The following is a 225,866-nucleotide window of genomic DNA, read 5'->3' as shown; positions in this document are numbered from 1 at the left end:
TTCGGTCATGGAAGCCCAGTACAGCACCTTCAGCAAGAACGCCAGCAGCGCCGTTGCCAAGGCCAAGACCTCGGCTCCGGTCGGTGGTGAAGTGTTCGCCGCCACCATGCAGTCCATGCTCGACGCCTCGACCAAGGCCTTTGGCAGCATGACTGGCATGGCCAAGCAACTGGCCGACATCGCCGAAGCCAACATGCAGGTTGCCGCCAAGACCACGGCCAAGACGACCAGCGCCACCAGCGCCGCCGCCAAGAAGACCGCCGCCAAGTAATCCGGCACCTTCGCTGCACATGAAAAACCCGGCAAAATGGCCGGGTTTTTTACGTTTACCGCTACGAACGACTCAGGCGCGCCATACCCAGTTGATGTTGCGCGTTTCGACCTCCACGCGAATTTCCTCCATCGCCTGATCGACCAGCCCCGGTTCGCCTTCGACACCGAGTTCGAGATGACGGCGCTCCTGACCGTTTAACGAGGGCAGCGAGAACAGGCGCAGCGTCGGGTAATCCTTGACGATGCGCTCCATCAGGTCGAGCAGCGCGCTTTCATAAGCGGTCGGGCCAGTCAGCAGGAAGGCTTTCTCGACCGTGCCGCCAACCGCCTTGAACTCGTCCCGATAGAAAGTATCGAGCGCCCATTCGATCATCGGGTGTGCCATCTGCGGAAAGCCCGGCACGAAGTAGTGATCATTCGCCATGAAGCCGGGAATGCGGTTGAACGGATTGGGAATGATCTCGACGCCTTGCGGAAAGGTCACCAGCAGCTTGCGCTGGTCGGTGATTTCCTCGTTGGCGAAACGCACCTTCAGCTCCTCGAAGCCTTGCGGGTGCAGTTCGAGATCGCCCCCCAGCGCCAGCGCCACGGCCTGCCGCGTATGGTCATCCGGGGTATTGCCGATGCCGCCGCAGGAAAACACCACGTCACCGGCCGCCATCGTGCGTTTGAAGGTCGCCGCCAGACGTTGGTAATCGTCGCCCAGATACTCGACCCAGGACAGGCGCAGGCCGCGCGCCCCGAGCATGCCGGCAATTTTCTCGAAATGCTTGTCCTGGCGTTTGCCGGACAGGATCTCATCGCCGATGATGACTGCGCCAAAGGTACGGCTCATAGCCTTTCTCCCGCGATGGTGACGACCGCCCCGCCGCGCGAGCGGCGCAGGCTTTCCAGTCCGAAATGGACGAATGCCAGCGCCGCCAGCGTCGGCACCAGCAGGCCGAGCACCGGGACATGGGCAAGCAGCGCCATGACCAGGCCGAGCATGAACAGCGGCATTCCGCCTTGGCGACGAATACTGCGCCATTCCTCTTCCGTGGCATGCATCGACAGCGCATCGTAGGCAAAGGTTCGCCGGTTGAGCCAGGCCATCAGCAACATCGGCAGCAACAAGGACAGGCCCGGCACGATCCACAGCGGCAGGGTCAGCAGCCAACCGGCGACGAACAAAATCGAGGCAAAAATGCTGTTGACCGCTGCGGCGACAAAACTGTCCTTGCCCATCGGCGCCACGTCGCGATACTCGGTTGTCGCCAGATGCTTGAGCAGCAAGGGCATGACAAATAGCGCGGTGAGCAGCGAAGCGGTCAGGTAGGCGCAGGCGAAGATCGCCATCCAGCCGCCGAGGTAGGCCAGGATGTAGGCTAACCAGGCGACGCCCCAGCCGATCAGAATTGTCATCGGCGGATGGCCGAGCAGCCAGTCCACCAGCGCACCCAGCCCCCAGAAGGCCAGCGCGATCCAGAGCAGCAGTGAGAACAGCGCCGGCAACAGCAGGTAACGCCAGACTCGGCCGTCGCGCAGGCTGGCCAGCGTTCGCATCAGGGCAAGCATCACCTCAGCCATATTGAATTCCTTCCCATTGTTTTTGCAGACGCTTGACCGACATCGGCACCGGCGTCTTGAGTTCCTGCGCGAACAGGCTGATCCGCAGCTCTTCGAGCAGCCAGCGGAACTGTTCGATCTGCGGATCGAACGTGCCCTGCTTGGCGAGCAGGATGGCGCGCCGTTCGTAATTGGTCCACAGCGGCGCGTAATCGGCCATCAACTGCGTGTCGCGCGCCGGATTGGACTTCAGCTTGTCGAGACGGACCTGGATGCCCTTGAGGTAACGCGGGTAATGCGCCAGACGCTCGAAGGGCGTTTCGGAAACGAAGTTCTTGCCCATCAGGCGCTTCAATTGCGCCTCGATATCCTGCGTTGCCGCCGCATGCGCCTTGAAGGCCGGTAGTTTCTTGACGACCGCCTGCCATTCGGTGAGCACCGTGCCGACCAGGCGACAGACTTCCTGCATGACCAGGCCAAGCCGCGCCTTGCTGTCGCCACAGCGGCTCTTGAAGGCGTTCGGCGTCGTCGGCAGCGGTTCGGTCAGGCAGGCGCGTTCGAAGGTCAGCGCGACGATCTGGTTCTTCAGGTCGTCGCTGCTGCCCAGGGCCATGTACTGCATCGCCATCTGGGTCAGGCCGGGCACGTTCTTGTCGAAATACTTCACCTGCTCCTTGAACTGCAGCATGAACAGGCGCAGCAGGCCAACGCGATGCGCCTCGGCGGCTTCCTCGGGCGAATCGAACACCTTGAGGCTGACCGTTTCGCCGTCGTCGCTGAGCCCCGGATAGCCGAGTACGGTCTGACCGGCGACCGGCACTTCCATGAGCTCCGGCAATTCGCCGAAGGTCCAGTCGGTGAGCTTGGTGAATTCCGAGGGCGTTTCGTGCAGCTCGGCGAATTCCTGCTTGGCCTCGCGCCCCCAGTCGGCGCGCAATTGCACCAGGCTGCGGTTCATGTCGAGCTGGCGGCCGTGCTCGTCGATCAACTTGTAGTTCATCGAGAAATGGGCGGGCAGCGCATCGGGCCGGAAAGCGTCCGGCGTCACCGCCCAGCCGCGCGCGTTCAGGCCGCGCGCTTCAAGGATGTAGTCGATCAGCGGCGCGATCAGGCCCTGGCCCATTTTGCGGTCGTTGCCGGCCGTCGCCACGATGAATTCCTCGACGAATTCCGGCACCGGCACCAGCTTGGCGCGGATGCGCTGCGGCAGCGTCTTGATCAGCTGCACCAGCTTTTCCTTGAGCAGGCCGGGCACCAGCCATTCCATACGACCGGCCGGAATCTGGTTCAACTGGGCGAGCGGCAGGGTCAGAGTGACACCATCGCGCGGCGAGCCGGGCTCGAAATGGTAGGTGAGCACATACTCGACGCCGCCCAGCTTGAGATGGTGCGGAAAGGCTTCGGTCGTGACGCCGGCCGCCGAGTGGCGCATCAGGTCGTCTTTGGCGAGGAAGAGCAGCTTCGGGTTGTCGCGCTCGGCTTCCTTGCGCCAGTGATCGAAAGTCGCGCCGTTGTGGATGCCTTCGGGAATGATCGAGTCGTAGAAAGCGAAGATCAGCTCGTCATCGACCAGCACGTCCTGGCGACGTTGCTTGTGTTCGAGGTGCTCGATGTCGCGGATCTGCTTCTGGTTGTGCTGGTAGAAGGGCCAGCGCTTGGCGAAAGCCTCGTCGATTTCCTCGCCGACCAGGCCCTGGCGGATGAAGATTTCGCGCGCCTCGGCCGGCGCCAGCGGCCCGTAATGGATGCGCCGCTTGGGGTTAATGACGATACCGTAGAGCGTCGTGCGCTCCCAGCCGGCCACCTGCATCGAGCGCTTTTCCCAGTGCGCATCGAAATACTGGCGCTTGATGAGGTGAGCGCCCACTTTCTCGATCCAGCCATCTTCGATGCGGGCCACGCAGCGCCCGAAGAGGCGCGTCGTCTCGGTGATCTCGGCCGCCATGATCCACTTGCCGGCCTTTTTCTGCAGCGGCGACGACGGGTGGATCAGATAACGGATGCCGCGCGCCCCGAGGTAGTAGCCGGATTCGTCGGCCTTGCAGCCGATATTCCCCAACAGGCCGGAGAGCAGGGCCTGATGGATGGCCTCATAGGTACCGGGAATCTCGCTTTCCTTCCAGCCACCGTCCTTGGCGGCCAGCTCGCCGATCATCGAATGCAACTGGCTGTGCACTTCGCGCCATTCGCGCAGGCGTAAATACGAAAGGAAGTGACTGTGACAGGTATCGACCAGTTGCTTGTTCGACTTCTTGTGTTCGACGGCGTTCTGGAACCAGTTCCACAGCTTCCACCAACTGAGGAATTCCGATTTCTCATCGGCAAACAGCTTGTGCTTCTCGTCCGCCGCCTGTTGACGCTCCTGCGGCCTCTCACGCGGGTCCTGCGTGGACAGGCCGGCGGCGATGACCATGACTTCCTTGAGGCAGCCCAAGTCACGCGCCGCAACCAGCATGCGGCCGATGCGTGGGTCGAGCGGCAAACGGGCCAGCGCATCGCCGACCTTCGTTAAACGGTTTTCCTCGTCGAGCCCGCCGAGTTCCTGCAACAGCGCGTAACCGTCGGCAATTGCCTTGGCCGGCGGCGGTTCGATGAAGGGGAAGCTCTCGACGTCGGTCAGTTTCAGCGACTTCATGCGCAGGATGACGCCGGCCAGCGAGGAACGCAGGATTTCCGGATCGGTGAACGGCGGGCGGGCGTTGAAATCGAGCTCGTCGTATAAACGGATGCAGACGCCGGCTGCCACCCGGCCGCAACGCCCGGCGCGCTGGCGGGCCGCCGCCTGCGAAATCTTCTCGATCTGCAGTTGCTCGACCTTGTTGCGGTAGGAGTAGCGCTTGACGCGGGCCAGGCCGGTGTCGATGACGTAGCGGATGCCCGGCACAGTCAGCGAGGTTTCGGCGACGTTGGTGGCCAGCACGATGCGCCGCTGGCTGCCTGAAGGCTTGAAGATACGGTCCTGCTCGCCAGCCGACAGGCGCGAGAAGAGCGGCAGGATTTCCGGCGCATGCGCCGTCGACAAACCCGGCCGCGCCAGCGCGTGCTTGCGCAGAGCCTCCGCCGCCTCGCGGATTTCGCGCTCGCCAGGCAGGAAGACCAGGATGTCGCCGGAACCCAGGCGCGACAACTCGTCGGCGGCATCGACGATGGCGTCGTAGAGATCGCGCTCGTCGTCCTTTTTCTCGATATCGGAAACAGGCCGGTAGCGCACGTCGACCGGGTAGAGCCGGCCCGACACCTCGATCACCGGCGCGGGTTTTCCATTCGCGCTGAAATGCTGGGAAAAGCGCTCGGCGTCGATGGTCGCCGAAGTGATGATGACCTTGAGATCAGGGCGCTTGGGCAACAACTGCTTGAGGTAGCCGAGCAGGAAATCGATGTTCAGGCTGCGCTCGTGCGCCTCGTCGATGATGATCGTGTCGTAGGCCGAGAGATACGGATCGGACTGCGACTCGGCGAGCAGGATGCCGTCGGTCATCAGCTTGACCCAGCTGTCGGCGGTCGACTTGTCCTGGAAGCGGATTTTGACGCCGACGCCCGTCCCGACCTGCGTCTTCAGCTCCTGCGCCAAACGGGTGGCGACCGAGCGCGCCGCCAGCCGGCGCGGCTGCGTGTGACCGATCAGCCCGGCGCCGCCGCGGCCGAGCTCAAGACAGATTTTCGGCAACTGCGTCGTCTTGCCCGAACCGGTTTCGCCGCAGACGATGACCACCTGGTGCTTACTGATCAGCGCCGCGATCTCCTCGCGCCGCTCATTGACCGGCAGATCGGCCTGGAATTCCGGTTTGGGCAGGCTGGCCTGACGCTTTTCCAGCCCGGCGCGCGATTTTTCCAGCAGCGCCGCGAAATCGGCCTGCAGCTTTGCCCGTTTTTCACCGGTCGACCGTAAAAGATTGCGCTGCATGCCGCGCAAGCGTCCGTAATCGGCGCTCAGGCAAAGCAGGCGTTCGTTGCTTTCCGCCCGGGGTCGTTTCTGTTCGTTGTTCTGTGCCATCTTCCAGATCGCGCCGCGTTTGGACGCCATCCTTTTCCTGCAAAAGTTAAGCCGCGAATTTTGCAGCAAATCGGGGGCTTAAGCCATGAAAGACACGAGACGTTACAGAGTTGCAACGCAGCCAAAGCGCAATCGGGGCTAGTATGTCCGGATCATTTCGCTGCCTGCCAGAAAGGGCCGCCGTGTACTACGGAGAACGTTTCAACGCCTGGACTCACCTGATCGGCGCCCTGCTCGCTGCGACCGGCGCGATCTGGCTGGTCGTCCTCGCCGCCGCCAGCGGCGATGCCTGGAAGGTGGTCAGCGCCGCCATCTACGGCAGCACGCTGGTCGTGCTGTACAGCATTTCCACCATTTATCACAGCGTGCGCGGCCGGGTGAAAAACGTCCTGCGCAAGCTCGATCACCTGTCGATCTACCTGCTGATCGCCGGCAGCTACACGCCTTTCTGCCTGATCAGCCTGCGCGGGCCGTGGGGCTGGTCGCTGTTCGGCGTGGTGTGGACGCTGGCCCTTGTCGGCATGTTGCAGGAAATCAAGCCGCGCTCGGAAGCACGCATCATGTCGCTGGTCATTTATGCCGTGATGGGCTGGATCGTCCTCGTCGCCGTCAAGCCGCTGCTCGCCACCCTCGGCTTCGCCGGCTTTGCCTGGCTGGCAGCCGGCGGCATTTTCTACACCGTGGGCATCATCTTTTTCGCCTTCGACGAGCGCTTTCGCCACTGGCACGGCATCTGGCATCTGTTCGTGATCGCCGGCAGCCTGGCGCATTTCATCGCGGTCCTGTTTTACGTCTTGTAAATTGGCGACAATAACAAGCACTTAACCATCACCGTCGTGCATGCGCCATCAGGGAAAAATCACCGCCTGGAAGGATGATCAGGGCTACGGCTTCATCACGCCGAACAGCGGCGGCGACCAAGTCTTCGTCCATATCAAGTCCTTCGTCAGTCGCCGGCAAAGGCCGGCACTCGCGCAGATCGTGACATACGAACTGCGCCGCGACGAGAGCGGCCGAGCGCAGGCCAGCGCGGTCGACTTCGTCCTTCGCCGGAAAACCGCCCGCGACAGCCGGTCGACCGGTGCGAACCGGCTCACGCCCAATCTCGCCATCGGCTTCCTGCTTTTTGTTGCGCTGTCGGCCTGGGCGGGCAAGCTGCCGACCGCCGTACCGGCCCTGTATTTCGCTGCCAGCCTCGTCACCTTCGGCGTCTATGCCCACGACAAATCGGCAGCCCGCGCAAACCGCTGGCGCACCAAGAAAAGCACCCTGCACCTGCTGGCCCTGATCGGCGGCTGGCCGGGTGCGCTGCTGGCACAAAGCCATTTACGGCACAAATCGGGCAAGGCCGCGTTTCTCGGTGTTTTCTGGAGCACTGTCCTGCTCAACGGCGGCACGCTGATACTCCTGCTGACTCCCGGCGGCAAAATGCTGCGGGCCGCACTCGGCATCGCCTGAGACGAAGCAGCAAGGTCAGCATCCCAGGGCTGGCCCGCCGCCATAGCCTCTTTCCGCACGGCACCTACAGCCTGAGCACGGGATCGCCCTGGCACGCCTGTTGCACATCAAGGGAAACCCGGCCGGTCCTGTCGACTTTGCGACACGCCCCCGAACCCGGAACACACTGCCAACGGAGTCTGCCATGAGCGCCACCACCATCGACTGCAAGGGCCTGAGCGTCGCCCCCGGCGACAAGATCCGCATTCTCGACATCACGCCTGACCCCGACCTCGACGAAGACGACCTCGACATGTTCATGAACATGGTCGGCTCGCGCTGCGAGGTCGAGCGCATCGACCCGGACGGCACGGCCTGGGTCGTCGTCTGGTGGAACACCAGCGAAGGCAGCCTGATCACCCAGGCCGGCCTGGCGCCGGAACAAATCGAGAAAGTCGCTGCCTGAGCAAGGCATCGGAAACATCTTGCAATCCGGTCGGCGGCATTGAGTGCAGGCTGCGTGTTGTTTTTCATTCACGGCCACTCGCCGTGAATGATTGCGGCAGGCCGGCCGCCAGCCACTGACCAGCTGCAAGCGCCCCGCCCCCGAATTGATCTCGAAAGAAGCAACTGACCGTGTCGGATACCCCACAAGACGTCGTGCGTGCCTACCACGCCCGCAGCAAGCATCGCTTCGCCGCCTACGCCGAAGGCCCCGGCCAGCTCGACTGGGATGCCCAGCCGGCAGCCTTCCGTCACTATCCGGGCGCGCCGGTGCTCGAACTGCCGCTCAGCGCCGACCGCTTCGAGCGTCCATACGGTCGACTGCCGGAAAAGCCCGAAAAGCAAATCGCGCCCGATCTTGCCAACCTGGGCGCGCTGCTCGAACTGTCCTTCGGACTCTCCGCCTGGAAAAGCTGGGGGCCGAACCGCTGGGCACTGCGCTGCAATCCTTCCTCCGGCAACCTGCACCCGGTTGAAGCCTATGTGCTGAGCGCCGGCCTGCCCGGCATACCGGCGGGCGTGCAGCACTACGATCCGGAAAATCACGCCCTCGAAGGCCGCGCCGCTGTTGCTGTCGGGGACAAGCCCTGGCTGGCGGTCGGCCTGTCCAGCATCATGTGGCGCGAGGCCTGGAAATACGGCGAGCGCGCCTTTCGCTACTGCCAGCTCGACGTCGGCCATGCGCTCGGCGCCCTCGGCTACGCGGCGGCGCTGCTCGGCTGGGAAGTGGTGCCGCTTGCTGTCGATGCGGGCACGCTGCAGCACTGCCTCGGTCTGGATCGCCCGGAAGATTTCCCGCCTTCGCGCTACGCCTTCACCGAATGCGAGGAGCCGGAAATCCTCGTCGCCCTGCGCGCGCCCGGCCTGCACATGCCGCCAGACGGCGACGGACTCGCCGATTGGCTGCGCGATGCCAGCTGGCACGGCACGCCGAGCCGCATCGATGCTGCGCCCGGCTATCGCTGGCCGGCCATCGACCAGGTCGCCAGCGCCAGCCGGGCGCAACGGTCGACCACGCAAAAAGTGGCATTTTCCCCGCTGCCGCCGCTCACCCCGCAACCGAACCTGGTCGGCGCCGCCGCGCTGATCCGGCAACGGCGCAGCGCGCAGCGCTTTGATCCCAAACACGGCCTGGCCAAAACCGCCTTCTATCGCCTGCTCGACGGCGTCCTGCCGCGCCCGCAGGCGCCCTGGCTGGCGCAGGCAGCGCCGAGTCGCATCCACCTACTGCTCTTCGTGCTGCGCGTCGACGGCCTGGCCAGCGGCCTCTACCTGCTGCCGCGCACGCCGGCCGCCGCCAGCACCCTGCCCGCCGCGCTAGCACCGGCCGAGGCCCGCTTTGCGCAGCGCCGCCCGGTCAGCGCCTTCGATGCTGACTGCCCGCCGCATCTCGGCCTGATCCAGCTTTGTGAAGCGGATTTGCAGGAATTGCAAAGGCTGGCCCGCTCGCTCTCCTGCCACCAGGACATTGCCGCGACCAGTGCCTTTTCGCTCGGCATGCTCGGCGAATTCGCCGCCGCCACGGTCGACGGCCACGGTTACCGCGAATTGCTGCGCGAAGCCGGCCTGGTCGGCCAGGCGCTTTATCTCGAAGCGGAAGCCGCCGGCGTGCGCGGTACCGGCATCGGCTGCTTCTTCGATGACCCGGTGCATGAATTGTTCGGCGTGGACGCCACGCGCTACCAGAGCGTTTATCACTTCACGGTCGGCCTGCCGATCAACGATGCCCGCATCGAAACCGGGCCACCCTATCCCCAACGTAGCAAGGAACCCGCATGACGCCCGAACTGAGCGCCTTTCTCGCCGAGCACGGCTTTGCCGGCGACATCAATGCCGCATCGGCCGACGGCCGCTTCACGCCCTTGATGCGCGCCGCCAAACTCGGCCGCCTGGACATCGTCGAACAGTTGCTCGTGCTGGGCGCCGAGCTCAATGCGCGCAACGCAGATGGTTGCAACGCCCTCTGGCTGGCCTGCTACCACGGCGACCATGCCCTGATCGAACGCCTGCTCGCGGCTGGCGTCGATATCGACAACCAGAACGGCAACGGTGCAACTTGCCTGATGTACGTCGCCTCGAACAGCAAGCCCGATCTCGTCAAACTGCTGCTCGACAAGGGCGCCAATCCGGCCTTGAAGAATTTCGACGATTTCAGTGCGCTCGACCTGGCCGCCTCGCGCGCCTGCCTGCTACTGCTCAAAGCGGCGCGCTGAAAAACAAAAAGGCCACCGCAAAGGTGGCCCTTGAACCGCAAGAGCAGCTTAGCGCTTGCTCTTGGCGCCCATCCACTGCGCGCCCTTGCCATCGCTGGTCGGCTGACAAACGACATCGACCCCGGAAATCGAGGTACGCGAACCGACATCGAAGAACTTGCCGTGATCGCCGGAGTAACACTGCGGCGCCGGCTTGGCCGGAGCAGGAGCGGCAGCAACAGTCGGTGCCGGGGCAGCCGTTTTTTCCGGAGCCGGCGTCGAGCTGGCACAGGCGGCAAGGGTCAGGGCGGAAAGGCCGACAAGAAAGAAGGAACGCATGAGGATCTCCATTGGAATGAATTCGGAACGGCCATTCTCTTAAGTTTTTATTGCAGTTTGATTGCAGTATTGCCCGGCTGAATGCTCAAACTGGAATACAGCGCAGTCGCCATAGGCTAATACGCGCAATCCGAGAACGCAGCTACTGGCAACCTGGTATTTTCCGACGCTGGACAAGCCCCCGGGGCCAGATTACTCTGCGCCTCAGATACATAACAAATACGGCATGAGGCTCACCGGTTGGTGAGCCTCATGCCAATAATGGAGGTGACATGAAACTGTTCGACATCAACAGTCTGAAGGGGCGCTTGACCTTGTCGGTCATCGTCGCACTGATCGGACTGCTAGCGCTCGGCGCCTTCGAAATCATCCATCTGCGCGGTCAATTGCTGGAAGACCGCAAAGCCACCCTGAAAGCCACTGTCGACATCGCGATGACCGTGGTCAAGGACATCCAGACCCAGGAAAGCCGCGGCGAACTGAACCGCGAACAGGCCCAGAAGCTGGCCAAGGACGTCCTGCGCAGCATGCGCTACCTCGGCAACGAATATTTCTACGTCTACGACAGCAAGGGCATGGGCGTCATGCACCCCATCCGCCCCGAGTACGTCGGCAAATCGCACTGGGATCGCCAGGACAAAAGCGGCGCCTACATCGTCCGCTCTCTGATCCAGACGGCGCTCGACAAGAGCGAGTTCACCGAAACCCAAACCGCCAAGCCCGGCAGCGAAATCCTGATTCCGAAACTGCAGCACACTGCGCATTTCGAGCCCTGGGACTGGATCATCGGCACCGGTCTCTACATTGACGACCTCGATGCCCTGTTCTACCAGCAGGTGCGTAACGCCGCCCTGGTCATCGCACTCATTCTGCTCAGCGTCGGTGCCGTGGCCTGGTGGATCGCCCGCCAGATCCTCGCCCAGATCGGCGGCGAGCCGGCCGATGCCCTTGCCGCGATGGGCAAGGTCGCCAATGGCGACCTGACGGTTTCCCTGGGATCGCCGCCGCGCGACAGCCTGCTTGGCGAACTGGGCAATCTGGTCGGCGCGTTGCGTGCCATGATGGGCGAAATTGCGCTGGGCGCCAGCCAGGTCGCCAGTTCGGCCCGGCAAATTGCCGATACCTCGAGCGAAGTCGCACTCGCCGCCGAGGCGGAAACCGAGGCTACCCAGGCGATGGCTGCCGCCATGGAAGAACTGACCGTATCGATCACCCACGTCTCCGAGAACGCCGACGAAACCGACCGCTACGCCAGCAACGCCGCCAGCCTCGCCGTCCAGGGCGAAGCCAGCGTCAAGACCGTCGCCGACGACATCGCAACGATGTCGGGCACGGTCGCCAGCGCCGCCCAACAGGTGCGCACGCTTTCTGCCAACACCCAGGAAGTCGCCCGCATCGCCTCGGTGATCAAGGACATTGCCGGCCAGACCAACCTGCTTGCCCTCAATGCGGCGATCGAAGCGGCCCGCGCCGGCGAACAGGGCCGCGGCTTCGCGGTAGTTGCCGACGAAGTGCGCGTCCTTGCCGAACGGACCGAAAAGGCGACCGTCGAAATCTCGGGCGTCGTGGACCGAATCCAGAGCGAGACGATCAACACCGCGAAAATCATGGATGCCGCCCTGCCGGAAGCCGACAAGGCACGCGCCACCGCCTGCGAAACCACCGACCTGCTACAGCGCATCGCCGAGGGCTCGCGTTCCGCACAAGGCCTGGTCCGCGACGTCGCCGCCTCGACCCGCGAACAGAGCGAGGCGAGTACGGCACTGGCGCAGCAGGTTGAGCGCATCGCCAACCAGGTCGAACACACCGGCGAGAGCATGGGTATCACGGCCCAGGCCGCACAAGCCCTGCTCGGGACGGCACAGGCCCTGCAAACGGCCACGGCACGCTTCCGGATCTGAAAATGGCACCAGCCCCGCTGCGGCGGGGCTTTTTTTCGCGGTCAGGCGGCCTCTGCCGGTTAAAATAGCGGGATTGAAATCAGAGGTTTTCCCGTGAGCAGCCCGAATCAGCCCGCCAACACCCCGGCTCCCGCCGCCAATTTCATCAAGAACATCGTCGAGGCCGACCTCGCTGCCGGCAAACACGCGCAACGCCACTGGGCCGGTCAGCCCGGCACCGCTGCCGACCATGCCGCCGCCCCGCTCGACAGCGCCAAACTGCGCACCCGTTTCCCGCCCGAGCCGAACGGCTACCTGCACTTCGGCCACGCCAAGTCCATCCTGCTCAACTTCGGCCTCGCCGAGCAATACGGCGGCCGCTGCCACCTGCGCTTTGACGACACCAATCCGGAGAAGGAAGACCAGGAATACGTCGATTCCATCATCGATGCGGTCAAGTGGCTGGGTTGCTCGTGGGCGAAGGACGGCGAGACCAACCTCTACTACGCCTCGAATTATTTCGACTGGATGCTGCAATCGGCCGAGGCCTTGATCGCCGCTGGCCACGCCTACGTCGACAGCCAGTCGGCCGACGAAATGCGCGCCAATCGCGGCACGCTGACCCAGCCCGGCAAGAATTCGCCGTTCCGCGACCGCAGCGTCGCCGAGAACATCGATCTGTTCAAGCGCATGCAGGCCGGCGAATTCGCCGACGGTCAACACATCCTGCGTGCCAAAATCGACATGGCCTCGCCCAACATCAACCTGCGCGATCCGGCCATCTACCGCATCCGCCACGCGACGCACCACAATACCGGCGACAAGTACTGCGTCTACCCGATGTATACCTTCGCGCACCCGATCGAGGATGCGCTGGAAAACATCACGCATTCGATCTGCACGCTGGAATTCGAAGACCAGCGCCCATTCTACGACTGGCTGCTCGAACGCCTCGCCGAAGCCGGCTTGCTGCAACGGCCGCTTCCGCAGCAGATCGAGTTCTCGCGCCTCAACCTGACCTATGTCGTGCTCTCCAAGCGCAAGCTGATCCAGCTCGTTGAAGAGAAGCATGTTTCCGGCTGGGACGACCCGCGCATGCCGACCCTGGTCGGCGCCCGCCGGCGCGGCTACTCGGCCGAAGGTTTCCGCCTGTTCGCCGAGCGCATCGGCGTCTCGAAAAACGACTCGCTGATCGACTACGTGCTGTTCGAAGATGCGATGCGCGAAGTGATGAACGAGTCCGACCAGCGCCGCATCGCCGTGCTCGACCCGGTCAAGCTGATCATCGACAACTACCCGGAAGGCCAGGTCGAGGAATGCTTCGCGCCGAACCACCCGCTGCACCCGGAGCTCGGCCAGCGTTCGATTCCGTTCAGCCGCGAGCTGTGGATCGAGGGCGAGGACTTCATGGAAGTCCCGAGCAAGGGTTTCCGCCGCCTCTTCCCGGGCAACATGGCGCGCCTGCGCTACGGTTACGTCGTCGAATGCACCGGTTGCGACAAGGATGAAAACGGCAAGGTCGTGGCGGTCCACTGCAATTATTTGCCCGAAACCAAGTCCGGCACGCCGGGTGCCGACAGCGTCAAGGTCAAGGGCAACCTGCACTGGGTGTCGGCTGTCCAGTCCTACGCCGCCGAGATTCGCCTGTTCGAGCGCCTGTTCACCGTGCCCGCCCCCGGCGCCCGCCGCGAAGGCGATGCCCCGGACCTGGAACGCGACTTCCTCAGCGACCTCAATCCCGCTTCGCGCCAGACCATCACCGCCCAGCTCGAACCCAGCCTGCGCGATGCCAAGCCGGAAGAACGCTTTCAGTTCGAGCGACACGGCTACTTCGTCGCCGACCGCGTGGACTCCAGAGACGGCCAGCCGGTCTTCAACCGCGCCGTCACGCTCAAGGACTCCTGGGGCAAGGCGGGCTAAGGCATGGCCGGCGGCTGGGGGTGTCCGCACGAGGTGGCTGATCGCTGCACGAAGATCAACAACCTGCCGTGCGATCCGGGCATGAAGGGTTGCGAGCTTTACGGCCGCTTCCGCTTCGCCGACGAGAGCAAGAACACCCGCTACTGGGAAAAGAAGGCGCGGCAAGCCGACGCCTGCCCGCCCGCCACGCCGGACAACAAGACGGAATGAGCCGCGACGTCGCCCAGCTCGGCCAGGTATTCACACCGCCCAAGGTCGTGGATTTCATGCTCGACCTCTGCCGCAATCGGGGCCGCATGCTCGAGCCCTCGGCCGGCGACGGCGCTTTCTTCAAGGAATTGCAGGCGCGCCAGGCCGATTGCGTCGGCATCGAGGTCGATGCGCGCGTCGCGCCGCCCGGCGCCCGTGTCTGCGATTTCTTCGACTACCCGCAGAACGAGCTGTTCGACAGCATCGTCGGCAACCCGCCCTATGTCCGCTATCAGGACGTAGCGGTCGACACCAAGAAAAAGCTCAAATCCGAACTGTTTGACGGACGCAGCAACCTCTTCCTGTTCTTTATCGAAAAATGCATCCGCCACCTGAAGCCGGGCGGCGAACTGGTCTTCATCGTGCCGCGCGAGTTCATCAAGCTGACCGCCGCCAAGAAGCTCAACGCCTGGCTGTACGCGCAGGGCAGCATCACGCATTTCTATGAGACCGGCGACGTCCGCGTCTTCGACGAACACACCCCGAACTGCGCCATCTTCCGCTTCGAGAAGGGCCGCATGGACCGGCGCATGGACGACGGCCGCCGCTGCGTCGAGGCCGACGGCCAGCTGATGTTCCTGCGCGACGACCACAGCGTGCGCTTTGCCGACGTCTTCGCGGTCAAGGTCGGCGCCGTCTCCGGGGCCGACCAGATCTACACGCACGCCAAGGGCAACATGGAATTCGTTTATTCGAAGACCGTCGAAACCGGCGCCACCCGCCGCATGCTCTACGGCATCAAGCATCCGCATCTCGACAAGCACAAGGAAGAACTGCTCGCCCGCCGCGTCAAGGTTTTCGACGAAAGCAACTGGTGGCAGTGGGGCCGCGCCTTCCCGATCAGCGAGCACCCGCGCATCTACGTCAATGGCCGCACGCGCAAGCCCGAACCCTTCTTCCTGCACGACTGCAACAGCTTCGACGGTTCCATTCTCGCCCTGTTTCCGAAAAACCAGCGGATCAGCCGGCGCGACCTGATCGAATGCACGATGATGCTCAACAAGGAAGTGGACTGGCAGCAGCTCGGTTTCGTCTGCGACGGCCGCTTCATCTTCACCCAGCGCAGCCTGCAGAACTGCCTGCTGCCGGAAAAATTCTCCCGTTACCTCCCGTCTGCAAAGCCCAAGGACGCCCCATGACCTTCATCCAGATGCTTGCCGCCGCCTGGCAAAAGAACAACTCCCTGCTCTGCGTCGGCCTCGACCCCGATCCGGCCAAGTTCCCTATCCACCTGCACGGCCGTGACGATGCGATCTTCGCCTTCTGCGCCGACATCGTCGATGCCACCGCCGATCTGGTCTGCGCCTTCAAGCCGCAGATCGCCTACTTCGCCGCGCACCGCGCCGAAGACCAGCTCGAAGCGCTGATCGCCCACATCCACGCCAAGCACCCCGGCATCCCGGTCATTCTCGACGCCAAGCGCGGCGACATCGGTTCGACCGCCGAGCAATACGCCATTGAAGCCTTCGAGCGCTTCCAGGCCGATGCCGTGACGGTCAACCCCTACATGGGCCGCGATTCCGTTGATCCCTACCTGGCTTACCAGAAAAAGGGCGTCATCCTGCTCTGCCGCACCTCGAATGCCGGCGGCTCCGACCTGCAATTCCTCGATGTCGGCGGCGAAAAGCTCTACGAGCGCGTCGCCCGCCTGACTTCCCACACCTGGGACACGACCGGCCAGTGCGCGCTGGTCGTCGGCGCCACCTTCCCGGCCGAGATCGCCCGCGTCCGTGAAATCGTCGGCGACATGCCGCTGCTCGTGCCCGGCATCGGCGCCCAGGGCGGCGACATCGAAGCCACCGTCCGCGCCGGCCGCACCGCCAACGGCACCGGCCTGATGATCAATTCCTCGCGCGCCATTCTCTATGCCGGCAAGGACGAGAATTTCGCCGCCGCCGCCCGCCAGGTCGCGCAACAAACCCGCGACGCGATCAATCTTTACCGCTAAGGAACCGACATGCGCCTCGACGACCAACGCGAAAGCGACAATATCGAAGACCGCCGCAGCAGTGGCGGTGGCGGCGGCCTGAGCTTCGGCGGTGGCCGTCTCGGCCTTGGCAGCATCGCCATCGCGCTGGTCGCCAGCTACTTCCTCGGCATCAATCCGATGACCGTGCTCAACATGCTCAGTGGCGGCGGCATGCCAGCCATCGAACAAAGCGCCCCGGCCGCCCACCGGCCACCGGCCGACGACCAGATGGCACGCTTCGTCTCCAAGGTGCTCGCCTCGACCGAAGACACCTGGACCGATGTTTTCCGCGCCAACGGCCGCCAGTACGAACAACCGAAGCTGGTCCTCTTCTCGGGCGCCACACCGACCGCCTGCGGTACCGGCCAGACCGCGATGGGGCCGTTCTACTGCCCGGGCGACCACAAGGTCTATATCGATCTCGCTTTCTACCAGGAACTGAAAACCCGCTTCCACGCGCCGGGCGAATTCGCCCAGGCCTATGTCGTCGCGCACGAAGTCGGGCATCACGTACAGAACCTGCTCGGCATTGCCGACAAGGTGCACAACGCCCAGCAGCGTGCCGGCAAGGTCGAGGCCAACGCCCTGTCGGTACGCATGGAACTGCAGGCCGACTGCCTGGCCGGCGTCTGGGGCAAGCGCACCGATACCATGAAGAACGTCCTCGAACCGGGCGATCTCGAAGCCGCCCTGACCGCCGCCTCGGCGATCGGCGACGACCGTCTGCAACAGCAGGCACAAGGTCGCATCGTGCCGGAAAGCTTCACGCACGGCAGCTCGGAGCAGCGCGTACGCTGGTTCCGGCGCGGCTTCGAAAGCGGCGACATGAACCAGTGCAACACCTTCAAGGCCAACCCGCTCTAGGCCCGCTTGAGCGACAAAAAGCCCCCGCCGCGCTGGCGCAACTGGCTGCTCGAAGGCCTGCTCTTCGCCGCGATTTTCATCGGCATCCAGCTCTGGCAGGCGCGCGATACGCCGCACGGCGCCGCGCCGGCATTCAGCGGTCAACGCCTCGACGGCAGCCTTTTTCAACTCGCCGACTGGCACCGCGAACATCCCGGCGAGGCCGCCCTGATCTACTTCTGGGCCGACTGGTGCCCGGTGTGCCGGACCACCGCCGGCAACGTCAGCGCCATCGCCAATCAATGGCCGCTGCTCAGCATTGCCAGCCAGTCCGGCGACGCGGCACAGATCGGCAAAGTGATGGCCGAACGCGGCTACACCTGGCCGACCTTGCCCGACCCAACGGGCGCCCTGATGCGGCAGTACGGCCTGCCCGGCGTACCTGCTTTCATCGTGCTCGACCCGGCCGGCAATATCCGTTTCATCACCCTCGGCTACACCAGCGAACTCGGCCTGCGCCTGCGCTTGTGGTGGGCCGGGCTGGAGAACTCATGAATTCCTGCCGGATGCTCTTCCTTGCCCTGGTCTGCTGCAGCACGGCCGCACTCGCCCTGCCCGGACACTCGCCGGTGCCAGGCGGCGTCGCGGTCATCGATCTCGGCCCGGCCAGCTCACCAGCACCGACGGCACGCTGGGGCGAGCAGCCACTCGCCGTCGTTCGCGACAACAATCGCTGGTTCGCACTGTTCGGCATTCCGCTCGACACGCTGCCAGGCGAACTGGAAATCGTCGTTTTGCGGGCGTCGACCGCTACGAAACTCAGCGTCCCGATCCAGCTCAAGAATTACCCGGAACAGCGTCTGACCATCCGCGACCAGCGCAAGGTTGAGCCGAATGCCGCCGATCTCGTCCGCATCGAACGCGAACAGGCGACGACCGAGGCCATCAAGCGCAGTTTTTCGCCGGCCATGCCGCTCAGCGACTTCGCCCAGCCGGCCAGCGGCCGCCTCTCGTCACGCTTCGGCCTGCGCCGCATTTTCAACGGCCTGCCGCGCAACCCGCATGCCGGACTCGATGTTGCGGCCGGCAGCGGCGCGCCGGTGACGGCACCGAACGACGGCATCGTCGCCAATACCGGAAATTATTTCTTCAATGGCAATACGGTTTTCCTCGACCACGGCCAGGGCCTGATCACGGCCTACATGCACCTGTCGCGCATCGATGTGCGTAGCGGTCAACCGGTCAAAAAGGGCGAAATCCTCGGCGCAGTCGGTGCCACCGGCCGCGCCACCGGCCCGCACCTGCACTGGGCGGTGATTCTCAACAACACACCGGTCGATCCGGAACTGTTTCTCGGCAAACCCTAGACATGCCGCAGGAAATCATCCGCCTGCACCACGCCGCGCCGGCCAAGCCGGCCGAAGGCGAGCCGTGCAACGGTTGCGGCGTCTGCTGCGCGCTGGAAACCTGTCCGGCGGCGCGCCTGCGCTTCCGGAAAAAGAAAGGCCCCTGCCCGGCACTCAGCTGGTCTACAGGGGCCAATCGCTACCATTGCGGTCTGCTGACCGCGCCGGGAAATTATCTGGGCTGGCTGCCGCGGGCAGCCGAACCTCTGGCCAGTCGCCTGCTCGCCCGCTGGATCGCCGCGGGCAAGGGCTGCGACTGCTCTGCCGAGCCGCTCGGCCCGGCCGCCTGAATCAGGCGGAGAAGGACGAACCGCAACCGCAGGTCGAGGTGGCGTTCGGATTGCGGATCACGAACTGCGAGCCTTCCAGGCCTTCCGAGTAATCGATCTCGGCACCAACCAGATACTGGTAGCTCATCGGATCGATCAGCAGGGTCACGCCGTTCTTTTCCATCGTGGTGTCGTCTTCGGCGACTTCTTCATCGAAGGTGAAACCGTACTGGAAGCCGGAACAGCCGCCGCCGGTGACGAAAACGCGGAGTTTCAGGCCCGGATTGCCTTCTTCTTCGATCAGTTCCTTGACCTTGTTGGCGGCACTGTCGGTGAAGAGGATGGGGGAAACGACATCGGTTGCTGCATTCATGGGGAAACTCCTGAAAAATTTTCTGCGAGATTATGAGAGCCAGTGCAATCCCGGTCAATCAACTTAGTTCGAAGCGGCGAGCTTTAGTTCCACCGATTTCGCGCCACGATGAACCAGACGCCCTTCGATCACGGCGCCCTGGTGCATTTCGATGAGCGCGTAATCGACGTCACCGACAATACGGGCACGCGATTGCATTTCCAGCGACTCGCTGACCGTCACCGGACCAACCACGGTACCGTTGCTGACCAGATGCGCCACCGTCACTGAACCTTCGACCCGCGCCTGCTCGCTGAGCACTAGGGTAGAGGAAGTCGCGCCCTCGGCGGCCTCGACACTGCCTTTGACCTCGCCATCGATGCGCAGTCCGCCGCTGAAGCGGATATTGCCTTCGACCACGGTTCCGGCCCCGATCAGGCTGTCGATACGACCTTGCGGCTTGCTGTCAGTCTTTTTACCGAACATGAAATCAACTCCTAAAGTTGCGCCATGCGCTTGGCTTTAAGTGTATCACCGAGCAGGATACGCGCCTCGATGGAGCGCAATTGCGCCTCGGACGGCAACTCAATGACCCCCTCACGGCGCAGGAAGTGCTTCATTTCAATATGAAAATCGGCTGCCTCGCCTCGCCCCTCAGGCAAAAGCAACTGCTGCTCCTTGCCGGCCAGCGCAAAAACCACCGCCAATTGCAGTCGACCGCGAAAATCCGGTGCCTGCTTGCTCGGCTGAAAGGCCAGCAACAGGCGATAGCGATAACGCCCCTTGCCCTCCGGCGTCAGACGAAAATTTTCGATACGCAGCGCGGCTTCTTCGCCCACCACCGGAATCAAGCGCTCGAACAACAGGATGTCTTCCTTGAGCGAAGCATTCTCCTGCTCCAGACCGCGAATCCTGGCGAGCAGTTGCTGCTGCGCCGCACGCTCCATATGCACGGCATTTTTCTCCGTACCGGCAGTCGACCGCAACAGGTTCAGTTCTTCATGCTGCTCCTGAATGATCAAACGCTGGTTGTCCAACTCGCGCCCCAGAGCACCACTTTCATTGTGCTGCATGACCATCCAGAGCGAGGCAATCACAAGCAGCAACAGCAGCCCACCGGCGGCCGCCAGCCAGGACCAGGGCAAATGGCTGCGCACCACGACACGTGGCGCCGCAATCCCGAAACGACGCCGGAATCTACGCAACTTCAGGGTGACTGCAGGTGTCGGCATCAGACCTTTGCTTGATTCGGAGAAGAAACTGGTTCGCGGCTCGCACGAACACAGAGGAAATAACCCGCCGCAGCAAAAAACCGCAGACAGGATACGCTCGCCAAGCGTGGCAGCATGATACTCCGCAGACCAATAACAAAAAAGCCGCCAAGAAGGCGGCTTTTTCGCAGCGACAAGCGAATTAACGCTTGGAGAACTGCTTGCGGCGACGTGCCTTGTGGAAACCGACCTTCTTACGTTCGACTTCACGGGCATCGCGCGTCACGAAACCGGCCTTGGACAGAGCAGGCTTCAGAGCGGCATCGAATTCGATCAGGGCGCGGGTGATACCGTGACGAACAGCACCGGCCTGGCCGGATTCGCCACCACCGATCACGTTAACCTTGATATCGAAACCGTTCAGCTGTTCAACCAGAGCCAGCGGCTGACGCACGATCATGCGGCCGGTTTCACGGGAGAAGAACTGGTCGACCGGCTTGCCGTTTACAACGATGGCGCCAGAGCCACGCTTCATGAAAACACGGGCAACGGCGCTCTTGCGACGACCGGTACCGTAGAAATAACTTTCAGCCATGATGATCCCTTAGATTTCCAGAGCCTTGGGCTGCTGGGCAGTGTGAGGATGCTGCTCGCCAGCGTAGCACTTCAGCTTCTTGAGCATTGCGTAGCCCAGCGGGCCCTTCGGCAGCATGCCCTTGACGGCGGTTTCGAGGGCGCGGCCCGGGAAACGCTGCTGCATCTTCTTGAAGTTGGTTTCGTAGATACCGCCCGGATAACCGGAGTGGCGGTAGTACTTCTTATCTTCGGCCTTGTTACCGGTAACGGTGAGCTTTTCAACGTTGGTAACGACGATGAAGTCGCCGGTATCAACGTGCGGCGTGTAGATAGCCTTGTGCTTGCCACGAAGGCGGCGAGCAATTTCGGTAGCGAGGCGGCCGAGCACCTTGTCTGTGGCGTCTACCACAAACCACTCGCGCTTCACCTCATGTGGCTTGGCGGAAAACGTTTTCATATAAGTGTGCCGTCCTGAAAAATTTGGGCGCAGATTGGAGAAAGGCGCGGATTCTAGCCGAACTCCCGCCGAGGTGTCAATGCCATTACAACAAAACACCCGATAAAAAATACCAAAAAAAACGCGGCTCGCTGAGCCGCGTTAAATCCACACCAAAGGAGGAGGGTGGAGGAGACAAATCTGAACCGGGGAAGATTCACAACTATCAACTACGGTTCGTACGCTTTGCATTCTGCCCCAAAGCAAAACTCACGGCAAGCCATTTTTGTGCGCCGCACAACCAGAAAATTTATCGGCGCATAAACTATTTTTATCAAACACAATGATTATGTTTTTAAAACAAAAATATAAATATTTAGAAACATATATCCTATTGTTTAACCAAAAAAATCTAGCCCCTCCCCCCGCAAGAAATGAGCACAAATGCTGCATTGCAACATCACACCCGCCAACGCAGCAAGCTGGCGATATCCGTTAGAATCGTCGATCTTCAAAGGAGACCCCCGATGGAATGCACAGTACGATGGATGGGCAACGACGCAGGCATGTCGTTTGTTGCTGAATCAGGCAGCGGCCACGCTGTCGTTATGGATGGCGCCCCGGAAGCCGGCGGCCGCAACCTCGGCTTTCGCCCGATGGAAATGGTTCTGGCCGGAACAGGCGGCTGCAGCGCATTCGACGTGGTGCTGATCCTGAAAAAAGGCCGGCACGCCGTCAGTGGCTGCGACGTCAGCCTGAAAGCGGAACGGGCCGAAACAGACCCCAAGATTTTCACCAGCGTTCATTTCCACTATCGGGTCAAAGGCCGGAATCTCAAACCCGAAGCCGTGGCGCGCGCCATTGAACTGTCAAAAGACAAATACTGCTCGGCCTCGATCATGATCGGCAAGACGGCAGAAATCACTCACGACTTCGAAATCATCGAAGAAGCCTGAGCAATCAGAGGCGGTAGGCAACCCCGGTCATCACCTTGCCCATCGCCTTCATTGCCTGCTTGACGAACAGCGGCAGTTCCGCTGCACCATGACGAATTGCAGTTTCTGCATGCTCGATTTCATCAAGACGCATTTGATCGACGATTGCCCGCGAGCGTAGATCCCCCTCCGGCAAACTACGCAAATGGCTGTCCAGATGCGCCTCCACCTGGCGCTCCGTTTCAGCCAGGAAGCCGAGATTCCAGCGATCACCCAGCACCCCGGCAAACACGCCGAGCGACAGGGAGCCTGCATACCAAAGCGGATTCAGCAAGCTTTTCCGCCCACCCAATGCAGCGATCCGCTGCTCGGTCCAGGCAAGATGCTCGGTTTCTTCCTGGGCTGCACTGCGCAAGGCTTCACGCACTTCCGGATCACGGGAAGTCAGGGCCTGCCCCTGATAAAGCGCCTGCGCGCAAACTTCACCGCAATGATTGACCCGCATCAGGCCAACAACATGGCGTCGCTCCTGCGCACCCAGCTCCTGCTCAGGCAAGTCCCGCCCGGGTAGCGGACGAACGCTGCGCGCCGAAGCACACACCGTGCGCAGAGCCAGATCAAACTCGAGAATCAGACGATCAATCGACATACTTTCAGCGCGCCCATGTATCCGCGTAGCCACCCTGCTTCAAGGCGCGCCTTACCGCCTCAACATCGCTCAGAATGCCCCCGGTCGGACAGAAATATTCGAGGAAGAGCGCCGCATGATGACGATTCACACTTGCCGGTTGCAGGCGCGCCCACTGGTTATTACGTGACTTCACCCAGGAACCGTCAGCTCGCCCGGAAGCATAAATCCGACGCTCGCGCGTCTGGCAACGCATGCCCTCAAAAGTCACATTGCGACCACCTTCCGGCGCGACAACAAGCAGCGTGTAGCGCACAACCCCATCATCGCCGACACTCAGCGAGGCCATATCGATGAAAAACTTGTTGTCTGTCGTCGCACTGACATGGAACGGCTGCAGATTTTCGGCCAACGGCGGCGCGGGGAACTGAACTTCGAGCTCCTGCCAAGGCTTGTTTTCATCCTCGTCATCCACTTCTGCCGCTGCAAAAACATTTGCCGCAAGACAAACAGACAAGCCAAGCAACAATATCTTGCGCAACATCAGCATCACTCCCTATCGCCCATCACCGGCGCATCCCCGGACAACATGCCTGCATCGCCGCGCCGCGGACGGGCACGCCGGTCCAGATCGAGAAAACGCACAAGTTCATTGAGTGCCTGCTCATAAACACTGCGCTTGAACTCGATCACCGAGTCGAGTGGCACCCAGTAGTCGTTCCAGCGCCAGGCATCGAATTCCGGCTTGTTGGTCGCCCGCAGGCAGACGTCGTTATCCCGCCCTACCAGGCGCAGCAGAAACCAGATCTGCTTCTGCCCCTTGTAAGAACCGCGCCATTCGCGCTTTATCCAGTGTGTCGGCACCTCATAACGCAACCAGCCCTTGGTCCGCCCGAGGATGCGCACGTGCTCGGGCAACAGCCCGACTTCTTCATACAGCTCCCGGTACATCGCCTGCTCCGGCGTTTCGCCGCGCTTGATGCCACCTTGTGGAAACTGCCACGAATGTTCACGTATGCGCTTACCCCAGAAAACCTCGTTCTTCGCGTTACAAAGGATGATGCCGACGTTCGGGCGATAGCCTTCACGGTCAAGCATAAGAATCCTGCAAAATTAATAGTTACCTCGATTCTTTCACAAAGCCCCCCCGCATGCAAAGGACGTGCAAGGTGTAAAATGCCCTTTTGGCAACGAATTCAAGAGCATCCCATGCGCACTACGCAGTTCTTTTTCACCACTCTCAAGGAAGCCCCCGCCGACGCTGAAGTCATCAGCCAGAAACTGATGCTGCGCGCCGGCTTCATCAAGCGCTCCGCCGCCGGCATTTACACCTGGATGCCGCTCGGCCTGCGCGTGTTGCGCAAGGTCGAGAACATCGTCCGCGACGAGATGAACAAGGCCGGCGCGCTTGAGTTGCTGATGCCGGCCGTACAACCTTTTGAGCTATGGCAAGAATCCGGTCGTGGCGAACAATACGGCCCGGAATTGCTGCGCTTCAAGGATCGCCACCAGCGCGATTTCGTGATCGGCCCGACGCACGAGGAAGTGATCACCGATGTCGTCCGTCGCGACGTCAAGAGCTACCGCCAGCTGCCGCTGCACCTGTACCAGATCCAGACCAAGTTCCGCGACGAGATCCGCCCGCGCTTCGGCGTCATGCGCGGTCGCGAATTCCTGATGAAGGACGGCTATTCCTTCCATTCGTCCTTCGAGGATCTGAAGCGCGAATACGCCAAGATGTACGCCACCTACAGCCAGATTTTCACCCGCCTCGGCCTGAAGTTCCGCGCCGTGGCGGCCGACACCGGCTCGATCGGCGGCACCGGCTCGCATGAATTCCACGTTCTGGCCGACTCCGGCGAGGACGACATCGCCTTCTGCCCGACTTCCGATTTCGCCGCCAATGTTGAACTGGCCGAAGCGCTTGCCCCGACAACGCCGCGCGCGGCCGCCGGCAAGGCAATGGAGAAGACCCACACCCCGGGCAAGATGGCCTGCGCCGATGTCGCCAAGTTCCTGGCGGTCGACCTGACAGAAATCGTCAAATCCATTGCCGTCGTCAGCGAGGAAGAAGGCAACGAGACTTTCGCCCTGCTCCTGCTGCGCGCCGACCATGAACTCAACGAAATCAAGGCGAGCAAGATCGCTGCGCTGGGCGCTTTCCGCTTCGCCACTGAAGAAGAGGTCATCGCCCGCCTCGGCTGCAAACCCGGTTTTATCGGCCCGGTAGCGGTCGACCGTGAAAAAGTGGCCGTTTTCGCCGACCGTGCCGTCGCCGTCATGAGCGATTTCATCTGCGGTGCCAACGAAGCCGGCTATCACATGAGCGGTGTCAATTTCGGCCGCGACCTACCGGAACCGGAAGTTTTCGACATCCGCAACGTCGTCGCCGGCGACCCGTCGCCGGATGGCAAGGGCACCCTGGAAATTTGCCGTGGCATCGAAGTCGGCCACATCTTCCAGCTCCGCACCAAATACGCCGAAGCCCTCAACTGCGCCTTCCTCGACGAAACCGGCAAGAGCCAGGTCATGGAAATGGGCTGCTACGGCATCGGCGTTTCGCGCATCGTCGGCTCTGCCATCGAACAGGGCAATGACGACAAGGGCATCATCCTGCCGACCAGCATCGCGCCGTTCGAGGTCTGCATCGTGCCGATGGGCTACCACAAGAGCGAGGCCGTCAAGGCCGCCGCCGACCAGCTCTATGGCGAGCTCAAGGATCTCGGCATCGACGTTCTGCTCGACGACCGCAACGAACGCCCCGGGTCGATGTTCGCCGACATGGAACTGATCGGCATCCCGCACCGCGTCGTCATCGGCGAGCGCGGCCTCAAGGATGGCCAGGTCGAGTACAAGGGCCGCCGCGACGCCGAAGCAACGCTGCTGCCGCAGGCCGACATCGTCGGGATCATCAAGGGAAAGCTGTGCGCCGGCTGATTGCCGCGCTATTGCTGAGTGGCGCGTCGGCAGCCTTTGCCGGCGCGCAAAAATACGAGCCGCTTGCAGCCAGCGTGCAGGGCGCCCTGCACAAGGCTGTATCGGACTCGCGACCGACGGTCAGTTCGTTCAAGAATCCGCTGGAAGCTGCCGACTGGCTGGGCGAAATGTCGCGCCGGCTAAGCAAGCGCATTCCCGATCGCGAATACCGCTTGGATCTGCTGCGCAGCGTGCATTACGAAGCGACCCGGGCCGGTCTCGACCCGCAGTTGGTACTCGGCCTGATGCAGGTCGAGTCGGGCTTTCGCAAATACGCAGTGTCGTCGGTCGGGGCGCGCGGTTACATGCAGGTCATGCCATTTTGGGTCAAATTGATCGGTCGACCGGATGACAACCTGTTCGACCTGCGCACCAGCCTGCGTTACGGCTGCACCATCCTGCGTCACTACCTGGATATCGAGAAGGGCGACCTGTATCGCGCCCTCGGCCGCTACAACGGCAGCCTGGGCAAGCCGGAATACCCGAACATGGTGCGTGCCGCCTGGCAAAACAACTGGGGCTACGAAGCCGCCCCCAGGCTGGCGCAAACCGGCCGCTGATCAGCGGCCCATACCGGGCAGCATCCCCTTCATGCCGCGCATCAGCTTGCCGATGCCGCCCTTGGTCATCATTTTCATCATCTTCTGCGACTGCTCGAACTGATTGAGCAGACGGTTAACGTCCTGCACCTGAACCCCGGCCCCTATCGCAATACGGCGCTTGCGGCTGGCCTTGATCAGTTCCGGCTTCGAACGCTCAAGCGGCGTCATCGAATTGATGATGCCTTCGACGCGCCCGATCATCTTGTTCTCGGCACCGGCCGGCAACTGCCCGGCCGCCTGGGCGATCTGCGCCGGCATCTTGTCCATCAGCGCCGACAAACCGCCCATGCTGCGCATCTGGCCGATCTGTTCCTTGAAGTCGTTGAGATCGAAGCCCTTGCCGGACTTGAGCTTCTTGGCAAAGGCGACGGCCTTTTCTTCATCCAGCCCCTTGCGCGCATCCTCGATCAGCGACAGCACGTCGCCCATGCCGAGAATCCGTGACGCCATGCGCTCCGGATGGAAAGCTTCGAGCCCCGAGAGTTTTTCGCCGACGCCGGAAAACTTGATTGGCTTGCCGGTGATATGGCGCACGGAAAGCGCCGCACCGCCGCGCGCATCGCCGTCGAGCTTGGTCAGCACGACGCCGGTCAGCGGCAGGGCTTCATTGAAGGCCTTGGCGGTATTGACCGCATCCTGACCGAGCATCGAATCGACCACGAACAGGGTTTCGATCGGATTGATCGCCGCATGCAGGCGCTTGATTTCGGCCATCATTTCTTCGTCGACCGCCAGACGGCCGGCCGTATCGACGAGCAACACGTCGTGGTAATGCCGCTTCGCCCAATCAACGGCGGCGAGCGCAATCGCCTCCGGTTTTTCGCCGATGGTCGACGGGAAGAAATCGACCCCCGCCTGCCCGGCCACCGATTTCAACTGCTCGATAGCCGCCGGACGATAGACGTCGCAGGAGACAACCAGCACTTTCTTCTTGTGATTTTCCTTGAGGAACTTGCCGAGCTTGCCGACCGTCGTCGTCTTGCCCGCCCCCTGCAAACCGGCCATCAGGACGATCGCCGGCGGCTGCGTATTGAAGTTGATACCCTCGTGCGCATCGCCCATCAAACGGGTCAATTCGGCATGCACGACCCCAACCAGCGCCTGACCGGGACTCAGCGAACCGATGACTTCCTCGCCCACCGCCTTTTCCTTGACGGCAGCAATGAAGTCCTTGATCACCGGCAAGGCGACGTCGGCCTCGAGCAGCGCCATGCGGACTTCGCGCAGGGCATCGGCAATATTGGTTTCGGTCAGGCGAGCTTCGCCCTTGAGCGTCTTCATGACGCGGGCAAGGCGATTGGTCAGGTTATCGAGCATGGGTGATTGGCTTCTAGTAGAATCTGCGGATGGCCGACATTGTAATTCAGCTTCTGCCCCACATTCTCGCTGCCCTGCTATATGCCGGGCTCGCTTTCCATTTCTGGAACACCCGCTGGCGCGAAGGCGAGCACCAGTCCGTGGCGAGCCCCATGCAAACCTGGGAGCGCGCGGCCATTGCTGCCGCCCTGCTGATCCAGGCAATCGGGCTTTACCAGGGACTGTTCGGCGAAGCCGGCATGCATTTCTCGTTCGGTTTCGCGCTGTCGCTGATGATGTGGCTGGCCGTCCTCATCTACTGGCTGGAAAGTTTCATGGCCCGAATGGAGGGCATGCAGCCCATGGTCCTGCCACTGGCCGCCGCCTGCTCCTTCCTGCCGGTCGTTTTCCCGAATGTGCATCTGGTTGCCAACGCCTCGGCGACCGGCTTCAAACTGCACTTCCTCGCCGCCATGCTGGCCTACAGCCTGCTGACCCTCTCGGCCCTGCACGCCATCTTCATGGGGTTTACCGAAAACGCGCTGCACAAGCGCACACTGAAGCGCAGCCTGGCCAGCCTGCCGCCGCTGATGGCGATGGAAACCCTGCTTTTCCGCATGCTGACGCTGGGCTTCATCCTGCTTACCCTGACCGTGGGCAGCGGCCTGTTCTTTTCGGAAGCCCTGTTCGGCAAGCCGCTGAGCATCGACCACAAGACCTTGTTCGCCTTCGCCTCCTGGGGCATCTTCGCCACATTGCTGTTCGGGCGCCACGCCTGGGGCTGGCGCGGCAAACGCGCCCTGCGCTGGACCTTGACCGGCTTCGCGCTGCTCATTCTCGCCTACGTGGGCAGCCGCTTCGTTGCTGAAGTGATACTCGGCAGGATCTGAAGCCAATGGATGAGTTGCCGCTGCCGGCCATGTTCGGCGCACTGTTCGTGCTGCTGATCCTGTCCGGCATTTTCTCCGGTTCCGAAACCGCCATGATGGCGGCCAATCGTTTCCGTCTGCGCCACGCCGCCCAGAACGGACACCGGGGAGCCAAACTGGCGCTCGCCCTGCTCAGCCAGACCGACAAACTGCTTGGCCTGATCCTGCTCGGCAACACCCTGTTCAATGCTGCGGCCGCCACGCTCACCGGCTACATCGCCCTGGCGCTGTTCGGCGAATCGAAATGGGCGCTGGAAATTGGCACATTAAGCATCACCTTCGCCCTGCTCGTCGTCGCCGAAATATCACCCAAGGTGATTTGCGCCACCCACGCCGATCGACTCGCCCCGCTGCTGAGCTACGTCCTCACTCCCCTGCTGCGACTGGCCTACCCGATTATCTGGTTCGTCAATCTGTTCGTCACGGCACTGCTGAAAACAATTCGCCTCTCGCCCGGCAGCATGCACGGCGAAAGCAAGCTCTCGCAGGAAGAATTGCGTAGTCTGGTGTTGGAATCATCACACCTGATGCCGAAAAAGCACCAAACCATTCTCTCCAGCCTGTTTGAACTGACCAACATCACCGTCGAAGATGTGATGACCCCACGTGGCCAGATCGAGATTCTCGACCTCGACCTGGACTGGACGGAAGTCCGCACCCAACTGGCCACCAGTCACCACAGCCGCCTGCCGGTTTGCCGCGAGTCGCTCGACCAGTTGATCGGCATCCTGCCGGTCAGGCGCCTGCTCGCCAGTCTCGGCGATCCCGAATTCGACGAAGCGGCGCTTCTGCAGCAGCTACAACCGTCGTACTACATCCCGGCCGGCACACCGGTCTTTTCGCAACTGGCCTTCTTCCAGGAAAACCGCCAGAGAATCGGCTTTGTCGTCGACGAATACGGTGAAATCCTTGGTCTTTTGACCCTGGAAGACATCATTGAGGAATTTGTCGGCGATTTCACCACCTCGCTGCCCGGCCTGGGGAACTCGCTCAACTGGACACCGGAAGGCCAGGTCATTGTCGAAGGTTCCCGCCCCCTGCGGGAAATCAATCGCATGCTCGGCCTGAATTTCCCTCTGGATGGCCCAAAAACGCTGAACGGACTGATCCTGGAGCATTTTCAGGACATTCCCGAGTCGGATGTCAGCATCAAACTGGCCGGCATCCCGGTCGAGATTTTGCAAACCAAGGACCGCAGCGTCGTCACCGTCAGGATCTATCGCCCCTGAACAAGCAGCGCCCCGGGCGAACAACCTTTACAAACATGCGCCTACGTAGCATCATCGCCCGATCTAGACGGCATTTGACTGTAATTAATGGCAGCGACACCTCAAACTACTCCTCTTAGCGGCCTGGCACGAGCACTGGTACAAGCCGGGCAACTCAAGGAGGCAGAGGCCGAACAGCTGATCTCGCAAGCGAGCTCAGCCAAGATTCCACTGATCGAACAGATCATCGCCAGCCAGAAGGCCTCGGCTCTGGACATCGCACGCTTTGTCGCCGACACCTTCGGCTATCCGCTGCTGGACCTCAACGCCTTCGACGAAGCCCACATCCCGGCAACGGCCATTGACCGCAAGCTCATGGCCACCCACAAGGTCATCCCGCTCAACAAGCGAGGCAACCGGCTGTCGGTTGCCATTTCCGATCCGACCAACCTGCGGGCTCTGGATGAGATCCGCTTCCAGACCGGTCTCGCGGTCGACCCGATTGTTGTCGAACACCCGAAACTGATTCCTCTTGTCAGCAAATTTTCCGAATCAACTGAAGATAGCCTGAAGAATCTAGGTGGCGATGACATCAACCTCGACTTCCTGGATGAAGAATCCAACAATAAGGTGGACGAAGCGGCGGGCCAGGAAATCGACGATGCCCCGGTCGTCAAGTTCATCCAGAAGATGCTGCTCGACGCCATCAACGATGGCGCCTCGGACATCCACTTCGAGCCGTACGAAAAGTATTACCGCATTCGCTTCCGTGTCGATGGCATCCTGCGCGAAGTCGCGACGCCACCGCTCGCCATCAAGGAAAAGATCGCTTCCCGCATCAAGGTTATTTCGCGCCTGAATATCGCCGAAAAGCGCGTCCCCCAGGACGGCCGGATGAAACTGGTGCTCTCCAAGACCCGCGCCATCGACTTCCGGGTCAGCACCCTGCCGACATTGCAAGGCGAAAAGATCGTTCTGCGTATTCTCGACCCAACCTCGGCCACGCTCGGCATCGAGGCGCTCGGTTACGAGCCGGAACAAAAAGTAGCACTCCTCGACGCGGTCAACCGTCCTTACGGCATGGTTTTGGTTACCGGTCCGACCGGCTCCGGCAAAACGGTGTCGCTCTATACCTGCCTCAACATCCTGAACAAGGATGGCGTCAATATCTCGACCGCAGAGGATCCCGCTGAAATCAACCTGCCCGGCGTAAACCAGGTTAACGTTGACGACCGCGCCGGCCTGACCTTCCCGGTAGCCCTCAAGGCCTTCCTGCGCCAGGATCCGGACATCATCATGGTTGGCGAAATCCGCGACCTCGAAACCGCCGAAATCGCCATCAAGGCAGCCCAGACCGGCCACATGGTGCTTTCCACGCTGCACACGAATGACGCACCACAAACCCTGACGCGACTGATGAACATGGGGGTCCCTACCTTCAACATCGCGTCGAGTATCCAGTTGATCACCGCACAACGCCTGGCTCGCCGGCTATGCACCTGCAAAAAGCCGATGACGGTTCCCAACCAGGCCCTGCTCGATGCCGGCTTTACCGAGTCCGACCTCGACGGCTCGTGGACACTGTACGGCCCAGTCGGTTGCGAGCGCTGCAAGGGCAGCGGCTACAAGGGACGGGTCGGCATCTATCAGGTCATGCCGGTCTCGGAAGCCATGCAACGCCTGATCATGAGCGGCGCCAACTCCCTCGACCTGGGGAAACAGGCAGCAGCCGAAGGTGTAAAGAATCTGCGTGAATCCGGTTTGCTCAAGGTCAAGCAAGGCATGACCTCGCTCGACGAAGTACTGAGCACCACCAACATATAAAGCAAAGGAAGTGGAATGGCGACTGCCGCAAGGCCCAAGGCCAGGACCGTAAAGGAAAGCGCTTTCCTCTGGGAGGGCAGGAACAAGGACGGGAAAAACGTGCGCGGCGAAATTCGTGCCGCCAGCGAAACCGTGGTCCAGACCACCTTGCGCCGCCAAGGCATTTCCAATGCCAAGATCAAGAAGGTCCGCTTCAAGAGCGGCGGCAAGATCACCGAAAAGGACATCGCGCTGTTCACGCGCCAGCTGGCCACCATGATGCGCTCGGGCGTACCGCTCCTGCAGGCCTTCGACATCGTCGGTCGCGGCCACGCCAACCCGGCGGTCGGAAAACTCCTGCTCGACATCAAGTCGGATGTCGAAACCGGCAGTTCGCTGTCCCAGGCCTTCCGTAAATACCCGCTGCAATTTGACATACTTTATTGCAATCTGGTTTCAGCGGGCGAGCAGGCCGGCATTCTTGACTCCCTGCTGGAGCGTCTTGCCACCTATAAGGAAAAGATTCTCGCGATCAAGAGCAAGATCAAATCAGCCATGTTCTATCCGATTGCCGTACTGGTCGTTGCCTTCATCATTACAGCTGTGATCATGCTCTTCGTGATTCCAGCCTTCAAGGATGTATTCAAGAGCTTTGGTGCCGACCTTCCGGTTCCAACCCTGATTGTCATTGCCATTTCCGACTTCTTCGTTTCTTACTGGTGGGCGATATTTGCCATCATCGGCGGCGGATTTTATGCTTTTCTGGAAAGCTGGCGGCGGTCCGAAAAAATGCAGATCGTCATGGACCGCCTTCTGCTCCGTCTACCCATATTCGGTGAAATCATCCGAAAATCGGTTATCGCGCGCTGGACACGCACTCTGGCCACCATGTTCGCAGCCGGCGTACCACTCGTAGAATCACTCGAGTCTGTCGGCGGCGCGGCCGGCAATTACGTCTACAAACTGGCCACTCGACAGATCCAGAGCGAAGTTTCCAGCGGCACCAATCTGACCAGCGCCATGGAAAACGTCAACATTTTCCCCAACATGGTGACCCAGATGGTCTCCATCGGCGAGGAGTCCGGGGCCCTGGACTCGATGCTTTCCAAAGTAGCAGACTTTTTTGAACAGGAAGTAGACGATTCTGTCGATGCCATGACCAGCCTGATGGAGCCGCTGATCATGGTTGTTCTTGGTACGCTGATTGGCGGCATGGTAGTCGCGATGTATCTGCCAATATTCAAGATCGGTGCGGTCGTCGGATGATTTTAGATTTACCCACCATCATTACCTTCCTCGCCGGGCTGCTCGGCTTGTGTATCGGCAGCTTCCTTAATGTGGTGATTCACCGACTGCCGAAGATGATGGAGCGCGAATGGCAGGCTCAGTGCGCCGAACTCAGGGGAGAAACGCCCGTACCGGATGACGAGCCCCTGACGCTGGCCAAACCCCGTTCGCGCTGCCCGGCCTGCGGCCATCGGATATCGGCACTCGAAAACATCCCGATCATCAGCTACCTGCTGATTCTCAAGGGAAAATGCGCCGGCTGCGGCACGCAAATCTCGGCACGCTACCCGACCATCGAAGCCCTGACCGCATTGCTCTCTGCGTATACCGTCTGGCACTTCGGCCCGAGCATTCAGGCGGCGGGCGCCTTGGTGCTGGTTTGGGCATTGATCGCCCTGGCAATGATCGACTTCGACACCCAACTGTTACCGGACGCCATCACCCTGCCGCTGCTCTGGCTAGGCCTCGCCTTCAATCTGGACACAACCTATACCGACCTTGCAACTTCAGTCATCGGCGCCATGGCCGGCTATCTCGCGCTGTGGTCGGTATTCTGGCTGTTCAAGCTGGCAACCGGAAAAGAAGGCATGGGCTACGGCGACTTCAAATTGCTGGCCGCACTGGGTGCCTGGCTGGGCTGGCAGATGTTGCCGACCATCATCCTGCTCTCTTCTGTCGTCGGCGCAAGCGTCGGCATTGCACTGATCGTTTTCGGACGCCATGGCCGCAACATCCCCATCCCTTTCGGCCCCTACCTGGCGGCTGCCGGCGGCATCGCCCTGTTCTGGGGACCGGCACTAACCGAACGTTATCTCGGCATGCTCTCTTGAAATATCGGCTGCAAGCCTGATATAAGCATTCCCTGCACTCGGTTATAATTCAAGGTTTTGGAGGATTCCCATGCCGATTTACGAATATCGCTGTGATTCCTGCGGCTTCCAGAAAGAACATCTGCAGAAGATGAGCGACCCGCAGCTCACGACCTGCCCGGAATGCGGCAAGGAAAGCTACACCAAGCAATTGTCGGCCGCCGGCTTCCAGCTCAAGGGAAGCGGCTGGTACGCCACCGATTTCAAGGGCGGCAGCAAGAAAGCTGACGCCGCACCGCCCTGCCAGACCGGGGAAGGAAGCTGCTCGTCGTGCGTGGCCAACTGATCAAACGTTACTTCATCACCGGGCTCCTGATCTGGGTGCCCCTGGTCATCACCGGCTGGGTACTGTCGATGATCGTCAGTACCCTCGATCAGTCCCTGCGCCTGATGCCCGCATCGGTCCACCCGGAAAACCTGGTCGGTTTCCCGATTCCTGGCGCCGGCGCGGTGCTGACGCTGGTCATGATCCTGCTCACCGGCCTGCTCGCCGCCAATTTCATCGGCCAGAAGCTGGTCGTCTGGTGGGAAATGCTGCTCGCCCGCATTCCGGTCGTCAATTCGGTTTACAACAGCGTCAAGCAGGTTTCCGACACGCTCTTCTCACCGAACGGCAACGCCTTCCGCAAGGCCGTCCTGGTTCGCTACCCGCACCAGAACAGCTGGACCATCGCCTTCCTGACCGGTCAACCGGGCGGCGACGTCATAAATCACCTCGATGGCGACTACGTCAGCGTATACGTCCCGACCACCCCCAACCCGACCTCCGGCTTCTTCCTGATGATGCCGGCCAAGGACGTGGTCGAGCTGGAAATGACGGTCGACGAGGCACTCAAGTACATCATTTCGATGGGTGTCGTGGCGCCTCCGCCACACGCTCGCATCACCACCAACACCTGATTAGAACTTACGGAAAGTTTCATGCGTAGCCATTATTGCGGACAACTCAACGCCGCCCTCGACGGGCAAATCGTCACCCTTTGCGGCTGGGCACATCGCCGGCGCGACCACGGCGGCGTCATCTTCATCGACCTGCGCGACCGCGAAGGCCTGGCCCAGATCGTCTGCGATCCGGATCGTGCCGACACTTTCGCCATTGCCGAATCCGTCCGCAACGAGTTCTGCCTGAAGATCACCGGCAAGGTGCGTCCGCGCCCGGCCGGCACGACCAATGCCAACCTGGCTTCCGGCGAGATCGAAATCCTCTGCCATGAAATCGAAGTCCTGAATCCGTCGGTCACGCCGCCGTTCCAGCTCGACGAGGAAAACCTCTCCGAGAACGTCCGCCTGACCCATCGCGTCATCGATCTGCGTCGCCCGCAGATGCAGAACAACCTGATGCTGCGCTACAAGACGGCGCGCGCCTTCCGTCGCTTCCTCGACGATGCCGGCTTCATCGACATCGAAACGCCGATGCTGACCAAGTCCACCCCGGAAGGCGCCCGCGACTATCTCGTGCCGTCGCGCGTCCATTCCGGCCAGTTCTTCGCGCTGCCGCAATCGCCGCAGTTGTTCAAGCAACTGCTGATGGTGGCCGGCTTCGACCGCTACTACCAGATCGTCAAGTGCTTCCGTGACGAAGACCTGCGCGCCGACCGCCAGCCGGAATTCACCCAGGTCGATATCGAAACCTCGTTCATGAGCGAGGCCGAAATCATGGCGCTGACCGAAAAACTGATCCGCACCGTCTTCAAGGAAGCAATCGACGTCGACCTGCCGGACTTCCCGCGCATGACCTACGCCGAAGCCATGCACCGCTTCGGCTCGGACAAGCCGGACCTGCGCGTCACCCTTGAACTCACCGAAGTCACCGACGCCTTCAAGGATGTCGCCTTCAAGGTCTTCGCCGGCGTCGCCAACAGCGAAGGCGGCCGCATCGCCGCCATGCGCATCCCGGGCGGCGCCACGCTGACGCGCGGCGAAATCGATGCCTACACCCAGTTCGTCGGCATCTACGGCGCCAAGGGCCTGGCCTACATCAAGGTCAACGACGTCACGCAGATCAACGAAACCGGCCTGCAGTCGCCGATCGTCAAGAACCTGTCCGAAGCTTCGCTCAAGGCCGTCATCGAGCGCACCGGCGCCCAGTCCGGCGACCTGATCTTCTTCGGCGCCGACAAGGCCAAGATCGTCAATGACGCGCTCGGCGCGCTGCGCATCAAGATCGGCCACGAAAAGGGCTTTGTCACCGGCGCCAAGTGGGCACCGCTGTGGGTCATCGACTTCCCGATGTTCGAATACGACGACGAGAACAAGCGCTGGAGCGCCTGCCACCACCCGTTCACCAGCCCGAAGGACGAGCATCTCGACCTGCTGGTCAGCGATCCGGGCAAGTGCCTGGCCAAGGCCTACGACCTGGCGCTGAACGGCTGGGAACTGGGCGGCGGTTCGGTGCGTATCCACCGCGCCGACGTGCAGGAAAAGGTCTTCTCCGCCCTCAACATCGGTCCGGAAGAACAGCAGGCCAAGTTCGGCTTCCTGCTCGACGCGCTGAAGTACGGCGCGCCGCCGCACGGCGGTCTGGCCTTCGGCCTGGATCGCATCGTCACCATGATGACCGGTGCCGAGTCGATCCGCGACGTGATCGCCTTCCCGAAGACCCAGCGCGCCCAGTGCCTGCTGACCGACGCGCCGTCCGGCGTCGACGAGAAGCAACTGCGCGAACTGCACATCCGTCTGCGCCAGAAGGTCGAAACCCAGGTCGAAATCGACAAGGCCTAAGACAGCATGCAAGTCTGGCTGCGCCTCCTTGTCGTCTTCTGGCTGACGATCGGAAGCGCAGCCGCTTTCACCTTCAACCGTGAAAGCCAGGCGGTCGACACGATTCAAGCGGCGGAATTGCCGTACGAAGCGCAGCGCACGCTGACCCTGATCAAGACCGGCGGCCCGTTTCCCTATGCCCGCGACGGCATCGTCTTCGGCAATTACGAAAAGCTCCTGCCGCAACGCCCGCGCGGCTACTACGCCGAATACACCGTGAAAACGCCCGGCCGCCGCGACCGCGGCCCGCGCCGCATCATTGCCGGCGAGCAGCGCGAGTATTTCTACACCGACGACCATTACCGGACTTTCCGCCGGATTCGGGAGTAGCCGATGCCGCAGCACGCACCGAAAAAATCGCTCGCCTCCGGTTTATTCCATTTTTTACCGGTCGACCGTCCCGGAATCGAGAAAATCGCCCGCCAGCACGGCAGCCGCTTGCTCGCGGTCGACCTCGGCCACGCCGGCTCTCGCGAATTGGTCCTGCACACGCTAGGCCAGGCGCTGGCCTTCCCCGACTGGTACGGCGCCAATTTCGACGCCTTGCACGACTGCCTGGCCGATGAAGAATGGCGCGGCAAATGCGGCAGCATCGTCCTGATAAGCGGCCTGACAACGCTGCGCAAGACTGATCCGGACGCCTACACGACACTGCTCGAAGTCCTAAGCAGCGCCGCCCACATTGCGGATGCCAAACACCCCTTGTGGCTGCTGCTCGACGCACCGGCACCCGGCGCCTCGCCCCTACCCGTCGCATGAGCCACTACAAGCGACCGGTTTCCGTGCTGGTCGTCATCCACACCCCGGCCCTCGACGTCCTGCTCCTTGAGCGCGCCGCCCATCCCGGCTACTGGCAATCGGTCACCGGCAGCCAGGAGGGCGAAGAGAGCCTGCTCGCCACGGCCTGCCGCGAGGTCATGGAAGAAACCGGGCTCGATGCCACCGCCGGCAAGCTCAGCGACTGGCAGCAGGAAAACGTCTACGAAATCTTCGCCGAATGGCGACACCGTTACGCCCCCGGCGTCACGCACAACACCGAACACGTCTTTTCCCTGGAAATCCCGGCCATCCAGCCCGTGAAACTCGCCCCCGGCGAGCATATCGCCCAGCGCTGGCTCCCCTGGCAGGAAGCTGCCTCCGCATGCTTCTCGGCAAGCAATCGCGACGCCATTCTGGCGCTACCAGGCCGCCAGGCCCGAACAGGATCAATCACCGCCTGACCCGCAAACGCCAGACCCCGTTCCGGCCTTTTTCTTTGTACAATCCGCGGCGATTCCACTTGGAGCCCGCCATGAGCATCGAAGACCTTTCCCCCGGCATCAAGGCCGCCGTTCTGGCCGAAGCCCTGCCCTACATCAAGCGTTTCCACGGCAAGACCATCGTCGTCAAATACGGCGGCAACGCGATGACCGACGAACACCTGAAGAGCTGTTTTGCGCGCGACGTCGTGTTGCTCGAGCTGGTCGGCTTCAACATCGTCGTCGTGCATGGAGGCGGCCCGCAGATCGAAAACCTGCTGGCGCGCGTCGGCAAGAAGGGCGAATTCATCCAGGGCATGCGCGTCACCGACGCCGAAACCATGGAAGTCGTCGAAATGGTGCTCGGCGGCCAGGTCAACAAGGATGTCGTCAACCTGATCAACCAGGCCGGCGGCAAGGCAGTCGGCCTGACCGGCAAGGACGGCAACTTCATCCGCGCCAAGAAACTGATGCTGGAAAACAAGGATCATCCGGGCGACCTGATCGACGTCGGCCAGGTCGGCGAGATCGTTTCGATTGACCCGACCCTGATCGACCACCTCGACAAGGGCTCGTTCATCCCGGTCATTGCGCCGATCGGCGTCGGCAAGGATGGCGAGACCTACAACATCAACGCCGACGTCGTCGCCGGCAAGATCGCCGAAGTGCTCAAGGCGGAAAAGCTGGTGCTGCTCACCAACACGCCGGGCGTGCTCGACAAGGAAGGCGAACTGATCACCGGCATCACGCCCAAGCAAATCGACGAAATGGTCGAGGATGGCACGCTGTCCGGCGGCATGCTGCCGAAGATCGGCTCGGCGCTCGACGCGGCGCGCAATGGCGTCAAGGGCGTGCACATCATCGACGGCCGCGTCGAACACGCGCTGTTGCTTGAAATCCTGACCGACCACGGCGTCGGCACGATGATCAAGTCGCACTGAGTGCTGACCGCCACCATCCAAAAGCCCGCCCTGCGGGCTTTTTTTCCATGCGCCCGATGAATAATCCGACCTGGCTGTTCGACCTCGACAACACGCTGCACGACGCCAGCCCGCACATCTTTCCGCAAATCAACCGGGCGATGCGCGATTACATCGAACGCCATCTCGGCCTCGACCGCCAGGCCGCCAACCAGATCCGCCAGCATTACTGGGAACGCTACGGCGCCACGCTGCTCGGCCTGATCCGGCACCACCCGATCGACCCGCACCACTTCCTGCGCGAGACGCATCAGTTCCCCGACCTCGCCGCCAAACTGGTCTTCCAGCCGGCGACGCTGCACGCCCTGCGCCGCCTGCCCGGGCGCAAGATCATCTACTCCAATGCGCCGCGCCATTACATGGACGCCGTACTCAGGATCACCGGCCTGTGGCGCCATTTCGACGCTGCCTATTCGGTCGAGAGCCTGGGCTTCCGGCCCAAACCGATGCGCAGCGGCTTTCACGCCCTGCTCCGTGCCGAACACCTGCAGGCCCGGCAATGCATCATGGTCGAAGACAGCCTGGCCAACCTGGTCACCGCCAAGAAACTCGGCATGAAGACTGTGTGGGTGAGCGCTGGCTTACGCCAATCGCCTTTTGTAGACATCAAAATCAGGTCCGTATTGGAGTTGCCGGCGCGCAGCGGTCGACTATAATTTTCTGACCAAAACCAAAACAGATCTGGGGGCAAACATGGCAATCCAACCCGGCGAACGCCGCCTGCAAATCCTGCAAACCCTGGCCGGCATGCTCGAAACCCCGAAAGGGGAAAAGATCACCACCGCCGCCCTCGCCGCCAAACTGGATTGCTCCGAAGCCGCGCTCTACCGCCACTTCGCCAGCAAGGCGCAGATGTTCGAAAGCCTCATCGAATTCATCGAACAAAGCCTGTTCGGCGTCATCAACCAGATCACCACCGACGAAAGTGAAGGCCTCAAGCAGGTCGAACAGATCATCGCCCTGCTCCTGCGCTTTGCCCAGAAAAACCGCGGCATGACGCGCGTCCTGATCGGCGACGCGCTGGTCAATGAAAACGAGCGCCTGCAACAACGCATCAACGCCCTGCTCGACAAAGTCGAAGCCGCCCTCAAGCTGGCCCTGCGCATCGCCGCCACCCAGGAGAACCTGAAGGCCGACGCCGACTTCGGCGCCCTCGCCAACCTGCTGCGCTGCTACGTTGTCGGCCGCTGGGAACAATACGCACGCAGCGGCTTTGCCCGCGAACCGCTGGCCCAGTGGCAACAACAATGGACCATGCTCTACTTCGCCTGCCTGTCGCAATCGGGAACACCCGGCAGCGATTGATCGCACGCAAACGAAAAAGCCCGCTGATTCGTCAGCGGGCTTTTTGCATTTCTGGTGGCCATGGGCAAAATCTGAAGCCAGGGATCAATAAACAATAAAATCAGATAGATGCGGCATAAAACCCTGGAGACAAGCCACAGTTGAAGCTTCGTTTGTGAGCCTCAATACAACGAGCGCCCCACTCTCGTAATCCCCAAAGCCACTACCACGCCGGCTTGTTATTGAGCTGCTTGAATACATCATCTTCGACGTCGTTAAAGTCCGCAGCGAATAGGCACAGATACCGACTCTCTTTCGATCTCTCGCGCCGAAAACAAAATGGTGATTTTGTTATAATTGTCGATTATTTGTATATTTTGTGAAAATAGCGAAATGAATAATGCAATCAATCACTTGTTGAAATTTGCGATTGTGGCCACCGTTTCTGCAAGCGCCATAGCTGCACCGGATAGCCCCGACAGGGCATACAGGGCTGAACTGGCTTATCTGGAGAAAAAAGCTCCATTCAGTTTCGATAATCCTGCGTGCAGGGGGTTCTTGAATCGCAACTGGAGTCGTTTCACCGGACTTGCCTCGCAGTATCAACAACTGGAGCAGGAGTACATGAACGGCGCAAACAGAGCATCGTTGTGTGGCATACAAAAAGGGTATGCGATGTACATCTGGATGTCCTATTTCGAAGACGTGCGTTACAGCCAGCAATTTGCGGGAAAAGGGCTACAGGTGCAACTACGCGAAGCAACCAACAAATTCATGCAAACCAGGATTGATGTCTTTGAAGATTTTATTCACAACGTAAACTGCAACGCCAACACGCCGCGAATCAACTCCGTAGGCGGCCAGTTCACGCAAACCGTTCACGTGTCCTGCTCAACCTCATTGGGGCCAGCAATTATCAATCTGGAGAATCTACACATCTCGGTGGGGGGCAAAGACATTTGGAATGGCCCGCGCGATGAGTACTTAGGCAAAAGCTTCTGGGCCATTTATCGCCAACCGTGAGTTGCCCCCCTCCTGGGATCCAAGGGAGCCAAGCCGCCGGCGTGGCATGGGGCAAGGGCAGGCGCACAGGAAGCCGCCGTTATTGACTGAGCGTGATACCGAAAAAGCCTTGAGGAAGCGCTTGGCCGGGATGGTCTGCTTGAGGTCGGCGCCGGTCAGGCAAGCGGTAATGTTGGCGAACGGAATAATCTCGCGGCCGAAGTAACCGGACCCACCTTGGTTTTCCAGGAAGGTGAAGAAGATTTCGGTGGAAGCCTCGTCCTTCAGGAGGGCGTAGACAATGCCGCCCTGCGCGTTCAGGCTGGTCTTGGGTGCGGTCTGGGTTGAGAGATGCAGATAGACGGTGATATTGCTCATGATATGCGTCCTTTCGTGGCCTCATAAACAGAAAAGCCCGTGATCGCTGAGGATCACGGGCTTCTGTAGGGCGTTGGCGGGTAGGTGGCTTAGCGCTGAATCTCGATGCGCAACTCAATTTCAATGTGGTCGGGCCAGACGGCATCGATCACGACGGGTACAAGATTGGAAAACATGGCGAACCTCATGAAGTTAGGTGATGACCGCTGATCGAAATGCCGGCCAGCGCTGGCGGGGTGCTCCCAAAGGGATGATATGGGCCTGAAACCGTGGCCTCTGACGTCGGCCCTTGTCGAAACAAACCGGTAGATACCTGCTTTGTCACCTTGGAGGACCCCATGACCCCTAACACCTTGCAATCCACTTCCTGGCTCGCCAAACGGCTGGGCTTATCGGTTTCCACCATCGAACGCCTGCGCACCCGGGGTGAAGGGCAGTTGCCGCCGCATCTGGTGATCGGCCGACACACAATCCGCTATGACGTGGGTGTCGTTGAGGACTGGCTGGCGGCGCGGCAGCATGGCCGGGCGACAACGCCATCTAGCCCCACGCCTAATGCTGAGCCAACAGCGCGCAAAACACTTTTTCGTAAGCGCTTGATCAGCGCGACGGCCACCGCCAAGGATTGATTAGGCTACTACTCCAGAATCCCGCTTTCCCCCTTTGGGGGAAGGCGGGATTCTTCTGCAGGTGCTTATGGCAGTGGAAAACCTCACTTGAGGTGGCGGACGCACACCTTCAATTCCTCCCCTTCTATTTAATTCCTTTATCATTCCTGCTTCACCCCACGAACCGAACGAACAGTCATGTCCAAGCTTTCCGAACGCGACGTATGCAGCAAATTCATTACCCCGGCCTTAGTGTCTGCCGGATGGGATCTGCAAACTCAAATTCGTGAAGAAGTCAGCTTTACCAAGGGCCGGATCATCGTTCGTGGCAAGCTGCACAGCCGGGGTAAAGGCAAGCGAGCAGACTACGTTCTGTACCTCCGCCCTAACCAGCCCATTGCCCTGATCGAGGCTAAGGATCAGACGTATAGCCTTGGTGCCGGCATGCAACAAGGATTGGACTACGCTGAAACACTCGACATCCCCTTCGTGTTTTCCAGCAACGGCGATGGCTTCCTGTTTCATGACCGTACCGGCAATGCGGCGACGACCGAAACCGAGCTGACGCTAGCGGACTTCCCCTCCCCGGCCGAACTCTGGCAGCGCTATTGCGCATGGAAAGGTTTGTCCGGCGACGCGGTCACGACGGTTGAAACGCCCTACTACGACGATGGTTCAGGCCGTCTACCGCGTTACTACCAGGCTACTGCCGTCAATCGCACTGTCGAAGCAGTAGCACGGGGGCAGAATCGCATTCTGCTGGTCATGGCGACGGGTACCGGCAAGACCTATACCGCCTTCCAGATCATCTGGCGTTTGTGGAAATCAAAGGTAAAGAAACGCATCCTGTTCCTGGCTGACCGCAACATCCTCGTCGATCAGACCCGGACCAATGACTTCAAGCCGTTTGGTCAGGCCATGACCAAGATCGAGAAGCGCCAGGCCAACAAGGCGTATGAAATCTACCTGTCGCTGTATCAGGCAGTCACTGGCAATGAAGAAGAAAAGAACATCTACAAGCAGTTCTCCCCGGACTTCTTTGACCTGATCATCATCGATGAGTGTCACCGGGGCAGCGCTGCCGAGGATTCGGCTTGGCGTGACATCCTGGATTACTTTTCAGCGGCCACGCAGGTTGGACTGACAGCGACCCCAAAGGAAACCAAGGATGTATCCAACATCCATTACTTCGGCGACCCGGTCTATACCTACTCGCTCAAGCAAGGCATCGATGACGGCTTCCTCGCCCCCTACAAGGTCGTTCGCATCGATATCGACAAGGACATGCAAGGCTGGCGGCCTGCCAAGGGGCAAGTCGATAAGCACGGGTTGATCATTGAAGATCGTATCTACAACCAGAAGGATTTCGACCGCACCCTCGTCCTTGAGAAGCGCACCGAACTGGTTGCCCGCAAGATCACCGAGTTCCTGAAGGCCACGGACCCGTTCGCCAAGACCATCGTTTTCTGCGAAGACATCGATCACGCCGAGCGCATGCGGCAGGCCCTGGTCAATCTGAACCCGGAACGCGTCAAAGAAAACCGCAAGTATGTGATGCGGATTACGGGTGACGAGCAGGAAGGCAAAGCCGAACTGGACAACTTCATCGATCCGGAAAGCCGCTACCCGGTCATCGCCACCACCAGCAAGCTGATGACGACCGGCGTAGATGCCCAGACCTGCAAGCTGATAGTGCTTGATCAGCGCATCCAGTCGATGACCGAATTCAAGCAGATCATCGGCCGCGGTACCCGGATCAACGAGGACTTCGGCAAGTACTGGTTCACCATCATGGACTTCAAGAAGGCGACCGAGCTTTTCGCGGACCCTGCTTTCGATGGCGATCCTGTCCAGGTGTTTGAGCCGGGTCCGGAAGAGCCGCCCGTACCGCCAGATGAACCGGGTGATGAAGGCTTACCCGGTGATGGCGAAGGTGAACCGGAACCTCCCGGCCTACCGCCGTTAGGTGAGGGAGAAGGTCGAATCAAATACGTGCTTGGGGGTGAAGTGACCGTTTATGTCGTCGCTGAGCGGGTTCAATACTACGGCCCGGACGGTAAGCTGATCACGGAATCGCTCAAGGACTACACACGCAATGCGGTGCGCAAGGAATACGCTTCGCTGGATGACTTCCTGCGCCGCTGGAATAGCACAGACAAGAAGCAGGTCCTGTTTGAAGAGCTTGAGGCCCAAGGAGTACTCCTTGAAGCCCTGTCAGAAGAGGTTGGCAAAAAGTACGGCAAGGAATTCGACCCGTTTGATCTGATCTGCCATGTCGCTTTTGACCGTCCTGCGCTTTCCCGTAAGGAACGGGCTGAACAGGTCAAGAAACGCGACGTTTTCACCAAGTATGGCGATCAGGCCCGTGCAGTTTTGAGCGCCTTGCTTGATAAGTACGCGGATGCCGGCATCGAGAGCATCGAAGACATTAAAATCCTGACCCTCGATCCTTTCTCACGTCTAGGTACGGCGCCGGAGCTGATCAAGTCCTTCGGTGGCAAACCTGCCTATCTCCAGGCAGTGCATGAACTAGAACAACAACTGTACGGTTAATCGGAATCTCCCATGTCTATCAGCAGCACGATCAAATCCATCCAAGACATCATGCGCAAGGATGTCGGCGTCGATGGCGACGCCCAGCGTATTGGCCAGTTGGTCTGGATGTTTTTCCTCAAGATCTACGACGACAAGGAAACCGAGTACGAACTCCTAAATGACGACTACTTCTCGCCCATTCCAGAGGCGCTGCGCTGGCGGAATTGGGCGGCCAACCCGGAAGGTCTGACCGGCGACGATCTGCTCGACTTCGTCAATAACCAGCTCTTCAAGACACTCAAAGACCTGCAACCACTGCACAACGACCAGCGTGGCTTCGTCATTCGCAGTGTCTTCGAGGACGCCTACAACTATATGAAGTCCGGCCATCTGATCCGGCAGGTCATCAACAAGATCAACGAAGGCATCGACTTCAACAAGGCGCAGGATCGTCACCTGTTCGGCGACCTATACGAGCAAATTCTGCGCGACCTGCAAAATGCTGGGAATGCTGGCGAGTACTACACGCCGCGTCCGGTCACGCAGTTCATGGTGGATATGGTTGCCCCGCAGCTTGGCGAAAAGATCCTCGACCCTGCATGTGGTACGGGCGGCTTCCTGACCTGTGCGATTGAAACGGTGCGCAAGCAGCACGTCAAAACAGTCGAACAAGAGCAAATGCTTCAAGAATCGATCTTCGGCGTCGAGAAAAAGCCGCTGCCACACCTGCTTTGCACGACCAACATGATCCTGCACGGCATCGATGTTCCGACCAACGTCCGCCACGACAACACGCTATCGCGTCCGCTGCGCGATTACGGCCCCAAGGATCGGGTCGATGTGATTGTCACCAACCCGCCCTTCGGTGGCATGGAAGAAGATGGCATCGAAACCAATTTCCCGGCCAACTTCCGCACCCGCGAAACGGCCGACCTGTTTCTTGTGCTGATCATGCACCTGCTCAAGGATGGTGGCCGCGCTGCCGTGGTGCTGCCTGACGGCACACTGTTCGGCGAGGGCATCAAGACCCGCATCAAGGAACAGTTGCTGACTACCTGCAACCTGCACACTATCGTCCGCCTGCCCAACGGCGTCTTTGCCCCTTACACCGGCATCAAGACCAATCTGCTCTTCTTCACCAAGGGTACGCCAACGCAGGATGTCTGGTTCTACGAGCACCCCTACCCGCCGGGTGTAAAGAATTACAACAAGACCAAGCCGATGCGTCTCGAGGAGTTCGCTGCGGAGAAGGTTTGGTGGGATAACCGTGTCGAGAACGAATACGCTTGGAAAGTCAGCGCTGACGACATCAAGGCGCGCAACTACAACCTCGACATAAAGAATCCGCATAGCCCGGATCAGGTAAGCCACGACCCGGATGAACTGCTAGCCGAATACACCCTGTTGCAACAACGTATCGCGGCCACCCGTGATCAGTTGAAGGCCGTTCTAGCCGCCGCACTGGAGGACAAGGGGTGAGCGTGATGTTGAGTGTACATCTACCGCTGCTGGCCTCGGCGCCTAATGGGATTCAGAAACTGCGTGGGCTGATTCTGGAATTGGCGGTACGCGGTAAGCTGGTGCCGCAAGACCCAAACGACGAGCCCGCGAGCGAATTACTCAGGCTGGTTGCCAAGGAGCGGGCACGACTGGAGGTGGAAGGCGTTTGCAAAAAATCAAAGTGTGTTCCACCGGCTAGTGCTGATGAACAGCCGTTTACGTTGCGGGATGGTTGGAAGTGGGCACGGCTTGATTCCGTTGCGCCACTTCCAATAGCAGACGGTGATTGGATTGAGAGCAAGGATCAGGACGTCAACGGAAACGTTCGTCTCGTTCAACTCGCTGACGTTGGTGTTGGCGAATTCAAGAACAAGTCAGCGAGATTCGTAAATGATGAAACGTTTTCTCGTCTGAACTGCACAGAAATCGTTCCTGGCGACATCCTCGTCGCTCGCCTGCCAAACCCAATCGGTCGCGCTTGCATTTTCCCGGGGCTGGATCAGAAAGCCATAACTGTCGTTGACGTAGCAATCCTTCGCCCGATGAAGGGAACCTGTAGCGACTACTTCGTTCTCGCCATTAACGCCAAGCCATTTCGGGAGCAAGTCGAAAGCTATGGCAAAGGTGCAACGCGGTTTAGGGTTTCTACCGGACACTTAAAGACCATTGCACTTCCCATCCCCCCGCTCGCCGAACAGCACCGCATCGTCGCCAAAGTCGATGAACTGATGACCCTCTGCGACCGGCTAGAGGCCGAGCAGATGGATACTGCCACCGCTCATGCCCGACTCGTCGAAACCCTGCTCGGCACGCTCACCCAAAGCACCGACGCCACCGACCTCGCCGCCAACTGGCAACGCCTCGCCGGCCACTTCGACGCGCTGTTCACCACCGAAGCCAGCATCGGTGCGCTCAAGCAGACTGTGCTGCAACTGGCGGTGATGGGCAAACTGGTGCCGCAAGACTCCAACGACGAACCAGCTAACGAACTGCTCAAGCAGATTGCGGATGAACGAGCGCGATTAGAGACCGACGGCATCTGCAAAAAATCAAAGTTGATGCCGCCGATTGGCGAGGATGAGCAGCCGTTTGACGTTCCAGAAAGTTGGGCGTGGGAACGGATCGGAAACTACGCAATCCAGACCGACTACGGACTATCAGAAAAGACCTTTCCTGCGACTGAGGGGGTCCCCGTACTCAAGATGGGCGACATTCAGGCCGGCAACGTTATCCTTGGCGGTCAGAAAGCAATACCAGTTACAACGGAAGGGTTACCGTACCTGTTTTTGGAGCGCTACGACCTTCTATACAACCGTACCAACAGCGCAGAGTTGGTTGGAAAGACAGGGATTTTTCGCGGGCCAGCACAGCAATACTCATTTGCGTCGTACTTGATCCGTATTCGTTGCGCAAATGGGTTGGTATCGCCCTGCTTTTTGAACTTCGTGATGAATTCCCCAATGTTCAGAGAGACTGAAATTGTCCCGCACCTCAAACAACAGTGCGGTCAGGCGAACGTTAATGGAACCATACTTCGAAATATGCGCATTCCAGTTCCACCTGCGGCCGAACAACATCGCATCGTCGCCAAAGTCGATGAGATGATGGCTTTATGCGATAACTTGAAAGCCGACCTAGCCAGCGCTCGTCAGCATCAAGCCAAATTGTCCGATACTCTGATCGAATCAGCTTTGGAGGCTGCCTGACGTGAGCGAACCTACCGTCGTCATCGAGGAAATTTTGCGACGCTCTGAACAGGGCGTTACCCGACCTTTTGTCTGCCGGGGTGATGACGGCGTCCTGTATTACGCCAAGGGCAAAGGCGCTGGCCGGCGCAGTCAGATATGCGAATGGGTTGCCGCCCAGCTGGCGACTGCCTTTGGTCTACCTATCGCTGAATATGCCTTGGCCGAAGTTCCAATTGAATTGGTTGATGCACAGATATTTCCGGAGATCAACGATCTAGGGTGTGGCATTGTGTTCGCTTCGCGGGAATTGTCGCACCCGCAGGAGTTGACCGTAACAACGCGGAACTTGGTCTCCCCGGAACATGCAACGGATATCTTGGTCTTCGATTGGTGGGTGCACAACGAGGATCGACACCTTACTGAGCGCGGCGGCAACCCCAATCTGCTGTGGGATATGCAGGCAGGTGGCCTTGTGGTGATCGACCACAATCAGGCTTTTGATCCGGACTTCAACATCGAAAACTTCCTGGCCTCCCATGTTTTTGCCGACCACTGGAACCAGGTTTTCAGTGATCATGTCGAACGAGACCGGTACAGAACCAAGCTGGTTGCTGCCTTAGCCAAGTTGCCAGATATCCGTGTTAACATCCCCGATTCTTGGTGGTTTGTTGACGAAGGCGTCCCGGCCGATGTGACTTGGGATGAAATCGTTACTTGTCTGGAACGCTGCCACCGGAAAGATTTTTGGGATACACCGTGAAAAAGTTTGCCTGCCAATATGCCCTGCTGCGCTTTCGTCCGTTCGTTGAAACGGGCGAGTTCGCCAATGTGGGTATCGTTATGATAGCGCCCGAGGCACGCTTTTTCGGTTTCCGCCTATTGAAACACTACGGTCACATTACCCGGTTTTTCCACCAGCTTGACCGCAAGGTTTACTTGGATGGCAAGGGGCTTTTTAAGGAAGAACTAGACCGTTTTGCCGGAGAGTTGCGTAGATTGGCATTGGATGGCCGCAAAACTCGGCCGGATATTCAACTTGCCCGAAATCTTTTTACCGAGCTCGTCCGCCCCCGAGAAGCGATGCTGCAGTTTGCCGAGCAACGCGTAGTGCTGGCCGACAACCCCAAGGAAAAGCTTGGGGAACTGTTTGATCATTACATTGAACGCAATTTTGTCACCAAGGAATATCAAGAGCGCCTGCTGGAAAGCACGGTCCGCAAACTGCTTTTCCGTGAACAGATGGGCACCAAGTATCAGCGCGAGAAAATCGGCACTCCTGATTTCGCCGTAAACTTCCCCTTCGTACTAATGGCTGAAGGCAAAGCGCAACGGATCATCAAGCCGCTTTACTTAGCGCAGGGTGACACCACCAAGATACTGAACCACGGCGGGCAATGGGTAGACAAAGTACGTCGCCTACGTAAGCGCAATGCCTTGCCAGAAGACGTTCTTTTCCCGGTCACCGCACCGCAGGCTGGTACCAATGCCTACGATGCGTTCACCGAAATTCGTGACGACCTCGTCATGATCGATGTCCAGGTTGTACCTGCAAACGACGAAAACGGGATTTTGAAGTTCGCCACGATCTGAAATCACTTAGCCTGAGCTAGATCGGTGTGGAAAGCGCTTGATCTGGCTCTGACCAGATATTGACCAGACGACAAAAAAGCCAACCGGTCTCGGTTGGATTTTTCTTTTGCAAATCAACAACCTGCGAAAAATTTATCTGGAGCGGGCAATGGGAATCGAACCCTATTCACACCTTGCCGAAACAGGACCAAACTGGATCGCGCCCGACCTGACCAGAACCAGAAATTCACCAGACAGCAAAAAGCCCAGCCGGTGAGGGCTGGGCTTTTGCTTGTATCTGTTGGTGGTGATGGGCAGAATCGAACTGCCGACCTATGGGTTATGAATCCATCGCTCTAACCGACTGAGCTACATCACCACGCTTCAAGGGCGCGGATTATAGTTTGGGCGGCGTTATCCGGTCAACGAGTTTTGCTCGGTTATAATGGCGACCTTTCCCGGTTGCCATCCGCTGCGCCGGTAACCCCTGATTGCAAAGTAGTTTATCCATGGTAAAAAAATTGTTCATCCGCACTTTCGGGTGCCAGATGAATGAGTACGATTCGGACAAGATGGCCGACGTGCTCAACGCCTCCGAGGAAATCGTCAAGACCGACAACCCGGAAGAAGCCGACATCATCCTGTTCAACACCTGCTCAGTGCGCGAGAAGGCGCAGGAGAAGGTTTTTCACGACCTGGGCCGGGTGCGCCACCTGAAAAAGCTCAACCCGAACCTGGTGATCGGCGTCGGCGGCTGCGTCGCCAGCCAGGAAGGCGACGCCATCGTGGCGCGCGCGCCCTACGTCGATATCGTATTCGGACCGCAGACGCTGCACCGCCTGCCGCAGTTGATTGCCGACCGCAAGAGCAGCGGCAAGGCGGCGGTCGATGTCTCCTTCCCGGAAATCGAGAAATTCGACGCGATGCCGCCGTCCGAGATCAAGGACGCTTCGGCTTTCGTCTCGATCATGGAAGGCTGCTCCAAGTTCTGCACCTTCTGCATCGTGCCCTACACGCGCGGCGGCGAGGTTTCCCGGCCGTTCAACGACGTCCTGACCGAGGTGGCCGACCTGGCTGCGAACGGCGTCGGCGAAGTCACGTTGCTCGGCCAGAACGTCAATGCCTACCGCGGCGACATGGAAGGCAGCGAAGAGAAGGCCGACCTCGCACTGCTCATCGAATACATCGCCGAGATTCCCGGCATCGAGCGCATCCGCTACACCACCTCGCATCCGCGCGAGATGTCGGACCGCCTGATCGACACCTACCGCACCGTGCCCAAGCTGGTCTCGCACCTGCATCTGCCCGTGCAGGCCGGTTCCGACCGCGTGCTGGCGGCGATGAAGCGCGGCTACATGAGCATCGAGTACAAGTCGATCATCCGCAAGCTGCGCGCAGCGCGCCCGGAGATTTCGATTTCTTCGGACTTCATCGTCGGCTTCCCCGGCGAGACGGACGAGGACTTCGAGAAGACCATGAAGCTGATCGAGGATGTCGGCTTCGACAGTTCCTTCTCCTTCCTCTACAGTCCGCGCCCCGGCACGCCGGCGATCGAGATGGAAGACACGACGCCGACCGAGGTCAAGTCGGCGCGTCTGCTGCGCCTGCAAAAGCGCATCGACGAGCAGTCGCAGGTGATCAGCCAGGCCATGGTCGGCAGCATCCAGCGCGTGCTGGTCGAAGGTACGTCGAAGAAAGACGTACACGAACTGGCCGGACGCACCGACAACAACCGCATCGTCAATTTCGGCGGCAATCCCCGTCTGATCAACACCTTCGTCGATGTCCGCATCACCGGCGTGCTGTCGCATACCTTGAGGGGCGAAATTGTCATCCGCGAAGAGTAGCGGCACCAAGGCGGCAGCCGCCAAACCCGCCCCGAAGCAGAAGCCGGTGGCGTTTGCACTCGCCCCGGTCGACAACGTTTTGCTGGCCAATTTGTGCGGCCCGCTCGACGAGAACATCCGCCAGATCGAAACCGGCTTCGATGTCGTCATTCGCCGGCGCAACGAGCGCTTCAGCATTTTGGGCGAAAAAGCGCAGTTGACCGCTGACGCGCTGCGCCACTTCTACGGCATGGCGCGCCAGCCGCTGTCGGTCGATGAAATCCAGCTCGGCCTGGTCCAATTCACCAACGGCCCGGTCCGGCGCATCACGCCGGGCAGCATCACCGACGGCCCGCAGCTGATCACACGCAAGACCGACCTGCACGGTCGCACGCCGCGCCAGGTCGCCTACCTGAAGGCGATCCAGGAGCACGACATCACCTTCGGCATCGGCCCGGCCGGCACCGGCAAGACCTATCTCGCCGTCGCCAGTGCCGTCGACGCCTTCGAGCGCGACCTGGTCGAACGCATCATCCTGACCCGGCCGGCGGTTGAAGCCGGCGAACGCCTCGGCTTCCTGCCCGGCGACCTGACGCAAAAGATCGACCCGTATCTGCGCCCGCTCTACGACGCACTCTACGACCTGATGGGCGCCGACCGCGTCAGCAAGCTCTACGAAAAGCGTGCCATCGAGATCGCGCCGCTCGCCTTCATGCGCGGCCGCACGCTGAACCACGCCTTCATCATCCTCGACGAAGCGCAGAACACGACGCCGGAGCAGATGAAGATGTTTCTGACCCGCATCGGCATCGGCGCCAAGGCGGTCGTCACCGGCGACATCACCCAGATCGACCTGCCCAAGGGTCACAAGAGCGGCCTGCGCGAAGCGCGCGACATCCTGCAGAATGTCCGCGGCCTGGCCTTTACCGAATTCCAGAAGGAAGATGTCGTGCGCCACCCGTTGGTCGCCCGCATCGTTGCCGCCTATGAATCCAAGCAAACGTCTTAATCTCTCCGTGCAATATGCCTGTAACCGCGAGGGCTTACCCTTGCGGGCGGATTTTGTCCGCTGGGCGCGCGCCGCGCTGGTCGGCGGTGGCGAAGTGACCATCCGCCTGGTCGATGCCGACGAAGGCCAGGCACTGAACAACGAGTATCGCGGCAAGGACTACGCGACCAACGTGCTGTCTTTTCCGTACGACACCGAACCGCTGGTGATGGGTGACCTGGTCATCTGTCCGACGGTGGTGGCGCGCGAGGCCAGTGAGCAGAACAAGCCGCTGGTAGCGCATTACGCCCATCTGGTGGTGCATGGTATGCTGCATTTGCAGGGCTGGGATCACGAAAACGACGCTGATGCCGAAGCCATGGAAGATGAAGAAAAGGAGATTCTCGCCGCGATGGGTTATCCAGACCCGTATGCGGTTTAAACATTATGGACAGTGACAGTAATAAACCCGGCTTTATCGAACGACTGACTTCCCTGCTGCTGCGCGAGCCTGATGACCGCGAGCAGTTGCTGGAAATCCTGCATGGCGCTTACGAGCGCAACCTGATGGACGCCGATGCGCTGACCATCATCGAAGGGGCGCTCGCCGCCTCCGACACCCGCGTCACCGACGTGATGATCCCGCGGGCCCAGATGGACGTCATCGACGTCGAAGACCCCCTCAGCGAAATCGTCCCGGTCGTCATAGAAGCAGCGCACTCGCGCTTTCCGGTGGTCGACGGCGACCGCGACAACGTGCTCGGCGTCCTGCTCGCCAAGGACCTGCTGCGCATCCAGACCGAAGAAAGCTTCGACCTGCGCGACTGGCTGCGCCCGGCCGTGTTCATTCCGGAATCGAAGCGTCTCAACGTGCTGCTCCGTGAATTCCGCGTCTCGCGCAACCACATGGCCATCGTCGTCAATGAATACGGCGGCGTCGCTGGCCTGGTCACCATCGAAGACGTGCTCGAACAGATCGTCGGCGACATCGAGGACGAATACGACTTCGACGAAGCGCACGACAACATCCGCCTCGACTCGACCGGCCGCTACCGCGTCAAGGCACGCACCGAAATCGAGGATTTCAACGCCGCCTTCACGACCAGCTTCTCCGACGAGGAGTTCGACACCGTCGGCGGCCTGATCCTGCGCCAACTCGGTCGCGTGCCGAAGCGCAACGAAATCATCGATATCGACGGCATCCGCTTCCAGGTCCTGCGTGCCGACAGCCGCCGGCTGTACACGCTGCTCGTCGACGTTATCAAGCCCCAGACCGGTGCTGATCAGCCGGCTGCCTGAGCGAGCCGCGCGCCGCCTGGCCCTGGCCGCCCTGACCGGTGCGGCCGGCGTACTCTGCTTTGCCCCCTTCGGGTTGTTCTGGCTGGCGCCGGTCGTCTGGCTGGTGCTGTTCGCGCTTTTCGTCGCCGCCGACAACACCCGCCAGGCCGCACTGAACGGCCTGGCCTTCGGCCTCGGCTTCTTCCTGACCGGGGTTTCCTGGGTTTATGTCAGCCTCTCGGTCTTCGGCGGCATGCCCTGGTGGCTGGCCGGCACTGCCGCCTTCCTGTTCTGTGCCGTGCTGGCGCTCTTCCCCGCCCTGGCCGGAGGGCTGTTCAAGCGCTGGCAACCGGAAGCCTTCTGGCAACAAGCACTTTACTTTGCTGCACTGATCGCAACGGTCGACTGGATCAGAACCTGGCTTTTCACCGGCTTTCCCTGGCTCGCCCTCGGTTATTCGCAAGCGCCGCCCAGCCCGCTCGCCGGTTTTGCGCCGCTGCTCGGCGTGCATGGCCTGAGCCTGCTCGTCGCACTCGCCGGCGCCCTGCTGCTGCGCTGGCGCATCGGCGTTCCGGTACTTTGCATTCTTGCCGCTGGCGGTTTCGGCCTGCGCCAGATCGAATGGACCACACCGGCCGGTTCTCCGATCAGCGTTGCGCTGGTGCAGGGCAACGTGCCGCAGGAAATGAAATTCCGTCCGGAAGCCTTCTTCCGGACACTGGATCTTTATCAGCAACTGATTGAACAGCATCCGGCGCAACTGACCATACTCCCGGAAACTGCTTTACCGGTCTTCATCGACCAGCTGCCGCCGGAATATGTGCAGGCCTTGCAGCGCAGCGTGCGCGCCCATGGCGGCGACCTGATCACCGGCACACTGACCGGCGACCTCGACCATTACTGGAACAGCGCGGTCAGTCTCGGCACCTCACCGAGCCAGGTTTACAGCAAGCAGCACCTGGTCCCATTCGGCGAATTCATCCCGGCCGGTTTTGCCTGGATCATGGCGCAGGCCAACATTCCGCTGTCCGCCTTCTCGCGCGGCCCGGAAAGCCAGCCGCCGCTGGCCGTGGCCGGCCAGCACGTAGCGGTCAACATCTGCTACGAGGACGTTTTCGGCGAGGAAATCATCCGCGCCCTGCCCCAGGCCGGCATCCTCGCCAACCTGTCGAACACCGCCTGGTTCGGCCATTCGCTGGCCCAGCCGCAGCATTTGCAGATCGCGCAGTTGCGCGCCGCCGAAACCGGCCGCCCGATGCTGCGCGCCACCAATACCGGGATGACCGCGATCGTCGCCGCCGGCGGCGACATCCAGGCCGTGCTGCCGGCCTTCACGACCGGCGTGCTGCAGGGCGAGGTCGTCGCCCGCAGCGGCACGACGCCATTCATCCGTTACGGCAATTACGGCTTCCTGCTGCTCGCCGGCTTGTTTATGCTCGCCAGCCGCTGGCCGCGCCGGCGCTAAAGCTCAGGTCGTCGTACGCAGGCGCAGTGCGGCCTGTTCCAGACGCTGCTTTTCGGCCAGCACCTTGCCGGCGTAACGCCGCTCGGGATCGCTGACGGCGCCGCCGAACTGCTGCAGGCCTTCCTCCAGGCCACCGTTGCGACGGATCGACTCCTTGAGAACGCGAGCGCCGACCTGGACGTTGGTCACCGGGTCAAGAAAGGATGCACTAGGGATCTCTTCCGGCAGCTTGTCGAGATGAAAGCGGGGAATGACCTGCATCAAGCCCTGGGCGCCGACAACGCTTTGCGAGAACGGGTTGAAGCCCGATTCAACGCCGATGACGGCGATGATTAGCAGCGGATCAAGATGCAACTCGCGCGCCGTGGCCTGCGCTGTCGAAAAAATCGGCAGCAAGGCCTCGTCGGCCACCCGGTAACGCTTGGATACGTAATCCAGCGCACCGCGCATGCGCGGACTGAGAGAACCCAGCGACGGCTCGGCCGCGAGATCGGCCAACTCTTCCTCGACCGCAACAGCGGCCTCGGATGACGGAACCAGGCCCATGAAACTGTCGAGCAGGTTGAAACGGCCACTTTGCTGGCCGATCAGGGCGATGATGAAAATCAGTCCGGCCAGCATCAGGATTTTCCGGAGCGCCAGATAGAGGACAGAACAAGCCCGCTGAAGTGCGGGGGAAAGGGTAGCAGAAGCGATCATGTGACCTCCTTCACTGTTGCCACTGCGAAAAAACATCTTCGACAGCGAACGGTTACAGGGGGATACGACACCGAAAAGGGCGGACGAGGAACGTCCCGAAACCCGCAGGGCAGCTAGTCCAGCCGCCGAAAAACCCGGTGTTGCACCGCAACATAAATCGCAGTTTATTGATTTGATTGAACTTTGTCAAATCGAGCCAAAACACGGGCAAGCAAAAGTGTTGCGTCGCAACAACAAACCCGTGCCCAAGCCGGGCCAACAGGAGGTGCAGCCCGGCCCCGGCCCTTGCCGGCCGGCGACCCTGCCGGATCGCCGCAAAAGGCAGTAAAATCACGGCTTTCCGTCTTTCCAAGTGCGTCCCATGACCACCAGCAAGAAACCCAGTTTCCAAGAAATCATCCTGCGCCTGCAGCAATACTGGAGCGACAAGGGCTGCGCCCTGCTTCAGCCCTACGACATGGAAGTCGGCGCCGGCACCAGCCACACCGCCACCTTCCTGCGCGCCATCGGCCCCGAGCCATGGAAGGCCGCCTACGTGCAGCCCTCGCGCCGCCCCAAGGACGGTCGTTACGGCGAAAACCCGAACCGCATGCAGCACTACTACCAGTTCCAGGTGGTATTGAAGCCGGCGCCGGACAACATCCTTGAGCTCTACCTCGGCTCGCTCGAAGCCCTCGGCTTCGACCTGAAGAAGAACGACGTGCGTTTCGTCGAGGACGACTGGGAAAACCCGACGCTGGGCGCCTGGGGTCTGGGTTGGGAAGTCTGGATGAACGGCATGGAAGTGACGCAATTCACCTACTTCCAGCAGGTCGGCGGCATCGACTGCAAGCCGATCACCGGCGAAATCACCTACGGCATCGAACGCCTCGCCATGTACCTGCAAGGCGTCGAAAACGTCTATGACCTGACGTGGACCGACGGCCTGACTTATGGCGACGTTTACCACCAGAACGAAGTCGAGCAATCGACCTACAACTTCGAGCACTCCGACGTCGACTTCCTGTTCCAGGCCTTCGGCGCGCACGAGAAGCAGGCGCAGCACCTGATGGGCGCCCAGCTCGCGCTGCCGGCCTACGAACAGGTCCTGAAAGCCGCGCACACCTTCAACCTGCTCGACGCGCGCGGCGCCATCTCGGTGACCGAACGTGCCGCCTACATTGGCCGCATCCGCAACCTGGCCCGTGCCGTGGCGCAAGCCTACCTCGACTCGCGCGCCCGCCTCGGCTTCCCGATGGCCCCGAAGGAATGGGCCGCCGAAGTTCTCGCCCAGATTGAAAAGAAAGTTGCCTGATATGTCGACCAAGAATCTCCTCGTCGAACTGTTCGTTGAAGAACTGCCGCCCAAGGCACTCAAGAAGCTGGGTGAAGTCTTTGCCCAGACCCTGGCCGCCTCGCTGAAAAACACCGGTCTGGCCGCGTCGACCGCTACGGTCACTGCTTATGCCTCGCCGCGCCGCCTCGCCGCGCATGTCACCGACGTCGCCGCGGTTGCCGCCGACAAGCCGGTGGTGCAGAAGCTGATGCCGGTCGCCGTCGGTCTCGATGCTGCCGGCAACGCCACACCCGCCCTGCTCAAGAAGCTCGGCGCCCTCGGTGCCGACGCCTCCTGCGTGCCGAACCTGCGTCGCGAAAACGACGGCAAGGCCGACGTGCTGTTCTACGAAAGCCTGGCCAAGGGCGCGACGCTGGCCGAAGGCCTGCAGAAGGCACTCGAAGCCGCCCTCGCCGCGCTGCCCATCCCCAAGGTCATGACTTACCAGTTGCAGGATGGCTGGAGCAGCGTCAATTTCGTGCGCCCAGCGCATGGTCTGGTCGCCCTGCACGGCGCCGACGTCGTGCCGCTCGCCATCCTCGGCCTGACCTCCGGCCGCGCAACGCACGGCCACCGCTTTGAAGCAGCCGTCGATCCGGTCGTTTTTGACCATGCCGACGAATACGCCGCCAGGCTGGCAACCGACGGTGCCGTGATCGCCTCCTTCGCCGAACGCCGTGCCGAGATCGTTCGCCAGCTAGAAGCTGCCGCCGCCTCCGCTGGAGGCAAGCCGATTGAGGACGACGCCCTGCTCGACGAAGTCACCGCGCTGGTCGAGCGCCCGAACGTCCTGGTCGGCCAGTTCGAGGAAGAATTCCTCGCCGTGCCGCAGGAATGCCTGATTCTGACCATGAAGGCCAACCAGAAATATTTCCCGCTGCTCGATGCCGCAGGCAAGCTGACCAACAAGTTCCTCGTCGTCAGCAACATCAGCCCGGAAGATGCTTCAGCCGTGATCGGCGGCAACGAGCGCGTCGTGCGCCCGCGCCTGGCTGATGCCAAGTTCTTCTTCGACCAGGACCGCAAGAAGTCTCTGGAAAGCCGTGTCATCGGCCTGTCCAAGGTCGTCTATCACAACAAGCTGGGCACCCAGGGCGAGCGCATGCAGCGCGTCGCCGCGATTGCCCGCGCCATTGCCGAACATCTTGGCGGCGGCGAACTGGTGCAGCATGCCGAACAGGCTGCGGTACTGGCCAAGGCTGACCTGCTCACCGACATGGTCGGCGAATTCCCGGAACTGCAGGGCATCATGGGCCGCTACTACGCCCAGCACGACGGCCTCAACGCCGACGTCGCCGACGCCATCGAAGACCACTACAAGCCGCGCTTCGCCGGTGACAGCCTGCCGCGCGGTCGCGTCGGCACCATCGTCGCGCTCGCCGACAAGCTGGAAACCCTGGTCGGCATGTTCGGCATCGGCCAGATCCCGACCGGCGACCGCGATCCGTTCGCGCTGCGCCGGCATGCGCTGGGCACCATCCGCATGCTCGCCGAGGGCAACCTGGATTTGCCCCTCGACAGCCTGTTGACCGTTGCGGCCCAGGCTTTTGCCGCGGTCGACGGTTTCAAGGCCGCGGAAAGCGCGCTCGCCGACTTCATCTACGACCGCCTCGCCGGCAACCTGCGCGAGCAGGGTTACACGGCACAGGAAGTCGACGCCGTAGTCTCGCAACGGCCGCAACGCCTGGGTGACATCCCGAAGCGCCTGGCCGCCGTGCGCGCCTTTGCCGCGCTGCCGGAAGCCGCCGCGCTGGCCGCCGCCAACAAGCGGGTCGGCAACATCCTGAAGAAGGTCGAAAACCCGGTCGAACCGACCGCGGTTGCCGCCCTGCTCGTCGAGCCGGCCGAAATCGCGCTGCACGCCGCGCTGGTCGATGTCGTGCCGCAGGCCGATGCCGCCTTCGACACCGGCGACTACACCGAGTCGCTGCAGGCCCTGGCCGCGCTGCGTGCGCCGGTTGATGCCTTCTTCGACGGCGTCATGGTCAATGCCGAGGACCCGGCCCTGCGCGCCAACCGGCTCGGCCTGCTCGCCCATCTGCACGCAGCGATGAACCGCGTTGCCGACCTTTCCAAGCTTTCTGCCTGATCCGGAGAGCCGCCATGCCAACCAAGCTTGTCATTCTCGATCGCGACGGCGTCATCAACTTCGACTCGGCCCAGTTCATCAAGAACCCGGCCGAGTGGAAGCCGATCCCCGGCAGCCTGGAGGCCATCGCCCGCCTCAACCAGAGCGGCTACAAGGTGGTGGTCGCCACCAACCAGTCCGGCGTCGGGCGCGGCTTGTTTGACATGGATACCCTGAACAGCATCCATGAAAAGATGCACAAGACGCTGTTTGGCGTCGGTGGCCGCATCGATGCCGTGTTCTACTGCCCGCACCCGGCCGACTCCGACTGCGATTGCCGCAAGCCCAAGCCGGGCATGTTCAAGCGCATTGCGGAAACGCTCAACGCCGACCTGAAGGGCGTGCCGGCGATCGGCGATTCGCTGCGCGACCTGCAGGCTTCGGTCGTGCTCGGTTGCCTGCCGATGCTGGTGCATACCGGCAAGGGCGACAAGACCAGTGCCGAAGGCAATCTGCCGGCCGGCACGCTGGAATTCGCCAACCTGTCGGCAGCGGTCGACTTCATTCTGGCAGGCAAAAAGGCATGATCGCCATTCGTTCCACCGTGTTCATGGCCTGGGCCCTGCTCTGGTCGGTTCTCACCGCACCGCTCGTGGTCGGCGCCGCACTGCTCCTGCGCGGGCGCTGGGGCTACCACGCCGGCAAGCTGTGGCGCCTCGGCATCCAGTTCGGCGTCGAGAACATGCTCGGCATCCGGCCCAAGGTGATCGGTCTGGAAAACATGCCGAAAGAGCCCTGCGTCATTCTTTCCAAGCACCAGTCGGCCTGGGAAACGATGACCATCCAGGATTACGTGCCGAAGGGCGCCTACTGCGTCTTCGTGCTGAAGAAGGAATTGCTGCGCATTCCGCTGATGGGCTGGGGCCTGGCCGCGATGAAGATGATCTCGATCGACCGCGCCGCCGGCAAGAATGCCCTCGACCAGGTCGTCGCCCAGGGCCGCGAGCGCCTGCAGCAGGGCTACTACGTGATCATCTTCCCGGAAGGCACGCGTGTCGCGCCGGGCCAGAAGAAACGCTACAAGCCGGGCGGCGCCTATCTCGCCACCCATGTCGGCTGCAAGGTCGTGCCGATCGCGCACAATGCCGGCGAACTGTGGCCGCGCCAGGCTTTCCTGAAAAAGCCGGGCACCGTGACGATCAGCATCGGCCCGGCCTTCGACGCCACCGGCATGAGCGAGGCCGAAGTCAATCAGCGCACCGAGGAATGGATCGAAGGCGAAATGCAGCGCATCTCGCCGCATCGCTATTCGGATGTCCAGCACGACGCCAGCTGAGAGCAGCCACCGGATTGCGCTGGCCGGCGAAGAAGTCGGCTACCAGCTGCGGCGCAGCAAGCGCCGCACCATCGGCCTGGCTATCGACCAGCGTGGTTTGCGCGTTGCCGCGCCGCTGCGCGCCCGCCTCGGCGACATCGAAAACCTGATCCGCGAGCACGGCCAGTGGGTACTCGACAAGCTCGCCAACTGGCGCGAGCGACCGCCCCCGGAAAAAACACAAATCGTCGACGGCAGCGTCATTTCCGTCCTTGGCGCAGCGTTGACCGTTACCGTGACGCCGCTCGGCCGCGCTCGCTGGCAATTCGTCGACAACAAGCTGCACCTGTGGCCATCCGCCACGGTCAACGCCAATCAATTGCTCGAAAAGGCGCTGCGCGAAAAAGCCCGTTCCCTGTTCGTCGACCGTCTGGCGCTCTACGCACCGCGCCTCGGTGTCGCTGCGCCGGCACTGCGCCTGTCCTCCGCGCGCACACGCTGGGGCAGTTGCAGCCACCACGGCGGCATCTCGCTCAACTGGCGCCTGATCTTCATGCCGCTGCCGGTCGTCGATTACGTCGTCTGCCACGAGCTGGCGCATCTCAAGGAAATGAACCACAGCCCGCGCTTCTGGTCTGTGGTGGAGCAACTCTGTCCGGACTGGCGGGCGCTGCGCATAGCATTGCGCCAGCTCGGCCGGCAGATCCCGCAACTATAAAATCCAGGAAAACAGCATGCGCATTCTGCACACCATGATCCGCGTCGGCGATCTCGACCAGTCCATCGCCTTCTACACCGAAGTCCTCGGCATGCAACTGCTGCGCCGCAACGACTACCCGGAAGGCCGCTTCACGCTGGCTTTCGTCGGCTACGGTCCGGAAGAGAGCGGTGCCGTGCTCGAACTGACCCACAACTGGGATACCAAGAGCTACGAACTGGGCAACGGCTACGGCCATATCGCCCTCGCCGTGCCGGATGCGGCAGCGGCCTGCGCCGCGATCAAGGCGCGCGGCGGCAAGGTGGTGCGCGAAGCCGGCCCGATGAAGCACGGCACGACGATCATCGCCTTCGTTGATGACCCGGACGGCTACAAGATCGAACTGATCCAGCACGCCTGAGGCATTTTCCGGTCGCCCAGGCGGTCGACCGGATTTTTACGGGCATTTTCAGCCGGCAATGCTTAGCCGGCGATGGCCTCGCGGGCGACGCTCTCGAAACTGGCGACGACGCCGGCCCAGCTATGCGGCAACATGGTCTGCCGCGCCGCGTCGGCCAGTCGGCTGAGGCGCTTGCCATCACCGAGCATCCACAGCGCCGCGGCGAGATAGCCGCTTTCGTCGCCCGGCGAGGCGACCGTGCCGTTTTCTTCATGCTGCACCAGCTCGGCCGCGGCCGCACTGCGATAGGCGACCACCGGCAGGCCGCTCGCCATGGCTTCGGCGACGACGTTGCCGTAGGTTTCGGTCAGGCTGGGGAAGAGGAAGAGATCGGCGCTGGCGTAATGCGCAGCCAGATCCTCGCCGAGACGCACGCCGGCAAAATGGTGGTCGGCATGCTGGCGCGCCAGTTGCGTCGCCGACGGGCCGTCGCCGACCCAGATCATGCGCGCCGCCGGATGCTCGGCCTGGATCGCGGCAAAGCTTTTCTGCACCAGCGCCAGGTTTTTCTCCGCCGCCAGCCGGCCGACATAGAGGCAGGCCGGACCGGCCACACCGACGCCCCAGCTGGCGCGCATCGCCTCGCTGCGCCGCACCGGGTTGAACAGCTTGGTATCGACGCCGCGCCCGACCACACGCACGCCGCTGATCCCTTCGCCGGCCAGATCGGCGGCGAGGGCGGCAGTCGGCACCATGGTCGCGCGCGTGCGCCGGTGCAGGGTGCGCAGGTAAGCGGCCACCGCCGGACGCATCCAGCCGACGCCGTAATGCACGCTGTAACGGTCGAAATTGGTGTGAAAGGCCGACGTCACCGGGATGCCGAGCCGGCGTGCGGCATTGACCGCCGACCAGCCGAGCGGACCTTCGGTGACGACATGCACCAGGTCCGGCCGCTGGTGCCGCCACTGCCGCGCCAACCGGCGCCCGGCCGGCAAACCGAGGCGCAGGCCGGGATAACCGGGCAGCGGCAGACCGCTGACGGTCAACTCGTGTTCATTGCCAAAATCCGCTGCGCCCTGGCGCGGCCGGATGACGCTGACCCGGTGGCCGCTCTCGCGCAAACCGGCGACCAGACGACCGACCGTCATCGCGACGCCATTGACCTCGGGCGGAAAAGTTTCGGTGACGAAGGCGATATCGAGCCGGGTCATGCTGCCGCCAACCAGACGCAGACCCACACCACCACCACGTTGAGCAGCGAGACGAGTACCGCGGCGCTGCCGATATCCTTGGCGCGCTTGGCCAGACGGTGGTTTTCCAGGCTGACCCGGTCGACCACCGCCTCGATGGCGGAATTGAGCAATTCGACAATCAGCACCAGCAGCAGGCTGGCGATCATCAGGCCGCGCCCCAGCCAGGGCACGGGCAGCAGGAAGGCGGTCGGAATCAGCAGCAGGGCGAGCCAGACCTCCTGGCGGAAAGCGTCTTCGCACAGGTAAGCCGCCTTGAGACCGGCGACCGAGTAGTTGAAGGCATTCCAGACCCGGCGCAGCCCGGTCTTCCCCTTGAAGGGCGATTCGTGCTGCGGGTCCAGCCCGAGTTCGTGCGGCGTAGGTTCCTGCATGGCATCTCCATGAAAGCGCCCACGGTAATCAGACTGCGCTAAGCTTTGATGACAGCCGCTGTCACCAAAATGTCAGAAATCTCCGCTACCATCGCGCCCCCATGCGCCGCCTCCTGACCTTCCTCCTGCCTTTCGCCTGCAGCCTGCCGGCCCATGCTGCCCGGCCGATGACCACCGACGATGCCCGGCTGACCGATGCCCAGGCCTGCCAGGTCGAAACCTGGCTGCATCTGCACGGCCAGCAAAAGGAATGGTGGGCGCTGCCCGCCTGCAATCCAGGAGGAAACTTCGAGTTGACCCTCGGCGGTGCGCTCGCCTATTCGGAAGGTGCCATGCAGAGCGGTGCCCAGGTCATCCAGGGCAAGACCTTGTTCAAGGCGCTGGAAACAAATGGCTGGGGCATCGGTCTGGCGGCCGGCTACACGACCCAGCCCGGCAACGCGCATTCCGGCTCGCCCTATTTCTACGTACCGACCAGCTTTTCGTTTGCCGACGACCGCGTCGTCATCCATACCAATCTCGGCTACACGCGCGAGCGCGAAAACCACCAGACCCGCCTGACCTGGGGCATCGGCACCGAGCTGCAAGCCAGCGAGCGCCTCTACGTCATCGCCGAGACCTACGGCCAGGACAAGGGCAACGCCTACTTCCAGACCGGCCTGCGCTACTGGATCGTGCCCAACCGCGTGCAGATCGACACCACCTACGGCAGCCAGTTCAGCCACCTGCGCGAAGAGCGCTGGCTCTCGATCGGCCTGCGCCTGATCTCGCCGGCCTTGTTCTAGATCAAGGGTCACGCGTTTGTAACCTGGCCGCAACGAAAGTGCCGGGACCGCTATGCTAAAAGTACTACCTCCTCATTAGCGGAAGCACGTCCATGGTTTTCTTCGAACTGTTCGCCAACAATCCCGACATCGTCCGCATTGCCGCCGGTCAGCCATTGTTTTCCGAGGGTGATGACGGTCACCGGATGTTCGTGCTGGCCACCGGCACGGCCGAAGTCATCGTCAACAACCGCGTTGTCGAGCAATTGCAGCACGGCAATATCGTTGGCGAAATGGGCATCGTCTCATCCGGACCGCGCTCGGCGACGGTGGTTGCGACCAGCGATTGCGAATTCGTCGCGATCGACGAAAAACGCTTCAACTACCTGGTGCAGCAGACGCCCTTCTTCGCCACCCAGGTCATGCGCGTGATGGCCGAACGCCTGCGGGCGGTCAATCAGATGGTGACGCCGGTCGAAGACATCTGATCGACGTGCGGCGGCAGGAACTCGCCGCACCAGGCATGTACGCTGACCGCCGGGAAACGCCAGTGATGCGTTTCCCGCGGTGAGCTTTCACCGGCAAAGACCGGCGGAAAACGGTGGCAGGCGCCATTCAGCGCATCCGCCGCCTTGAAATATCGACACTGACTACAACTGGCTTCGAAAGCTTCGCTCATGGGGTTTTCTTCAATCGGCAACGGTTGACCGATTATCCACGGCAAATCCCGCTCAGACCATTACCACTTTGTTTCAAGCGTCAGGAAATAGCTGGCCAGCCCCGGCGTCCGGTCGGTTTCGGTCCGGCTGACCAGGCCGTTGATGTCGACTTCCTGCAACCAGTTGGTACGCTCTTCGCGCGTCACGTTCTGCGCCGAAAAACGTAGCGCCGTCTGGCTGCTGATCTTGTACAGCGCATAGAGGTCGAGCTGCTTGCGCTCGCCCTGCTGCTGGCGGACGGTGGCGCTGCTTTCGCGGTCGAGCGCCGACGAATAGCTGTAATTGCCGCCCATGCTCAGACGCCAGGACGGAACCTCGTAATCGATGCCGAGGTTGGCACTCTTGCGCGGCCCTTCGCCGGCGCCCAGGCCCGCGACCTGCTCCAGCATTTTGGTATCGGTGTAGGCGAGATTGCCGCGCAGCGTCAGATTCGGCAGGCCGAGGGCGGCCATTTTCGCCTTGAAATCGACCAGGCCGCCGCGCAGTTGCGCCTTGCCGACATTGCGCGGCCGCTCGACCCAGCGCCCGGCTTCGTTTTCGATCAGGCGCTGGACGTAGTTGTCGATGGTCCGGTCGAAGACCGAGAAACCGATGGTGCCGCCGCGCCCTTCGAGATAATGCTCGATGCCCAGCTCGATGCTGCGCAGGCGTTCCGGCGCCAGTTGGCTGTTGCCGCCACGATCGGGGTTGCTCGACGAATTGACGCCGCTTGCCTCGCGCACGATGGGGCTCAAATCGCGCGTCTGCGGCTGGCGGGTGTTGCCGGCGATGCTGGCGCGGAAATTCCACGCGTCGGTGACCTGCCACAGGTAATGCAGCGACGGATCGACCGAGTTGTAATTGCGCTCGATGCGACCGTTGCTGCTGTCGTCGATCTTCGTCTGCAGCACCTGGAATCGCAGGCCGGGCGTCAGCACATGCTGCTCGGCGACCTGCCATTCGTCCTGCAGCCAGCCGACGACGCGGCTTTCGGTCAGATGCGCCGAACTGCTGGCACCACCGCCGGTGCGCTGCTGATCGTCATCGGTCGATTTGTCGCGCCATTCGAGCGCACCGGTCAACAGGTGATTTTCGAAGAAAAGCTGCTTGCGGCGCAGTTCGAGCATGATTTCGCTTTCCTCGCGCACGGTCTTGTCACGCTGGTTGGCGGTCAGACTGCCGGCAGCATCGTATTTGCGCGTTGTCCGCTCGCTGTCGTCGCGCTCGCCCTGCAGCATCACGCGCGCCGTGGTTTCGCTGCCGCCGGCGCCCTGGTTTCGCCACTCGGCGGCGAGTCGACCGGTAGCGCGCGTCGTTTCCTGGCGCAGACGATCCGTCGAAGCGACGCCGGAGGTATCGCGCTCGATAGTCGAGTCGCGCAGGCTGTCGGTATAGGTCAGGAAAGGCGTCAAGGTCAGGCGGTTGCCGCTGCCGAGATTCCAGGAAAAGCGCGGACTCAGCGTCAGATTGTTGTCGTGCCCGGTCTGCGTTGCCTTCTCGCGGATCGTATCGGTCAACACGCCGCCAGTGTAGGTTTTCGCCTGCATCTCCTGCGAACCGACCACCGGCCGGCTGTTGAAGGCGCCGGACAGCAGGTAGCCGAAATCGCCGGCATCCGGCTCGCCGTACTGGCCTTCCAGGCGATACGACGGCTCGCCGTCGGTGAAGCCGATGCCGACCTTGGCGCTGCGCGTCAGCTGGCTGGGCACATCGCGCAGGATCAGGTTGATCACGCCGCCCGGACTGAGTACCGGAAATTCGGCGGTGCTGTTGCGGATGATCTCGACGCGCTCGATCAGCTCGACCGGCAGACGCAAGGCGGCCATCGGATTGCGCCCGCCGCCCGGCAGCGGCTGGCCGTCGACCAGGATCTGCGGCATGTTGCGGTCGGGGCTGCGTTGCTTGCCGCGCGGTCCACCGTCCATGTCGGTGAAATTGCCACCACCCGGCAGCTTGGAGAGCAGTTCGGCCATCGACGAAGCATCCAGCGTATCGAGTTCCTCGCGGTCGATGACGATCTTGCCGGCGGTCGCATTGCGGCGCAGTTCCTGGCTTTGCGTCTTCTTGGCGCTGACGCTGACTTCGGAGAGGACGCGTTCCTCGCTCGCCGGCGCTGTCTGGGCGATGGCCGCCGCCATGGGGGTCAGCAGGAAACCGAGGGGAAGCAGCGCGCGGCCGCAAAAGAAGGGGGAGTCAGTCATTTTGTTTTCCAGATGTTGTTGCTGGCTGGCTGTATGGCTGGCTGCGAAAACGCAGCATAACAACGCACAGGGCAAAAAAATCGCGTGCTTACGAATGCTTAAGACTTTTACAAAGCAGTTGCAAAAGCCCTCAGTTGAGGCCATCCAGCCAGAGGCGGTCGGGCGTGATTTCGGCCAGCGTGACACAGCCGGAGAGCGCCATGCAAACCTCGAGTTCCTCGCGCAGCAGCTTGATCAGGTGGGCGACGCCGAGTGCGCCGGCGACCGCCAGTGCCTGCACGTAGGGGCGGCCGAGCAGCACCGCGTCGGCACCGAGCGCCAGCGCCTTGAAGACATCGCTGCCGCGCCGGATGCCGCCGTCGAGCAGCAGCGTGACCTTGGCGCCAACCCGGGCGCGCATCTCCGGCAGCACATCGAGCGGTGCCACCGTCGTGTCGAGCACGCGCCCGCCGTGATTCGAGATAACCAGGCCCTGCACGCCGCAACTGACTGCCTGTGCGGCATCCTCCGGGTGCAGCACGCCCTTGAGCAGGAGCGGCAAAGTCGTTTGCGCGCGCAGCCATTCGATATCGGCCCAGGTCGGCGCCAGCGCCATCATGCCGGCGAAGACCGGGCTGTCATTGGCCGAGAGCAGCGGCATTTTCGGTGTTTCAGCGAGGTTGACCGCTGCGACCTTGGGCGGCAGCGCAAAGCCGGCGCGCTGTTCGCGGTTGCGGATGCCGCTGAGCGGCGCATCGATGGTCAGCACCAGCGCCTGGTAGCCGGCCGCCTCGGCGCGGCGGACCAGCGCCAGCGAGGCGTCGCGTCCGCCCTGCCAGTAGAGCTGGAACCAGAGCGGCGAACCGGCCTGGCTGGCAATATCTTCCAGACGGGTCGAGGCCAGCGTGCTGACCAGCATGCCGGCGCCCATCACGCTGGCACCAAGGACGGTTGCCAGCTCGCCATCCGGATGGAAGAGACGCTGGTAGGCGACCGGTGCGAGTAGCAGCGGATGCGCCAGTTCCTGCCCGAACAGGCAACAGCGGGTGTGCCCCTGCGTGAGATCGCGCAACACGCGCGGACGCAGCGAAATCGACTGGAATGCTTCGCCGTTGCCGCGCAGGCTCAGCTCGTCGGCTGCTCCGCCCTGCAGGTAGGCCCAGGCGTTGTCGTCGAGATGCTGGCGGGCGCGTGCCTCGTAGTCGCAGGCGGCAACCAGGTCATGCGGGATCAGCTCAAGCGGCGGCAGCGGCATGTTCATTCCGCCCATTGCTGCAGCAGCTTGTGATAGTGCCCGGTCAGCGCGACGACTTCGGGCGTGTCGCCGAGCTGACCGCGCAGCTTGAGAATGTTCATGTCCAGATCAAACAGCATGGCGCGGCGCCAGGCATCGCGCACCAGGCTCTGCGTCCACAGGAAGGAAGCGACGCGCACGCCCTTGGTCACCGGCTCGACGCGGTGCAGGCTGGTTGACGGATAGACGATGGCATCGCCGGCCGCCAGCTTGACCTCATGGCAACCGTAGCTGTCCTCGGCGATCAGCTCGCCGCCTTCGTATTCGTCAGGTTCGCTGAGGAAGACCGTGGTCGATACGTCGGTGCGGATTTTCTGGCCGCTGAAGCGGTCGGTCTGGATCGCGTTGTCGATGTGGTTGCCGTAGTGACCACCGTGCATGTAGCGATTGAACATCGGCGGCAGGATGTGCTTGGGCAGCGCCGCGGCAACGAACAGCGGATGCCGTTGCAGGGCATCGGCCACCCGCTGCGACAAATTGGCAAATATCGGCGAGTCGACCGCCAGCTGCTCGTTGCGCTTGATCCCGGAGGCCTGCGCACCGGCCGTCTGCAGACCGTCCACCCAGCCCTCATGGTCGAGCAGGCGGCGAATTTCGGCAACTTCCTGTTTGCTCAGGACTTCAGGAATGTGCAGCAGCATGACGGACTCCTCTTTGACAAAAGGCCCCGCCTGGTAGGCGGGGCCTGAACAACCGGCGAACCGGTCAGAAGGTGAAATTTGCGCTCAACATCGCCGAACGCGGCGTGCCCAGCGTCATCCGCGCCCCGCTGTTGTTGAGGGTGCTGATGTATTCCTCGTCGAACAGGTTGTAGACGTTGAGACGCAGGTTAGTGTTCTTGCTGAGCTTGTAAGCCGCCATCAAGTCGGTCACCCAGTAGGACGGGATGTTCGGCATGTTGGTGGCCGCCGCCGAATCGCCGGTGATCAGGCGCTTCTGTTCAGACACATAGCGCACGCCACCGCCCAGGGTCAGATCGCCAAGCGTGTAGGAGGTCCACAAGGTCGCGGTCAGGTCGGGCGACCAGCGCACGCCGGTCGATGAGGTCACACCGTTGGTCGTGCTGAAGCTGTAGTTGTCGAGCGCCTTGGTACGCATCTGGGCGATGCCGGCCGAAACCTGCCAGAAATTGGTCAGCTGGCCGACCGCCGACAATTCGACGCCTTCAACGCGTGTCTTGCCGAATTGCGAGTAGGTGCTATCAACCGCGTTGTAGGAAACCTGCTTGTCGTTCTCGGTGCGATAGACGGCCAGGGCCAGGTTCAGGCGCTTGTCGAGCAGATCCCACTTGGTGCCGATTTCCATGTTGATGGTTTCCTGCGGATCGAAGGCCGGATTGCTGGTGCTCGACGACGAAGCCGACAGCGCGAAGTTGGCGCCGCCCGGCGGCGTCAGCGAGTTGGCGTAGGCAGCGTAGATGCTGCCGTTGGCGGCCGGCTTGTAGACCGCACCGACCTTCCAGCTGAACAGGTTGTCCGAGACTTCGAGATTGTCCGGCGCCAGGTCGTTCACCGCGTAGCCCGGGTACAGCAAGAGGTTATTGGCGGTAACCACGGTGCGGCCTTCGGTCGTCGTCTTGTAATGCTCGGCACGGAAGCCGCCGTTGATCATCCAGCGCTCGGACAGCTTGAGCGTGTCGAACAGGTAGAAGGCAGCGGTGGTCGTCTTGCCGTCGACATAGGCACCGGTCGCGTAGGGCGTACCGAGCGTAGTCGAGGAATCCGGGTTGTAGAGATTGGCCACCGGATTGGCGATCGCCGCATAGGTGACGCCGTTGATGGTCGCGGCACCCGTGCCGAAACTGCGGGTTTTCTGACGCTCATACATCAGCTCGACACCGGCCGCCAGCGAGTGCTTGACGAAACCGGTCGCGAATTCGGCGTTCAGGCTGGTCTGGTTGGCGAAAATCTCGTTTTCCTGGTCGGTGCGCTGGCGCAGGCGGGCGACGGTCCATGTCGAGGGATCGGCCGAGGTGGCGGCCAGCGTGTTGATGCCGGTCATCACGCGATCCATCTTGGTGATGCCGTAACGGGTGATGTTGCGGACCGTGGCGCCGTTGCTGAGATCGTGCTCGAACTTGGCGGTGACCATGTCGGCATCGACCTTCTCGTAATCGTTCTTGCTGCCGTAGTAATTCTCGCGATCGACCTTGCCGCCATTCTTGAGGAAGGCATTGGTACTGACAAAACCATCAACGCCGATGGTCGGGATGCCACCGTCCGGCGTGTTGTTCTGACGCACGTGCTGCGAGTAGAAGTAGAAACGGGTCGGTGTGCCGAGGCCGAGCGCAAAGGCCGGCGCAATGGCGATGCCACTGTTCTTGACTTCATCACGACCGTCGACACCACCATCCTGCGCCATGACATTGACGCGCACGGCAGCGGTTTCGCCGACCTTCTGGTTGAAATCGGCGCTCAGGCGCGTCTTGTTGGCTGTACCGACTGCGACCGAAGCCGTATTGATGCTGTCGAGACCGGGCAGCTTGGAAATCAGGTTGATGTAGCCGGAGGATGCGCCACGGCCGATATCGGAACCGGCCGGGCCTTTGACGACCTCGATCTGCTCGATGTTGAAGACGTCGCGCGACACGGCGCCGAGGTCGCGAATGCCGTCGACGAAGGTTGCCGTCTGCGTCGAGAAACCGCGCATCTGGAAAGTATCGCCGGCCGAGGTATTGCCGTTCTCGCCGAGTTGCATGGTGATGCCCGGTGTGTTGCGCAGGGCTTCCATCAGCGAGGTCGCGCCCTGCTCCTGCAGGACTTCCTTCTTGATCACCTGCACCGTCTGCGGCGTATCGAGCAGCGGCTGGGTCAGCTTGCTGTTGGCGGATTTCTCGGCCTTGAACGGCACATCGGCGGCTGCCTTGACCGTCATCGGCGGCAGCGAGGTTTCGGTTTCCTGCGCCATTGCCGCAGCCGGCAAGGTGGCGGCGAAGAGTGCCAGCAGGTGGGAAGAATGCGTGTGTTTACGACTGCGGATGTGCGCCATGAGCCTTTTCCTATTGATGATTTAACCGGATTTGGCTGGCGTTCCGCGCTTGCCGCACGAGGCGGCCCTGGCAGATGGCTGGCTGATTTACTTAACGCTTACATGATAACGATTCTCATCCGCAGATGCAACGCTTTGTAACAAGCCGTTAAAAATTGTCGGTCAAAAAACATCGCGGCAATAGCGTCCTTCGTCCGCCAGACGGTCGACCGCTTCCTTACCCAATAAATCACGCAGCACCCTGTCCACGCCTTCGGCCATGCCCTGCCGGCTGCCGCAGACATAGACCGCCGCACCGCGTGCCAGCCACTGCCGCAACAACTCGCCGTTGGCGGCCAGGCAATCCTGCACGTAACGCCCGTCGCCGGCATCGCGCGAAAACACCGCATCGAGCCGGGCGAGAAAGCCGGCGCCTTGCCAGCCGGTCAACTCGCTGCGCCAGTGAAAATCATGCTTTTCATGGCGTTCACCGAAAAGCAGCCAGTTGTCGTCTACACCGGTGGCAATCCGGCTGGCGAGCAGGGCGCGCAGGCCGGCCAGACCGACCCCGTTGCCGATGCAGATCAATGGCCGGAAGCGGTTGGCGTTGAGATGAAAGGCCGGATGCGGGCGCAGGTGCATGGCGACCTCGGCGCCCAGCGACAGATCCCGCGTCAGCCAGCCCGACATCACACCGCACGAACCGTCGGCCCGGATATGGCGGCGAACGAGCAGGCGGACCTGGCCGCCCTCTTCGGGCAGCGAGGCCAGCGAGTAGTCGCGCTGACAAGCGGCATCGGCGCCATGCCGGACCTGCACCAGGTCGCCGGCCGTCCAGTGCGGCGTTGCCCCTGTCGGCGCAAATTCGAGCTGATAAACCTCGCCGCCGGCGCTGCCCGGATTGAGGTGCCGGCGGTCGACCAGCCGCCAGGGGCGAAAATCGTCGGCCGCTTCGGCAAATTCCGCGGCCGCACCGAGTTCGGCCAGACGCTCGTGCCAGGCCGCAAGCGCCGCCGCGTCGCCGCGATCGACCTCTATACGGGCAAAACGCTGCCGCGCGCCCTGCGCCAGCAGCCAGTTTTCGAGACGTGCGGCGAAGCCGCAGAAATGCCGGTAGTTGCGATCGCCCAGCGCGAGCAGCGCGAATTCGACGCCGGCCAGATCGAGAGTTTCGGGAAACAGGTCGCGGACAAAACGCCGCGCGTTATCCGGCGCATCGCCCTCGCCGCTTGTGGCGACGACGAACAGGAAACGGCCGCCGGCCTGCAGCCCGGCCGCAGCGAGTTGATCGAGCGGCAGGCAGCACACCGTCGCACCGCTGCGCTCGAGCGCCAGCGCCGTACGCTGCGCCAGGGCCTGGGCCGTGCCGGTCTGGCTGGCGTAGGCCACCGTCCAGTCGGCATTTGCCGCAGGCAAAGGAAAGTGCGCCCGGCGCCGCCAGGCCCACCAGCACAAGCCAAGATAGGCCAGGGTCAGCAGCGCGGCAGCCACGCCGCGCGCCGGTTCAAGCATCCAGAGCATCGAACATCCAGGAAACGCTATCGAGTACGGCAGACAGTGGCCGACCGAAGCGGAAAAAACGGGAGAAGCACGCGCGCATGCCCGGGCTTGGCCGCATCAAGCAAGCACGCAAGCAAATGGGCGCGCCGACCGCAGCCGGACGCGCCCGTAACGCAGACTTATTGCGGCAGAACCTCGAAAGTGCCGCTGTAGTTGTAGCGCTTGGCCGGCATGGGCGGGCGCGGCTGGCCTTCCGGCACAGTGACGCGCGCCGGGTAGCCGGCGTTGATCCAGTACATCTGCGGCATCGGCCAATTGACCGTGAATTCGCCCTTGGCATCGGTGGTCAGCGCCGTTTCCTTGAGCACGCCGCGATACTTGACGCCGCCCGGCACCACGGCGACGGTCAGGCCGGGCAGCGGCTTGCCGTCGAGCAGCAGGCGGAAGCGGGCCGGTTGGCCGACCAGGAATTCGCTCGGGTGATCAAGCGGAATCAGTTCCAGGCCACTGCCCACCGGTTTGAGCACGGTGGCGTTCGGCTTGCCGGCGGTGACGAAGGTTTCCAGACGGCCAAACGTCGTGCTCACCGCCAGTTCCTCGGCCTCGGCCGGGATTTCTTTTTTCAGATCGGCAACATTGCCGCGCCAGCGCTTCATCTCGCCGTTCAATTTGTAGCTGGCCATGGCCGTCTCGCTGACCAGGGAAATGCGGTAGGTGCCGCTTTTGGCCAGCTTGAGATCGAGACTGCTGCGATATTTGCCGGTAAAGGTCTGGTTCGGCTGCACGGCGCCGCCATCCGGATCGGTGATGCTCAGGCCGTCGAGCTTGAGGGCATTGGCGCCGAGTTCGAACAAATCCTCGGAAACGGCAGCGTCTACCGTTACCCAGGGATCCTTGCCGTCCACCTGGGCGGCCGAGGGCAGCAGCCAGGTGCGATGTGCGTGTGCCACCGAAACCGAAGCCAGCAAGGCGACGGCGAGAAAAGAGCGAGTCAGGGAATGCATGGTGTTTCCTCCGAAGAAATCAGGGTTTCAGTTGCACGGTGACATTGCCCAGCTCTTCCTGGCCCTTGCTGCCGGTCGAGCGAGCTTCCTTGGGCGGCCAGCTGAGCGGCACGCGGACGACTTCGCGGCCGCCCGCTTCACGCGAGGCTTCGACGAACAGCGTGTATTCGCCGGCCGCCAACTGGCCGAGCGGCGCCTTGCCGGCGACGAAGTTCAGGCTATGCAGGCCGGGCGCGCGCGTCGCGCTGGTCACCGCGTCGAGCGGCACTTCCAGGTCGCGGCCGCCCTTGCGCCACCACTGGCGCATGTCCTTGAGCCATTTGGTGCCGCCGTTGTCCTTCTTTTTCTGGTCGTACCACACGGCCAGTTGCGTGACCTGGCCGCCGTCGGCTTTTTCCAGCCACATGGCGATGTAGGGGCGGTGATACTCGGCGACAGCCAGTTGCGGAATGTCGATCTTGACCGACAACTCCGCCGCCAGCGCCGGCAGCGCGCTGGCCAGTACGGCCGCGAGCAGGAGTTTGCGTTTTTGCATGAAATTCTCCGTGGGGATCAATGAATGAAAAGCAGGGCAATGAGTGCCGGCAGCAGGCAACCGAAAGCGACCAGCGGCCAGGTCGAGGGCCGTTGTCCGGCCTGCATCTGGAGCAGCAGCAAGCCGGTGGCCGAGAAGAACAGGCAGGCCAGCGCAAATAGATCGATGAACAGGCTCCACACGCCGCCGGTATGGCGCCCCTTGTGCAGGTCGTTGAGCCAGGAAATCCAGCCGCGCTCGGTCAGTTCGTATTCAACCTCGCCGTCTTCGAGTCCGATGCGCAGCCAGGCGTCGCCGCCCGGTCGCGGCAGCGGCAGGTAGATTTCCTCGGCCGACCATTCCGGACTGGCTGCGCTCAGGTCAACGTGGAAATTGGCGCCCAACCAGGCGTCGACCGCTGGCGGCAAACGCGCCGGCGCTGCTGCCGCCAGGCCTTGCAAACCAGGCAGCAAGTCGGCCGGCAAGGGCAGCGTACTGCGCGTGATCTGCGGCTTGGCCTCGATCTGCGCGGCGTGATTGAGCGTGATGCCGGTGACGCTGAACAGGAGCATGCCGAGCAGGCACAGCGCCGAGCTGATCCAGTGCAGCTTGAGCAGGAGTTTTCGCCAGGCACTGCGCCGCTGCGCAGCAGCCAGTTCGGGGTCGAGCGAGCGCGAGTCGGCTGCCGCGGCAAAAGCGCGCGACGGACAAAGAAAACGCAGGGAAAATTTGGCAGCCATGGCAACTCGTCTAAGGGATGTCTGGCTGGCATCCCGGACCGGCAGGGCGGAAAATTTCTCCGTCAGCGGTCAGAGTTCTGGCTGGCTGAAGCGATTATAAATGCGAACGGTTCTTAATAACAAGCTTTTCCGGCAGCTGCCAACTCCCGGAAAAGCGCCGCGACGATCAGGTTGCCGCGACGGTCAACGCCTCGGAAACGGCATTTTCCCGCCCGGCGAGTTCGCGATAACGCGCCGCAAGGCGCGCCGCCATTGCGGCATCGGACCACTCCGCGGCATAGGCCGGCGCTTCTTCTGCCAGGTATCGCCAGGCAAGCGGCTGATTGAAAAAGTAACCCAGCACTTCGCCGAAAGCCGCTGCGTCGGCTGACGGCGAGTAAGCGCCGCGCCCCGGAGCGAGAATATCGGTGGTACCCATCTCCGAAAGCGCGATGACCGGCAAACCGGCCGCCATCGCTTCGAGCAGGACCAGGCCCTGGGTTTCGGTACGCGAGGCAAAAACGAAGACATCGGCTGCCGCATAACAGTCCGGCAAGGCCTGCTGGCGGTCGAGATAGCCGATGAAACGCACCGCATCAAGCAGGCCGAGCTGCCGCACCCGCTCCTTGAGATCGTTCATTGCCGGGCCTTCGCCGGCAATCAGCAGCAGCGCATCCGCACGCATGTCGCGGGTGCGCAGCATGGCTTCGAGCAGGAAGCCGATATTCTTCTCGTGCGCGACACGACCGACGAAGAGCGCCACCGGCTGGCCGAGCGGAATGCCATGCTCGGCGCGAAAGGCAGCCCCGTTGCCACGCCCGAAACGGGCGAGCGGAATGCCGGTCGGCAGCACATGCAGCGGCGCGGTAACGCCATAGGCAAGCAGGCGCTGCTGCATCGCCGTAGACGGCACGACCACCGCATCCAGCGCATTGCACTGGCGCCGCGAGAAGGCGCGCGCCTGCCCCTTCAACCAGCCACCGGGCAGAAAGGGCGCGTAGTGCTGCAGGTATTCCTCGAACAGCGTGTGATAAGTCGCCACGACCGGCAAGCCAAGGCGGCGCGCCGCCTTGAGGCCGGCGTAATGGGCGACGAAAGGCGTCTGGACGTGAATCAGGTCGCAATCGGCCGCGGCGGCGAGCACTGCCTTGTGCATAGCGCGCCAGCCGACCAGGCGATCTTCGCGATCACCCGGCACCGGCCGGCCGGCAACGCGGATGATGCCTTCTTCGTCCGGTTCGTCGCCATAGCGCGGCACGACCAGACGAACCTCGACACCGAGTTCGCGCAAACACTGGCGGAAGGTCTCGATCGAGGTCGACACCCCGTTGACCCGCGGAAAATAGACATCGGACACCATCAGGACACGCATTCAGACCTCCGCAGTTTCAGCGACCGGCGCCGCGAGGGCGGGCTGCGCCGCCTGCATGCCCCAGGCAACCAGTTCGAGGCGACCGTCGAAATGCTCGACGATGGCCGTACATGAATCGACCCAGTCGCCACAATTGACGTAGCTGAGACCATCGATTTCGCGGATCGTCGCCCAGTGGATATGGCCGCAGATGACGCCGTCCAGACCACGCTCCTTGGCGTGATGGATGGCCGATTCCTCGAAATCGAAAATGAAATTGAGCGCCGTTTTGACCTTGCGCTTGGCGTAGCCGGCGAGCGACCAGTAACCGGCCAGGCCGAGCTTGCGCCGGCCCCAGGACAGCCAGTGATTGAGGCGGACCAGCAGGTCGTAGGCCTTGTCGCCGAGCACGGCGACCCAGCGATGATGCCGCGTCACCTGATCGAAGACGTCGCCATGAATAAGCAGGAAGCGACGGCCGTCGGCCATCTCGTGGATCAACTCATCGACCACCTCGATCTCGCCGAAGATGATGCCGCAGTAGTCGCGCAGCGCCTCGTCGTGATTGCCGGGAATGAAGACGACGCGCTCGCCGTGGCGGGCCCGGCGCAGCAGTTTCTGGACGACGGTGTTCTGCGCCTGCGTCCAGTGGATGCCGCGGCTCATCGACCAGAAGTCGATGATGTCGCCGATCAGGTAGGTCTGCTCGGCGGAATACTCGCGCAGGAAATCGAGAAGGCAATCCGCCTGGCACGCTCGCGTACCCAGGTGGATATCGGATAAAAAGACTGATCTGACCCGTGGCATGTCGCCACGATAGAACCCGGCCATGAAAGCCGGGTGACGTGGCGGTTAAGCTTTTGTTACAGAGCCTAGGCCTCGCTGTCCGACTGCACGCCACCGCGCCAGCCGCCGCGCAGCAGTGGCAAAAGGTAGTGAATGGCGAAAGCGCTCAGGCCCCAGGCGCAGACCAGCAGGCGCACCGCCAATGAATCGGGATAGCCCTGGCTCTCAAACGGCAGGGTCGCGACCGCCAGCGCAGCGATGCAGACCAGGCCGCGATGCGGCCGGACACGCAGGCCCCAGCGCCATTGCCGGGCAAGTTGCACGCCGGCCCAGGCTCCAAGCACGCCGATGATTGCGGCAATCAGCACATCGAATGGCCAGTGGGCCCCCACCGCCACGCGAGAAAAGCCGACCAGTGCCGCCAGAGGCAACAAAGGCCACAGGCGGCGCCAGCCGCCGATGGCGAGCCAGACGGAGACGAAGGAAAACACCGATACCGTGTGCCCGGACGGAAAGCTCTTGCTGGTCAGTCGAATACCGAGGATGGTGATCTGGTCGGCCGCGAACATCGCCGCCGGCCGCGGCATTTCCAGCCAGATCTTGATGCCGCGCGAAACCAACCCGCCGATCACCGCCGCCACGATGATGCTCCAGAAGACCCGCGGATAACGCCGGCAAAACGGCAGCATCAGGGCGAGCAGGACGCGCTCGTCGCCGAGCACGGTCAGCGACTGCCAGAACCAGCCCGGCAAATGACTGCTGACCGCCTGCGCTTCGCGAAAGCCGCCGAACCAGCCCTGGGTCAGGACAAAAACACCGGCCAGCAGCGCCAGGCCAAGCGCCAGCCAGGGCAACAGGCGTTCGTCGTCGGTGCGGCCGTAGTCGCTCATTGGGCCGGACCGGCAACCACCCGGCCGAGAACGAGGAAGCCGCGCTTGTAGACTTCGTCTATCTGCAGCGGCGCCACATCCTTTTGCAACTCGCCGTAACGATCGCTGCGCACGAGTACCAGTTCGCCAAGCTCCGGCTTGCCGGAGGGCGTCACCGCCTGGCGGTAAACGCTGAAACTGGGCTGATAAAGCTTGTAGAGCACAACCTTCTCGCCGCTCTGCCGCGCCACTCGCCCAGCCTCGCGTACCGGCCCCTGCGTTGCATCGAGCACGACCGGGAAGACGACACCGAATACCACCAGCGCCTGCAGGAAACCGGCCAGCACCAAGCCTTGCCAGACCGGCAGGCGGCGCCAGAAAGCCAGTGCCACGACCAGCACGGCAAAGACAACAAGCAGCCAGCGCGACACATCGGCAAAGCCAGCGGTCAACTCGTTCAGCAAGGCCATTTCCAGCGGCCGCGTCGTGCGGCTGGCGGCAAACTCGAGAATCTGCGGCAGGAAAGCGAGCAGCAGGCCGAACAGGATCTGCGGCAGGAAGGCGAGCAGGCGCCGCTCACTATCGAGGCGGTGGCGCGCCAGCAGGATGAACAGCGGCGTGCAGCCGTAAAGCAGGTAATGCGGCAACTGCGTGCGCGAGAAGGAGAAAAACACGAAAACGACGCCGAACCAGATCAGCAGGAAACGCTCGAAATCGCCTTCCGGCAATTTGCTGCGGATACCCGTCCACAGCTTGCCGCCGATCGCCAGCAGCCAGCCAGTGAACGGCAACAGCACGAAAGGCAGCGCGATCAGGTAATAGAAAGGATTGCCGCCGTGGCCTTCGAGCGTGCTGGTGTAGCGGTCGACATTGTGTTTCAGGTAAAAACCGCGGAAGAAGGCATCGCCCTGATCGAGATAGACCATCACATGCCAGGGCACGACGATGGCCAGGAAGAGCGCCCAGCCGGGCAGCCAGAACAAAGCGCGCAACCAGGCCCGCCAGTGGCCGGCCGAGACGAAGAGCAGGCTGCCGATCAGCAGCGGGAACATCACCGCGACCGGCCCCTTGGTCAGGAAGCCGAGACCGAGCACGGCATAGGTCCACGCCAGCAGGCGGCGGCTTTCACGCACGCCCTGCCCGGCCCGCACCGCAACGAAGTAGTCGTAGACGCCAAACAGCGCCAGGCAGATGAACAGATTGAGCAAGGCATCGGCAATCGCCGCCTTGGCGATCAGGCCGACCTGCAGGGACAAGGCCATCGCAAGCGTCGCGACCAGCGCCGTCGTGCGGTCGCCATGACGCAGGCAGAAGCGGTAGAGCGCCCACATCCAGAGCATCGCGGCGAGGATCGAAGGCAGGCGGAAGCCGAACTCGGTCGGCCCGAGCAGGCTGACCGTGGCCGCTTGCGCCCAGTAGATCAGGATCGGCTTGTCGTGACGCGGCTGCGCGTTGAGGGTCGGCGAGACGAGGTTGCCGCGTTCGAGCATCTCGCGCGTTGCTTCGGAAAAGGCGCCTTCATCGACATCGGTGAGCGGCAGCGAATAGCTGTTCAGGACAAAGGCGAGCAACACCGCCAGCAACAATGACCAGGGTGACAGCAGGAAGCGTTCGATGTTGCGGGGAAGAGTAAGGGACATGGAACGAGCTGGTTGAACACACATTAGGGTTTGCAAGAAAGATCCCCAAACCGCCTTGACTCGCTGCCGCGCTGCACATAAATTCGGGGGCTGATTTTCAGCCGGAAGCCGGCTGAACCGGCATCCACCAGGAGAACCTTATGAAACTCGGCACCCCGCTTTCCCCCAGCGCCCTGCGCGTCATGCTTCTCGGCTCAGGCGAGCTCGGCAAGGAGGTGATCATAGCATTGCAACGTATGGGCGTCGAGGTGATCGCCGTGGACCGCTACCCGGATGCGCCGGGCCACCAGGTGGCGCATCGCGCCCATGTCATTTCGATGACCGATGGCGCCGCGCTGCGCCGCCTCGTCGAGCAGGAAAAGCCGCACCTGATCGTGCCGGAAATCGAAGCCATCGCCACCGACATGCTGGTCGAGATCGAGGCCGCCGGCCTCGCTGAAGTCATCCCGACCGCACGCGCCACCAAGCTGACCATGAATCGCGAAGGCATCCGCCGCCTGGCCGCCGAAGAACTCGGCCTGGCCACCTCGCCCTACAAATTTGCCGACTCCCTGGAGGAGTTGCAGGCTGCCATCGATGGCGGCATTGGTTACCCGTGCATCGTCAAGCCGGTGATGTCCTCGTCCGGCAAGGGCCAGTCGCTGCTGCGCGGCCCGGACGACGTGCAGAAGGCCTGGGACTACGCGGCCAGCGGCGGCCGGGTCAATTCCGGGCGCATCATCGTCGAGGGCTTCATCGACTTCGATTACGAAATCACCCTGCTCACGGTCCGTGCCCGCGGCGCCTCCGGTGAGGTCGAAACCCATTTCTGCGAGCCGATCGGCCACGTTCAGGTATCCGGCGATTACGTCGAGTCCTGGCAGCCGCAGGCGATGACGCCAGGCGCACTGCAGCGCGCCCAGGAAATTGCTGCCGCCGTCACCGGCAACCTCGGCGGGCGCGGCCTGTTCGGCGTCGAACTGTTCGTCAAGGGCGACATGGTCTGGTTCTCCGAAGTCAGCCCGCGTCCGCACGATACCGGTCTGGTCACGCTGTGCTCGCAGCGCTTTTCCGAATTCGAGCTGCACGCCCGCGCCATCCTCGGCCTGCCGGTCGACACCGCGCTGCGCGAGCCCGGCGCCTCGGCCGTCATTTATGGCGGCATGGAAGAAAAAGGCATCGCTTTCGAAGGCGTCGCCGAAGCCTTGTCGGTGCCGCGCAGCGACATCCGCCTGTTCGGCAAGCCGGAGTCCTTCGTCAAACGCCGCATGGGCGTTGCCGTCGCCAACGGCGACGATACCGACCAGGCACGCAGCCGGGCCAAGCAGGCAGCCAGCCTGGTCAAGCCGGTAAAGGACTGAAGCCCCCGGAACACCCGGTTTTTACCATTTTTTAGCGGTCGACCGCCTGGTTTGTCCATTTTTCGTACACCTTCCTGAGAAAAGAAGCGCGTGGCAGACAATCTGTCTGCCACGCGCCAAGCCGGATGGAAGCCCCATCCGGCACAGGGGATCAAATATCCGGCAACCAGCTAGTCGACTCTCAGTTTGGCGTTATCGAGCAGTTTCTGAATCAGGCTCGCGTCATCCCCGGCAGCGACTCCGTAACTTGAGTAGAGATTGACGCCGGACAGCGTGATCCGCTGATCTTCGGCGCCGGCCTGATAATTGCCGTTCGAGAAGCCCCCCGCCGAACTGACGCGGATCACCGTGCTCGAACCACTGGTCGTGATATCCAGATAGCTGGCCAGATTACCGATCCCGGCGACATGGTTTTCACCCTGCAGCAGATCGCGCAGATCCAACGCCTCGCCGGCCGTGCTCGTCGAGAAGTCGGTCACGGTATCGGTCGCCGGCGATCCGGGATTACCCCGGTCGGCATAGTTCCAGACAAACAGATCAGCACCAGCTCCACCAGTCAGGTTGTCATTGCCCGCCCCGCCAGCCAACCGGTCATTGCCGGCCTCACCGTACAGATAGTCGTTACCGGCCCCGCCCAGCAGCCAGTCAGCGCCTTCACCACCATAGAGATAGTCATTGCCGGCATTGCCGACCAACACATCGTTGCCGGCATAGCCACGCAGTATTTCATCAGCGCCGTCACCGACAATGATGTCGTCAATCCCGGTACCATAGAGGTAGTGGGTATTGCGCGTGGCAATCGTCACCGAAGCATCGTCGGTTTGCGTACCATCCGAAATCAGATAGCCGAAGCTTCCCGTTCCGTTACTGGAGGCAGATACCGCATCGATGATCTGACCTGCGTCATGCGAGGTCGCATTGCTGACCGAACTGATTGACAAGTCCTTACCCGAGACAACGGAGTCGTTCCACAGCAACCAGGAATCCTCGAGCGTTACCGCATTGCCGTTCGCCCTGCCACTGGCAACGATCACGCTGTCGTCACGTGCGATCGGCGCCCGCCCGACGGTGGCAAAGTCGATCACGAACTGGGCCGAGGCTGCATCGCCATCGTTGTCGGTCATCGTATAGCCGAACACCTCCTCGGTCACCGTTGTTCCGATACTGCTCAGGAAGCTGTAGATGCCAGTATCCATGTCGATCACGAAATTGCCGCCTGCAGTCTGCAGACTCAACACATGCGTTGCGCTATCGAAACTGTAGGCCGTGCTGCCGCTACCGCTGCGGATGAGAGTACCGTTGCCATCGAAGCTGAAGGTGTTATTGCCGTAATCGATGGCACTCAGATAACCGCCATCGGCACCGAAGCCGCCGGTCGTCATGATCGAACCGCTCACCGTACTCTGCACCAGCGAGGTCAGCGTCGCACTCAAATTACTCAGATCGGTGACCGAAATGGCGTCACGTTCCTGATTATTGATGCCGTCGTAGGCAACCGGACTCATGTTAGCCACGGTCACTCCGGTCCCCAGACCGACCGCGAAGGCATTGATATCGTTGGCCGACAGGAAGTTCGTCCAGATAGTCTGCTCGGCCGCCTGGATCCCGCCGTCGCCACTGCCACCATCGGCATTGACCAGTTGACTGGTATTTCCGTCGCCACGATTTGGGGCTCCATCCGACAGGAAATACAGCACATTCTGGACGTTGCTGCCACTCAGCTTGCCGCCACCGGAAAACGCCGACATTGCCGCAGCCAGCCCCGCATCGTAGTTGGTATTGCCGGCATTGGCCGACACCGAATCAAGGAAAGTCTCGGCCTGGGATACCGTCATCCAGGTTCCACCGGTAGCGGTTGAACCGAAGGTCGTGATATTGACCATCACGTCGCCGATACTCCCGTATTGCTCGAGCACCTCGCGGATTGCAGCAACCGTGGCCTGCAAGCGATCCAACCCTTCCATCCCGCTCGCGCTGCTCATCGAGCCGGAAAGATCGAGAACGAACATTAGGTTGCTGTTGACCGTGGCCGTACCAACCACCACCGTCGAAACCGGATTGGCCAGCGGCGAGTCGTCCTCGATGTTGACGGTGATTGCCGTGGGATTGCTTGTTGTCCAGGTCCCGTCCGTCGCATTGACGCCAAAATTGACAGTCAGAACATTCTCGCCATTGCCCGTCGCCTGATCAACCGGCCCGAGCAGGGTCACCTTGTAGGCACCGGTGTTATCGATCGTCACGTCGATGATCGGTGTCGTCCCCGATGCGCCACCATAGCCGATCAGGTGCGAAGTCCCGTCTCCGGACCAGGTAAGGAGGACGCCATCCGAACTCAGCCCGTTGCTCGGTGCACTCAGGGTCAGCATCGTACCGTTGCCGTCGGGGTCGGAAACCGTCACCGTACCGTTCGCTACCAGCAGATCCGTGGTATCAGGCGCACCGGCCGCATCGGCAAAAGCCCCGCTCAAGCCCTCCTCGGAAATATTGACTGCAACAGCATTTCCAACAAATGGAGCGGTATCGTTAAGATTGGTTTCGCTGAGCGACACGGTTGCCAGGTTGTAATTGCCGGCAGCATCAAGCGCAACGACGACATAGTTCCAGGTATTGGCTGAAGTCTCGAAATCGTTGGCCCGCGACGAGGCGCCGCTTGCCGTAAGGGAAATCTGCCCCTGGGCATTCACGGCAAAGAAGCCATCCTCGGAAGTCGAGTGGAAGCTATTGTCCGACCATTTGAACTGATAAGCCGTAACTCCATTGCCATCAGTCACCATAACAGTGGCAACGAGTGCGCCAGCAAGCTGATCTTCGGCATAGCTGAAGGACTGATCACTGATTGCCGGCGCCGTGAAGTCGAGTTCCAGCCCGTAGGTGTTGCTCGGCCCGCTCCGGTTCCCGGCCTTGTCTTCCGACACCGCCGTGAAGTTGTGCTGCCCTTCGCCCAGACCCGTCCCCGGCGTGAAGCGCCAGGTGCCGTTGCCATCCACCACCGTGCTGCCCAACAGGTTGCTGCCGTCGTAGATCTTGATCGTCGAGCCGATCTCGCCCGTCCCGTTCAGCGTCGGGGTCGGGTCGTCCGTCTTTGCACCGTTGGCCAGCGTGCCCTGGATGCTCCCCACGTCGTCTGTCGCACTGCTGATCTCCGGTAGCACCGGTTGGACCGTGTCGATCGTGATTGCGTAGGCGGCCGTCGGCGCACTCACCGTGCCCGCCGCATTGGTCGCCGTCGCCGTGAAGCTGTGCGCCCCGTCGGCCAGGGCCGTGCCCGGCGTGTAGCTCCAGCTGCCAAAGGCATCCGTCACCGTGCTGCCCAGCAGCACCGTCCCGTCATAGACGTGGATCGTCGTCCCTGCCGGTGCCGTGCCGATGATCGTCGGCTTGGTGTCGTCCGTCGTCCCGCTTTGCGCCACCGCGCCGGTCATCGTCCCGACGTCGTCTTGCACCGAGGTGATCGTCGGTGAGGTCACCGTGCTGGTGTCGATCATGAAGCTGACGCTACCACTGACCGGGCCGGTGTTGCCGGCCACGTCCGTTTGCGTCGCGGCCAGGCTGTGTCCGCCGTTCGACAGCGCGGTCGTCGGCGTGAAGCTCCAGCTGCCGCTCGCCCCGACCAGGGCGCTGCCCAGCAGCGTCGTGCCGTCATAGATCTTGATCGTCGCACCGGCTTCGCCCGTGCCATTGACCGTCGGCGTCGTGTCGTCGGTCACCGTCCCGTTCGTGATCAGCCCCTTGATCAGACCGACGTCGTCCACCACGCTGGTGATGGTCGGCACCAGCGGCGCCGTCGTGTCCACCGTGAAGTCGTAGATGCCCGTGCTCGGGCTGACGTTGCCGGCCGCGTTGGTCGCCGTCGCCGTGATGTTGTGTACGCCGTCGAGCAGGGCCGTGGTCGGCGTGAAGCTCCAGTTGCCCTTGGCGTCTGCTACCACGCTGCCCAGGATGCTCGTCCCGTCGTAGAGCGTCACTTTGGCACCGGCTTCCGCCGTGCCCTTGATTTCCGGGTTCGCGTCGTTGGTGATCCCCGTGCTCTTCGCGACGTTGCCGATGATCGGATCCACGTCGTCCAGCACATTCACAATCACCGGCGCAGCGGGTGCGCCGCTACCGATCAGCGTGAAGCCGAAGGCATTGCTTGGCAAACTGGGGTTCCCGGCGGCGTCGACCGCCACGGCCGTCAGGTTGTGCAGGCCCGTCAGCAGAGGATTCTCCGGCGTGAAGGTCCAGGCGCCGTTGGCGCCGGCCACCGTGCTGCCCAGCAGCGTCGTGCCGTCATAGACTTGCACCGTCGCGCCCGGTTCGGCCGAGCCTTTGACTTCCGGCTTGGCGTCGTCCGTCGTCGCACCCACTTGCAGCGCGCCTTGCACCGCACCGACGTCGTCCAGCACGCTGGTGATTTCCGGGGGTATCGGCGCCGTGAAGTCGAGTTCCAGCCCGTAGGTGTTGCTCGGCCCGCTCCGGTTCCCGGCCTTGTCTTCCGACACCGCCGTGAAGTTGTGCTGCCCTTCGCCCAGCCCCGTCCCCGGCGTGAACCGCCAGGTCCCGTTGCCATCCACCACCGTGCTGCCCAACAGGTTGCTGCCGTCGTAGATCTTGATCGTCGAGCCGATCTCGCCCGTCCCGTTCAGCGTCGGGGTCGGATCGTCCGTCTTCGCGCCGTTCTGTAGCGTGCCCTGGATGCTGCCGACATCGTCTGTCGCACTGCTGATCTCCGGCAGCACCGGCTGGACCGTGTCGATCGTGATCGCATAGGCGGCCGTCGGCGCACTGACCGTGCCGGCCGCATTGGTCGCCGTCGCCGTGAAGCTGTGCGCCCCGTCGGCCAGGGCCGTGCCCGGGGTGTAGCTCCAGCTGCCAAAGGCGTCGGTCACCGTGCTGCCCAGCAGCAGCGTCCCGTCATAGACGTGGATCGTCGTCCCTGCCGGTGCCGTGCCGATGATCGTCGGCTTGGTGTCGTCCGTCGTCCCGCTTTGCGCCACCGCGCCGGTCATCGTCCCGACGTCGTCTTGCACCGAGGTGATCGTCGGTGAGGTCACCGTGCTGGTGTCGATCGTGAAGCTGACGCTACCACTGACCGGGCCGGTGTTGCCGGCCACGTCCGTTTGCGTCGCGGCCAGGCTGTGTCCGCCGTTCGACAGCGCGGTCGTCGGCGTGAAGCTCCAGCTGCCGCTCGCCCCGACCAGGGCGCTGCCCAGCAGCGTCGTGCCGTCATAGATCTTGATCGTCGCACCGGCTTCGCCCGTGCCATTGACCGTCGGTGTCGTGTCGTCGGTCACCGTCCCGTTCGTGATCAGCCCCTTGATCAGACCGACGTCGTCCACCACGCTGGTGATGGTCGGCACCAGCGGCGCCGTCGTGTCCACCGTGAAGTCGTAGATGCCCGTGCTCGGGCTGACGTTGCCGGCCGCGTTGGTCGCTGTCGCCGTGATGTTGTGTACGCCGTCGAGCAGGGCCGTGGTCGGCGTGAAGCTCCAGTTGCCCTTGGCGTCTGCTACCACGCTGCCCAGGATGCTCGTCCCGTCGTAGAGCGTCACTTTGGCACCGGCTTCGGCCGTGCCCTTGATTTCCGGGTTCGCGTCGTTGGTGATCCCCGTGCTCTTCGCCACATTGCCCGTGATCGGATCCACGTCGTCCAGCACATTCACAATCACCGGCGCAGCGGGTGCGCCGCTACCGATCAGCGTGAAGCCGAAGGCATTGCTTGGCAAACTGGGGTTCCCGGCAGCGTCGACCGCCACGGCCGTCAGGTTGTGCAGGCCCGTCAGCAGGGGATTCTCCGGCGTGAAGGTCCAGGCGCCGTTGGCGCCGGCCACCGTGCTGCCCAGCAGCGTCGCACCGTCATAGACTTGCACCGTCGCGCCAGGCTCCGCCGAGCCTTTGACTTCCGGCTTGGCGTCGTCCGTCGTCGCACCCACTTGCAGCGCGCCTTGCACCGCACCGACGTCGTCCAGCACGCTGGTGATTTCCGGGGGTATCGGCGCCGTGAAGTCGAGTTCAAGACCGTAGGTGTTGCTCGGCCCGCTCCGGTTCCCGGCCTTGTCTTCCGACACCGCCGTGAAGTTGTGCTGCCCTTCGCCCAGACCCGTCCCCGGCGTGAAGCGCCAGGTCCCGTTGCCATCCACCACCGTGCTGCCCAGCAGGTTGCTGCCGTCGTAGATCTTGATCGTCGAGCCGATCTCGCCCGTCCCGTTCAGCGTCGGGGTCGGGTCGTCCGTCTTTGCACCGTTGGCCAGCGTGCCCTGGATGCTGCCCACGTCGTCTGTCGCACTGCTGATCTCCGGCACTACCGGTTGGACCGTGTCGATCGTGATTGCGTAGGCGGCCGTCGGCGCACTCACCGTGCCCGCCGCATTGGTCGCCGTCGCCGTGAAGCTGTGCGCCCCGTCGGCCAGGGCCGTGCCCGGGGTGTAGCTCCAGCTGCCAAAGGCGTCGGTCACCGTGCTGCCCAGCAGCACCGTCCCGTCATAGACGTGGATCGTCGTCCCCGCCGGCGCCGTGCCGATGATCGTCGGCTTGGTGTCGTCCGTCGTCCCGCTTTGCGCCACCGCGCCGGTCATCGTCCCGACGTCGTCTTGCACCGAGGTAATCGTCGGTGAGGTCACCGTGCTGGTGTCGATCGTGAAGCTGACGCTACCACTGACCGGGCCGGTGTTGCCGGCCACGTCCGTTTGCGTCGCGGCCAGGCTGTGTCCGCCGTTCGACAGCGCGGTCGTCGGCGTGAAGCTCCAGCTGCCGCTCGCCCCGACCAGGGCGCTGCCCAGCAGCGTCGTGCCGTCATAGATCTTGATCGTCGCACCGGCTTCGCCCGTGCCATTGACCGTCGGTGTCGTGTCGTCGGTCACCGTCCCGTTCGTGATCAGCCCCTTGATCAGACCGACGTCGTCCACCACGCTGGTGATGGTCGGCACCAGCGGCGCCGTCGTGTCCACCGTGAAGTCGTAGATGCCCGTGCTCGGGCTGACGTTGCCGGCCGCGTTGGTCGCTGTCGCCGTGATGTTGTGTACGCCGTCGAGCAGGGCCGTGGTCGGCGTGAAGCTCCAGTTGCCCTTGGCGTCTGCTACCACGCTGCCCAGGATGCTCGTCCCGTCGTAGAGCGTCACTTTGGCACCGGCTTCGGCCGTGCCCTTGATTTCCGGGTTCGCGTCGTTGGTGATCCCCGTGCTCTTCGCCACATTGCCCGTGATCGGATCCACGTCGTCCAGCACATTCACAATCACCGGCGCAGCGGGTGCGCCGCTGCCGATCAGCGTGAAGCCGAAGGCATTGCTTGGCAAACTGGGGTTCCCGGCGGCGTCGACCGCCACGGCCGTCAGGTTGTGCAGGCCCGTCAGCAGAGGATTCTCCGGCGTGAAGGTCCAGGCGCCGTTGGCGCCGGCCACCGTGCTGCCCAGCAGCGTCGCACCGTCATAGACTTGCACCGTCGCGCCAGGCTCCGCCGAGCCTTTGACTTCCGGCTTGGCGTCGTCCGTCGTCGCACCCACTTGCAGCGCGCCTTGCACCGCACCGACGTCGTCCAGCACGCTGGTGATTTCCGGGGGAATCGGCGCCGTGAAGTCGAGTTCCAGCCCGTAGGTGTTGCTCGGCCCGCTCCGGTTCCCGGCCTTGTCTTCCGACACCGCCGTGAAGTTGTGCTGCCCTTCGCCCAGCCCCGTCCCCGGCGTGAAGCGCCAGGTGCCGTTGCCATCCACCACCGTGCTGCCCAGCAGGTTGCTGCCGTCGTAGATCTTGATCGTCGAGCCGATCTCGCCCGTCCCGTTCAGCGTCGGGGTCGGATCGTCCGTCTTTGCACCGTTGGCCAGCGTGCCCTGGATGCTGCCCACGTCGTCTGTCGCACTGCTGATCTCCGGCACTACCGGTTGGACCGTGTCGATCGTGATTGCGTAGGCGGCCGTCGGCGCACTCACCGTGCCCGCCGCATTGGTCGCCGTCGCCGTGAAGCTGTGCGCCCCGTCGGCCAGGGCCGTGCCCGGGGTGTAGCTCCAGCTGCCAAAGGCGTCGGTCACCGTGCTGCCCAGCAGCACCGTCCCGTCATAGACGTGGATCGTCGTCCCCGCCGGCGCCGTGCCGATGATCGTCGGCTTGGTGTCGTCCGTCGTCCCGCTTTGCGCCACCGCGCCGGTCATCGTCCCGACGTCGTCTTGCACCGAGGTAATCGTCGGTGAGGTCACCGTGCTGGTGTCGATCGTGAAGCTGACGCTACCACTGACCGGGCCGGTGTTGCCGGCCACGTCCGTTTGCGTCGCGGCCAGGCTGTGTCCGCCGTTCGACAGCGCTGTCGTCGGCGTGAAGCTCCAGCTGCCGCTCGCCCCGACCAGGGCGCTGCCCAGCAGCGTCGTGCCGTCATAGATCTTGATCGTCGCACCGGCTTCGCCCGTGCCATTGACCGTCGGTGTCGTGTCGTCGGTCACCGTCCCGTTCGTGATCAGCCCCTTGATCAGACCGACGTCGTCCACCACGCTGGTGATGGTCGGCACCAGCGGCGCCGTCGTGTCCACCGTGAAGTCGTAGATGCCCGTGCTTGGGCTGACGTTGCCGGCCGCGTTGGTCGCTGTCGCCGTGATGTTGTGTACGCCGTCGAGCAGGGCCGTGGTCGGCGTGAAGCTCCAGTTGCCCTTGGCGTCTGCTACCACGCTGCCCAGGATGCTCGTCCCGTCGTAGAGCGTCACTTTGGCACCGGCTTCGGCCGTGCCCTTGATTTCCGGGTTCGCGTCGTTGGTGATCCCCGTGCTCTTCGCCACATTGCCCGTGATCGGATCCACGTCGTCCAGCACATTCACAATCACCGGCGCAGCGGGTGCGCCGCTGCCGATCAGCGTGAAGCCGAAGGCATTGCTTGGCAAACTGGGGTTCCCGGCGGCGTCGACCGCCACGGCCGTCAGGTTGTGCAGGCCCGTCAGCAGAGGATTCTCCGGCGTGAAGGTCCAGGCGCCGTTGGCGCCGGCCACCGTGCTGCCCAGCAGCGTCGTGCCGTCATAGACTTGCACCGTCGCGCCAGGCTCCGCCGAGCCTTTGACTTCCGGCTTGGCGTCGTCCGTCGTCGCACCCACTTGCAGCGCGCCTTGCACCGCACCGACGTCGTCCAGCACGCTGGTGATTTCCGGGGGTATCGGCGCCGTGAAGTCGAGTTCCAGCCCGTAGGTGTTGCTCGGCCCGCTCCGGTTCCCGGCCTTGTCTTCCGACACCGCCGTGAAGTTGTGCTGCCCTTCGCCCAGACCCGTCCCCGGCGTGAAGCGCCAGGTGCCGTTGCCATCCACCACCGTGCTGCCCAGCAGGTTGCTGCCGTCGTAGATCTTGATCGTCGAGCCGATCTCGCCCGTCCCGTTCAGCGTCGGGGTCGGGTCGTCCGTCTTTGCACCGTTGGCCAGCGTGCCCTGGATGCTGCCCACGTCGTCTGTCGCACTGCTGATCTCCGGTAGCACCGGTTGGACCGTGTCGATCGTGATTGCGTAGGCGGCCGTCGGCGCACTCACCGTGCCCGCCGCATTGGTCGCCGTCGCCGTGAAGCTGTGCGCCCCGTCGGCCAGGGCCGTGCCCGGCGTGTAGCTCCAGCTGCCAAAGGCATCCGTCACCGTGCTGCCCAGCAGCACCGTCCCGTCATAGACGTGGATCGTCGTCCCTGCCGGTGCCGTGCCGATGATCGTCGGCTTGGTGTCGTCCGTCGTCCCGCTTTGCGCCACCGCGCCGGTCATCGTCCCGACGTCGTCTTGCACCGAGGTGATCGTCGGTGAGGTCACCGTGCTGGTGTCGATCGTGAAGCTGACGCTACCACTGACCGGGCCGGTGTTGCCGGCCACGTCCGTTTGCGTCGCGGCCAGGCTGTGTCCGCCGTTCGACAGCGCGGTCGTCGGCGTGAAGCTCCAGCTGCCGCTCGCCCCGACCAGGGCGCTGCCCAGCAGCGTCGTGCCGTCATAGATCTTGATCGTCGCACCGGCTTCGCCCGTGCCATTGACCGTCGGCGTCGTGTCGTCGGTCACCGTCCCGTTCGTGATCAGCCCCTTGATCAGACCGACGTCGTCCACCACGCTGGTGATGGTCGGCACCAGCGGCGCCGTCGTGTCCACCGTGAAGTCGTAGATGCCCGTGCTCGGGCTGACGTTGCCGGCCGCGTTGGTCGCCGTCGCCGTGATGTTGTGTACGCCGTCGAGCAGGGCCGTGGTCGGCGTGAAGCTCCAGTTGCCCTTGGCGTCTGCTACCACGCTGCCCAGGATGCTCGTCCCGTCGTAGAGCGTCACTTTGGCACCGGCTTCCGCCGTGCCCTTGATTTCCGGGTTCGCGTCGTTGGTGATCCCCGTGCTCTTCGCGACGTTGCCGATGATCGGATCCACGTCGTCCAGCACATTCACAATCACCGGCGCAGCGGGTGCGCCGCTACCGATCAGCGTGAAGCCGAAGGCATTGCTTGGCAAACTGGGGTTCCCGGCGGCGTCGACCGCCACGGCCGTCAGGTTGTGCAGGCCCGTCAGCAGGGGTTTCTCCGGCGTGAAGGTCCAGGCGCCGTTGGCGCCGGCCACCGTGCTGCCCAGCAGCGTCGTGCCGTCATAGACTTGCACCGTCGCGCCAGGCTCCGCCGAGCCTTTGACTTCCGGCTTGGCGTCGTCCGTCGTCGCACCCACTTGCAGCGCGCCTTGCACCGCACCGACGTCGTCCAGCACGCTGGTGATTTCCGGAGGTATCGGCGCCGTGAAGTCGAGTTCCAGCCCGTAGGTGTTGCTCGGCCCGCTCCGGTTCCCGGCCTTGTCTTCCGACACCGCCGTGAAGTTGTGCTGCCCTTCGCCCAGACCCGTCCCCGGCGTGAAGCGCCAGGTGCCGTTGCCATCCACCACCGTGCTGCCCAGCAGGTTGCTGCCGTCGTAGATCTTGATCGTCGAGCCGATCTCGCCCGTCCCGTTCAGCGTCGGGGTCGGATCGTCCGTCTTTGCACCGTTGGCCAGCGTGCCCTGGATGCTGCCCACGTCGTCCGTCGCACTGCTGATCTCCGGCAGTACCGGTTGGACCGTGTCGATCGTGATTGCGTAGGCGGCCGTCGGCGCACTCACCGTGCCCGCCGCATTGGTCGCCGTCGCCGTGAAGCTGTGCGCCCCGTCGGCCAGGGCCGTGCCCGGCGTGTAGCTCCAGCTGCCAAAGGCATCCGTCACCGTGCTGCCCAGCAGCACCGTCCCGTCATAGACGTGGATCGTCGTCCCTGCCGGTGCCGTGCCGATGATCGTCGGCTTGGTGTCGTCCGTCGTCCCGCTTTGCGCCACCGCGCCGGTCATCGTCCCGACGTCGTCTTGCACCGAGGTGATCGTCGGTGAGGTCACCGTGCTGGTGTCGATCGTGAAGCTGACGCTACCACTGACCGGGCCGGTGTTGCCGGCCACGTCCGTTTGCGTCGCGGCCAGGCTGTGTCCGCCGTTCGACAGCGCGGTCGTCGGCGTGAAGCTCCAGCTGCCGCTCGCCCCGACCAGGGCGCTGCCCAGCAGCGTCGTGCCGTCATAGATCTTGATCGTCGCACCGGCTTCGCCCGTGCCATTGACCGTCGGCGTCGTGTCGTCGGTCACCGTCCCGTTCGTGATCAGCCCCTTGATCAGACCGACGTCGTCCACCACGCTGGTGATGGTCGGCACCAGCGGCGCCGTCGTGTCCACCGTGAAGTCGTAGATGCCCGTGCTCGGGCTGACGTTGCCGGCCGCGTTGGTCGCCGTCGCCGTGATGTTGTGTACGCCGTCGAGCAGGGCCGTGGTCGGCGTGAAGCTCCAGTTGCCCTTGGCGTCTGCTACCACGCTGCCCAGGATGCTCGTCCCGTCGTAGAGCGTCACTTTGGCACCGGCTTCCGCCGTGCCCTTGATTTCCGGGTTCGCGTCGTTGGTGATCCCCGTGCTCTTCGCGACGTTGCCGATGATCGGATCCACGTCGTCCAGCACATTCACAATCACCGGCGCAGCGGGTGCGCCGCTACCGATCAGCGTGAAGCCGAAGGCATTGCTTGGCAAACTGGGGTTCCCGGCGGCGTCGACCGCCACGGCCGTCAGGTTGTGCAGGCCCGTCAGCAGGGGTTTCTCCGGCGTGAAGGTCCAGGCGCCGTTGGCGCCGGCCACCGTGCTGCCCAGCAGCGTCGTGCCGTCATAGACTTGCACCGTCGCGCCAGGCTCCGCCGAGCCTTTGACTTCCGGCTTGGCGTCGTCCGTCGTCGCACCCACTTGCAGCGCGCCTTGCACCGCACCGACGTCGTCCAGCACGCTGGTGATTTCCGGAGGTATCGGCGCCGTGAAGTCGAGTTCCAGCCCGTAGGTGTTGCTCGGCCCGCTCCGGTTCCCGGCCTTGTCTTCCGACACCGCCGTGAAGTTGTGCTGCCCTTCGCCCAGACCCGTCCCCGGCGTGAAGCGCCAGGTGCCGTTGCCATCCACCACCGTGCTGCCCAGCAGGTTGCTGCCGTCGTAGATCTTGATCGTCGAGCCGATCTCGCCCGTCCCGTTCAGCGTCGGGGTCGGATCGTCCGTCTTTGCACCGTTGGCCAGCGTGCCCTGGATGCTGCCCACGTCGTCCGTCGCACTGCTGATCTCCGGCAGTACCGGTTGGACCGTGTCGATCGTGATGTTCAAGGGTTTGCTGGTGATGTTGCCGGCACTATCAGTAGCGGTAACTACAATAACCACACTTCCTTCGCCGATCGGCTGGGTCGGCGTCAGGCTCCACGTCCCGCTTGCCCCGACCACGGTGCTGAGATGCTCGCCAGTTCCGGGCATCGTAATATTAACGGTCGCCCCCGGCTCTCCAGTACCAATAATGCTTGGCGTGTTATCCAGAGTGACATTGTCCCCCAACTGACCAGTATCCGACTTCGGATCCAGTTGCACGCTCAGAGCGGGCGGCGTCGCATCTACAGAACCGGTGTCGTAGCCGTAGCCTGTATTACCAAGCAGATCGATACCCGTCGCAACAACGGAATAGCCACCATCCGGCAATGCCACGGGAACATCCACGCTGAAACTGCCATCCGCAGCAACCAACGCGGTCAGGATTTGCGTCGCGCCGGCGCTATCCTTGATGGTCAGCGTAATACTGCTCCCTGCCGCCAACTGGGTTTGCCCGGTGATTGTCGGGGTTGTATCGTTGGTGTTGTCCGGCGCAACAACCGTGATCGTCAGTTCAGAGCCCAGGATGACTGCGGCCCGCCCCTCCCCTCCCGGAACACGATCCGAGAAACCGTCAATCCGGTGCGTTGATTGGCGATCAACTGTTTCGGCGACCCGCAGAAGTTCAACAAAGGTGTGGCCTTCGTTACCGCGCCCCCCGGGGATGCCCGCCGCAGGCTCCTCTTCTTCGATCAGCTCATCAGGACTTTTGCCTGAGTTCAGCGCCTTGGCTACGTTCTTGAAGCCACCACCATCGCTACTCAGCGCACTATCCATGGCGTCAGGCTTGATCGACGCAGCCACTTCGGCATCGATTCGGACGACCTCGCCCGGGCGTACCGAAATTTCCCTGCCATCCGCAAGCTTCAGTATCGCCTGAGAAGCGTTTCCGGCATCAACGCTCTCCCCTTCACGGACCACATCCCCGACCTTGAGACGACGCATTTTGCCAGCAGCATCCCTGGCAAAGGCTTCACCACTGAGGGAGATAACTCTTGCGATGACATTGGTTTGGGACATGGGGAAAACTCCGTTCACTAAATTTGATGATTACATCATAATGAACCGAGCGCATGCCATTGAACTAACCACGCGTTTACATTTATTCACAAAACCGATCGCGCAAACCACCGCAAAACGCAACAATATCATTTAAAAACAACAACAAACGAACAGAGCATTTCTTTTTTACAACCTTTCCAGATTGGTCGTTTTTCCAGCAAAACCAACAACAAAAACAACAACAAACGAATAACTGAAAATTTGTTTTTTTAATGGAAAACAACTCAAAAATGACACTGACCACCACTTTCAAAAACAACTCACACAAAACCCCATGGAATCGACAAATTCAACAACCCTATGTCATTTACGCAAAGCCAGCCAGTGCATACCAGAACAAGGAAAGGCGCATATGAGAAACCAGGAACAGACTCGCCACTCTGCCCTCATCATTGAAGGAGACCCTTCAAGCAGATCAATCCTTGGCTCATCATTCAATGCCGCCGGCATTGACCCCATATACGCCAGAAACAGCGCAGAAATGTGGCGACAACTAGCTAACGAGCCAGATGTAGTGATCCTTGACCTCTGCCAGAAAGACACGAAGGGCCTGGACCTGTTGCGCCAAATACGATTGAAATCCGACATCCCTGTCGTCATTCACTCCAGCCACTCGAGCGACATTGATCGAATTATCGGAATAGAAATGGGCGCCGATGATTATTTGCCAAAATCATGCAATTTGAGAGAACTAATCGCACGCACCCGTCGCCTGATCAAGCGCACCCAATCCTTCCCGCGCCTGCATAGCGAGCACCGGAAGATTCATTTTGGCCAATGGACTCTTGATCCCCTCGCGCAGGAGTTATACGGTGCTAATGGACAACGGAAGCAGCTTAGCCGCTATCCTTTCGAAATACTTTCAGCATTCCTCGCGAACCCATTTGAACCTTTATCGCGCGTTTTTTTGTCGGATGTCCTGAAACGTAGCCACCAGCCCTGCGACAGGGTTGTCGATGTTCACATATCCAATATGCGACGCCTTCTTGGCAAGCAAGCCGACGGCAGCAGCTTCATCAAATCATGGCGCTCACAAGGCTATATGTTCGTTGCCGAGGTCGAGGCAAGGCAAGGCACCACCAACCACCACTAAGAGCCCTCGCGCAGGAGCGCCATGGCAAGGGGGCTCCTGCGACAGACACTCCCCCTGAAGCCTCAGCCAAAGCAGATCACCGCATCATCAAGGCGCCCCGCTCACTTGATCGGCATCAACAGCAAAATCGCCCATCAGAGACAAGCGGCAACCGCCTACGCAAGACCAGCCCGGCGCCGCCCTGAACCAGAAAAGGAAAAGAAAGCGGGCGAAAAAAAAGACCAAGCAGCTTGCGCTGTTGATCCTTGATTTCATTCAGTGGTTGCGGGGGCAGGACTTGAACCTGCGACCTTCGGGTTATGAGCCCGACGAGCTGCCAACTGCTCCACCCCGCGTCCGTCAGAGGTGCGCACTATCCAGCAAAGCCCCTCTCAGGTCAATGTTTATTTCCGGGCAGCCCAACAAGGGCTGCGCCGTTCAATCGCCCCCTACCGACCGGTCAACTCGGGAAACTGCTGCAAATTCAGACGCCAAGCACTCGGGCGACGGGGAAACGGGCAGAGAAACGGCTACCCACGCCTGGCTCACTCTTGATCTCGAGTTGTGCCTGATGACGGCTCAGTGAGTGTTTGACAATCGCCAAGCCCAAACCGGTACCGCCAGCGTCGCGCGAACGCCCCCGGTCTACGCGGTAAAAGCGCTCGGTCAGCCGCGGGATGTGCTTGGCTTCGATACCGATCCCGGTATCCTCGACCGCGAACTCCGCCCCCGCCGCACTGGCCCGCCAGATGATGCGGATCGTGCCGCCGGCCGGGGTATAGCGCACGGCATTGGCCACCAGGTTACCGAAAGCGCTGACCAGTTCAGGTTCGGAACCGCGCAGGTCGACCTGGGCATTGGTTTCCACTGCAATCTGATGACGCCCGTTGGAAAGCGCTTCGGCATCCCGACGCAATTTGTCGATCAGGTTAGGCATATCAACGGGCTGATTCTCAGGCGGCGGCGCCGACTCGATCGAAGACAGCGTCAACAAGTCCTGGACAATGGATTGCATGCGTTGAGACTGCTCAGCCATCAGCGCCAGATAGCGCACCTGCTCTTCACGGTCGACCTCGATTTCCTGCAAGGTTTCAAGAAAACCGGCAAGGACGGTCAGCGGCGTACGCAGTTCGTGCGACACATTGGCGACGAAGTCACGCCGCATGCGGTCTAGGCGATCCGTCTGGGTCACATCCTTGACCTGCATCAGACGTCGGTTGCCGGCATAGGGCAGGACATAGATCGAAAACACCCGGTCTTCGTTGCGATCCGAACGCAGGGTCAACGGCCGGGAAAAATCCGCGTCAGTCAGATAACCGACAAATTCGGGCTGCCGTACCAAGTTGACCACCGGTTGACCGCGGTCGGTACGCACCACGAGACCGAGTTGCGCCTCCGCCGTCGTATTGCAGAACAGGATATGGTTGTTCTCGTCGAGCAACACGACGCCGTCGGTCAATGCCTGGCCGGCCGCGATGAGCATGGCGATCTCGTCATCGCGACGAGCGATCTGCGCCCGCAGCTCTTTTTCGTGCCGGTAGAGACGACCAAAAACGCCATCCCAGGCACCTTCACCCTCCAGGCTGCTATCCACGACCGGCGCCCGCGACCAGCGTTCAAGCCGGGCAAAGTTGCGAAAATGGAACGCCAGCTGCAGACCAAAACCGGCACAAAAGACCGCCCAACCGGCCCAGATCGCGACAAAGTGCCCGACCGGCACCGCAACGACGGCAGCCAGCAAGGCGAGCAGCAGGGCCCGGATCAGTTGTGCCGACACCCGCTTCAGGCTCCCCGGAAACGATAACCGGTGCCGCGCACCGTCTCAACCCGCTCGTGATGACCGGAAAGCTCAAGGGCTGCGCGCAAGCGACGAATGTGCACATCCACCGTGCGTTCCTCGATGAAAACGTGGTCGCCCCAGACTTCATCAAGCAACTGGGCACGGGTGTACACCCGCTCCGAGTGCGTCATGAAGAAAAAGAGCAGGCGGAACTCAGTCGGCCCCAACTCAACCGGCTGCCCCCCCGCCAGTACGCGATGGGTTGCCGGATTGAGCGCCAGATCACCCACCTCGATCGCCTCACCAGCCAGGTGCGGCGCCCGACGGCGCAGCACCGCACGGACGCGGGCAACCAGTTCCTTGGGCGAGAAAGGCTTGGTGACGTAATCATCCGCCCCGGCTTCCAGGCCCTGCACCTTGTCTTCTTCATGCACCCGCGCCGTCAACATGATGATCGGCAATTCTCGGGTCCGCTCGTCGGCACGAATCTTCTTGGCCAGCGCCACACCGGACTGGCCTGGCAACATCCAGTCGAGGATCACGAGGTCGGGGAGCGCTGCACGGATCGCCGATTCGGCCTCCTCGGCACTACCCGCCCGCACCACCAGAAAGCCGGCGTGCTTGAGATTGATGACAACAAGTTCCTGGATGGCTGGTTCGTCTTCAACGACCAGAATCGTCGGTGTCACTTGGTGAGCTCCTTGGTATGACGAATGTCACGGCCTTCAACGACATAAACCACCTGCTCGGAAACATTCTTGGCATGATCGCCAATCCGTTCGATGGCACGGGCAATCGAGATGATGTCGATGGCCGTCGTGATCGTACGCGGATCTTCCATCATGTGCGTGATCAACTGACGGATGATCGACTTGAACTCGGTATCGACCTCGGTATCGGCGCGAATCACGCTGGCAGCCTGCGCCGTATCGAGGCGGGCAAAGGCGTCGAGCGCCTGCCGCACCATGACCAGGGCAGCCTCAGCCAGATGGCGGATACCGACACCGTACTGCGAAGGCATGTGGCCGCCCTCATAAATACGGCGCACGCCCTTGGCGATTTTCTTGGCTTCGTCGCCAGCTCGTTCGAGATCGGTGACGATCTTGCTGATGCCGAGCACGAGGCGCAGATCGGAGGCAGTCGGCTGACGCTTGGCGATGATATGGGCGCAATCGTCGTCGATGGCCTTTTCGAGCTCATTGACCTTGCGATCGGTCTCGACAATGCTCTTCACACTGGCGACTTCACCCGTCGTATAGGCATCGATGGCAGCGGAAACCTGGGTTTCGACCAGACCGCCCATTTGCAGCACATGCGTGCGCAGACGGCTGAGATCCTCGTCGAACTGGCTGGAAAGGTGTTGGCTTTCGTTCATGTCGTTCCCCTGATTAACCCATGCGGCCGGTAATGTAGTCTTCAGTACGCTTGTCCTGCGGCTTGATGAAGATCTCGTCGGTCTTGCCGAATTCGATCAGTTCGCCCAGGTACATGTAGGCCGTGTAGTCGGAAACGCGAGCCGCCTGCTGCATGTTGTGCGTCACGATCAGGATGGTGACGCGCTTCTTCAGCTCATGCACCAGCTCCTCGATGGCGGCAGTGGCAATCGGATCAAGCGCCGAGGTCGGCTCGTCAAAGAGCAGCAGTTCGGGATCGGTTGCCAGGGCGCGTGCGATGCACAGGCGCTGCTGCTGACCACCGGACAGATTGGAAGCCAGTTCGTTCAGACGGTCCTTCACTTCGTCCCAGATCGCCGCGCCACGCAGGGCCTGTTCAACCTTGTCGTCGAGCACACGACGATTGTTTTCACCGCGCACGCGCAGGCCGTAGGCAACGTTTTCGTAGATCGACTTCGGGAACGGATTCGGCTTCTGGAAAACCATGCCGACGCGCATGCGCACTTCGATCGGATCAACCTCCTGCGCCAGCAGGTTGGTGTTGTCCGGGAAGAAACGGATTTCGCCTTCATAGCGGTTACCCGGATAGAGGTCGTGCATGCGGTTGAAGCTACGCAGATAGGTCGATTTGCCACAACCGGACGGACCGATCAGTGCGGTGACCTTCTTGTCGTAGATCGGCATGTTGATGCCCTTGAGCGCCTTGGCCTCACCGTAATAGAAGTTGAGGTTGCGGGCTTCGGCCTTGAGTTGGGGATTGTCCTGAATTTGCATGATTTATCCTTTTACCACTTGATGTTCTTGCGCATCTTGTAGCGCAGGTAGATAGCGATACCGTTCATCGACAGCACCATGGCCATCAGCACGAAGCCGGCAGCGGCGGCATTGACTTCAAAGGCCGGGTCCGGACGCGAGGTCCAGTTGAAGATCTGGATCGGCATCACCGTGAAGGGGGCCATCACCCAGTCGAACAGGCCGGCTGCCGGTTCGCCCATGAACGGGGCGGGCGGCAGGAAGGCGATGAAAGTCAGCGCGCCAATCGTGATGATCGGGGCCGTCTCGCCGATGGCGCGGGCCAGGCCGATGATGACGCCGGTCAGGATGCCGGGCATGGCATACGGAATGATGTGATAGCGGCAGGTCTGCCAGCGCGTCGCACCCACCGCCATCGAACCTTCGCGGATCATTGCCGGAATGGCGCGGATCGCTTCGCGGGTCGACACGATGATGATCGGCAGGATGAGCAGCGCCAGGGTCAGGCCGGCCGACAGGATGCTCTGGCCGAAGCCGAACTGGTACACGAAGATGCCGAGTGCCAGAAGACCATACACAATCGACGGCACGGCGGCCAGATTGGTGATGTTGATCTCGATGATCTCGGTCATCCAGTTACGCTTGGCATACTCTTCCAGATAAACACCGGCGGCGACGCCCAGCGGCACAGCAGCGAGAGCGGTCACCGTCATCACCAGCAGCGAACCGACCCAAGCCGAGAGAATACCGGCCTGATTGGCATGCCGCGAGGCAAAGTTCATGAAGAAATCGAGCGTGAAGCGCTCGGAGCCCTTTTCCACCATGTCGGACACCAGCAGGATGATGACCAGCAGGGCGACGGCGAGGCAGAAAATACCCAGCCCCTTGAAGATGGCATCGCGCAGTTTGCCCTTGGCAATCAGGGCGCGGATTTGCTCGGTAGTCAGCGCTTGCATCAGTAGTTCTCCCGGAATTTGGCGCGCAGCCACTGGCCAAGAATATTGAAGACCAGGGTAATCAGGATCAGGGTCAGGCCGGCAGCGAAAATGGTCTGGTAACCGATCGAGCCGTGCGGCAGATCACCCAGTGCCACCTGAACGATGTAGGAGGTAATGGTCGCGGCCGGCTCCATCGGATTCCAGGTCAGGTTCGGCTGCATGCCGGCGGCGACGGCGAGAATCATCGTTTCGCCAACCGCACGCGAGATGGCCAGGATGTAAGCAGCGGCAATCCCCGAGAAGGCAGCCGGCACGACAACGTGAATCGCGGTATAGAGCTTGGTCGAGCCGAGTGCGTAAGCCCCTTCACGCAGGCTCATCGGCACCGAGCGCATCGCATCTTCGGACAGCGAGGCGATGTAGGGCACGATCATGATGCCCATCACCAGGCCGGCGGAGAGCAGCGAGAAACCGGGCAGTTCCGGAAACAGCTTCTGCAGCAGCGGGGTGACCATGAGCAGGGCAAAATAGCCGAAGACGATGGTCGGGATGCCGCCGAGCAGTTCGAGAATCGGTTTGGCAACTTCACGTACCTTGCCATTGGCGAACTCGGAGAGATAAATCGCGATGATGGTCCCCATCGGCACGGCGACCAGCAGCGCCACGGCTGAGGAAACGAGCGTACCGGAAACCAGCACCATGATGCCGAAGTGGGCATCATCGAAAAGAGGCGTCCATTGCGTATCGGTCAGAAAATCGACGATGCTGACATTGGCGAAGAAATGGATGGACTCGGAAATGAGCACATACATGATGCCGATCGTGGTCAGGACAGAAACTGCCGCGGCGCTGAACAACAGCCCCTCGATCAGTCGCTCGCTGACATTGCGCATGGCATTCTTGGCCAGGCGATCGCTGACCGTATGCAGGTCAGAAGCGTTATTTGCAGACATAGCGTGTGAATTCACATCAAGAATTCCATAAACGGGAAACCCGACCCCGTGCAGGGCCGGGCTTCGACAGCAGGCGATTATTGCATCGCCAGGGCAAAGCTTAGTTCTTTGCTTCGCGCTTCATCAACTCTTCGATGGTGATGCCGATTTCGTTATGGCCGCCAAACACGGTGCCGAGCTTCTTCTTGTTCATGTGCTCGAGGTTGCCGGTGTAGGCAGAAGCCGGCAGCGGTACGTATTTCACTTCCTTGGTCAGCTTGGCGCCGTTCTTCATGTAGAACTCGATGAATTCCTTGACTTCCGGCTTCTCGAGCGACTTGGCCTTGACGTAGATGAAGATCGGACGCGACAGCGGTGCGTAGGTGCCGTTTTCGACATTGGCGGCAGACGGCTCAATGGCCTTGCCGGTCTTCGGATTGACGACGGCCAGGGCCTTCAGCTTGGCGGTGTTTTCGGCGTAGTAGGCATAACCGAAGTAACCGATCGCATTGACGTCACGCGAGACGCCCTGGACCAGCACATTGTCGTCTTCGGACGCGGTGTAGTCGCCGCGCGAGGACTTGGCCTTGCCGACCATGGCTTCGGTGAAGTACTCGAAGGTACCGGAGTCGGCACCGGCGCCGAACAGCTTGACCGGGGCATCAGGCCAGGCCGGATTGACCTGGTTCCACTTCATGATCTTGCCCTGGGCAGCCGGTTCCCACAGGGTCTTCATTTCAGCAACCGTAGCCTGCTTGAGGAAGCTGTTCTTCGGGTTGATGACGATGGTCAGGGCATCGAAGGCGACCGGCATTTCGACGTACTGAACGCCGGCAGCCTTGCAGTCTTCCATTTCCTTGGCCGTGATCGGGCGCGAGGCATTGGAGATATCGGTTTCGTCACGGCAGAACTTCTTGAAACCACCGCCGGTACCGGAAATGCCGACCGTCACCTTGATGGCGTTCTTCTTGGCCTTCTGGAATTCTTCGGCAACGGCTTCGGTGATCGGATAAACGGTCGAAGAACCGTCGATCTTGATGACCTGGGCCTGGGCAGCCTGGGCGCCGAACAGGGCAACACCGGCGACGGCCAGTGCGGAAACGAGCTTGGAAAGCTTGAACATGGGGAACTCCTGCACATGATTGAGTTGGACAACAATGTGCAGGTTAATCCCGGTTTGTTACAGCCAAATGACAGACTGTAATAATTCGCTTACTTGGCCGGACGCCCCGTCTTGATGCGCTCGACACGCCCCATCACTGCCGTCAGCTCGGCATCGTTGAGGGCCGCCAGCAGGGCAATGCCGCCCCGCAGCAACTCACTCTTCTTGACTTCACTACCCAGCCCGGCCAGACGCTTCTTGAGGGCGCCGATCTGGGCGTACTCGTCTTCCGGCATGGCATAGCTGTCGCGCACCAGTTTGACCTTCTTCGGGCGAACCGGCTTTTCCGCCTTGGCGGCCTTGCCTGCCTTGGGCGGCTCGGCCTTGACCACGGCCGGCTTGTCGTACTTGATGGCCTGTGCCTTGACCAGCGCATCGGCCAGCACCTTCTGATGCTTGCTCACCGTTTCATCAACCCGCGACGGCTTACGCGCCGGCTTGGCCTTGACGGCGGCGGCAGTCGCCGGCACTTCAGCCGGGGCCGGGGTGACAACTTCCGGCGCGACGACTTCGGGCACCACGACCGGCTCGGCCGCTGCGGCAACCACGGTCTCCGGCGCCGGCTTCGGCGCGGTGCGCGGCACCAGCTTTTTCGGCGGCTTCGGCGCAGCGGTCGACTTGGCTGCAGGAGCAGTTTTGACCGGGGCTGTTTTCTTTTGATCGCTCATCTTGTTCTCCCTAAAAAACGATGTATGCAGTTTAGCGATTTATCCAGTTCGTAAAGTTAAACTTTTTTGACAGGTTAAAATGCACCCCACCCCATTCAGGAAGCCCACCATGACCCAGGACGAACTCAAGCAGGCCGTAGCCCAGGCCGCCGCCGACTACGTGGCTGCCAACGCCCCCGCCGGCAGCATCATCGGCGTCGGCACCGGCTCGACGGCCAATTTCTTCATCGACGCCCTGGCGCCGCTCAAGGACAGATACCAGGGCGCCGTCGCCAGCTCGGAGGCGACCCGCAAGCGCCTCGAAGGGCACGGCATCAAGGTGCTCGACCTCAACGACGTCAGCGACATTCCGGTTTACGTCGATGGCGCCGATGAAATCGATGCCGGCCTCAACATGATCAAGGGCGGCGGTGGTGCGCTGACGCGCGAGAAGATCGTCGCCGCCGTGGCCAAGACCTTCGTCTGCATCTGCGATGCCTCGAAGCTGGTCGAGGTGATGGGCAAGTTCCCGCTGCCGGTCGAAGTCATTCCGATGGCGAGTGCCCATGTCGCGCGGGAATTGGCCAAACTGGGCGGTCGACCGGTGGAAAGGGCCGGTTTTGTCACCGACAACGGCAACCTGATCCTCGACGTGCATGATCTTGCCATCACCGACCCCAAGGGCCTGGAAGCGCAGATCAACCAGATCACCGGCGTCGTCACCAACGGCCTGTTCGCCATCCGCCCGGCCAACGTGCTGCTGCTCGGCACCGCCGAAGGTGTAAAAACCATCATCTGAGTCATTTGACTGTCACATCGGGGCGCTAGTCTGGCGACATTTCCAGTCGCCGGGAGCGCCCCATGTACGTGACGCCGCATGAAATCGCCCAGAGCAGGGATCACGCCCTGAACAACCTGCTCGGTCTCTCCACTGCCTGCATCGTCGCCGGCCAGCGCTTCAGCGAGCTTTTTGCCGGCGCCGGGCGCGACACGCTGCATGCCGGCAGCCAGCACCTGAGCCGCTTCGGCCACGGTCAACTCGATGCACTGAGCCAGTTTCCGACCAGCTTCTGGCTGGAACACAGCATCCGCAGCAGCAAACTGCTCGACCAAGCCTGCGAGATCCTCGGCGAAACCCACAAGGTCCTGATCCAGAGCGCCGAAGCCCAGGTCCGCGCCTTTGATGAAATCGTCTTCGCCAGCCTCAACCGGGCCGTCAAAAGCAGCCCCTGGGAAAGTGAAATTGCGCTGAACGCCTTGCGCACGACGCTGCAAACCGCCGAGAACTCGCTGCGCGGCATGAGCATTGCCGCCGTCGAAACGGTCAGCATCGCCGAAAACGAAGTACACCAGATCAGCGAAACGCTGGCCGAGCAACCCGCACAAAAGCCCAAGGCGCCCGCCCGAAGCCGCTCCAGGGCACATTGACCGGCTGTCGTCTGGAAGCCGCCCCGGCTCTCTCCATTTTGCCCGGTCCGACCGGGCTTTTTTTATTGCGCCGACCGGTGGACCGGTGCGGCGACGACGCTTTCGCCGAGCGCCCGCGCCCGCAACTGACCGCAACCGCCATCGACATCCTGTCCGGCCGAGTTGCGCAGGCGGGTCAGGATGCCGTGCCGGTTGAGGCGCCAGGCGAGTTCGCCGGCGCGCTCCCAAGACGGCCGGCTGAAGCCGAGACCTTCGTTGCTGTTGTAGGGGATGAAATTCATCATCGCGTACTTGCCGCTGAGCAGGCGGATGATGCCGTCGATTTCGGCATCGCTGTCGTTGATGCCTTCAAGCAAGGTCCATTGGTACTGGATCGGGTAGCCGGTAGCGCGCGCGTACTGCTCGCCCAACTCGACCAGTTCGTCCGGCGCGATGTCCGGTGCCTTGGGCAGCAGGCGACGGCGCAGTTCAGCCTGCGTCGTGTGCAGCGACAAGGCCAGGGCCGGCTTGACGGTCTGTTGCGGCAGGCGTTCGAAAACGCGGCGGTCGCCGACTGTCGAAAAAACGAGATTCTTGTGGCCGATGCCGCCGATGGTGCCAAGCAGGTCGATCGCTTCCAGCACGTTGTCGAGATTGTGCGCCGGCTCGCCCATGCCCATGAAGACGACACGTTTGACCGTGCGTTTGCGCCGGGCGAGCACCACCTGGGCGACGATCTCGGCGCTGCCCACCTGACGCAGCAGACCATCCTGACCGGTCATGCAGAACAGGCAGCCGACCGCGCAGCCGACCTGGGTAGACACGCAGAGGCCGTCGCGCGGCAGGAGCACGCTCTCCACCGTCTGGCCGTCGCCAAGCTCGACGAGCAGGCGGGCCGAGCCGTCTTCGCCGGGATGTTCGGCGCGCAGGCGGACCAGGCCGTCGAGATCGGCAAACAGTTCGGGCAGCGCATTGCGCACGGCGAGCGGCAAGAAGCTCTCGGCCTTGCGATGCCGGGTGTCGAGGCCGACGACCTGGGTCCAGGCGCGCAGGACGCGGTCTTCGTGGCAGGTTTTGGCGCCGCATGCCTGCAGGCGGGCCCGGATATGTTCGATACGCATAGGAGGGGCGAATGTTAACACTGCCGCCGCACCGCCAGCGGTCGACCCGCATTTTTTGCCTTTTTTGCTGGTGCACCGCAAGATGCACCTCTCTGCACCGCCTTTTGGAAAGTCAGCCATGACCACATCTTCCGCCTCTCCGGCCGTGCTCAACCTCGCCCTGCAGGGCGGCGGCGCGCACGGCGCCTTTACCTGGGGCGTTCTCGATGCCCTGCTCGAAGACGGCCGCATCGGTTTTGAAGGCGTCAGCGGCACCAGCGCCGGCGCGATGAACGCCGCCTGCCTGGCGCAAGGCCTGATGGCCGGCGGCCGCGACGGCGCCCGCCAGGCGCTGGCCGATTTCTGGACTGCCGTAGCGAAGAGTTCGCCCTTCGACCAGAGCCGACAGTCAGCCGGCATGGCGCCGGCGATGAAAATGATGCTGCAATGGACCGAGCACCTGTCGCCGGAACAACTCAATCCGCTCGATCTCAACCCGCTGCGCGACATCATCGGCCAGCAGATCGACTTCGCCCGCCTGCGCCGGGAAAGCCCGGTCAAGCTGTTCATCGCGGCAACGCATGCCAATTCCGGCAAGCTGCGCATTTTCAAGAACCACGAACTGTCGGTCGACGCCCTGCTCGCCTCGGCCTGCCTGCCGACCATCCACCGCAGCGTGATCATTGATGGCGAGCCTTACTGGGATGGCGGCTACAGCGCCAACCCGGCGGTTTTCCCGCTTTTTTACGAGTGTACCGCTGCCGACATCATGCTCGTGCTGCTGACCCCGCTGCGCTACAGCGAAACGCCGGAAACGGCACAGGACATCCGGGTCCGCCTGCGCGAGCTGGCCTTCAACGCCACCTTCCTGCGCGAGATGCGGATGTTCGCGCACCTGCGCGACCAGGTCGGCGAATCCTGGCTGCCCGACTGGCTGCCGCTCAACCGCTTCGAGCAGCGCATGAAGCGCCTGCGCTTCCACGCGATCAGCGCCGATGCCCTGCTCGGCGCGCTGCCCGCCGAAAGCAAGCTGACGGTCAATCGCGAATTCTTCGAGAGTCTGCGCGACGATGGCCGCGAACATGCGCGCGCCTGGCTGGCCAGTTACTGGCCGAGCATCGGCCGGCAAGCCACGCTCGACCTGGGGAAATTGTTTTACTGAACGGTTTTTGCCATTTTCCCGGCGTCGACCGCCGGGCAGCTCAGTTGATCGTGCGCAAGACCTGGCGCATCGCCTCGATGCTGCCCGGACGACGCCGCTCGATGAACAGGCTGCCGCCGAGCAGGGTTTCGCTGTCGGCGCTCTTCGCCTTTTTCTTGGCCTGTTTCTTGGCCGCCGAAGCCGCCGCGGCGACTTCGCGATGTGACTCGTACTCGCCGCGCACCGCCTTGACCGCGCCGATCGACAGCGTCGGCAAGGGATGGAAGGCAATCTCGCCGCGCCGGTTCTCCGCCATGTAACCGCCGCGCGCCCGCACCTCCGGGCTGAGCTGCGCATCCATCGCTTCGGCGAAACTGCGCACCAGCTGCCAGCAGCGCAGTTCCCAGTCGCTGCTCTGAAACACGACGAAAAAGTCGTCGCCGCCGATATGGCCGACGAAATCCAGGCGTTCCTCGGCCGCCTCGCAGATCAGCCGGCCGAGTGACTGGATCACATCGTCGCCGCGCCGATAGCCGAAGGTATCGTTGTAGGGCTTGAAGTTGTCGATGTCGATGTAGGCCGCGACAAAATCGCTGCCGGCCGTGAGCATCCGGTCGATGTGCTCGTTGATCGGCACATTGCCCGGCAACTGGGTCAGCGGATTGGCGTAACGCGCCGCGCTGATCTGCATCTCGGTGATCGTCGCCATCAGGTCGTGGCTGCTGCCGACGCCGAGGTACTGGCCTTCGCCGGTGACGATGAAGCCGTCGAACAGGTAGTGCTTGGGCGCCATCGACAGCATCAGCGCCAGCTCCTGGATGGTGGCGTTCTGGTCGACGACGAGCGGCGCATGATCCATGAACAGGTCGCAGCTCTTGCGCCCGAACAATTCCTTCCGGAACGGCCGCGCGAAGCGGTCGATCATGCTGTGCCGGTTGATCATGCCGAGCGGCTGCCCGTCCTGCACCACCGGCAGCACGTCGAGTTCGGGATCGGCCTCGAAACGCTCGATGACCGTCGCGTTGGTGGCATCGAAGGGCACCGGCTCGATCGGCCGCAGCAGGTTGCGCGCCGTCGGCATCTTGCCGGCACTGGCGGCCATCGGCGACAGCGACAGGCGCTGCTGCGCCAGCGCGGCAACCACGCCAGGCGCCAGCTGGCGGGCCGGATAAACCTCGGGATGTGCGATGAAATAGCCCTGGCCGCAGGCGATGCCCATGTCGCGGATGCAGGCGAAATCCTCGGGCCGCTCGATGCCTTCGGCAACCAGCGAGGCATTGCAGATCTCGGCGAGATCCTGCATCGCCCGCACGAAGTGGTACTTGATCCGGTCGTCGGCAATGCCGTGCACGAAATGCTTGTCGATCTTGACGAATTCCGGGCGCAGCTCGGACCACATGCGCAGGTTGGCGAAGCCCTCGCCGAGATCGTCGATGGCGATCTGGAAGCCTCGCCCGCGATAATGCAGCAGCGCTTCCTGGATGCCCGGCATGTCGGTGATCTGCTGGTTTTCGGTCAGTTCAATGACGATGCGGTTGGGGGCAATGCCCAGCTCATTGAGCAGCTCGCGGGTATGGCCGTTCATCATCTGCGGGTCGAGCAGGCACCCCGGCGTGGCATTCAGGAAAAGGCGTCCCGGCAGGCGTTGACCGGCAAAGGCGCGCAGACTGGCTTCGCGGCAGGCATGCTCGAGTTCGAGCGCAAAGCCGGCGCGGTGAGCGGCGGCAAACAGCTGGTCGGGCCGGTGCAGGGCGCTGCCTTCCGGACCGCGGATCAGCGCCTCGTACCCGAGAATTGCCCGCACACGAAAATCGATGATCGGCTGGAAGACCGGATAGAGCAACTCCTCGGCCAGGATACGGCGGAGTTCGGTTGCTTCGTCATCCATCAAAACTATCATCGGGATCATCTCGGAGGAACAGGATGGTCAGTTTAGAAAGCCGCCATTTCAGTTCTGTGACAAAACGGCGACAGATCGAATTCAGGTCGGGAACGCCGGCATTCTTAAAGTTGTCATGCGCCGGCAATATAGGCCTATCATGCTGGGAGCCATGACGATTCCCTATGCGACGAGGTTGCGATGACGGAAATGCTGTTCTGCTACTGTTGCCGGGTACACCACCCCAAGGATCAAATGCGTCTCTTCCCGACCAAGCTCGGCGACCGCTGGCGCTGCATCCGCAGCATCGAAGCCGCGGCCTGCAAACCCAAGGAGCGCGACGCTTTCGGCCGCCAGCAGACCGAAATCAACCGTGAAGCCGCCCGGCACGCCGCCGAGCGCCTCAGCCTGCTGCGTCCGGAACGCTGCGTCTGACCCGCTGAACGGCGCCAGCCGGCACTTGCTGCCGGCAGCGCCGGGGCCGCTAACGCTCAGGCCAGCGCCGCCTGCAGCGAAAAATGTCTTTTTTCAGCGGTCGACCGCTGCGGCAGCGCATTTTCTGTCAGTCGGAACTTGCCGGTCGCCTGCCGCAGATCCGCCGCCAGCACCTCCAGCAAACGCGCCGAATCGGATGCCCCGGCCAGCGCCTCGCCATTTTCTGCCGACAACTGCGCGATGCCCGTAACCAGCTGTTCGATACGTCCGGTTTCCTCGCTGTGCGTGCCGAGCGCGCGCGTGATCCGCGCGCTCGCCGCTTCGACCAGGCGCGCCTGGTCGCGCATCCGGCGCATCGCGGCCTCGGCCTCGCCGGCCTGCTGATTGCTCTGCATGACATGGCTGGCGGCGGTGCGTACCGCCTCCGCCGTCTCGCCGGCGATGCCCTGCATGCGATCGATCATCTGGCCAATCTCGCGCGTGCTCAGTGCCGTACGTTCGGCCAGTTTCCGGACTTCGTCGGCGACGACGGCGAAACCACGCCCGCTTTCACCGGCGCGCGCCGCCTCGATCGCAGCATTCAGGGCCAGCAGATTGGTCTGCTCGGCAATCGCGCTGATCACCGCAACCACGGTCGCCACCTGTTTCGTCTCGGCCTCCATGCGATCAAGGCAAACCGTTGCCTGGAGAATGTCGCTGCTCATGCCTTCCAGCACCTGTTTGGCGAGACTGACCGACGCCATGCCGGAACTTGCCAGTTGGTCGGAATTGCGCGCCACACTGTCCGTTTCGCCTGCCGCCTGGACAATCTCGCCGACCTGCTGGCCGACCGAAGCCACCGCCAGCACGACCTGACGGGTGTCCTCTTCCTGCTGCCGGGCGCGCCCGGCCGAAGCGGCGGTCGCCTGCGCCACGGTCAGCGAGCCGCTGGTCAGGGCGTGCGCACTGCTGACGATTTCGCCGACCAGGCGCCGCATGCCATCGCGCACCTCGCACAGGGAACCGGCAATGCGCTGCAATTCGTCGCGCCCTTCCAGCTCGATGGCCACCGACAGATCGCCGGTGGCCAACTGGCTGGCCCCCTTGGCGAGAAGATCGATGTTGCCGGCGAGCCGGAGATAGGCGCTGTACAGCCCGAGGCCGGAGAGCAGCAGACTGCCGATGACCAGGACCACGGTCACCAGCAGATGCTGCCGGGCGCGCCCCAGCTCATCGCCGAGCGCGGCAACCAGCACCGTCTGGCTCAAGCCTTCGAGCGCAGCGACTGCCGCCAGCGGCTGGGTGAAGGCATTATCGATTTCCGTCAGCGCATAGACGGTATTGCTCAAAGCCAGGCCGTTGGCCACGGTGATCGCCAGCGCAAAGCGGTTATCCAGATCAGCCGCCCGATCGAGCAAGCCGGAGGAGGCCGGATCCGTCGCATCCAGCGCAACCAGGTGCTTCTTCAGTTTCTCCAGGGCATGCCCGGCGACCGCAACCGCCGCCGACAACTCCGGCCGCAGACGTTCCGCCACCATGCCTTCGCGCTGGGCAACACCGGCCAGCACCTCAAGCCGCGCCAGCATTTCGCTGAGCAAGGGCAGGTCTTCCAGCCAGATCGCATTCAACGCAGCCACATGCCGTCCGCCGGAAGCAACACCCGGCTGTTCAACCTGCTCGATCAGGGATTGCTGCAGCCCGTCGAGGACCTCCCGGTATTCGGTAAAAAGCGCCAGGCGCTGGCGCCCGCTGCCTTGTTCCGGCGTGCTGGCCAGCAAGGCCGGCAGACGCTCGGCGACCGGTAAACCGGCGGCAACGGTCATCGGCGTTTTCGGGGGTGAAATGCTGGATGAGGCATCACCCGCCCCGGCCAGGAAAAGATGCAAACGCTGCTCGCGCAGTTCGCCGATCAGCGCATGCAGGGGTTCGACCCGACTGATCGCGGCCAGACGGGCTGCGGCCGTCTGCATGCTTTCCAGGCGCAACAGAAGATGCGGCAAGGCAACGGCCAGAAACGCCAGCATCGAGACCGCGCCGATCAGTATGAAAAGACCGCGAAAACCCAGCCCGCCAAACAACAAGGCAAAACATTTTTTCAACAAGGCACCACCGCATTTTTTGGAATCGATGGCCGCAGGCTATGGCAGGCGTGTTAAGCCCGTGTGACAGACTGCGCCGGTCCGGCCTTCATGTGTTTGCAACATTCGCTAGCGATAGTAGGCAGCATCAACCGAACTTCTGGAGGACAGCATGGACAAGAACTGCCGCAGTGATGTTGCCGCCTTTCCCGAACTCTTCGACGGCATGGAACAGTTCATCGACGAACTCGGCGAAGGCATCCGCCGCATCAGCGTCCGCCTGGCAGCAATTGCGATTCCCGGCAGCGCCCTGCTGCTGTTTGCGTTAAGCAAGGCGGCCTGAAAAACAGCCCGAAAAAAAATCCCGCCGCAGCGGGATTTTTTTCATCGGCCAGGCAACAGGCTCAGGCAGCCGGCGGCACATAGCCCTGGATACGGTCGGCGCCATCGCCGAAGAAGTGCTTTTCAACCTGTTCCGACAGGTACTTGCGATGCTTGGCATCGACCAGGTTCAGACGATTTTCGTTGATCAGCATGGTCTGCATCTTGATCCACTGCTGCCAGGCTTCCTTGGAAACATTCTCGAAAATGCGCTGCCCGAGCGCACCCGGATACGGCGGGAAATCCAGGCCTTCGGCCTCGCGGCCAAGTTTGATGCAATTGACGGTACGTGCCATGTGAAACTCCGTGGGGGTTGATGCGCGAATTATAAGGTCTGAACAGGATCTGTGAAGCAGCCGGCCACCGGCAACAGCGGTGCGCCAGGCTGCGGACGACAGGACGGCGCCGGCCGGCTAATCGCCAGGCCTGCTTTCGGCAGGGGCTTGCCGGTGTTTGGCATGCCCCCGGCGTTGCGCCCGGTAAATGCCGCTATGCCCGGAGAACAGGAAACTGACGACGCAGGCAATGCCGGCATAAACACCGATTTCCGCCCCGAAGATCTCCATCGCCATCAGCGTCGAGGCGATCGGGGTATTCGCCGCACCGGCAAAGACGGCGACGAAGCCGACCCCGGCGAGCAGCGGAAAGGGCAGGTCAAGCACGGGCGCCAGTGCATTGCCCAGCGTCGCACCGATATAGAACAGCGGCGTCACCTCGCCGCCCTTGAAACCACTGCCCAGCGAAGCTACGGTAAGCAGCATCTTGGCGGCAAAGTCATAGGCCGGCAGGGGCTGTTCGAAAGCTTCGACGATGGTCGGAATACCCAGGCCGATGTAGCGCTCGGCGCCCAGGAACCAGACGATGCAGGCCAGCACGATACCGCCGGCGAGCGGGCGCAGCGGTGCATAGGCAATTTTCTGTTTCATCCAGCCGCCCAGGGCATGCGTCGCCTCGGCAAACGCCTTGCCGGTCAACCCGAAAATTGCCCCCGAAATCACCATGGCGAGCAGCGCCCAGGCCGAGAGATGGGGAATCGAGGAAATCACGTAATGGGTATGCTGCACGCCCCAGAGCAGACCGATCTGATCCGCCACAATGGCCGCGAGCATGCAGGGCAGGATGGCGTCGTAGCGCAAGCGGCCAACCGACAGCACTTCCAGGCCGAAGATCGCCCCCGCCAGCGGCGTTCCGAACACCGACGCAAAGCCGGCGCTGATCCCGGCCATCAGGATGATGCGGCGATCTTCATGGCGCAGCCTGAACAGGTGGGTCAGCTGATCGGCCAACGCCCCGCCCATCTGGACGGCCGTGCCTTCCCGCCCGACCGAGGCGCCGAACAGATGCGAGATGACCGTACCGCCGAGGATCAGCGGCGCCATGCGCAGGGGCACGACACTCTTCGGATCATGGATTTCGTCGATCAGCAGATTATTGCCGGCCTCGACCCGTTGCCCGAATTTGAGATAGAGCCAGCCGACGCCAAAGCCGGCAAACGGCAGGCCCCAGATCAGCCAGCGGTGCGCGCTGCGCGTCGCGGTGGCCCAGTCCAGCGCGAACAGGAAAAAGGCCGACGCCGAACCGGCCAGCACGGCAACGGCAAGCGCCAGCAGAATCCACTTGCCAAGATAGGCGAGCAGGGCGAGCGCTTCCGGACGGCTCGGCTCGGTCATGCGCGCCCCATGGTCAAAGCGTCTTGAACAGCACCTTGGAGCGCCGCTGATAGTTGTACATGTCGCGCTTCTTGGCCGGCAGGTCGTCGACATTGCCGAGCTTGAAACCGCGCTCGACGAACCAGTGCTCGGTACGCGTCGTCAGCACCAGCAGGCGCTTGATGCCGAGTTTCTTGGCGCGCTTTTCGATACGTGTCATCAACTGCTCGCCGTAACCCCATTCGCGATGCTCCGGGCTGACCGCCAGGCAGGCCAGTTCGGCCTCCTCGTCGGAATGACGGTAGAGCGCCGCGCAGCCGACGATGATGCCGTCGTGCAGCATGATCGAGAAATGCTCGATCTCGCGTTCGAGCAGTTCGCGCGGCCGGTGCACCAGGATGCCCTCTTCTTCCATCGGCTCGATCAGCGCGATCAGGGCGGCGATGTCGTCCGGCTTGGCTTCGCGGATGTTCTCCAGCGATTCGCGCGTGACCACGGTGCCGACACCGTCGTGCGTGAACAACTCGCGCAGCAGCGCCCCGTCCTGCTCGTAACTGATCAGATGCACCCGGCCGACGCCGGTCCGCGTCGCGCGCACGGCGCAGGGCAGATAGCGGCGGATGTCGGGTGACAGCCATTCGCCGCCACTGAGCAGCTCGGCGACCTCGTCGGCGGTCATCGCGTCGATCAGTTCGCCGGCCTGATCCGTCGCACCGCGGCTGTCGGTCAGATACACCAGCTTGTCGGCGCGGATCGCGACGGCCACGGCTTCGGCCGCTTCTTCCATCTGCAGGTTGAAGATCTCGCCGGTCGGCGACGGCCCTTCGCAGTTGAGCAGCACGATGTTGCCCAGACCGAGCTGGGCGTTGATGCCCTCGGCGTCGACCTTGCGCACCTTGCCGGCGTACTGCATGTCGATCCCGTCGAGCACGCCGATCGGCTGGCCGGTGATGAAATTGCCGCCGATGACGCGGATGCGGCTGTTCGCCATCGGCGTGTTCGGCAAGCCCTGCGACAGCATCGCCTCGATTTCGAGATAGACGCTGCCCACCGCGTCGAGCACGCAATCGAGCGCCGCCGCATCGGTCACCCGGTAGCCGCGGTGATAGACCGATTCGAGATTCTTTTCGGCCAGCTCTTCCTCGATCTGCGGCCGCGCGCCATGCACCAGCACCAGGCGGATGCCCAGGCTGACCAGCAAGTTGACGTCGTAGGCCAGGGTCTTGGCAAACTCGCTGGCCACCGCCTTGCCACCGAAGGCAATGACGAAGGTCTTGCCGCGAAAGGCGTTGATGTAGGGCGTGACCGCCCGGAACCAGGAGACGAAGTGCTCGTCGTAAGGGGTTTCGCTCATTTCTCGCTGTATTTTCCGTTGTCGTCCTTGAGCGCATTTTCGATGCGCTCGCACAGGGTTTTCAATACCTTGACCCGGGCAAAGTTCTTGTCGTTGGCCTCGACCAGCGTCCACGGTGCCAGACCGGTCGAGGTCCGGTCCACCATGTCGCAGACGGCGGACACGTACTCGTCCCACTTCTCGCGGTTGCGCCAGTCCTCGTCGGTGATCTTGAAGCGCTTGAACTCGGTGTCCTGACGCTCCTTGAAGCGACGCAACTGCTCGTCGGCGCTGATCTGCAGCCAGAACTTGACGACGATCGCCCCGGCATCGACCATCTGGTGCTCGAAGTCGTTGATCTCGGCATAGGCGCGCAGCCAGTCAGCCTCGGAACAGAAGCCCTCGACCCGTTCGACGAGCACGCGGCCGTACCAGGAACGGTCGAAGATCGCCGCCCGGCCCAGGCGCGGCAGGTGGCGCCAGAAACGCCACAGATACGGCTGCGCCCGTTCTTCCTCGGTCGGCGCGGCAATCGGCACGATCTGGTATTGCCGGGCATCCATCGCGGCGCCGATGCGGCGGATGGTGCCGCCCTTGCCGGCCGCATCCGAACCTTCAAAAACGAGCACCAGGGAACGTTTACCGACAAAGCGCGGGTCGCGCACCAGTTCCGACAGGCGCGACTGGTACTTGGCGAGTTGCGCCTCGTAATCCTTCTTTTCCAGTTTCTGCGTCAGATTGAGTTCGGACAGCACATTTTTCTGATCGATGGCATGCATGATCGGCGGCGCCACCGGCACCTGCTGCCGGCCTTCCTGTTGCAGGCGGCGCTTCATGGCTTCGAGCACGATGCGGCCGACAGTCAGCGAGCGGTATTCGTCATCGGTCCCCTCGACAATGATCCACGGCGCATGCGCGGTATTGGAAACACGCAGCACGTGACCAGCGACGGCCTGCAACTTGTCATAGGTTTTCAGGCGGTCGTAGCTTTCCTTGGTGACGCGCCAGGCGGTATGCGGGTTCTTTTCCAGCGCCTTCAGACGCGTCTTCTGGCCATCCTTGGAGAGGTGGAACCAGAACTTGAGAACAAGAGCCCCTTCATTGACCAGCATGGCTTCGAAGCGATTGATGTCGTCGAGTTGCTCGTCCAGTTCCGAACGCCGCATCTTGCCGGTGATGCGGTCGGTGATCGGCTGCGAATACCAGGAGCCGGCAAAGATGCCGACCTTGCCCTTGGGCGGCAGGGCACGCCAGTAGCGCCACATGTAGGGCCGGGCGCGTTCCTCGTCGGTCGGGGAAGAAAAAGCCAAGGTCGAGATATGGCGCGGATCCATCCAGGAGTACAGCAAGTTGATGGTTTCGCCCTTGCCGCTGCCGTCGACACCGCTGATCAGGATGACGACCGGGAATTCCTTCTTCTGCAGCATGTCGTACTGGACGTCGAGCAATTCGGCACGCAGTTTCGGCACCTCTTTCTTGAACGTCGCCTTGTCGATCTTGTGACCCAGTTCTGCCGATTCGAACATTTGCTCTCTCCCTTGTTTTTACTTTACAGGTCATGCGTGACAAAAAATCACGCCTGACCTACCCCCTGAAATCACCCCACAAAGCCTGCATCGCCGCCAGCGCCGCCAACGCGGCGGTTTCCGTGCGCAAGACGCGCGGCCCCAGACGCACCGCCTGGAAGCCGGCCTGCTTTGCGGCAAGGATTTCCTGCGGATCAAGCCCCCCCTCGGCGCCGATCAGCATCTGCACACTCGTCGCCGGCGGCAGATCAGCCAGCGCAAACTCGGCATCGGGCGCCAGGATCAGGCGCAAGCCCTCGCCGGTCGGCCGGGCCAGCCAGTTTTCCAGTTTTTCCAATGGCGCCACCAACGGCACCTGGTTGCGCCCGCACTGCTCGCAGGCCGATGCGGCGACGCCCTGCCAGTGCGCCACCCGCTTGCCGGCACGTTCGCCGACCAGCTTGGTGACGCTGCGCCGGCTATCGACCGGCACGATGCTGCCGACACCCAGTTCGACCGCTTTCTGGATGGTGAAATCCATCTTGTCGCCGGACTGCACCGCCTGGATCAGCGTCACCGCGAGTTTCGACTCGCGCTCGACATCCTGCCAGGCGCCAAGCGAGGCAACGACACGGCTTTTTTCAATGCGCTCGATGCAGGCTTCGTATTGCCCGCCGCGCCCGTCGAACAGGACAACGGAAGCCCCCGGCGGCAGACGCAGGACACGCACGGCATGGCGTGCCACCGGCTCGGGCAGATCAATGTGCGCCCCCGGCGAGAGGGCTTCGCGGCAGTAAAAACGGGGTAGATTCATCGGTGCTATTATGGGCGAAAATAGGCTTCTGGAGCGCAATCATGGCTGCTTTGCATCCGCCGGTGTGTGATTTCGGCCGGCCGGCAATCGACTTCGGCCTGCCCGGCACCGACGGCCGGCAGCACACGCTGGCCAGCTGTCGCGGCGCGAACGGCCTGCTCGTCATGTTCATCTGCAACCACTGCCCCTACGTCAAGGCGATCATCGATCGCCTGGTGCGTGACTGCCGCGAACTGACCGACGACGGCATCGGCTGCGTCGCGATCATGAGCAACGACTTCACCGCCTACCCCGACGATGCACCGGAAAACATGCGACGCTGGGCCGCTGAACAGGATTTCCCCTTCCCCTACCTGATCGACACCAGCCAGGAAGTCGCCCGCGCCTACGGCGCCGTGTGCACGCCGGACTTTTTCGGCTACAACGGCAAACTCGAACTGCAATACCGCGGCCGTCTCGATGCCTCGGAGCGCACGCCTGGCCCCGGCGACGCCCGGCGGGAGCTGTATGAAGCGATGCGAAATATTGCCAAAACCGGGCGTGGACCGCTGGAACAACGCGCTTCGATCGGCTGCTCGATCAAATGGAAAGCGGACTGAAGTCGCTGGAAGCAGGCCGCGCCTTCGGCTATGATCATCCTTTATCCAGAAGCCCCTCCGCGTGGACCGCACCCCGACCGCACCGCCCACCTCCAGCGAACCCAGCCGTCGGCACGCCTACCTGGAAGCAGTCATGGCCAGCATGCCGCAAGGCATCAGCGTTTTTGATGAAAATCTGTGCCTGCGCGTCTGGAATCGGGGCTTTCTCGAGGTTCTCGACCTGCCGCCGGAAGCGGTTTATGACGGTGTCCCTTTTTCCGACCTGATCCGGATCACGGCAGGCCGCGGCGAATATGGTCCCGGCGACATCGAGGAGCAAGTTGCCCGAATCACCGAGAAGGCCCTCAAATTCGAAGCCCACTGCTTCGAGCGCCTGCGCCCGAGCGGCCGCACCCATCTCGTCCAGGGCGAACCCTTGTACATCGAGGGCAAGCTGGCCGGTTTTGTCACCACCTACACCGACATCACCGAACGCAAGGCGGCAGAAAACGAACTGCGCCATCAGCACAGCCTGCTCGAAACGGTCATCGAAAACGTCCCGAGCGCACTCAGCCTGTTCAACAAGGACCAGGAACTGGCGCTCCACAATCAGGCCTTCCAGCGTCTGCTCGACCTGCCGCAGTCACTGTTCGACAACCGGCCGGTGACCATGGAAAAGATTTTCCGCTTCAATGCTGCCCGTGGCGAATACGGCAATGGCGATACCGAAAGCATGGTCCGCACGATGCTGGCGCGCAGCCGCAAGCACCTGGCACACCATTTCGAACGCACCCGCCCGAATGGCAAGACCCTCGACATCCGTGGCGTACCGCTCGCCGACGGCGGCCTGGTCACGATCTACACCGACATCTCGGAACGCCGCGCCAGCGCCGAACGCGAAGAACTGGCCCAGAAGGTGTTCAATCACACGCCAACCGGGATCATCTTTACCGACGAAGCGCACCACATTCTGTCGACCAACCCGGCCACCACCCTGATGACGGGTTACGAGCCGCTCGAACTGCTCGGCAAAACCGTTTTCTCGCTGATCGGCGGGAACCAGGAGCTGACGCCCGCATCCTTTGAGGAAAAGCTGAGCAGCGGCGGCTCGTGGTACGGCGAGCTGGAGCTCACCACGAAATCCGGCGAGCTGTTTCCGGCCGGGATACGGATCAGCCGGGTAGATGACCCGCAAACGGGTCAGCCTGCCCATTACATCTGGATTCTGGCCGACATTACCGAGCGCCGCGAAGCCGAAGAGCGCATGCGCCACATCGCCCAGCACGATGCGCTGACCGGCCTGCCCAATCGCCTCGCCCTGCTCATGCGCCTTGCCCAGCTACTGCCCGAGGCACGCCGTCACCAGTGGCAGGTGGCGATCATGTTCCTCGACCTCGACCGCTTCAAGATCATCAACGACACACTCGGCCACCAGGTTGGCGACGACCTGTTGCGCGAAGTCGCCTGCCGCTTGTCCAAGGTCGTGCGCGAAACCGATTTCGTCGCCCGCCTGGGCGGCGACGAATTCGTCGTCATCCTGCCCGGCATTTCGACCTCCTCCGATGCTGCGCTGGTGGCGGGCAAGATCATCGCCGCACTGTCGACGCAGATTCACGCCGAAGGCCACGAGCTGCACACCAGTCCGTCAATCGGCATCAGCATTTTCCCGAATGACGGCCCGGATGGCGACACCATCCTGAAAAACGCCGACACGGCGATGTATCACGCCAAGGCGACCGGACGGAACAACTACCAGTTCTTCGCGGCCGACATGAATCTCGCCTCGGCCGAACGCCTCGACATCGAGCGCAAGCTGCGCCACGCGATTGCCCGCAACGAGTTGGCGCTCTGCTTCCAGCCGCAATTCAAGGCCGATGGCTCGCGCCCGACCGGCGTTGAGGCCCTGGTCCGCTGGCACCACCCGACTGACGGCATGATCTCGCCGGTGCGCTTCATTCCGGTCGCCGAGGAAACCGGGATCATTGTCGAGATCGGCGAATGGGTCTTGCTCAATGCCTGTCGCACGATGAAGCAGTGGCTCGATGACGGCCTCGATCCGATCCGCATTGCCGTCAACGTCTCGGCGCGCCAACTGCGCCGGCGCGACTTCTGCGAAACAGTGGCCGGCGCCCTCGCCGAATCGGGCCTCCCGCCCGAGTTGCTGGAACTCGAAATCACCGAAAGCTCGGTGATGGAAAATCCGGAAGAAGCCATCCAGATCCTGCAGCGCCTCGGCCGCATGGGCATTTCGCTGGCCATCGACGACTTCGGCACCGGCTACTCCTCGCTGGCCTACCTCAAGCTGTTCCCGATCGACCATCTGAAGATCGACCGCTCCTTCGTCGCCGACATCGAAACCGACCTCAACGACCGGGCCATCGCCTTCGGCACCATCGCCCTGGCCCATTCACTCGGCCTCAACGTCATCGCCGAAGGCGTCGAAACCGACGACCAGCTTGAACTGCTGCGCAGCAACGCCTGCGACGAAGTCCAGGGTTACTTCTTCAGCAAGCCGCTCGATGGTCCTGCGGCCTTCGCCTTTCTGCACGCCAGGCAGCACCCGGAGTAAAATCGCGCCTTTGTCATTGCAGCAGGGAGTCAACATGGTTCAGCGCACGCTGGCACGCTACCTCACCGAGGAACAGCGCAACAAGGGCGTCATCACCGCCGATCTCAAATTCCTGATCGAAATCGTTTCGCGCGCCTGCCAGGCCATTTCGGTCGCCATCGGCAAGGGCAGCCTCGGCGGCGTGCTCGGCGAAGCCGGCAGCGACAACGTGCAGGGCGAAGCGCAGAAAAAGCTCGACGTGCTGTCCAACGACATCCTGCTCGACGCCAACGAATGGGGCGGCCACCTCGCCGCCATGGCCTCCGAGGAAATGGATCTGCCGCACCTGGTGCCGCACCGCTTCCCGAAGGGCGAATACCTGCTCACCTTCGACCCGCTCGACGGCTCCTCCAACATCGACGTCAATGTCTCGATCGGCACCATCTTCTCGGTACTCAAGTGCCCGGAAGACGCCGACCTGAGCACGCCGGCAGCCGCCGAAGCCGCCTTCCTGCAGCCCGGCACCGCACAGGTTGCGGCCGGCTATGCCGTTTATGGCCCGACCACGCTGCTCGTCCTGACCGTTGGCGACGGCGTCGCCGTATTCACCCTCGACCGCGAGCAGGGCAGCTTCGTGCTGACCCAGGAAAACGTGCAGATTCCGGCCGACACCAAGGAATTCGCCATCAACATGTCGAACCAGCGTTTCTGGGAAGCCCCGGTCAAGCGCTACGTCGACGAAATGGTGGCCGGCAAGGAAGGCCCGCTCGGCAAGGACTACAACATGCGCTGGGTCGCCTCGATGGTCGCCGACGTGCATCGCATCATGACGCGCGGCGGCATCTTCATGTATCCGCTCGACAGCAAGATGCAGGACAAGGGCGGCAAGTTGCGCCTGATGTACGAGGCCAACCCGATGGCCTTCCTGGTCGAACAGGCCGGCGGTGCCGCGACCACCGGCCGCCAGCGCATTCTCGACATCATGCCGGCCCACCTGCACCAGCGCGTGCCGGTCATTTTGGGCTCAAAAAACGAAGTCGACCGGGTCAGCGGCTACCACAGCGCCTGAATTCATGTAAATTGCATCACCCTTACCTGTAAAGGAATCCAGCAATGCATCCGCGCACCCTCGCCCTAGTCATTGCCGCAACCGCCTTCGCGGCCGGCTGCGTCAGCAACGAAAAGAAGCCTGAAGCCGAAACACCAGCACCGGTGGCCGCCGCACCAGCTCCGGCCGCCGCGCCGGTAGCCGCCAAGCCGGAATGCCCACCCGAAGCGACCGGCAAGAAAAAATCGACCAAGGCAACGAGCAAGACAAAAGCCGCGAAAAAGGGTGAAGCGGCAAACGCCGATTGCGAACCGGCCAAGCCGAAGACGGCAAGCGCGCCAGCCAAGGCCGCCGAGCCAGCCCCGGCACCGGTGGCAGCGCCCGCCGCCGCCCCGGCCAAGGAAGCAGCCAAGCCGGCCGAAGCCGGCAAACCACGCATGATGAAATCGCGTGACGGCACCTTCGAAGGCGAGGTTTACGGCAACATTCCGCCGAACAGCAAGTGGGCAAAATTGCAGATCGGCATGCACCAGTCGGAAGTCGAGCGCATTCTCGGCGTTACTTCGAACATCCGCGGCTATGTCACCGCCAAGGCCTGGATACCCTTCTATTTCGGAACCGACAGCCACCGCTACGAGGCAGTTTACGCAGGACAGGGCAGTGTCGCCTACACCGGTGGTGGCATGGGTGGCGGCCAGGGCGTTCTGATGATGATCAACTACGATCCGAAAATCCAGTAAAGCGGCAACAAGCCCATTGCGGCGGGCATTTTGCCTGCCGCAATGCAACATCGCCCTACCCAAAGAGGGCCTTTTCCCGGATAATTTCAGCTTTTCAGCAGGCTGGATTTCCGGATCATGAGCGTCAGCAACCTCCCCAAGTTTTCTCCCCTGACCGGCGCCATCCGCGCGCTGGCCATGGATGCCGTGCAGCAGGCCAATTCCGGTCATCCGGGCGCCCCGATGGGCATGGCGGAAATTGCCGAAGTGCTCTGGCGGCGTCACCTGCGCCACAACCCGGCCAACCCGCAATGGCCCGACCGCGACCGTTTCGTGCTTTCCAACGGCCACGGCTCGATGCTGATCTACGCCCTGCTCCACCTGACCGGCTACGATCTGTCGATCGATGACCTGAAGAATTTCCGCCAGTTGCACGCCAGAACCCCGGGCCACCCGGAATACGGCTACACGCCCGGCGTTGAAACGACGACCGGCCCGCTCGGCCAGGGCATCACCAACGCCGTCGGCTTCGCGCTGGCGGAAAAGGTGCTGGCCGCCGAGTTCAACAAGCCCGGCCACGAGATCGTCAATCACCACACCTACGCCTTCATGGGCGACGGCTGCCTGATGGAAGGCGTTTCGCACGAAGCCTGTTCGCTCGCCGGCACGCTTGGCCTCGGCAAGCTGATCGCCTTCTGGGACGATAACGGCATCTCGATCGACGGCCATGTCGAAGGCTGGTTTACCGACAACACGCCGGGCCGTTTCGAAGCCTACGGCTGGCATGTCATTGCCAATGTCGATGGCCACGACAGCGACGCCATCGAACGCGCCCTGCTCGAAGCCAAGGCGGTCACCGACAAGCCCAGCCTGATCTGCTGCAAGACGACGATCGGCGCCGGTTCGCCAAACAAGCAGGGCTCGCACGACTGTCACGGTGCACCGCTCGGCAAGGACGAAATTGCCGCCGCCCGCGCCCACATCGGCTGGAACCATCCGGCTTTCGAAATCCCGGCCGACATCTACGCTGCCTGGAATCGCAAGCCGGCCGGTGCCGCTTTCGAGGAAAACTGGACAAACCGCTTCCAGGCCTACCAGGCCGCCTTCCCGGCCGAAGCCGCCGAGTTCGAACGGCGCGTCATGAAGCGCGAACTGCCGGCCTCCTGGGAAGCGACCAAGGCGACCTACCTCGCCGCCTGCCGCGACAAGGCCGAAAACATCGCGACCCGCAAGGCTTCGCAGAACGCCATCGCCGCACTGGTTCCGGCCGTGCCGGAAATCTTCGGCGGCTCGGCCGACTTGGCCGGCTCCAACCTGACCTTCGTCAAGGGCAGCAAGGGCGTCACCCGCACCGAGGGCGGCAACTACTGCTACTACGGCGTGCGCGAATTCGGCATGACCGCAATCGCCAACGGCATCGCCCTGCACGGCGGCCTGATTCCCTACACCGCGACCTTCCTGGTCTTCTCCGATTACGCCCGCAACGCCATCCGCATGGCGGCGTTGATGAAGCAGCGCCAGATCATGGTCTATACACACGACTCGATCGGCCTCGGCGAAGATGGCCCGACCCACCAGCCGGTCGAGCACATCCCGTCGATGCGCATCATCCCCAACCTCGACGTCTGGCGCCCGGCCGATGCGACCGAAACGGCAATTGCCTGGACCGCAGCGGTCGACCGTGCCGACGGCCCGAGTCTGCTCGCCCTGTCGCGCCAGAACCTGCCGACCGTGACGCAGAACATCGCCGACGAAGACATCCGCAAGGGCGGCTACGTGCTCGCCGAAGCCGATGGCGAAGCGCAGCTGACGCTGATCGCGACCGGTTCCGAAATCAAGCTGGCGCTCGACGCCCAGGCCGCACTCAAGGCCGAAGGCATTGCTGCCCGCGTCGTCTCGATGCCCTGCACCAACGTCTTCGACCGCCAGAGCGCCGACTACAAGGCCGCCGTGCTCGGCACCTGCAAGAAGCGTATCGCCATCGAAGCGGCGCATCCCGACTTCTGGCGCAAATACGTCGGCCTGCACGGCGCCGTGATCGGCATCGACCGCTTCGGCGAATCCGCGCCCGCCGGTCAACTGTTCGAAATGTTCGGTTTTACCGTCGCCAACGTCGTTGCCACGACCAAGGCACTGGTGTCCTGATTAATTAAAGAGGAGAAGCTTCAATGGCTATCAAGGTTGCTATCAACGGGTTTGGTCGTATCGGTCGCTGTACGCTGCGCGCCATTTACGAACAGGGTTTGCAGAACGAGTTCGAAGTCGTCGCCATCAATGCTTCCGGCGACCTGAAGACCAATGCCCACCTGCTGAAGTACGACACCACGCACGGCCGCTTCACGACGCCGGTCGAAACCGATGGCGAAAACTGCATCATCATCGACGGCAAGCGCATCACCTTCTACTCGACCAAGAATCCGAAGGACATCAACTGGGCCGACCACGGCGTTGACGTGCTGCTCGAATGTACCGGCGCCTACACCTCCAAGGCCAAGGCGCAAGCCCTGCTCGAGCAGGGCGCCAAGCGCGTCCTGATCTCCGCCCCGGGTGGCGACGACGTCGATGCGACCATCGTATACGGTGTCAACCACGACATCCTGCGTGCCGACATGACCGTCGTCTCGAATGCCTCGTGCACGACCAACTGCCTGGCCCCGGTCGCCAAGGTGCTGTCCGACAACCTCGGCATCAAGCAAGGCCTGATGACCACCATCCACGCCTACACCAACGACCAGGTGCTGGTTGACGTGCGTCACAAGGACCTGCGCCGCGCCCGCGCCGGTGCCCAGAACATCATCCCGACCAAGACCGGCGCTGCCGCCGCGGTCGGCCTGGTGCTGCCGCAACTCAAGGGCAAGGTCGACGGCTTCGCGCTGCGCGTCCCGACCATCAACGTCTCGCTGGTCGACCTGACCTTCACCTCGGAGCGCCCGACCTCCAAGGAAGAAATCAACGAACTGATGAAGGCCGCCGCGGCCGGCCCGCTCAAGGGCGTGCTCGCGGTCAACAACGACCCGCTGGTTTCCTCCGACTTCAACCACACCACGGTTTCCTCGACCTTCGACGCCACGCAGACCCGCGTCATCGACGGCAACCTGGTCAAGGTCCTGGCCTGGTACGACAACGAGTGGGGTTATTCCTGCCGCATGCTCGACGCCGCCCGCGCCTGGGTGAACGTCAAGTAAGCGCTGCTTGCTGCAGAAAAAGGGGCCATCCGGCCCCTTTTTTTCGTCCGCGCGCAGCGGGCGACGGTGCCCGACACCATCAGCCGAGCGCTACCGTGGCCGCGCTCAGGCGGCCTTGATCATCGCCTGCGTGCCCCCGGCCAACGCCATCTGCAGTGCGGTCACTGCGGCATCGACCGCGCCGCCGGCATCCTTTTCGAGCGCAAGGGCAGCCGCCACTTCCGGATCGGACTCCGGCTTGCGGCCGAGCAGCTTTTCGCGCACCCGCTCGTTGATCAGTTCTTCCATTGCCTTCCGCTTTTCCGGCGGCATCGCATTGAGGTCCTCCTCGGTCAGCCCCAACTCCTTCAAGACCGCATCGCGGATATGTTCGGCCGGGCTTTTGTTCACGTAATCGTGCAACTCGGCGAGCAAGGCCTTGTGCGTGGCCTCTTTTTTTGCTGCCTTCTCCTGCGCAATTTCGCTGGCCGTTTTTTCCGGCTCGCTTTCTTTCGCCGCTCCGGCCGTACCTGCCGCCTTCTTCAAGGCATCTGCAAAGCTTTCGCCGCTCGCCGGCTCGCTCGAACGCGCCGCGCTCGCGGCCAGGGCTGAATTCAGTTCATTGGTGATTTGCATGCTTCCATCCTCACAAGAGACAAGAGCGAAAAGCAAATAGCGCACCAGCATAAAGGCGAGCCTAAACCCGCGAAACTCGGCCCCCTCGGGAAAATCAGCCCCGCCCACGGCAGAACTTGCCGGCCAACAATGCCGATTCACCGCATCAGCGCTCGGTTTTATGCCCACAACCTTGTAAAATCACCCGCTTCGATCACTTCGGATTGGCTCGCGTGCCCGGCACCCATCGCCCTCTTCGTCTCGCCATCAACGGCTACGGCCGGATTGGTCGCTGTTTTCTGCGTGCCCTCCTTGAATCGCCCGTCACGCACAATCTGCAGGTCGTCGCCATCAACGAACCGGCCGACCTCGCCAGCATGGCCTACCTCACCCGCTTCGACTCGACGCACGGCCGCTTTCCCGGCCAGGTCGAGGTCGGCGAGGACGCCCTGCTGATCGACGGACACCGGATTGTCGTCAGCCATGCCCGCAAGCCGGAAGATGTCGCCTGGCAGGAACTCGGCATCGACCTGCTCATCGAATCCTCCGGCTGTTACGGTCGACGTGCCGAATTGAGCCGTTTTCTCGACGCCGGCTGCCCGCGCCTGCTGCTGTCGCATCCGGGCCTATCCGGCAGCGACGTCGATGCCACCATCGTCAACGGCATCAACCACGCCAGTCTGCGCGGCGACGAGCGCCTGGTCTCGGCTGCGTCGTGCACGACCAATGCCATCGTCCCCATCCTCGACCTGCTCGACCGCGAGATCGGCATCGAACAGGCCATGCTCAGCACACTGCATTCGGTGATGAACGACCAGCCGCTGATCGACGGCTATCACCACACCGACCTGCGCCGCACGCGCTCGGCGATGCAGTCGATCATCCCGGTCTCGACCGGTCTGGCGCGCGGCATCGAACGCCTGCTGCCGCAACTGGCCGGGCGCGTGCACGCCAAGGCGATCCGCGTCCCGACCCTGAACGTTTCGGCGATCGACCTGACGATCAGCACCCGGCGCGACGTTTCCGTCGCGGAAATCAACGCCCTGCTCGCCGCCACCGCGAGCGGCCCGTTGCGCGGCCTGATCGCCTATTCCGAGGCGGCGCACGCCTCGATCGATTTCAATCACGATCCCCATTCGGCGATTGTCGACGGCAGCCAGACGCGCACCGCCGGCCCACGCCTGCTCAACCTCTTTGTCTGGTTCGACAACGAGTGGGGCTTCGCCAACCGCATGCTCGAAGTGGCCGGTCACTGGTCACAACACTGGACGCAAGAATCCATTACTTAAGCCAAATCAGGAGATATCCATGAACGTTATCAAACTCACCGACCTCGACGTTTCCGGCAAGCGCGTCTTCATCCGCGCCGACTTGAACGTGCCGCAGGACGAAGCCGGCAACATCACCGAAGACACCCGCATCCGCGCCTCGCTGCCGTCGATCAAGTACTGCCTGGAAAAGGGCGCCGCCGTGATGGTCACCTCCCACCTCGGCCGTCCGACCGAAGGCGAACTGAATCACGAAGACAGCCTGATGCCGGTCGCCGTGCGCCTCGGCCAGATGCTGCACACCTCGGTTCGTCTGATCCAGAACTGGGTCGATGGCGATTTCGAAGTCAAGCCGGGCGAAGTCGTCCTGCTCGAGAACTGCCGCGTCAACAAGGGCGAAAAGAAGAACAACGACGAACTGGCCCAGAAGATGGCCAAGCTGTGCGATGTCTACGTCAATGACGCCTTCGGCACCGCGCACCGCGCCGAAGCGACCACCCACGGCATCGCCAAATACGCGCCGGTCGCCTGCGCCGGCATGCTGATGGGCGCCGAAATCGACGCGCTGGGCAAGGCCCTGCACGAACCGAAGCGCCCGCTGGTCGCCATCGTCGGCGGCTCCAAGGTTTCCAGCAAGCTGACCATCCTCAAGTCGCTGGCCAGCAAGGTCGACCAGTTGATCGTCGGCGGCGGCATCGCCAACACCTTCCTGCTCGCCTCCGGCAAGCGCATCGGCGACTCGCTGGCCGAAGCCGACCTGGTCAAGGAAGCCCACACCATCATGGACATCATGAAGGAACGCGGCGCCGAAGTGCCGCTGCCGGTCGACGTCGTCGTTGCCGACGAAGTCTCCGCCCTGGCCCGTGCCAACAAGATCTCGGTCGACGACGTGCATGTCCACGACCGCATCCTCGACGTCGGCCCGAAGACCGCCGCCATGCTGTCGCAGATCATCGCCAACGCCGGTACCATCGTCTGGAACGGCCCGGTCGGCGTCTTCGAACTGCCGCAGTTCGCCGGCGGCACCAAGATGATGGCCTCGGCAATCGCCCACTCCGAAGCTTTCTCCATCGCCGGCGGCGGTGACACGCTGGCCGCCATCGCCAAGTTCCACATTGCCGATGACGTCGGCTACATCTCGACCGGCGGCGGCGCCTTCCTCGAATTCCTCGAAGGCAAGACCCTGCCGGCGATCGCGATTCTCGAAGAACGCGCCGCAAAATAAGGCTTGCGGACCGGTTGACCGTCCCACAACGGTCAACCGGCAAAAAGCAGTAAAAACCATCGAACAACCAGGGAAGAGAAGACATGTCGCGCCATACCAAGATCGTTGCCACGCTGGGCCCCGCCTCATCCACACCGGAAGTTCTCGAACGCATGGTGCAGGCCGGCGTCGACGTCGTCCGCATGAATTTTTCGCACGGCACGGCCGATGACCACAAGGCACGCGCCGAGGGCATCCGCGCCGCGGCAGCCAAATACGGCCGCACCGTCGGCATCCTCGGCGACCTGCAAGGGCCGAAGATCCGCGTCGGCAAGTTCGATGGCGGCAAGATCACCCTGGTGATCGGCGACAGCTTCATCCTCGATGCGCAATGCACGCTCGGCAACCAGGAGCGCGTCGGCCTCGATTACAAGGACCTGCCCAAGGACGTGGTCAATGGCGACATCCTGCTGCTTGACGACGGCCGTCTCAAACTCGAAGTCACCGGCGTGCGCGGCCAGGAAATCCACACCCGCGTCATCGTCGGCGGCGACCTGTCGAACAACAAGGGCATCAACCGCCAGGGCGGCGGCCTGACCGCGCCGGCGCTGACCGGCAAGGACATGGACGACATCAAGACGGCGGCCCAGATCGGCGTCGATTTCGTTGCCGTCTCCTTCCCCAAGAGCGCCGCCGACATGTACATGGCGCGCCAGTTGCTGCGCGCCGCCGGCAGCTCCGCCGTGCTGATCGCCAAGATCGAGCGCGTCGAGGCCGTTGAAAATCTCGCCGAAATCCTCGACGCCTCGGACGGTGTCATGGTCGCGCGCGGCGATCTCGCCGTCGAAGTCGGCGATGCTGCCGTGCCCGCCTTGCAGAAGAAGATGATCCGCATGGCCCGCGACATGAACAAGCTGACCATCACCGCGACGCAGATGATGGAATCGATGATCACCTCGCCGGTGCCGACCCGCGCCGAAGTCTCCGACGTCGCCAATGCCGTGCTCGACGGCACCGACGCGGTGATGCTGTCGGCCGAAACCGCCGCCGGCAAGTATCCGGTCGAAACCGTCGAATCGATGGCGCGCATCTGCGTCGAGGCCGAGCGCTCGGCCGATCTGACGCTTGAGCGCGAATTCCTCGACCGCGTGTTCACGCGCATCGACCAGTCGATCGCGATGGCCGCGATCTGGACCGCGCACCACCTCAAGGTAAAAGCCATTGCCGCGTTGACCCAGTCCGGCTCGACCGCGCTGTGGATGAGCCGCATGAACTCCGGCGTGCCGATCTACGCGCTGACCCCGGATGCCGAGTCGGTCGGCCGCATGGTGCTCTACCGTGGCGTCTGCCCGCTGCCGATGAAGCAGCAGCACACCGACCGCGAACTGCTGCTCGCCGAAGCCGAACAACTGCTGATCGACCGCGGCGTCGTCGAAAAGGGCGACCTGATCGCGCTGACCATCGGCGAGCCGATCGGCACCACCGGCGGCACCAACACGCTGAAGATCGTCCGCGTCGGAGAACATAGTTGTTAGGATCGAGTTGCCTAGGGGCTTGAGCAAAGAGCTCGATCCTCGATCCTCGATCCTCGATCCTCGATCCTCGATCCTATAGAATCTATCCTTTCATAATATTTTCCCCTGGAGTTTTCCCATGCCGCTCGTTTCCATGCGCCAATTGCTCGACCACGCCGCCGAAAACGGCTACGGGCTGCCCGCCTTCAACGTCAACAACATGGAACAGGTCTGGGCCATCTGCGAAGCCGCCAGCCAGATCGACGCCCCGGTCATCATGCAGGCCTCGGCCGGCGCCCGCAAATATGCCGGCGAAGCCTTCCTGCGCCACCAGATCCTGGCCGCGCTCGAAGCCTACCCGCACCTGCCCATCGTCATGCACCAGGACCACGGCCAGAGCCCGGCCGTGTGCATGAGCGCCATCAAGTCCGGCTTCACCTCGGTGATGATGGACGGCTCGCTCGAAGCCGACGGCAAGACCACCGCCTCCTATGACTACAACGTCGCCGTCTCCAAGGAAGTCGTCAAGTTCTCGCATTCGATCGGCGTTTCGGTCGAAGCCGAACTCGGCGTGCTCGGCTCGCTCGAAACCATGCAGGGCGACAAGGAAGACGGTCACGGCGCCGAAGGCAAAATGACCCGCGAACAGTTGTTGACCGATCCAGACCAGGCTGCCGACTTCGTCAAGCAGACCAACTGCGACGCGCTCGCCATCGCCATCGGCACCAGCCACGGCGCCTACAAGTTCACCAAGCGCCCGACCGGCGACATCCTCGCCATCGACCGCATCGCCGAAATCCACGCACGCATCCCGAACACCCACCTGGTCATGCACGGTTCATCTTCCGTGCCGCAGGAACTGCTCGCCGAAATCCGCGAATTCGGCGGCGACATGAAGGAAACCTATGGCGTGCCGGTCGAGGAAATCGTCAAGGGCATCGCGCACGGCGTGCGCAAGGTCAATATCGATACCGACATCCGCCTCGCCATGACGGCCGCCGTCCGCCGCTACATGTTCGAGAACCCGGGCAAGTTCGATCCGCGCGACTTCCTCAAGCCGGCCCGCGAAGCCGCCAAGAAAATCTGCCTGGCCCGCTACGAAGCCTTCGGCTGCGCCGGCCGCGCCAGCCAGATCAAGGTCATCCCGCTGGAAAAGATGGCCGAGCGCTATGCCAAGGGCGAGCTGAACCAGATCGTCAAATAAGCCCTTTTTTCCGGGTTGACCGATAAAGCCGCCTGCGGGCGGCTTTTTTGCGGGCGAAATGTTTTTATCCGATCCATTCGCGCTGCCCGCGCCCAGTGCGGACAGCGCGAATGGATCGGCCGTCCGGATGCCAGACGGCACTGCAAAACCCGGGATTCATCCGGCGGTGGCTACTTGGGCCGATTCCATTTTTGCCCCTTTCCTCCGGTTGACCGTAGCGCCCCGTTCACACCCCTGCCAGTTCTTGGCGCAGTTCGCCCATGATCGTTTCGTAGCGATGCGGATCGCTGTCCTTGCCGGCACCGTAGACCGCCGAACCGGCGACGAAAGCGTCGACGCCGGCGCGGGCTATTTCGGCGATGTTGGCGGTGTTTACGCCGCCGTCGATTTCGAGGCGGATGCGGCGACCGGTTTCACGTTCGCAGGCATCGAGTTTGGCTCTTGCCAGCTTCGCCTTGACCAGCGTGCCGGGGATGAATTTCTGGCCGCCGAAGCCGGGATTGACGCTCATCAGCAGAATGACGTCGATCTTGTCGAGGACGTAATCCATGTAATCCAGCGGCGTTGCCGGGTTGAAGACCAGGCCGCTTTGACAGCCGGCATCGCGGATCAGCGACAGGCTGCGCTCGACGTGGTCGGAGGCTTCCGGGTGAAAGGTGATGATGTTGGCGCCGGCCCTGGCGAAGTCGGGGATGATGCGGTCGACGGGTTTGACCATCAGGTGCACGTCGATGGGTGCGGCGGTGCACGGCCGGATGGCGGCGCAAACCAGCGGGCCGATGGTCAGGTTGGGGACGTAGTGGTTGTCCATTACGTCGAAGTGAATCCAGTCGGCGCCGGAAGCGATGACGTTGCTGACTTCCTCGCCGAGCCTGGCGAAATTGGCGGAGAGGATGCTGGGGGCGATGACGAAATCTGGTTGGCGCATGGTGCCTCCGAAAAAAGACGGCCCCAGACTTCGGGGCCGCAAGACGCAAGGTACAGCAGAGTGATACTCGGTTTGGTCAGCGGTAGGCGGCAGCCATTTTCTCCAGTGACACGGGTTTGATGCGGCTGGCCTGGCCGGCGCTGCCGAAGGCGTCGAAACGCAATGCACAGAGGTCGCGCGCCGCCACCACGGCGGCTTTCAAAAAAGCGCGCGGATCGAATTCCTCCGGCTTTTCAGCCATCGCCTTGCGCATCGCGCCGGTCATGGCGAGACGGATGTCGGTGTCGATATTGACCTTGCGCACGCCGTGACGGATGCCTTCGACGATTTCCTCGACCGGCACGCCCCAGGTTTCCTTCATCCGGCCGCCGTACTGGCGGATGACCGCCAGCCATTCCTGCGGCACGCTGGAAGAGCCGTGCATGACCAGGTGCGTGTTCGGGATGCGCGCATGGATAGCCTTGATGCGGTCGATGGCAAGGATTTCGCCAGTCGGTGGCCGCGTGAACTTGTAGGCGCCGTGGCTGGTGCCGATCGCAATGGCCAGCGCATCGACGCCGGTCCTGGCGACGAAGTCAGCGGCCTCTTCCGGATCGGTCAGCATTTGCGCGTGATCGAGCTTGCCGGCGGCACCGATGCCGTCCTCCTCGCCCGCCGCGCCGGTTTCCAGCGAACCGAGGCAGCCCAGCTCGCCTTCGACCGAAACGCCGATGCAGTGCGCCATTTCAACGACCTGGCGGGTCGTTTCGACGTTGTAGGCGTAAGTCGTCGGCGTCTTGCCATCGGTGCCCAGCGAGCCGTCCATCATGACGCTGGAGAAGCCGCTGCGCATCGACTGCTGGCAGACGGCCGGCGAGGTACCGTGATCCTGGTGCAGGCAGACCGGGATGTCCGGATATTGCTCGATGGCGGCTTCGACCAGTTTCCTCAGGAATGGCTCGCCGGCATATTTGCGCGCCCCGGCCGAGGCCTGCAGGATGACCGGGCTGTTGCAGGCTGCGGCGGCCTGCATGATGGCCTGGATCTGCTCCAGATTATTGACGTTGAAGGCAGGCAGGCCGTAGCTGTGCTCGGCCGCGTGGTCGAGCAGTTGGCGCAGGGAAATCAGGGCCATGGGAAAGCTCCTTTCAGTGCACTTGCGGCTGGCTGATGTGACGCAGCAGACGCAGCAGGTTGCAGGTGTAGCCGTATTCGTTGTCGTACCAGGCGACGACCTTGACGAAGGTCGGGTCGAGCGCGATGCCGGCCCCGGCGTCGAAGATCGAGGGCCGGCGATTGCCGCGGAAGTCGGTCGACACCACCCTGGCCTCGGTATAGCCGAGCACGCCGCGCAGCGGCCCGTCGTCGGCGGCGGCACGCATCGCGGCGCAGATGTCGGCATAGCTGACCGGCGTTGCCAGTTCGACGGTCAGGTCGACCACCGAGACATCAGAGGTCGGCACGCGAAAGGCCATGCCGGTCAACTTGCCGGCCAGCGCCGGAATCACCTTGCCGACCGCCTGCGCCGCGCCGGTCGCGGCCGGAATGATGTTTTCCAGGATGCCTCGGCCGCCGCGCCAGTCCTTGCCGGACGGGCCGTCCACCGTCTTCTGGGTGGCGGTCGCCGCGTGCACCGTGCTCATCAGGCCGCGCCGGATGCCGAAGCGGTCGTTGAGCACCTTGGCGACCGGCGCCAGGCCGTTGGTCGTACACGAAGCGGCCGAGACGACGGCCTCGCCTGCATAGCCCAGGTGATTGACGCCGTACACGAAGAGCGGCGTGTCGTCCCTGGCCGGCGCCGACTGCACCACCTTGCGGGCGCCGGCCGCGAGATGACCGGCACAACTGGCGCCGGTCAGGAACAAGCCGGTCGCCTCGATCACGACATCGACGTCGAGCTCGCCCCAGGCCAGTTCGGCCGGGTTCTTGCAGGCGCTGAGCCGGATGCGCTGGCCGTCGACCAGCAGTTCGTTGCGGTCGACGCTGATTTCACCGGCAAATTGCCCGTGTACCGAGTCGTGCTGCAGCAGGTAGGCCAGGTAATCCGGTTCGAGCAGGTCGTTGACCGCAACCACCTCGAGTTCGGAAAACTCGGCCTCCGCGACGATGGCGCGCAGGGCCATGCGTCCGATCCGGCCGAAGCCGTTGATTGCCACCCGTATTGGCATGGGAAAGTCTCCGTGTTAGTTGTGAGTAGTGAGTTATTAGCCGGGGAGTTGCGCGGCTTCGCCTTGGCTGAGGCCGCTAGAAGTCGCCGTCGCTGCCGCCGTAGCTGGCGATCGTGCGCTGCACGCTCTGCACCAGGTGTTCGCAGGTCAGGCCGTAGTAGGCGAACAGTTCGGCGGCGGGCGCCGACTGGCCGAACTCGCCGATGCCGAGCACGGCGCCGTCGAGGCCGACGTATTTCCACCAGGAGTCGGGCAGCCCGGCTTCGATCGCGATGCGGCAGACGTCGGGCGGCAGCACCGCCTTCTTCCAGGCCGCCGGCTGCTGGTCGAAGCGGCGCGTGCAAGGCATCGAGACGACACGCACGCCGACCCCGTGCGCGGCCAGCGTGGCCTGCGCCTGCATCGCGGTCGCCACCTCCGAGCCGGTGGCGATGATCACCGCCTGCAACGGCCCCTCGGCCTCGCTCAGGATGTAGCCGCCGCGCCAGATATCGTCGGCCCGGCCGGCCGCAGCGCTGTACTGCGGCAGGTTCTGGCGCGACAGCATCAGCGCCGACGGGCCGTCCTGGCGTTCCAGCGCCAGCGTCCAGGCGACCGCCGTTTCCAGCTCGTCGCACGGCCGCCACAGGTCGAGACCGGGAATCGCGCGCAGGCAGCCGGCGTGCTCGACCGGCTGGTGCGTCGGGCCGTCCTCGCCGAGGCCGATCGAATCGTGGGTCAGCACATGCACGACGCGCTGCTGCATCAGCGCGCTCATCCGGATCGCGTTGCGCGAATAGTCGGAGAACACGGCAAAGGTGCCGCCGTAGGGAATCAGCCCCTTGTGCAGCGCGACGCCGTTCATGATCGCCGCCATGCCGAACTCGCGCACGCCGTAGGAAAGATAGTTGGGCACGCCGCCGGCCGCCGCGTGCCAGGGCCGGCTGTGCCGGCCGGCGGTCAGGTTGGAGCCGGTCAGGTCGGCTGAGCCGCCAAGCAGTTCCGGCACCCGGTCGACCAGCAAATCGAGGCAGTTTTGCGAGGACTTGCGCGTTGCCACGGCGCCTTCGCGCCCAGCCGCCTGTTCGAGCAAGTCGCGCCGGATCTGCGCCCAGTCGGCGGGCAGGCCACCGCTGGCACCGCGTTCGAAAGCCGCCGCCAGCTCGGGGTGGGCGGCGCGATAACGCGCGAACAGCGCCTGCCATTCGCCTTCGGCGGCAGCCCCGGCGAGACGGTGGTCCCAGGCGGCGCGGATGTCTTCGGGAATCGCGAAAGGCGCATGCGGCCAGCCGAGCGCGGCGCGCGTCGCGGCAATTTCGGCTGCGCCGAGCGGTGCACCGTGTACGTCGTGGCTGCCGGCCTTGCCCGGCGAACCCCAGCCGATCGTGGTCCGGCAGATGATCAGGGTCGGCTTGCCGTTGCCGGCGAGCGCAGCGGCGATGGCGGCATCGAGCGCCGCCGCATCGTGGCCGTCGAGCGGCCCGAGCACGTGCCAGCCGTAGGCGCGGAAGCGGGCCGCCGTGTCGTCGCGGAACCAGCCGGCAACGTCGCCGTCGATCGAGATGCCGTTGTCGTCGTAGAAGCAGACCAGCTTGTCCAGCCTCCAGACGCTGGCCAGCGAGCAGACTTCGTGGCTGATGCCTTCCATCAGGCAACCGTCACCAAGAAATGCCCAGGTGCGATGGTCGACCACCGGGAATCCGGGGCGGTTGTAGCGCTGGCCCAGCAATTTCTCCGTCAGCGCCATGCCGACGGCGTTGGCCAGCCCCTGGCCAAGCGGCCCGGTAGTCGTCTCGATACCCGCCGTGTGGCCGACCTCGGGATGCCCCGGGGTGCGGCTGCCGAGCTGGCGGAAGTTCTGCAGCTCGTCCAGTTCCAGCGCGTAACCGCTCAGGTGGAGCAGCGCGTAGAGCAGCATCGAGGCATGCCCGTTCGACAGCACGAAGCGGTCGCGGTCCGGCCAGGCGGGGTTCAGCGGATTGTGTTTGAACGGGCCGCACCACAGGGCTTCGGCGATGTCGGCCATGCCCATGGGGGCGCCGGGGTGTCCGGATTTTGCCTTTTCGACGGCGTCGACCGCCAGGAAGCGGATGGCATTGGCAAGGTCGCGGCGGGTAATGTCGGTCATGTCTCTCTCCCTTTTTTCGAATCAGGCGCGGCGCTTCTGGTCCATCAGACGCAGGATCATCGGCGTGAAAATCATCTGCATGGCCAGCCCCATCTTGCCGCCGGGCACGACCAGCGTATTCGGCCGGGTCAGCATCGAGCCGTGCAGGATGCCGAGCAGGTACTGGAAGTCGATGCCCTTGGGGTTGGCGAAGCGGATCACCACCATGCTTTCGTCGGCGCTCGGGATGTCGCGCGCGATGAAGGGATTCGAGGTATCGACAATCGGCACGCGCTGGAAATTGACGTGCGTGCGGCTGAACTGCGGGCACAGGTGGCTGACGTAGTCGGGCATGCGCCGCAGGATGGTGTCGGTCACCGCCTCCTGCGAATAGCCGCGCATCTTCTGGTCGCGGTGCAGTTTCTGGATCCACTCCAGGTTGATGATGGGCACGACGCCGACGCAGAGGTCGACCTGCGCCGCGATGTCGATGCCGTTGCCGGCCCAGGCGCCGTGCAGGCCTTCGTAGAACATCAGGTCGGTGTCGGCGGCGATTTCGCCCCACGGCGTGAATGTGCCGGGCTCCTGCCCCCAGGGTTCGGCCTCGCCGGCATCGTGCAGGTACTTGCGGACCTGGCCGGAGCCCGTCCTGCCGTAGCTGACGAAGAGATCCTGCAATTCCTCGAGCAGGTTGGCTTCCGGCCCGAAATGGCTGAAGTTGAGATTGCCGCGCTCTTCCTGCGCCTTCATCTCGGCGCGCATGGCGAGCCGGTCGTAGCGGTGGAAGGAATCGCCCTCGACGATCTGCGCCTTGAGCTGCTCGCGCCGGAAGATGTGCTGGAAGCTCTGCATCACCGTGCTGGTGCCGGCGCCGGAAGAACCGGTGATGGCGATGATGGGGTGTTTGACGGACATGGCGTTCTCCCTGGACGATGAATTCAGCCGCGCGATTCGTCGCGGAACAGCGAGCGCTCGGCGAACAGCGGCGAGACGAAGGGGCGGTCGGTACCGGCGTCGTACTCGGCGTGGTAGCGCGCGACGCGCTCGACCTCCTGGCGCGAACCGAGAATCACCGGGATGCGCTGGTGCAGGCCGTCCGGCATCACTTCGAGAATGCGCGCCCGGCCCGTGCTGGCCGCGCCGCCCGCCTGCTCGACCAGCATCGCCATCGGATTGGCCTCGTAAAGCAGGCGCAGCCGGCCCGGCTTGGCCAGGTCCTTGTTGTCCTTGGGATACATGAAGATGCCGCCGCGCATCAGGATGCGATGTACCTCGGCGACCAGCGAGGCGATCCAGCGCATGTTGAAATCGGCACCGCGCACGCCGCTGCGCCCGGCCTTGCACTCGGCGACGTAGCGCTGCACCGGCGGCTCCCAGAAGCGCTCGTTCGAGGTATTGATCGCGAACTCGCGCGTCTCCTCGGGAATGCGGATATTCGGGTGGGTCAGGATGAAATTGCCGCTCTCGCGGTCGAGCGTGAAGGCATGCGTACCGTTGCCCAGGGTCAGCACCATCATCGTCGCCGGACCATAGATGGCGTAGCCGGCAGCCACCTGTTCGAGACCGGGGCGCAGGAAATCGGCATTTTCGGCGTCCCCGGCATCCATAGAATCAACGGCTGGATCCAGGGTCGACCGCTGCAAAATCGAGAAAATGGTCCCGACCGAGACATTGACGTCGCTGTTCGACGAACCGTCGAGCGGATCGAACAGCAGCAGGTAGCGGCCGCGCGGATAGTCGGCGGGAATCGCGTAGGGCTCGTCCATCTCCTCCGACGCCATGCCGGCCAGCTGGCCGCCCCACTCGCAATGGCGCAGCATCGCCTCGTTGGTCAGCACGTCGAGTTTCTTCTGCACCTCGCCCTGCACGTTGGTCGACTCCAGCACGCCGGCAAAACCGCTCAGGGCGCCCTTGCCGACCAGCGCCGAGATGGTCTTCACCGCCGCCGCCACGTCGATCAGCAGCGCCCCGAGCTGGGCGTGCTGGACGCGCGTCTGCTCGATGACAAACTTGGAAAGCGTCGTTCGTCCGAATTGCATGATGTTGTCTCCATCGTTATTTTTGTGCTGCGATGGAAGCGACAATATGTGTATTCTTTGTTAAGCAACAGTCAGTATTTTTTACCAACCGCTTCAGTGATCGCTGAATAAAGCGACGCTGAATCCGCCCTTCAGCAATCCTGACTGGCGCCGCCGGCGCGCGGCGCGCTATCGTCGCCGGCATGAACCGCCTGCACGCCCTGATCTTCGATGTCGACGGCACGCTCGCCGAAACCGAGCGCGACGGCCATCGCCCCGCCTTCAACGCCGCCTTCGCCGAGTTCGGCCTGGCCTGGCACTGGGATGAAAAACGGTACGGCGAACTGCTCGCCGTCACCGGCGGCAAGGAGCGCATCCGCCACTACGCCGAACGCCACGATCCGGCCTGCGCCGCGCGCCCCGACTTCGCCGCCCAGATCAAGAGCCTGCACGCCGCCAAGACCGCGCATTACCTGCAGCGCGTCGCCGCCGGCCAACTGCCGCTGCGCCCCGGCGTCGCCGAGCTGATCGCCGCCGCCCGCAGCGCCGGCCTGCGCCTCGCCATCGCCACCACCACCTCGCCGGAAAACGTCACCGCCTTATTGCGCGCCAGCCTCGGCCCGGACGCGCCCGGCTGGTTCGAAGTCATCGGGGCCGGCGACTGCGTCCCCAACAAGAAACCCGCCCCCGACATTTACCGCTGGGTTCTCGAACGCCTGGCGCTACCGGCCGCGAACTGCCTCGCCATCGAAGACTCGAAAAACGGCCTGCAAGCCGCGTTGACCGCCGGCCTGCGCTGCCTAGTCACGCCGGGGGAATACACCGCCGACGAGGATTTCAACGGGGCGTGGCGGGTGGAGGGGGATTTGGCGGGGGAGAGGCTGGAGGGGTTGGGGTGACTGCAACGTGCCCGTTGCTGTCATTCAACACTCCCATTATTTACGTCTGCTTCCTGGCTAACTGCTGACTACAGCCGCTCACCCTTACGCCAATTGCAACTGTTTGTTGCAACGCCGGATTTATCTGTAATTGCGGCTATAACTGAAGTGACGGGATGGAAAAACACCTCGTCATGATGGTTGAAGGTATTCACAGCCTTGATGAATTAGCTGTTTGGGAGAGCAAAATGACCAAGAGCACTTTGAAAATTACTCTGTCTGCTATCGCACTGGGTTTGATGGCATCTACTGCTTCCTTTGCTACTGATGCCCCCATTTACGGCAGCCAATTGATGACCAATCAGGAACGTATTGAGCATCGCAACAAGCTGCAGGCGGCAAAAACCGCTGAAGAGCGTGAGCAAGTCCGCCTGCAACATCATGAACAGATGCAATTGCGTGCCAAGCAACAAGGCGTGACCTTGCCAGATACGCCGCCCGCTCAAGGAAGCGGACAAGGTCGCGGCATGGGACCGGGCGGTGGCATGGGTGGCATGGGGCCCGGCGGAGGAATGGGGCCGGGACCGAACCGCTGAGCATCAATTACGGGCATCGGTAGCCACCGGTGCCCTTTGTATTTCATGGCTCAAGCCAACGGCCGCTGCGCTAACAAGCCAAAGTGGTAGGGCGCACTTGCTCCCAGGTCCACATGAACCACCGAATCAAACCCAGTTTCGGATAGCCAGGAAGCACATTGTTCGGGCTTCGGCCGAATGTCCAGGGGTGGCCCACGAGGTGTCTCAATGTCACTGCGCCAGTGAATCACCGAGAGAATGGCACCCGGTCGAAGCGTTCGATAGGCTTCACGCAGAAGGGTCTGCGGGTCTTCAATGTGAAGAAGGTTGAAAACCATCGCGTGTCCCTGTGAGCAGTCGGGTACGCCTGTGCCGTGCTCAACAAAGTCACGCAGCTCGGTTCGCACATTAAGCAGGCCATCAGCCTTGGCTCGTTCAGCCACCAACTCAACCATCACAGGCTCGATGTCCAGTGCAGTGACCGTGCCTCGCGTACGCTTTGCTGCTGGAAGACTAAACGTGCCGTAGCCACAGCCGAATTCGACCAGGTTGTAGCAGCCCCCTTGGCTAACCAGCAGTCGGTCGAGAATGCCCTCTGGCTGAAAGAACGAGTCCCAGTAGGCCTCGTCCGGCATACCGCTTTCACGTCCCTTCATACTCAGAACACCAGAACCTTGTCAGCAGCTGCCGTCCATTCGGCCAGTTCCTTCAAGGTGCTGCGGCGAGCCCCTTCAACCACTTGGTCGATACTCATGCCGCGAGCGTCCATGCAGGTGCCGCAAAGACCTACCTCACCGCCGACCATGCGCACCATATCTCCGGCGTTGTAATAGCCTTCGGGCACCTTCTGGCCGCTCTTGGCGCAGGCGACCGCGTCACCCATCAGGAAGACGCGTACCGTCTCACCTTCCATCTTGCCAAGCTGGCGAGCCAGGCGCAGGGCGTTGTAGCTGCGTTCCGAGCCGTATGGTGCATCATTGAGAATGAACAGCGTATTCATGGTGGGCTCCCTGTGCGTGATTGAAAAAGCTATTTGCCCCCGGCCTTGATGGTGGCCTTCAGGGCATCGAAATCCTTGCGTACACCGTCCTGGAAGAGCAGGCCCGACTTGGCCTGTTTCGGGACGCTCTCCATGTCGAGGACATCGGCAACAATCTGGTAGCTGGCGGCACCGTTGAAATCCTTGCCATCAGCGACGATGAGCTGGGTACCGTAGAAGACGGCCGGTGCTGGCAGTCCGGGGGCCAGGCTGGAAGGCAGCAACTGGATGGGGACGCGGTAGGTGTTGGCAACCTCGGCAGCAACCTGGAGGTTGCCGTTGCAACGCTGGCCTGGCGGGTCCTTGGCGATGAAGGTCAGTACCTTCTGGCCATTGGCGCCCTGGGCACCGGGAACGGCCATCGATACATCAGCCGCCATGGCCGCAAAAGCCAGGGTGCCGAACAAGGCGAAGATGGATAGATGCTTCACGAGTTGTCTCCTCTGTGTGGTTTTTACTTCAGTTCTCGATGGGCAGGCCGCCAGCACGCCATTCGCTGACGCCATCGGTAATCTTGTGGGCGGTGTAGCCGCGCTGACGCAGCAGCTTCACGGCTTCGTCGGACATCAGGCAGAACGGCCCCCGGCAGTAGGCGACGACTTCCTTGCCGGCAGGGAGGTCTGCCAGTCGCTTCTCCAGTTCGGCCAAGGGCAGCGAACGAGCAAACGGCAGGTGACCGGCGACGTATTCCGCTTCCGGGCGAACGTCGATAACCACGATGTCGCCACTGCGTGCCTTGGCCAGCAAGCTCTCACGGCTTTCGGACGATAGAGCATCGGGTGAAGCCGCCATCTGGTCGAGCGCTACCCGCAATTCGACGAGATGTTCCTCGGCCACTTCACGGACGTTGACCCACAACTGGGCCACATCCGGGCCGCTCAAGCGGTAGTGGATGAACTTGCCTTCACGGCGGGTTTCGACCAGGCGGGCTTCGCGGAGAGCGCGCAAATGAGCACTGGCCAGACGCATGTCGATGCGGGCCTGTTCGGCCAAGGTCTCGACGGTCTTCTCGCCTTGCGCGAGCAGTTCGATGAGCTCCAGACGCTTGGGGCTGGAAATCGCCTTGCCGATGCGGGCAACGTGTTCATAGAGGTAGGACTTGGTAATGGTTGGTTTCATGATTACAATCTAACGATTATTGGATTGTTTGTAAACATCGATGCTCAGTTGGAAATATTTCGCGGAATCAACCATGCATGGCACAGCCTGAAACGGTGGCGTGCATATGAAGTTGAGCATCCCGCTCCTGCTGTCGCTGGCGCTGCATGCCGTCCTGGTCGCAGGATGGCAGCTCGACGCATTGAAGATTGCGAAGAACCCTGAAACCATCGAAATCCGGATTGCAGCCCAAGTTCGGGAGGACGTTCAGGAGTTGCCTGCACCACCTCCGCCGAAGCCTGCGAAACCCAGTGCATCTGCGCCGCCAACTACGACACCGCCACGTGAGGCAAACCCGGTATCGGCACCAGAGGTATTAGTCGTCCCATCAGCCAAGACCCCGGCTTCACTGGAGGCACCGCCGCCACCGAGTGCAGAAGAGTGGCAAGTGGCGTCGACCTACAAGCTCAAGAACAGCAAGCGTTATCGAAACAATTGGGGGCAGCTGGTGCGCAGCATGATGGGCACGGCAGTCGAAGGGCCCGGTCAGGGGATGGTGCGCTTTCGTATCGAGATTGCCCCGGATGGCACGCTCGCGAACATCAAGGAGCTGTGGTCCACTTCCGAAAATGCGTCGAAATTGGCGTGGCAGGCCATCAAATCCTTGCCTCCGCTGCCACCGACGCCAACCGGGCAGCCCCTGATATTCGAGCGGACGATTTCATTCCAGCCCTATGAGACCGGCTGGCCGCCAAGCTATACCCTGGACTGCCTACCGGACCCGCCGGCGTTCAAGAATCCGTTTGCCTGGGATGGCAAATCACCGCAGGAACAGGCCAGGCATCAGGCACCGAAACGCGTTCCGGCTGATGCCGAGGCATCCCAGGAGAAATGTGTGACGGACTCAACTGCCGTCACCATTGAGCAGGAAGAAGGCGAAATGAAACGACAGACGGAAATCTATCGTTGGGGACGATGACCGCTACCTGACGGTTTGCAGTCATTTACCGTACGTAGGGGAACAGTCTGCTCCTGGCCGTTCTCTGCCCTCCAAAAACAATAAGCCCTACCTGATCACTCCAGTAAAAACCTTTGACTTTTGTTTATCTATCGTCAGCCCTAGCATTCCTTCCAGCACCGCAGCCATTCCAGACCAACGCTGAAGGAGAGAGACGATGGACCAATCAAAACGCTATGCCGACCTGAGCCTGCGCGAGGCCGAGCTGATTGCCGGCGGCCGGCACATCCTGTGTGCCTACAAGATGAAACCCAAGGCCGGGCATGGCTATCTCGAGGCGGCGGCGCATTTTGCCGCCGAGTCGTCGACCGGGACCAATGTCGAGGTGTGCACCACCGACGACTTCACCAAGGGCGTCGATGCGCTGGTCTATCTGATCGACGAGGCGAGCGAGGAGATGCGCATCGCCTACCCGCTCGACCTGTTCGACCGCAACATGACGGACGGGCGCATGATGCTCGCCTCCTTCCTCACCCTGACCATAGGCAACAACCAGGGCATGGGCGACATCGAGCACGCCAAGATGTACGACTTCTACATGCCGCGCCGCGCCATCGAGCTGTTCGACGGCCCGGCCAAGGACATCGCCGATCTCTGGCGCATGCTCGGCCGGCCGGTCAGGGATGGCGGCTACATCGCCGGCACCATCATCAAGCCCAAGCTCGGCCTGCGTCCGGAGCCCTTCGCGCGCGCCGCCTACGAGTTCTGGCTGGGCGGCGATTTCATCAAGAACGACGAGCCGCAGGGCAACCAGGTCTTCGCGCCGCTCAAGCAGACCATCCCGCTCGTCTACGATGCGATGAAGCGCGCCATGGACGAGACCGGCGAGGCCAAGCTGTTCTCGATGAACATCACGGCCGACGACCATTTCGAGATGTGCGCGCGCGCCGATTTCGCGCTCGAAACCTTCGGCCCGGATGCCGACAAGCTGGCCTTCCTGGTCGACGGCTACGTCGGCGGGCCGGGCATGATCACCACGGCACGCCGCCAGTATCCGAACCAGTACCTGCATTACCACCGCGCCGGCCACGGCGCCGTCACCTCGCCTTCGTCGAAGCGCGGCTACACCGCCTACGTGCTGGCCAAGATGAGCCGCCTGCAGGGCGCTTCCGGCATCCACGTCGGCACCATGGGCTACGGCAAGATGGAGGGCGACAAGGACGACCGCGCCATCGCCTACATCATCGAGCGCGACAGCTACACCGGCCCGGCCTATCACCAGGAGTGGTACGGTATGAAGCCGACGACGCCGATCATCTCGGGCGGCATGAACGCGCTGCGTCTGCCCGGCTTTTTCGCCAATCTCGGGCACGGCAACGTGATCAACACGGCCGGCGGCGGCGCCTACGGCCATCTCGATTCGCCGGCCGCCGGCGCGCGCTCGCTGCGCCAGGCCTACGAATGCTGGAAGGCCGGCGCCGACCCGCTCGACTGGGCGAAGGAACATCACGAGTTCGCGCGCGCCTTTGCATCGTTTCCGCAGGATGCCGATGCGCTCTACCCCGGCTGGCGCGAAAAGCTCGCGGCATGAAACCGGATGCCCACCGGTCAACCCCGCTGCGGCGGGGTTTTTCATGCGACCGGCCGGCGGGTTTGACCGGCTCCGGGCAAAGCCCTACAGTTAAACCAGTCTTTACTTCGACCGCCCCATTTTTCAGGAAAGCCCGCGCGTGAATTTCGTTCGCAGCCTGACCCTGCGCCAGTTGCAGATCTTTGTCGTCGCCGCCCGCCACTTGAGCTACGCGCGCGCGGCCGAGGAGCTGCACCTGACGCCGCCGGCCGTTTCGATGCAGTTGAAGCAGCTCGAGGACAACGTCGGCCTGCCGCTCTTCGAGCGCCTCGGACGCGGCGTGGCACTGACCGGGGCGGGCGAAATGCTGGTCCATCACGCACTGCGCATCCTCGGCGAAATCAAGGATGCCGAGGCCAACCTGCAGGGCCTGCTCGGCGCCGAGACGGGCCAGCTCTCGGTCGGCCTGGTCAGCACCGCCAAGTATTTCATGCCGCGCCTGCTCGCCAAGTTCGCCCAGGACCACCCGGGCGTCGAAGTGCAGTTCACCGTCGGCAACCGGGCCGGCCTGCTGCAGAAGCTGCAGGACAACGCGATCGACCTCGCCGTCATGGGCCGCATCCCGATCGAGATCGACGCGCACGCCGAGCCGATGGCCAGCCACCCTTACGTGCTGATCGCGCCGGCCGATCACCCGCTGCGCGCGGCGCGCAACTTCGACCTGCAGGAGTTGCGCCACGAAACCTTCCTGCTGCGCGAAGAAGGCTCGGGCTCGCGTCGCGTCGTCGAGGAAATGTTCAAGAACCACCTGTTCACGCCGGCGCGCACGATCAGCATGGGCAGCAACGAGACGATCAAGCAGGCGGTGATGGCCGGCATGGGCGTCAGCCTGCTCTCGCTGCACACCCTGCCGCTCGAGTTGAAGACCGGCGAGATCAGCGTCCTCGACGTGCAGGGCACGCCGGTCGAGCGCACCTGGTACGTCGTGCACATGAACAGCAAGCGCCTGCTGCCGGCTGGCCAGAAGTTCCGTTCCTTCCTGCTCGACCACGCCGCGCCCGCCCTCGAGCAGGAATACGGCAGCCACCTGCGGCGCCCGGCGGCAGCGGCCGCCTGAATGCTAGAATCCGCCCACCCATCCGTCCTGCCGGACTTGTTTACCAAGAGAAGCCATGCATCCCCGATTAGCCGCCGCCGAGCTTGAGGAGCACCCGCTCCGCCAGCGCCTGAACAACGAGTTCCACGCCCGCCCGCCGGTGCCTCTGATCGGCGCGATGCTGGTCTCGCACCTCGTCTTCAAGCACAGCGCGACGACCGCCCCGGCCGAGCGCGAAAACCTCGGCAAGCTGTGCCACAACCACGTCTGCAACTCGATCGACAGTTCCGACGCGCACATGATGCTCGACGCCGGCGCCTTTCGCGTACGCTGGGAACTGCATACCGAATTCTCGAGCTATACCTTCTACCGGCCGCTCGAAAGCGGCGAGTTGCTCGATCCGGACGTCACCGCCTTCGACGCGGTCAATCCGGAATGGTTGTCCGGCATTCCAGGCAAGCTGATCGTCGCCTGCCATGTCGAGCTGCGGTCGACCGACGAAATCAGCCCGGAATCGGTACTCGCCAGCCTGACCCCGAACGGCCGCACCATGGTCGCCGCCAAGGTGGCCGACGAAACCGCATGGATTTTCAGCGACTTCAAGATCGACAATGGTTTCTCGCGCTTTCTCATTCTCAATGCCGGCATGACGCAGCGCCAGACCGGGCGCACCGTGCAGCGCCTGTGCGAGATCGAGACCTACCGCATGATGGCCCTGCTCGGCCTGCCCGTCGCCAAGGAAGTCAGCCGCTGGCTGTACACCGGCGAAAAGCAGCTTGCCGAGCTGATGGACCGCATCGGCCAGGCGCGCTCGCCCGACGACGAGCGCACCGTGCTCGGCACACTGTCGGCGCTGGCCGCCGAAGTCGAACATTCGGTGGCGCGCACCACCTTCCGCTTCGGCGCGGCGCACGCCTATCACGGCCTGGTCATGCAGCGCATCGAGGAATTGCGCGAAAGCCGCATCTCCGGCCTGCCGACCTTTTTTGAATTCATGCAGCGCCGCCTGCTGCCGGCGATGAACACCTGCCAGGCGATCAGCCGTCGCCAGGAAGAACTCTCCAGCCGCGTCGCACGCAACAGCCAGTTGCTGCGCACCCGCGTCGATATCGAACTCGAGCGCCAGAACCAGGAACTGCTGTCGCAGATGAACCGGCGTGCCAAATTGCAACTTCGCCTGCAGGAAACGGTCGAAGGCCTCTCCGTCGTCGTCCTCACCTATTACGGCTCGCAGCTCGTGCAGTATCTGGCCAAAGGCACGAAGGAGCTGCATCACCTGAACACCGACGTGATCACCGCGATTTCGATCCCGCTGATCGCCGGTCTGGTGTTCTGGGGCACCCGCCAGATGCGGAAAAAACTCGCCGCTGAAGAAGGCGGCGCGCATTAATTTATAATCCTTCTTTTTTAGCTTTCGGGAACACGACCGTGACCGCACCTCTCTTCCAGTCTTCCATCACCAGCCTGCCGCTGCTCTCCAAGGGCAAGGTCCGCGACATCTACGCGGTCGACGCCGACAAACTGCTGATTATCACCACCGACCGCCTGTCGGCCTTCGACGTCATCCTGCCGGACCCGATTCCGCGCAAGGGCGAAGTGCTGCAAGCCGTCGCCAACTTCTGGTTCGAAAAGCTCGGCCACGTCGTGCCCAACCAGCTGACCGGCATTGACCCGGAAAGCGTCGTCGCCGAAAACGAGCGCGACCAGGTGCGCGGCCGTGCCGTCGTCGTCAAGCGCCTCAAGCCGCTGCCGATCGAAGCCGTCGTGCGTGGCTACGTGATCGGTTCGGGCTGGAAGGACTACCAGGAAACCGGCGCCATCTGCGGCATCGCCCTGCCGGCCGGTCTCAAGATGGCCCAGAAGCTGCCGTCCCCGATCTTCACCCCGGCCACCAAGGCCGAAGTCGGCGACCACGACGAAAACGTTTCCTACGAGCAGGCCGCCGCCAACTGCGACGCCACCCTCGCCGACGCCCTCAAGGGCACCGGCAAGACCGGCGCCCAGCTCTGCGCCGAAGCGCGCGACGCCGCCATCCGCCTCTACGAGGAAGCTGCCGTCTTCGCCGCGACGCGCGGCATCATCATTGCCGATACCAAGTTCGAATTCGGCATCGACGCCGCCGGCACCCTGCACCTGATCGACGAAGCCCTGACCCCGGATTCCTCGCGTTTCTGGCCGGCCGACCAGTACGAGGAAGGCAAGAACCCGCCGTCCTACGACAAGCAATACGTCCGCGACTACCTGGAAACCCTAACCTGGGGCAAAGTCGCCCCCGGCCCGACCCTGCCAGCCGACGTCATCGCCAAGACCAGCGCCAAGTACATCGAGGCCTACGAAAAGCTGACCGGCAAGACGCTGTAAGCAATACTCTCTTCAAGAAAAACGCCCGCGCCATGCGGGCGTTTTGTTTGGCGATGCCTCGTCCTGATCATGCCGATTCTCGGCCATGCCTCGTGGCATGCCTGGCGCGAGCTTGTAGAATAGGGGTTCTGCCCCCAGATTCAACGGGCGGCCTGACCGCCCGTTTTTCTTGCCTGGAATATAAAAATGACGACCGCCAATCCCCTGCTCGATTTCTCCGACCTGCCCCGCTTCGACCTGGTGCAGCCCGAACACGTCAAACCGGCCATCGAATCGCTGTTGACCGCTGGCCGCACCCTGATCGAGCGCCTGACCGCCGACAGCACGCCGGCCACCTGGGCCGACTTTGCCGGGGCGCTTGCCGACGGCCTGGAAGACTTCGGCCGCGCCTGGGGCGTCGTCGGCCACCTGCACTCGGTCAATGACGTGCCCGCCTGGCGCGAGGCCTACAACGAGATGCTGCCGGAAGTCTCGCGCTTCTACGCCGAGCTTGGCCAGAACCTCAAGCTGTTCGAGAAGTACAAGGCGCTGCGCGAAAGTGCCGAATATGCGACGTTGACCGTTGAGCAGAAGAAGGTCGTCGACAACGAAGTCCGCGATTTCCGCCTCTCCGGCGCCGAGTTGCCGGAAGAACAGAAGCCGCGCTTCCAGGCGATCATGGAAGAGCTGTCGCAGCTCTCCGCCAAATTCGCGGAAAACCTGCTCGATGCGACCAACGCCTTCGCCGAGATCGTCACCGACGAAGCCCTGCTCGCCGGCCTGCCGGAAGATGCACTCGCCGCTGCCAAGACTGCGGCCGAGAAGGCCGGCGTCGCCGGCTGGAAATTCACGCTGCACGCGCCGTCCTACGGCCCGGTCATGCAGTACGCCGACAACCGCGAGCTGCGCGCCCGCCTCTACCGCGCCTACGGCACGCGCGCCGCCGAATTCACCGACGGCACGAGCAAGCCGGAATGGGACAACACGCCGCTCATGCAGCGGATGCTGGCGCTGCGTCAGGAAGACGCGCAGATGCTCGGTTTCAACAATTTCGCCGAAGTCTCGCTGGCGCCCAAGATGGCCGACAGCCCGGCCCAGGTGCTCGCCTTCCTGCGCGAACTGGCAGCCAAGGCCAAGCCCTTCGCCGAGAAGGACATCGCCGAACTGCGGGCCTTCGCCAGGGACGAGCTGGGCATGAGCGACTTCCAGCCCTGGGATGCCGCCTATGTTTCCGAAAAGCTGCTGCAGGCGCGCTACGCCTTCTCCGAGCAGGAAGTGAAGCAGTACTTCACCGAACCCAAGGTACTGGGCGGCCTGTTCAAGGTCATCGAGAGCTTGTTCAACGTCAAGGTCAAACCGGACACGGCACCGGTCTGGCACGAGGACGTCAAATTCTTCCGTCTGGAGACGTCGACCGGTGAACTGGTCGGTCAGTTCTACCTCGACCTCTACGCCCGCGAAACCAAGCGCGGCGGCGCCTGGATGGACGAGGCGCGGGCCCGGCGGCGCACCGCCGGCGGCATCCAGAAGCCGATCGCCTACCTGAACTGCAATTTCGCCCGCCCGAACGGCGACAAGCCAGCCACCTTCACGCACGACGAAGTGAATACCCTGTTCCACGAAACCGGACACGGTCTGCACCACCTGCTGACGCGCGGCGAAGAACTGGGCGTTTCCGGCATCCACGGCGTCGAGTGGGATGCCGTCGAACTGCCCTCGCAGTTCATGGAAAACTATTGCTGGGAATGGGAAGTCGTCGAGGGCATGACCGCGCATGTGGACACCGGCGCCACCCTGCCGCGTGCCCTGTTCGACAAGATGCTGGCGGCGCGCAACTTCCAGGGCGGCATGATGATGGTGCGCCAGATCGAGTTCTCGCTGTTCGACATGCTGATCCATTCGGATTTCGACCCGAAATCCGGGTTGACCGTCATGGATGTGCTCAACGATGTGCGCAAGGAAGTTGCCGTGCTGCTGCCGCCCGTATGGCAGCGCTTCCCGAACAGCTTCTCGCACATTTTCGGCGGCGGCTACGGTGCCGGCTACTTCAGCTACAAGTGGGCAGAAGTGCTGTCGGCCGATGCCTACGCCGCCTTCGAGGAAGCCGGCAATCCGTTCGATGCCACAGTCGGCCAGCGTTTTCTCGACGAGATCCTGTCGGTCGGCGGATCGCGCCCGGCCATCGAATCCTTCAAGGCCTTCCGCGGGCGCGAGCCGAGCGTCGATGCGCTGCTCCGCCACAGCGGCATGGTTGCCGCCTGACTTTTCCAGGGAGAATCCTATGCGTCGCCTGCTCATCGCCAGCCTGATCCTGGTCAGCGCCACCGCCTTCGGGCAAACCTACCGCTGGGTCGACTCGTCCGGTCGCACCGTCTTTTCCGACACGCCGCCACCGGGCAAGACCCAGGGCGTCGCCAAGACGGAGGAAGCGGCGAGCAGCGGCGACAATCTGCCGTTTGCCGTCAAACGCGCCATGGAAAAATTCCCGGTCACGCTGTACACCGATCCGGAAAACACCAACGAGAGCAAGCAGGCCCGCGACCTGCTGAACTCGCGCGGCATCCCGTTCACCGAGAAAGTGCTGAAGACAGCGCAGGATGTCGAAGAGCTGAAGAAACTGATCGGCGACAGCTTCGTGCCTACCCTCAAGGTCGGCACGCAAACCAGTCGCGGCCTCAATGCAGCCGGCTACAACAACCTGCTCGACCTGGCCGGCTATCCGAAGACCGCGCCCTACGGCAGCAAGCCGGCCGGCGGGAGCGGCAAGTGAAGATTGCTTCCTGGAACGTCAATTCGCTCAAGGTCCGCCTGCCGCACCTGCTCGACTGGCTCGCCGAAGCGCAGCCGGATGCGCTGTGCCTGCAGGAACTCAAGCTTGAAGATCACAACTTCCCGCGTGCCGAGATCGAGGCGGCCGGCTATCACGTCGCCTTCTCCGGCCAGAAGACCTACAACGGCGTCGCCCTGCTGGCCAGGTCGCCGATCGAGGACGTCGTGCTCGGCAACCCGCATTTCCCCGACGAGCAGAAACGCCTGATCAGTGGCACCGTGAACGGCGTGCGCGTCATCGGCGCCTACATGCCGAACGGCCAGGAAGTCGGCTGCGACAAGTACGACTACAAGCTGCGCTGGCTGGATGCACTGGCCGTCTGGCTGGAACAGGAACTGGCGGCGCAGCCGCAACTGGCGCTGTGCGGCGACTACAACATCGCGCCGGATAATCGCGACGTGCATGACCCGAAGCGCTGGCACGACTGCATCCTGGTTTCGCCGCCCGAACGCGCCGCCTTCCAGCGCCTGCTCGCCCTCGGCCTCACCGACAGCTTCCGCCTCTTCGAGCAGCCCGAAAAAACCTTCTCGTGGTGGGATTACCGCATGCTCGGCTTCCAGAAGAACCAGGGCCTGCGCATCGACCACATCCTGCTCTCGCAGCCGCTCGCCGAAAAATGCACCGCCGCCGGCGTCGACCGGGCGCCGCGCAAGCGCGAACGCCCCTCCGACCACGCCCCGGTCTGGGCCAACGTAGGCTGACGCGACCATGCCAACGGTCGACCGCGCCGAAGTCCTCAAAATGTATCCAGCCCTCGCCGGCCTGCCGGCCGAACGGCTCGATGCCCTGCTCCAGCCACAGGCCGTCATGCAACTGCCGGCCGGCACCCAGGTCTTTGCCGAACACCAGCCCTGCCAAGGGTTTCCGCTGTTGCTGGCGGGCAGCATCAAGGTCATCAAACTGGCCAGCAACGGGCGCGAACTGATGCTGTATCGCGTGCAACCCGGCGGCTCGTGCATCATCAGTTCAAGCTGCCTGCTCGGCCATACCGACTACAACGCACGCGGCATCGCCGAAACGCCGCTCACCCTGCTCGCCCTGCCGGTACCGGTCTTCGCCGGCCTGATGCTGGAACATGCGCCCTTCCGCGACTTCGTCTTTCACCTGTTTGCCGACCGGATCGGCGAGCTGATGCAACTGGTCGAGGAAGTCGCCTTCAGCCGCCTCGACCAGCGCCTCGCCAAACTGATCCTGGCGCGTCAGGACGACGTGCTCAACGTCACCCACCAGCAACTGGCCGACGAACTGGGCAGCGTGCGCGAAATCGTCAGCCGCTTGTTGAAGGGTTTTGCCGCGCAGGGCCTGGTTTTGCTCGGGCGCGAGCAGTTGACCGTCAGCGACCGGGCCGGCCTGCAAAAACTTGCTTCTGTGTGACCCAGGTTACATACCCTGTCATCTCCAGCCGCTAAAGTTCGCCCATATTCACTAACCCGATGGAGAACTCAGCATGAAAAGCAATGTTGGCGGTATCGATAAAATCCTGCGTATTGTTGCCGGCCTCGGCCTGATCGGCGCCACCGTCGCCGGTGCTCTGCCGGTCTGGGGCTACATCGGCATCGTGCCGCTGGCTACCGGCCTGATGGGCTGGTGCCCGCTCTACCCGCTGCTCGGCCTGAGCACCTGCCCGATGAAGAAGGACTAAGCAGCACAAAAGCCTTTCAGGCTTTGTTGCAGAAGGCGGCCGGGACAACCCAGGCCGCCTTTTTTATTTTTGTGCCGCCAGAACTTCGCGGATGCCGGCCGCCAGCACGGCCGGATCTTCGGCGCCGACAATGATGCGCCGGCCGTCGAGAATGAAGGTCGGCACCATGTTGATACCAAGCCGGCGGCCCTCGCGTTCGAGCGCGCGCACTTCGAGCGTATTGTCATCCCCGGCCAGAAAGACGCGGACGGCTTCTGCCGGATAGCCGCAGGCCGTGGCGATGGCGAGCAGTTCGCCGCGATCGCCGACGTTGCGCCCGTGCTGGAATTGCGCCGCGAACAAGGCGTCGACCAGCGGCGTCGCATCAGCCCCATCGGTCTGCGCCAAGGCGATCAGGCGGTGTGCCTGCAGGGTATTGGCGCGCACCTGGATTTTTTCGAAAGCGTAATCGAGAGCGTAGGCCTGCCCGGCATTCCGGACATGCGCGAAGATAGACTCGACGCGTTCGCGGCTGCCGAACTTTTCAATCAGGAAGGGCAGATAGGGTTCGCCTTGCGGCGGCGTATCCGGATTCAGGAAGAACGGCCGCCATATCTTGCGGCAGACGAAGTCGGGATGCGTCGTGCGCACCTGCGCGATGGCCGTCGCCAGGCGACGGGTGCCGATGAAGCACCAGGGACAGACGATGTCCGAAACGATTTCGATATTCAGCATGAACTACTCCGGCCCCTGCCCGCCATCGCCAGAGACAGGGGGCTGCGCTCAGGAAAGATGGTTGGCGATGCGCACGTAGTCTTCGACCGTCAGATCTTCCGGGCGTGCCGTCTGATCGATGCCGAGTTCGGCAAAATCGGCGTCGCTGAGCGTGCCCTTGAGCGTGTTGCGCAGCATCTTGCGGCGTTGCGCGAAGGCAATCCGCACGATCTGGGCAAACTTGTCGTGGTTTTTCGCGTTCAGTTCGGCCACATCCTTGGGGATCAGGCGGACGACGGCCGACTGCACCTTGGGTGCCGGGTCGAAGCTTTCCGGCGGCACGTCGATCAGCCATTCGAGATGGAAGCGGTACTGCAGCATCACCGACATGCGGCCGAAATCGGCATCGCCCGGCGTCGCCACCATGCGTTCGACGACTTCCTTCTGCAGCATGAAGTGCATGTCGTAGACTGACTCGGCATAGTCCGCGAGGTGAAAGAGCAGCGGCGTCGAGATGTTGTAGGGCAGATTGCCGACCAGGTGCAGCTTGCCGCCGATAGTCGCAAAATCGAAGGCAAGCGCGTCGCCCTCGTGGATGGTCATGCGCTCGCGCGGATACTGCTTCTTCAAGCGGGCGATCAGGTCGCGGTCGATTTCGACGACATGCAGATGATCGACGCGATCGAGCAGCGGCCGGGTGATGGCGCCGAGGCCGGGGCCGATCTCGACCACGGTGTCGCCGCGCTGCGGATTGATCGCCGAGACGATGGCACCGATGATGCCCTGGTCGACGAGGAAATTCTGCCCGAAGCGTTTGCGCGCGACGTGTTCTTTCATTGCTTTACCGCCATTCTGGCCGCTTCGGCGACCGCTTCAAAAAGGCTGCCGGGATCGGCGCGCCCGGTGCCGGCCAATTCCAGCGCCGTGCCGTGGTCGACCGAGGTCCGGATGATGGGCAGGCCGAGGGTGACATTGATACCCTGGCCGAAGGTCGCGTACTTGAGCGCGGTCAGCCCCTGGTCGTGGTACATGGCAAGCACGGCATCGCCCCGCGCCAGGATCGGCGGCGTGAACATGGTATCGGCCGGATACGGGCCGGAGAGCAGCAGGCCCTCGCCGCGCAGCTTGTCGAGCACCGGTGTGATGACCTCGATTTCCTCGCGGCCAAGGTAACCGCCCTCGCCGGCATGCGGATTGAGTCCGGCGACCAGGATGCGCGGCGCGGCCAGGCCGTATTTTTTTTGCAAATCGGCATGCAGGATATGCAGCGTCCGCGCCAGCACCTCGGCGGTGATCGCCGCCGGCACGTCCTTGAGCGGCAGGTGCGTGGTCGCCAGCGCGACGCGCAGCGGGCCGCGCTCGGTATTGCCGGCGAGCATCATGACGACGAGCGGGGTGCCGGTCTTTTCGGCGAGATATTCGGTGTGGCCGGTGAAGTGCACACCGGCCGCGTTGATCACACCCTTGTGCACGGGCGCCGTCGCCATCGCCGCAAATTCGCCGGATTGGCAACCGGCCAGGGCACGATCGAGAATGGCGAGGACGTAAGGGCCGTTCGCGGCATCGAGCTGACCGGCAACGGCCGGCGCGGCGAGCGGGATGTCGAGCACGGTCAGCGAATTGGCCGCATCCGGACGGTCGACCGCCTGGCCGGGGCAATAATCGAAAAGTTCGACCGCCAGCCCGAGTTGGGCCGCGCGCGCCGCGAGCAGGCGCTTGTCGCCGAGAATGACGACATCGGCTGCGCGGGCGTGGCCGGCCAGGCGCAGGCAGATTTCCGGTCCGATCCCGGCCGGTTCGCCGCTGGTAACGGCGATCAGCGGCCGCATTACTGTTCTTGCAACCGGTTTTCGACGTAGGTCCGGTCGCGCAGCTGGCGCAGCCAGTCCTGATAGGCTTCGTCGAGCTTGCGCTCGCGCAGGGCCTGACGCGCCGCACCGCGTTCGCGCTCGACCGAGACGTCGCGCTCGCGGCGTTCGTCCACCCGGATCAGGTGCATGCCGAACGGCGACTGGACGACCGGGCTCAGTTCGCCCGGTTTCAGCGCATCCATGGCGCGCTCGAATTCCGGCACCGTGTCGCCCGGGCTCAGCCAGCCGAGATCGCCGCCCTTGGCGGCAGAACCGTCCTGCGAATAAAGACGCGCCTGCTCGGCGAAATCGACGCCATTGACGATGCGCTCGCGCACGTTCTCCAGCTTGCGCCGTGCTTCGGCTTCGGAAACGACTTCGTTGATGCGAACCAGGATGTGCCGGGCATGCGTCTGTTGCACCGAAGCCGGACCGGCTCCGCCGCGCTTGCCGAGCAACTTGATGACATGGAAACCGGCCGAGGAGCGCAGCAGGTCGCTGACCCCGCCAGCCGACAAACGCGCCGCGCTGTCGGCATAGAGCGCCGGCAGGCGATCCAGCGGCCGCCAGCCGAGATCGCCACCCTTCAGGGCATCGGGCGCATCGGAGAAAGAGGCCGTCAACTCGGAGAAATTCTCGCCGGCCCGTGCCCGCTTGAGCGCCTGCTCACCGCGCAGACGCAATTTCTGCAATTGCTCGGGACTGGCCGACTCCGGCGCCCGCAGCAGGATGTGAGCGATTTGATATTCTTCCTTGGCAGCAGCACCGGCCGGCTGATTGGCCAGGTAGTTGTCGATCTCGCCATCGGAAATGACCAGCTTGCTATCCACTTCGCGTTCGCGCAGGCGCACCATCAGCATCTCGGTGCGGATCTCCTCGCGGAACTTGCTGTATTCGATGCCATCCTTTTCCAGCGCCTGCCGGAACTGCTTCGCATCCATCTTGTTGTTGGCGGCAATCCGGCCAATCGCCTGATCGAGCTGCACATCATCGACCAGCATGCCGGTATCACGGGCATAGAGCACTTGCGCCCGATCCATGATCACCCGCTCGAGCATCTGGCGCTCCAGCACATCCTGCGGCGGCAACGGCGTTCCCTGTTTCTGCAGTTGCTTGAGCGCCGTTTCGAGGCGACTGCGCAACTCGTAATAGGTGATCACCTCATTGCCGACCACGGCCACGATATGGTCAGCCTCGACCGGTTCCTGCGGCGCGGCACATACCGGCTGGGCAAGGAATCCGCTCAGGCAGGAAATCAGGACAAGCAAACGGCGAATTGGATTGGACATGGTATTCATCAAGGGGAGAGCAGGCTGCCGCTGGTGGGCAGTTCGTTGGTTTTGCCGTAGCCGGGAATGGTACGCCGCAGCAGGCCGATCGGATTCGCGCCAATACTACCGAAATCGCTGAGTTCAAGCTGGAAAAAGAGCGAGGTATTGGCCGTCGTGGTGGTCGCCTCCAGGCGCTGCGCGACAAAGCGTGCCGACCAGCAGCTGGCGTTGTATTCAAAACCGGCAATCGCCTCCAGCAATTTGTTGTCGCGCAGGGAGTAGTTGTAGCGCCCGACGGCATACCATTGCGACCCCAACGGCCACTGGCCGGCGATATCGATCTGATCGACGGTCGACGTATTGGTCAGCGAATCACGCGTCAGACGGTAACTGGCGCTGATGACCTTGCCCAACTCGGGCTGGTAACGCAGGCCGGCAGAAAAACGTTCGCTGATGCCATCCCGATAGTTGTATTCCCAGGCCACATCGGCATAGGTTTTCGGCAAGATTGCACCGTTGACCGCTGCCACCAGGTTGGAAAAACTGGAAGAGCGAGCAGTCTCGCCGTCGATCGCCACCTGCTGCGACTTGAAATAATAGCGCTGGCCGATCATTGCCTTGACTCGCTCGACCCCGGTTCGGGCATCGATCAGGCGACTGGTAACGGCGGCTGTCAGCTGATTGGCATCGTTGATCCGGTCAAAACCGCTGTAACGATTCTCGGCAAACATCTGGGCAAAGTTGAAGTCGGTCAGTGCCGAGTCGAAAACCGGGATCTTGCTCTGATCCTTGTAAGGAATATTCACGTAGTAGAGACGTGGCTCCAGTGTCTGAATGTAATCGTTGCCCAACCAGTTGCTGTCGCGCTCGAAAACAGCAGTCGCATCGAGCGTAAAGGTCGGGATGGTGCGACTGAAACTGGTCGGTTCACCCGGATTCTGCTGCCGGTCGATATCGTACTTGCTCATGTGCAAACCAACCTTGGGCGTAATCTGGAAGGCCGGACTGACAATTGGCAGCGACAACTGCGGATAGAAGACGAAACGGCTGCCCTGGTCCTGGGTCGGGTGCGTAAATTTCGAATACTGGCCGATCAGGCTGAGATCGGTTTTCAGGAAATCGGGCTTGTAGCCGACCACGGTAAATTGCGGATCGAGGAAGTAGGGCCGCTTGATGGTCGGGTCGAGTTGCAAGGTCTGGTAGTGCAGCATCTGCAGGCTGCTGGTCAGCCAGGGAGCCGGTGAATAGTTCAGGGCCAGTTGTTGCCGCAACTGCGTCTGCGAAGTCTGCATCAGGCGCGAGGACATGTCCTCCCAGTAATGCGCGTCGGAAACCTCATTCCAGTCCACCTGGGCCGAAACGCCCTGCCCCAGGCTCTGCTGGTGCGAGATACTGATCGCGTAGCGGCTACGCTGTTCGGCATCGTCGTTCGGCAAATACTCGCCACGCGTCACATGCGTGGTGTACTCGTCGACGTAGCGCAACTCGGTCCCCAGCTGGAGACCACGCTTGCTCATGTAACGGGGAAAAAAGGTTGCATCGTAATTCGGTGCGATCGCCCAGTACAAAGGCGCAGTGACATCAAGGCCGTTTTTCGTCGACGTCGAGAAATGGGGATGCAGGAAACCAGAACGTGGCTGCCGATTCAACGCAAAAGATGCGGCAGGTGTGTAGAACAGCGGCACGCCCTCGAACCAAAGCGTGGCATTGCTGGCATCACCAACATCCCTATCGTAGTCGAGATGAAACTCCGTCGCCCGGAAATACCAGTCATGCTCACCGGGCTTGCAGGTTGAATAGGTCGCGGCGGAAAGACGGATCTGGTTTTCACCTTCGAAATCAATGCGCTCAGCATGACCACTCGCATCAGTCGCCCGGGTCGGCGGCACCGTGGTCGGCAAACCATAGGAATTCGGCACATTGAGCATCATTGGCGCCCCCGACGACGTTGCCGTCGTGGCAACCGACAAATAAGTCTGCTGCGGCCGATAGAAGTTGCTTTTGACCTCGCGGACGATGTTGTAATCCGCATCCTTGGTAAAGCCGATCTGCTCCGACATTTTCATGCGGAGATAGGAGGTTTCGATCTCGGCACCATCCTGCAACAAGCGAACGTTGCCGCTTGCCTCGATCTCGTCATCCAGCGGCCAAGCGGTCAGCTTGTCGGCAAAAACCAGCGAACCAGCCCGACGCAACTCGACGCTGCCATCGGCTTCGGTCGTTTCACCCGCCCGCCCCTCGATATGGTCGGCGACAATGAACAGCGGATAGCTGTCATCCTTGTTCAAATCTACCGGGTGCGTAATCCCGACCACCGGCGCCGGCGTTATCTTCTTCTTGCCCAGCACATTGAACTTGCGCTCGACACGCAGGCGCACCGGGGTGTCGTTGGCGGCCAGCAGCAGGACATCGTCTGCCTGCAGCGGCGTCGGAGCGACTGTCTCGCCTTGCGGCAAAGGCAGGCGCGCCGTGTCGATTGCGGCATGACTGGTCTGCATTCCAGTAAACATGCAACAAACAAAAACGGCAAGCGGGCGGCGGGCAAAACCAGTCATCTGGGCGATCAGTTGGTGGGCAACACCGGAACGGCTGGAACCCGGGTGTTAAAATCGCGCCATTTTACAACGAACCCACTCCAGGCAGATGTCGCGCGATCAACTTGTTACCGACTGGGTTGCCAGTCGCTTCCCCGGCCAGACCGTCCAGATCACCCCCGCTTCGGCCGATGCCAGCTTCCGCCGCTATTTCCGGCTGACCTGGCCGGACGGCAGCACACGCATCCTGATGGATGCGCCGCCGGAAAAAGAGGACTGCAAACCCTTCATCCACGTCGCCGGCCTGCTCGCCAAGGCCGATCTTGCCGCGCCGCGCATCCTCGACAAGGATCTCGACAACGGTTTCCTGGTCCTCACCGACCTCGGCCGCATCGGCTATCTTGATGCGCTGAACGCCGACCTGTCGCTGGCCGACCTGTTGATCCGTCCGGTCCTCGACGTGCTGATCAAATGGCAACTCTCCAGCAAGGCGAGCACGCTGCCGCCTTACGACGCGACGCTGCTGCGCCGCGAACTCGACCTGTTCCCGGAATGGTTCATCGGTCGCCACCTCGGCGTGCAGCTCGACGACAACGAAAAGCTGATGCTCGACCGGACCTTCAAGTTCCTGATCAACTCGGCACTGGCCCAGCCCAAGGTTTTCGTGCATCGCGATTTCATGCCGCGCAACCTGATGGTCGTCGAAAGCGCCGAACGCCTGACGCCGGGCATCATCGACTTCCAGGACGCCGTCTACGGCCCGATCACCTACGACGTCGTCTCGCTCTTCCGCGACGCCTTCATCTCCTGGGAAGAAGAACAGGAACTCGACTGGGTCGTCCGTTACTGGGAAAAGGCCCGCGCCGCCGGCCTGCCGGTACGCGAGGATTTCGGCGACTTCTGGCGCGATTACGAACTGATGGGCCTGCAACGCCACCTCAAGGTGCTCGGCATCTTCTGCCGCCTCAAGTACCGCGACGGCAAGGAAAAATACAGCGAAGACCTGCCGCGCTTCATGAACTACGCCCGCAAGACCGCCCACCGCTACCTCCAGCTCAAGCCGCTGCTCAACCTGCTCGACAAGCTGGAAGGCAATACCGAGCAGATTGGCTACCGGCGATAGCGGTTAGGATCGAGGAGTCAGGATCGAGTGAAAACCCGCCCTGACCACTCGCCCCTGAATCCTGACAACTCTATCCTCGATCCCGAAATGAAAGCCTTCATCCTGGCCGCCGGTCGCGGCGAACGCATGCGACCGCTCACCGACCACACGCCCAAGCCGCTGCTCGCAGCCGGCGGCAAGCCGCTCATCGTCTGGCACCTGGAGCGCCTGGCGGCAGCAGGCTTTCGCGACATCATCATCAATCACGCCCATCTCGGCGCGCAGATCGAGGCGGCGCTCGGCGACGGCGCGCGCTGGGGCCTGCATATCCAGTACTCGCCGGAACCACCGGGCGCGCTGGAAACCGCGGGCGGCATCGCAAGCGCCCTGCCACTGCTCGACAGCGAACCGTTTCTGGTCGTCAATGGCGATGTTTACTGCGACGTGGATTTCGCGTGTTTTTCCCGGTCGACCCTAGGACCAGCCGTTGCTTCCATGGTCGCTGAAAACACCACAAAATGCCCCGCCGGCGGCGCCCGCCTGCTCTTCGTCGCCAACCCGGCGCACCATGCCGGCGGCGACTTCAGTCTGGACGGCGAACGCGTCGTCTACGCCCAGGGTGAGCAAACACTCACCTACGCCGGCATCGGCGTCTTTTCGCCGGCCATGTTTGCCGACGTGCCAGCCGGCTCGATCATGAAACTGCGCCCGCTGCTCGATGCCGCGATCGCCGCTGGCACGCTGACCGGGGAACGTTACGACGGCCGCTGGGTCGATGTAGGAACACCACAACGCCTGGCGGAACTGGATACCGAATTGAGAAACGCATGAGCCACGCCCATTTCATCGCCCGCCGCAAGCGCCTCCTCAAGACCATCGGCGACGGCGTCGCGATCATCCCAACCGCGCCGGAAGTCGTGCGCAACCGCGATGCGCATCACCCCTTCCGTTTCGACAGCTACTTCTGGTACCTAAGCGGTTTCCCGGAACCGGAAGCCGTCGTCGTGCTGGTTGGCGGTCGACGTCCGAAATCCATCCTTTTTTGCCGCGAGAAGCACGCAGAGCGCGAAATCTGGGACGGCTACCGTTATGGCCCGAAGGCCGCCAAAGCCGCCTTCGGTTTCGACGCCGCCTACCCGATCGAACTGCTCGACCAAAAACTGCCCGAATTTCTCGTCGACCGCGACACGCTGTGGCATGCCGTCGGCCACGACGATGCCTGGGATGCGCGCATCGCCAGGGCGTTGAATGCCGTGCGCGCGGAGAGTCGGGCCGGCAAGCGGGCACCGCGCGCCATCCACGACCTGCGTTTCGAGCTCGACGCCATGCGCCTGATCAAGGATGCCGCCGAAGCGGATATCCAGCAGCGCTCGGCCGACATTGCCAGCGCCGGCCACGCCCGCGCCATGCGCGCCTGCCAGCCGGGCATGGCCGAGTACGAGCTGGAAGCCGAACTGACTTACGAATTCAGAAAGCGCGGCGCCGACGCGCACGCCTACACGCCCATCGTCGCCGGCGGCGCCAATGCCTGCGTGCTGCATTACGTCGAGAACAACAAGATCCTCAACGACAACACGCTGGTCCTGATCGACGCCGGCTGCGAAGTCGCCGGCTACGCTGCCGACATCACCCGGACCTTCCCGGTCAATGGCCGTTTCAATGCGGCGCAGAAGGACGTCTATGAAATCGTCCTCGCCGCGCAGGACGCCGCCTTTGCCGCGACCGCGCCCGGCCGCCACTTCATGGAAGGTCACGACGCCGCCGTGCGCGTGCTGACCCAGGGCCTGATCGACCTCAAGCTGCTCGCCGGCGATCTCGACAACCTGATCGAAAAAAGCGATTACAAGCGCTTCTACATGCACCGCACCGGCCACTGGCTCGGCCTCGACGTGCACGACGCCGGCGAATACAAGGTTGGCGACGCCTGGACCTCGCTGCAACCGGGCATGACGCTGACCGTCGAACCCGGCCTCTACATCCGCCCCGGCGCCGACATTCCGCCGGCCCTGGCCGGCATCGGCATCCGCATCGAGGACGATGTGCGCGTTACCGAAGCGGGTTGCCATGTCTTCACCACGGCGCCAAAGACGGTCGCCGAAATCGAGGAAGTCATGCGCCATGACTGAAGCCGCCATTGAACACGTTGACGTCCTGATCATCGGCGCCGGCCCGGTCGGCCAGACGCTGCATCTGGCGCTCGCCGCCGGCGGGCAGAAATCGCTGCTTATCGACCGTCGACCGCTGGACGCCCAACAGGACGACCCGCGCGCCCTCGCCCTGTCGCACGGCGCCCGCCAGTTGCTCGAACAGATCGAGAGCTGGCCGACGCGCGCCGCAACGCCGATCGAAACCATCCACGTCTCGCAAAAGGACGGCTTCGGGCGCACCGTCATCGATCGCAACGACTACAAGCTGCCGGCGCTCGGCTACGTCGTGCGCTATCGCGACCTCAGCGCCGCCCTGAGCAAGAATCTCGCTGCCGATGCCGTGCTCGCCGGCAGCGAAATCATCGAGATCCAGGCCGGCGACGAGTACGTCGACGTCACACTGCGCCATCAAGATGTAATCCGCCACATCCGCACCCGCTTGCTGGTGCACGCCGAAGGCACGCCGGGCGACCAGCCGGGCGTGACGGTCAGCGACTACGTGCAGCATGCAGTGATCTGCGAAGTCACGCCGACGCCGGGCCACAACAAGCGCGCCTGGGAACGCTTCACGCCGGACGGCCCGCTTGCGCTGCTGCCGCTCGGCGACGAGTTTTCCATCGTGTTCACGCTGCCGCCGGAAAAATCCGATGCCGTCATGGCACTCGACGACGATGCCTTCATCGCCGCCCTGCAAAAGCAGTTCGGCCAGCGCATGACTTTTGCCAAACCGGGCAAGCGCAGCCGTTTCCCGCTCTACCTGCGCCTGCGCGACACGCTGACCAAGGGCAACGAAGTCTGGATCGGCAACACGGCGCAGACCCTGCATCCGGTCTCCGGTCAGGGCTTCAACCTGGGCATCCGCGACGCCTGGCAACTCGCCGAAATATTGCTCGCCGACGGCGTCGACCGCTCAGCACTGGCCCGCTACGCTGCCAGCCGCAAGCTCGACCGCCAGGGCAGCGCCTTCTTTACCGACAAAATCGTGCGCGCCTTCTCGAACGATTTCGGACCGCTCAAACTGGCGCGTGGCCTCGGCCTGCTCGCCCTCGACCTGTGCCCGCCAGCCCGCCATTTCGTCGCCAAGCGCATGATCTGGGGCGCCCGCGCCTGGCCGTAGAGGCAAACGGGGGATCGCAGCAACGATCCCCCAACTTTACAAATTGACTATTTTTTAGGCGCCGACTCGGGTAAAATGTGCGGCTTCCCTTGATTCGCCTCGCGCCCTCGCTCGCCCATGGATTTTGTCGGTTTCACGCTTCGCAACAACCTGTTTGTCGCGCCCATGGCTGGCGTGACGGACCGTCCTTTCCGCCAGTTGTGCAAGAAGATGGGCGCCGGCCTGGCCGTGTCCGAAATGGTCACGTCCAACTCGCTGCTTTACGGCAGCGCCAAGACGCTGCGCCGCGCCAATCACCAGGGTGAAGTCGCGCCGATCTCGGTACAGATCGCCGGTGCCGACCCGAAAATGATGGCCGAAGCCGCCCGCCACAACGTGGACAACGGCGCCCAGATCATCGACATCAACATGGGCTGCCCGGCCAAGAAGGTCTGCAACGTAATGGCCGGCTCGGCCCTGATGCAGGACGAAAAGCTGGTCGGCCAGATCCTCGATGCCGTAGTCGGCGCCATTCCCGATACCCCGGTCACGCTGAAATTCCGCACTGGCTGGAATCTCGCCAACCGCAACGCGCCGACCATCGCCCGTATTGCCGAATCGGCCGGCGTGCGCGCCGTTGCCATCCACGGCCGGACGCGCTGCCAGCAATACACCGGCGAAGCCGAGTACGACACCATCGCCATGGTCAAGACGCTGATCCGCATCCCGGTCATCGCCAACGGCGACATCACCAGCCCGGAAAAGGCCAAGCACGTACTCGACGTGACCGGTGCCGACGGCGTCATGATCGGTCGCGCCGCCCAGGGCCGCCCCTGGCTGTTCCGCGAGATCGAGCACTACCTGAAAACCGGCCAGCACCTGCCGCCGGCCAGGGTCACCGAGATTCACGAAATCCTCAAGGCCCACCTGGTCGACCTGTACGACTTCTACGGCCCGGAAACCGGCTTCAAGGTCGCCCGCAAGCACATCTCCTGGTACACCAAAGGGCTGGTTGGCTCAGCGGCCTTCCGCAAGGAAATGAACACTTTGCCGAGCATCGAACAACAGATGCAGGCAGTGAACGACTTCTTCCACCAACAGGCAGAAGCGCACGAACATCTTAAATATATTTCAGAGGAGGCGTTGGCAGCATGAGCCAACATGATTTGGGGCGGTGCGTGATCAACGCACTGGAGCAGTACTTCCGCGACCTGGATGGGGAAAAACCGGGCGCGATCTATGACATGGTCCTGCGCAGCGTCGAAAAGCCGATGCTCGAGGTCGTTCTGGCCAAGGCCGGCAGCAACCAGACGCTGGCCGCCGAGATGCTCGGCATCAACCGCAACACCCTGCGCAAGAAACTTACCGAACACCAGTTGCTCTAGGATCAAGCTTCCAGGATCGAGGATCCAGCCATTAGCTGTTAGTAGGCACCCTAACTCCTAGGCAACTCGATCCTGAATCCTAATCACTCGATCCTCGATCCTAACCACTCGTTCCTAATTCCTAATCACTCGATCCTAATATGACCATCAAACAAGCGCTGATTTCCGTCTCCGACAAGACGGGTGTTCTCGAATTCGCCCAGGGCCTTGCCGCCCAAGGCGTCAAGCTGCTGTCCACCGGCGGTACCGCGAAAATGCTGCGCGATGCCGGCTTGAGCGTTACCGAAATCGGCGACTACACCGGCTTCCCGGAAATGCTCGACGGCCGCGTCAAGACGCTGCACCCGAAGGTACACGGCGGCATCCTGGCGCGTCGCGACCTGCCGGAACACCTGGCGACCATCGAACAGCACGGCATTCCGATGATCGACCTGGTCTGCGTCAATCTCTACCCGTTTGCGGCGACCATCGCCAAGGCCGGTGTGACGCTGGAAGATGCGATCGAGAACATCGATATCGGCGGCCCGGCCATGGTCCGTTCTTCGGCCAAGAACTACAACGGCGTGTCCATCGTCACCGATCCGGAAGACTACGCCCCGCTGCTCGCCGAGATGAAAGCCAACGGCGGCGCCCTGCAACTGGCGACCCGCTTCGGTCTGGCCAAGAAGGCCTTCACCCACACCGCCCGCTACGACAGCATGATCGCCAACTGGCTGACCGGCCTCGACGACGGCGCTGAAGCCAAGCCGGCCGAAGCCGCGCCGGTTCCGGCCATCTTCCCGGCCAAGCTGCAACTGGCTTTTGACCGCACGGAAATCCTGCGTTACGGCGAGAACTCGCATCAGTCGGCCGCCTTCTACCGCGAAACCAACCCGGTCGCCGGCAGCATCGCCGCCTACACCCAGTTGCAGGGCAAGGAGTTGTCCTACAACAACATCGCCGACTCCGACGCCGCCTGGGAATGCGTCAAGTCCTTCGATGCCCCGGCCTGTGTCATCGTCAAGCATGCCAACCCGTGTGGCGTCGCCGTCGACGGCACCCTGCTCGGCGCCTACGAAAAGTCGTTCAAGACCGATTCGACCTCGGCCTTCGGCGGCATCATCGCCTTCAACGGCGAAGTCGGCATGGATGTCGTCAACGCCATGAACGAGCGCAAGCACTTCGTCGAAGTGCTGATCGCCCCGGCCTTCACCGCCGAAGCCAAGGCTGCGCTGGCCGCCAAGGCCAACCTGCGCGTGCTGGTCGTGCCGATCTCGCGCCAACTCAACGCCCTCGAATACAAGCGTGTCGGCGGTGGCCTGCTCGTCCAGACGCCGGACAACTTCACGGCCCAGGCCTCCGGCCTGAAGATCGTCACCAAGGTACAGCCTACCGCGCAGCAGATCGAAGACCTGCTCTTCGCCGAGCGCGTCGCCAAGTTCGTCAAGTCGAACGCCATCGTCTTCTGCGGCAACGGCATGACGCTGGGCGTCGGCGCCGGCCAGATGAGCCGCGTCGATTCGACCAAGATCGCCAGCATCAAGGCACAGCATGCCGGTCTCGACCTGGCCGGCTCGGTCGTCGCATCCGATGCCTTCTTCCCGTTCCGTGACGGTGTCGACGTGCTGGCCGAAGCAGGCGCCAAGGCAGTCATCCAGCCGGGTGGCTCGATGCGCGACGAGGAAGTCATTGCAGCCGCCGACGAACACGGCATTGCGATGGTGTTCACCGGCGCCCGCCACTTCCGCCACTGATTTCGCGCCCGGCCACGCCGTGACTTTGTCGACTTCGCCTCGCCGTGCAACAGCACTGTCTTCGGCTCGTCTTCGCGTCACGGCCTTGCCGGCCACGAAATCGCCTCGGATATAACGACAAGGAAACACCCCATGAATCTACTAGTCATCGGTTCCGGCGGCCGTGAGCACGCCATGGCCTGGCGCCTCGCCAAGACGCCCGGCATGCAGAAGGTTTTCGTCGCCCCCGGCAATGCCGGCACGGCGCGCGAGCATGAGCTGGAAAACATCAACATCACCGATCCGGTGGCACTGGCGGATTTTGCCGAGCAGAACAAGATCCACCTGACCGTGGTCGGCCCGGAAGCGCCGCTGGCAGCCGGCGTGGTGAATGTCTTCCGCGCCCGTGGCCTGAAAATCTTCGGCCCGACCAAGGAAGCCGCCCAGCTCGAATCCTCCAAGGATTTCGCCAAGCGCTTCATGGCCCGCCACAACATTCCGACCGCGGAATTTGCCACATTTACCGAGTCGACCGCTGCGCACGCCTACATCGATGCAAAAGGCGCACCGATCGTCATCAAGGCTGACGGCCTGGCCGCCGGCAAGGGCGTCGTCGTTGCCATGAGCCTGGAAGAAGCGCATGCCGCGATCGACGACATGCTGTCCGGCAACAAGCTGGGCGATGCCGGTGCCCGCGTCGTCATCGAGGAATTTCTCGACGGCGAGGAAGCCAGCTTCATCGTCATGGTCGATGGCAAGAACGTGCTCGCCCTGGCTTCCAGCCAGGACCACAAGCGCATCGGCGACGGCGACACCGGCCCCAACACCGGCGGCATGGGCGCTTACTCCCCTGCGCCCTGCGTGACGCCGGAAGTGCATGCCAAGGCCATGCGCGAAATCATCCTGCCGACCGTACGCGGCATGGCGGCCGACGGCATTCCGTTCACCGGCTTCCTCTACGCCGGCCTGATGATCAACAAGGACGGCACGGTCAAGACCCTGGAATTCAACTGCCGCATGGGCGACCCGGAAACCCAGCCGATCCTGATGCGCCTCAAGTCCGATTTCGTCGATCTGCTCGAACACGCCATCGACGGCACGCTCGACACCGTCGAAGCCGAATGGGATCGCCGCGTCGCGCTGGGCGTCGTGCTCGCTGCCGCCAATTACCCCGACAGCCCGAAGAAGGGCGACCAGATCACCGGTCTGCCGAACGGCAACAGCTTTGGCGAGGACGCCCACGTTTTCCACGCCGGCACGACCGATGCCGACGGCCAGGTGGTGACTAACGGCGGCCGCGTGCTCTGTGTCACGGCGCTGGGCGAGAACGTCAAGCTGGCGCAGAAGCTGGCTTACGAATCGGCTGTGCAGATCCACTTCGATGGCATGCAGTTCCGCAAGGACATTGGCTACCGCGCCATTTCCCGCTAAGTTGCCGGCGCAATGATCTTGCACTTCGGCAGCAGTCTCAAGACAAGGATTGCTGTCGTTGCCGGCCTGCTGCTTCTGGCCGGTATCACGCTGATTTCGCTGTTTGCCACCAAGATCCTGCATGACGACATGCAGGATCTTGTCTCCCAGCAGCAACTCACCGCGGCCAACTACATTGCCCGCGACATCGACGGCAAGATCACGCTGCGCCGCGAAAGCCTCAAGCGCGTTGCGCTCAACATGCCGCCCGCGCTGTTCACCAACCCGGCGGCGCTGCAAATCTGGCTGGAAGACCGCAAGGCCATCCACACCCTGTTCCCGATCGGGTTGATGGTCATCCCGCCCGATGGCGGCCCCACCCTGGCCGACACGCCGCACCTGAAAACGCGCCCCAAGTCCTTTACCGACCGCGACTGGTTCATCGACGTCATCGCCAGCCGTGAAACCGTCGTCAGCAAGCCCCTGATCGCCCGTGCCACGCAGGAGCCCGCACTGGTCGTCGCCGTCCCCATCTTCGACCCGCAAAACAATCTGCTCGGCATCCTGGCCGGCGTGACGCCGCTGGCTACACCCGGCTTTCTCGACCTGATCCAGGGCGTGAGGCCGGGCACCCAGGGCAGTTACCAGCTGATCTCGCCACGCCACCGCATCTACGCACTGACCTCGGAGAAGAGCACGGCGGTTACCCCCCTGCCTGACACCGGCAAAGATCCGATCATCGACCAGGCAATCAACGGCATGCGTGGCATCCGCATCATCACCAATGCTGCGGGCGAAGAGGAACTCGTGGCCATTGTCGGGGTACCCCAGCCGCGCTGGCTGCTGATCGCCCGGCAACCGGGCAAGGAAGCCTTTGCTACCGTTGCCAACACCCTGCGCAACCTGCTGCTGATCACCGCCCTGCTGGCGCTGCCGATAGTCGTGATGCTGCTCGCCGCGCTGAGCCGCCTGCTGCAACCGCTCGCCACGCTGGCCGGCGAATTGCACAGCATGGCGGAAGGCACCCGCCCGATGCACCCGGTCGAAGCCCGCTCTGCTGATGAAGTGGCCGACGTCGCCAACAGCTTCAACCGCCTGCAGGGCAAACTGCAGGAGCAGGAATACCGCCTCGCTGAAATGGCGCATCACGATGTCCTGACCGGCCTGCCCAACCGTCTGCTGCTCACCGACCGCCTCGAGAACGGCCTGAAGCAGATGCCCCGCATCCAGCACAGCATGGCAGTGCTTTTTCTTGACCTGGACGGTTTCAAGACAGTCAACGACAACCACGGCCATCAGGTCGGCGACCTGCTGCTGATCGAAATTGCCCGTCGCCTAAGCGACAGCGTACGTACCGCCGACACGGTCGGCCGCCTCGGTGGCGACGAGTTCCTGATCATCCTCAGCCCGGCCGACAACCCGCTCGAAGCCGCCGAACGCGTTGCCGAAACCTGCCTGCATGCGCTGGCCCAACCGATCATCATTGGCGATCTCGCCCTCACGGTCACCACCTCGATCGGCATTGTCATCTGTGAAAAGCAGCAGGCAGAATCGGTAACCGCCAGCCAGCTGATGAGCCAGGCCGATGTCGCGATGTACCGCGCCAAGGCGGCCGGGCGCAATCGCTATGCGGTTTATGCCGCCCCTTCACTCCCCGCGAACAACAAAAATGTCTGAACAAAACATCCCCACCGCCCGCCTCAAGGCCTTCTTTACCGAACTGCAAAGCCGTATCGTCAGCGAACTGGAGGCCTTTGACGGCTCAGCCTTTCGCACCGACAGCTGGGTTCGCCCGGAAGGCGGCGGCGGCACCTCGCGCCTGATCGAGGAAGGCAACTTCTTCGAGCGCGGCGGCGTCAATTTCTCGCACGTTACCGGCACCTCGCTGCCCGCCTCAGCAACCGCCGTCCGGCCGCAACTGGCCGGCCGTTCCTGGGAAGCGATGGGCGTCTCGCTGGTCCTGCATCCGCGCAATCCGTATTGCCCGACGGCACACATGAACGTGCGCTGCTTCGTCGCACGCAAGGAAGGCGAAGCCGACGTCTGGTGGTTCGGCGGCGGCATGGACATGACGCCCTATTACGGTCAACGCGAAGATGTGATCCATTTTCACCGCACCTGCCGGGATGCGCTGGCGCCCTTCGGCGCCGCGGTCTACCCGAAGTACAAGGCCTGGTGCGACGACTACTTTTTCCTCAAGCACCGCAACGAGCCGCGCGGCGTCGGCGGTGTCTTCTTCGATGACCTCAACGAAGGCGATTTCGAGCGCTGTTTCAGCCTGACCCAGGCCGTCGGCAATGCGTTCACCCAAGCTTACCTGCCGGTGCTGGGCAAGCGGCGCGACATGCCTTACGGCGAGCGTGAACGCGACTTCCAGGCTTACCGGCGCGGCCGCTACGTCGAGTTCAACCTGGTTTGGGACCGCGGCACGCTGTTCGGCCTGCAATCGGGCGGGCGCACCGAATCCATCCTGATGTCGTTGCCGCCCATCGTCAAATGGCGCTACGACTGGCAGCCGGAAGCCGGCACGCCGGAAGCCGAATTGTATGAAGTCTTCCTGCAGCCGCAGGACTGGCTGGCTATTTAGGATCCAGAATTCAGGATCGAGCTGTCAGCAAAAGCAGACCCGCCCTCGATCCTCGATCCTCGATCCTCGATCCTCGATCCTCGATCCTCGATCCTCGATCCTCGATCCTCGATCCTCGATCCTCGATCCTCGATCCTCGATCCTCGATCCTCGATCCTACTTCAGCTTGCCCCGCACAACCCGGACCTGCTCCGGGTTTTTCACCTCCAGCTTGCCGCCGCTGCCGGCCAGGTTGCCGCAGGCGCAGGCCGCCTTGATGTGCGGCACCGAATTGACGATGACCTGGCATTCGGTGCATTCGTAGTAAAGATCGCCGCCACTCGGCAGGCTCGCCGCATCCGGTGCCGGGTCGAGGGGATAAAAATTGTAGATCTTGCGCATGTCGATATTCAGCATTTGTCCCCTCGCTCCTGTTTTATTTCAGGCTAATGCACTTCTGATCTGGCACTTGCCCGGTAATGCTTGTTGGCTTCTTCGCTGCGTTCCAGCAGGTCGAACAGGCGGGCCAGTTCGAGATGCGCTTCCTGCGACTCCGCCACGGCCAGCGATGCTTCAAGATAACTCTGCGCCTTGCCCCACAGGCGCTGGCGCAGGCACATCCGGCCCAGCGCCAGGAGCAGCACGGCATCGTCGGGATGCTGGCGCAGCCAGGCTTCGGCGCGGGCGATACGGGCCGTCTGCTCGCCACCGGCCAGACGACCGTAGATAACCAGCAGTTCCGGCTGCCAGGCGGCGTCAAGCGCGTCATCGGCGAGCACCGACTCGATCTGTTTCTGCGCCTCGGCATCGGCGCCCAGCGCGGTCAACGCCCGCGCCGCGGCCAAAACGATGCGCCAGTTGCGCTCATCGGCGGCAATGCCGCGCAGGTATGCGCTCAACTCGCCGCGATCGCCGGCATGCCGGGCAATATTGGCGAGGTGCGCCTGTACCTTGATTTCACTGACCACTTCGAGCGGCAGCGCATCACGTTTGGCCAGTTGCCGCGCCAACTTGAGCACGCCATCCCAGTCGCCGGCGCCCTGCCGTGCCCGCAGTTCCAGGCGCAGCGCGGCGATATGGCGACCGTGGGTCGCCTGCAGACGCTCCAGGGCGACCAGCGCTTCATCAAAGCGGCGCGCCTCGTTCATCATTTCGGCTTCGAGCATCAGCGTCGCCGCTTCGGTCCGCGGATCGTCGAGTTTGGCGCGCTGCATCCAGCCCCGCTGCTTGCCCGATTCGCGCATGCGCTGTGCGGCGCGCGCCGCGATCAGCGCAGACAGGCCGGGTGCCGTGCCGGCCGCATGCGCCTCGGTCGCCTTTTTCAGGGCCTGGCCAAAACGGCCTTCGAAGAGCAGGCGCACCGCATCCTGGAAGACCACTGCAGCGCGTGCCTTCTGCTGCCGTTCGCGATACTCGCGCGCCCGCTGCGGCATGCCGGCAGCCAGGAAGAAGGTACGCAGGGCGGCATAGACCCCGACAAAGCCGAGTGCCAGCAGCAGGATGAACAGGTTGAGCGAGATTTCGATGCGCCAGGGCGGCAGCACCAGCAGCAGGTAGCCGTCATTCATGCGCGCGCCGAGCGCCAACGCCACGGCGGCGGCAAACAGCGCCAGGATCCAGAACAGGCTCTTCACCGCTTTTCCTTGCCGGTGCGCAGGGCACGTACCGCCGACAGGCTGGCGCCGAGATCAGGCAGCGTGGCGTTCAGTTCGCTGCCGGCCATCTGGCGCAAACTGGCCTGGGTTGCCTGTACGGTCTTGTCGGCGGCATCAAAATGGCGGGTCAGCCAGGACTGGGCGACCGCCAGTTCGGCGCGGAAGGTGGAGGAATCACGCGAGAGCAATGCCAGACGGGCATTGAGCAGGCGCAGCTTGAGATTTTCGCGCAGGAAGAAGTCCTGGCCGGGTGCCAGCAGGACCGGCTCGCTGCGGTCGAAGCGCTGGATACGCACCAGGCCCTTGAACTCTTCGCCGGCGGCACCGCTCAGGCGTTGCCACCAAGTGAGGGGCGCGGCCGGGGCGGCATTTTCGGCTTTGACGACAGGTCGACCGTCCGCCACCAGCGGCAACTTGTCGGCATTGAGCAGAACCTGCTCGAGACGCAGGCTGATACCCGGCACATCGACCATGACCAAGCCGTTCAACTGCGCCAGATCCTTGGCCAGCGCCTTGCGCAGCGGCAGGTAACGGGCCGGATCGAGACGCGCCAGACGCAGGTCGGCGGTCTGCAAGGCGAGCACCGCGACCGGCACGTTGCCGGCCAGTTGCAGCTGCTGGCTGGCCAGCGTGATCGCCTGCTCGACTTCGAGCAGAGTCGCATCCTCGCGGTTATGTGCGATTTCCTGGTAGAGCCCCTGCAAGGCGGCGCCCTGGCTCTGGAATTCGCTCAGGCGGCCTTCGAGCGCACCCAGCCGGACCTGCAGCGCCTCGAACTGCTCGCGCACTTCCTTTTGCGCACCGCGCGCTTCCAGGCTGGCGGCAGCCACATCGGCCAGCCGCGCACGGCTTTCAAACCATTGCCAGCCGGCCAGCAGCAGCGCGATGACGGCAATCGCCAACGCAATCGCAGAGCGGGCCGAACGGGCGGAAACGGGAGTGGGAGCAGAAACAGGCATCGCGGCGGGAGGGGGAGTTTGATCGTTTTCGGACATCATGCCAGCCAATTATAAGCAACTAAACCGGCGATGATGCCGGCGTCCGCTGCTGCGGTGAGGATAATTTTGTCGAGACCGAGCGCCCGCGCACTTTCGGCGATGCGGGCATGCGGCACGAAAAGCGGCGTGGCGCGCAGGCAGGCCATGCCTTCGCCGTCGAGCAATTCGCACAGATGGCGCAGGCCTTCGCTGCTCGACACGGTGAGCGCATCAAGCCGCCCGGCGCGCCAGGCGGCGAGCAATTCGTCGGCGCCGGCAGTCGGGCCGGAGCGCTGGTAACAGGTAATGCAATCGACCGTCGCGCCGCGCTGGCGCAAGGTATCGGCGAGCAATTCGCGGCCGCCGTCGCCGCGAAAAATGGCCACTCGCCGGCCGTCGACCGCTGTGGCGGCAAGCTCCGGCAATTCAAGCAGGGCTTCCGAATCGAAGCGCTCTGCCGGCACCAGGCAGTTGGCGATGCCATGCGCCGCCAAGGCCTTGACCGTGCCCGGCCCGACCGCCGCCGGACGCAAGCCGGCCGGCCACGCCCCGCGCGCCAAAATGGCCGGTACGGCATGGTCGACCGCATTCGGGCTGATGAAAACGGCGAGGCTGTATTGCGGCAAATCGGCAACAGCCGCAGCCAGCGGCGCCGGATCGGCGGCCGGCGCAATTTCGAGCAGGGGGAAGAGCAGCGGCTTACCGCCGGCGGCGGCAATCGCCTCGGCCAGCGGCGCTGCCTGCGCCCTGGGCCGGGTAACGACGATGGTTCGGCCGGCAAGCGGGCCGCCAGAAGTCATTATTTGCAGTGGGCGAGCTTTTCCAGGATGGCATCGGCGCCCTGGGCACGCAGGGTGGCGGCCAGTTGCAGGCCGAGCGCTTCGTCATCGGCCGGATTGCCGCGCAACTCGGCGGCGATCATTTCCTTGCCGTCGGCGGTGGCGACGAAACCGCGCAGCCACAGTTGGCCGTTGTCGATGATCGCGTAGCCGCCCAGCGGCACCTGGCAGGAACCGCCGAGGGCGCGCGAGAAGGCGCGTTCGGCCTTGACGCAGTGGGCGGTTTCCGGATCGTTGAGCGGCGCGACGACATCGAGCATGTTGGCGGCGCCGTCGAGCAATTCGATGCCGAGCGCGCCCTGGCCGGGGGCCGGCAGCGACTGTTCAGCGGTCAACACCGTTTTGATGCGGTTTTCCAGGCCGAGGCGGATCAGGCCGGCGGCGGCCAGGATGATCGCGTCGTATTCGCCGGCGTCGAGCTTTTTCAGGCGCGTGTCGAGATTGCCGCGCAGGCTCTTGATGACCAGTTGCGGATATTTGGCGCGCAGGATGGCTTCGCGGCGCAGGCTGGAGGTGCCGACCACGGCACCGGCCGGCAGTTCGTCGAGGCCGTTGTATTTGTTCGAGACAAAGGCATCGCGCGGATTCTCGCGCGCCGAGATGGCGGCCAGCACGAAGCCTTCCGGCATCACCATCGGCACGTCCTTCATCGAATGCACGGCGAGGTGGGCCTTGCCCTCCTGCATCGCGACTTCGAGTTCCTTGATGAACAGGCCCTTGCCGCCGATTTCGGCGAGCGGCCGATCAAGAATCTGGTCACCCTTGGTGGTCATGCCTAGAATGATGACCTCAGCCCCCGGATTCAGACTGGCCAGACGGCCCTGGACATGAACAGCCTGCCACATGGCGAGGCGCGATTCGCGGGAAGCGATGACAATCTTCGAAGGAGCGGACATGAAACGGCACGCAGCAAGGGTTGGAAAGAGGGCAATCTTAGCATGAGCGACAGCCCGACTTCCCCGGCACAGAGCAAAGCCGACCATCAACGCCCGGAACACCCGGATTTCTGGTGCAAGCGCTTCGGCACGGGCGTCATGCCCTGGGATGCCGGCAAGGTGCCGAACGCCCTCGCCGCTTTCGTCGGCCAGCGGTCGACGCCGCTCAACACGCTGATTCCCGGCTGTGGCAGCGCCTGGGAAGCGGTGCATCTGGCCCATGCCGGCTGGCCGGTGACGGCGCTCGACTTCTCGCCGACGGCGGTCGCCACGGCGCGCGAAGTGCTCGGCGACACAGCGGTCGACCTCGTCTGCGCCGACTTTTTCACTTTTTCCGGCAGTCGACCGTTCGAGCTGATCTACGAACGCGCCTTCCTCTGCGCCCTGCCGCGCAAGCTGTGGGCCGACTGGGGCCGCCGCGTCGCCGAACTGCTGCCGAGCGGCGCCCTGCTCGCCGGTTTCTTCTTCATCTGCGAGCAGCCGAAAGGCCCGCCCTTCGGCATCCTGCCGGACGAACTCGACGCCCTGCTGACGCCCAATTTCACACGGCTCGAAGACGCAGCGGTCGACGACTCGATTGCGGTCTTTTCCGGACGCGAACGCTGGCAGGTCTGGCAGCGGCGCTGAAGCGGATTTTCAGTCCCGGCCGGCACGGGCTGCGCATTTCTGGCGCCAGCGCAGCAGGCCGCTGACAAAAAGCAGCAAGGGCAGCAAGCCGGCCCCGGCGACCGCAATCCGGCCGAGCAGGCCGAAGGCCTCGCCGTTGTGCAGCGGATGCTGCCAGGCCATGAAACGGTCGGCCGGCGAATCGGCCGCGATATCGCGCACCGCCAGCGGGCTGGCAGCGCTCCCGACCCAGACCGTGCTTTGCGGAAAGCGCCGGCCCGGCTCGCCCGGCCGCTCTAGCCTGATCCGCGTCACCCCGCCATCCCGTGCCGGCGTCTCCAGCCAGCGCGGCTGACTATCGGGAAAGCGGCTGCGAGCGACGGCCAGCGCGGCGTCGAGCGACAGGGGCGCAGGCTCGACTGGCAAGGCGTCCGGCGCCCTGGTCAATGGACCGAGCAATGCGACCGCCGGCTGCACGGTATCCGGCACTTCGAGCACAATCCCGGTCACCACCAGCACGAGCAGCAAGGGCAGACCATACACGCCGCTCAGCACATGCAGGTCATAGGTCGCCCGCACCCGGCCCGGGCGTAGCTGCAGGCGCATGCGTTCGCGCCAGCGCCCCGGCGCCGGCCACCACAGCCACAGGCCGATGCCCAGCACCACGAGCAGCACGGCACCGCACCAGGCCAGCACGACCCGGCCGGTCGCACCGGCGAGCAGCATGTAATGCAGGTCGAACAGCCAGGTCATCGCGAAATCACCCCAGTAGCGGTCCTGGACCACGGCCAGCGTCGTCGGATCGAGCGCCACCAGGCGCGGCGCGAAGCTGCGGCCGGCGCGTTCCGGCGGCCGGTAGTAACGGGCAACGATGGGCCGCCCGGCGGCGAGCGGCACCTCGATGCGCCACGGCCCGGCATAGTCCGGGTAGTTGGCCCGCAGCGCATCGGCCACCGGCTGCCAGCGATAATCGGCCGTCACCGCCGCCATCGGGCGTGGCAGCGGATTGAGCAGGAGGTCGATCTCCTGATAGAAGCACAAGGCGCTGCCGGTCAGCCCGAGCAACACGAAGAGCAGGCCTGCCGACAGGCCGAGCCAGCGATGCAGCGCCAGCCAGAAACGACGCCGACGCTGCCGCATCATGCGCTGGCCTCAGTAGGCAAGATTGAGGGCGGCAAAGAAGCTGCGCCCTTCGCCCGGCGAATGGAAGGTTTTGTCGACATCTTTCGAGTACCAGGCATATTCGTACTTTTCATTGGCCACGTTGCGCACCTGGAAGTCGAGGCTGGTCGTGCGGTTGAGCTGGTAATTGGCCGACAGGTTGAGCAGCGTGTAGGCGCCAAATTTATCAGTCGAATTTTTGCGATTCAGATAATAAGACCCTTGCGCATTAACCGTCGCCGAGACGCGCAAGGCCGGCAGCAGGCGATGCTCGATCCCGGCCGACACCAGGTAAGGCGGTACATGATCAATTTCCTTGCCCTGTGCCTCCGGCTCGGTGGCACCGGCCTGCAGGATCTTCGACTGCTGCAAGGAAAGGAAGGACCAAACACGGGTACGATCGCCCAGGCGCGCCGAGAGTTCGAGATCGATGCCCTGACGACGCGTCTTGCCAATCGCCTCGACATCGTTGTCGTCTCCATAGAGTACGCGCGGCATTTCGTTCGAGGCGACCTGGCGCCACAGGGCGACTCGCCCCTCGACTCCGGCCAGCGGCTTGAATTTCAGACCGGCCTCCCAGCCATCGTTGAGCGAGGGCGTCTGGTCGACCAGCGGATTGACATGATATGCACCAGTACCGCCACCGATCTGAAAGGAGCGTCCGACATTGCCGTACAGGCTGTAACCCGGAGCCAAGGTATACAAGGCGCTGAGCTTGGGCTGACTGATCACACCAAAATCATTGATCGCGTAATTCACGCCGGTCCGCAGGTTGGTGTAAGAACCATCGACTCTATCAACCCGGTAGGCGGGCACGATCTTGAGATTCTCGGTCAACCGGATCACCGCTTGCACGAAGGCCCCTGCAATATTGAGATCGAACTGCTGGTCTCGCGTCTGCGCCGAGCGGACGCGCTGGCTGATGGTGTAGCGCTGGCTCCTGTTGTCCTGCCACTCGGCATCGACACCGCTCTCGATGGCCAGATCGTAGAGGCCACTCACCACCGGTCGCCAGGTCAGCGTGCCGATCACGCCTTTGTGGGTTTCCTGGATGGCGCGCTCCTGCGGCGTCGTGCCCTGGCCGTAATCGAGCCAGCGACGGTCGTCGATGTGGTTCAGATAGGCCTTGGCACTGCCGTACACCCGGTCCGAAAACTGGTGGTCGGCATGCAGGCTGATCTGCTGCATCGCGCGCTCGCCGCCGTCGGTGTCGTTGCTCGCCGGCGACTGGCGCCGGTCGGCGCGCAGCTGGGCCGGGCTCAGGTAACCGGCCTCCTGCGCCACCTGCTGGTAGGCGCGCACGATCAGGCCGAAGTTGCTGCGCCCCTCGTTCGGACTGAAGAACCACTTGCCGGCACCGGAAAACTTCTCCGAGAAGGCATGGTCGCGCCAGCCGTCACCCGCCTGGTAGGCGAGGAAATAGTTCTGGGCCAGGCCGTTTTCCTCGATGCCCTTGCTCAGTTGCAGGTCGCGCGTCGCAAAACTGCCCAGGCCGACACGGGCCCGGGTGTAATTGCCGCCGATCCGCGTCGTCAGGTTGGCGTTGCCGGCGATGTTGTGCAGGCCATAGCGCGGATCGTTGGTGCCCTTGACCAGTTCGATGGACTCGATGTCGAGCGGCGCCAGCATGTCGAGATAAGGCATGTTGCCGTCGTTGCTGTTGCTCGGAATGCCGTCGATCAGCAGCTTGACGGCATTGACCTCGCCCTCGCCGTTGAAGGCGCGGAAGGACAGCTTGCCCGAGGTCGTGCCCATGCCGAACTCGGTCATCATCACGCCCGGCATCAGGTTGAACAACTGCCACGGCGCCTTGATGTTCTGGTTCTCGATCTGGTCGCTGCCGAGCAGATTGACCGAACTCAGCACACTGCGCGCCGGCAAGCCGCCCGCCGCACTCTGGACGCGCACCTCACCCAGCGTCACGGCGGAATCCTCGCCACTTTCAACCGCCTGGGCAAGCGAACCCAAAGCCAGCAACACCATGCAAACAGAAGATTTGATCCTGAACACCGCCGCCCCCAAAAATCAGCATTAGAAAACACTAACACGCTGATTTAATTAGAATAAAAGAAGGCGGGATTTTATAGGGCCGAATACGACGGGCCCTGCGACATATTGCCGCAGCTGCAGCGGTTGACGGCAGGATTCAGGGACTTTTCGGGAGCAGACGGTGATGCAAGTCGCAAAAAGCCGAGATGCGGATGTTCCACATAGCGACAGCGTTTGAACAGTAGGAGGATCAATGAAGCGCCACGGACGGCTTTCGGCCACAAGCGGACACTTGGCTACCCATCCCCAAAGCAGACATTGCCCTTCGGTAGTTGTTCGGCATATTGCTTTGTTATACTGACGGCCGGAATTCTAAGTCACTGACGACAATGCGATTTGAGCAGCCAGCCCAACGTCAACAATATCAATTGTTATACGGACCCCAGCGTCCGTGTAAACACTGTTAGGCATCGTATGGCCACGCTCATCTGGCAGGCACCTATGCGCTACTTCTCCGCCGGTGACGAGGCGGCGTTTTTCTCGTGGTTGCAGTCTATTTCTGGCGTCGTTTCGGTTAAGGGCTATGGCCGTGAGTTACATATTCAGCTTCGGTCCAAGAAGCTCTCCGTTCAGAGCCTTCGGGAGTTTCTTGCCCTTTATCAACGCTATCAGGGCAACATGAGTGAACTCGCCCAGTTCGCAAACCAAGCAAATTCATCATGGTTTGCTGACCCAAATGCGTACTGGTATTCGCAAGTGTTCGGGAGCGCGCATGCTGCCTAACATTCCGGTCAAGGCGCAGCCTTCGGCTGCTGGGACGTCCCGCAAGCGGGCCGCCCCTTACCTAAAACTACAAGGGCTTCCCCATTCTTTGCAAGCGTTCTGAAGTTTTATCGTTTCATTCCTGATCCCGTTTTCCTGCTGTTCATCGATTCACTGTCGTGCCGGTGCGAGAAGGTGAAGGACTGCGGTACTACAACCGGTCATCTTGGGCTTTTGCCCGGACCCTGATGAAAGACGCGCGCGGGGGCCTCATTCGTTAGCCGGGAGTCACTTGCCTCCCCTGGAGGTAATCAGGCTCTCCCCGCGCGGGTCCAACCCGCTTCACATCAACGCTGCAGTGCTTCGCTGGGCTTGGGCCGCCAGCGACCAGCCGGTGATTCCTTTCTTTTTTCCTATAGACGCTTTTTGCTGTTCACGCGGTCTCGTCGATGAGTCGGAAATCATCTCCGTAGTGCATGACCGCCCAGGCCAGTCGCAGGTTCTTGGCGGCGATGGCGACCGCCGCTTTCCAGTAACCCCGTCGTTCGACCAGACTTCTCGCCCAGCGACTGAACCGGTCCTGCTTCTCTCCGAGGCCGGCGAGAACGGCGCGGGCACCCATGACGAGCAGGCTGCGCAGGTAGGCATCACCGGCCTTAGTGATCCGCCCCAGCCGGGCTTTGCCGCCACTGCTGTATTGGCCGGGAACGAGTCCGGCCCAAGCGGCGAGTTGCCGACCGTTCTTGAAATCATGACCACCACCCAGGCTGGCAACCAGGGCGCTGGCTGTGGTCGGGCCGATGCCAGGGAGTTGCATCAGGCGCCGGCTGCGCTGGTCTTGTTTGGCAGCTTGGGCAATGGCTTTGTCGTACTCGTCGATGCGTTCATTAAGGCGGTCGGCGTGTACGAGCAGATCGCCGACGCAGCGGTTGGCCCAGCCGGGGAGTGCTTCAAGGTGGGCACCGATTTCCCGGCGCAGGCGTTCGACTTTCTGCGGTAGAACAATGCCGAACTCGCTGATTAGGCCACGCAGGCGGTTATAGAGCGCCGTGCGTTCTTCAATGAAGCCTTGCCGGGTGCGGTGCAGGCAGAGGATGGCTTGTTGATCGACATCCTTGACCGGGACGAAGCGCATGTTCGGCCGGGTGACGGCTTCGCAGATGGCGGCGGCATCGGCGGCGTCGTTCTTGCCACGCTTGCCGCTCATCCGGTACGGCGCCACGAACTTCGGTGCCATCAGCTTGACGGTGTGGCCGAAGCGGCTGAACTCTCTTGCCCAGTAGTGTGCGCCGGAGCAGGCTTCCATGCCGATCAGGCACGGCGGCAACAGGGCGACCATTTCGAGCAATTGGCCGCGAACCACCTTGGGCTTGATGAAAACCGCCTTGCCGCTCTGGTCAATACCATGCAAAGCGAATACATTCTTGGCGAGATCGATGCCTACGGTGACAATATTCATGGACTTCCCCTTTCGAACGAATGATTTGGTCTGGAAACTTAATCATGGCAGCAACTGCTGCCGGCGGCTTCCGCCGCTAGTTCGGGACGGGGAAGTCCCTTTCATTCGTTAGCCATCATGCGTTGCGCCTGCATGTACTACGCCAGCCTTGCCTTTTTGGTCCTCTCGGCATGTTCGGGTCCTCAAGTGAACGTCCTGCCTACAGATCCCATCAGCCGGCGCATACTAAAAGACGGTACGCCGTCCACTCAGTATTCGCTTTTCACAACCCAGTCACATTTGGCTCGGTTCTCAATTGATGTCCCGGGGGCGCTAGAGAAGGTATTCGCAAGTGAAGCTCGCGCACGTGGCCTATGTGCACATGGATACGATCTCGTGCCGAATAGCATCGGATACGCAGAGAGTGGTGGAGGAGTGCATGCGCGCTTCAATTGCCGCCCTCAATAGCCGAGAAGGAACGATGGCTAACCCAACGGTCGAGGCGCGGCTACGCCGCTGGGACGCTACGCCGGCAGGCCGGCTCCGTGCCCCTCACCTAGCACGTTCCTGAACGACCGCTTTCCAAAGCTCTGACCGTCGCCTTTGGGCACAAACCAGAAGTAGCCCCCCCCACACGAACTCCTTCTTGCATCGCAGACAACCGGGAAACACCTCCCCCTTCGGCCACAAGACTGCAATTGCAGCCCCTGCCCCCTTACAATCTGTTGCAACCCCATTGTCGGCAACTCGCCGCCTTGCCGCGTTAATCGGGCATCACCCCATAAGGAAAACAAAATGAAACGTCTGCTTCTGGCTCTTACCCTTGGCGCCGCGGTCTTCAGCGCCCCCGCCACCGCCCAGGTTTCGGTCAGCATTGGCCAACCCGGCTTCTATGGCCGTATCGATATCGGCGGTTTCCCGGAGCCGGCCCTGCTCTTCCCGCAGCCGGTGATGATCCAGCGGGTGCCTGTGGGGCGTCCGCCGCTTTACCTGCGCGTGCCGCCCGGCCATGCCAATCACTGGGGCAAGTATTGCGGGCGTTACCGGGCCTGCGGCGAGCGCGTCTATTTCGTGCGTGACGACTGGTACAGCAACGAATACGCACCGCGCTACCGCGAACAGCATGGCCATAGCCGCCAGGAGTATCGCCATGAGCGCCGGGATGATCGCCGCGATTACCGGGAAGACCGACGCGACGATCGCCGTGATTTCCGCGAGGACCGTCGTGACGACCGGCGCGGTGGTGGCGACCACGGCCATGGCAAAGGTCATGGTCACGACTGAGCCCCCGTCCGCTCTTGCCTGAACAAACGCCCCGTCCCTCCGGCCGGGGCGTTTTGCATTGGGGCAGGCAGCGGCGGCTTGACGTATCATCGGGCGTTCTTGTCCCCCGCAGCGTCAAACCATGAAAACCGATACCCCGCAGACCGTCTATCTCAAGGACTACACCCCGCCCGCTTACCTGGTCGACACGGTCGACCTCGATTTCAGCATCGAAACCGGCAGCACCGTCGTCACCGCCACGCTGGCCATGCGCCGCAATCCGGCCGTTGCCGTGCAGCCGCTGGTGCTTGATGGCGAAGAACTGGAAACCATCGCCGTGACGGTCGACGGCGCCGAAGTGCCGTTTTCCGCGACGGCCAGCACCTTGACCATTACTGATCTGCCGGCCAGCTTCACGCTGCAGACGGTCGTGCGCATCAAGCCCGACGGCAACACCCGCCTTTCCGGCATGTACCGTTCCAAGGACGGTTATTTCACGCAATGCGAGGCGCAGGGTTTCCGCCGCATCACCTGGTTCCTCGACCGCCCGGACGTGATGTCCACCTACACGGCCACGCTGCACGCCGACCAGGCGACTTACCCGATCCTGCTCGCCAACGGCAATCCGGTGGCCAGCGGCGAGGAGGCCGACGGTCGCCACTGGGCGAAATGGGCCGATCCGTTCAGGAAGCCCGCCTACCTGTTCGCGCTCGTCGCCGGCAAGCTCGACGGCCTGTTCGACACTTTCCAGACGACTTCCGGCCGCAGCGTGCAGCTCGCCATCTACGTCGAGCCAGGCAAGCTCGACCAGTGTCCGCACGCGATGGAAGCGCTCAAGAAATCGATGCAGTGGGACGAAGAACGTTTCGGCCTCGAATGCGATCTCGACCATTACATGATCGTCGCCGTCGGCGACTTCAACATGGGCGCGATGGAGAACAAGGGCCTCAACATCTTCAACACCAAGTACGTGCTGGCGCGCAGCGATGTCGCCACCGACGTCGATTTCGAGAACATCGACCGCGTCGTCGCGCACGAGTATTTCCACAACTGGACCGGCAACCGCGTCACCTGCCGCGACTGGTTCCAGCTGTCGCTCAAGGAAGGCTTGACGGTTTTCCGCGACCAGGAATTCGGCGCCGACCTGCACAACCGCCAGACCGCCCGCATTCGCGAGGTGCGCGGCCTGCGCGCCGGGCAGTTCCCGGAAGACGCCGGCCCGATGGCGCACCCGATCCGGCCCGAGAGCTTCGTCGAAATCAACAATTTCTACACGGCGACCGTCTATGAAAAAGGCGCCGAAGTCATCCGCATGATCCAGACGCTGATCGGTCGCGATGGCTTCCGCGCCGGCATGGACGAATACTTCCGCCGCCACGACGGCCAGGCCGTGACCTGCGAGGATTTCGTCGCAGCGATGGCCGCCGCCTCCGGCTTCGACTTCACGCAATTCATGCGCTGGTACCGCCAGCCGGGCACGCCGCGCGTCACGGTCGACGGCTTTTTTGATGCCGAAAGCAAGACCTACACGCTGACCTGCACGCAGGCCAACCCGCGCGCCAGCGATGATGCGCCTTACCTGATCCCGATCCGGGTCGCCCTGTTCGGCGAGGACGGCAGCCTGCTGCCGGGCAGCGAACGCCTGCTGCAACTCACGGCGACGACGCAGTCCTTCGTCTTCAATGATATTGCCGCCGAGCCGGTGCCGTCGCTGCTGCGCGACTTCTCGGCGCCGGTCTATCTCGATTTCGACTACACGCCGGAACAGCTCACCGTGCTGCTGGCGCATGAGTCCGACCCGTTCAATGCCTGGGAAGCCGGCCAGCGCCTGGCGACGCAGTTGATCCTCGACGCCGCCGCGGCCATCGCCGCCGGTCAGAAACCGCTCTGGCCGGCCAGCTTCGTCGATGCCGCGCGCAAGCTGCTGCAGACGCAAGCCAGCCGTGGCGCCGCCTTCGTCGCCGAAGCCTTGACCCTGCCCGGCGAAACAACGCTCGCCGAACTGATGACGGTCGTCGATCCGGATGCCCTGCACGCCGCCCGCAACGGCCTGCGCCGGCATCTCGCCGAACAGCTCGAAGGCGAGTTTTCGGGCCTCTACGCCGGGTTGACCGTCCAGGAAGCCTACGCGCCGAGCAGTGAGCAGGCCGGCCGCCGTGCCCTGCGCAATCTCTGTCTTTCCTATTTGCTTGAACTCGACACCCTGTCCGTACGCCAACTCGCCTTGCAACAGTTCAGGACGGCCGACAACATGACCGACCAGTTCGCCGCACTCGCCGCGCTGGCCAACGTCAATGCCGCCGACTGCCCGCAACGCGAACAGGCGCTCGCCGACTTCTACGCCAGGTGGAAAGACGAAGCGCTGGTCGTCGACAAGTGGCTGCAGGCGCAATCGACCAGCCGCCGCCCCGACACGCTGGCCACCGTCAAGGCGCTGACCGCGCATCCGGCCTTCGAGATCGGCAACCCGAACAAGATCTATTCGCTGATCCGCGCTTTCGGCGCCAATCTCGTGCGCTTCAACGCGGCCGACGGTAGCGGCTATGCCTTCATCGCCGACCAGGTGCTCGTCCTGCACGACCGCAACCCGCAGGTCGCCTCGCGCCTGGCGCGCTGTTTCGATCGCTGGACCAAGTTCGACGCCGGCCGCCAGACGCACGCCCGCGCCGCGCTCGAGCACATCCGCGACCACGCCGGCCTGTCACGCGACGTGCTCGAAGTGGTCACCCGCGCCCTCGGCTAAGCGTGCAGCGGCGTCAGCTTCTCAAAGCCGGCCTTGGTCTTGCCGCGCTGGCGGCAACGCCGCTGGCGCGCGCCAGCTCCGGGCGCGTACTCATCGTCGGCGGCGGCTGGGGCGGCCTCGCCGCAGCCCGGCAATTGCGCCAACTGGTGCCGGCGCTCGAAGTCGTCATGGTCGAGCGCAACGCCGAGTTCCGCTCGCTACCGCTTTCCAACCGCTGGCTGGTCGGCCTCGCCGGCAATGAGCCGCTGGTCTACGACTACGCGGCCGCCGCCAGCCGCCACGGCTATCGCTTCCTGCAGGCCGAGGTGATCGCCATCGAGCGCGAGCGGCGCCAGGTCGTCACCCGCACCGAGACGCTCGACTACGACTGGCTGGTGCTCGCCGCCGGCATCCGCGAGGATTTCACGAGCTGGTTCGGCGCCGATGCTGCCGCCGCCAGCCATACCCGCCAGCATTTCGGTTCGGCCTTCACCGGCGGCGACGAACTGCTGCGCCTCAAGGCGCGCCTGCAAAACTTCACGGGCGGCGACCTGGTGATGACCATCCCGCCCATGCCCTACCGCTGCCCGCCGGCGCCTTACGAGCGCGCCGTGATGCTTGCCTGGTGGCTCAAGGAAAAGCGCATCAAGGGCCGCCTGCTGGTGCTCGACCCGAACCAGCCAGCGCTCGCCTTCGACCGCGTCTTCCGCGACAGTTACAGCGAGCAGATCAGCTATTTCCCGCAGGCGCGGATCAATACGCTCGACCCCTACCAAAAACGCCTGACCACCGATTTCGAGACCATCGACTTCGCCGACGCCATCCTCGCGCCGCCGCAGCAGGCGGCCGACATTGCCTGGCAAGCCGGCCTGGTCGCTCCGGGCAAGGACGGCAAGACGAGCGGCTGGGCGGCACAGGACCCGGTGCACCTGCACATCCCCGGCGACGAGCGCGTCTTCCTGGTCGGCGACATGGTGGACAAGGCTTCGCCGCTGTTCGGCTTCTACCCGAAGACCGGCCAGATCGCGGCGCGCCAGGGCGCCATCGCAGCACAGGAAATCGCGGCGCGGGCCGCCGGCCTGGCGCCGGGCCAGAGCCTGCCGTCAAGCAGTTGCTATGTCGTGCGCCGGGTCAGCCCGCTCGAGATCAGCCGCATCGACACCGACTTCCGCTTCCGCGCCGACGGCCTGATCCAGCAGACGGTCAAGCAGACCCACTTCGCGCAGGCCGAGGATGAAGACCGACGCTGGGCGACGGCAATGTTCGGCGAACTCGGTCTGTAGCGCCGGCTAGTGCCGGGCCCAGGTGCGGGTTGAGCCATCCGGCTTGACGAGCAGGGTTTCGTAGAGCTCGCGGCGCACTTCGCGCTCGCCGCCGGTGTTGTCCAGCGTCGTGCATGCCGTTTCGCAGGTCGGGTTCGACAGCTCGCGCCCGGGCGCGCCGCGCGGCCAACCCGGCACTGTGATGCCGCGCGCCTTGGGGCGCTCGCGCAATAGTTCCTGGATATCCTCGGCATGCGCGTGGCCTTCGACGAAATAGCCGGCGATCACCGCCGTATGCGTCGATTGCAACGCCGCCGGCACGCGCCAGCGCTTCTTGACCGCGGCCATGTCGGCCGTCTCCTTGTAGCTCACGCGGAAACCGTTGTCGGCCAGGTAGGCGCCCCAGTCGATGCAGGCCAGGCAGGGTGAAGGCATGAAAATCTCGATTTCCGGACGGTCGACCGGATCGGCGGCGAACACCGACTGCGCGGCGAGCAGGCACAAGACAAGGCAAAGTCGTTGCAGCATGTTCATCTCAGCACGGCTTGCCGGCAACGCAGCCTTTGAGCAGCCACAGCGAAATCACGCCGGCCACTTCGTTCGACATCGTCTTGCGCGCCATCGAGGTCGGATCGCGCCCGGCATTGGTCTTGGCATAGGGGTCGGCGCCGCATTCGAGCAGCAACTGGGCCTGACGCGCATTCTGCGTATAGGCCGCCATGTGCAACGGGGTCAGGCCGTCGAGATCGCGCGCATTGCAGTCGGCGCCGGCGGCGATCAGCGCCTTGATCGCGCTGAGGTCGGGATTGGTCGCCGCCAGGTGCAGGGGCGTCGAGCCCACCGCGGTGCGCGCGTCGCGGCTGGCCGGCTGGGCTTTGAGCAGGGCGCTGACCGCCTGGCCCGAGCCGGCACGCGCCGCATCGTGGATCGGCTGGTCGGCCGAACTGGCCTGCAATTCGCCGGCGGCCAGCGGTCCGGAGAAAAGCAGGGAAACAGCGAGACACAGCGAGAACAGGGAGTTTGCGCTTTGCATGATGCAGAAGATCCAGCCAGTCATCAGGGGAGGGATATTATGCGACCGAAGCATGGGGAAAAAATTGCTTTACAACAAGTTAATCCGGGATCGCCAACGGGCCGGCCCGCCCTGTCACCCAAGGGGTAGCATCGCACCTCCTGCCGGCCAGCGGTAAACCACCGAAAATCGCCTGTTTTCAGCGGTTCACCGTCAGGTGCCGCCGGCGCTCAGCCCTTGATCCAGGGCTGCAGCAACTGGCGCAGGCGGTCTTCGTTGTAGCCGTTGACCACGTCGTCGCCGACCACGATCAGCGGCACGCCATTGCCGCCCAGTTTCTGGTGGGCACTGAGCGCCTCCGAGCTTTTTTCGATGTCATGTTCGGTATAGCGGATGCCGTTGGCGCGGAAAAATTCGCGACTCGCCTTGCAGTAGCCGCACCAGTCGGTCGCGTAGAGATGCACCGCGGGTTGGCCGATGGCCGCGATCATCTCCGGCGGCTTGACCCGCGCCTGCCAGAGCGGACGGGTAAACCACAGCAAGGCGCCGAAAACCAGCAGCAACAACAGCCATTTGCCGCCGCCACCGCTTTCCGGCACCTCGATGCGGCCGTACTGGCGCCGCTCAGCCGGAGACAGATGCGCGTCGACCTTGACGTAGGCCCTGCCACAAGCCGGACACTGCCAGTCGGGCACCTCGGCATTGGCGGTGCGGGCATGGCCGCAATGGGGACAAATCGGGAGCATGGCAGGCGGTCGCTTTCCTTAAGTGTGATCAGGCGCTCTTGACCAGCGCCTTGGCCGGCGCCCATTGCCGGCGGCTGACCGGCAGCTTTTCCGGGACGCCGCGCAACAAGGCCCAGCCGTAGGCTTCGGCATCGTCGCCGGCCGCCTTTTCAAAACCGGCCAGGGCCGAACGGGCAACCAGCACGGCGCGGTGCAGGCGGATGAAACGCTCGGCGTATTCGGTTTCGAGATGGGTCAGCGCCTCGTCGAGCAGATATTCACGCTCGACCGTGCGCGCCGTGACGTATTTCAGATCGGCCTTGAAGTAGAGCACTTCGGCAACCGGCACCAGCAGCAGGCGGCCGCGCTCCTGGCAGGCGAGATGGGTACGCCCGCCGCCGCGCACGGCCTGGCCGATGCTGCCGAGCAATTCGGGGTTGAGCGGCGGCGCGGCGGCGACCTTGTGCAGCGCGGTGAGCAGGCGCTGCGCGCGCACCGGCTTGAGCAGGTAATCGACGGCATTGAGATCGAAGGCCTGCACCGCGTAATTGTCGTAGGCGGTGGTGAAGATGATCGCCGGCGGTTTGGCCAGGGCGCCGAGATGGCCGGCCAGCTCGATGCCGTCCATGCCCGGCATGCGGATGTCGGCGAGCACCACGTCGACCGGGTTCTCGCGCAGGAAATCGAGGGCAGCGAGGCCGTTGACCGCTTCGCCGACCACCTGGCTCGGCAACTGCCCGGCGATGTCGCCGAGCAGCTCGCGCAGGCGGGCGCGGGCCAGCGGCTCGTCGTCGACGATGAGGATTTTCAGCGGATTTTTTGACGGCATGGCAGGACGATGCGAACCTCGTAGCGATGATCGCCGACCTCGATTTCGAGACGGGCCTCGAGATCGTAATACAAGGCCAGGCGTTCGCGGATATTGGCCAGCGCCATGTGGTTGCCGGCGGCATGCGCAGTCTGACCGACGGTCGGGTTGGCAATGCTGATGTGCAGTTCGTCACCGCGCTGCTCCAGCCCTATGCGTACCGTGCCGCCTTCCGGCGCCGGCTCGATGCCGTGATAGACGGCATTTTCCAGCAAGGGCTGCAGCATCAGCGGCGGAATCGGCAAATCCAGGGAAACCGCCCCGATTTGCCAGTCGACCGCCAGGCGCTCGCCCAGGCGCAGGTATTCGAGTTCGAGGTATTGCTTGCCGAGCGCAATCTCGTCGGCCAGGCTGACCAGTTCGCCGGGATCACGCATCGCGGCGCGAAACAGGTCAGACAGCGACTCGAGCGCCGCCTCGGCCTGTTGCGGCCGGGCACGAATTAACGACAGCACCGCATTCAGGGAATTGAACAGGAAATGCGGCCGGATGCGTGCATTCAGCGCCGCCAGGCGGGCTTCGCTCTGCGCCGGTGAAAAGGCGCGGGCACGCAGTTCGAAATAGAGCAGCAACAGCGCCGTGGCGGCCAGCGCAAGCAGGATGGCGCGGCCCGGACTGCCGCCTTCGCTGAGCATCAATGACTGCCAGTAAATGAACAGCCCACCGGTCAACCCGCCGACCAGGGCCAAAACGAGAAACTGCCCGAGCCGTAGCGGCAGGCGCCACAGCACATCACGCAGGAAGGCAAGCGAAGCCAGGCCGATCAGCAGCAAGGGCTCGACGGCCGCCGTCAGTTCGATAAAACGCCCCGGCCAGCCGGCGATATCGGTGGCCATGACGAGCGCGGCGAGCAGCGCCAGGCCATTGATGCCGAGCAGCACGCGCAACATGACCCCGAAATTGCGCCAGTCGGGCAGGGGGTGAGTCGCGGGAAAGTGCCGTATACTTGTCATTCTCTGTGCAATTTGCGCCTGATTTCCCGATTCTAGACCAAAGACATGACTTCCAACGCCACGCAATACACCTGGGCCGGCCGTTTCTCCGAACCGGTTTCCGATCTCGTCAAACGTTATACCGCTTCCGTCGACTTCGACCAGCGCATGTGGCGTCAGGACATCCGCGGCTCGCTGGCGCACGCCCGCATGCTCGCCAAGCAGGGCATCATCGCCGCGGCCGACCTGGCCGACATCGAGCGCGGCATGGCGATCGTCACCGAGGAAATCGAATCGGGCAAGTTCGAATGGTCGCTCGACCTCGAAGACGTGCATCTGAATATCGAAAAGCGCCTCACCGCGCTCGTTGGCGATGCCGGCAAGCGCCTGCATACCGGCCGTTCGCGCAACGACCAGGTGGCCACCGACATTCGCCTCTACCTGCGCGATTCGATCGACGACATCCTGGTCCTGATCAAGGCCTTCCGCTCGGCCCTGGTCGATCTGGCCGAGAAGGAAGCAGCAACGCCGATGCCCGGCTTCACGCACCTGCAGGTCGCGCAACCGGTGACTTTCGGCCACCACATGCTGGCCTATTTCGAGATGTTCGGCCGCGATGCCGAGCGCTACGCCGACTGCCGCAAGCGCGTTGCCCGCCTGCCGCTCGGTGCCGCCGCGCTGGCCGGTACGACCTACCCGATCGACCGCGAATATGTCGCCGAACAGCTCGGCTTCGAGGGTGTCTGCGAAAATTCGCTGGACGCCGTCTCGGATCGCGATTTCGCCATCGAATTCACCTCGGCCTGCGCCCTGCTGATGATGCACATCAGCCGCCTGTCGGAAGAACTGGTGATGTGGATGAGCCCGCGCGTCGGCTTCATCCAGATCGCCGACCGCTTCTGCACCGGCTCGTCGATCATGCCGCAGAAGAAGAATCCGGACGTGCCGGAACTGGCCCGTGGCAAGACCGGTCGCGTCTATGGCCAGCTGATGTCGCTGCTGACCCTGATGAAGTCGCAGCCGCTGGCCTACAACAAGGACAACCAGGAAGATAAAGAGCCGCTGTTCGACGCCGTCGACACCGTCACCGACACGCTGCGCATCTTCGCCGACATGGCCGGCGGCATCACGGTGCGCGCCGACAACATGAAAGCCGCGCTGACCCAGGGCTTCGCCACCGCCACCGACCTCGCCGACTACCTGGTCAAGAAGGGCCTGCCCTTCCGCGACGCGCACGAAGCGGTCGGCCACGCCGTCAAGGCCGCCGAACAGAAAGGCGTCGACCTGCCGCAACTGAGCCTGGAAGAACTGCGCGCTTTCTGCCCGCAAGTGGAAAACGACGTTTTTGCAGTGTTGACCGTCGAGGGCTCGCTCGCCTCGCGCAACCATATCGGCGGCACCGCACCGAACCAGGTCCGGGCCGCCATCGCCCGCGCCCGCGCCCGTCTGGCCTGATTTTCCGCCAGCAAGGACAAAGACCGCCGGTGAGTACCGACGGTCTTTTTTTGCGCCAAACATATTAGCGGTTTATTATATTGATATGTAGTGATCGCCAGATCACCCGTCAAAACCAGAAAACCAACATCAAGGAAGATCAGCATGTACGCCACCGTTGTCGACAGCACCCCGCGCATCAAGGTCACCACCAGCAAGTACGAGGCCGACTATGCCCTCGACGGCTCGCTGATGAATCCGCTGGAAGCCTTCTACGCCTCGCTCGCCGCCTGCGCCGCCGTGTTTGCCAAGAAGGCCTGCAAGGGCCTCGGCATTTCCGCCGCCGGCATCGAGATCAACTGCAAGCCCTTCGCCGGCCCCGGCGGCCCGCTGACCCTGGCCAAGTTCAAGACCGAAGTACGCTTCCCGGAAGGCTTCACGGCCGAGCAGAAAGCCGCAGTGCTCGAAAGCATCGTGCACTGCGCCGTCAAGGAAGTGGTTGCCGACGGCCCGAACATCGACTTCCAGGTCGAAGAGGTCTGATCGCCAGGCCGCCCGGCGGCCGCCAACAGACTGCAGAAAGCCCGCCAATTGGCGGGCTTTTCCTTTATGGCCTTGCGTAAACATGCCTTCGGATTGCCTTGGCCCACGCTTTTTCCAAGCGCGTTGTGCCGCTTGCGATCAGGATTGATCCAGGTCCGATCAGAAATCATCAGGCGCTAAAAGCGCTCCCCTGAAATTCCTCCCATGCGAAAGCGCCTTCCAGCAAGGCGCTTTCTGCGTTTACAGCCAACAAAAGTATTAACAACTGTAAAAACGCTATCCTATTGTTAAATTCAATAAATCTGTTAATATGATCAAAACTGACAAACGAAACCATGACAAACAAACCTGCCATTCCTGCCACCTGCTCCACCAGCGAAGCCGCCAAGATACTCGGCATCAGCGTACGCGCCGCCCAGCTGTGGGTCGAAAACGGCATGCTGCAAGCCTGGAAAACCCCGGGCGGGCACCGCCGCATCCTGCGCAGTTCACTTGCCCTGATCGTCGAGCAGCAGAAAATGGCGGCCGACCAGGGAACGGGAGAAGCACTTTCCATCCTGATCATTGAAACCGCGCAGAGCGAACGCGAGTATCTCGGCGAAGCACTGCTCGCCGCTTTCCCGAACAGCAAGATCCAGCTTTCGGCAACGGCCTTCGAAAGTCTGCTCAGCCTCGGCGAAAAAACGCCGGATGTCCTGATCGCCAATCTCGACACCCTCGATGCCGTGAGCCTGCAGCAGCACGATCGTGCGTCAGGCACCTCCCTTCTCGCCGGCACCCTGCTCATTGCCCTTGCCCCCGATCACGCCGCAATGGCCGAGCTGCGCCGGCAATTGCCGAGCGAGTTCATCCTGCTCGGCAAGCCGCCCGCCCAAGATGAACTGCAACGTTTGATCCGCGCTTTTATCCAGGGGCGCCAAAACCATCGGAGAAAAGCATGAGCGACAAGACAGTGCCATCACTGACCCGGGCGATGACGTTTTCCCTCGCCTTGCCGACGCTGGCCGGCTGCCTGAGCAGCGTTCTGCGCGATGGCTTTTCCGGCAGCATGCTGCTCAGCGTCGGCGCGATTCTGCTGGCTGCGACTATCGGCCTGTTCTGGCTGCGACACGGCGAAAAATCGGCCCGGCGCACCTGGTCTGAGCAAGCCACGGCCGCGACGCAAGAAGCACTCGATACGGCGGCAACCCGACGCCTGCAAGGCCTTGATCACTTGTGCACGCAGGTGCTGCCGCTGTGGGCCAGCCAGATCGATATCGTGCATGCCCAGACCGAGGAATCGATCACCGCCCTGAGCAATCGCTTTGCCGATCTTTCCGGGCGCATCCAGAGTACGGTCAGCGCGGTGCGTTCGGACGCCGGCGTCGACATGGTCAGTCTGCTGGCCAGCAGCGAGGCCGAACTCAACGGCATCATCTCCGACCTGCAGGGCACGCTGGCCAACAAGGACATCCTGCTGCAGCAGATGCGCGAATTGTCCGGCATGACCAGCCAACTCGAATCGATGGCCCGCGGTGTCGGCGAAATTGCCAAGCAGACCAATCTGCTGGCCCTCAACGCGGCCATCGAAGCCGCCCGGGCAGGCGAGGCCGGACGCGGCTTTGCGGTCGTTGCCGATGAAGTCCGCAAGCTGTCATCCCTGTCTGGCGATACCGGTCGCAAAATCGCCGAAACGGTTGCCATCGTGAATCACAGCATCAGCACCACGCTTGATACCTCGCAGCAGTACGCCGAGCAGGAACTCAAGCTGCTCAGCAACTCCGGCCAGCATATCGGCGATGTCGTGGCACGTTTTCGCGATGCGGCTGATGTGCTGGTGGCCAACTCGAATACGCTGACCCGCGAGGGTGAGCATATCGGCCAGGAAATCGGTGAAGTCCTGGTCGCCCTGCAATTCCAGGACCGCGTCGGCCAGGTGCTCGACCATGTCCGCACCGATCTGCGCCGCCTCGAAGAGCGCGTACATGATGCGGCACGCGCGGCAGCCGCCGGCCACCCTGCCGGCGAAGTCGACAGCGCGGCATGGCTGGCCGAGATGGCCGAAAAATTCACCACCCCCGAACAGCATCAACTCCAGCACAGCGGCGCCAAGCCCGCCGCTGCCGACGAAATCACCTTTTTCTGAAATACGGAGAAATCCCATGGCAAAAACCATTCTTATCGTCGATGACTCCGCCTCGCTGCGCCAGGTCGTCAGCATTTCCCTCAAGGGCGCCGGTTACGACGTCATCGAAGCCTGTGACGGCGTCGACGGCCTGAAGAAACTCGACGGTCGCAAGATCCACCTGATCATCAGCGACGTGAACATGCCGAACATGGACGGCATCACCTTCGTCAAGGAAAGCAAGCAATTGCCGGCCTACAAATTCACGCCGGTGATCATGCTTACCACGGAAGCCGGCGACACCAAGAAACAGGCCGGTCAGGCGGCCGGGGCGAAAGCCTGGGTGGTCAAGCCTTTCCAGCCGGCCCAGATGCTTGCCGCGGTCGGCAAGCTGATCCTGCCCTGATCATCCCGCCCCACGGAGAAGACACCATGAACGAGTCTGCCCAGAGCGGCCGCCAAATTTTCATCAACGGCGAGCTGACCATATACACCGCCAGCGAATGGCGGGACAAGCTGGTCAATGAAATGACCGGCAATGACGACATCCAGCTCGAACTTGCCGAAGTCAGCGAAATCGACAGCGCCGGTCTGCAACTCTTGCTGGCGGTACAGCGCCAGGCCGCCGGGGAAGGACGTCAGTTGCAATTCGGCCAGTGCAGCTCGGTCGTTCGCGCCCTGCTCGACTTTGCCCAGCTGATGCAGTCCCTGAACGTGAACATGCAAAACCTCGGCCAAGGGGAACAGCCATGAGCATGGATCTCGACGACGCCCTGCAGACCTTCATTGCCGAAAGCCGAGAACTCCTGCAGCAGATGGAAGAAGCGCTGCTCGACATGGAGAACCGGCCAAACGACCCGGAAACGATCAATGCCATTTTCCGTGCCGCCCACACCATCAAGGGTAGCGCCGGCCTGTTCGGACTCGACCACATTGTCGCCTTCACTCACGTCGCCGAAAGCGTACTCGATCGCGTCCGCAACAACGAGATCAGGTTAGATGAGGTACTCGGCGCCTTGTTACTCAAGGCGGGCGACTACATGGGGCAATTGATCGAACTGCTGGCTGCGCACAAAACGCCCGACGCCTCCGTCAACGCCATTGGCCAGACGCTGGTTGCCAGCCTCGAAACCTATCTCGGAACCACTGCCACTGCCGCCGTCTCTGCGGGAAATGCCGTGCAGGCGAGTGGTACAGCCGGAGCGGGGGTCAGTAGTGCCAACTGGCATGTTTCCCTGCGTTTCGGCCCGGATGTGCTGCGCCAGGGGATGGACCCCGTGTCCATCCTGCGCTATCTGGCAACATTGGGCGAAATCGCCGCCATCCGCAGCATCACGGATGCCGTCCCGATGCTCGCCGAAATCGATCCGGAAGCCTGCTACCTGGGTTTCGAACTGGCACTGAGCAGCACCAGCCCCCCAACCGAAATCGATGGCGCCTTCGATTTCATCCGCGACGACTGCCTGATCCACTTGATCCCCCCGCACGCGCCGCTGGCCGAATATCGCAACATGGTTGCCGCCCTGAGCAAGGACCCGGACATGCACGAGATCCTGCTGGCGCTGGGCAGCCTGACGTCCGATGAAGTCGCCCGCCTCGATACGCAGGAAACCGGAGTCGAGACCAGCCAGAACGACACCCCGATCGGCGAAGCTGCCGATCCGCAATGCAAGGAAGTCAGAAATTCCGAATCCAGCCTGATCCGGGTCGATGCCGCCAAGCTCGACCAGTTGATCGACCTGGTCGGCGAACTGATCATCGCCGGCGCCGGCGCCAGCATGGTCGCCCGGAAATTCAAGGCCCCCGAACTCACTGAAGCAACGGCACAGGTTTCGCGCCTGGTCGAGGACGTCCGCGACTCGGCCCTGACCCTGCGCATGGTCCAGATCGGCGCCACCTTCAACCGTTTCCGGCGCGTCGTACGCGATGTCGCCAAGGAAATCGGCAAGGATATCGAGCTCGACATCCGCGGCGGCGACACCGAGCTCGACAAGACCGTCGTCGAAAAGATCGGCGACCCGCTGACCCACATCGTCCGCAACTCGATGGACCACGGCATCGAGGCGGCCGATGTCCGCCGCGCCCGTGGCAAGCCGGCGAAAGGACAATTGCGCCTCAATGCCTTTCACGAGTCGGGCAGCATCGTCATCGAAGTCAGCGACGATGGCGGCGGACTGAAGAAAGAGCGCATCCTGCAAAAAGCGATCGAGCGAGGCCTGGTTGGCGAGAACCAGACACTGTCCGACAAGGAAATATTCAATCTTGTCTTCGAGCCCGGCTTCTCAACGGCCGAACAGGTCAGCAAGCTCTCCGGGCGCGGTGTCGGCATGGACGTCGTCAAGCGCAACATCCAGGCTCTGCGCGGCACGGTAGACATTGAAAGCATCGAGGGCGTCGGCACCACGGTGCGTATCCGCCTGCCGCTCACCCTGGCGATCATCGACGGCTTCATGGTCGGCGTCGGAGCAGCGTCCTATGTGCTGCCGCTCGACATGGTGGTCGAATGTATCGAGTTGCCGACACCGCCCCTCAGCGAAGAACAGCCCCCGGATTACCTCAACCTGCGCGGTAGCGTGCTGCCCTTCATCCGCTTGCGCGAGCAATTCGAAGTCGCCGCCCCGGCACCGGGACGCGAGAACGTGGTCGTCGTCCAGTACGCCGGACAACGCGCCGGGCTCGTCGTCGATCGTCTGATGGGCGAATTCCAGACCGTCATCAAACCGCTGGGCAAGGTCTTCAGCCAGATCCGCGGCATCGGCGGTTCGACCATTCTGGGGAGCGGCGAAGTCGCTCTCATCCTCGACATTCCCGGTCTGATCAAACTGACCACCACAGCAAACCAGCATGTTCCGGCTATCGCCCAGGAACAATGCATCGCTACCAAGGAGTAAGCACCATGAGCGTCAGCAAAAAAATGGCCCTGCTCGTTTTATCCGGCATCCTCGGCGCCCTGCTTCTGGCCGGCATCGCCATCTATCAGACCAAGCAGGTTTTCTCCTCCGCCAATTACGGCAATGAAAACAGTGTCCCAAGCATCCTGACCCTGAGTCAGGCCGTCGAACAATTCGGCCGCTGGCGTGTGCGTATCTATCGCCAGCGCATGGCGGAAACCGAAGGCGAGCGCAACTACGAGCATGAAAAGGGAAAAGCCAACCGCGATCAGATATTCGCCACCTTGAAGGAATACGAAAGCCTCCTCTCGGATGAAAAAGACCGCTCCCTGCTCGCCGCCGACAAGGCAGCGCTTGCCGAATATGAGGCCAGCCTGCAACAGTTCACGGTCCTGACCGAAAGCGGCAAGACGGAGCAAGCGAAAGCCCAGCTCAATGCGACTGCCGCCCTGTCGCAGAGAATCAATGCGGCCTTCGACGAACATATGCAATACAACGTCGAGCTGGCAAAAACCGGGGCCGCCGCCGCCGCCGCCACGGAACAAACAGCCGTCATGATGCTGTCAGGCGTCTTGGTCCTGACGTTGGGGGCACTCAGCATCATCGGCCTCCTGATTACCCGCAACCTGTTGCGCCAGCTCGGAGGCGAACCTGATCAGGCCACGACCATCGCTCGTCGCGTAGCGGCCGGCGACCTGAGTACCCAGATCGAACTTCGCACCGGCGACACAAGCAGTCTGATGGCCGCCATCCGCGACATGAGCGGCACCCTGCAGAGTTTCATCGCCGACATGCACCACATGAGTACAGAGCACGACAAGGGCGACATCGACGTCCTGATCGATAGCAGCAAATTCAAGGGCGATTTCCAGGTCATGGCGCAGGGCGTCAATGACATGGTGACCGGCCATATCGCCGTCAAGAAAAAAGCCATGGCCTGCATCAAGGAATTCGGCGAAGGCAACTTCTCGGCACCGCTCGAACAGTTCCCGGGCAAGAAGGCTTTCATCAACGACACCATCGAGCAGATGCGCCGCAACCTGCAGGACTTCATCGCCGACATGCGCCACATGAGCGCCGAGCACAACAATGGCGACATCGACGTCCAGATCGACACCGGCAAGTTCAAGGGTGACTTCCAGATCATGGCACAGGGCGTCAATGACATGGTTGGCGGCCATATCGCCGTCAAGAAAAAGGCGATGGCCTGCATCAGGGAATTCGGCGAAGGCAATTGCGACGCGCCGCTCGAACAGTTCCCGGGCAAGAAAGCCTTCATCAACGACACCGTCGAGCAGGTTCGCACCAATATCAAGGCGCTGATCGCCGACACCCAGATGCTGGCCCAGGCCGCCCGCGCCGGACAACTTGACGTACGCGCCGACGCCGGTCGCCACCGCGGCGATTTCTTCCGCATCATCGACGGCATCAACGGCACGCTCGATGCCATCGTGCAACCGCTCAACGAAGCGATGGGCGTCATGCAAGCCATGGAAAGCGGCGATCTGACGCGCAACATCGCCGGCAATTACCAGGGCAGCCTGCTCGAACTGAAGAACTCGGTGAATCAGACCCAGCAGAAGCTGGCCGAAATCATCGGCGAAGTGCGCGACGCAGCCAACTCGCTCTCCGGCTCGGCGGAAGAGGTCAGCGCCACCGCCCAGAGCCTGTCGCAATCGGCGAGCGAGCAGGCCGCCAGCGTCGAGGAAACCTCGGCGGCGATGGAAGAAATGACCTCGTCGATCAGCCAGAACAGCGACAACGCCAAGCTGACCGACGGCATGGCCAGCAAGGCCTCGAAGGAAGCCGGCGAAGGCGGCGAGGCGGTCAGGAGCACGGTGGCCGCGATGAAGAGCATAGCCGACAAGATCGGCATCATCGACGACATCGCCTATCAGACCAATCTGCTCGCCTTGAATGCGGCCATCGAAGCGGCGCGCGCCGGCGAGCATGGCAAGGGCTTTGCCGTGGTGGCCGCCGAAGTCCGCAAGCTGGCCGAGCGCAGCCAGGTCGCCGCGCAGGAAATCAGTGAAACCGCGAAAAACAGTGTGCACCTGGCAGAACGGGCCGGCGCCTTGCTCGACGAAATCGTCCCGAGCATTGCCAAGACCTCCGACCTGGTTCAGGAAATTGCCTCGGCATCCGATGAACAGAACACCGGCGCTTCGCAGATCAATGGTGCCATCGTCCAGTTGAGCGAAGCAACGCAGCAGAACGCCTCGGCCTCGGAAGAACTGGCCGCCACCTCGGAAGAAATGAGCGGCCAGGCCGAGCAGTTGCAGCAACTGATGCAATTTTTCCGGGTTGGCGACAGCACCGAAACAGCGCATGAAAAGCCGCGCCAGCCGAGTCGCAGCAAACGGCCCGGCCTCAGCGCCCGCAGCCAGTCCAGTCCCGGCTTCATCAGCTTCGAAGGCTGACGCACGCAACGCCACCTAATCCACTTTCAAAGTCTTCCGTCCGCCAGCGCCGGCTGGCACGGCAGATGACTTCCCTAGAGAGCCCATCATGACCGTCACAAAAAAAATGATCTTCCTCGTGCTGTCCGCAGCATTCGGCATCATTCTCCTTGCTGTCCTCGGACTGACCCAGATGAACCGGGTCTATAACTCCGCCAATTACGGCAACATCAACACCATCCCCAGCATCCTGACTCTGGACCAGGCGTTCTCGCCGATGGCCGCCATGCGGACCCAGGTTTGGCAACACATCGTGGCCGCAGACGACAAGGCCAAGACTGTGCTCGAAGAACGCATCGTAACCAATCGGAAGAAAGTGGACGAGGCTTTAAAAATCTATGAAGGACTGCTCAGCGACGACAAGGACAAGAGCCTGCTGGCAGCTGATCGGGCCACGATGAACGAGTACGATCAATTGCGGGAAAAGATCCTGCTGTTGTCCAACACCAACAAGATCGAAGAAGCCCGCGACTTGATGATGGCCAATCAGCCCCTGATGGCCCGCATGTGGGATGCCTTCGAAGACCATCGCCAGTACAACGCCGAACTCGGCAAGAAGGCAGCCGATGACGCCGCAACAACCGAATCGAGTGCCCGCTGGGTTGCCATCATCACCGGTCTGGTAACGCTCGTTGCGGTCAGCCTGATCGGCTTCGTCATTACCCGCAGCCTGATGCAGCAACTGGGTGGCGAGCCGGCTTATGCCGCCGAAATCATCAAGGCCATGGCCGAAGGCGACATGACGGTACGCGTCGACACCAAGCCGGGCGATAACGACAGCATGCTGTTCAGCCTGCGCGACATGGCCGAGCGCCTGTCCGCAACCATTGCCGAAGTGCGCGGCACGGCAGAATCGCTGTCCAGCGCCTCGGAAGAGGTCTCAGCCACGGCACAAAGCCTGTCGCAATCGTCCTCGGAACAGGCCGCCTCGGTCGAGGAAACCTCGGCCTCGATGGAGGAAATGGCCGCTTCGGTGACCCAGAACAGCGACAATGCCAGACTTACTGATGGCATGGCGAGCAAGGCCGCCAAGGAAGCCATCGAAGGTGGCGAAGCCGTACGTGCCACGACGGCGGCGATGAAGAGCATTGCCGACAAGATCGGCATCGTCGATGACATTGCCTATCAGACCAATCTGCTGGCCTTGAACGCCGCCATCGAAGCGGCCCGGGCCGGCGAGCATGGCAAGGGTTTCGCCGTGGTTGCCGCCGAAGTCCGCAAGCTGGCCGAACGCAGTCAGATCGCCGCGCAGGAAATCAGTGAAACGGCGAAGAATAGCGTCGCCCTGGCCGAACGTGCCGGCGCCCTGCTCGACGAAATTGTCCCGAGCATCACCAAGACCTCCGACCTGGTCCAGGAAATCTCCTCGGCTTCCGACGAACAGAATGCCGGCGTCGGCCAGATCAATGCCGCCATGACCCAGCTGAGCCAGACCACGCAGCAGAATGCGTCGTCCTCGGAAGAGCTCGCCGCCACCGCCGAGGAAATGAGTTCGCAGGCCGAAAGCCTGTCGCAGCTCATGGCCTTCTTCCGGGTCGATAACGGCAAGCGCCACGACTCGTCCAGCCGTACCCAGCACACCACGGCCCCGGCAATGGCGAAGAACAAGGCCAAATCCCGGGCTTTCTCGCACGCCGAATTCGTCCAGTTCGAGGGGTAATGCCATGAACGCACTTGTCCCTCCTTCGCATTCCGGCCAGACAGCCGAACCGCGCCAGTACCTGACCTTCACGCTGGGTGGCGAAATGTTTGCAGTCGAGACGCTGAGCGTCAAGGAAATCATCGAATACGGCCAGATCACCGCCGTACCGATGATGCCGCCCAGCATCCGCGGCGTCATCAACCTGCGCGGCGCGGTCGTCCCGGTCATCGACCTGAAGGCGCGCTTCGGCGCACCGGCCACCGAAGTGACGCGGCGTACCTGCATCGTCATCATCGAACTCGGGGCCGGAGACGAGCATCAGGTGATCGGTATCGTCGTCGATACAGTCAGCGAAGTGCTCGAGATTCCGCCCTCCGAAATCGAGCCGCCGCCGGCCTTCGGCGCCCGCATCCGGGCTGATTTCATCTCCGGCATGGGCAAGATCGCCGGTCGCTTTGTCATCCTGCTCGATATGGGCCAGGTGCTGTCGGTCGACGAGCTGTCCATGCTCTCTTCGCTGTCCGAGCGGCAAGAGCCGGTCTCGCTGGTCGGCTGATCCGGGGCATGAACATGGTGCAGGCAAGCAACAGACCTCCGGTCAACAGTGGATTGGGACTCGGCGACAACGAGTTCCAGCTGTTTCGCAAGCTGATCTACGAGCACGCTGGCATCAGCCTGAGCGATGCCAAAAAGCCACTGGTTGCCGGACGTTTGTCAAAGCGCCTGCGTCAGCTCGAAATCTCCAGCTATATCGAGTATTTCCGCCTGGTACAAAGTGACCGGCAGGAGTTGCAGGTCACCATCGACCTGCTGACGACCAACGAAACCTATTTTTTCCGCGAGCCGAAACATTTCGACTTCCTGCGCGAGCAAATCCTGCCCGAGGCCATCGGACGCGGCCCGTTCCGCGTCTGGAGCGGCGCCTGCTCGAGTGGCGAAGAGCCTTACACGATTGCCATGGTGCTCTCCGATGTACTCGGCCAGCGCCCCTGGGAAATTGTTGCTTCCGATCTCAGCAGCCGCGTCCTGCAGGAAGCAGAAGGCGGTCTTTATCCGCTGGCCGACTGCTCGGGCATTCCGCGCGCGCTGTTGCACAAGCACTGCCTGAAAGGCATCGGCCAGCACGAAGGCAGCGTACTGATCCACCCGAACTTGCGCGGGCGCATCAGCTTTCGCCAGATCAACCTGAACAATGCGCTGCCCAAACTGGGTGTGTTCGACGTCATATTCCTGCGCAACGTGATGATCTATTTCGACATCGAAACCAAGCGCCGGGTCATCGAACGCATCCTGCCGCTGCTCCGCCCCGGCGGCTATTTCATGATCAGCCATTCGGAAAACCTGAACGGCATCACCGACGCGCTGAAAACAGTACGTCCATCGATCTACCGCAAGCCCGATGCGTAAGCCCGACGGCGTCATCGAAATCTTCCTGCAGCCCGGCGAACATTATTTCGGTGATCGCTACACGCGCCTGCGCACTGTCCTTGGTTCCTGCGTCTCGCTGGTTTTCTGGCATCCGCAGGAACTGGTCGGCAGCATGTGCCACTTCATGCTGCCAAGCCGCGGCTGTCGTAGCGGCAGTGGTCCGGACGGACGCTATGCCGACGAGGCGTTGCAGATGATGCTCGACGAAATCCGGGCCAGCGGACTCAATCCGACCGCCTTCCGCCTGCGCATCTTCGGCGGCGGCAACATGTTTCCCGAACTGACCCGGCGCAATGATCGCCACATTGGCCAGAAAAATGTCGAAGCCGCCCTGGCCCTGTTGAAAAACCACTGCCTGACCTGCGTCGCATCGCATGTCGAAGGCTACGGCCATCGCAACCTGCTGTTCGATGTCTGGAGCGGCCACGTCCATCTCCGACACTCGACCATCGTCCCCGAAAAAAACAAACTCTCAGGAAACAAAGCATGTCAGCAATCAAGGTAATGATCGTCGATGATTCGGCCGTTGTCCGCCAGGTACTCTCGGCCAGCCTGGCCGAAGACACCGGGATCGAGGTCATCGCCACCGCACCGGATCCGATCTTCGCGCTCGAGAGAATGCAGAAGGCCTGGCCCGACGTCATCGTCCTCGATGTCGAAATGCCGCGCATGGATGGGGTGACCTTTTTGAAGAAGATCATGGCGACCCGCCCGACCCCGGTCGTCATCTGCTCAACGCTGACCGAGCGCGGCTCGGAGACGGCCATGCAGGTTCTCGCCGCCGGTGCGTTCACCATCGTTACCAAGCCGAAGACGGCGCTGCGCCAGTTCCTGATCGAAAGCGCCGGCGAACTGATCCATGCCATCAAGGCCGCCGCGAAGGCGAATATCAAGCGCCTCGGCCCGGCCCGGCCGCTCACACCACTCACGGCAAGCGCCCCGAAGCTGTCCGCCGACGTGATCCTCGCCGCCAACGGCCAGAATCAGGCCATGGCGCAGACCACCGAGAGCATCGTCGCGATCGGCACCTCGACCGGTGGCACGCAAGCACTGGAAGTCGTACTGACCGCCTTGCCCCGCGTCTGCCCCGGCATCGTCGTCGTCCAGCACATGCCGGAAAAATTCACGGCCGCCTTCGCGCAGCGGCTGAACGGCCTGTGCCAGATCGAGGTCAAGGAAGCCGCGCACGGCGACCGGGTGATGGCCGGACGCGCCCTGATCGCGCCGGGCGGCAAGCACATGCTGCTCAAGCGCAGCGGCGCCCAGTACGTGGTCGATGTCGTCGACGGCCCCCCGGTCAGCCGGCACTGCCCGTCGGTCGATGTGCTGTTCCGCTCGGCGGCCCGTTTTGCCGGCAGGAATGCGGTCGGCATCATCATGACCGGCATGGGCGACGATGGCGCCAAGGGGCTCAAGGAAATGCACGACGCCGGGGCCTGGACGATCGGCCAGGATGAAGACAGCTGCGTCGTTTACGGCATGCCGAAGGAAGCGGTCAAGCTCGGGGCGGTCGACAAGGTTTTACCCCTGAAAAACATCCCGGAAGCGATTCTCGGCCGGATCAGCCGCAAGAGCTGAAAAGACAAAGCCCGCCGATGGCGGGCTTTGTCTTTGGGCAAACGAAAAACTCAGGCCTTGGCAATGCCTTCCAGCAATTTCTGCAGTTCGCCGGCCTGGTACATCTCCTTGGCGATGTCGCAGCCGCCGACGAATTCACCCTTGATGTAGAGCTGCGGAATGGTCGGCCAGTTGGCATATTCCTTGACGCCGTTGCGGATTTCCTCGTCGGCGAGCACGTTGACCGTGACGAAGTCCTCGACGCCGCAGACCTTGAGAATCTGCACGACGGTGGCGGAGAAGCCGCATTGCGGGAAGCGGGCATCACCCTTCATGAAAAGGACGACCGGATTGGAAGTAACGGTATCGTGAATGCGTTTTTGTACGTCGGACATGCTTGCTCCTGATTAAAGATGGGCGCCGCTGACCCGGTCGATGCCGGCCAGATCGGGATGAGTGAATGCCGCTTTGAGCCCGGCCGCGGCCAATAAGTTCCGGCTCGCTGCGCCCTGATCGTAGCCATGCTCGAAAAGCAGCCAGCAGCCGGGGGGGAGATGCGCGGCGGCGCCCGCGACGATCGCGCGGATGCAGGCCAGACCGTTGCCGCCCGCCTCCTGGTCGGTAAGCGCCATCTGCGGTTCGAAAGGCAGGCCGTTCAGCGCCAGGTGCGGGTCGCCGTCGGCGATGTAGGGCGGGTTGGAGACGATCAGGTCAAAATGCTCGCCGGGCACCGGGTCGAACCAGCTGCCGGTGCGGAAATCGATGCGGGCGCCGAGCCGGCCGGCATTGTTGCGGGCGACGGAAATTGCCCCCGCCGACAGGTCGACCGCTGTGACTTGCGCGCCAGGACATTCCAGCGCCAGCGAAATGGCGACGATGCCGGAGCCGGTGCCGAGATCGAGAATGCGCGGCTGTTCAAGACCTTGCAGGCGTTCAAGTGCCAATTCAATCAGCACCTCGGTTTCCGGGCGCGGAATCAGCACCTCGGGCGAAACCTGGAAGACACGGCCGCGGAATTCAGCCTCGCCGACCAGATAGGCAAGAGGTTCGCCGGCCGCGCGGCGTTCGACCCACTCGGCGAATTGCGCGTAAGCCGGCGCAATCACCGGCATTTCCGGGCGCGCCAGCAGATCGGTGTGGCTACAGCCGGTGGCGTATTGCAGCAGCAGGCGGGCATCGAGCCGGTCGATTTTTTGCCGCGCCGCGGTCAACGCTTCAAAAAGCGTCATTTTCAATTCTGCTCGGCGAGTTCCGCCAGCAGGTCGGCCTGGTGTTCGGCGGCGAGCGCACCGAGCAGTTCGTCCATGTCGCCGTCCATGATCGCGGCGATCTTGTACAGCGTCAGGTTGATGCGGTGATCGGTGATCCGGCCCTGCGGGAAGTTGTAGGTGCGGATGCGCTCGGAACGGTCGCCGGAGCCGATCAGGCTCTTGCGGGTGCTCGAGATGTGCGCCTGCTGCGCGCGCACCTGCACGTCCTTGATGCGCGCCGCCAACACCTTCATCGCCGACGCCTTGTTGGCGTGCTGCGAACGGCCGTCCTGGCATTCAGCGACGATGCCGGTCGGGAGGTGCGTGATGCGCACCGCGGAATCGGTCTTGTTGATGTGTTGACCGCCGGCGCCCGAGGCGCGGAAGGTGTCGATGCGCAGATCGGCCGGGTTGAGATTGACGTCCTCGACCTCGTCGGCTTCCGGCATGATCGCCACGGTGCACGCCGAGGTATGGATGCGGCCCTGGGTTTCGGTTTCCGGCACGCGCTGCACGCGATGCCCGCCCGATTCGAACTTGAGGCGCGAATAGGCGCCGTTGCCGGCGATGCGGCAGATGATTTCGCGGTAGCCGCCCAGCTCGGATTCACTGGCCGACATCACTTCGACCTGCCAGCGCTGCCGCTCGGCAAAGCGCGAATACATGCGGAAGAGGTCGCCGGCGAACAGCGCCGATTCGTCGCCACCGGTACCGGCGCGGATTTCGAGCAGCACGCTGCGCTCGTCGTTGGGGTCTTTCGGCAGCAGCAGCTTCTGCAGTTCGATTTCGAGTTCGGGCAGACGCGCCTTGGCGGCGGCGATTTCCTCTTCGGCGAAATCGCGCATCTCCGGATCGGCGCGCATTGCTTCGGCTTCGGCCAGATCGTTCTCGGCCTGACGAAACGCGTTAAACTGGGCTATGACCGGATCGAGTTCGGCCCGTTCGCGCGACAGCTTGCGAAACTGGTCCATGTCGCCGGCCGTACTCGGGGCCGACAGCATGCGGTCGATTTCGTCGAGACGATCGACCAGCAGATCCAGTTTTTGGCGAATGCTCGATTTCATTGCTTTTGGCCAGCCGGCCGGGGGGTTCGAAGGGGCGTAATGGTAACCGGTTTCAGCAGCTCCCGGCGAGCGAACATGATTGCCAGAGGAACGTTCCATCAGCATAATTGCGCGATTCTGAAAAAGACCTGATGTTCAACTTTCCGCAATCCATCATTGCCCTGGCTCAAACGCTGGAGCGAGGCTGGGAAACCTACCGTGCCAACGGCGACTTCGATGCCTTTGTCGAATTCACCCTGTCGCTCAACGGGTTGACCGAGCACCTCAACCGCCAGCATCTGCCGGGGCTTGTCCGCGCCTGTCAGGAACTCGAAAACACGGCGCTGTCGCTGTTTGCCGATAGTTCCATGCACCCAGTCCCGCTCGACCAGGCCAATGGCATCGAGCGCAAACTGAACATCATCCTGGCCGAACTGCAACGCAATGAAACCCCGGCGGTCCTCGCCCGGCGCATTCTCGATGCCGCCGAGGGACATTGCGAAGACACCTGGAACCGGCCGCGCCGGGTCGTCCTGGTTTCGCGTGCCGACCATCCGTGGGCCGGCTCGCTCGGCGAGCAGCTAAGCTTTTTCGGTTTTACGCCGGAATACCTGCGCTGGGGCGCGCAGCCGGAAGACAACGAACCTGCGCTCGCCTTCGCCTTCATTCCGGATCGCGAGGGGCGAGCCTATCCGCCGGCCGAAATCGCCGCCATCGTCGCCCTGCGCACCCGCTTCCCGACCAGCTACTTCTATTGCCTGGCCGTGCCCTCCAACCTGCAGAGCATCGTGCTGCTGCAGCGCGCCGGCGCCGATGCCTGCGTGCCGGTCGGCAACAAGGTCAGCGACGTGCTGTCGCGCATACTCGACCTGGTCGAAATGCGCGAACAGGAAATGCACCGCGTGCTGGTCGTCGAGGACTCGGCGACTGCCGTCGCCCATATCCGCCGCTCGCTGTCGCAGCACGGCATCGACAGCCGCGCCATCAACGATCCGCGCCTGCTCCTCGAAGCCGCCGCCGAATACCGGCCGGACGCGATCCTGATGGACATGTACATGCCCTTCTGCACCGGCGTCGAGGTCACCAGCGCGCTGCGCCAGATCCGCGACTACCAGTCGCTGCCGGTGATCTACCTGTCGAGTGAGACCGACATCGTGCAGCAGGTCGAAGCCTTGCGCCTCGGTGGCGACCAGTTCCTGACCAAGCCGGTCAATCCGATCATCCTGGCCTCCGTGGTCAAGACCAAGATCGAGCGCTACCGTGAAATGCTCTACTCCGGCCAGCATGACAGTCTGACCGGACTGCTCAACCACTCGACCTCGAAGGAACAGATCGAGCGCCTGCTGCAGAACGTCGGGCAGGATGGCAAACTGGTCGTGGCGATGATCGACATCGACCGTTTCAAGATGGTCAACGACACCTTCGGCCACCCGGTTGGCGACCAGGTCATCCGCAGCCTCGCCTGGCTGCTGCGCGGCCGCCTGCGCAACTCTGATCTGGTCGGCCGTTATGGCGGCGAGGAATTCATCATTGCGCTGCCCGATGTCGAGCTGAACCGCGCCATTGCGCTGCTCGAACAGGTCAGGGAAGACTTCTCGCAATTGCCGCACACCCACACTCAGGGCACGCTGCGCGCCACGTTCAGTTGCGGCGTCGCCGCCCTGCCCGATTACCGCAGTGTTTCCGACCTGATCGGCGCCGCCGATGAGTCACTGCTGGAAGCCAAGCGCAAGGGACGCAACCGGCTGGTACTCGCCCCCGGCAACGAAGGCTGAGTCAGTCGCCAGCGTGCAGACCGAAGAGTCTTGAAGCGGCGGTCTGCAACTCGTTGCGCTCGACGTCATCGGCGAGATTGAGTGCCTGCGTCGGCGTGTGCAAAAACTTGTTGGTCAGTCGGTGCGACAGATGTTCCAGCACTTTTTCCGCCGGTTCGCCCTTGGCCAGCAGCTTCATCGCGTGTTCCATCTCGTGCCGGCGCATGCGTTCGGCCGAGTCGCGCAGCGAGCGGATCACCGGCACGGTGTCACGCGACTGCAGCCAGGCCTGGAAATCACGGACGCGGGCGGCAATGATGTCTTCGGCTTCGACGACGGCGGCCTGGCGCGATTCGAGGCCGCTTTCGACGACCTGGGCCAGATCATCGACGCTATAGAGGAAGACGTCGTCGAGTTCGCCGACTTCTTCCTCGATATCACGCGGCACGGCCAGGTCGACCATGAACATCGGCCGGTGCCGGCGTGCCTTGACGGCGCGCTCGACCATGCCCAGACCGATGATCGGCAGCGGGCTGGCGGTACAGGAGACGACGATGTCGTGCTGCGCCAGGTGCTCACCCAGTTCGTCGAGACGGATGGCGGTACCGTTATAGCGCTCGGCCAGGGCGCGACCACGTTCCAGCGTGCGGTTGGCGATGGTCACCTGCTTCGGCTGGCGGGCGCAGAAATGCGCGGCGCACAGCTCGATCATTTCGCCGGCGCCGATGAACAGGATGCGCTGCTCGCCGACCGATTCAAAAATGCGCTCGGCGAGATGTACACCGGCAGCCGCCATCGACACGATGTTGGCGCCGATCGCCGTCGTGCTGCGCACTTCCTTGGCAACCGAAAAGGAGCGCTGGAAGAGCTTGTGCAATTGCGAACCGAGCGTGCCGCTCTCTTCGGCGGCGCGCACGGCATCCTTCATCTGGCCGAGGATCTGCGGCTCGCCGATGACCATGGAGTCGAGGCCGCTGGCGACGCGGAAGGCGTGGCGGATGGCTTCGGGCTGGTCGTGCGTATAGAGGTAAGGGGCAATCTCGCTGCGCTCGACGCCGTGGTAGCGCGCCAGCCAGTCGATCACCACTTCCGGCGTCTCGGCGGAACAGTAGATCTCGGTGCGATTGCAGGTGGACAGGATCGCCACCTCGCGCACCGGCTGGCTGCGCGTCAGGTCGGCCAGCGCGTGCTGCAGCTTTTCGGCGCCAAAAGCCACCCGCTCGCGAATGGCAAGCGGAGCCGAATGGTGGTTGATGCCGAGGGTAAAGATCACCGGAATAAGCCGAGGCGCGGGTAAACGGGGGGCGATTATAGCACCCGGGCGACCGGCTCTCCGGCCCGGCGCAGGCTGCGACGACCGGACGCCCTCGGCCGCCGCCGGCGCCTAGAACAGAAATGCCTGTTTTTCGCCGGTCGACCGTGCGGCGTCCGCGCCGAACACCTTCATCTGGCGCGGCCGGAACCAGACCTGCTGGCCCACCGCCAGTTGCAGGGCCTCGTGCCGTTCGCGCGACAACTCGACCTCGACGATCTCGCTACCGTGCAGCAACTCGACACGGACCAGCGGCCCGATCGGATGCACGTGCTGGACGCTGGCCTGCAAGGCGCCTTCGGCCGGCTGATGCGAAAGTTCGATGTCGTGCGGCCGGACGAAAGCGGTCGCCTTGTCTGCCGACTCACTGCGCTCGACTTCGGCATAACCGTCCTGGACGCGGCTGTGAAACACGTTAACGTTGCCGAGGAACTGATAGACGAAGGGCGTCGCCGGATTCGAATAAACCTCGTCGGGCGAACCGATCTGCTCGATATGACCATGGTTCATGACGACGACGCGGTCGGCAACTTCGAGCGCTTCTTCCTGGTCGTGCGTGACGAACACCGAAGAGATGTGCATCTCGTCGTGCAGGCGGCGCAGCCAGCGACGCAATTCCTTGCGCACCTTGGTGTCGAGCGCGCCGAACGGTTCGTCGAGCAGCAGTACCTTGGGTTCGACGGCGAGCGCGCGGGCCAGCGCGATGCGCTGGCGCTGGCCGCCGGAGAGTTGCGACGGGTAGCGGTCGGCCAGCCAGTCGAGCTGGACCAGACCGAGCAACTCCATGACCCGGCGCTTGATCTCGGCCTCGTTCGGCCGCTCCTTGCGCGGTTTGACGCGCAGGCCGAAGGCGACATTCTCGAACACCGTCATGTGGCGGAACAACGCGTAATGCTGGAAGACGAAACCGACCTCGCGCTCGCGCGCATGCAGGTGGGTCGCCTCGGCGCCGGAGAACAGGATTTCGCCTTGGTCGGCGCTTTCCATACCGGCGATGATCCGCAGCAGCGTCGTCTTGCCGCAGCCGGACGGGCCGAGCAGCGCGACCAGTTCGCCGGTCGGAATAGCGAGATTGATGTTGTCGAGCGCGACGAAATTGCCGAAGCGCTTGGAGATGTTGCGGATTTCGATACTCATGATGTTTTCTCGGGCGCCAGTACGGTCGACAGCATTTCCGTCTCCTTTTTCATGCGCCACTCAACGATGGTCTTGGCGACCAGCGTGACCAGCGCCAGCAAGGCGAGGATGGAAGCCGCGGCAAAGGCGCCGATGGCGTTGTATTCGTTGTAGAGAATCTCGACATGCAGCGGCAGGGTATTGGTTTCACCGCGGATGTGGCCGGAGACCACCGACACCGCGCCGAACTCGCCCATCGCCCGGGCATTCGACAGGATCACGCCGTAGAGCAGGCCCCACTTGATGTTGGGCAGCGTGACGCGGCGGAACATCTGCCAGCCGGAAGCGCCGAGCGACACCGCCGCCTCTTCCTCGTCCTTGCCCTGCGCCTGCATCAGCGGAATCAGCTCGCGCGCAATGAAGGGGAAGGTGATGAACAAGGTGGCGAGGATCATGCCGGGCACGGCAAAGATGATCTTGATGTCGTGCTCGGACAGCCATGGCCCGAACGTCCCCTGCGAACCGAAAAGCAGGATGAAGATCAGGCCGGCAACGACCGGGCTAAGCGCGAACGGCAGATCGATCAGCGTGATCAGCAGCGCCTTGCCGCGAAACTCGAACTTGGCGATGGCCCAGGCGGCAGCGACACCAAAAGCGATATTGAAGGGCAGCACGGCCAGCGCGATGCCAACGGTCAACCCGATGGCGGAAGCCGTTTCCGGCTCCTTGAGCGCTTCGAGATAAATAGGCACGCCCTGCGCCAGTGCCTCGACAAAAACGGCGAGCAGCGGCAGACCGAGGAAGAAGAACAGGAAGCCGAGGCCGATGGCGAGCAGCGTATAGCGGACCCAGACCGGCTCCTGCGTGGCACGCGTCGATTTCATTGCGCACCTCCCGCGGCCCGGCCGGCGGCGGCTTCGAGCGGCTCGTTGTTCTTGTGGCGATTCGCCGCCCACCATTGCAGAACGTTCACCGTCAGCAACAGCATGAAGGACAGCGCCAGCATGACCACGGCCAGCGCCGTGGCGCCCAGCACGTCGTATTGCTCGAGCTTGGAGATGATCAGCAAGGGCGTGATTTCCGAAATCAGCGGCAGGTTGCCGGCGATGAAGATCACCGAGCCATATTCGCCGACGGCGCGCGCGAAAGCCAGCGCAAAACCGGTGAGCAGGGCCGGGAAGATGGCCGGGAAGATCACCTTGACGAAAGTCTGCCAGCGCGAGGCGCCGAGCGAGGCAGCCGCCTCCTCGACTTCGGTTTCGATGTCCTCGATCACCGGTTGCAAGGTACGCACGACGAAAGGCAGGGTGATGAAGGTCAGTGCGACGACAATGCCGAGCGGCGTGTAGGCAACCTTGAAGCCGAGCGGCTCGATGTACCGGCCGAGCCAGCCATTGCCGGCGTAGAGCGTCGCCAGCGTGATGCCGGCCACCGCCGTCGGCAGGGCGAAGGGCAGATCAACCAGGGCATCGACGAAGCGCTTGCCGGGGAAGGGATAGCGCACCAGGATCCACGCCACGATCAGGCCGAAAAAGGCGTTGATGCTGGCGGCGACCAGCGAGGCGCCGAAGGTCACCCGGAAAGCGGCCAGCGAACGTTCGCCAAGAGCTATATCGATGATCTGGCCGAAACCGAGCTCGGACGCCTTGAGGATCATGCCGCCGAGCGGCAGCAGGATGAGCAGCGAGAGATAGACCAGCGTGTAGCCCAGCGCCAGACCGAAGCCGGGCAACACGCGGTGGGTTTTTGTCGTCATTTATTTCTGCACGTAGATCTGGTCGAAGCTGCCGCCGTCCTTGAAGTGGGTCGAAAACGCCTTGTTGGCATTGCCGAACACTTCATCGACGGTGAAGGTCTTGACCGGCGGGAACTGTGCGGCGTACTTCTTGAGCAGTTCGGCATCACGCGGGCGCAGGTAGTTCTGCGCGGCGTTCTCCTGGCCTTCCTTGGACCACAGGTATTCCAGGTAGGCCTGTGCCTGCTTGCGGGTTCCCTTCTTGTCCACGACCTTCTCGACCACGGCGACCGGGAACTCGGTCTGCAGCGTCAGGCTGGGATAGACGACTTCGAAATTGCCCTTGCCGAATTCCTTGGCGATCATTTCGGCCTCGGACTCGAAGGTGATCAGCACGTCGCCCAGACCGCGCTGCATGAAGGTTGTCGTCGCATCACGGCCACCGGCAGCGAAGAGCGGCGCATTCTTCAGCAGTTTGCCGAGGAATTCCTGCGCCTTGGCATCGTTGCCACCAGGCTGCTTGAGGGCCCAGGCCCAGGCCGAGAGATAGGTATTGCGGCCGTTGCCGGTGTTCTTCGGATGCGGAATGATCATCTGCACACCCGGTGCGGCGACATCGGACCAGTCCTTGATCGCCTTCGGATTGCCCTTGCGCACGATGAAGACCATGGCCGAGGTATAGGGCGAGGCATTGTTCGGGAATTTTTTCGTCCAGTCCTTGGCGACCAGGCCCTTCTCGGCGAGGAACTCGATGTCGTTGGCCTGGTTCATGGTCACCACATCGGCTTCCAGACCGTCGGCAACGGCACGCACCTGTTTCGACGAGCCGCCGTGCGACTGCTTCAGTTCGAGGGTTTCACCGGTCTTCTGCTTCCAGTATTTCTGGAACAGCGGGTTGTAGTCCTTGTAGACGTCGCGCGCCACGTCGTAGGAGGAATTGAGCAGGCTGGCATCGGCCAGGGCGGCACCGGCAACCAGGGCAAGCAGCAGGCCGGAAATGGAACGATGGAATCGGGTCATGGTTCACCTCATGAATTAATGAATGCTAATTTAGACGACATCCTTATAGCCACAAAGACAGGTTTCGAATTTATTTATCCCCTCGCGGAATATAAATCCCCACAGGAATAGCAAGGCCTGTTCGTAAGCCCCCCAAGCGGCTATCATTCGCCTTCCTATACGCAGCCGAACCCACCATGCGCGCCACCCTGCCTGCCACCCTACTGCTTTCCGTCCTGTTGACCGCCTGTGCTTCAACCAGGGACATCCCGGTCAGCAAGCATATTTCGCAAAGCGGCGCGCTGCGCGTTCATCCCGGCCTGCTTGGCCAGCCGGTACCGGCCGAACTGCAAGGCGAAGGCGCTCCCGCCAGTGCCATTGCCAAGGCCACCGACGACGCCCCGATCAAGATGGATGAAAATGGCCTGCGCACGCAGCGCAGCGTCTATTTCGACCTCGACAACGCGGCCGTCAAGGCCGAATTCGAGCCGGCGCTGCAGGCGCACGGCCGCTACCTGGCCAGCCACCCGGCCGCGCAGGTGCGCATCGAAGGCAATGCCGACGAACGCGGCCCGGCCGGCTACAACACCCGCCTCGGCCAGAAGCGTGCCGACAATGTCCGCCAGGCCATCATCAGCAACGGCGCCGCGGAAAAGCAGGTCAAGATCAAGACCCTGGGCGAATCGCGGCCGAAGCTGAAGGGTCATGACGAAGAGTCCTGGGCCGAAAACCGCCGTGCCGACGTGGTGTACGAGAAGGAAGACTGAGCGTCAGGATCCGGGATTGAGGATCCAGCTATTAGTTGATATTTGAGGGCGCTGCGGCGCCCTTTTCATTTGGCCTTAACTGCCACTCTCATAAGCGGCCAGCGTGATCCCGGCGTGCAGCAGCATCTCGCGCACCGCCTTGATGTCGGTCCGGCTGCAGGTGCTGCCGCCATGCGGCGGATGCAGGAAAGTCTCGACCTTGTTCAGCGTCACCTTGCAGCGCCCGTGCGCCGGTTCGACCTCGGCACCGAGGTGGTTGAGCAGGGATTCGATTTCCCGCCAGTGAATATTGGCCGACGGCGGATCCTGGAAGATGCTGCGCATCAGGTGGGCATGCTTGTGGCTCATGGCAGGGCTCCTGACGAAATGGATACGGCCATTCTATGCCGCCCGGCGGTCGACGCTCAGGAAAGTGCGATTTTGAGCAGGGCCAGGGCGAGCAATGTATAGCCGGCCGCAACAAGATCGTCGGCCATGACGCCAAAGCCGTTCTTGACGTGCGTATCGAAATAGCGCGCCGGTTGCGGCTTGGTGATGTCGAAATAGCGGAACAGCATGAAAGCCGCCAGTTGCCAGAAGAAGGTATCCGGCGTCAGCAAGAGGACCAGCCAGAACGGGACTATCTCGTCCCAGACGATGCTGCCGTGATCCGGGTCGCCGAGGGCGCGCCCGGTGACGTCGATGATCCAGATACCGAGCAAGTAGGCCGCTGCAAACAGGCCGAGCAGCAGCGCATCGCTGCAGTACGGGCGAAAGAGCAGGAAAGAGGCCCAGGCGAACAGGGTACCGAAAGTCCCCGGCGCCTTCGGTGCCAGACCGCTGCCGCAACCGAGCGCCAGGAAGTGGGCCGGGCTGGCGAGCAGGAACTTGCGGCTGGGCGCGGGGCGCATGCTTTCAGGCAAAGTGGTCGTAACCTTTGCTGTCGAACTCGACCGGCTTGTCGTCCGGATCAAGGACGGTCACCGTACCGGCCGGGCCGGCCGTCATTTCGCCGATGCACCACAGCGGCAGTTCGAGTTCGGCGGCAATCCGGCCGAGCGCCAGATGCTGCGCAAACGGCGCGGTAAAGCAGAGTTCGTAGTCGTCGCCACCGGTCAACTGGCATTCGAGGGCCATTTTGCGCAGCACCGCGTCGTAGCTTTCGCCCTTGGGCAAGTGCGGCAGCTGGACCAGCTTGACGTTGGCAGCGCAGCCGGAACGTTCGGCGACATGACCGAGATCGGCGAGCAGGCCGTCCGAAACATCGATCGCTGCGCTCGCCACACCGCGCAGCGCCAGGCCGAGCGCAACGCGCGGCCGCGGCTTTTCCAGCGCGCCGATGCACAGGCGCGGCCAGGGTTCGGGCAGTTCGATGCGGCCCTGGAGCAGGGCGAGGCCGAGACTGGCCAGGCCAGGCCGGCCGGAAACCCAGATCTGGTCACCGGGCTGCGCGCCATCACGACGCAGCGCCTGGCCGGGGGCAACTTCGCCCATGGCGGTGACACACAGGTTGAGCGGCCCCCTGGTGGTGTCGCCACCGACCACATCGACGCCGTATTCACTGGCACAGGCAAAAAAGCCTTCGGCGAATTTGCCTATCCACGCCTCGTCGACCGCGCCCCGGAGGAAGTCCCCTTGGGGGACTGGCAGCGCACCGGCCAGCGTCACCCAGCGCGGTTTGGCGCCCATCGCGGCGAGATCGGACAGATTGACGGCGAGCGCCTTCCAGCCGAGGTTCTTCGGATCGGTATCGGGCAGAAAATGCGTGCCGGCGACCAGCATGTCGGTGGTCACCGCCAGCTGCATGCCGGGCGACGGCTGCAGCAGCGCGCAATCGTCGCCGGGACCGAGCACGGCCGAGGGTGTCGGCCTTGCGAAGTAGCGGTCGATCAGCGCGAACTCACCGGCCATCGTTTCAGTGGGCCTTCTTCTTGGCGGTAACTTCGTCCGGACGGGCGCCGAGGGCGACCTTGTCGAGCACGCCATTGACGTACTTGTGGCCGTCGGTACCGCCGAAGGCCTTGGCCAGCTCGATCGCCTCGTTGATGATGACGCGGTACGGCGTTTCCGGGTGATGCAGCATCTCGAAGCAGCCGAGCATCAGCACGCAGGCTTCGATCGGCGACAGTTCGCTGAACGGCCGGTCGAGGTGGGCGGTGATCTGCGAAACCAAGGCTTCGCGCTGGGCAATGACGCCACGCAGCGTGCCGACGAAGAATTCGCGGTCAGCCTTGGCGAAGCCTTCCTGTTCCGGTGCGTAGGCTTCGATGGAAGCCTCGTCGGCACCGCCGACGCGCCACTGGTAGAGGCCCTGCAGGACGAATTCGCGGGCACGGCGGCGAGCCGACTTGGGCGGCTCCTTGACGTCGTGGGGATGTTCGCTGTCGCTGAGAAATGTGGTCATTCGAAAAGTGCCTTCTGAAGATTGGCCATCTCGACGGCGGCCTGGGCGCAATCGGCGCCCTTGGGTTGCATGCGGACTTCGGCCTGCTCGTCGGTATCGCAGGTCAGGATACCGTTGGCGATCGGCACGCCGGTATCGAGCTGGACTTCCATGATGGCGCGGCAGGCGTCGTTGGAAACCACTTCAAAGTGGTAGGTGTCGCCGCGGATGACCGCGCCGAGCGCCACCAGCGCATCGAAACAGCCGCTTTGCGCCATGCTTTGCAGGACCAGCGGGATTTCCAGCGCACCCGGTACGTTGGCGATCGCCATATCGGCATCGGCGACGCCGAGCCGCTTCAGCTCATTGACGCAGGACGAGAGCAGGCCTTCGCAGACCGGCAGATTGAAACGGGACATCACGATGCCGACCTTGAGGCCGGTGCCGTCCAGGTTGTTGTCGTATTCAAAAATATTGTCGAACCGGGCCATGGTTTAGAGCTCCGCAGGTGAGGTGACGAAACCGGTAACTTCAAGCTGGAAGCCGGTCATGGAAGGCATTTTGCGCGGGCTGGAAAGCAGGCGCATTTTGGTGACACCGAGATCGCGCAGGATCTGCGCGCCGATGCCGTAGGAACGAGGGTCCCACTTGGCGGGGGCCTGCGGCGTCTTGCCGGTCAGGCGGGTGAGCAGCGCCTCGCTGTCTTCCGGACGGTGCAGCAGGACGATGACGCCGTGGCCATGCTTGGCCAGCGCGGCTTGCGCCTGGTCGATCGAGAAGGATTGCTGCTTGCTGGCCGGATCGATGAAATCGAGCACCGAGAGCGGCTCATGCACGCGCACCAGGGTTTCGCCGCCGGCCGGGATCTCGCCCTTGACCAGGGCCAGGTGGGTGGCGCCGCTGGCGCGGTCGACATAGGCGTGCAGCGTGAATTCGCCGTGCGCCGTCGCCACCGGCTTGCTGGTGACGCGCTCGACCAGGGTTTCGGAAGCGGCGCGGTAGTGGATCAGGTCGGCGATGGTGCCGATCTTCAGGCCGTGCGCCTTGGCGAACTCGATCAGCTCCGGCAGGCGGGCCATCGTGCCGTCATCGTTCATGATCTCGCAGATCACAGAGGACGGCTGCAGGCCGGCCATGCCGGCCAGGTCGCAACCGGCTTCGGTATGCCCGGCGCGAACCAGGACGCCGCCTTCGCGGGCGGTGATCGGGAAGACGTGACCGGGCTGCACGATGTCGTCGGCGACCACGTTGCGGGCCACGGCGGTGCGGATGGTGTGCGAGCGGTCGGCCGCGGAAATGCCGGTGGTGACGCCTTCGGCGGCTTCGATCGAAACGGTGAAGGCGGTGCCGTACTGGGTCTTGTTGTTGCGCGCCATCTGCACCAGGCCCAGCTTCTTGCAATGCGCTTCGGTCAGGGTCAGGCAGATCAGGCCGCGGCCATACTTGGCCATGAAATTGATCGCTTCCGGCGTGATGTGCTCGGCGGCCATGACGAGGTCGCCCTCGTTTTCGCGATCTTCTTCATCGACCAGGATGACCATGCGGCCGGCCTTGAGCTCGGCAACGATTTCGGCGGTATTGGCAATGGCAGGCAACGGGGACATGGGTTTCCGGATACAGCAAATGGGGGGGTGCTATTTTCGCAGAAAGAGGCTGATAGCACATGACTTTAGTAAGTCGCCCGGCGGTTTCGGCGCCGGCACGACGCCAGACGGTCGACCGCCGGAAACGGGCAAAAAGCGCAGATCAGCCGCCGCTCTGGTACGCCTCGACCTGGATGCGCAGGCGCACCTCGTCGCCGATGAAGGGCAGGCCCGTATTCATGCCGAAATCGGAGCGGCGCAACACGCCCTGCGCATCGGCACCGCAACCACGCTGACGCAGCAGCAGGTTGAAGCCGCACTTGAAGCGACTGATTTCCAGGCGCACCGGCCGGATTTCACCAAGCAGCATCAGCGTCCCCTCGACCGCGACCGGGCGGGTGCCGTCAAAGACAAAGCGCTGGCTGCGGAACAACACATCGGGAAAGCTCGCCGCATTGAACCATTGCTCGCCGCGCAACACGTCATCGCGCAGCGCAAAGCCGGTATCGAGCGATGCCGCGTCGATGCGGATGTCGATACTGCCGCCCGGCACCGTTTCGTCGAAGCTGACCTTGCCGGAAGTCCGGTTGAAACGCCCGCGCTGGGTGGAAAAGCCCATGTGGTCGATTTCAAAACTGGCGTAGGTGTGGGTCGGATCGATCACGTACTCGGCCGCCAGCGAGGGCATGGACAGAGCGGCAAGCAGGGAAACCAGGAAAAGTCTGATGGACACGGTCGACGCTCGCAAAAGGGCAAAATCCGGAAAAGCTCCGGCGCGGGTTCTGGTACTGGTGCTGTTTCTGACCGAAAGCCGGCGGCGACGTTCCCGATTCGGGGCACAATATCGGCCCGAGCCATCCCTTCGTCATCGTCCATGCGCCACGCCCTGCTCTTCTCGGTTTTCGTCATCGCCTCCTGCGGCCTGGCCTACGAGCTGATCGCCGGCGCCCTGGCGTCCTACCTGCTCGGCGATTCGGTGATGCAGTTCTCGACGGTGATCGGCACCTACCTGTTCGCGATGGGCGCCGGCTCCTGGCTGTCGAAATACATCACGCGCGACCTGATCGGCCGCTTCATCCAGATCGAGCTGCTGGTCGGCCTGCTCGGCGGCTTTTCGGCAATCGGCCTGTTTCTCGTATTCACGTGGCTGGCCGGTCCGTTCAAGCTGCTGCTCTATCTCGCAGTGTTTGGCGTCGGCGTTCTGGTCGGCCTGGAAATCCCGCTCGTCATGCGCATCCTGAAGCGCGATCTCGACTTCAAGGATCTCGTGTCGCAAGTGCTCACTTTCGACTATCTCGGCGCGCTGGCCGTCTCCATCCTGTTTCCGCTGGTCCTCGCACCGCATCTCGGCATGGTCCGCACCGGCCTGCTCTTCGGCCTGCTCAATGTTGGCGTCGCGCTCTGGGCGCTGCACCTCTTCCGCGCCCAGCTGCCGGCGCGACGCTGGCTGGCGCTGCAGTCGTGGTCGGTGTTCGCCCTGCTCGTCGCCGGCTTCGCCGGCGCCGGCCAGCTGACTTCGATGGCGGAAGCCCATCTCTACGCCGACGACATCATCCATACCGAAACCACGCCCTACCAGCGCATCGTCGTCACCCGCTGGCACGACGATCTGCGCCTCTTCCTCAACAACAACCTGCAGTTTTCCTCGCACGACGAATACCGCTACCACGAGGCGCTCGTCCATCCCGGCCTGGCCAGCCTGCCGGCGGCGCGCCGCGTGCTCGTGCTGGGCGGCGGCGACGGCCTGGCGGTGCGCGAAATCCTGAAATATCCGGCGATCGAGAAAGTCACCCTGGTCGATCTCGATCCGGCCATGACCAATCTTTTCTCGACGGCACCGGCACTGACCGCGCTCAACGAAAACTCGCTGAAGTCGCCGCGCGTCGAGGTGATCAATGCCGATGCGCTGCAATGGCTGGAAAACAGCCACGACTATTTCGACTTCATCGTCGTCGACTTTCCCGACCCGAGCAATTTCGCCATCGGCAAGCTGTACACCGCCGCCTTCTACCGTCTGCTGGAAAAGCGCCTGTCGGCCAACGGCCTGCTCGTCGTCCAGTCGACGTCGCCGCTCTATGCCCGTCTATCCTTCTGGTGCGTGGTCGTGACACTTGAGGATGTCGGCCTGAAAACGGCGCCCTACCACGCACTGGTGCCATCCTTCGGGGAATGGGGTTTCATCATCGCCGGTCGCCAGAAATTCGTTCCCGTACCGGTCGACCGGCAGAAAACCCGCTTTTTGACGCCGGAAACGCAACCCGCCCTGTTCACCTTCCCGGCCGACATGGAACGCCTGCCGGCCGAGGTCAACCGCCTGAACAACCAGGTGCTGGTGCGCTACTTCGAAGCCGAGTGGCGCAAGGTGATCCGCTAGGCTTGCCTGGGCACGGCATTGGCCGCGCAGACACCCGGCGCCGCCATGCCGCGCAGGTAATCAACCACCTGATCAGCGGGCATCGGCTTGCTGTACAGGAAGCCCTGCAGCACGTCGCAACCCAGCCGGGCGAGGAAGTCGCGCTGCTCGATCGTTTCAACGCCTTCGGCAACCAGCTCGAGGCCGAGGTTGTGGCCAAGCGCCACGGTAGCCGAGCAGATCGCCTTGTCGTTGATGTCGGTTTCGATGTCCTTGACGAAGGAGCGGTCGAGCTTCAGACGATGAATCGGCAGATGCTTGAGATAGGCGAGTGACGAGTAGCCGGTGCCGAAATCGTCGATGGCGAGCACGATGCCCATGTCGGAGAACTGGTTGAGAATTTCCAGCGTCACTTCCGGGTTCTGCATCGCCGTGCTCTCGGTGATCTCCAGTTCGATGTCGGACGGCTGCAGGTCGTAGCAGGCGAGCGCACCGCGCACGACGAAGGGCAGGTTCTCGTGGCGCAACTGCTGCGCCGAGATGTTGATCGCGACGCGAATGTCGGCGATGCCCGCCTTGCGCAAGGCACTGATATGACGGCAACTTTCCCAGAACACCCAGTCGCCGAGCGGCAGGATCAGGCCGGTTTCTTCGGCGATGGCGATGAAGCGGGTCGGCGGCACCTGGCCGAGCGTCGGGTGATTCCAGCGCGCCAGCGCCTCGAGACCGACAATGCGCCCGGATTCGATGTGCATCTGCGGCTGGAAGTGCAGCGAGAACTGGCTGGACTCCGGCGTGATGCTGGACACGGCATGGCGCAGCGCATTTTCCATCTGCAGCCGCTCACCGGCCGCCTCGTTCATGCGTGCTGCGTAAAACTGGTAGTTGTCGCGCCCGGCGTTCTTGGCGTGGTACATCGCCGTATCGGCATTGCGCAACATCGTTTCGCCGTCACGACCATCGCTGGGAAAGACACTGATGCCGATACTCGGCGTCGCGTACAGCGTGTGCTCGCCCACCTGGTAACTACCGGCCAGGGCACGCTGCAGCTTGCCGGCGACACTGGCCGCGGTCAGCGCCGAATCGATGTCGGGCAGCACGACGGTAAACTCGTCGCCGCCGAGGCGGGCGACGATGTCGCTGGCCCGCACGCTTTCGCGCAGACGCAAGGCCACCTGGCGGAGCAAACCGTCGCCAACGTGGTGACCGAGCGTGTCGTTGATGTTCTTGAAGCGATCGAGGTCGATCAGCATCAGCGCAATCTGGCTGTTGTCGCGCTCGCAGGTGCGCAGCGCCAGCTCCAGCTGCGACTCGAAAGCCAGGCGGTTGGGCAGATGCGTCAGCGGATCGTGATAGGCGAGATGGACCAGGCGGTCGGCCGCTTCACGGCTTTCGCTGACATCGGTGAAGCTGGCAACGTAGTTGAGGATGACACCGGAAGCATCGCGCAGGGCCGAAATACTGACCCACTTGGGAAAGACACCGCCGTCCTTGCGCCGGTCCCAGATTTCGCCCTGCCAGAAACCCTTTTCTTGCAGCGCCTGCCACATCGATTCATAGACCTGCTGGTCGGTGCGCCCGGAAGCCAGGAATTTCGGATCCTGGCCGGCCACTTCGGCCAGCGTGTAGCCGGTCAGCGTGACGAAGGCAGGATTGACGGCAACGATGTGATTGTCGCCGTCACAGACCAGAACCGCCTCATGGCTCTGCAGGAAAACACGTTGCAGAACCTCGCCACTGAGGACGGGCCCGACCTCTCCGAGCAAAGGGGCTGGCGCCCCCGGTCGATCCGCTTGCATCGCGCCGCCCTCCTGGCTACTGCGTCAGACGTTGAACAGGAAGTTCAGAACATCGCCATCCTTGACGATGTATTCCTTGCCTTCGGCGCGCATCTTGCCCGCTTCCTTGGCACCGGCTTCACCCTTGTAGGCGATGAAGTCGTCGAAAGCGATGGTCTGGGCACGAATGAAGCCGCGCTCGAAGTCGGTGTGGATGACGCCGGCCGCCTGCGGCGCGGTGTCGCCCTGATGGATGGTCCAGGCGCGCACTTCCTTGACGCCGGCGGTGAAGTAGGTGGCCAGGCCAAGCAGCTTGTAGCCGGCGTGGATCAGGCGATCAAGACCCGGTTCTTCGAGACCGAGGTCGGCCAGGAACATCTGCTTTTCTTCATCGTCGAGATCGGCGATTTCCGCTTCGATGGCGGCACAGACCGAGACGACTTCAGCCTTCTCGGTCGCGGCATGGGCGCGCACAGCGTCGAGCAGCGGATTGTTCTCGAAGCCGTTTTCGGCGACGTTGGCGACGTAGAGCACCGGCTTGCCGGTGATCAGGCAGAACGGCTTCAACAGCGCCAGCTCTTCCTTGGAGAAATCGAGGGCGCGAATGGCCTTGGCCTGGTCAAGCTGGGCAAAGCAGCGTTCGAGCACGGCAACCAGGATCTTGGCTTCCTTGTCGCCCGAATTGGCCGGACGGCGATAACGGTTGAGCGCCTTTTCAACGGAGGCCATGTCAGCCAGCGCCAACTCGGTATCAATGACTTCGATATCGCGCAGCGGGTCAACACCGCCGGAAACGTGAATCACGTTGTCGTCGGAGAAGCAGCGCACGACGTGCACGATGGCATCGGTTTCGCGGATGTTGGCGAGGAACTGGTTACCCAGGCCTTCGCCCTTGGAGGCACCGGCCACCAGGCCGGCGATATCGACGAACTCGACGATGGCGGGCTGCATGCGCTGCGGCTTGACGATCTCGGCGAGCTGGGCCATGCGCTTGTCCGGCACCTCGACGATGCCGACGTTCGGCTCGATGGTGCAGAAGGGATAGTTTTCCGCCGCAATGCCCGACTTGGTCAGGGCGTTGAAGAGGGTGGATTTGCCGACGTTGGGCAGGCCGACGATGCCGCATTTGAGAGACATGGATATTTCCTTAGACGGCTTTGCCGTGCAACTGTTGTTGGGCGCCGGCAAAGTCACCGGCAGCAAGTTTGGGCCAGGCCAGCAGGCAGCGGGCCAGGGCGTGTTCGATTTCCGGCAGTTCTTCCTTGCGCGGCTGGTGCAACACGAAATCCACGACCTGCTGGGACAACCCGAGCGTGCGCGGATGGCCGACGCCGAGGCGCAGGCGCCAGAAGTCGGGCGTACCGAGCTTGGCCTGGATATCTTTCAATCCATTGTGTCCACCGTTGCCACCGCCCTGCTTCAAGCGGATGCCGCCCGGCGGCAGGTCGAGTTCGTCATGAATGACGAGAATCTCGGCCGCAGGAATCTTGTAGAAATTGGCGAGCGCCGCCACGGCCTGACCGGAACGGTTCATGAACGTGGTTGGCTGCAGCAGCCAGGTTTCGCCGCAACGCCCTGCTTTGCCGAAGAACTTGGCCTGCGGGGCGAGCGCCACCTTCAGCTTGTCGGCCAACTGGTCGACAAACCAGAAGCCGGCATTGTGCCGGGTGGCTTCGTATTCCGGCCCGGGGTTGCCGAGGCCGACGATGAGGCGGGGAGGATTCATGGCGACAAGCGCGAAAAAGCCGCCGGCGGCAAACTGCCAGCGGCGGCCGTAACGAGCAGCTGTCCGAAATTACTCGGCAGCAGCTTCGCCTTCAGCAGCGTCGGAAGCACCGCCCTTGCCGACGACGCCGACGACGACATCGTCAGTCGCGTGGGCAACCAGCTTGACGCCGGCCGGCAGCTTGAGCTGCGACAGGTGAATGCTGTCGCCGATCTTCAGTGCGGACAGGTCGACTTCGACGAATTCCGGCAGATCCTTGGCCAGGCAGTGGACGTCCACTTCGGTGATGACGTGGTTGACCAGGCCGCCATTGAGCTTGACGCCCGGAGCGACTTCTTCGTTAACGAAGTGGAGCGGCACCTTGATGTGCAGTTCGTGGTCGGCGTCAACGCGCTGGAAGTCGATGTGGTGAACCAGCGGCTTGTAGGCATGCACCTGGTAATCGCGCAGCAGGACGGCTTCTTTCTTGCCATCAACGACGAGGTTGATGATCGAAGAATGGAAAGCTTCCTTCTTCAGCTTCAACAGCAGGTCATTGTGGTCAACTTCGATGGCCTGGGCGGCAATGTTGCCACCGTAAACGATGCCCGGCACCTTGGATGCACGACGCAGGCGGCGGCTCGCACTCGTTCCCTGCAGCGTACGCGCTTGCGCGATCAGTTCAAAAGACATGGTGATACTCCAGTTTTTCCCGGTCCGCGACCAGATCGGGAAGGTTAAAAAAACAGTTGCTGAGGATCGAGTTGCCTAGGGTTTTGAGCTAAAAGCTCTAGCCCCTAAGCAACTCGATCCTCAATCCTAATCAATAAACAGCGACGAAACGGAATCGTCGTTGCTGATCCGACGAATGGTTTCGGCCATGATTTCGGCGACCGAAAGCTGGCGGATGCGCGAGGAAGCAGCAGCATCGTCACGCAGCGGAATGGTGTTGGTCACGACCAGGGCGTCGAGGTCGGAGGTATTGACGCGCTCGACCGCCGGGCCGGACAGCACCGGGTGGGTACAGTAGGCGACGACCTGCTTGGCGCCGCGCGCCTTGAGCGCGGTGGCGGCCTTGCACAGGGTGCCGGCGGTATCGACCATGTCGTCCATGATGATGCAGGTACGACCATCGACTTCACCGATGATGTTCATCACTTCGGAAACATTGGCCTTCGGACGACGCTTGTCGATGATTGCCAGGTCGCATTCGAGGCGCTTGGCCAGCGAACGGGCGCGGACGACGCCGCCGTGGTCGGGCGAAACGACCATCGGATTTTCGTAATTCTGTTTCTTGATGTCGTCGAGCAGGATCGGCAGGGCGTAGATGTTATCGACCGGAATGTCGAAGAAGCCCTGGATCTGTTCGGCGTGCAGGTCCATGGTCAGCACGCGGTCGACGCCGGAGGCGACGAGCATGTTGGCGACCAGCTTGGCAGCGATCGGCACGCGCGACGAACGCGAGCGGCGATCCTGGCGGGCATAACCGAAATACGGGATGGCGGCGGTGATCCGGCCGGCCGAGGCGCGCTTCAGGGAGTCAACGATAACCAGCAGTTCCATCAGGTTGTCGTTGGTCGGGGCGCAAGTGGATTGCAGCACGAAGATGTCGCGACCGCGAACATGTTCCTGCAGCTCGACACTGACTTCCCCATCGGAGAAGCGACCGACATTGGCACGGCCAAGATCGACGTTGAGCTGGTTTGCGACATCGGCTGCCAGTTTCGGATTGGCATTACCGGTAAAGACCATCAAGCTGTTGTAGGCCATTTCAACATCCCTTGGGGGCCGCGCATGCGCACTGCGTGTTTTGCCTGGCGAAAATGAAATCGGGCAGGCTTTGCAACCTGCCCGAAGGAAACCTGGCTGGGGAAGAAGGATTCGAACCTTCGAATGCCGGAATCAAAATCCGGTGCCTTGACCAACTTGGCGACTCCCCAGCGGGTCGTTCGTACCGTTTCGTGTACAAACGAGGCGCGCATCATAGCCAGCGCCCGCGATAAAGGCAAGTACTTTTTTAAATTTTTGCCAGCGGATGCTCGGCCAAGCCCTCCGCCAGCCAGCCGGCCATGCCAGCGGGAAGGCAGGCCAGCGCGGTTTCTGCGGCATCGCGCCGGGCGAAGGAGGCAAATACGCAAGCACCGGAGCCGGTCATCATCGCGTCCGGTGCATACAGCTGCAACCAGGCGAGATATTCCGCCACGACCGGGAAACGGTCACAGGCAACCGCCTGCAGGTCGTTATGACCAATACCCGGCCGCCAGTCGGCCGGCTTGATCGGCGGCGTGGCGCGGCACAGGTCGGGCGCGCCGAAAATGGCCGCCGTCGGCACGTTGACCGGTGGCTGCAGCACCAGATAGGTGGCCGGCGGCAACTCGACATCGGTGAATGCCTCGCCAACGCCTTCGGCAAAGGTATTGCGACCATGAATGAAGACCGGCACGTCGGCACCGAGGGCGAGGCCGATTTCTTCCAGACGCTGCCGCGACAGGCCGGTTTGCCACAAGTGATTGAGGGCGAGCAGCACGGTCGCCGCATCGGAACTGCCACCGCCGAGGCCGCCGCCCATCGGCAGATTCTTTTCCAGGTGGATGCTGGCACCCTGCGTGCAACCGGTGGCCGCCTGCAGCAGACGGGCGGCGCGCACGGTCAGGTCGCTTTCCGGCGGCACGCCGGGAATCGGGGTTTCCAGCACGATCCCGCCGTCGGTGCGCGGCGCGAAGCACAGACGGTCGACACGATCAATAAAGCGAAAAACGGTTTGCAGCAGGTGATAACCGTCGGCGCGCCGACCGACGACATGCAAAAACAGGTTGAGCTTGGCCGGCGCCGGCCAGTCGCTGTTCCAGTCCCAGGTGCTCACGGCAGATCCTTCCATTCCTCGATGCGCAGGCGCAGCTCGACGCCGCCCTCGCCGATCAGCGTCAGGCCGGCCGGCAGAGCCGTCGGCGCCGCATCGTCATAAACATAATCGATCTGCCAGCCTGCTTCGCGCAGGCGCGCCGGGCGCCCCTGCGCATCGAGCGCCATGTCTTGCGGCTGCGCCGCCTGACCCAGCAACCAGGCCGGCAAACGCCGAACCGGCAGACGCTGGCCGCTGACTTCCTCAAGCAAGGCATCGGCATCGGCGGCTTCGCGAGTGCGGCCATCGGCGGTGCGCAAGCGGGAAAGCGCCGGCGTGACTTCTATTTCCGCCAGGCCGATGCCGAGCGGATTGGCAAGCAGAATACGGTCGCCGCCATTTTTGTG

General features: G+C 62.7%; 210 protein-coding genes and 3 tRNA genes (2 of these 213 running past the window's edge). 112 read left to right on the top strand and 101 right to left on the bottom strand.

Annotated elements, in window-relative coordinates:
* Positions 1-271, top strand: partial view of a phasin family protein gene (locus KIG99_RS13660; RefSeq protein WP_226460655.1) — the 3' portion only. The gene continues 296 nt to the left of window position 1, outside the view; 271 of the gene's 567 nt are visible here — the last part of the coding sequence; its start codon lies beyond the left edge, outside the window; it ends in the stop codon at positions 269-271.
* Positions 272-343: 72 nt separating this feature from the next.
* On the opposite strand, the gene KIG99_RS13655 is transcribed toward KIG99_RS13660, so the two are convergent.
* The 3 genes from KIG99_RS13655 to hrpA are packed head-to-tail and all read right to left on the bottom strand — an operon-like array spanning position 344 to position 5,722.
* Positions 344-1,108 carry a competence/damage-inducible protein A gene (locus KIG99_RS13655; protein ID WP_226460654.1) on the bottom strand — a complete coding sequence of 255 codons (765 nt, stop codon included), beginning with the start codon at positions 1,106-1,108 and terminating at the stop codon, positions 344-346.
* A complete protein-coding gene (locus KIG99_RS13650) occupies positions 1,105-1,839 on the bottom strand; it encodes an EI24 domain-containing protein (RefSeq protein WP_226460653.1) in 735 nt (244 codons plus the stop codon). Before KIG99_RS13650 ends, KIG99_RS13655 begins: the two co-directional genes overlap by 4 nt.
* A complete protein-coding gene (hrpA, locus tag KIG99_RS13645) occupies positions 1,832-5,722 on the bottom strand; it encodes an ATP-dependent RNA helicase HrpA (RefSeq protein ID WP_226461833.1) in 3,891 nt (1,296 codons plus the stop codon). Before hrpA ends, KIG99_RS13650 begins: the two co-directional genes overlap by 8 nt.
* A 272-nt stretch (positions 5,723-5,994) precedes the next feature.
* On the opposite strand from hrpA, the gene trhA reads away from it, so the two are divergent.
* The 5 genes from trhA (at position 5,995) to KIG99_RS13620 (ending at position 9,966) form a co-directional block, all read left to right on the top strand.
* Positions 5,995-6,612 (top strand): PAQR family membrane homeostasis protein TrhA, encoded by a 618-nt coding sequence (trhA, locus tag KIG99_RS13640; protein ID WP_226460652.1) that lies wholly within the window; start codon positions 5,995-5,997, stop codon positions 6,610-6,612.
* A 40-nt stretch (positions 6,613-6,652) separates the two neighbouring features.
* Positions 6,653-7,270, top strand: coding sequence for a DUF1294 domain-containing protein (locus tag KIG99_RS13635; RefSeq protein WP_226460651.1), 618 nt, complete (start codon positions 6,653-6,655; stop codon positions 7,268-7,270).
* Between the two features lie 184 nt (positions 7,271-7,454).
* Positions 7,455-7,715, top strand: coding sequence for a hypothetical protein (locus tag KIG99_RS13630; protein ID WP_226442497.1), 261 nt, complete (start codon positions 7,455-7,457; stop codon positions 7,713-7,715).
* 170 nt (positions 7,716-7,885) lie between these two features.
* Positions 7,886-9,532 carry a nitroreductase family protein gene (locus tag KIG99_RS20765; protein WP_226460650.1) on the top strand — a complete coding sequence of 549 codons (1,647 nt, stop codon included), beginning with the start codon at positions 7,886-7,888 and terminating at the stop codon, positions 9,530-9,532.
* Positions 9,529-9,966, top strand: a complete 438-nt coding sequence (locus KIG99_RS13620; protein ID WP_226460649.1) for an ankyrin repeat domain-containing protein — start codon at positions 9,529-9,531, stop codon at positions 9,964-9,966. Before KIG99_RS20765 ends, KIG99_RS13620 begins: the two co-directional genes overlap by 4 nt.
* Before the next feature lie 48 nt (positions 9,967-10,014).
* Here KIG99_RS13620 and KIG99_RS13615 read toward each other — a convergent pair whose 3' ends face one another.
* Positions 10,015-10,284 (bottom strand): hypothetical protein, encoded by a 270-nt coding sequence (locus tag KIG99_RS13615; protein WP_226460648.1) that lies wholly within the window; start codon positions 10,282-10,284, stop codon positions 10,015-10,017.
* A 272-nt stretch (positions 10,285-10,556) separates the two neighbouring features.
* Here KIG99_RS13615 and KIG99_RS13610 point away from each other — a divergent pair, with 272 nt between their 5' ends.
* The 9 genes from KIG99_RS13610 to KIG99_RS13570 all read left to right on the top strand — a co-directional run bounded on the left by KIG99_RS13610 (position 10,557) and on the right by KIG99_RS13570 (position 18,841).
* Positions 10,557-12,185, top strand: coding sequence for a methyl-accepting chemotaxis protein (locus KIG99_RS13610; RefSeq protein WP_226460647.1), 1,629 nt, complete (start codon positions 10,557-10,559; stop codon positions 12,183-12,185).
* 93 nt (positions 12,186-12,278) lie between these two features.
* Positions 12,279-14,084 (top strand): glutamine--tRNA ligase/YqeY domain fusion protein, encoded by a 1,806-nt coding sequence (locus KIG99_RS13605; RefSeq protein ID WP_226460646.1) that lies wholly within the window; start codon positions 12,279-12,281, stop codon positions 14,082-14,084.
* Between the two features lie 3 nt (positions 14,085-14,087).
* Entirely contained in the window at positions 14,088-14,294 is a 207-nt protein-coding gene (locus KIG99_RS13600; protein ID WP_226460645.1) for a hypothetical protein, read from the top strand.
* The gene (locus KIG99_RS13595) at positions 14,291-15,472 is read left to right on the top strand and encodes an Eco57I restriction-modification methylase domain-containing protein (RefSeq protein ID WP_226460644.1); all 1,182 of its coding nucleotides are present in this window, start codon (positions 14,291-14,293) and stop codon (positions 15,470-15,472) included. Before KIG99_RS13600 ends, KIG99_RS13595 begins: the two co-directional genes overlap by 4 nt.
* A complete protein-coding gene (gene pyrF, locus KIG99_RS13590; RefSeq protein ID WP_226460643.1) occupies positions 15,469-16,281 on the top strand; it encodes an orotidine-5'-phosphate decarboxylase in 813 nt (270 codons plus the stop codon). Before KIG99_RS13595 ends, pyrF begins: the two co-directional genes overlap by 4 nt.
* Positions 16,282-16,290: 9 nt before the next feature.
* Positions 16,291-17,166: a KPN_02809 family neutral zinc metallopeptidase gene (gene ypfJ, locus KIG99_RS13585; RefSeq protein ID WP_226460642.1), complete on the top strand. Its 876-nt coding sequence runs from the start codon at positions 16,291-16,293 to the stop codon at positions 17,164-17,166.
* A 6-nt stretch (positions 17,167-17,172) separates the two neighbouring features.
* A complete protein-coding gene (locus KIG99_RS13580; protein WP_226460641.1) occupies positions 17,173-17,700 on the top strand; it encodes a protein disulfide oxidoreductase in 528 nt (175 codons plus the stop codon).
* A complete protein-coding gene (locus KIG99_RS13575; protein ID WP_226460640.1) occupies positions 17,697-18,512 on the top strand; it encodes a M23 family metallopeptidase in 816 nt (271 codons plus the stop codon). Before KIG99_RS13580 ends, KIG99_RS13575 begins: the two co-directional genes overlap by 4 nt.
* Before the next feature lie 2 nt (positions 18,513-18,514).
* Positions 18,515-18,841: a hypothetical protein gene (locus tag KIG99_RS13570; protein ID WP_226460639.1), complete on the top strand. Its 327-nt coding sequence runs from the start codon at positions 18,515-18,517 to the stop codon at positions 18,839-18,841.
* A 1-nt stretch (position 18,842) separates the two neighbouring features.
* On the opposite strand, the gene erpA is transcribed toward KIG99_RS13570, so the two are convergent.
* From erpA to rplM, 5 genes are all read right to left on the bottom strand, one after another.
* Positions 18,843-19,193 (bottom strand): iron-sulfur cluster insertion protein ErpA, encoded by a 351-nt coding sequence (erpA, locus tag KIG99_RS13565; protein ID WP_226442484.1) that lies wholly within the window; start codon positions 19,191-19,193, stop codon positions 18,843-18,845.
* Positions 19,194-19,256: 63 nt separating this feature from the next.
* Positions 19,257-19,658, bottom strand: coding sequence for a bactofilin family protein (locus KIG99_RS13560; protein ID WP_226442483.1), 402 nt, complete (start codon positions 19,656-19,658; stop codon positions 19,257-19,259).
* A gap of 11 nt (positions 19,659-19,669) precedes the next feature.
* Complete coding sequence (locus KIG99_RS13555) at positions 19,670-20,404, bottom strand: DUF6776 family protein (protein ID WP_226460638.1); 735 nt, start codon at positions 20,402-20,404, stop codon at positions 19,670-19,672.
* A 181-nt stretch (positions 20,405-20,585) separates the two neighbouring features.
* On the bottom strand, positions 20,586-20,978 hold the full coding sequence (gene rpsI / locus KIG99_RS13550) for a 30S ribosomal protein S9 (protein WP_226442481.1): 393 nt from the start codon (positions 20,976-20,978) through the stop codon (positions 20,586-20,588).
* A 9-nt stretch (positions 20,979-20,987) separates the two neighbouring features.
* Positions 20,988-21,416: a 50S ribosomal protein L13 gene (gene rplM, locus KIG99_RS13545; protein ID WP_117607868.1), complete on the bottom strand. Its 429-nt coding sequence runs from the start codon at positions 21,414-21,416 to the stop codon at positions 20,988-20,990.
* Positions 21,417-21,922: 506 nt separating this feature from the next.
* Here rplM and KIG99_RS13540 point away from each other — a divergent pair.
* Positions 21,923-22,351: an OsmC family protein gene (locus tag KIG99_RS13540; protein WP_226442480.1), complete on the top strand. Its 429-nt coding sequence runs from the start codon at positions 21,923-21,925 to the stop codon at positions 22,349-22,351.
* 4 nt (positions 22,352-22,355) lie between these two features.
* Here the strand turns inward: KIG99_RS13540 and coq7 are convergent, their stop codons facing one another.
* From coq7 to KIG99_RS13525, 3 genes are read right to left on the bottom strand one after another with little or no spacing between them, the layout of a single operon-like run.
* Positions 22,356-22,979, bottom strand: a complete 624-nt coding sequence (gene coq7, locus KIG99_RS13535; RefSeq protein WP_226460637.1) for a 2-polyprenyl-3-methyl-6-methoxy-1,4-benzoquinone monooxygenase — start codon at positions 22,977-22,979, stop codon at positions 22,356-22,358.
* 4 nt (positions 22,980-22,983) lie between these two features.
* A complete protein-coding gene (locus KIG99_RS13530; RefSeq protein ID WP_226460636.1) occupies positions 22,984-23,502 on the bottom strand; it encodes a CNP1-like family protein in 519 nt (172 codons plus the stop codon).
* Positions 23,503-23,507: 5 nt separating this feature from the next.
* The gene (locus KIG99_RS13525; protein ID WP_226460635.1) at positions 23,508-24,056 is read right to left on the bottom strand and encodes an RNA pyrophosphohydrolase; all 549 of its coding nucleotides are present in this window, start codon (positions 24,054-24,056) and stop codon (positions 23,508-23,510) included.
* A 111-nt stretch (positions 24,057-24,167) separates the two neighbouring features.
* On the opposite strand from KIG99_RS13525, the gene KIG99_RS13520 reads away from it, so the two are divergent.
* Both KIG99_RS13520 and KIG99_RS13515 read left to right on the top strand, forming a co-directional pair.
* Complete coding sequence (locus KIG99_RS13520; protein WP_226460634.1) at positions 24,168-25,895, top strand: proline--tRNA ligase; 1,728 nt, start codon at positions 24,168-24,170, stop codon at positions 25,893-25,895.
* The gene (locus KIG99_RS13515) at positions 25,883-26,494 is read left to right on the top strand and encodes a lytic transglycosylase domain-containing protein (protein ID WP_226460633.1); all 612 of its coding nucleotides are present in this window, start codon (positions 25,883-25,885) and stop codon (positions 26,492-26,494) included. The genes KIG99_RS13520 and KIG99_RS13515 overlap by 13 nt, the downstream gene beginning before the upstream one ends.
* Here KIG99_RS13515 and ffh read toward each other — a convergent pair whose 3' ends face one another.
* The gene (ffh, locus tag KIG99_RS13510; protein ID WP_226460632.1) at positions 26,495-27,853 is read right to left on the bottom strand and encodes a signal recognition particle protein; all 1,359 of its coding nucleotides are present in this window, start codon (positions 27,851-27,853) and stop codon (positions 26,495-26,497) included.
* Between the two features lie 29 nt (positions 27,854-27,882).
* On the opposite strand from ffh, the gene KIG99_RS13505 reads away from it, so the two are divergent.
* The 15 genes from KIG99_RS13505 (at position 27,883) to KIG99_RS13435 (ending at position 41,213) form a co-directional block, all read left to right on the top strand.
* The gene (locus KIG99_RS13505) at positions 27,883-28,722 is read left to right on the top strand and encodes a cytochrome C assembly family protein (protein ID WP_226460631.1); all 840 of its coding nucleotides are present in this window, start codon (positions 27,883-27,885) and stop codon (positions 28,720-28,722) included.
* Positions 28,723-28,727: 5 nt separating this feature from the next.
* Positions 28,728-29,990: an HlyC/CorC family transporter gene (locus KIG99_RS13500; protein WP_226460630.1), complete on the top strand. Its 1,263-nt coding sequence runs from the start codon at positions 28,728-28,730 to the stop codon at positions 29,988-29,990.
* Positions 29,991-30,077: 87 nt separating this feature from the next.
* The gene (pilB, locus tag KIG99_RS13495) at positions 30,078-31,793 is read left to right on the top strand and encodes a type IV-A pilus assembly ATPase PilB (protein ID WP_226460629.1); all 1,716 of its coding nucleotides are present in this window, start codon (positions 30,078-30,080) and stop codon (positions 31,791-31,793) included.
* Between the two features lie 15 nt (positions 31,794-31,808).
* On the top strand, positions 31,809-33,038 hold the full coding sequence (locus tag KIG99_RS13490; RefSeq protein WP_226460628.1) for a type II secretion system F family protein: 1,230 nt from the start codon (positions 31,809-31,811) through the stop codon (positions 33,036-33,038).
* On the top strand, positions 33,035-33,889 hold the full coding sequence (locus tag KIG99_RS13485) for a prepilin peptidase (protein ID WP_226460627.1): 855 nt from the start codon (positions 33,035-33,037) through the stop codon (positions 33,887-33,889). The genes KIG99_RS13490 and KIG99_RS13485 overlap by 4 nt, the downstream gene beginning before the upstream one ends.
* A gap of 70 nt (positions 33,890-33,959) precedes the next feature.
* A complete protein-coding gene (locus KIG99_RS13480) occupies positions 33,960-34,214 on the top strand; it encodes an FmdB family zinc ribbon protein (protein WP_226442469.1) in 255 nt (84 codons plus the stop codon).
* Positions 34,214-34,828, top strand: a complete 615-nt coding sequence (locus KIG99_RS13475) for a DUF502 domain-containing protein (protein ID WP_226461832.1) — start codon at positions 34,214-34,216, stop codon at positions 34,826-34,828. The genes KIG99_RS13480 and KIG99_RS13475 overlap by 1 nt, the downstream gene beginning before the upstream one ends.
* Positions 34,829-34,849: 21 nt before the next feature.
* Positions 34,850-36,649 (top strand): aspartate--tRNA ligase, encoded by a 1,800-nt coding sequence (gene aspS / locus KIG99_RS13470; RefSeq protein ID WP_226460626.1) that lies wholly within the window; start codon positions 34,850-34,852, stop codon positions 36,647-36,649.
* Positions 36,650-36,655: 6 nt separating this feature from the next.
* Positions 36,656-37,018, top strand: a complete 363-nt coding sequence (locus KIG99_RS13465; protein WP_226460625.1) for a ribonuclease domain-containing protein — start codon at positions 36,656-36,658, stop codon at positions 37,016-37,018.
* 3 nt (positions 37,019-37,021) lie between these two features.
* Positions 37,022-37,447 (top strand): barstar family protein, encoded by a 426-nt coding sequence (locus KIG99_RS13460; RefSeq protein WP_226460624.1) that lies wholly within the window; start codon positions 37,022-37,024, stop codon positions 37,445-37,447.
* Entirely contained in the window at positions 37,444-37,908 is a 465-nt protein-coding gene (gene nudB, locus KIG99_RS13455; RefSeq protein WP_226460623.1) for a dihydroneopterin triphosphate diphosphatase, read from the top strand. Before KIG99_RS13460 ends, nudB begins: the two co-directional genes overlap by 4 nt.
* 71 nt (positions 37,909-37,979) lie before the next feature.
* Positions 37,980-38,867, top strand: a complete 888-nt coding sequence (gene argB, locus KIG99_RS13450) for an acetylglutamate kinase (protein WP_226460622.1) — start codon at positions 37,980-37,982, stop codon at positions 38,865-38,867.
* Between the two features lie 56 nt (positions 38,868-38,923).
* On the top strand, positions 38,924-39,562 hold the full coding sequence (locus KIG99_RS13445; protein WP_226461831.1) for a pyrimidine 5'-nucleotidase: 639 nt from the start codon (positions 38,924-38,926) through the stop codon (positions 39,560-39,562).
* A 37-nt stretch (positions 39,563-39,599) separates the two neighbouring features.
* Positions 39,600-40,211, top strand: coding sequence for a nucleoid occlusion factor SlmA (gene slmA / locus KIG99_RS13440; RefSeq protein WP_226460621.1), 612 nt, complete (start codon positions 39,600-39,602; stop codon positions 40,209-40,211).
* Between the two features lie 372 nt (positions 40,212-40,583).
* A complete protein-coding gene (locus KIG99_RS13435) occupies positions 40,584-41,213 on the top strand; it encodes a hypothetical protein (protein ID WP_226460620.1) in 630 nt (209 codons plus the stop codon).
* Here KIG99_RS13435 and KIG99_RS13430 read toward each other — a convergent pair.
* Complete coding sequence (locus KIG99_RS13430; protein WP_226460619.1) at positions 41,175-41,570, bottom strand: hypothetical protein; 396 nt, start codon at positions 41,568-41,570, stop codon at positions 41,175-41,177. The genes KIG99_RS13435 and KIG99_RS13430 overlap by 39 nt on opposite strands.
* A 338-nt stretch (positions 41,571-41,908) precedes the next feature.
* On the opposite strand from KIG99_RS13430, the gene KIG99_RS13425 reads away from it, so the two are divergent.
* The 6 genes from KIG99_RS13425 to KIG99_RS13400 all read left to right on the top strand — a co-directional run bounded on the left by KIG99_RS13425 (position 41,909) and on the right by KIG99_RS13400 (position 49,491).
* Positions 41,909-42,199: a helix-turn-helix transcriptional regulator gene (locus KIG99_RS13425; RefSeq protein ID WP_226460618.1), complete on the top strand. Its 291-nt coding sequence runs from the start codon at positions 41,909-41,911 to the stop codon at positions 42,197-42,199.
* A gap of 177 nt (positions 42,200-42,376) precedes the next feature.
* Positions 42,377-44,731: an EcoAI/FtnUII family type I restriction enzme subunit R gene (gene hsdR / locus KIG99_RS13420; RefSeq protein ID WP_226460617.1), complete on the top strand. Its 2,355-nt coding sequence runs from the start codon at positions 42,377-42,379 to the stop codon at positions 44,729-44,731.
* A 12-nt stretch (positions 44,732-44,743) separates the two neighbouring features.
* Positions 44,744-46,192: a type I restriction-modification system subunit M gene (locus KIG99_RS13415; RefSeq protein ID WP_226460616.1), complete on the top strand. Its 1,449-nt coding sequence runs from the start codon at positions 44,744-44,746 to the stop codon at positions 46,190-46,192.
* A gap of 5 nt (positions 46,193-46,197) precedes the next feature.
* Positions 46,198-47,919: a restriction endonuclease subunit S gene (locus KIG99_RS13410; protein ID WP_226461830.1), complete on the top strand. Its 1,722-nt coding sequence runs from the start codon at positions 46,198-46,200 to the stop codon at positions 47,917-47,919.
* A gap of 1 nt (position 47,920) precedes the next feature.
* Positions 47,921-48,661 (top strand): HipA family kinase, encoded by a 741-nt coding sequence (locus KIG99_RS13405; protein ID WP_226460615.1) that lies wholly within the window; start codon positions 47,921-47,923, stop codon positions 48,659-48,661.
* Complete coding sequence (locus KIG99_RS13400) at positions 48,658-49,491, top strand: DUF3037 domain-containing protein (protein ID WP_226460614.1); 834 nt, start codon at positions 48,658-48,660, stop codon at positions 49,489-49,491. The genes KIG99_RS13405 and KIG99_RS13400 overlap by 4 nt, the downstream gene beginning before the upstream one ends.
* A 281-nt stretch (positions 49,492-49,772) precedes the next feature.
* Here the strand turns inward: KIG99_RS13400 and KIG99_RS13395 are convergent.
* Positions 49,773-49,849 (bottom strand) — tRNA-Met (locus KIG99_RS13395).
* A gap of 130 nt (positions 49,850-49,979) precedes the next feature.
* Here KIG99_RS13395 and miaB point away from each other — a divergent pair.
* Genes miaB through lnt form a run of 5 tightly spaced genes read left to right on the top strand, consistent with a single transcriptional unit; the run spans position 49,980 to position 55,027 of the window.
* On the top strand, positions 49,980-51,317 hold the full coding sequence (miaB, locus tag KIG99_RS13390) for a tRNA (N6-isopentenyl adenosine(37)-C2)-methylthiotransferase MiaB (RefSeq protein WP_226460613.1): 1,338 nt from the start codon (positions 49,980-49,982) through the stop codon (positions 51,315-51,317).
* 46 nt (positions 51,318-51,363) lie between these two features.
* Positions 51,364-52,305 carry a PhoH family protein gene (locus tag KIG99_RS13385; protein WP_226461829.1) on the top strand — a complete coding sequence of 314 codons (942 nt, stop codon included), beginning with the start codon at positions 51,364-51,366 and terminating at the stop codon, positions 52,303-52,305.
* On the top strand, positions 52,283-52,726 hold the full coding sequence (gene ybeY, locus KIG99_RS13380; RefSeq protein ID WP_226460612.1) for an rRNA maturation RNase YbeY: 444 nt from the start codon (positions 52,283-52,285) through the stop codon (positions 52,724-52,726). The genes KIG99_RS13385 and ybeY overlap by 23 nt, the downstream gene beginning before the upstream one ends.
* Positions 52,727-52,731: 5 nt before the next feature.
* Positions 52,732-53,583: an HlyC/CorC family transporter gene (locus KIG99_RS13375; protein WP_226460611.1), complete on the top strand. Its 852-nt coding sequence runs from the start codon at positions 52,732-52,734 to the stop codon at positions 53,581-53,583.
* The gene (gene lnt / locus KIG99_RS13370; RefSeq protein WP_226460610.1) at positions 53,561-55,027 is read left to right on the top strand and encodes an apolipoprotein N-acyltransferase; all 1,467 of its coding nucleotides are present in this window, start codon (positions 53,561-53,563) and stop codon (positions 55,025-55,027) included. The genes KIG99_RS13375 and lnt overlap by 23 nt, the downstream gene beginning before the upstream one ends.
* A 3-nt stretch (positions 55,028-55,030) precedes the next feature.
* On the opposite strand, the gene KIG99_RS13365 is transcribed toward lnt, so the two are convergent.
* Positions 55,031-55,726: a lytic transglycosylase domain-containing protein gene (locus KIG99_RS13365; RefSeq protein WP_226460609.1), complete on the bottom strand. Its 696-nt coding sequence runs from the start codon at positions 55,724-55,726 to the stop codon at positions 55,031-55,033.
* 361 nt (positions 55,727-56,087) lie between these two features.
* Here KIG99_RS13365 and glyQ point away from each other — a divergent pair, with 361 nt between their 5' ends.
* From glyQ to gloA, 6 genes are read left to right on the top strand one after another with little or no spacing between them, the layout of a single operon-like run.
* Positions 56,088-57,020, top strand: a complete 933-nt coding sequence (glyQ, locus tag KIG99_RS13360; RefSeq protein WP_226460608.1) for a glycine--tRNA ligase subunit alpha — start codon at positions 56,088-56,090, stop codon at positions 57,018-57,020.
* Between the two features lies 1 nt (position 57,021).
* Positions 57,022-59,130 (top strand): glycine--tRNA ligase subunit beta, encoded by a 2,109-nt coding sequence (glyS, locus tag KIG99_RS13355; RefSeq protein ID WP_226460607.1) that lies wholly within the window; start codon positions 57,022-57,024, stop codon positions 59,128-59,130.
* Between the two features lie 14 nt (positions 59,131-59,144).
* Complete coding sequence (gene gmhB, locus KIG99_RS13350) at positions 59,145-59,696, top strand: D-glycero-beta-D-manno-heptose 1,7-bisphosphate 7-phosphatase (protein ID WP_226460606.1); 552 nt, start codon at positions 59,145-59,147, stop codon at positions 59,694-59,696.
* Positions 59,693-60,445 carry a lysophospholipid acyltransferase family protein gene (locus tag KIG99_RS13345; RefSeq protein ID WP_226460605.1) on the top strand — a complete coding sequence of 251 codons (753 nt, stop codon included), beginning with the start codon at positions 59,693-59,695 and terminating at the stop codon, positions 60,443-60,445. The genes gmhB and KIG99_RS13345 overlap by 4 nt, the downstream gene beginning before the upstream one ends.
* Positions 60,423-61,142, top strand: a complete 720-nt coding sequence (locus KIG99_RS13340) for a M48 family metallopeptidase (RefSeq protein ID WP_226460604.1) — start codon at positions 60,423-60,425, stop codon at positions 61,140-61,142. The genes KIG99_RS13345 and KIG99_RS13340 overlap by 23 nt, the downstream gene beginning before the upstream one ends.
* Before the next feature lie 16 nt (positions 61,143-61,158).
* Complete coding sequence (gene gloA / locus KIG99_RS13335) at positions 61,159-61,542, top strand: lactoylglutathione lyase (RefSeq protein WP_226460603.1); 384 nt, start codon at positions 61,159-61,161, stop codon at positions 61,540-61,542.
* 62 nt (positions 61,543-61,604) lie between these two features.
* On the opposite strand, the gene KIG99_RS13330 is transcribed toward gloA, so the two are convergent.
* Positions 61,605-62,759 carry a glycosyltransferase family 4 protein gene (locus KIG99_RS13330; RefSeq protein ID WP_226460602.1) on the bottom strand — a complete coding sequence of 385 codons (1,155 nt, stop codon included), beginning with the start codon at positions 62,757-62,759 and terminating at the stop codon, positions 61,605-61,607.
* Complete coding sequence (locus KIG99_RS13325) at positions 62,729-63,145, bottom strand: diacylglycerol kinase (RefSeq protein WP_226460601.1); 417 nt, start codon at positions 63,143-63,145, stop codon at positions 62,729-62,731. The genes KIG99_RS13330 and KIG99_RS13325 overlap by 31 nt, the downstream gene beginning before the upstream one ends.
* Before the next feature lie 101 nt (positions 63,146-63,246).
* Here KIG99_RS13325 and KIG99_RS13320 point away from each other — a divergent pair, with 101 nt between their 5' ends.
* Both KIG99_RS13320 and KIG99_RS13315 read left to right on the top strand, forming a co-directional pair.
* Positions 63,247-63,930, top strand: a complete 684-nt coding sequence (locus KIG99_RS13320) for a hypothetical protein (RefSeq protein ID WP_226460600.1) — start codon at positions 63,247-63,249, stop codon at positions 63,928-63,930.
* 92 nt (positions 63,931-64,022) lie between these two features.
* Positions 64,023-64,397 carry a Crp/Fnr family transcriptional regulator gene (locus tag KIG99_RS13315; protein WP_226460599.1) on the top strand — a complete coding sequence of 125 codons (375 nt, stop codon included), beginning with the start codon at positions 64,023-64,025 and terminating at the stop codon, positions 64,395-64,397.
* Here the strand turns inward: KIG99_RS13315 and KIG99_RS13310 are convergent.
* The 13 genes from KIG99_RS13310 to KIG99_RS13250 all read right to left on the bottom strand — a co-directional run bounded on the left by KIG99_RS13310 (position 64,367) and on the right by KIG99_RS13250 (position 79,431).
* The gene (locus tag KIG99_RS13310) at positions 64,367-64,588 is read right to left on the bottom strand and encodes a hypothetical protein (RefSeq protein WP_226460598.1); all 222 of its coding nucleotides are present in this window, start codon (positions 64,586-64,588) and stop codon (positions 64,367-64,369) included. The two genes, KIG99_RS13315 and KIG99_RS13310, sit on opposite strands and share 31 nt — an antisense overlap.
* Before the next feature lie 60 nt (positions 64,589-64,648).
* Positions 64,649-66,808 (bottom strand): TonB-dependent receptor plug domain-containing protein, encoded by a 2,160-nt coding sequence (locus KIG99_RS13305; protein WP_226460597.1) that lies wholly within the window; start codon positions 66,806-66,808, stop codon positions 64,649-64,651.
* A gap of 130 nt (positions 66,809-66,938) precedes the next feature.
* Positions 66,939-68,048, bottom strand: a complete 1,110-nt coding sequence (locus KIG99_RS13300) for an alpha-hydroxy acid oxidase (protein WP_226460596.1) — start codon at positions 68,046-68,048, stop codon at positions 66,939-66,941.
* Positions 68,045-68,722, bottom strand: a complete 678-nt coding sequence (locus KIG99_RS13295; protein WP_226460595.1) for a Fe2+-dependent dioxygenase — start codon at positions 68,720-68,722, stop codon at positions 68,045-68,047. The genes KIG99_RS13300 and KIG99_RS13295 overlap by 4 nt, the downstream gene beginning before the upstream one ends.
* A gap of 64 nt (positions 68,723-68,786) precedes the next feature.
* Complete coding sequence (locus KIG99_RS13290) at positions 68,787-71,069, bottom strand: catecholate siderophore receptor Fiu (RefSeq protein WP_226460594.1); 2,283 nt, start codon at positions 71,067-71,069, stop codon at positions 68,787-68,789.
* A gap of 162 nt (positions 71,070-71,231) precedes the next feature.
* On the bottom strand, positions 71,232-72,569 hold the full coding sequence (locus tag KIG99_RS13285; protein ID WP_226460593.1) for a sulfite reductase subunit alpha: 1,338 nt from the start codon (positions 72,567-72,569) through the stop codon (positions 71,232-71,234).
* A gap of 158 nt (positions 72,570-72,727) precedes the next feature.
* Positions 72,728-73,552, bottom strand: a complete 825-nt coding sequence (locus tag KIG99_RS13280) for a DUF4198 domain-containing protein (RefSeq protein WP_226460592.1) — start codon at positions 73,550-73,552, stop codon at positions 72,728-72,730.
* A 19-nt stretch (positions 73,553-73,571) separates the two neighbouring features.
* Complete coding sequence (locus tag KIG99_RS13275) at positions 73,572-74,087, bottom strand: DUF2271 domain-containing protein (RefSeq protein WP_226460591.1); 516 nt, start codon at positions 74,085-74,087, stop codon at positions 73,572-73,574.
* Positions 74,088-74,104: 17 nt separating this feature from the next.
* The gene (locus KIG99_RS13270) at positions 74,105-74,806 is read right to left on the bottom strand and encodes a PepSY-associated TM helix domain-containing protein (RefSeq protein ID WP_226460590.1); all 702 of its coding nucleotides are present in this window, start codon (positions 74,804-74,806) and stop codon (positions 74,105-74,107) included.
* A gap of 166 nt (positions 74,807-74,972) precedes the next feature.
* Entirely contained in the window at positions 74,973-76,157 is a 1,185-nt protein-coding gene (locus tag KIG99_RS13265) for a glycosyltransferase (RefSeq protein ID WP_226460589.1), read from the bottom strand.
* The gene (locus KIG99_RS13260) at positions 76,158-76,943 is read right to left on the bottom strand and encodes a UDP-2,3-diacylglucosamine diphosphatase (protein ID WP_226461828.1); all 786 of its coding nucleotides are present in this window, start codon (positions 76,941-76,943) and stop codon (positions 76,158-76,160) included.
* A 65-nt stretch (positions 76,944-77,008) separates the two neighbouring features.
* Complete coding sequence (locus KIG99_RS13255; RefSeq protein WP_226460588.1) at positions 77,009-77,812, bottom strand: phosphatase PAP2 family protein; 804 nt, start codon at positions 77,810-77,812, stop codon at positions 77,009-77,011.
* Positions 77,809-79,431 (bottom strand): ArnT family glycosyltransferase, encoded by a 1,623-nt coding sequence (locus KIG99_RS13250; protein WP_226460587.1) that lies wholly within the window; start codon positions 79,429-79,431, stop codon positions 77,809-77,811. Before KIG99_RS13250 ends, KIG99_RS13255 begins: the two co-directional genes overlap by 4 nt.
* Positions 79,432-79,571: 140 nt before the next feature.
* Here KIG99_RS13250 and purT point away from each other — a divergent pair, with 140 nt between their 5' ends.
* Positions 79,572-80,771: a formate-dependent phosphoribosylglycinamide formyltransferase gene (purT, locus tag KIG99_RS13245; RefSeq protein WP_226460586.1), complete on the top strand. Its 1,200-nt coding sequence runs from the start codon at positions 79,572-79,574 to the stop codon at positions 80,769-80,771.
* A 170-nt stretch (positions 80,772-80,941) separates the two neighbouring features.
* Here the strand turns inward: purT and KIG99_RS13240 are convergent, their stop codons facing one another.
* Complete coding sequence (locus KIG99_RS13240) at positions 80,942-94,402, bottom strand: retention module-containing protein (protein ID WP_226460585.1); 13,461 nt, start codon at positions 94,400-94,402, stop codon at positions 80,942-80,944.
* Between the two features lie 394 nt (positions 94,403-94,796).
* Between KIG99_RS13240 and KIG99_RS13235 the strand changes: the two genes are divergently transcribed.
* Positions 94,797-95,537: a response regulator transcription factor gene (locus KIG99_RS13235; RefSeq protein ID WP_226460584.1), complete on the top strand. Its 741-nt coding sequence runs from the start codon at positions 94,797-94,799 to the stop codon at positions 95,535-95,537.
* A 259-nt stretch (positions 95,538-95,796) separates the two neighbouring features.
* Here KIG99_RS13235 and KIG99_RS13230 read toward each other — a convergent pair.
* The 9 genes from KIG99_RS13230 to KIG99_RS13190 form a co-directional block, all read right to left on the bottom strand.
* Positions 95,797-95,872, bottom strand: a tRNA-Met gene (locus KIG99_RS13230).
* Positions 95,873-96,000: 128 nt separating this feature from the next.
* The gene (gene phoR, locus KIG99_RS13225; RefSeq protein ID WP_226460583.1) at positions 96,001-97,293 is read right to left on the bottom strand and encodes a phosphate regulon sensor histidine kinase PhoR; all 1,293 of its coding nucleotides are present in this window, start codon (positions 97,291-97,293) and stop codon (positions 96,001-96,003) included.
* Between the two features lie 5 nt (positions 97,294-97,298).
* Complete coding sequence (gene phoB / locus KIG99_RS13220) at positions 97,299-97,985, bottom strand: phosphate regulon transcriptional regulator PhoB (RefSeq protein ID WP_226442429.1); 687 nt, start codon at positions 97,983-97,985, stop codon at positions 97,299-97,301.
* Positions 97,982-98,671, bottom strand: coding sequence for a phosphate signaling complex protein PhoU (gene phoU / locus KIG99_RS13215; RefSeq protein WP_226442428.1), 690 nt, complete (start codon positions 98,669-98,671; stop codon positions 97,982-97,984). Before phoU ends, phoB begins: the two co-directional genes overlap by 4 nt.
* Before the next feature lie 13 nt (positions 98,672-98,684).
* Positions 98,685-99,464, bottom strand: a complete 780-nt coding sequence (gene pstB / locus KIG99_RS13210; RefSeq protein ID WP_226442427.1) for a phosphate ABC transporter ATP-binding protein PstB — start codon at positions 99,462-99,464, stop codon at positions 98,685-98,687.
* An 11-nt stretch (positions 99,465-99,475) separates the two neighbouring features.
* Entirely contained in the window at positions 99,476-100,399 is a 924-nt protein-coding gene (gene pstA, locus KIG99_RS13205; RefSeq protein WP_226460582.1) for a phosphate ABC transporter permease PstA, read from the bottom strand.
* Complete coding sequence (gene pstC / locus KIG99_RS13200) at positions 100,399-101,334, bottom strand: phosphate ABC transporter permease subunit PstC (protein ID WP_226442425.1); 936 nt, start codon at positions 101,332-101,334, stop codon at positions 100,399-100,401. The genes pstA and pstC overlap by 1 nt, the downstream gene beginning before the upstream one ends.
* Positions 101,335-101,434: 100 nt before the next feature.
* On the bottom strand, positions 101,435-102,436 hold the full coding sequence (locus tag KIG99_RS13195; RefSeq protein ID WP_226460581.1) for a PstS family phosphate ABC transporter substrate-binding protein: 1,002 nt from the start codon (positions 102,434-102,436) through the stop codon (positions 101,435-101,437).
* 89 nt (positions 102,437-102,525) lie between these two features.
* On the bottom strand, positions 102,526-103,143 hold the full coding sequence (locus tag KIG99_RS13190) for a hypothetical protein (RefSeq protein ID WP_226460580.1): 618 nt from the start codon (positions 103,141-103,143) through the stop codon (positions 102,526-102,528).
* Between the two features lie 109 nt (positions 103,144-103,252).
* On the opposite strand from KIG99_RS13190, the gene rpiA reads away from it, so the two are divergent.
* Both rpiA and KIG99_RS13180 read left to right on the top strand, forming a co-directional pair.
* Positions 103,253-103,921: a ribose-5-phosphate isomerase RpiA gene (rpiA, locus tag KIG99_RS13185; RefSeq protein WP_226460579.1), complete on the top strand. Its 669-nt coding sequence runs from the start codon at positions 103,253-103,255 to the stop codon at positions 103,919-103,921.
* 62 nt (positions 103,922-103,983) lie between these two features.
* Positions 103,984-104,550: a hypothetical protein gene (locus KIG99_RS13180; protein WP_226460578.1), complete on the top strand. Its 567-nt coding sequence runs from the start codon at positions 103,984-103,986 to the stop codon at positions 104,548-104,550.
* 62 nt (positions 104,551-104,612) lie between these two features.
* Here the strand turns inward: KIG99_RS13180 and KIG99_RS13175 are convergent, their stop codons facing one another.
* On the bottom strand, positions 104,613-105,650 hold the full coding sequence (locus KIG99_RS13175; protein WP_226460577.1) for an RNA methyltransferase: 1,038 nt from the start codon (positions 105,648-105,650) through the stop codon (positions 104,613-104,615).
* Between the two features lie 118 nt (positions 105,651-105,768).
* On the opposite strand from KIG99_RS13175, the gene KIG99_RS13170 reads away from it, so the two are divergent.
* Positions 105,769-106,791 carry a patatin-like phospholipase family protein gene (locus KIG99_RS13170; protein ID WP_226460576.1) on the top strand — a complete coding sequence of 341 codons (1,023 nt, stop codon included), beginning with the start codon at positions 105,769-105,771 and terminating at the stop codon, positions 106,789-106,791.
* 40 nt (positions 106,792-106,831) lie between these two features.
* Here KIG99_RS13170 and KIG99_RS13165 read toward each other — a convergent pair whose 3' ends face one another.
* Positions 106,832-108,658: a GGDEF domain-containing protein gene (locus tag KIG99_RS13165; protein ID WP_226460575.1), complete on the bottom strand. Its 1,827-nt coding sequence runs from the start codon at positions 108,656-108,658 to the stop codon at positions 106,832-106,834.
* A 192-nt stretch (positions 108,659-108,850) separates the two neighbouring features.
* Between KIG99_RS13165 and KIG99_RS13160 the strand changes: the two genes are divergently transcribed.
* The gene (locus tag KIG99_RS13160) at positions 108,851-109,084 is read left to right on the top strand and encodes a hypothetical protein (RefSeq protein ID WP_226442417.1); all 234 of its coding nucleotides are present in this window, start codon (positions 108,851-108,853) and stop codon (positions 109,082-109,084) included.
* 56 nt (positions 109,085-109,140) lie between these two features.
* Here KIG99_RS13160 and KIG99_RS13155 read toward each other — a convergent pair whose 3' ends face one another.
* Positions 109,141-111,087, bottom strand: a complete 1,947-nt coding sequence (locus tag KIG99_RS13155) for a methyl-accepting chemotaxis protein (RefSeq protein ID WP_226460574.1) — start codon at positions 111,085-111,087, stop codon at positions 109,141-109,143.
* Positions 111,088-111,313: 226 nt separating this feature from the next.
* Here KIG99_RS13155 and KIG99_RS13150 point away from each other — a divergent pair, with 226 nt between their 5' ends.
* Complete coding sequence (locus tag KIG99_RS13150) at positions 111,314-111,484, top strand: hypothetical protein (protein ID WP_226442415.1); 171 nt, start codon at positions 111,314-111,316, stop codon at positions 111,482-111,484.
* Between the two features lie 61 nt (positions 111,485-111,545).
* On the opposite strand, the gene KIG99_RS13145 is transcribed toward KIG99_RS13150, so the two are convergent.
* The 5 genes from KIG99_RS13145 to KIG99_RS13125 all read right to left on the bottom strand — a co-directional run bounded on the left by KIG99_RS13145 (position 111,546) and on the right by KIG99_RS13125 (position 116,823).
* Positions 111,546-111,818, bottom strand: coding sequence for an oxidative damage protection protein (locus tag KIG99_RS13145; RefSeq protein WP_226442414.1), 273 nt, complete (start codon positions 111,816-111,818; stop codon positions 111,546-111,548).
* Positions 111,819-111,935: 117 nt separating this feature from the next.
* On the bottom strand, positions 111,936-113,192 hold the full coding sequence (locus tag KIG99_RS13140; RefSeq protein ID WP_226460573.1) for a voltage-gated chloride channel family protein: 1,257 nt from the start codon (positions 113,190-113,192) through the stop codon (positions 111,936-111,938).
* Positions 113,193-113,205: 13 nt separating this feature from the next.
* Positions 113,206-114,525, bottom strand: coding sequence for an amino-acid N-acetyltransferase (gene argA / locus KIG99_RS13135; RefSeq protein WP_226460572.1), 1,320 nt, complete (start codon positions 114,523-114,525; stop codon positions 113,206-113,208).
* Positions 114,522-116,030: a polyphosphate:AMP phosphotransferase gene (pap, locus tag KIG99_RS13130; RefSeq protein WP_226460571.1), complete on the bottom strand. Its 1,509-nt coding sequence runs from the start codon at positions 116,028-116,030 to the stop codon at positions 114,522-114,524. Before pap ends, argA begins: the two co-directional genes overlap by 4 nt.
* Before the next feature lie 58 nt (positions 116,031-116,088).
* Complete coding sequence (locus KIG99_RS13125; protein WP_226460570.1) at positions 116,089-116,823, bottom strand: 16S rRNA (uracil(1498)-N(3))-methyltransferase; 735 nt, start codon at positions 116,821-116,823, stop codon at positions 116,089-116,091.
* A 41-nt stretch (positions 116,824-116,864) separates the two neighbouring features.
* On the opposite strand from KIG99_RS13125, the gene KIG99_RS13120 reads away from it, so the two are divergent.
* From KIG99_RS13120 to gap (KIG99_RS13095), 6 genes are all read left to right on the top strand, one after another.
* A complete protein-coding gene (locus tag KIG99_RS13120; RefSeq protein ID WP_226460569.1) occupies positions 116,865-117,422 on the top strand; it encodes a thioredoxin family protein in 558 nt (185 codons plus the stop codon).
* A 61-nt stretch (positions 117,423-117,483) separates the two neighbouring features.
* Positions 117,484-119,970, top strand: a complete 2,487-nt coding sequence (locus KIG99_RS13115; protein WP_226460568.1) for an EAL domain-containing protein — start codon at positions 117,484-117,486, stop codon at positions 119,968-119,970.
* Between the two features lie 34 nt (positions 119,971-120,004).
* The gene (locus tag KIG99_RS13110; RefSeq protein ID WP_226460567.1) at positions 120,005-121,018 is read left to right on the top strand and encodes a class 1 fructose-bisphosphatase; all 1,014 of its coding nucleotides are present in this window, start codon (positions 120,005-120,007) and stop codon (positions 121,016-121,018) included.
* Between the two features lie 44 nt (positions 121,019-121,062).
* On the top strand, positions 121,063-121,737 hold the full coding sequence (locus tag KIG99_RS13105; protein WP_226460566.1) for a hypothetical protein: 675 nt from the start codon (positions 121,063-121,065) through the stop codon (positions 121,735-121,737).
* A gap of 117 nt (positions 121,738-121,854) precedes the next feature.
* Positions 121,855-123,861 (top strand): transketolase, encoded by a 2,007-nt coding sequence (gene tkt, locus KIG99_RS13100; protein WP_226460565.1) that lies wholly within the window; start codon positions 121,855-121,857, stop codon positions 123,859-123,861.
* Between the two features lie 23 nt (positions 123,862-123,884).
* Entirely contained in the window at positions 123,885-124,901 is a 1,017-nt protein-coding gene (gap, locus tag KIG99_RS13095; protein WP_226460564.1) for a type I glyceraldehyde-3-phosphate dehydrogenase, read from the top strand.
* Positions 124,902-125,006: 105 nt separating this feature from the next.
* Here gap (KIG99_RS13095) and KIG99_RS13090 read toward each other — a convergent pair whose 3' ends face one another.
* Complete coding sequence (locus KIG99_RS13090) at positions 125,007-125,516, bottom strand: hypothetical protein (RefSeq protein WP_226460563.1); 510 nt, start codon at positions 125,514-125,516, stop codon at positions 125,007-125,009.
* Between the two features lie 212 nt (positions 125,517-125,728).
* Between KIG99_RS13090 and KIG99_RS13085 the strand changes: the two genes are divergently transcribed.
* The 4 genes from KIG99_RS13085 to fba (KIG99_RS13070) all read left to right on the top strand — a co-directional run bounded on the left by KIG99_RS13085 (position 125,729) and on the right by fba (KIG99_RS13070) (position 130,685).
* Positions 125,729-126,784 (top strand): type I glyceraldehyde-3-phosphate dehydrogenase, encoded by a 1,056-nt coding sequence (locus KIG99_RS13085; protein WP_226460562.1) that lies wholly within the window; start codon positions 125,729-125,731, stop codon positions 126,782-126,784.
* A 19-nt stretch (positions 126,785-126,803) separates the two neighbouring features.
* Positions 126,804-127,988, top strand: coding sequence for a phosphoglycerate kinase (locus KIG99_RS13080; RefSeq protein ID WP_226460561.1), 1,185 nt, complete (start codon positions 126,804-126,806; stop codon positions 127,986-127,988).
* Between the two features lie 83 nt (positions 127,989-128,071).
* Positions 128,072-129,502 carry a pyruvate kinase gene (gene pyk, locus KIG99_RS13075; RefSeq protein ID WP_226460560.1) on the top strand — a complete coding sequence of 477 codons (1,431 nt, stop codon included), beginning with the start codon at positions 128,072-128,074 and terminating at the stop codon, positions 129,500-129,502.
* 118 nt (positions 129,503-129,620) lie between these two features.
* Positions 129,621-130,685 carry a class II fructose-bisphosphate aldolase gene (gene fba / locus KIG99_RS13070; RefSeq protein ID WP_226460559.1) on the top strand — a complete coding sequence of 355 codons (1,065 nt, stop codon included), beginning with the start codon at positions 129,621-129,623 and terminating at the stop codon, positions 130,683-130,685.
* Between the two features lie 226 nt (positions 130,686-130,911).
* Here the strand turns inward: fba (KIG99_RS13070) and rpe are convergent, their stop codons facing one another.
* From rpe to KIG99_RS13040, 6 genes are all read right to left on the bottom strand, one after another.
* Entirely contained in the window at positions 130,912-131,613 is a 702-nt protein-coding gene (rpe, locus tag KIG99_RS13065) for a ribulose-phosphate 3-epimerase (protein WP_226460558.1), read from the bottom strand.
* Between the two features lie 76 nt (positions 131,614-131,689).
* Positions 131,690-132,727, bottom strand: coding sequence for a class II fructose-bisphosphate aldolase (gene fba, locus KIG99_RS13060; protein WP_226460557.1), 1,038 nt, complete (start codon positions 132,725-132,727; stop codon positions 131,690-131,692).
* Between the two features lie 13 nt (positions 132,728-132,740).
* Positions 132,741-133,760, bottom strand: coding sequence for a type I glyceraldehyde-3-phosphate dehydrogenase (gene gap, locus KIG99_RS13055; RefSeq protein WP_226460556.1), 1,020 nt, complete (start codon positions 133,758-133,760; stop codon positions 132,741-132,743).
* A gap of 76 nt (positions 133,761-133,836) precedes the next feature.
* Positions 133,837-135,867 carry a transketolase gene (tkt, locus tag KIG99_RS13050; RefSeq protein WP_226460555.1) on the bottom strand — a complete coding sequence of 677 codons (2,031 nt, stop codon included), beginning with the start codon at positions 135,865-135,867 and terminating at the stop codon, positions 133,837-133,839.
* A 21-nt stretch (positions 135,868-135,888) separates the two neighbouring features.
* Positions 135,889-136,761 carry a phosphoribulokinase gene (locus KIG99_RS13045; RefSeq protein WP_226460554.1) on the bottom strand — a complete coding sequence of 291 codons (873 nt, stop codon included), beginning with the start codon at positions 136,759-136,761 and terminating at the stop codon, positions 135,889-135,891.
* 23 nt (positions 136,762-136,784) lie between these two features.
* The gene (locus tag KIG99_RS13040; RefSeq protein WP_226460553.1) at positions 136,785-137,885 is read right to left on the bottom strand and encodes a class 1 fructose-bisphosphatase; all 1,101 of its coding nucleotides are present in this window, start codon (positions 137,883-137,885) and stop codon (positions 136,785-136,787) included.
* 182 nt (positions 137,886-138,067) lie between these two features.
* On the opposite strand from KIG99_RS13040, the gene KIG99_RS13035 reads away from it, so the two are divergent.
* Entirely contained in the window at positions 138,068-138,763 is a 696-nt protein-coding gene (locus tag KIG99_RS13035) for an HAD family hydrolase (RefSeq protein WP_226460552.1), read from the top strand.
* 155 nt (positions 138,764-138,918) lie between these two features.
* Complete coding sequence (locus KIG99_RS13030) at positions 138,919-139,338, top strand: hypothetical protein (RefSeq protein ID WP_226460551.1); 420 nt, start codon at positions 138,919-138,921, stop codon at positions 139,336-139,338.
* A gap of 50 nt (positions 139,339-139,388) precedes the next feature.
* On the opposite strand, the gene KIG99_RS13025 is transcribed toward KIG99_RS13030, so the two are convergent.
* The 4 genes from KIG99_RS13025 to KIG99_RS13010 are packed head-to-tail and all read right to left on the bottom strand — an operon-like array spanning position 139,389 to position 141,475.
* Positions 139,389-139,973, bottom strand: coding sequence for a class I SAM-dependent methyltransferase (locus KIG99_RS13025; protein ID WP_226460550.1), 585 nt, complete (start codon positions 139,971-139,973; stop codon positions 139,389-139,391).
* 2 nt (positions 139,974-139,975) lie between these two features.
* Positions 139,976-140,317, bottom strand: coding sequence for a DsrE/DsrF/TusD sulfur relay family protein (locus KIG99_RS13020; RefSeq protein WP_226460549.1), 342 nt, complete (start codon positions 140,315-140,317; stop codon positions 139,976-139,978).
* Between the two features lie 29 nt (positions 140,318-140,346).
* Positions 140,347-140,787, bottom strand: coding sequence for a hypothetical protein (locus tag KIG99_RS13015; protein ID WP_226460548.1), 441 nt, complete (start codon positions 140,785-140,787; stop codon positions 140,347-140,349).
* A gap of 28 nt (positions 140,788-140,815) precedes the next feature.
* Positions 140,816-141,475: a metalloregulator ArsR/SmtB family transcription factor gene (locus KIG99_RS13010; RefSeq protein ID WP_226460547.1), complete on the bottom strand. Its 660-nt coding sequence runs from the start codon at positions 141,473-141,475 to the stop codon at positions 140,816-140,818.
* A gap of 106 nt (positions 141,476-141,581) precedes the next feature.
* Between KIG99_RS13010 and KIG99_RS13005 the strand changes: the two genes are divergently transcribed.
* The 10 genes from KIG99_RS13005 to KIG99_RS12960 all read left to right on the top strand — a co-directional run bounded on the left by KIG99_RS13005 (position 141,582) and on the right by KIG99_RS12960 (position 151,890).
* Entirely contained in the window at positions 141,582-142,433 is an 852-nt protein-coding gene (locus KIG99_RS13005) for a hypothetical protein (RefSeq protein WP_226460546.1), read from the top strand.
* 196 nt (positions 142,434-142,629) lie between these two features.
* The gene (locus KIG99_RS13000; RefSeq protein WP_226460545.1) at positions 142,630-144,003 is read left to right on the top strand and encodes a ribulose-bisphosphate carboxylase; all 1,374 of its coding nucleotides are present in this window, start codon (positions 142,630-142,632) and stop codon (positions 144,001-144,003) included.
* Between the two features lie 139 nt (positions 144,004-144,142).
* On the top strand, positions 144,143-145,099 hold the full coding sequence (locus tag KIG99_RS12995; protein ID WP_226460544.1) for a LysR family transcriptional regulator: 957 nt from the start codon (positions 144,143-144,145) through the stop codon (positions 145,097-145,099).
* 55 nt (positions 145,100-145,154) lie between these two features.
* Positions 145,155-146,468: a DUF3422 family protein gene (locus tag KIG99_RS12990; RefSeq protein ID WP_226460543.1), complete on the top strand. Its 1,314-nt coding sequence runs from the start codon at positions 145,155-145,157 to the stop codon at positions 146,466-146,468.
* Positions 146,469-146,506: 38 nt separating this feature from the next.
* A complete protein-coding gene (locus KIG99_RS12985) occupies positions 146,507-147,439 on the top strand; it encodes a phosphoribosylaminoimidazolesuccinocarboxamide synthase (protein WP_226460542.1) in 933 nt (310 codons plus the stop codon).
* Between the two features lie 186 nt (positions 147,440-147,625).
* Positions 147,626-149,680 (top strand): M3 family metallopeptidase, encoded by a 2,055-nt coding sequence (locus KIG99_RS12980; protein WP_226460541.1) that lies wholly within the window; start codon positions 147,626-147,628, stop codon positions 149,678-149,680.
* Between the two features lie 19 nt (positions 149,681-149,699).
* Positions 149,700-150,188, top strand: a complete 489-nt coding sequence (locus tag KIG99_RS12975) for a glutaredoxin family protein (protein WP_226460540.1) — start codon at positions 149,700-149,702, stop codon at positions 150,186-150,188.
* On the top strand, positions 150,185-150,949 hold the full coding sequence (gene xth / locus KIG99_RS12970; RefSeq protein ID WP_226460539.1) for an exodeoxyribonuclease III: 765 nt from the start codon (positions 150,185-150,187) through the stop codon (positions 150,947-150,949). Before KIG99_RS12975 ends, xth begins: the two co-directional genes overlap by 4 nt.
* Positions 150,950-150,956: 7 nt before the next feature.
* Positions 150,957-151,622 carry a Crp/Fnr family transcriptional regulator gene (locus KIG99_RS12965; protein ID WP_226460538.1) on the top strand — a complete coding sequence of 222 codons (666 nt, stop codon included), beginning with the start codon at positions 150,957-150,959 and terminating at the stop codon, positions 151,620-151,622.
* Between the two features lie 73 nt (positions 151,623-151,695).
* Positions 151,696-151,890 (top strand): YgaP family membrane protein, encoded by a 195-nt coding sequence (locus KIG99_RS12960; protein ID WP_226460537.1) that lies wholly within the window; start codon positions 151,696-151,698, stop codon positions 151,888-151,890.
* A 63-nt stretch (positions 151,891-151,953) separates the two neighbouring features.
* Here KIG99_RS12960 and KIG99_RS12955 read toward each other — a convergent pair whose 3' ends face one another.
* The 5 genes from KIG99_RS12955 to KIG99_RS12935 are packed head-to-tail and all read right to left on the bottom strand — an operon-like array spanning position 151,954 to position 158,214.
* Positions 151,954-152,604, bottom strand: coding sequence for a DsbA family oxidoreductase (locus KIG99_RS12955; protein ID WP_226460536.1), 651 nt, complete (start codon positions 152,602-152,604; stop codon positions 151,954-151,956).
* 48 nt (positions 152,605-152,652) lie between these two features.
* Positions 152,653-153,420 (bottom strand): 16S rRNA (adenine(1518)-N(6)/adenine(1519)-N(6))-dimethyltransferase RsmA, encoded by a 768-nt coding sequence (gene rsmA / locus KIG99_RS12950; RefSeq protein ID WP_226460535.1) that lies wholly within the window; start codon positions 153,418-153,420, stop codon positions 152,653-152,655.
* Positions 153,417-154,412, bottom strand: a complete 996-nt coding sequence (gene pdxA / locus KIG99_RS12945) for a 4-hydroxythreonine-4-phosphate dehydrogenase PdxA (RefSeq protein WP_226460534.1) — start codon at positions 154,410-154,412, stop codon at positions 153,417-153,419. The genes rsmA and pdxA overlap by 4 nt, the downstream gene beginning before the upstream one ends.
* Positions 154,412-155,731: a peptidylprolyl isomerase gene (locus KIG99_RS12940; protein ID WP_226460533.1), complete on the bottom strand. Its 1,320-nt coding sequence runs from the start codon at positions 155,729-155,731 to the stop codon at positions 154,412-154,414. The genes pdxA and KIG99_RS12940 overlap by 1 nt, the downstream gene beginning before the upstream one ends.
* Complete coding sequence (locus tag KIG99_RS12935; protein ID WP_226460532.1) at positions 155,731-158,214, bottom strand: LPS-assembly protein LptD; 2,484 nt, start codon at positions 158,212-158,214, stop codon at positions 155,731-155,733. The genes KIG99_RS12940 and KIG99_RS12935 overlap by 1 nt, the downstream gene beginning before the upstream one ends.
* A gap of 133 nt (positions 158,215-158,347) precedes the next feature.
* On the opposite strand from KIG99_RS12935, the gene KIG99_RS12930 reads away from it, so the two are divergent.
* From KIG99_RS12930 to hemF, 10 genes are all read left to right on the top strand, one after another.
* Positions 158,348-159,361, top strand: coding sequence for an aminoglycoside phosphotransferase family protein (locus KIG99_RS12930; RefSeq protein ID WP_226460531.1), 1,014 nt, complete (start codon positions 158,348-158,350; stop codon positions 159,359-159,361).
* 87 nt (positions 159,362-159,448) lie between these two features.
* On the top strand, positions 159,449-160,171 hold the full coding sequence (gene murU, locus KIG99_RS12925; protein WP_226461827.1) for an N-acetylmuramate alpha-1-phosphate uridylyltransferase MurU: 723 nt from the start codon (positions 159,449-159,451) through the stop codon (positions 160,169-160,171).
* Complete coding sequence (locus KIG99_RS12920) at positions 160,168-161,466, top strand: aminopeptidase P N-terminal domain-containing protein (RefSeq protein WP_226460530.1); 1,299 nt, start codon at positions 160,168-160,170, stop codon at positions 161,464-161,466. Before murU ends, KIG99_RS12920 begins: the two co-directional genes overlap by 4 nt.
* Positions 161,459-162,604: an FAD-dependent monooxygenase gene (locus KIG99_RS12915; RefSeq protein ID WP_226460529.1), complete on the top strand. Its 1,146-nt coding sequence runs from the start codon at positions 161,459-161,461 to the stop codon at positions 162,602-162,604. The genes KIG99_RS12920 and KIG99_RS12915 overlap by 8 nt, the downstream gene beginning before the upstream one ends.
* A 117-nt stretch (positions 162,605-162,721) precedes the next feature.
* Positions 162,722-163,738 carry a tRNA dihydrouridine synthase DusB gene (gene dusB / locus KIG99_RS12910; RefSeq protein WP_226460528.1) on the top strand — a complete coding sequence of 339 codons (1,017 nt, stop codon included), beginning with the start codon at positions 162,722-162,724 and terminating at the stop codon, positions 163,736-163,738.
* The gene (locus KIG99_RS12905; RefSeq protein WP_226442363.1) at positions 163,735-163,968 is read left to right on the top strand and encodes a Fis family transcriptional regulator; all 234 of its coding nucleotides are present in this window, start codon (positions 163,735-163,737) and stop codon (positions 163,966-163,968) included. Before dusB ends, KIG99_RS12905 begins: the two co-directional genes overlap by 4 nt.
* A 140-nt stretch (positions 163,969-164,108) precedes the next feature.
* Entirely contained in the window at positions 164,109-165,701 is a 1,593-nt protein-coding gene (purH, locus tag KIG99_RS12900) for a bifunctional phosphoribosylaminoimidazolecarboxamide formyltransferase/IMP cyclohydrolase (protein WP_226460527.1), read from the top strand.
* A 132-nt stretch (positions 165,702-165,833) separates the two neighbouring features.
* Entirely contained in the window at positions 165,834-167,111 is a 1,278-nt protein-coding gene (gene purD / locus KIG99_RS12895; RefSeq protein WP_226460526.1) for a phosphoribosylamine--glycine ligase, read from the top strand.
* Positions 167,112-167,123: 12 nt separating this feature from the next.
* A complete protein-coding gene (locus KIG99_RS12890) occupies positions 167,124-168,767 on the top strand; it encodes a sensor domain-containing diguanylate cyclase (protein WP_226460525.1) in 1,644 nt (547 codons plus the stop codon).
* Positions 168,760-169,677, top strand: a complete 918-nt coding sequence (hemF, locus tag KIG99_RS12885) for an oxygen-dependent coproporphyrinogen oxidase (protein WP_226460524.1) — start codon at positions 168,760-168,762, stop codon at positions 169,675-169,677. The genes KIG99_RS12890 and hemF overlap by 8 nt, the downstream gene beginning before the upstream one ends.
* Before the next feature lie 156 nt (positions 169,678-169,833).
* Here the strand turns inward: hemF and KIG99_RS12880 are convergent, their stop codons facing one another.
* The 5 genes from KIG99_RS12880 to hemC all read right to left on the bottom strand — a co-directional run bounded on the left by KIG99_RS12880 (position 169,834) and on the right by hemC (position 174,023).
* Positions 169,834-170,073: a hypothetical protein gene (locus tag KIG99_RS12880; protein ID WP_226460523.1), complete on the bottom strand. Its 240-nt coding sequence runs from the start codon at positions 170,071-170,073 to the stop codon at positions 169,834-169,836.
* 29 nt (positions 170,074-170,102) lie between these two features.
* On the bottom strand, positions 170,103-171,290 hold the full coding sequence (locus KIG99_RS12875; RefSeq protein WP_226460522.1) for a heme biosynthesis HemY N-terminal domain-containing protein: 1,188 nt from the start codon (positions 171,288-171,290) through the stop codon (positions 170,103-170,105).
* Complete coding sequence (locus tag KIG99_RS12870) at positions 171,287-172,213, bottom strand: uroporphyrinogen-III C-methyltransferase (RefSeq protein WP_226460521.1); 927 nt, start codon at positions 172,211-172,213, stop codon at positions 171,287-171,289. Before KIG99_RS12870 ends, KIG99_RS12875 begins: the two co-directional genes overlap by 4 nt.
* 92 nt (positions 172,214-172,305) lie before the next feature.
* A complete protein-coding gene (locus KIG99_RS12865; RefSeq protein WP_226460520.1) occupies positions 172,306-173,088 on the bottom strand; it encodes a uroporphyrinogen-III synthase in 783 nt (260 codons plus the stop codon).
* Positions 173,088-174,023, bottom strand: a complete 936-nt coding sequence (gene hemC / locus KIG99_RS12860; protein ID WP_226460519.1) for a hydroxymethylbilane synthase — start codon at positions 174,021-174,023, stop codon at positions 173,088-173,090. Before hemC ends, KIG99_RS12865 begins: the two co-directional genes overlap by 1 nt.
* A 42-nt stretch (positions 174,024-174,065) precedes the next feature.
* Here hemC and KIG99_RS12855 point away from each other — a divergent pair, with 42 nt between their 5' ends.
* Complete coding sequence (locus tag KIG99_RS12855) at positions 174,066-174,689, top strand: methyltransferase domain-containing protein (protein ID WP_226460518.1); 624 nt, start codon at positions 174,066-174,068, stop codon at positions 174,687-174,689.
* Positions 174,690-174,698: 9 nt separating this feature from the next.
* Here the strand turns inward: KIG99_RS12855 and KIG99_RS12850 are convergent, their stop codons facing one another.
* Together KIG99_RS12850 and KIG99_RS12845 are read right to left on the bottom strand one after the other, a co-directional pair.
* Positions 174,699-175,811 carry a PepSY-associated TM helix domain-containing protein gene (locus KIG99_RS12850; protein ID WP_226460517.1) on the bottom strand — a complete coding sequence of 371 codons (1,113 nt, stop codon included), beginning with the start codon at positions 175,809-175,811 and terminating at the stop codon, positions 174,699-174,701.
* A gap of 9 nt (positions 175,812-175,820) precedes the next feature.
* Positions 175,821-177,839, bottom strand: a complete 2,019-nt coding sequence (locus KIG99_RS12845; protein WP_226460516.1) for a TonB-dependent receptor — start codon at positions 177,837-177,839, stop codon at positions 175,821-175,823.
* 453 nt (positions 177,840-178,292) lie between these two features.
* On the opposite strand from KIG99_RS12845, the gene KIG99_RS12840 reads away from it, so the two are divergent.
* Positions 178,293-178,601: a hypothetical protein gene (locus KIG99_RS12840; protein ID WP_226460515.1), complete on the top strand. Its 309-nt coding sequence runs from the start codon at positions 178,293-178,295 to the stop codon at positions 178,599-178,601.
* 412 nt (positions 178,602-179,013) lie between these two features.
* Here KIG99_RS12840 and KIG99_RS12835 read toward each other — a convergent pair whose 3' ends face one another.
* Entirely contained in the window at positions 179,014-180,039 is a 1,026-nt protein-coding gene (locus tag KIG99_RS12835; RefSeq protein ID WP_226458972.1) for an IS110 family RNA-guided transposase, read from the bottom strand.
* Positions 180,040-180,813: 774 nt separating this feature from the next.
* On the opposite strand from KIG99_RS12835, the gene KIG99_RS12830 reads away from it, so the two are divergent.
* The 3 genes from KIG99_RS12830 to KIG99_RS12820 all read left to right on the top strand — a co-directional run bounded on the left by KIG99_RS12830 (position 180,814) and on the right by KIG99_RS12820 (position 185,286).
* The gene (locus KIG99_RS12830; protein ID WP_226460514.1) at positions 180,814-181,302 is read left to right on the top strand and encodes a hypothetical protein; all 489 of its coding nucleotides are present in this window, start codon (positions 180,814-180,816) and stop codon (positions 181,300-181,302) included.
* Between the two features lie 121 nt (positions 181,303-181,423).
* Positions 181,424-184,024 carry an aminopeptidase N gene (gene pepN, locus KIG99_RS12825; protein ID WP_226460513.1) on the top strand — a complete coding sequence of 867 codons (2,601 nt, stop codon included), beginning with the start codon at positions 181,424-181,426 and terminating at the stop codon, positions 184,022-184,024.
* Positions 184,025-184,026: 2 nt separating this feature from the next.
* Positions 184,027-185,286: an NAD(P)/FAD-dependent oxidoreductase gene (locus KIG99_RS12820; protein ID WP_226460512.1), complete on the top strand. Its 1,260-nt coding sequence runs from the start codon at positions 184,027-184,029 to the stop codon at positions 185,284-185,286.
* 6 nt (positions 185,287-185,292) lie between these two features.
* Here KIG99_RS12820 and KIG99_RS12815 read toward each other — a convergent pair whose 3' ends face one another.
* The 5 genes from KIG99_RS12815 to KIG99_RS12795 form a co-directional block, all read right to left on the bottom strand.
* A complete protein-coding gene (locus KIG99_RS12815; protein ID WP_226460511.1) occupies positions 185,293-185,793 on the bottom strand; it encodes a DUF411 domain-containing protein in 501 nt (166 codons plus the stop codon).
* A 7-nt stretch (positions 185,794-185,800) separates the two neighbouring features.
* A complete protein-coding gene (locus tag KIG99_RS12810; protein WP_226460510.1) occupies positions 185,801-186,298 on the bottom strand; it encodes an ankyrin repeat domain-containing protein in 498 nt (165 codons plus the stop codon).
* Positions 186,299-186,507: 209 nt separating this feature from the next.
* Complete coding sequence (locus KIG99_RS12805; RefSeq protein WP_226460509.1) at positions 186,508-187,023, bottom strand: glutaredoxin family protein; 516 nt, start codon at positions 187,021-187,023, stop codon at positions 186,508-186,510.
* 28 nt (positions 187,024-187,051) lie between these two features.
* The gene (locus KIG99_RS12800) at positions 187,052-187,831 is read right to left on the bottom strand and encodes a LytR/AlgR family response regulator transcription factor (RefSeq protein ID WP_226460508.1); all 780 of its coding nucleotides are present in this window, start codon (positions 187,829-187,831) and stop codon (positions 187,052-187,054) included.
* Entirely contained in the window at positions 187,810-188,823 is a 1,014-nt protein-coding gene (locus tag KIG99_RS12795; RefSeq protein WP_226460507.1) for a sensor histidine kinase, read from the bottom strand. Before KIG99_RS12795 ends, KIG99_RS12800 begins: the two co-directional genes overlap by 22 nt.
* 45 nt (positions 188,824-188,868) lie before the next feature.
* Here KIG99_RS12795 and argH point away from each other — a divergent pair, with 45 nt between their 5' ends.
* The 13 genes from argH to KIG99_RS12730 all read left to right on the top strand — a co-directional run bounded on the left by argH (position 188,869) and on the right by KIG99_RS12730 (position 202,881).
* Positions 188,869-190,257: an argininosuccinate lyase gene (argH, locus tag KIG99_RS12790; protein ID WP_226460506.1), complete on the top strand. Its 1,389-nt coding sequence runs from the start codon at positions 188,869-188,871 to the stop codon at positions 190,255-190,257.
* A 144-nt stretch (positions 190,258-190,401) separates the two neighbouring features.
* A complete protein-coding gene (locus KIG99_RS12785; RefSeq protein WP_226460505.1) occupies positions 190,402-190,779 on the top strand; it encodes an OsmC family protein in 378 nt (125 codons plus the stop codon).
* Positions 190,780-191,114: 335 nt separating this feature from the next.
* Positions 191,115-191,720 (top strand): MerR family transcriptional regulator, encoded by a 606-nt coding sequence (locus KIG99_RS12780; protein ID WP_226460504.1) that lies wholly within the window; start codon positions 191,115-191,117, stop codon positions 191,718-191,720.
* A complete protein-coding gene (locus KIG99_RS12775) occupies positions 191,717-192,904 on the top strand; it encodes a methyl-accepting chemotaxis protein (RefSeq protein ID WP_226460503.1) in 1,188 nt (395 codons plus the stop codon). Before KIG99_RS12780 ends, KIG99_RS12775 begins: the two co-directional genes overlap by 4 nt.
* Positions 192,905-192,920: 16 nt before the next feature.
* A complete protein-coding gene (locus tag KIG99_RS12770) occupies positions 192,921-193,289 on the top strand; it encodes a response regulator (protein ID WP_226442335.1) in 369 nt (122 codons plus the stop codon).
* A 26-nt stretch (positions 193,290-193,315) separates the two neighbouring features.
* Complete coding sequence (locus tag KIG99_RS12765) at positions 193,316-193,636, top strand: STAS domain-containing protein (protein ID WP_226460502.1); 321 nt, start codon at positions 193,316-193,318, stop codon at positions 193,634-193,636.
* On the top strand, positions 193,633-195,774 hold the full coding sequence (locus tag KIG99_RS12760) for a chemotaxis protein CheA (RefSeq protein WP_226460501.1): 2,142 nt from the start codon (positions 193,633-193,635) through the stop codon (positions 195,772-195,774). Before KIG99_RS12765 ends, KIG99_RS12760 begins: the two co-directional genes overlap by 4 nt.
* Before the next feature lie 5 nt (positions 195,775-195,779).
* Positions 195,780-198,194 carry a methyl-accepting chemotaxis protein gene (locus tag KIG99_RS12755; RefSeq protein WP_226460500.1) on the top strand — a complete coding sequence of 805 codons (2,415 nt, stop codon included), beginning with the start codon at positions 195,780-195,782 and terminating at the stop codon, positions 198,192-198,194.
* An 88-nt stretch (positions 198,195-198,282) separates the two neighbouring features.
* Positions 198,283-199,893, top strand: a complete 1,611-nt coding sequence (locus KIG99_RS12750; RefSeq protein WP_226460499.1) for a methyl-accepting chemotaxis protein — start codon at positions 198,283-198,285, stop codon at positions 199,891-199,893.
* 4 nt (positions 199,894-199,897) lie between these two features.
* Positions 199,898-200,431, top strand: a complete 534-nt coding sequence (locus KIG99_RS12745; protein WP_226460498.1) for a chemotaxis protein CheW — start codon at positions 199,898-199,900, stop codon at positions 200,429-200,431.
* A gap of 8 nt (positions 200,432-200,439) precedes the next feature.
* The gene (locus KIG99_RS12740) at positions 200,440-201,282 is read left to right on the top strand and encodes a CheR family methyltransferase (protein ID WP_319002383.1); all 843 of its coding nucleotides are present in this window, start codon (positions 200,440-200,442) and stop codon (positions 201,280-201,282) included.
* The gene (locus tag KIG99_RS12735) at positions 201,275-201,808 is read left to right on the top strand and encodes a chemotaxis protein CheD (RefSeq protein ID WP_226460497.1); all 534 of its coding nucleotides are present in this window, start codon (positions 201,275-201,277) and stop codon (positions 201,806-201,808) included. The genes KIG99_RS12740 and KIG99_RS12735 overlap by 8 nt, the downstream gene beginning before the upstream one ends.
* The gene (locus KIG99_RS12730; protein WP_226460496.1) at positions 201,790-202,881 is read left to right on the top strand and encodes a protein-glutamate methylesterase/protein-glutamine glutaminase; all 1,092 of its coding nucleotides are present in this window, start codon (positions 201,790-201,792) and stop codon (positions 202,879-202,881) included. Before KIG99_RS12735 ends, KIG99_RS12730 begins: the two co-directional genes overlap by 19 nt.
* Before the next feature lie 50 nt (positions 202,882-202,931).
* Here KIG99_RS12730 and grxD read toward each other — a convergent pair whose 3' ends face one another.
* Genes grxD through prfA form a run of 3 tightly spaced genes read right to left on the bottom strand, consistent with a single transcriptional unit; the run spans position 202,932 to position 205,174 of the window.
* Positions 202,932-203,255 carry a Grx4 family monothiol glutaredoxin gene (gene grxD / locus KIG99_RS12725; RefSeq protein ID WP_226460495.1) on the bottom strand — a complete coding sequence of 108 codons (324 nt, stop codon included), beginning with the start codon at positions 203,253-203,255 and terminating at the stop codon, positions 202,932-202,934.
* 12 nt (positions 203,256-203,267) lie between these two features.
* The gene (prmC, locus tag KIG99_RS12720) at positions 203,268-204,089 is read right to left on the bottom strand and encodes a peptide chain release factor N(5)-glutamine methyltransferase (RefSeq protein ID WP_226460494.1); all 822 of its coding nucleotides are present in this window, start codon (positions 204,087-204,089) and stop codon (positions 203,268-203,270) included.
* A 2-nt stretch (positions 204,090-204,091) separates the two neighbouring features.
* Positions 204,092-205,174, bottom strand: coding sequence for a peptide chain release factor 1 (prfA, locus tag KIG99_RS12715; RefSeq protein ID WP_226460493.1), 1,083 nt, complete (start codon positions 205,172-205,174; stop codon positions 204,092-204,094).
* 131 nt (positions 205,175-205,305) lie between these two features.
* Between prfA and KIG99_RS12710 the strand changes: the two genes are divergently transcribed.
* Positions 205,306-206,928 carry a GGDEF domain-containing response regulator gene (locus KIG99_RS12710; RefSeq protein ID WP_226460492.1) on the top strand — a complete coding sequence of 541 codons (1,623 nt, stop codon included), beginning with the start codon at positions 205,306-205,308 and terminating at the stop codon, positions 206,926-206,928.
* A 1-nt stretch (position 206,929) separates the two neighbouring features.
* On the opposite strand, the gene hemA is transcribed toward KIG99_RS12710, so the two are convergent.
* The 5 genes from hemA to KIG99_RS12685 all read right to left on the bottom strand — a co-directional run bounded on the left by hemA (position 206,930) and on the right by KIG99_RS12685 (position 212,090).
* Entirely contained in the window at positions 206,930-208,180 is a 1,251-nt protein-coding gene (hemA, locus tag KIG99_RS12705) for a glutamyl-tRNA reductase (protein ID WP_226460491.1), read from the bottom strand.
* 111 nt (positions 208,181-208,291) lie between these two features.
* Positions 208,292-209,356, bottom strand: coding sequence for a sulfate/molybdate ABC transporter ATP-binding protein (locus KIG99_RS12700; RefSeq protein WP_226460490.1), 1,065 nt, complete (start codon positions 209,354-209,356; stop codon positions 208,292-208,294).
* Complete coding sequence (gene cysW, locus KIG99_RS12695) at positions 209,353-210,219, bottom strand: sulfate ABC transporter permease subunit CysW (RefSeq protein ID WP_226460489.1); 867 nt, start codon at positions 210,217-210,219, stop codon at positions 209,353-209,355. The genes KIG99_RS12700 and cysW overlap by 4 nt, the downstream gene beginning before the upstream one ends.
* Positions 210,216-211,091: a sulfate ABC transporter permease subunit CysT gene (cysT, locus tag KIG99_RS12690; protein ID WP_226460488.1), complete on the bottom strand. Its 876-nt coding sequence runs from the start codon at positions 211,089-211,091 to the stop codon at positions 210,216-210,218. Before cysT ends, cysW begins: the two co-directional genes overlap by 4 nt.
* Entirely contained in the window at positions 211,092-212,090 is a 999-nt protein-coding gene (locus KIG99_RS12685) for a sulfate ABC transporter substrate-binding protein (protein WP_226460487.1), read from the bottom strand.
* A 176-nt stretch (positions 212,091-212,266) separates the two neighbouring features.
* Here KIG99_RS12685 and KIG99_RS12680 point away from each other — a divergent pair, with 176 nt between their 5' ends.
* Positions 212,267-212,836 (top strand): OmpA family protein, encoded by a 570-nt coding sequence (locus tag KIG99_RS12680; protein WP_226460486.1) that lies wholly within the window; start codon positions 212,267-212,269, stop codon positions 212,834-212,836.
* A 75-nt stretch (positions 212,837-212,911) separates the two neighbouring features.
* Here the strand turns inward: KIG99_RS12680 and KIG99_RS12675 are convergent, their stop codons facing one another.
* From KIG99_RS12675 to KIG99_RS12645, 7 genes are all read right to left on the bottom strand, one after another.
* Positions 212,912-213,184 carry a type II toxin-antitoxin system HicA family toxin gene (locus tag KIG99_RS12675; RefSeq protein ID WP_226442317.1) on the bottom strand — a complete coding sequence of 91 codons (273 nt, stop codon included), beginning with the start codon at positions 213,182-213,184 and terminating at the stop codon, positions 212,912-212,914.
* Between the two features lie 56 nt (positions 213,185-213,240).
* Positions 213,241-213,726, bottom strand: coding sequence for a phosphatidylglycerophosphatase A family protein (locus KIG99_RS12670; protein WP_226460485.1), 486 nt, complete (start codon positions 213,724-213,726; stop codon positions 213,241-213,243).
* A 4-nt stretch (positions 213,727-213,730) separates the two neighbouring features.
* Positions 213,731-214,726, bottom strand: a complete 996-nt coding sequence (gene thiL, locus KIG99_RS12665) for a thiamine-phosphate kinase (RefSeq protein WP_226460484.1) — start codon at positions 214,724-214,726, stop codon at positions 213,731-213,733.
* A gap of 4 nt (positions 214,727-214,730) precedes the next feature.
* Entirely contained in the window at positions 214,731-215,219 is a 489-nt protein-coding gene (gene nusB, locus KIG99_RS12660) for a transcription antitermination factor NusB (RefSeq protein ID WP_226460483.1), read from the bottom strand.
* Positions 215,216-215,689, bottom strand: coding sequence for a 6,7-dimethyl-8-ribityllumazine synthase (gene ribH, locus KIG99_RS12655; RefSeq protein ID WP_226460482.1), 474 nt, complete (start codon positions 215,687-215,689; stop codon positions 215,216-215,218). The genes nusB and ribH overlap by 4 nt, the downstream gene beginning before the upstream one ends.
* A 3-nt stretch (positions 215,690-215,692) precedes the next feature.
* Positions 215,693-216,793, bottom strand: a complete 1,101-nt coding sequence (gene ribBA, locus KIG99_RS12650) for a bifunctional 3,4-dihydroxy-2-butanone-4-phosphate synthase/GTP cyclohydrolase II (RefSeq protein ID WP_226461825.1) — start codon at positions 216,791-216,793, stop codon at positions 215,693-215,695.
* A 151-nt stretch (positions 216,794-216,944) separates the two neighbouring features.
* A complete protein-coding gene (locus KIG99_RS12645) occupies positions 216,945-217,514 on the bottom strand; it encodes a YceI family protein (RefSeq protein ID WP_226460481.1) in 570 nt (189 codons plus the stop codon).
* Here KIG99_RS12645 and KIG99_RS12640 point away from each other — a divergent pair.
* Entirely contained in the window at positions 217,401-219,155 is a 1,755-nt protein-coding gene (locus KIG99_RS12640) for a polyamine aminopropyltransferase (protein WP_319002382.1), read from the top strand. The genes KIG99_RS12645 and KIG99_RS12640 overlap by 114 nt on opposite strands.
* Here the strand turns inward: KIG99_RS12640 and KIG99_RS12635 are convergent.
* From KIG99_RS12635 to lolB, 8 genes are all read right to left on the bottom strand, one after another.
* Positions 219,152-220,933 (bottom strand): putative bifunctional diguanylate cyclase/phosphodiesterase, encoded by a 1,782-nt coding sequence (locus tag KIG99_RS12635; protein WP_226460479.1) that lies wholly within the window; start codon positions 220,931-220,933, stop codon positions 219,152-219,154. The genes KIG99_RS12640 and KIG99_RS12635 overlap by 4 nt on opposite strands.
* Before the next feature lie 24 nt (positions 220,934-220,957).
* Entirely contained in the window at positions 220,958-222,049 is a 1,092-nt protein-coding gene (gene ychF / locus KIG99_RS12630; protein ID WP_226460478.1) for a redox-regulated ATPase YchF, read from the bottom strand.
* A gap of 10 nt (positions 222,050-222,059) precedes the next feature.
* Complete coding sequence (pth, locus tag KIG99_RS12625; protein WP_226460477.1) at positions 222,060-222,638, bottom strand: aminoacyl-tRNA hydrolase; 579 nt, start codon at positions 222,636-222,638, stop codon at positions 222,060-222,062.
* Between the two features lie 69 nt (positions 222,639-222,707).
* Entirely contained in the window at positions 222,708-223,310 is a 603-nt protein-coding gene (locus KIG99_RS12620; RefSeq protein WP_226460476.1) for a 50S ribosomal protein L25/general stress protein Ctc, read from the bottom strand.
* Positions 223,311-223,436: 126 nt separating this feature from the next.
* The gene (locus KIG99_RS12615; protein ID WP_226442306.1) at positions 223,437-224,387 is read right to left on the bottom strand and encodes a ribose-phosphate pyrophosphokinase; all 951 of its coding nucleotides are present in this window, start codon (positions 224,385-224,387) and stop codon (positions 223,437-223,439) included.
* A gap of 93 nt (positions 224,388-224,480) precedes the next feature.
* Positions 224,481-224,557 (bottom strand) — tRNA-Gln (locus tag KIG99_RS12610).
* A gap of 77 nt (positions 224,558-224,634) precedes the next feature.
* Positions 224,635-225,480: a 4-(cytidine 5'-diphospho)-2-C-methyl-D-erythritol kinase gene (gene ispE / locus KIG99_RS12605; RefSeq protein ID WP_226460475.1), complete on the bottom strand. Its 846-nt coding sequence runs from the start codon at positions 225,478-225,480 to the stop codon at positions 224,635-224,637.
* Positions 225,477-225,866, bottom strand: partial view of a lipoprotein insertase outer membrane protein LolB gene (gene lolB / locus KIG99_RS12600; RefSeq protein ID WP_226460474.1) — the 3' portion only. Its footprint extends 186 nt past the window's final position; 390 of the gene's 576 nt are visible here — the last part of the coding sequence; the start codon falls outside the window, past its right edge — the gene reads right to left on this strand; its stop codon occupies positions 225,477-225,479. Before lolB ends, ispE begins: the two co-directional genes overlap by 4 nt.

It is taken from the genome of Quatrionicoccus australiensis (assembly GCF_020510425.1).
Lineage (GTDB): Bacteria > Pseudomonadota > Gammaproteobacteria > Burkholderiales > Rhodocyclaceae > Azonexus > Azonexus australiensis_A.
The sequence above is the reverse complement of the archived record's forward strand: the minus strand, read 5'-3'. Positions and strand labels throughout refer to the sequence as shown.

What these genes read in the sequence shown, in the direction of transcription:
- KIG99_RS12765 (WP_226460502.1), top strand. Translation starts at nt 193,316, where the DNA reads ATGAACGAGTCTGCCCAGAGCGGCCGCCAAATTTTCATCAACGGCGAG.
- KIG99_RS13140 (WP_226460573.1), bottom strand. Translation starts at nt 113,192, where the DNA reads ATGACCGAGCCGAGCCGTCCGGAAGCGCTCGCCCTGCTCGCCTATCTT.
- KIG99_RS13410 (WP_226461830.1), top strand. Translation starts at nt 46,198, where the DNA reads ATGTTGAGTGTACATCTACCGCTGCTGGCCTCGGCGCCTAATGGGATT.
- pth (WP_226460477.1), bottom strand. Translation starts at nt 222,638, where the DNA reads ATGAATCCTCCCCGCCTCATCGTCGGCCTCGGCAACCCCGGGCCGGAA.
- KIG99_RS13490 (WP_226460628.1), top strand. Translation starts at nt 31,809, where the DNA reads ATGGCGACTGCCGCAAGGCCCAAGGCCAGGACCGTAAAGGAAAGCGCT.
- pilB (WP_226460629.1), top strand. Translation starts at nt 30,078, where the DNA reads ATGGCAGCGACACCTCAAACTACTCCTCTTAGCGGCCTGGCACGAGCA.
- KIG99_RS13340 (WP_226460604.1), top strand. Translation starts at nt 60,423, where the DNA reads ATGTCCAGCACGACGCCAGCTGAGAGCAGCCACCGGATTGCGCTGGCC.
- KIG99_RS13530 (WP_226460636.1), bottom strand. Translation starts at nt 23,502, where the DNA reads ATGTTGCGCAAGATATTGTTGCTTGGCTTGTCTGTTTGTCTTGCGGCA.
- KIG99_RS13165 (WP_226460575.1), bottom strand. Translation starts at nt 108,658, where the DNA reads ATGGATGACGAAGCAACCGAACTCCGCCGTATCCTGGCCGAGGAGTTG.
- phoU (WP_226442428.1), bottom strand. Translation starts at nt 98,671, where the DNA reads ATGAACGAAAGCCAACACCTTTCCAGCCAGTTCGACGAGGATCTCAGC.
- KIG99_RS12930 (WP_226460531.1), top strand. Translation starts at nt 158,348, where the DNA reads ATGTCGCGCGATCAACTTGTTACCGACTGGGTTGCCAGTCGCTTCCCC.
- KIG99_RS13240 (WP_226460585.1), bottom strand. Translation starts at nt 94,402, where the DNA reads ATGTCCCAAACCAATGTCATCGCAAGAGTTATCTCCCTCAGTGGTGAA.
- KIG99_RS12880 (WP_226460523.1), bottom strand. Translation starts at nt 170,073, where the DNA reads ATGCTGAATATCGACATGCGCAAGATCTACAATTTTTATCCCCTCGAC.
- purT (WP_226460586.1), top strand. Translation starts at nt 79,572, where the DNA reads ATGAAACTCGGCACCCCGCTTTCCCCCAGCGCCCTGCGCGTCATGCTT.
- hsdR (WP_226460617.1), top strand. Translation starts at nt 42,377, where the DNA reads ATGTCCAAGCTTTCCGAACGCGACGTATGCAGCAAATTCATTACCCCG.
- KIG99_RS12770 (WP_226442335.1), top strand. Translation starts at nt 192,921, where the DNA reads ATGGCAAAAACCATTCTTATCGTCGATGACTCCGCCTCGCTGCGCCAG.
- KIG99_RS13620 (WP_226460649.1), top strand. Translation starts at nt 9,529, where the DNA reads ATGACGCCCGAACTGAGCGCCTTTCTCGCCGAGCACGGCTTTGCCGGC.
- KIG99_RS12905 (WP_226442363.1), top strand. Translation starts at nt 163,735, where the DNA reads ATGAGCCAACATGATTTGGGGCGGTGCGTGATCAACGCACTGGAGCAG.
- KIG99_RS13480 (WP_226442469.1), top strand. Translation starts at nt 33,960, where the DNA reads ATGCCGATTTACGAATATCGCTGTGATTCCTGCGGCTTCCAGAAAGAA.
- KIG99_RS12815 (WP_226460511.1), bottom strand. Translation starts at nt 185,793, where the DNA reads ATGCTGCAACGACTTTGCCTTGTCTTGTGCCTGCTCGCCGCGCAGTCG.
- purD (WP_226460526.1), top strand. Translation starts at nt 165,834, where the DNA reads ATGAATCTACTAGTCATCGGTTCCGGCGGCCGTGAGCACGCCATGGCC.
- KIG99_RS13105 (WP_226460566.1), top strand. Translation starts at nt 121,063, where the DNA reads ATGCATCCGCGCACCCTCGCCCTAGTCATTGCCGCAACCGCCTTCGCG.
- KIG99_RS12635 (WP_226460479.1), bottom strand. Translation starts at nt 220,933, where the DNA reads ATGCAAGCGGATCGACCGGGGGCGCCAGCCCCTTTGCTCGGAGAGGTC.
- KIG99_RS13150 (WP_226442415.1), top strand. Translation starts at nt 111,314, where the DNA reads ATGGACAAGAACTGCCGCAGTGATGTTGCCGCCTTTCCCGAACTCTTC.
- prfA (WP_226460493.1), bottom strand. Translation starts at nt 205,174, where the DNA reads ATGAAATCGAGCATTCGCCAAAAACTGGATCTGCTGGTCGATCGTCTC.
- KIG99_RS13430 (WP_226460619.1), bottom strand. Translation starts at nt 41,570, where the DNA reads ATGAGCAATATCACCGTCTATCTGCATCTCTCAACCCAGACCGCACCC.
- KIG99_RS12710 (WP_226460492.1), top strand. Translation starts at nt 205,306, where the DNA reads ATGTTCAACTTTCCGCAATCCATCATTGCCCTGGCTCAAACGCTGGAG.
- KIG99_RS12735 (WP_226460497.1), top strand. Translation starts at nt 201,275, where the DNA reads ATGCGTAAGCCCGACGGCGTCATCGAAATCTTCCTGCAGCCCGGCGAA.
- KIG99_RS13320 (WP_226460600.1), top strand. Translation starts at nt 63,247, where the DNA reads ATGCGCCGCCTCCTGACCTTCCTCCTGCCTTTCGCCTGCAGCCTGCCG.
- KIG99_RS13555 (WP_226460638.1), bottom strand. Translation starts at nt 20,404, where the DNA reads ATGCCGACACCTGCAGTCACCCTGAAGTTGCGTAGATTCCGGCGTCGT.
- KIG99_RS13505 (WP_226460631.1), top strand. Translation starts at nt 27,883, where the DNA reads ATGGCCGACATTGTAATTCAGCTTCTGCCCCACATTCTCGCTGCCCTG.
- KIG99_RS13655 (WP_226460654.1), bottom strand. Translation starts at nt 1,108, where the DNA reads ATGAGCCGTACCTTTGGCGCAGTCATCATCGGCGATGAGATCCTGTCC.
- KIG99_RS13155 (WP_226460574.1), bottom strand. Translation starts at nt 111,087, where the DNA reads ATGCTGGCGTTTCTGGCCGTTGCCTTGCCGCATCTTCTGTTGCGCCTG.
- pepN (WP_226460513.1), top strand. Translation starts at nt 181,424, where the DNA reads ATGAAAACCGATACCCCGCAGACCGTCTATCTCAAGGACTACACCCCG.
- KIG99_RS13000 (WP_226460545.1), top strand. Translation starts at nt 142,630, where the DNA reads ATGGACCAATCAAAACGCTATGCCGACCTGAGCCTGCGCGAGGCCGAG.
- KIG99_RS13570 (WP_226460639.1), top strand. Translation starts at nt 18,515, where the DNA reads ATGCCGCAGGAAATCATCCGCCTGCACCACGCCGCGCCGGCCAAGCCG.
- KIG99_RS13160 (WP_226442417.1), top strand. Translation starts at nt 108,851, where the DNA reads ATGACGGAAATGCTGTTCTGCTACTGTTGCCGGGTACACCACCCCAAG.
- pstB (WP_226442427.1), bottom strand. Translation starts at nt 99,464, where the DNA reads ATGCAAATTCAGGACAATCCCCAACTCAAGGCCGAAGCCCGCAACCTC.
- pyrF (WP_226460643.1), top strand. Translation starts at nt 15,469, where the DNA reads ATGACCTTCATCCAGATGCTTGCCGCCGCCTGGCAAAAGAACAACTCC.
- KIG99_RS12835 (WP_226458972.1), bottom strand. Translation starts at nt 180,039, where the DNA reads ATGAATATTGTCACCGTAGGCATCGATCTCGCCAAGAATGTATTCGCT.
- erpA (WP_226442484.1), bottom strand. Translation starts at nt 19,193, where the DNA reads ATGAATGCAGCAACCGATGTCGTTTCCCCCATCCTCTTCACCGACAGT.
- miaB (WP_226460613.1), top strand. Translation starts at nt 49,980, where the DNA reads ATGGTAAAAAAATTGTTCATCCGCACTTTCGGGTGCCAGATGAATGAG.
- KIG99_RS13325 (WP_226460601.1), bottom strand. Translation starts at nt 63,145, where the DNA reads ATGCAGGAACCTACGCCGCACGAACTCGGGCTGGACCCGCAGCACGAA.
- glyQ (WP_226460608.1), top strand. Translation starts at nt 56,088, where the DNA reads ATGACCACCAGCAAGAAACCCAGTTTCCAAGAAATCATCCTGCGCCTG.
- gap (WP_226460556.1), bottom strand. Translation starts at nt 133,760, where the DNA reads ATGCCAATACGGGTGGCAATCAACGGCTTCGGCCGGATCGGACGCATG.
- hrpA (WP_226461833.1), bottom strand. Translation starts at nt 5,722, where the DNA reads ATGCAGCGCAATCTTTTACGGTCGACCGGTGAAAAACGGGCAAAGCTG.
- KIG99_RS13020 (WP_226460549.1), bottom strand. Translation starts at nt 140,317, where the DNA reads ATGAATACGCTGTTCATTCTCAATGATGCACCATACGGCTCGGAACGC.
- KIG99_RS13435 (WP_226460620.1), top strand. Translation starts at nt 40,584, where the DNA reads ATGAATAATGCAATCAATCACTTGTTGAAATTTGCGATTGTGGCCACC.
- aspS (WP_226460626.1), top strand. Translation starts at nt 34,850, where the DNA reads ATGCGTAGCCATTATTGCGGACAACTCAACGCCGCCCTCGACGGGCAA.
- KIG99_RS13630 (WP_226442497.1), top strand. Translation starts at nt 7,455, where the DNA reads ATGAGCGCCACCACCATCGACTGCAAGGGCCTGAGCGTCGCCCCCGGC.
- KIG99_RS13180 (WP_226460578.1), top strand. Translation starts at nt 103,984, where the DNA reads ATGTACGTGACGCCGCATGAAATCGCCCAGAGCAGGGATCACGCCCTG.
- pap (WP_226460571.1), bottom strand. Translation starts at nt 116,030, where the DNA reads ATGTTCGAATCGGCAGAACTGGGTCACAAGATCGACAAGGCGACGTTC.
- KIG99_RS13500 (WP_226460630.1), top strand. Translation starts at nt 28,728, where the DNA reads ATGGATGAGTTGCCGCTGCCGGCCATGTTCGGCGCACTGTTCGTGCTG.
- KIG99_RS13190 (WP_226460580.1), bottom strand. Translation starts at nt 103,143, where the DNA reads ATGAGCGATCAAAAGAAAACAGCCCCGGTCAAAACTGCTCCTGCAGCC.
- KIG99_RS13600 (WP_226460645.1), top strand. Translation starts at nt 14,088, where the DNA reads ATGGCCGGCGGCTGGGGGTGTCCGCACGAGGTGGCTGATCGCTGCACG.
- dusB (WP_226460528.1), top strand. Translation starts at nt 162,722, where the DNA reads ATGGATTTTGTCGGTTTCACGCTTCGCAACAACCTGTTTGTCGCGCCC.
- tkt (WP_226460555.1), bottom strand. Translation starts at nt 135,867, where the DNA reads ATGACCGACATTACCCGCCGCGACCTTGCCAATGCCATCCGCTTCCTG.
- KIG99_RS13290 (WP_226460594.1), bottom strand. Translation starts at nt 71,069, where the DNA reads ATGGCGCACATCCGCAGTCGTAAACACACGCATTCTTCCCACCTGCTG.
- KIG99_RS12935 (WP_226460532.1), bottom strand. Translation starts at nt 158,214, where the DNA reads ATGTTTACTGGAATGCAGACCAGTCATGCCGCAATCGACACGGCGCGC.
- KIG99_RS12805 (WP_226460509.1), bottom strand. Translation starts at nt 187,023, where the DNA reads ATGCTCCCGATTTGTCCCCATTGCGGCCATGCCCGCACCGCCAATGCC.
- KIG99_RS12980 (WP_226460541.1), top strand. Translation starts at nt 147,626, where the DNA reads ATGACGACCGCCAATCCCCTGCTCGATTTCTCCGACCTGCCCCGCTTC.
- KIG99_RS12965 (WP_226460538.1), top strand. Translation starts at nt 150,957, where the DNA reads ATGCCAACGGTCGACCGCGCCGAAGTCCTCAAAATGTATCCAGCCCTC.
- slmA (WP_226460621.1), top strand. Translation starts at nt 39,600, where the DNA reads ATGGCAATCCAACCCGGCGAACGCCGCCTGCAAATCCTGCAAACCCTG.
- rsmA (WP_226460535.1), bottom strand. Translation starts at nt 153,420, where the DNA reads ATGAAAGAACACGTCGCGCGCAAACGCTTCGGGCAGAATTTCCTCGTC.
- KIG99_RS12975 (WP_226460540.1), top strand. Translation starts at nt 149,700, where the DNA reads ATGCGTCGCCTGCTCATCGCCAGCCTGATCCTGGTCAGCGCCACCGCC.
- KIG99_RS13460 (WP_226460624.1), top strand. Translation starts at nt 37,022, where the DNA reads ATGCCGCAGCACGCACCGAAAAAATCGCTCGCCTCCGGTTTATTCCAT.
- KIG99_RS12675 (WP_226442317.1), bottom strand. Translation starts at nt 213,184, where the DNA reads ATGAGCCACAAGCATGCCCACCTGATGCGCAGCATCTTCCAGGATCCG.
- ffh (WP_226460632.1), bottom strand. Translation starts at nt 27,853, where the DNA reads ATGCTCGATAACCTGACCAATCGCCTTGCCCGCGTCATGAAGACGCTC.
- KIG99_RS13145 (WP_226442414.1), bottom strand. Translation starts at nt 111,818, where the DNA reads ATGGCACGTACCGTCAATTGCATCAAACTTGGCCGCGAGGCCGAAGGC.
- gloA (WP_226460603.1), top strand. Translation starts at nt 61,159, where the DNA reads ATGCGCATTCTGCACACCATGATCCGCGTCGGCGATCTCGACCAGTCC.
- KIG99_RS12700 (WP_226460490.1), bottom strand. Translation starts at nt 209,356, where the DNA reads ATGAGTATCGAAATCCGCAACATCTCCAAGCGCTTCGGCAATTTCGTC.
- KIG99_RS13120 (WP_226460569.1), top strand. Translation starts at nt 116,865, where the DNA reads ATGGCTGCTTTGCATCCGCCGGTGTGTGATTTCGGCCGGCCGGCAATC.
- KIG99_RS12620 (WP_226460476.1), bottom strand. Translation starts at nt 223,310, where the DNA reads ATGTCTTTTGAACTGATCGCGCAAGCGCGTACGCTGCAGGGAACGAGT.
- purH (WP_226460527.1), top strand. Translation starts at nt 164,109, where the DNA reads ATGACCATCAAACAAGCGCTGATTTCCGTCTCCGACAAGACGGGTGTT.
- thiL (WP_226460484.1), bottom strand. Translation starts at nt 214,726, where the DNA reads ATGGCCGGTGAGTTCGCGCTGATCGACCGCTACTTCGCAAGGCCGACA.
- KIG99_RS12990 (WP_226460543.1), top strand. Translation starts at nt 145,155, where the DNA reads ATGCATCCCCGATTAGCCGCCGCCGAGCTTGAGGAGCACCCGCTCCGC.
- KIG99_RS12955 (WP_226460536.1), bottom strand. Translation starts at nt 152,604, where the DNA reads ATGCTGAATATCGAAATCGTTTCGGACATCGTCTGTCCCTGGTGCTTC.
- KIG99_RS13170 (WP_226460576.1), top strand. Translation starts at nt 105,769, where the DNA reads ATGACCACATCTTCCGCCTCTCCGGCCGTGCTCAACCTCGCCCTGCAG.
- KIG99_RS12785 (WP_226460505.1), top strand. Translation starts at nt 190,402, where the DNA reads ATGTACGCCACCGTTGTCGACAGCACCCCGCGCATCAAGGTCACCACC.
- KIG99_RS13035 (WP_226460552.1), top strand. Translation starts at nt 138,068, where the DNA reads ATGAACCGCCTGCACGCCCTGATCTTCGATGTCGACGGCACGCTCGCC.
- KIG99_RS12960 (WP_226460537.1), top strand. Translation starts at nt 151,696, where the DNA reads ATGAAAAGCAATGTTGGCGGTATCGATAAAATCCTGCGTATTGTTGCC.
- KIG99_RS13280 (WP_226460592.1), bottom strand. Translation starts at nt 73,552, where the DNA reads ATGCATTCCCTGACTCGCTCTTTTCTCGCCGTCGCCTTGCTGGCTTCG.
- KIG99_RS13235 (WP_226460584.1), top strand. Translation starts at nt 94,797, where the DNA reads ATGAGAAACCAGGAACAGACTCGCCACTCTGCCCTCATCATTGAAGGA.
- pstC (WP_226442425.1), bottom strand. Translation starts at nt 101,334, where the DNA reads ATGTCTGCAAATAACGCTTCTGACCTGCATACGGTCAGCGATCGCCTG.
- KIG99_RS12920 (WP_226460530.1), top strand. Translation starts at nt 160,168, where the DNA reads ATGAGCCACGCCCATTTCATCGCCCGCCGCAAGCGCCTCCTCAAGACC.
- grxD (WP_226460495.1), bottom strand. Translation starts at nt 203,255, where the DNA reads ATGTCCGACGTACAAAAACGCATTCACGATACCGTTACTTCCAATCCG.
- cysT (WP_226460488.1), bottom strand. Translation starts at nt 211,091, where the DNA reads ATGACGACAAAAACCCACCGCGTGTTGCCCGGCTTCGGTCTGGCGCTG.
- KIG99_RS13375 (WP_226460611.1), top strand. Translation starts at nt 52,732, where the DNA reads ATGGACAGTGACAGTAATAAACCCGGCTTTATCGAACGACTGACTTCC.
- KIG99_RS13260 (WP_226461828.1), bottom strand. Translation starts at nt 76,943, where the DNA reads ATGCCACGGGTCAGATCAGTCTTTTTATCCGATATCCACCTGGGTACG.
- rplM (WP_117607868.1), bottom strand. Translation starts at nt 21,416, where the DNA reads ATGAAAACGTTTTCCGCCAAGCCACATGAGGTGAAGCGCGAGTGGTTT.
- KIG99_RS13110 (WP_226460567.1), top strand. Translation starts at nt 120,005, where the DNA reads ATGGTTCAGCGCACGCTGGCACGCTACCTCACCGAGGAACAGCGCAAC.
- KIG99_RS12685 (WP_226460487.1), bottom strand. Translation starts at nt 212,090, where the DNA reads ATGACCCGATTCCATCGTTCCATTTCCGGCCTGCTGCTTGCCCTGGTT.
- KIG99_RS12855 (WP_226460518.1), top strand. Translation starts at nt 174,066, where the DNA reads ATGAGCGACAGCCCGACTTCCCCGGCACAGAGCAAAGCCGACCATCAA.
- glyS (WP_226460607.1), top strand. Translation starts at nt 57,022, where the DNA reads ATGTCGACCAAGAATCTCCTCGTCGAACTGTTCGTTGAAGAACTGCCG.
- KIG99_RS12800 (WP_226460508.1), bottom strand. Translation starts at nt 187,831, where the DNA reads ATGCCGTCAAAAAATCCGCTGAAAATCCTCATCGTCGACGACGAGCCG.
- nudB (WP_226460623.1), top strand. Translation starts at nt 37,444, where the DNA reads ATGAGCCACTACAAGCGACCGGTTTCCGTGCTGGTCGTCATCCACACC.
- KIG99_RS12740 (WP_319002383.1), top strand. Translation starts at nt 200,440, where the DNA reads ATGAACATGGTGCAGGCAAGCAACAGACCTCCGGTCAACAGTGGATTG.
- KIG99_RS13090 (WP_226460563.1), bottom strand. Translation starts at nt 125,516, where the DNA reads ATGCAAATCACCAATGAACTGAATTCAGCCCTGGCCGCGAGCGCGGCG.
- KIG99_RS13265 (WP_226460589.1), bottom strand. Translation starts at nt 76,157, where the DNA reads ATGCGTGTCCTGATGGTGTCCGATGTCTATTTTCCGCGGGTCAACGGG.
- KIG99_RS12830 (WP_226460514.1), top strand. Translation starts at nt 180,814, where the DNA reads ATGAAACGTCTGCTTCTGGCTCTTACCCTTGGCGCCGCGGTCTTCAGC.
- nusB (WP_226460483.1), bottom strand. Translation starts at nt 215,219, where the DNA reads ATGACCACATTTCTCAGCGACAGCGAACATCCCCACGACGTCAAGGAG.
- KIG99_RS13005 (WP_226460546.1), top strand. Translation starts at nt 141,582, where the DNA reads ATGAAGTTGAGCATCCCGCTCCTGCTGTCGCTGGCGCTGCATGCCGTC.
- KIG99_RS13030 (WP_226460551.1), top strand. Translation starts at nt 138,919, where the DNA reads ATGGAAAAACACCTCGTCATGATGGTTGAAGGTATTCACAGCCTTGAT.
- KIG99_RS13275 (WP_226460591.1), bottom strand. Translation starts at nt 74,087, where the DNA reads ATGCAAAAACGCAAACTCCTGCTCGCGGCCGTACTGGCCAGCGCGCTG.
- KIG99_RS13010 (WP_226460547.1), bottom strand. Translation starts at nt 141,475, where the DNA reads ATGAAACCAACCATTACCAAGTCCTACCTCTATGAACACGTTGCCCGC.
- KIG99_RS13560 (WP_226442483.1), bottom strand. Translation starts at nt 19,658, where the DNA reads ATGTTCGGTAAAAAGACTGACAGCAAGCCGCAAGGTCGTATCGACAGC.
- KIG99_RS13575 (WP_226460640.1), top strand. Translation starts at nt 17,697, where the DNA reads ATGAATTCCTGCCGGATGCTCTTCCTTGCCCTGGTCTGCTGCAGCACG.
- KIG99_RS13080 (WP_226460561.1), top strand. Translation starts at nt 126,804, where the DNA reads ATGAACGTTATCAAACTCACCGACCTCGACGTTTCCGGCAAGCGCGTC.
- KIG99_RS13255 (WP_226460588.1), bottom strand. Translation starts at nt 77,812, where the DNA reads ATGAGCGACTACGGCCGCACCGACGACGAACGCCTGTTGCCCTGGCTG.
- KIG99_RS13520 (WP_226460634.1), top strand. Translation starts at nt 24,168, where the DNA reads ATGCGCACTACGCAGTTCTTTTTCACCACTCTCAAGGAAGCCCCCGCC.
- KIG99_RS12750 (WP_226460499.1), top strand. Translation starts at nt 198,283, where the DNA reads ATGACCGTCACAAAAAAAATGATCTTCCTCGTGCTGTCCGCAGCATTC.
- KIG99_RS13345 (WP_226460605.1), top strand. Translation starts at nt 59,693, where the DNA reads ATGATCGCCATTCGTTCCACCGTGTTCATGGCCTGGGCCCTGCTCTGG.
- KIG99_RS13525 (WP_226460635.1), bottom strand. Translation starts at nt 24,056, where the DNA reads ATGCTTGACCGTGAAGGCTATCGCCCGAACGTCGGCATCATCCTTTGT.
- KIG99_RS13125 (WP_226460570.1), bottom strand. Translation starts at nt 116,823, where the DNA reads ATGAATCTACCCCGTTTTTACTGCCGCGAAGCCCTCTCGCCGGGGGCG.
- KIG99_RS12890 (WP_226460525.1), top strand. Translation starts at nt 167,124, where the DNA reads ATGATCTTGCACTTCGGCAGCAGTCTCAAGACAAGGATTGCTGTCGTT.
- KIG99_RS13285 (WP_226460593.1), bottom strand. Translation starts at nt 72,569, where the DNA reads ATGCTCTGGATGCTTGAACCGGCGCGCGGCGTGGCTGCCGCGCTGCTG.
- KIG99_RS12760 (WP_226460501.1), top strand. Translation starts at nt 193,633, where the DNA reads ATGAGCATGGATCTCGACGACGCCCTGCAGACCTTCATTGCCGAAAGC.
- pyk (WP_226460560.1), top strand. Translation starts at nt 128,072, where the DNA reads ATGTCGCGCCATACCAAGATCGTTGCCACGCTGGGCCCCGCCTCATCC.
- KIG99_RS13195 (WP_226460581.1), bottom strand. Translation starts at nt 102,436, where the DNA reads ATGTTCAAGCTTTCCAAGCTCGTTTCCGCACTGGCCGTCGCCGGTGTT.
- argH (WP_226460506.1), top strand. Translation starts at nt 188,869, where the DNA reads ATGACTTCCAACGCCACGCAATACACCTGGGCCGGCCGTTTCTCCGAA.
- murU (WP_226461827.1), top strand. Translation starts at nt 159,449, where the DNA reads ATGAAAGCCTTCATCCTGGCCGCCGGTCGCGGCGAACGCATGCGACCG.
- KIG99_RS12730 (WP_226460496.1), top strand. Translation starts at nt 201,790, where the DNA reads ATGTCAGCAATCAAGGTAATGATCGTCGATGATTCGGCCGTTGTCCGC.
- KIG99_RS13540 (WP_226442480.1), top strand. Translation starts at nt 21,923, where the DNA reads ATGGAATGCACAGTACGATGGATGGGCAACGACGCAGGCATGTCGTTT.
- KIG99_RS13615 (WP_226460648.1), bottom strand. Translation starts at nt 10,284, where the DNA reads ATGCGTTCCTTCTTTCTTGTCGGCCTTTCCGCCCTGACCCTTGCCGCC.
- KIG99_RS13650 (WP_226460653.1), bottom strand. Translation starts at nt 1,839, where the DNA reads ATGGCTGAGGTGATGCTTGCCCTGATGCGAACGCTGGCCAGCCTGCGC.
- KIG99_RS12755 (WP_226460500.1), top strand. Translation starts at nt 195,780, where the DNA reads ATGAGCGTCAGCAAAAAAATGGCCCTGCTCGTTTTATCCGGCATCCTC.
- ybeY (WP_226460612.1), top strand. Translation starts at nt 52,283, where the DNA reads ATGAATCCAAGCAAACGTCTTAATCTCTCCGTGCAATATGCCTGTAAC.
- KIG99_RS13175 (WP_226460577.1), bottom strand. Translation starts at nt 105,650, where the DNA reads ATGCGTATCGAACATATCCGGGCCCGCCTGCAGGCATGCGGCGCCAAA.
- pdxA (WP_226460534.1), bottom strand. Translation starts at nt 154,412, where the DNA reads ATGCGGCCGCTGATCGCCGTTACCAGCGGCGAACCGGCCGGGATCGGA.
- KIG99_RS12775 (WP_226460503.1), top strand. Translation starts at nt 191,717, where the DNA reads ATGAGCGACAAGACAGTGCCATCACTGACCCGGGCGATGACGTTTTCC.
- KIG99_RS12680 (WP_226460486.1), top strand. Translation starts at nt 212,267, where the DNA reads ATGCGCGCCACCCTGCCTGCCACCCTACTGCTTTCCGTCCTGTTGACC.
- hemF (WP_226460524.1), top strand. Translation starts at nt 168,760, where the DNA reads ATGTCTGAACAAAACATCCCCACCGCCCGCCTCAAGGCCTTCTTTACC.
- KIG99_RS13485 (WP_226460627.1), top strand. Translation starts at nt 33,035, where the DNA reads ATGATTTTAGATTTACCCACCATCATTACCTTCCTCGCCGGGCTGCTC.
- argA (WP_226460572.1), bottom strand. Translation starts at nt 114,525, where the DNA reads ATGAGCGAAACCCCTTACGACGAGCACTTCGTCTCCTGGTTCCGGGCG.
- hemC (WP_226460519.1), bottom strand. Translation starts at nt 174,023, where the DNA reads ATGTCCGCTCCTTCGAAGATTGTCATCGCTTCCCGCGAATCGCGCCTC.
- argB (WP_226460622.1), top strand. Translation starts at nt 37,980, where the DNA reads ATGAGCATCGAAGACCTTTCCCCCGGCATCAAGGCCGCCGTTCTGGCC.
- KIG99_RS13250 (WP_226460587.1), bottom strand. Translation starts at nt 79,431, where the DNA reads ATGTCCCTTACTCTTCCCCGCAACATCGAACGCTTCCTGCTGTCACCC.
- KIG99_RS13465 (WP_226460625.1), top strand. Translation starts at nt 36,656, where the DNA reads ATGCAAGTCTGGCTGCGCCTCCTTGTCGTCTTCTGGCTGACGATCGGA.
- KIG99_RS13365 (WP_226460609.1), bottom strand. Translation starts at nt 55,726, where the DNA reads ATGATCGCTTCTGCTACCCTTTCCCCCGCACTTCAGCGGGCTTGTTCT.
- KIG99_RS12810 (WP_226460510.1), bottom strand. Translation starts at nt 186,298, where the DNA reads ATGCAAAGCGCAAACTCCCTGTTCTCGCTGTGTCTCGCTGTTTCCCTG.
- KIG99_RS12745 (WP_226460498.1), top strand. Translation starts at nt 199,898, where the DNA reads ATGAACGCACTTGTCCCTCCTTCGCATTCCGGCCAGACAGCCGAACCG.
- fba (WP_226460557.1), bottom strand. Translation starts at nt 132,727, where the DNA reads ATGGCCCTGATTTCCCTGCGCCAACTGCTCGACCACGCGGCCGAGCAC.
- KIG99_RS12615 (WP_226442306.1), bottom strand. Translation starts at nt 224,387, where the DNA reads ATGGCCTACAACAGCTTGATGGTCTTTACCGGTAATGCCAATCCGAAA.
- KIG99_RS13595 (WP_226460644.1), top strand. Translation starts at nt 14,291, where the DNA reads ATGAGCCGCGACGTCGCCCAGCTCGGCCAGGTATTCACACCGCCCAAG.
- KIG99_RS12865 (WP_226460520.1), bottom strand. Translation starts at nt 173,088, where the DNA reads ATGACTTCTGGCGGCCCGCTTGCCGGCCGAACCATCGTCGTTACCCGG.
- ribH (WP_226460482.1), bottom strand. Translation starts at nt 215,689, where the DNA reads ATGGCCCGGTTCGACAATATTTTTGAATACGACAACAACCTGGACGGC.
- KIG99_RS13305 (WP_226460597.1), bottom strand. Translation starts at nt 66,808, where the DNA reads ATGACTGACTCCCCCTTCTTTTGCGGCCGCGCGCTGCTTCCCCTCGGT.
- rpiA (WP_226460579.1), top strand. Translation starts at nt 103,253, where the DNA reads ATGACCCAGGACGAACTCAAGCAGGCCGTAGCCCAGGCCGCCGCCGAC.
- KIG99_RS13025 (WP_226460550.1), bottom strand. Translation starts at nt 139,973, where the DNA reads ATGAAGGGACGTGAAAGCGGTATGCCGGACGAGGCCTACTGGGACTCG.
- pstA (WP_226460582.1), bottom strand. Translation starts at nt 100,399, where the DNA reads ATGCAAGCGCTGACTACCGAGCAAATCCGCGCCCTGATTGCCAAGGGC.
- KIG99_RS13425 (WP_226460618.1), top strand. Translation starts at nt 41,909, where the DNA reads ATGACCCCTAACACCTTGCAATCCACTTCCTGGCTCGCCAAACGGCTG.
- gap (WP_226460564.1), top strand. Translation starts at nt 123,885, where the DNA reads ATGGCTATCAAGGTTGCTATCAACGGGTTTGGTCGTATCGGTCGCTGT.
- ypfJ (WP_226460642.1), top strand. Translation starts at nt 16,291, where the DNA reads ATGCGCCTCGACGACCAACGCGAAAGCGACAATATCGAAGACCGCCGC.
- tkt (WP_226460565.1), top strand. Translation starts at nt 121,855, where the DNA reads ATGAGCGTCAGCAACCTCCCCAAGTTTTCTCCCCTGACCGGCGCCATC.
- KIG99_RS12940 (WP_226460533.1), bottom strand. Translation starts at nt 155,731, where the DNA reads ATGAATACCATGTCCAATCCAATTCGCCGTTTGCTTGTCCTGATTTCC.
- KIG99_RS12670 (WP_226460485.1), bottom strand. Translation starts at nt 213,726, where the DNA reads ATGCGCCCCGCGCCCAGCCGCAAGTTCCTGCTCGCCAGCCCGGCCCAC.
- KIG99_RS13040 (WP_226460553.1), bottom strand. Translation starts at nt 137,885, where the DNA reads ATGCAATTCGGACGAACGACGCTTTCCAAGTTTGTCATCGAGCAGACG.
- KIG99_RS12795 (WP_226460507.1), bottom strand. Translation starts at nt 188,823, where the DNA reads ATGACAAGTATACGGCACTTTCCCGCGACTCACCCCCTGCCCGACTGG.
- cysW (WP_226460489.1), bottom strand. Translation starts at nt 210,219, where the DNA reads ATGAAATCGACGCGTGCCACGCAGGAGCCGGTCTGGGTCCGCTATACG.
- KIG99_RS13300 (WP_226460596.1), bottom strand. Translation starts at nt 68,048, where the DNA reads ATGAACATGCCGCTGCCGCCGCTTGAGCTGATCCCGCATGACCTGGTT.
- KIG99_RS13045 (WP_226460554.1), bottom strand. Translation starts at nt 136,761, where the DNA reads ATGTCCGTCAAACACCCCATCATCGCCATCACCGGTTCTTCCGGCGCC.
- KIG99_RS13270 (WP_226460590.1), bottom strand. Translation starts at nt 74,806, where the DNA reads ATGGCTGCCAAATTTTCCCTGCGTTTTCTTTGTCCGTCGCGCGCTTTT.
- KIG99_RS13415 (WP_226460616.1), top strand. Translation starts at nt 44,744, where the DNA reads ATGTCTATCAGCAGCACGATCAAATCCATCCAAGACATCATGCGCAAG.
- KIG99_RS13610 (WP_226460647.1), top strand. Translation starts at nt 10,557, where the DNA reads ATGAAACTGTTCGACATCAACAGTCTGAAGGGGCGCTTGACCTTGTCG.
- KIG99_RS12850 (WP_226460517.1), bottom strand. Translation starts at nt 175,811, where the DNA reads ATGATGCGGCAGCGTCGGCGTCGTTTCTGGCTGGCGCTGCATCGCTGG.
- KIG99_RS13315 (WP_226460599.1), top strand. Translation starts at nt 64,023, where the DNA reads ATGGTTTTCTTCGAACTGTTCGCCAACAATCCCGACATCGTCCGCATT.
- KIG99_RS13445 (WP_226461831.1), top strand. Translation starts at nt 38,924, where the DNA reads ATGAATAATCCGACCTGGCTGTTCGACCTCGACAACACGCTGCACGAC.
- prmC (WP_226460494.1), bottom strand. Translation starts at nt 204,089, where the DNA reads ATGACGCTTTTTGAAGCGTTGACCGCGGCGCGGCAAAAAATCGACCGG.
- KIG99_RS13635 (WP_226460651.1), top strand. Translation starts at nt 6,653, where the DNA reads ATGCGCCATCAGGGAAAAATCACCGCCTGGAAGGATGATCAGGGCTAC.
- KIG99_RS13295 (WP_226460595.1), bottom strand. Translation starts at nt 68,722, where the DNA reads ATGCTGCTGCACATTCCTGAAGTCCTGAGCAAACAGGAAGTTGCCGAA.
- fba (WP_226460559.1), top strand. Translation starts at nt 129,621, where the DNA reads ATGCCGCTCGTTTCCATGCGCCAATTGCTCGACCACGCCGCCGAAAAC.
- KIG99_RS12780 (WP_226460504.1), top strand. Translation starts at nt 191,115, where the DNA reads ATGACAAACAAACCTGCCATTCCTGCCACCTGCTCCACCAGCGAAGCC.
- KIG99_RS13310 (WP_226460598.1), bottom strand. Translation starts at nt 64,588, where the DNA reads ATGAGCGAAGCTTTCGAAGCCAGTTGTAGTCAGTGTCGATATTTCAAG.
- KIG99_RS12915 (WP_226460529.1), top strand. Translation starts at nt 161,459, where the DNA reads ATGACTGAAGCCGCCATTGAACACGTTGACGTCCTGATCATCGGCGCC.
- gmhB (WP_226460606.1), top strand. Translation starts at nt 59,145, where the DNA reads ATGCCAACCAAGCTTGTCATTCTCGATCGCGACGGCGTCATCAACTTC.
- ychF (WP_226460478.1), bottom strand. Translation starts at nt 222,049, where the DNA reads ATGTCTCTCAAATGCGGCATCGTCGGCCTGCCCAACGTCGGCAAATCC.
- coq7 (WP_226460637.1), bottom strand. Translation starts at nt 22,979, where the DNA reads ATGTCGATTGATCGTCTGATTCTCGAGTTTGATCTGGCTCTGCGCACG.
- KIG99_RS12840 (WP_226460515.1), top strand. Translation starts at nt 178,293, where the DNA reads ATGGCCACGCTCATCTGGCAGGCACCTATGCGCTACTTCTCCGCCGGT.
- rpsI (WP_226442481.1), bottom strand. Translation starts at nt 20,978, where the DNA reads ATGGCTGAAAGTTATTTCTACGGTACCGGTCGTCGCAAGAGCGCCGTT.
- rpe (WP_226460558.1), bottom strand. Translation starts at nt 131,613, where the DNA reads ATGCGCCAACCAGATTTCGTCATCGCCCCCAGCATCCTCTCCGCCAAT.